The following is a 229,313-nucleotide window of genomic DNA, read 5'->3' on the forward strand; positions in this document are numbered from 1 at the left end:
GCGCCACCGGTGCCGTCCTCATGGCCGTCGGAGCGCTCGGCGCCGGCGCCCAGCCGGTCCTGCAGAACCCCGTGCAGGGCGTCCGCGCCCTCGGGTTGGCGGCACGCATGCCGAGCGCCGCCCTCACGACGACCATGATCGGCACGGCGCTGGTGATCCTCGCCTGGTTGCTGCTCGGCCGGTTCGCGATCGGCCGGGGCGCACCGGACGGTCCCGTGCGCCGACTGTCCCGGTCGCAGCTCGACCGCACCTTGCTGCTGTGGATCCTTCCGCTGGTCGTCGCGCCGCCGATGTTCAGCAAGGACGTCTACTCGTATCTCGCACAGAGCGAGATCGCGGCGCGCGGGCTCGATCCCTACGCCATCGGTCCGGCCGGCGCGCTGGGGGTCGACCACGTCCTGACCCGGACTGTGCCGAACATCTGGCGCGACACCTCTGCCCCCTACGGCCCGGCCTTCCTGTGGATCGGCGAGAAGATCACGTATCTCACGGGCGAGAACATCGTGGCCGGCATCTTCGTCCACCGGCTGCTCGCGCTCGTGGGTGTGGCCCTGATCGTGTGGGCGCTGCCGCGGCTCGCCCGCCGGTGCGGCGTCGCGTCGGTGAGCGCGTTGTGGCTCGGTGCCGCGAACCCGCTGTTGCTCTTCCACCTGGTGGCGGGCATTCACAACGAGGCCCTGATGCTCGGGCTCATGCTCGCCGGTGTCGAACTCGCGCTGCGGGCCGTCCACCCGGACGACGAGGCGGCCTCGCGCCTGCGTCTCGCGGGGTGGCTCGCGGCCGGCACCGCGCTGATCGCCCTGTCGTCGATGATCAAGGTGCCCTCGCTGCTCGCGCTCGGATTCGTCGGCATGGCCCTTGCCCGCAAGTGGGGTGGCGGCTTCCGCGCCGTGATCGCTGCTGCCGCGATCCTCGGCATCGGGACCTGCGTCGTCATCGGCGCTGTGAGCTGGGGCAGCGGGCTGGGCTTCGGCTGGACGAAGACCCTGGGCACCGCCACGGAGGTCCGCAGCTGGATGTCGATCCCGACACTGCTCGGCATGGGTACCGGCCTCGGGGGCGTGCTGCTCGGTCTCGGCGACCACACGACGGCCGTGCTGTCCATCACTCGCCCCATCGCCGCGCTGGTGGCCGCCTTCGTCACGGTGCGCATGCTGCTCGCGGTGCTCATGGGACGGATCCATCCCGTCGGCGCGCTGGGGGTCTCGCTGGGCGCGATCGTGCTGCTCTTCCCGGTCGTGCAACCGTGGTACCTGCTGTGGGCGGTGATCCCGCTCGCGGCCTGGGCCACCCGCCCGGTCTTCCGGGTCCCCACCATCGCGTTCTCATCGGTGGTCGGCATGATCCTCATGCCCAACGGCAGCGAATACCAACCGTTCATCATCGTCCAGGCGTCGATCGCGACCATCGTGGTGGTCGGGCTGATCATCGTCGCCACGCGCTCCCGGCTGCCGTGGCGGCTGCAGGAGCGCACACCACCGCGTCCGGCGGAAACCGCGGACGCCTAGGCTGGAACCCCGTGACCCCGAGTTCTCCCGCCGGTGCGGTACCGGCTGTGCGCCTGAACGGCGTCGTCAAGACCTACGGGGGCGTCACCGCCGTGAACGGTCTGGACCTGACCGTCGAACGCGCTCAGGTGCTCGCCCTCCTCGGCCCGAACGGCGCCGGTAAGACCACCACCGTGGAAATGTGCGAGGGATTCGTCACTCCCGACGCCGGCACGGTCCGCGTCCTGGGTCTCGATCCCGTCGCCGATTCCGACGCCCTCCGCCCCCGGATCGGCGTGATGCTGCAGGGTGGCGGCGCATATCCGGGTTCTCGCGCCGGCGAGATGCTCGACCTGGTGGCGGCCTACTCGGCCGACCCCCTCGACCCCGACTGGCTGCTCCGGCGCCTCGGGCTCACAGACGCCCGCCGCACTCCCTACCGACGACTGTCGGGCGGACAACAGCAACGCCTCGCGCTCGCATGCGCGCTGGTCGGGCGCCCCGAACTGGTGTTCCTCGACGAACCGACGGCGGGTCTCGACGCGCAGGCCCGGCTGCTCGTGTGGGAACTGATCGACGCGCTGCGCCGCGACGGCGTGAGCGTGCTGCTCACCACCCACCTCATGGACGAGGCCGAAGAGCTCGCCGACGAGATCGTCATCATCGATCACGGCCGGGTGGTCGCCGCGGGAACGCCCGACGAGGTCACCCGTGACGGCGCCGAGGGCCAGCTGTGGCTGACCGCGCCTCCGGGCCTCGACCTGAGCGCCCTGCAGTCCGCTCTGGCCGGCACCCACCGGGTCCGGGAGGACAACCCCGGGCGGTATCTCGTCGAGGGCACGATCGAACCGTCCGTCGTCGCGACGGCAGCCACCTGGTGCGCGAACCTGGGCGCACTGGCAACCGAGATCCGGGTGGATCAGCGCAGCCTCGAGGACGTATTCCTCGAGTTGACCGGTCGGGAGTTGAGAGGGTGAGCGTGACCCACGATCGTCTGGCGAACAACCGGTTCGCGGAGGGGACCTTCACCCCGCGACCGCAGCCGAACTCACCGTCGAAGATGCTCGCGGCGCAGACCGCCATGGAACTCAAGCTGCTGCTGCGCAACGGCGAGCAGCTCCTGCTGACGATGTTCATCCCGATCACGCTGTTGATCGGCCTGTCGCTGCTGCCCATCGGCGATCTCGGCGACTCGCGGGTCGACAGCGTGCTGCCCGCGGTGATGATGGTGGCCGTGATGTCGACTGCGTTCACCGGTCAGGCGATCGCGGTGGGCTTCGACCGCCGCTACGGCGCCCTCAAGCGGATCGGCGCGACCGCGCTGCCCAAATGGGGAATCATCGCGGGCAAGAGCGCGGCAGTGGGCATCGTCGTCGTCCTGCAGGCCGTATTGCTCGGTGCCATCGGGCTTGCCCTCGGCTGGCGCCCCTCCCCCGTCGACCTGCTCATCGGGGCGGTCGTCATCGCCCTGGGCACGGTGATGTTCGCGACACTGGGGCTGCTGCTCGGCGGAACCCTGCGCGCCGAGATCGTGCTCGCTCTCGCGAACATCGTGTGGTTCGTGCTGTTGGGCATCGGCAGCGTCGTGGTGCTCGGCGACGTGATCCCCGAAGCGGTGGTCCACCTGCTGCGGATCGTGCCGTCGGGGGCGTTGACGCTCGCGCTCGAGAACGCCACCTCGGGTGTGTTCGACTGGTTGTCGATCGTCTCGCTGCTCATGTGGACGGTGATCGGCGGCACGGCCGCGGCGCGCTGGTTCCGCTTCACCTGAGTCGTGGCGGCCCGATCGGGCACGACCCAACTACAGCGTGTAGTGGTTCACGCCGTACCATCGAACCGTGTTGTATCGCGGCTACCTGAGCCTTGTCGACCGTCTCCCCCTGCCGTCGCTGCGGACGCAGAAGATCATCGCGTTCCTCACGATTCTCACCCAGGGCGGCATCGCCGTGACCGGTTCGGTCGTCCGCGTCACCGCCTCCGGACTGGGTTGCCCGACCTGGCCGCAGTGCTTCCCCGGGTCGTTGGTCCCGGTGGGTGTGTCGAGCGGGGTGAACACCCTGCACCAGGTGGTCGAGTTCGGCAACCGGCTGCTGACCTTCGTGGTCGTGGCCGTCGCAGCCGCGATCGTCCTGGCCGTCACCCGCGCACGGCGCCGCAAGGAGGTCATCGCCTGGGCGTGGGTGATGCCCGCGGGCACCGTGCTGCAGGCGATCATCGGCGGTATCACCGTCCTGGCCGGTCTCGCCTGGTGGACGGTCGCGATCCACCTGCTCGCGTCGATGCTCATGGTGTGGCTGGCGACAGTGCTCTACGCGAAGGTGAGCGAGCCGGACGACGGCACGGTGGTGCAGGTACTGCCTCAGCCGTTGCGCCGGCTCACCGCTCTGACGGGTGTCGCGCTCGCCGTGGTCCTCGTGCTGGGCACGATGGTCACCGGCGCCGGCCCGCACGCCGGAGACAAGAGTGTCGACAGACCCGTCCCGCGCCTCGCGCTCGACATCACCAATCTCGTCCACCTGCACGCCGAAGCACTCGTCGGCTATCTCGCGCTGCTGATCGGCCTCACCTTCGCCGTCTACGCGGTCCATGCACCCCGAGCCGTCACGCTGCGTCTGAAGGTCGTTCTCGCACTGGTGGTCGCACAGGCAGGCATCGGCCTCGTCCAGTTCTGGACGGACGTGCCCGCCGTGCTGGTCGTCTTCCACGTTGCCGGCGCCGGACTGTGCACGGCGGCGACCGCCGCGGTCTGGGCGGCCGGACGGACGCGCACGACCGCACCGGATCGCGAACCCGTTCCGGCCTGACCGTTCGACGGCGCGGCCCCTCCCCGGATTTCCGGAGAGGGACCGCGTGTCGTCGTACGGGTGTCGGGTCGGTCAGCGCTCGTTGCGGGCCTTCGGGAACTTCGTCTGGCGTGCCACCCAGCCGGCCATCTTCGCCCAGTGACCCTTCTGCGGGTTGGCGATGCTGGTGACCTCGCGGTCCCACTCGGAGACGGTGACGTCGGGGATCTCCTCGACGATGGCACGCGCCGTCGGGAGGTCCTTCGCGACGCGGTCGCCGAGGGTGCCGTCGGCGGCGACCACGGTGATCCGGACGCCGGACAGACCGATCGGCTGCAGCACTGCCTTCCCGGAACCTCCGTGCTCGGCGACGAAGCTGCGGATGGACGAGACGATGTCGGCCGGTGCGGCCACGACCTGTGTTTCGACGCTCATGTCTGCAGAATACTGTGAGCGCTATGCACGCAATCGAAGTGACACAGCACGGAGGCCCCGACGTCCTCGTCCCCGTCGAACGACCCGACCCCTCGCCCGGACCGGGTGAGCTGCTGGTCCGCACCGACGCGATCGGCGTCAACTTCATCGACACCTACTTCCGCACCGGCCTCTACGGCACGGAGCTGCCGTACATCCCGGGCTCGGAGGGCACGGGCACGGTCGTCGCGGTGGGCGAGGGTGTGCGGGACACGGCGGTCGGCGACCGGGTGTCGTGGTGCGATGCACCCGGCTCGTACGCCGAACTGGTCCGCGTCCGCGGGCAGGTCGCCGTGCCGGTCCCGGACTCGGTGCCGGCCGAGCAGGCCGCTTCGGTCCTCCTGCAGGGCATGACCGCGCACTACCTGCTGAACTCCGTCCACCCGGCACAGCCCGGCGAGACGGTTCTCGTCCACGCCGGTGCCGGGGGTGTGGGGCTGATCCTGACGCAACTCGCCGTCGCGAAGGGCGTGCGGGTGATCACCACCGTGTCCTCCGACGAGAAGGAGGCCCTGTCGCGGGAGGCCGGCGCCGCGGAGGTGCTGCGCTACGGCGACGACCTCGCCGAGAAGGTGCGCGAGCTCACCGATGGTGAGGGGGTGGCCGCGGCCTACGACGGTGTCGGTGCCGCGACCTTCGAGGCGTCGCTCGCGTCCGTCCGCGTGCGCGGCACGGTCGCACTGTTCGGCGCCGCGAGCGGACCCGTCCCGCCCTTCGACCTGCAGCGGCTGAACCCGGCGGGTTCGCTGTTCGTCACACGGCCGACCCTCGTGCACTACACCCGAGACCGCGAGGAGCTGCTGTGGCGGGCGGGCGACGTGCTCGCGGCGCTCGCCGACGGGTCGCTGAAGCTCCGGGTGGGAGCGAGCTATCCCCTCGCCGAAGCCGCCCGCGCCCACGCCGATCTCGAAGGACGGCGGACCACCGGATCGATCGTCCTGATCCCGTGATCTCCCGACTCGACACGACGAACGCCCCGGCCGATCGGCCGGGGCGTTCGTCGTGAAGCGTGGATCAGAAGTACGAGCCGATCGTCGGCAGTGCGAGCACGGAGTCGATCGCCAGGCCCAGGCACACCACCGCGAGGTAGTTGTTGGACTGCAGGAACAGCTTGAGCGGCTTGACCGACGCCCCACCGCGCACGCTGTTGAACAGCTGGTGCGCGACGATCAGGAACCAGGCACCCGCGAGCAGCGCAACAGCCGCGTAGATCACACCGGCGGCCGGGACGATCACCAGCGTCGCGATCACGGTCGCCCACGTGTAGAACACGATCTGCTTGGTGACGTGCTGCTCGGTGGCGATGACCGGCAACATCGGCACGCCGGCGGCCTTGTAGTCCTCCTTGTAACGCATCGCGAGCGCCCAGGTGTGCGGCGGCGTCCAGAAGAAGATGACCAGGAACAACACGATGGGTTCCCAGCTCAGCGAACCCGTCACGGCGGCCCAGCCGACCATCACGGGCATACATCCGGCAGCCCCGCCCCAGACCACGTTCTGCCAGGTTCGGCGTTTGAGCACCATCGTGTACACGAGCACGTAGAACGCGATCGTCGCCACGACCAACAGTCCGGCCAGCAGATTCGCCCGCCACCACAGCCACGCGAACGACGCGATCCCGAGCACCATGCCGAAGACGAAGGCGTTACGCGTCGGCACCGTCTGCCGGGCAAGAGGACGCAACGCCGTGCGTTTCATCACCTTGTCGATGTCGGCGTCGACGACGCAGTTGAGCGAGTTGGCGCTCGCCGCCCCCATCCAGCCGCCGAACAGGGTGCTCAGGATGAGCACGATGTCGACGTTGCCGCGGTCGGCGAACAGCATCGCGGGAATGGTCGCGACCAGCAGGAGTTCGATCACCCGCGGCTTGGTCAACGCGATGTAGGCGAGGACGGTGCCGGAGATCCGGCCCCACGCGGTGTCGGGGCGCGGGGCGCTCGGCGCTTCGGGGGCGCCGAAGCCGTGTCCTCCCGGCCGTCGCCCTGCCCGCACACTGTCTCCTTGTCCCACGCGGATCCGCACCTTCGTTTCGCCCGTTCACGGTCGCCCGGTTCCGGACGCTCCTCTACTACGAACGATGGTAGACCGGACCGTTGCCCGGACCGAATCGACCCGTTCGGAGCAGCGCACTAGTCTGAAGTAGCGCGCGGGCCGACTTCCACCCGCCGGGACCCCGTACACCCATGTCAGGAGACTTCAAGCTCGTGTCGATCACAGACGAGATCCGCACCCTCACCCAGCCTGCGCATCCTGCCGACTGGACCGACCTGGACACCAAGGCCGTCGACACCGCGCGCGTGCTCGCCGCCGACGCCGTGCAGAAGGTCGGAAACGGGCATCCCGGTACCGCGATGAGCCTCGCTCCGCTCGCATACACCCTCTTCCAGCGTGTGATGCGCCACGATCCGACCGACCCCGAGTGGGTCGGCCGCGACCGCTTCGTGCTCTCGTGCGGACATTCGAGCCTGACACTGTACACCCAGCTGTACCTGTCCGGCTACGGACTCGAGCTCGCCGACCTCGAAGCGCTGCGCACGTGGGGTTCGCTCACCCCGGGCCACCCCGAGTACGGCCACACCGCCGGCGTCGAGATGACCACCGGCCCGCTCGGTCAGGGTCTGGCCTCCGCCGTGGGTATGGCGATGGCCGCCCGCCGCGAGCGCGGTCTGTTCGATCCCGAGGCGCCCGCCGGCTCGAGCCCGTTCGACCACTACGTCTACGTGATCGCCTCCGACGGCGACATCGAGGAGGGCGTGACCTCCGAGGCGTCCTCGCTCGCCGGTGTCCAGCAGCTCGGCAACCTGATCGTCTTCTACGACGACAACAAGATCTCCATCGAGCACGACACCGCGATCGCTCTCGGTGAGGACGTCTCCAAGCGCTACGAGGCCTACGGCTGGCACGTGCAGACCGTCGAGGGCGGCGAGAACGTCACCGCGCTGCTCGAGGCCGTCGAGGCCGCGAAGGCCGTCACCGACCGACCGTCCTTCATCTCCGTCCGCACGATCATCGGCTACCCGGCGCCGACGAAGATGAACAGCGGCGACGCGCACGGTGCCGCGCTCGGCGCCGACGAGGTCGCCGAGATCAAGAAGATCCTCGGTTTCGACCCCGAGAAGAACTTCGATGTCGACCCCGCCGTGATCGAGCACGCCCGGCAGGTCGTGACGCGCGGCACCGAGGCGCGTGCCGCATGGCAGGCCGACTTCGACGCGTGGGCCTCCCGCGAGCCGCAGCGCAAGGAACTGTTCGACCGCCTGCACGCCGGTGAGTTCCCGGAGGGCTGGGTCGACGCACTGCCGACCTACGAGCCCACCGAGAGCGGTCCCGCGACCCGCTCGGCGTCCGGCAAGGCCCTCGCCGCGCTCGGACCGGTGCTGCCCGAGCTGTGGGGCGGTTCCGCCGACCTCGCCGGCAGCAACAACACGACGATCCCCGGTTCCGACTCCTTCGGTCCCGAGTCGATCTCCACGAAGGACTGGAACGCGCAGCCCTACGGACGCACCCTGCACTTCGGTGTCCGCGAGCATGCGATGGGATCGATCCTCAACGGCATCGCCCTGCACGGCCCGACCCGCCCCTACGGCGGAACCTTCCTCGTCTTCTCCGACTACATGCGGCCCGCGGTGCGTCTCGCGGCCCTCATGCAGACCCCGGCGATCTACGTGTGGACGCACGACTCGATCGGTCTCGGTGAGGACGGCCCGACGCACCAGCCGATCGAGCACCTCGCGGCGCTGCGCGCGATCCCGAATCTCGCCGTGATCCGCCCGGCCGACGCCAACGAGACGTCGTTCGCGTGGAAGGCCGCGCTGGAGAACCGCACCGGCCCGACCGCCCTGGCGCTGACCCGTCAGAACGTGCCGGTGCTCGAGGGCACGCGGGAGAAGGCCGCCGAGGGTGTCGCCCGCGGCGCCTACATCCTGGCCGAGGCCTCGTCGGGCACCCCGGAGGTCGTGATCCTCGCGACCGGTTCCGAGGTCCAGCTCGCCGTCGCCGCCCGCGAGACCCTCGAGGCCGACGGTGTGGCCACCCGCGTCGTCTCCGTGCCGGTGCTCGACCGGTTCCTCGAGCAGGACCAGGCCTACCGCGACGAGGTGCTGCCCCCGTCGGTGCGCGCCCGCGTGTCCGTCGAGGCCGGTCTCGCGATGCCGTGGTACCGCCTCATCGGCGACGCCGGTGAGCCGGTCTCGCTCGAGCACTACGGCGCCTCCGCCGACTACAAGACCCTGTACCGCGAGTTCGGCATCACTGCCGAGGCCGTCGTCGACGCCGCGCGTCGCTCGCTGACCCGAGTGAAGGGATGATCCGATGACCCAGCAGACCTCCACGCAGAACGCTGCGCTGGCCGAACTGTCCGCCCAGGGTGTCTCGGTGTGGCTGGACGACCTGTCCCGCGACCTCATCGACTCCGGCAAGCTCGCCGAGCTCGTCGCGACCCGCAGTGTCGTGGGTGTGACGACCAACCCGTCGATCTTCCAGGCCGCCCTGTCGAAGGGCCATGCCTACGACGCGCAGATCCGCGACCTCGCTGCCGCCGGTGCCGACGCCACCGAGGCGATCCGCACCGTCACCACCGACGACGTGCGCGCGGCCTGCGACGTCCTCGCGCCGGTGTTCGAGGCCACGGACGGCCTCGACGGACGGGTGTCGATCGAGGTCGACCCGCGTCTGGCGCACAAGACGGACGACACCGTCCAGCAGGCCCTCGAGCTGTGGCGCATCGTCGACCGCCCGAACCTGTTCATCAAGATCCCGGCGACGGTGGCGGGTCTGCCGGCCATCGCCCGGGTGATCGGCGAGGGTGTCAGCGTCAACGTCACGCTGATCTTCTCGGTCGAGCGCTACGAGCGGGTCATCGAGGCCTACCTCGACGGCCTGACCGCGGCGAAGGCCTCCGGTCACGACCTGTCGAAGATCCGCTCGGTCGCGTCGTTCTTCGTCTCGCGTGTCGACACCGAGATCGACCCGCGCCTCGAGGAGATCGGCACCGATCAGGCGCTGGCGCTGCGCGGCAAGGCCGGTCTCGCCAACGCGCGGCTCGCGTACGGCGCCTACCAGCGCGCGTTCGAGGGCGGGACGCGGTTCGAGCAGCTCACCGAGGCGGGTGCCGTTCCCCAGCGTGCGCTGTGGGCGTCGACGGGTGTGAAGAACCCCGACTACCCCGACACCCTCTACGTCACCGAGCTGGTCGCGCCGAACACCGTGAACACGATGCCGGAGAAGACCCTCGAGGCCGTCGCCGACCACGGTGAGGTCACGGGCGACACCGTCACCCGCAACATCGCCTCCTCCCAGCAGGTCTTCGACGCGCTGGCATCGGTCGGTGTGGATCTTCCCGACGTCTTCCGCAAGCTCGAGGACGAGGGTGTGGAGAAGTTCGTCGTGTCGTGGAAGGACCTGCTCGCGGCGACGGCGGAACAGCTCGCGGCTCACGCGCCGGGCGCGGAGGGCTGAACGTGCCCGAATCCGGTGCGGCGGAGTGGGTGAATCCGCTCCGGGACAACAGAGATCGCAGATTGCCCCGTATCGCCGGCCCGTGTGCGCTGGTGATCTTCGGTGTGACCGGCGATCTGGCCCGGCGCAAGTTGATGCCTGCCGTCTACGATCTCGCCAACCGCGGCCTCCTGCCACCCGGATTCGCGCTCGTCGGTTTCGCCCGGAGGGACTGGGCCGACGAGGACTTCGGTCAGGTGGTCCACGACGCGGTACGCGAGCATTCGCGTACCCCCTTCCGTGAGGAGGTCTGGCAGCGCCTCGCGGAGGGGATCCGCTTCGTGCAGGGCACCTTCGACGACGATGCGGCGTTCGCGGAACTCGCGACGACCCTCGAGAAGCTCGACCGCGAGCGCGGTACGGGTGGCAACCACGCGTTCTACCTGTCGGTCCCTCCGGACGCCTTCCCCGTGGTGTGCGGGCAGCTGTCGCGTTCGGGTCTGGCCGCGCAACGCAACGGCTCGTGGAGCCGCGTCGTGATCGAGAAGCCGTTCGGGCACGACCTCGAGAGTGCGCGCGAGCTCAATTCGGTTGTCGGTGAGGTGTTCTCCGAGGAATCCGTCTTCCGCATCGATCACTATCTCGGCAAGGAGACGGTCCAGAACATCCTCGCGTTGCGGTTCGCGAACCAGATGTTCGAGCCGGTGTGGAACGCGCACTACGTCGACCACGTGCAGATTACGATGGCCGAGGACATCGGCCTCGGTGGTCGCGCCGGCTACTACGACGGTATCGGCGCGGCGCGCGACGTGATCCAGAACCACCTCCTGCAGCTGCTCGCCTTCACCGCGATGGAGGAGCCGGTGAGCTTCGCGGCGTCGGAGCTGCACGCAGAGAAGATCAAGGTGCTGTCCGCGACCCGGCCGGCCGAGCCGTTCGACGAGACCACCGCGCGCGGCCAGTACGCCTCCGGGTGGCAGGGCGGCGAGAAGGTCGTCGGCCTGCTCGAGGAGAAGGGTTTCGCAGCGGATTCGACCACCGAGACGTACGCGGCCATCACCCTCGAGGTCGACACCCGCCGCTGGGCGGGTGTGCCTTTCTACCTGCGCACCGGCAAGCGTCTCGGCCGCCGCGTCACCGAGATCGCGGTGGTCTTCAAGCGGGCCCCGCACCTGCCGTTCGACAAGACCATGACCGAGGAGCTCGGTCAGAACGCGCTGGTGATCCGCGTGCAGCCCGACGAGGGCATCACGATGCGCTTCGGCTCGAAGGTTCCCGGCTCCGAGATGGAGGTCCGGGACGTGAACATGGACTTCAGTTACGGCCAAGCGTTCACGGTCTCCTCCCCCGAAGCCTACGAGCGGCTGATCCTCGACGTGCTCCTCGGCGTCCCGTCGCTGTTCCCGGTGGACGAGGAAGTCGAATTGTCCTGGAAGATCCTCGATCCGGTGCTCGAGCACTGGGCGGCGAACGGGCGACCGGAGCCCTACGAGTCCGGCACCTGGGGTCCGCATTCGGCCGACGAGATGCTGCGGCGTACCGGTCGGGAATGGAGGCGTCCGTGAGGATCCAGTTGCGCAACACCTCCGCCAACGCCATCAGCCGCAAGCTGGTGGAGCTGCGACGGTCGAGCGGAATGGTCACGCAGGGACGTGTTCTCACGTTCATCGTGTGCGCCGGCGATGCGCGGGGCCTCGACGCCGCGATCACGGCCGCCACCGAGGCGTCGAAGGAACATCCCTGCCGCGTCATCGTCGTCGGTCGCGGCCGGCAGGACGGCCCATCACGGCTCGACGCGGAGATCCGGGTCGCCGGTGAAGCGGGCGCCTCCGAAGCCTTGATCCTCGCCCTGCACGGCGAACTCGGTGAACATCAGGAATCGGTCGTGGTGCCCTTCCTGCTGCCGGACACCCCCGTCGTTGCGTGGTGGCCCAACCAGGCCCCCGCGGTCCCGGCCGAGGACCCGGTGGGACGCCTCGCCGTTCGCCGCATCACCGACGTGACCAACTCCGACGACCCGCGTGCCGATCTCGCGACCCGCCTGTCCGGTTACCGGCCGGGCGACACGGATCTGGCCTGGGCTCGCATCACCTACTGGCGGGCCCTGCTGGTCTCGGCACTCGATCAGCCGCCCTACGAGCCGGTGCTCTCGGCACGCGTGTCGGGGCTGCGGACCGAACCGGCCGTCGATCTGATCGCGGGCTGGCTCGCGAGCCGCCTCGACTGCCCCGTCGAACGATCCGTCGGCGAGCTGAGGGTGGAACTGCGCACGGCGTCGCAGACGATCGCCCTGGAACGCCCGCAGGAAGGTCGCGTGGCGACCCTCGAACGCACCCACAAGCCCGATTCGCTGATCAGCCTGGCACGCCGGAACTCGGCCGAATGTCTCGCCGAGGAACTGCGTCGCCTCGACCCCGACGAAGTCTACGAAGCCGCGTTGTCGGCCCTGCCGAAGGTGGATTATGTCTGACACGGTCCGCACTCCGTCCGAGATCCGGCGTTTCGCCGACGCCGACGAGGTCGCCCGCGCCGCGGCGTCCGCCTTCGTCGATGCCGTCGTCGCCGCGCAGCGCGAGCGGGTGCAGGCCCACGTCGTGCTCACCGGCGGCGGTACCGGTATCGCGATGCTCGAGAACGTGCGGCGCGACCAGGGCGCCATCGATTGGTCGGCGGTGAACGTCTACTTCGGCGACGAGCGTTTCCTGCCGCCCGGCGATCCGGATCGCAACGAGGTGCAGGCCCGTGAGGCTCTGCTCGACCACGTGCCGATCGACCCGGCCCGCATCCACACCATGCCGGCGCTCGGCGAGGACGGGTGCAGCACACCGCAGGACTCGGCCCAGCGGTACACCGAACTCCTCGCGGCGCACTCCCCCGACGGCACCGCACCGGTCTTCGACGTGCACCTGCTCGGCATGGGCGGTGAGGGACACATCAATTCGCTGTTTCCCCACACCGACGCGGTGCGCGAGTCCGAGCGTTTCGTGGTGGGTGTCGACGACTCCCCGAAACCGCCGCCGGCGCGGGTGACGCTGACGCTGCCTGCCGTGCAGCGGGCGCGGCAGGTCTGGTTGCTGGTCACCGGTGATGCCAAGGCGGAGGCCGTCGCAGCGGCTGTGGGCGGCGCCGCACCGGAGGATTTCCCCTCCGCCGGTGCCCGCGGCACCGAACGCACGGTGTGGTTCCTCGATCCGGCTGCCGCAGCGCAACTCCCGGCCTCATGACCGAACAGAGCCGCGGGATCCGCCCGACGAATACCGGTGCCGTCGAACGCGCCACCGGCCGCAGTTGGGACAGCTGGATCGCGCGGCTCACCGATCTCGGCGCCGCCGAACTGCGCCACGCCGAGATCGTTCCCCACATCCAGCGCGATCTCGAGGACCTCGGCATCGAGAACGCGGGCTGGTGGGCCCAGTCGATCACCGTCGGTTACGAACAGCACATCGGCCGCCGCGTGCCGGGCCAGCAGGCCGACGGCACGTTCTCGGCGGGTGTGGGCCGCACCGTCACCGGCACTCTCGACGAGGCGCTCGCCGGCTGGCAGACCGCCGTGCGCGACCGCGGTGACTTCGCCGGTCGCATCGTGGTCGGCGAACCGTCGGTCTCGTCGACAACGAAGTGGCGATATTGGCGGTGCGCCCTCGGCGACGGCACCCGCGTCGAGGTCACCATCGGCGAGTCGGGTCCCGGAAAGTGCCGTATCGCCGTAGCGCACAACCGTCTCGTCGATCCCGACGACGTCGCAGTCCTCGAGGAGTTCTGACGTACGGTCCTCGCCGACGTGACGGTGGCATCCTGACGCCGTGACCGGCGATCCGGCCGTCACGCGCCGGCGCCGTCGAAGTCGGGATCGTCGGCCTCGTCCGTCTCCGCCCGTGGATTTCCGGAGGATTCGTCGACGCCATGGTCGTCGAGACCGGTTCGCACGCACCGCATCCGATTCATCGAACGCGGCCCTGCCGTCGAACGCAACGCGCGCAGTGGTGATCGACCCGGGACACATCGCACCGTTCGTGGGTCCATGCCGGTGAGCTCCTCCCGTCGTGGACCGCTGTCGTCACGGCCCTCTGTCTCGTTCGACGCGCCAGGACGCCCGACGGTTCCACTCGGGACGAAATCGACCGTTCCGATCCGGGATCGAGCCGTCAGATACCCCGTTCGATCACAGCAGCGGTGACGCGGTCGTCGATCGACGACACGGGGTTCTCCCGTGCCACCCAGGGATCGCCACCGAAGTACTTCGCGAAGATCTTCTCCGCCGTGCGGGTGGCGATCGCCTGTGTCGTCAACGTCGGGTTCGGGCCTCCGAGACTGTTGGCGAGCGCCGAGTTGTCGGCGACGAAGAGCCTTTTCACCCACCGGGCCTCCGCATCGGCGTCGAGCACCGAATCCCGGTCGCTCACCCCCATCCTCATGCTCGACTGCGAGTGCAGGATCAGCGGTGGCCAGTCGCAGCGATGCACCCTCTTCGCGCCCGCCGCCCTCATCAACTCGACGGCCTTGCGGGTCGCGTAGTCACGATTGCGGCGGGTACGAGCCGAGCGCCTACGATGCTGCACGGTCACGCGCGGCGCCAGACCTCCTTCGTCCGGATACAGGATCGGCGAGAGCGTCACGCGGTTGTCCGGTTCGACGTCGTCGTCCGAGATGACGAGCGCCGCGAGGACGCGGTCGGTGTCGGCCATCGTGTCGAGCAGGTCGCGTCCGACGAGCCGACCCACACTGTCGGCCCCCGCGGAATCGACGACACCTCCGGCACGTCCGTACCCGTGGATGCCGGAGTCGCTGAAGTTCAGCGCGTACGCGATCAACGCCGGGGGCAGGCCGACCTGCTCGATCCCGCCGTAGCCGGGCAGATCGACGCGCGCGTTGGATCCCGGTCCGCGCGTCTGCCCGGTGTACTCGTCGAAGACGCCGAAGACCGCGTCCATGTGGTGGTCGGTGAGGCCGCGGCCGACCCATCCGTTCGGATCGGGCAGCGTCGAGTTCAGCCACAATCTCGGGCTTTCGATGCACCCGGCCGCCAGCACCACCACCGGCGCGGTCGCCTCGTGCTCCTCCCCCGCTGTCGTGAACCGCACGCCGCGTGCCACGGTCTCCCCGTTCACTTCTTCGACGAGGATCTCGGAGACCACCGCATCGGCGATCAGGGTGACGGCACGCCCCTGGGGTGACCACGCGTCTGCGGTGAGCATCATCGGGACGTACGAGTTGTCGGTGGACCGTTTGGCCTTGAGATTTCGCGGCGCCCCCAGCGGCAGGAAACAGCCCTGATAACAGTGCCCGCACATCGTGCAACCCCGCGCTTCGGGATGGTGCAGACGCGCGCGGTCGCGGGTGCGGCCGGCGGTGCCACCGGGCTGGAGGATCGCGTTCTGCTGGGCGCGGTGAGCTGCCCCGGTCGTGTCGAGCGAGGTCTGATGCGGCAGCCCCATGGCCGCTGCACCCCGCAGGAACACCTGTTCCTTGGCGCCCATCGGTGCGGTCTGCACGGGCAGCGTGGCCTCCACCCACTCGTAGTAGGGACGCAGCTCGTCGTATCCGAAGGGGAACAGGTGCGCCGTGTCGTACATGTCGCGGTCGGCGCCGTCGTATCCGGAGAACGCGCCGGGTGCCGCCCGCGGCGAGTTGCCGAAGAAGTGCAGCGTGGTACCACCGACACCGGATACCTGCCACACGAACGAGTTCTGGGGCAGATCACGCAGCCACGGCGTGCCCGAGCGGTCTCCGGGCCCGTGGCGGAACAGCCCGGTGATCGGATTGTTGATGTCGTCCTCGAAGTGGGTCCATTCGTTCTCCGGGTCGGCGAAACGGGGTCCTGCCTCGAGAACGAGCACGTCGAGACCGCGAGCCGCGAGTTCCTTGGCCACGACGGGCCCGCCGCCGCCCGCCCCGATGACGATGACGTCGGTCATCTATTTCTCCACCTCGTCGATTCCGCCGTAGTAGCCCAGGAACTCGTCCCACCCGTCACTCGGCCCGGCATAGCGGCTCAACTCCCAGCCGACCGGGCGCCCGGTGACCTCACGCCGAGCGCGGTCGTACGCGGAGACCTCCGAGAACGCCGCGAAGGCCGCCAGGGTGGGAATCGCGTTGACCACGAATTTCAGTACCAGACCTTCGAAACGCGGGTCGGTGTCGAGCCATTCGAAGACTTGCGCCTTCGCGGCATGACTCAGGTTCGCGAACGGCGCCGCGAACGGTCCGCTCACCGAACGCGGGTCGGCGGTGACACCGAAGGTGTTGAGCAGCACCGCGATCGCCGCAGCGCCGGGCAGGTTGCCCGCCTCGGGTCCGAGCAGCGGCATCGGCGACGCCTGGTCCAGGGTTCGCTCGAGCGATTCCGCCGTGCCGACGGTGACGCCGCCGGGCCGGTCGGTCCACACGCCCTGCTGGTGCGAGTACGGATCGTTGCCGGGTACGACGAACGCGAGCACCCCGTTGATCGTGTCGCGCACGGGAGGCGTCTCGCTCAGCGGACTCGCGTTCACCTCCCGCGCGAACACGCCTGCGGTGCCGACCAACGCTGCCATCGTCGCGGCCATCCCGGCGAGAAAACGCCGCCTGTTCCAGTACCCCTGCTGCGGGTCGTCCACGTCGCCCCCTCGTCGTTTCCGTGGTGCAGCGTACGAGATGTCACGGAACGGTTGCGGTATTTCGTCCGAATCGCCCCTCGGTCGCACGGACCGGCGGAGCGATCGCCGGAAACGGGTAGCTCGCTACCCGTGCCGGGCGCACCCGAGGCGCGCAGGATTCGAACACGGCCGAACGATGCAACGGGGTGAGAATCATGTTGCAGAAGAGGAAGAGCAACCGGTTCGCGTCTGTCCTGAAGACACTCCGAAGCCTGGACGATGCTCTCGCTACCCGTCCCGGCAACGATAGCCACGGCGGCGCCCCCGCGCCGGCCCCGGACACAGCACCTGCGGAGCTGCGCAATGCGACGCCTTCCCGCTTGCACATCACCCACGCGGACGGTCGGACGCTCGTGTTCGCACCGCTCGAACGCCGCGTCCCAACCGACCCGGAGCGACAGTGGCCCTGGGAAGGCCTGATCCGCCACGGATATGTCGTCCCCTTGCACGCCACAACGGATACACCCCTCGACGGCACCAAGGCTCGTTCCCGCCGTCAACTCCACACGGTCACGTTGTGGTGCATGCTCGTGATCAGCGTGGCGGTGCCTGTCTCGGCATTCGCTACCGGACTGGTGAGCATCGCGGCGGCGCCCGTCGTCGCAGTCGCATTTGTCGCCGTGGCAACCATGTTGCCGGGCCTGTTGTTCTTCCTGTTCGACCGTCAACGTCTGAGTACGCTCCGCGACCGCTTCGAATGGCAGATCTTCCGCCTGGACCCGAACGTCCACACGTTGGCAGACGTGCAGGCCAAGTACGGCGGACAAATGGACGAGGTCTTCTACGCCGCAGACGAACGGACCACTACGGTGAACGCCACTCAGCGACTGTGGCCCATCCTCGTTTCCACCGTCACCATCGCGTTGGGCTGGACCATGGCGCTGTACTCCCCCGCGTCGTCCGGCACGCCCGATACGAGTCTCTTCACTGCGCTTGCCGATCCGCTCGCGTTCGCATTCCTGGGCGCGTACTTCTTCTCCCTCAACACCTGCCTGCGCCGGTATTCACGGAACGACTTACGGCCCAAGGCATACAGTGCGATCACCGTGCGAGTGATCACCGTCGTCATCCTTGCCTGCTTGCTCCAGGCCGTCGTCGAATCACCGGAGTCGCGGGTCTACGACGCCACCGTGCTCCCGTTGGCGTTCGTGATCGGCGTGCTTCCCGAAACCGCGATGGTGCTGCTGCGCGACACCCTGCGGCGCTTCGCCCTCACCAAGAAACGCCGCATGCTCGAAGAGCAACTACCGCTCACCGACATCGAGGGATTAGACCTCTACGACCGGGCACGACTGATCGACGAGGGTGTGCCCAACGTCGAAGCCCTTGCGCATCACGATCTCGTCGATCTGCTGCTCGAGACACGGATTCCGGTCGGCCGCCTCGTCGACTGGGTCGATCAGGCGATCCTGCGACTCCACATCGTGGATTCGACCACCGAGACGGATCCCGAGGGCGCGAGAGTGCAGTCCGACCTGCGCGCACTGGGCATTCGTAGCGCGACCGACCTCCTGGCGGCCCGGCAGAGATGCGCCCACCGTAAGGCGTTGGTCGAGGCGGTCGCCCGTCGTAACGAGTCGCCCGCAGACGCCGAAAACCGTCTGGAACTTCTCGTCACCGCCCTGTGTGACGACGAGTGGATCACCTACATACGCACCTGGCGGGACCGGACCCTGGTCTCGGGCCGGTACATCCGGCTCGACCGGAAAGGTGAACCGGCATCCGTGAGGACCGAAGTGCCGGACAACGACCTTCACGACTGCCGCCGTCCGAATTCGCGGATCCCTTTCCTGTACCGACGGTTCACCCCGCCGTACCGAATCGAGACGATCCTGTGAACGGATTCGAGTAGCGCACTACTCGTGCCGATGCTTGTCGATGGCGCACACTGGGATATCGATACGGTGGACACGGAAGCGTCCACCCGTCCGAGGAGAAGTCATGCGAATGCAGAACACGGAGCGACGAGTATCGCATCGGTGATCCCGCCTTCCGGCGGTCCGATCCCGGCGTGCCCTCACTTCGTGTTGCATTCCGTTCCGGCCCTGCCCTCGACTCCGTCGAGCGCCGACTTCTTCCAAGGACCCCGTCATGTCCTCGCACCATGCTGCGGTTCCGCAGCTCTCGTCACCGACCTCCGTCGATCCACCTCCCACACATCGCGACATTCTCGCGGTGCTGCTTCCCCTGCTCGCCGCGCTGTTCGCGGCCTTACTCTCCGGCACCGTTGCAATCCCGGCACTGCCCGCCGTCACGGCAGAACTCGGTGGCGGGTCCGTAGGCATGACCTGGATCATCACGGTCGCTCTCCTGGCCAATGCGACCACCACCCCGGTCTGGGGATCGATATCCGACCGCTACGACACACGCCTTCTCGTTCAGGCGGCGCTGTTGACGCTGACAGCGGGATCGGTAATCTCGGCCTGCGCTCCGGCCCTGTCCGTTCTCCTCGCCGGCCGCGTGGTGCAAGGGATCGGCCTCGGCGGCGTCGTGGCCGTCACCGTCGCGGTGCTCGGCGCGCTCATCCCGCCGCGGGAACAGGGTCGTTATTCCGGGTACGGCGCCGTGGTCATGGCGGTGTCGATGGCCGGCGGTCCGCTCCTCGGCGGAGCCCTCGTCGATACGCCCTCGGCTGGCGGGCCTGCTTCCTCGTTCCCGCGGCACCGGCCGCCGTGGCACTGGTCGCACTGCGACGCAGGCTGAAGCCGCGACCGCGGCACCGGCCGGGTCTTCCTCCTGCTGTCGGTGCTGTCCGTCGTCGGACTCGTCGCAGTCGCGCTGCTGCCGAACCAACGGCTGCGCACCTCCTTCGCCACAGCGGAGGAACCATCGCGGTGAAACGGACCGCGGAGGCAGCCGGATGCAGGACAATTCCGATAAGGCGAGCGCCCATCGAGAGGAGCCGTGATGAGCACGCCGAGGACGATCACAGGCGAAGTGAGCCCGGAGCGTGATTGCCCGAGCGACTCGTCGCTGGTGCGGCTGATCTACCACCGCAACTTCCTGCTCCCGATCGGTGAGGTCTGGGCGGCACTCACCGACTCGGAGAAGCTGGGTCGTTGGTACGGCACGTACACCGGCGACCCCGCCACGGGCCGTGTGCGCCTGACCATGACGGACGACCACGACTCGGCCACCACCTACGTCGACGTCCTCCGGTGTTCTCCCCCGGAGGGATTCGCCGTCGACGTGGACGGGTGGCAGCTCGAGGTGGTGCTGCGCCAAGTCGGGAAGGTCACCACCCTCGAGTTCACACACCGGCACGTCCCGCGCTCGGAGGCCGGAGAGATCGGGCCGGGGTGGCAGTACTACCTCGACCGTCTCGACGCAGCACTGGCCGGCACCCGCCCGCCGTCGTGGGACGACTACCTCGACCTGGTCGACGAATACCGCTGACCGGCGCCTTTCGCTGCAGTGATCCGCCCGACGAGCACCGCCGGATTCGAGTAGCGCACTACCCGTGAGACCTCCCGAGTCGCCTCCTAGCGTCGAATCCACCAGCCGGTCGCATTCAGGGAGCACCACTATGCCGCAGCCCGGAACGAACACACCACCGACAGAGATCGCGCAGAAGGTCGTCAGAAGGAAGGGGTCGAAGAACATCGTCCTGTGCTTCGACGGCACGGGAAACGAAATTCGGGCGAAGGGGAACACCAACGTCGTCCGCCTGTTCCGTGCGCTCGAGAACACGACAGGCGAACAGGTCACCTACTACGACCCCGGCGTCGGTACCTTCTCCTCCGCCGGGGCCTCGACGCGTGTGGGACAGAGGATCTCCCGCACGCTCGGCCTCGCGTTCGGTGTCGGTATCACGACGAACCTCGCAGAGGCCTACACGTTCCTGATGAAGCAGTGGGAACCCGGCGATCGGATCTATCTCTTCGGGTTCAGCCGGGGTGCCCACACAGCACGTGCCTTCGCGGCGATGTTGCATCTCGTCGGACTTCCACGATCGTCGTCCGAGAATCTCGTGCAGTACGCGATCGCCGCGTATGCCCGTCGCAGGTCCTGGGGCTCCGACGACTTCGCGTGCGCCGAACAGTTCGCGACGACCGTGTGCCGCGCGTCGAACGGGACGTTCTCCGTCCCCGTGCACTACCTCGGGATCTGGGACAGCGTCAGCGCACCCGGGATCTTCGAGAAGGACCACCACTTCGAGAAGACGGCGGAGTTGCCGAACGTGGAAGCCGGCCGGCACGCGATCTCCATCGACGAGTACCGCAGGCCGTACAAGGTGGACGAGGTCGCCAACGACCGGATCGAGGAGGTCTGGTTCACGGGCGTCCACTCCGACGTCGGCGGTGGATTCGAGGACTGCCGACTCGCGGACATCTCGCTCCGCTGGGTCCTCGAGGGCGCCCTCGACCACGGCGTGCTCCTGCGCCGAACGGTGAGCCTGCGGCAGCTTCCGAGACCGGAACAGACGAGCGCGACGGCGACGCCGACCCGGATGAGCCGCATCTGGTGGCTCATCGGGCGAGGAACTCGTGAGATTCTCGGGGCACGATCTCCCGAAGGACTGAAGATCCACGAGAGCGTCAAGCTCCGGGAGGACGGTCTGGCGACCCGGCTACGGAATCCGCATTGGGTCGATCCGGAGTGGTACACGCCGAAGCGCTACGACCTCGAGGTACCCGGCTATACGAACCGCCGGACCGCGCCGCTCCGCCCCGATCGGAGGTCTCGGCGCACCGGGATCGGTCACAACTCCCGCGAACGCGACAACTCCGCCGACCTCGCCCTGAGGTGGCGCCGCTCGGGTTCGGTACCGGCGAGCTCGAGCGCCCGCCGATACGCTTCGGCCGCTTCGCCTTTCCGGCCGACCCGGCCCAGCAACTCGGCTCGCGCCACCACGTACGGCCCGTAGTCGCGCAGACTCGGCTCCTCGGCGAGTCCGTCGAGGAGTTCGAGTCCGGCCGCAGACCCGTCGCGCATTGCCACCGCCACGGCGCGGTTCAGTGCGACGATCGGTGACGGGCTCAGGGCGGTCAGTACGTCGTAGAGGGCGACGATCTGCGGCCAGTCGGTGCTGTCGACGTCGCTTGCCTCGTCGTGCAACGCGGCTATCGCGGCCTGTACCCCGTACGGGCCGGGTGGTCCTCCGGTGAGCGCGGCGACCACCAGTGTGCTGCCCTCCTCGATCATCGCGCGGTCCCATCGGGCGCGGTCCTGCGCGTCGAGCAGCATCACGGCGCCGGATGGATCGGTGCGCGCGTCTCGGCGGGCGTGGACGAGCAGCATCAGCGCGAGCAACCCGCTCACCTCCCGTTCCGCCGGCATCAGACGGTGCAGGATGCGCGTGAGGCGGATTGCCTCCTCCGCGAGGTCGGGGCGTTGCAGATGCTCGCCGCTGCTCGCGGCGTAGCCCTCGGTGAAGATCGAGTACAGCGCCGCGAGCACCACCGGCAGGCGCTCCGGCAGTTCGTCCGGTCCGGGCACCCGGAACGGGATGCGGGCACCGCGGATCTTCTTCTTGGCCCGCACGATCCGCTGGGCCATCGTCGGCGACGGGACGAGGAAGGCCCGCGCGACCTCGTTCGTCGTGAGGCCGCCGAGGCAGCGCAGGATCAGCGCTACGCGGTCGTCCGCCGCGAGGGCGGGGTGGGCGCACGTGAAGAACAGTTCGAGGCGGTCGTCCGGCAGTTCCCCGGCCTCGGGCGGTTCGTACGACGCGCGACGTTCGGTGTCGACGGCGAGCTCCGCCAGTCGCGTCGCGTACACGCGGTCGCGGCGCACCCGGTCCAGCGCTCGGCGCCTGGCCGTGGTGAGCAGCCAGGCGCCCGGACGCTCGGGCACACCGTCGACCGGCCAGTGCACGAGCGCCGCCTCGAGCGCGTCCGATGCGACCTCCTCGGCAAGGTCGAGGTCGCCGAATCGATGGACGAGCGCGGCGAGGAGCCGGCCGTGTTCCTCGCGGAACACCGACTCGACGGTCGCGGCCGGCTCCCCCATCGCTCAGTCTCCGAAGTCGGCGATCGGTCGCACGACGACCGTGCCGCCGTCCCGCGATCCGGGGCAACGCGCCGCCCAGTCGAGTGCCTCGTCGAGGCTGCCGACGTCGATGACGTCGTATCCGCCGAGAACCTCACGGCTCTCGCCGAACGGCCCGTCGGTCACCGTGCGTCGTCCGTCCGCGCCGACCTGCACGGTCGTCGCGGTGACGAGATCCTGCAGGGCGTGCCCGGACACGAGGACACCCGCATCGCGCATCGCCTTCTCGTAGTCCTGCCAGTCCTCGATGGTGCAGGTGGGCTCGTCGGTCGTGGATGCGTAGATCAGCAGCATGTACTTCATGGCGGTCGCTCCCGTCTGTGTGGTGTTCGTCCTACACCATCACGACGAACGGGCACCTGCCGTATCGACAACCCGACGAGAAAATTTTCTAGCCGCTGTTGCGCAATGCCGTGGCGAGACCGTTCATCGTGATCTGGATACCGCGCCGGACCCGGTCGGTGTCCTCACCGGCACGGAACCGGCGCAGCAACTCGACCTGGAGGTGGTTGAGCGGTTCGAGATACGGGAAGCGGTTGTGCAGCGACCGCTCGAGCGCCGGATTGTCCGCGACGAGCGAGTCGTATCCCGTGATCTGCCGGTAGGCGTCGACCGTGCGGGCGTGCTCGTCGACGATGCTGCCGAACACCCGCTCGCGCAGTTCGGTGTCCTCGACGAGTTCGGAGTACCGGGCGGCCAGGCCGAGATCGGACTTGGCGAGCACCTGCGCCATGTTCGACAGCACCGAACGGAAGAACGGCCAGCGACGGTAGAGATCCTGCAGGGTCGCCAACCGGTCCGGATCACCGGCGACCCAGTCCTGCACAGCCGTTCCCGTGCCGTACCAGCCGGGGAGCATCACGCGACTCTGGGTCCACGAGAGCACCCACGGGATGGCCCGCAGGTCGCTGATCGCCTTCGTCTGCTTGCGGGATGCGGGACGACTGCCGATGTTGAGGGCACCGATCTCCGAGACCGGCGTCGCGGTGGTGAAGTACTCGACGAAACCCGGTGTCTCGTGCACGAGTCGGCTGTAGGCGGCGCGAGCGAGGTCGGCGAGTTCGTCGAGGATCCGGTAGGCCTCCGGTGCGTCCTTCCCGAGGCCTTCGACATCGAGCAGGCTCGACTCGAGGGTCGCCGAGACGAGCGCCTCGAGGTTGCGGCGGGCGAGCACCGGTTCGCGGTACTTCGCGGCGATGACCTCGCCTTGCTCGGTCAGACGCAACGAGCCCTGGACCGCGCCGGGCGGCTGGGCGAGGATGGCGTCGTAGCTCGGTCCGCCACCACGTCCGACGGTGCCGCCGCGACCGTGGAACAGGCGCAGCCGGATCCCGGCGGTGCGCGCAGCGTCGACGAGGTCGAGTTCCGCGCGGTAGAGCGCCCAGTTGGCGGTGAGATAGCCGCCGTCCTTGTTGGAATCGGAGTAGCCCAGCATGATCTCCTGCAGTCCGTCGTGTCCGTCGACGAGGCTGCGGAACTCGGGCACGGCGAGGGCGGCGGTCAACGTGGCGGCACCACCGCGCAGGTCGTCGATCGTCTCGAACAACGGGATGACCTGCACCGTGCTGCGCGGATAACCGCGGTCGAGGTCGAGCAGCCCGACCTCCTTGAGCAGGACCTCGACCTCGAGCAGGTCGGACACCGAGGTGCACATGCTGATGATGTAATGCTCGATGGCGGCCGGTCCGATGCGACGGACCACGTCGGCGGCGGCGCGCAGGATGCCGAGTTCCTTGGCCGTCTCGTCCGACAGGTGGGCGTCGGGAGCGGTGAGCGGACGGCGGATCCGCAACTCCGCGGTGAGCAGCGCGACCTTGTCGTCCTCCGGCAGGTCGCGGTAGCGGTCGGTCACCCCCGCCCAGGAGAGCAGTTCGGCGACGACGTTCTCGTGGACCTCGGAATTCTGACGCAGGTCGAGCGGCGCGAGGTGGAAGCCGAAGACCTCGACGGCGCTGCGCAGGTGCGCGAGTCGATCGTCGGCGATCACGGCCGCGCCACCGGCACGCAGCGAGGCGTCGACGATGTTCAGGTCGGTGTGCAGGCGGGCCGGAGTGGCATAGGGCTCGCACGGGATACGCACCGTGTGGGGCAGATCCACGCCGGGCAGCAGCCTGTCCGCGGTCGCGGTGAGGCGAGCGCGGATACCGTGCACGGCGCGTCGGTACGGCTCGTCGCTGTGGGCGGGATTGTCGTCGCCCGAGTCGTCGGCGAGCTTCCTCAGGGCGCTGCTGATGGTCGCGGTGCGTTCGGACATGGACAGTTCGCGTTCGAGCGCGGCCAGTTCGGTGAGGTGGTGTCGCAGCGCGGTCTCACAGGCGCGATTCGCGGCGGTGGTGACGACCTCGCCGTCGACGTTGGGGTTGCCGTCGCGGTCGCCGCCGATCCACGTTCCGGGACGGACCAGAGGTTCGGTCAGCACCGCCGCGTCCGGCCAGCGTCGCCGGAGTTCGCGTCGCACTTCGGCGTTGAGGGCAGGAACGACGTCGAACAGTGCGAGGTCGTAGTAGCGCAGACCGTTGTCGACCTCGTCGATGATCCTCAGGCGCGCGAGCCGGATGAGCGCGGTGTCCCAGAGGGTCAGGATGTGCCGGTACAGGGCGCGGTCGATTTCCTCGATCGCGGCGGATTCGTCGGTCCTCTCCCGGCGCCGCATGAGCTCGGTGACGGCGGTCTGGACGTCGAAGACGGTGCGTCGGCGGGTCTCGGTGGGATGAGCGGTGATGACGGGGGCGACGAGAGCCGATGCGAGCGCGTCGGTCACGGTGTCGGCGTCGAGGCCCGGGCCGGCGGCGTCGAGTTTGGCATAGGTGGCGGCGAGGCTGCTGTCCTGCGGTCGGTCGCCTGCGCGCACGTGCAGGGCTCGACGTCGTTCGCGGTGCAGATCCTCGGCGAGATTGGCGAGCAGACCGAAATGGCTGAACGCCCGGGCGACGGGAATCAGGTCGTCGGTGGCGACGTCGGCGAAGCGTTCGGCGAGTTCGGTGCGGTCGATCTCGGAGCGCCGGATCCGGAAACTCTCCACCCGGGCCGATTCGACCAGGTCGAAGGTCTCGGGTCCCGCCTGCTCACGGATGACGTTGCCGAGGATGCCACCGAGCAGGCGGATGTCCTCGCGGAGGGGTTCGGTCGCAGAGGCAGGCACAGTGTCCGTCATACGGCCAGTATCTGTGCCCGGCGGCCGGGGCGCGACCGCGGCAGCGGCCGTGCACGTGCGGGGATCAGCTGAACTTGATCTGCAGTCCGATGCCGAGGATCGAGATCACCCAGATGATGCCGGTGAAGACGGTGAGACGGTCGAGGTTCTTCTCCGCCACCGTCGAGCCCGAGAGATTGGACTGGACTCCACCACCGAACAGGCTGGACAGACCACCGCCCTTACCGCGGTGCAGCAGCACCAGCAGGATGAGCAACAGGCTCGTGACGATCAGGAGGATGTCCAGGAACAGTTCCATGTCGGTGTTCGATGTCCTTCGGATGGTGGGCGACGTCGGCGTCAGCTTACCCGCTCGCCATATGGGGATGCTGCGGGTGTGCCGGGGACGGTCGTCGTGGCTACGCGGGTCGAGACGGCAACACTGCGCTGAGGCGAAACGCGGGTGGGGTGCAGGGTCTCGTCGATCCTGCACCCCACCTGATGCCGGTCGCTCTAGAGGAGCGGGCCGCCTGCGGCGATCGCCGACAGCTGAGCGAATTCGTCGGCCTTGAGGGAGGCGCCTCCCACGAGGCCGCCGTCGATGTCGGTCTGAGCGATGAGCTCACCGACGTTCTTGGCGTTGACCGACCCGCCGTACAGGACGCGGACCGATGCCGCGACCTCGGGCGAGGCCAGTTCGGCGAGGGTGTTGCGCACCGCGGCGCACACCTCCTGTGCGTCGGCCGCCGAGGCAACCTTGCCCGTGCCGATGGCCCAGACCGGCTCGTACGCGACGACGATCTTCGCGATCTCGTCGGCGGACAGGCCGGCGAGCGAGTTCTTCAACTGCTCGACGTTGTACTCGACGTGGTTGCCGGCTTCGCGGACGTCGAGTCCTTCGCCGATGCACACGATCGGAGTGAGACCGTGCCGCAGAGCGGCCTTGGTCTTGTCGCGGACGATCTCGTCGGTCTCGCCGTGCAGGGTGCGACGCTCGGAGTGCCCGACGACCACGTAGGTGCAGCCGAGCTTCGCGAGCATCGCGCCGGAGATCTCACCGGTGTAGGCGCCGGAGTCGTGGACCGAGATGTCCTGGGCTCCGTAGGTGATGCCGAGCTTGTCGCCCTCGACGAGGGTCTGCACCGAGCGGATGTCGGTGAACGGCGGGATGACCGTCACGTCCACCTTCTCGAGGTACTTCTCGGGAAGGGTGAACGCGATCTTCTGCACCAGGGCGATGGCCTCGAGGTGGTTGAGGTTCATCTTCCAGTTGCCCGCGATGAGCGGTGTCCGTGCCATGACCGTCAGCCCTCCAGAACTGCGATGCCGGGCAGTTCCTTGCCCTCGAGGTACTCGAGGGAGGCGCCACCACCGGTGGAGATGTGCGAGAAACGGTCCTCACCGAGTCCGAGCGACCGCACGGCCGCAGCGGAGTCGCCGCCGCCGACGACGCTGAACGCGCCCTTGCCGGTGGCCTCGATGATCGCTTCCGCGACACCCTTCGTGCCGGCCGCGAAGTTCTCGAACTCGAACACGCCCATCGGGCCGTTCCAGAACACCGTCTTCGCCGAGCCGAGGAGCGAGGCGAAGCGCTGCACGGATTCCGGTCCGATGTCGAGGCCCATCCATCCGTCGGGGATGGAGTCGGCCGCGACGGTCTGCGACTGGGCGTCGGCCGCGAACTTGTCGGCCACCACCACGTCCTGCGGGATGTGGATGACGTCGCCGAAGCGTTCGAGCAGCTGCTTGCAGGTGTCGATCATCGACTCCTCGAGCAGCGACGTGCCGACCGAGTAGCCCTGTGCCGCAAGGAAGGTGAAGCACATGCCGCCACCGATGACGAGCGTGTCGACCTTGGGTGCGAGCGCTTCGATGACCCCGAGCTTGTCGGAGACCTTCGAGCCGCCGAGCACCACGGCGTACGGACGCTCGGTGTCGGTGGTGAGCTTGGCGAGCACGTCGACCTCGGCCGCGACGAGACCACCCGCGTAGTGCGGGAGCAGCGTCGCGACGTCGTAGACCGACGCCTGCTTGCGGTGCACGACACCGAAGCCGTCGGAGACGAATGCGCCGTCGTCGCCGACGAGCTCGACGAGCTCACGGGCGAAGGCGAGCCGCTCGGCATCGTCCTTGCTGGTCTCGCGAGCGTCGAAGCGGACGTTCTCGAGCAGGAGGATGTCGCCGTCGGTCAGCCCTTCGGAACGCGCCAGCGCATCCTGGCCGACGACGTCGGAGGCGAGCTGGACGTTGCGGCCGAGCACCTCACCGAGCTTCGCTGCGACGGGCGCGAGCGAGTACTTCGGATCCGGCTCGCCCTTGGGGCGGCCGAGATGCGCGGTCACGACGACCTTGGCCCCGGCCTCCGCGAGCGTGCGGATGGTGGGCGCGGACGCGAGGATGCGGCCGGCGTCGGTGATCGTGTCGCCGTCGAGCGGGACGTTGAGGTCGGAGCGCACGAGTACGCCCCGACCCTCCACACCTGCGTCGAGCAGATCCTCGAGGGTCTGAACTGCCACTGTTCAAATGTCCTGTTCTACGAGTTTCAGAGAGACTTGCCGACGAGACCGACGAGGTCGGCAAGACGATTCGAGTAGCCCCACTCGTTGTCGTACCACGAGACGACCTTGACCTGCTCGTCGATGACCTTGGTCAGAGGCGCGTCGAAGATCGACGAGTGCGGGTCGGTGACGATGTCCGAGGAGACGATCGGATCGGTGTTGTACTTCAGGATGCCCTTCAGCGGACCCTCCGCAGCAGCCTTCAGTGCGGCGTTGACCTCGTCGGCGGTGGCCTTCTTGGTGAGGGTCGCGGTGAGGTCGGTGACCGAGCCGGTCGGGACCGGGACGCGCAGCGCGTAGCCGTCGAGCTTGCCGCGCAGCTCGGGGAGCACGAGGCCGATGGCCTTGGCGGCGCCTGTGCCGGTGGGGACGATGTTCAGGGCAGCGGCGCGGGCGCGACGCAGATCCTTGTGCGGTCCATCCTGCAGGTTCTGGTCCTGGGTGTAGGCGTGGATCGTGGTCATCAGGCCCTTCTCGATGCCGAACTCGTCGTTCAGCACCTTGGCGAGGGGGCCGAGGCAGTTCGTGGTGCACGAGGCGTTGGAGATGATGTTCTGCGTGCCGTCGTACTTGTCGTGGTTGACGCCCATGACGATGGTGATGTCCTCGTCGGTGGCGGGCGCCGAGATGATGACCTTCTTGGCGCCGGCATCGATGTGCCCCTTCGCCTTCGCGGCGTTGGTGAAGATGCCGGTGGACTCGACGACGACGTCGACACCGAGGTCGCCCCACGGAAGAGCGGAGGGGCCTTCCTTGATCGAGAGGGCCTTGATCTTCCGGTCGCCGACGACGATGTCGTCGCCCTCGACATGCACGTCCTTGTCGAGGCGCCCCAGGATCGAGTCGTACTTCAGGAGCGTCGCGAGGGTGTCGTTGTCGGTGAGGTCGTTGACGGCAACGATCTCGATGTCGGTGGTGCCGAGTGCCTTCTGCGCCTCGACCGCCCGGAAGAAGTTGCGCCCGATGCGTCCGAATCCGTTCACGCCTACGCGGACAGTCACAATGAAGCTCCTTTGTCCAGTATTCCGATGGTCGTGCTCGTGTGCCCTTCACCCTAGTGGGGTTCGGTCGTACTGTGGGGAGCCGCCCGGTCGTGGCGCGAACTCCCTTGCAAGCCTGCCCCGCTATGCCTCGTCCAGCAACTCAGCGGTGACGGCCGATTCCGTATCGGGGATCCCGAGTTCCTTCGCGCGACGATCCGCCATCGACAGCAGGCGGCGGATCCGTCCTGCGACGGCGTCCTTGGTCATGGGCGGATCGGCGAGCTGGCCGAGCTCCTCGAGCGACGCCTGTCGGTGCTGCACGCGCAGCGCGCCGGCGGCGGCGAGGTGGTCGGGCACGTCGGCGCCCAGGATCGCCAGCGCCCGCTCGACCCGCGCAGCCGCTGCCACGGCGGCGCGTGCGGACCGGCGCAGATTGGCGTCGTCGAAGTTGGCGAGACGGTTCGCGGTCGCCCGCACCTCTCGGCGCATGCGGCGCTCCTCCCAGACCAGCCGGGTGTCCTGCGCGCCCATGTGGGTGAGCAGCGCGCCGATGGCCTCGCCGTCGCGGATCACCACGCGGTCGGCGCCGCGCACCTCACGCGCCTTGGCGGTGACGCCGAGCCGGCGGGCGGCGCCGACGAGCGCGAGGGCGGCCTCCGGGCCGGGGCAGCTCACCTCGAGCGCCGAGGAACGGCCCGGTTCGGTGAGCGAACCATGGGCGAGGAACGCCCCGCGCCACGCCGCGGCGGAGTCGGAGACACTGCCGCCGACCACCTGTGCGGGCAGTCCGCGCACGGGTCGTCCGCGACCGTCGAGCAGGCCGGTGCGGCGGGCCAGCGCCTCACCGTCCTTGCCGACGCGGACGATGTACCGCGAGCTCTTGCGCAGCCCACCCGCGCCGAGCACCTGGATCTCGGCGGGATAGCTGTAGAGCTCGAAGATCTCGCGGCGGAGGCGACGTGCGATCGATCCGAGGTCGACCTCGGCCTCGACGACCACTCGTCCGGCGACGATGTGCAATCCCCCGGCGAAGCGCAGGAGGGCGGACACCTCGGCCTTGCGGTTGCTGATCCTGGTGACCGACAACCTGCTCAGCTCGTCCTTGACCTCCGCTGTCATTGCCACGAGACGCTCTCCCTCCCGCCCCCGCGTGTGGCACGGACTCCACCGCGCGAGGACAGACATGTTTCCAGTGCCCCCGCCAACTTGGCGGGGTCGTGTCGATGCGTACCGGTCTCGGCGACGTCGACGAACGAGACGTCCGCTCCGAATCGGGCCGCGGACCGGCTCAGGTGCTCGCGCTCGCGTCCTTCCGGTACCGAGGCAGCATCCACGACGACGTGGTCGACACGGAAATCGGGGGCGTGCTGGGCGAGAACGTGCAGGTGACGTTCCGCGGAGAAGCCTGCCGTCTCCCCCGGTTCCGCCGCAAGGTTGAGCACGAGGACCTTGAGCGCCGTCGTGTGGACCAGCGCCTCGTGCAGGTCCGGGACGAGCACGTGCGGGATGACGCTCGAGAACCAGGATCCCGGGCCGAGCACCACGAGATCGGCCTCGCACACCGCGTCGAGCGCCGACGGACAGGCCGGCGGATCGGCGGGGATCAGGCGGACCCGGCGCACCTTGCCCGGGGTGGTCGCCACCGCGACCTGTCCCCGGATGCAGCGGCTCACCCGCGGGTCGGATTCGAGTCCCGAGACGTCGGCTTCGATGTCGAGGGGGATCGGCGACATGGGCAGTACCCGACCGCGTACGTCGAGGACGCGAGCGAGCATGTCGAGAGCAGTGACGGTGTCGCCCGCCACCTCGGCGAGCCCGGCGAGGATCAGGTTGCCGACGGAGTGCCCGGCGAGTGCACCTGTGCCGCCGAAGCGGTGTTGGACGGTCTCGGTCCACACCCGGACCTCGTCGTCGCGGCCGGCGAGTGCGGCGAGGGCCATGCGCAGGTCGCCGGGTGGGACGACACCGAGTTCGGCGCGCAGCCGTCCCGAGGAACCTCCGTCGTCGGCGACGGTCACGACGGCGGTGACCCGGTCGGTGAGGCGCCGGACGGCACTGAGCGTCGCGTACAGACCGTGTCCGCCGCCGAGAGCGGTGATCGCAGGTCCGGGCGCTGCCCCGGGGTTCGGAGCGCTGTCGGAGTCCGGAGCGCTGTCGGAGTCCGGAGCGCTGTCGGAGTTCGGAGTCTCGGCGTTCACTCGCGCCCCAGATCCCGGTGCACCACGTTCACCGTCAGATCCGGTGCCTGCTCGAGGCGTGCGGCGAGGGCCTCGGCCATCGCCACGCTCCGGTGTTTCCCTCCGGTGCAGCCCACTGCAATCGTCATGTAGCGCTTCCCCTCCCGACGGTAACCGGCAGTCGTCAGATCGAGCAGCCGGTGATAGGTGGCGAGATAGTCCTCGGCACCGTCGCGGGAGAGTACATAGTCGCGCACCGCCGCGTCCTGCCCGGTGTGCGGACGCAGTTCGGCGATCCAGTGGGGGTTCGGCAGGAACCGCACGTCGCACACGACGTCGGAGTCCATGGGCAGGCCGTACTTGAAGCCGAACGACTCCACGGTCACCCGGATGGTGTCGGATGCGGCGTCGCCGAAGGCCGCATCGATCTTGCGACGCAGATCGGGCCCGGACAGCGCGGACGTGTCGATGACGAGGTCGGCCGCGGCCTTGACGGGAGCGAGCTGCTCGCGTTCGACGGCGATGCCGTCGGTGAGCGTGCGGTCGGCCGTGTCGGACTGCAGCGGATGGCTGCGGCGCACCTGCTCGAACCGCCGGACGAGCACCGAGTCGGCGGCTTCGAGGAAGAGCACCCGGGTGTTGACCGGGCGGGCCGCCAGATCGGTGACCACGCGTTCGAGGTCGCCGGTGAACAACCGGCTGCGCACGTCCATCACCACGGCGAGGCGTTGCAGCGGAGGTTCGGCCTGCACCGCGAGATCGATCATCGACAGCACCAACTGGGGCGGGAGGTTCTCCGCGACGTACCACCCGAGATCCTCGAGGGCGGTCGCCGCCGTACTCAGTCCGGCTCCGGACAGGCCGGTGACGACGATGACCTCGGCCTGCGCCGGCCGTTCCCCGTCGACACCCTGTTCCGAACCGTCCGCCATCCCCGGGATCCGACCCACTTCGGTCACTGTTCCGACTCCGCTCGTACTCCCGACACGCCGACTGAGCCATCATCGCCTACCGGCGTGTCGCCCGCATCCGCGGCAGTCGGGTCGCCCGCAGGTGCCGCAGCCGGATTACTCGCGTCCGCGACGGTCGGGGCGTCGGTGTCCTGCGGCGACTCGGCCGAAGCCGGTGCGTCGCCCCGCAGCGCCTCGAGGACGGCCTGCGCCGTGGCTTGCCCGATCCCGGGCACCGCGGTGATCTCCTCGACGCTCGCCTCGCGTAGCCGCGCGACCGACCCGAAGTGGGTGACGAGTGCCTTGCGCCGGGTGTCGCCGAGACCACGGACCCCGTCGAGAGCGGAGGCGGTCATGCGTTTGGACCGCTTGCTGCGGTGGTAGGTGATCGCGAAACGGTGCGCCTCGTCGCGGATGCGTTGCAGCAGGAACAGCGACTCACTCGTGCGCGGAAGGATCACCGGATCCTCCTCCCCCGGCACCCACACCTCCTCGAGACGCTTGGCGAGCCCGACGACCGCGACATCCGTGATGCCGAGTTCGTCGAGGACCTCGGCCGCGGCCGCGACCTGCGGCGCACCACCGTCGACGACGAACAGGTTCGGCGGGTAGGCGAACCGGCGCGGACGGCCCGTCGCCGGGTCCAGTGCCGCCTCGGGCGCGAGGTCCCCGCCGTCGCCTCCCTCCGGAGCGGATCCGTCCGGATCGGCCTGTCGGGCGAGGTCGCGGTTGTGGCGGAGGAAACGCCGGCGGGTGACCTCGGCGATCGAGGCGACGTCGTTGGAGTGCCCGTCACCCGCGGCGTGCTTGATGGCGTAGTGCCGGTAGTCGGACTTGCGGGGCAGTCCGTCCTCGAAGACGACCAGCGATGCGACGACGTCGGTGCCCTGCACGTGGCTGATGTCGACGCATTCGATGCGCAGCGGCGCCGAATCGAGGTCGAGGACGTCCTGGATGCCCTGCAATGCCGCCGATCGGGCATTGAAGTCGCCCGCGCGCCGCAGCTTGTGCTGGGCGAGCGCTTCCTTGGCGTTGCGCTCGACCGTGTCGGCCAGTGCCTTCTTGTCGCCGCGCTGCGGGATGCGCAGACGCACGGGACCGCCGCGCAGACGCCCGAGCCAGCGGCTCATCTCGTCCGGGTCGGGCGGCAGCGCGGGGACGAGCACCTCGCGCGGCACGGCGCTGGTGGCGTCCGCGTCATCGGTGCCGAGTGCGGCCTCCTCGCCGTAGAACTGGGTGAGGAACTGTTCGACGAGCAGGGAGAGTTCTTCGACGTCGTCGGTCCCCTCGGCGGCCTCGACGCCTTCGACGTCGCGGTCCTCGGGACGGTCGAGCACGTCGCCGGACTTCTCGACGACCCAGCCGCGTTGACCGCGCACGCGACCGCCGCGCACGTGGAAGACCTGGACGGCCACCTCGAGGTCGTCGCCGGCGAACGCCACGAGGTCGGCGTCGGTGCCGTCGCCGAGCACGACGGCCTGCTTCTCGAGGGCCTTGCGCAGCGCCCCGAGATCGTCACGCAGTCGGGCTGCGGTCTCGAAGTCGAGCTCCTCCGCGGCGGCCTGCATCCGCTTCTCGACATCGCGGACGAGTTTGTCGGTGCGACCGGCGAGGAAGTCGCAGAAGTCCTCGACGATGCGGCGGTGTTCGTCGGCGGAGACGCGTCCGACGCACGGCGCGGAGCACTTGTCGATGTAGCCGAGCAGGCACGGGCGGCCGATCTGCGCGTGCCGCTTGAAGACCCCGGCCGAGCACGTGCGCGACGGGAACACCCGCAGCAGCAGGTCGAGGGTCTCTCGGATCGCCCAGGCGTGCGAGTAGGGACCGAAATAGCGCACGCCCTTGCGGCGCGGCCCGCGATAGACGAACAGGCGGGGATATTCCTCGTTCAACGTGACCGCGAGCATCGGGTACGTCTTGTCGTCGCGGTAGCGGACGTTGAACCGGGGGTCGAACTCCTTGATCCAGTTGTACTCGAGCTGGAGTGCCTCGACCTCGGTGCGCACCACCGTCCACTCGACCCGGCCCGCGGTGGTCACCATCTGACGGGTGCGCGGATGCAGCGAGGCGATGTCGGCGAAATACGAGTTCAGGCGGGACCGGAGGTTCTTCGCCTTGCCGACGTAGACGACCCGGCCGTGCGGGTCGCGGAACTTGTAGACCCCCGGCTCCGTGGGAATGGAACCGGGGGCTGGGCGATATGTCGAGGGGTCGGGCACAGGTCCAGGCTAGTCGTCGCCCCTGACGGCTCCGCCGTCGTCATTGCGTCTGACGGCTCCGCCGTCGTCATTGCGTCTGACGGCTCCGCCGTCGTTGTCGTCACTGACGGCGCCGCCGGTGTAGTGGGACTCCAGTTCGCGGAAACGCTCGAGCGCGTCCACGGCGCGTTCCCCGTCGCGCGCCTGGATGGCGACGACGGGCACGTACTCGTCGAACGGCAGCTCGAGGCGGGCCCAGGGTGCGCCGTGGTCGAAGAACAGCCCGCGCACGTCGGTCCACGGGATGTGTCGTTCGGCGACCACGTTGCGGACGGAGACGCCGTCGGCACCCGCCCGCAGCCGCGGCCGGGTGAACAGCAGGACGCCTCCGGTGAGCACGACGCCGATGGCGAGGATCGCGATCTGGTCGACGACCCGCAGGTTCACGCCGGTGTCGCCGCCCCCGCGGAGCACGAGCGCCGCGAAGATGTGGACGGCCATGACGACGACCGCCGCCACGACGACCCAGCGCCGCATCTTCTCCGGGCGTACCTCGAGATCCCAGCCGGTCTCGTCGCGGGTCAACGCGCCGCCTTCCGCAGCCGCCGCAGTGTCACGGCGGTGTCGAGCGCGGCCGCGCAGGCCTGGCCACCCTTGTCCTCCGCGGAGCCGGGCAGACCGGCGCGGTCGCGGGCCTGCTGTTCGGTGTCGGTGGTGAGGACACCGTTGCCCACCGGGGTGCCCTCGTCGAGCGCGATCCGGGTGAGCCCGTAGGTCACGGCGTCGCACACGTACTCGAAGTGCGGCGTGCCGCCGCGGATCACCACGCCGAGCGCGACGACCGCGTCGTGGGTGCGGGCGAGCTGCTGCGCGACGACGGGAAGTTCGATCGCTCCGGCGACCCGCTCGAGGGTGACCTCGGTGATACCCGCCTGCTCGGCGACACGCTGTGCGCCGGCGATGAGGGCGTCGGAGATCTCGGTGTGCCAGCGACCGGCGACGATCGCGAGGCTCAGCCCCGCGGCGTCGGCGAGCTGCAGGTCGGGCAGGCCTTCGCCGCTCATCAGGCGTCTCCCTCGTCGAACTCGTCGAGACCGATCAGGTCGTGGCCCATACGATCACGCTTGGTGCGCAGGTACGAGATGTTCTCGCGGTTCGCACGCAACGGCATCGGGACACGCTCGGTGATCTGCAGGCCGTAGCCGTCGAGACCGACGCGCTTGGCCGGGTTGTTGGTCAGCAGCCGCATCGACGAGATACCGAGGTCGACGAGGATCTGAGCGCCGATGCCGTAGTCGCGGGCGTCGGCGGGAAGGCCGAGCTGCAGGTTGGCGTCGACGGTGTCGGAACCGGAGTCCTGCAGCTGGTAGGCCTGCAGCTTGTGCATCAGGCCGATGCCGCGTCCCTCGTGGCCGCGCATATAGAGCACGACGCCGCGGCCTTCCTCGGCCACCATCTCGAGGGCGGCGTCGAGCTGCGGACCGCAGTCGCAGCGCAGCGACCCGAAGACGTCGCCGGTCAGGCATTCGGAGTGCACGCGCACGAGCACGTCGGCGCCGTCGCCGTCCGGGCCGGCGATGTCGCCGCGGACGAGCGCGACGTGTTCGACCTCGTCGTAGACGCTCTGGTAGCCGACGGCCGTGAAGTCGCCGTGCCGGGTGGGGATGCGGGCCTCGGCGACGCGCACGACGTGCTTCTCGTGCTTGCGGCGCCACGCGATGAGATCCGCGATCGAGATCAGGGCGAGTTCGTGCTCGTCGGCGAAGACGCGCAGTTCGTCGGTGCGGGCCATCTCGCCTTCGTCCTTCTGCGAGACGATCTCGCAGATGACGCCGGCCGGGCGCAGGTCGGCCATGCGCGCGAGGTCGACGGCGGCTTCGGTGTGTCCGGGCCGGCGCAGGACGCCACCCTCCTTGGCGCGCAGCGGCACCACGTGACCGGGACGCGTGAAGTCCTGGGCGGTGGAGTTCGGGTCGGCGAGCAGCCGCATGGTGGCGGCGCGGTCGGACGCGGAGATACCCGTGCCGATGCCTTCCTTCGCGTCGACGGTGACCGTGTAGGCGGTGCCGTGCTTGTCCTGGTTGACGCTGTACATGGGAGGCAGACCGAGACGGTCGCAGTCCTCGCCGTCCAAGGGTACGCACAGGTACCCGGATGTGTAGCGGACCATGAACGCCACGAGTTCCGGCGTTGCCTTCTCCGCGGCGAAGATGAGGTCGCCCTCGTTTTCACGGTCTTCGTCGTCGACCACGACGACCGCCTTACCGGCGGCGATGTCGGCGACCGCGCGCTCGATGGTGTCGAACCTCGTCACTTCCCTGGACTCCAACTCTCGTATCCGGACGACTCGTGCTCCGCGTCCACTGTCGATCTCCACAGTACGACGCGTCAGCGCGCGTTCTGCAGGCGCTCCACGTACTTGGCGATCACGTCGACCTCGAGGTTGACGAGGGTGCCCGGCTCGGCGGTGCCGAGTGTCGTCAGCGACAGGGTGGTCGGGATGAGCGAGATCTCGAACCACTCCTGTCCGCGTTCCCCTCCGAGACCCGAGACCGTCAGCGAGACACCGTCGACGGTGATCGAGCCCTTTTCGACGACGTAGCGGGAGATTTCGGCCGGGAGCGAGATACGCACCACGGTCCAGTTCTCCGAGGGTGTGCGGGAGACGACGGCGCCGGTGGCGTCGACGTGACCCTGCACGAGGTGGCCGCCGAGGCGGCTGTTCAGTGCGGCGGCGCGTTCGAGGTTGACGGAGCTGCCGAGGGTGAGCTGTCCGAGCGACGACCGGTTCAGCGTCTCCTGCATCACATCGGCGGTGAAGGACCCACCGTCGAGCACGTCGACGACCGTCAGGCACACCCCGTTGACCGCGATCGAATCGCCGTGCTTGGCGTCGGAGGTGACCAGCGGTCCGCGCACGGTGAAGCGTGCCGCGTCGGCGAGGTCCTCCTTCGCGACGATCTCACCGAGTTCCTCGACGATGCCGGTGAACATGTTCCGCTCCTTAGCTCCCGATCCGCGACCGGGTCCGATTCAGTTGTCCCGGTCCGGGACGAGTGTCAACAGAATGTCCGAGCCGACGGTCTCGACCCGTTCCCGGCGGAACCGTAACGCGTCGGAGATCGTGCCCACGCCGGTGTCCTCGACGGCGGCCTCACCGGCTCCGAGCACGACGGGCGCCAGATATGCCTGGATGCGGTCGACGCAGCCCGCTGCGAGGAACGCGCCCGCGAGCCGGGGGCCGCCCTCGAGCAGCACGTCGGGTCGATCGCCGAGCGCGTCGAGCACCTCCCCGATGTCGTGGGTGCGCAGCACCAGCGTCGGCGCCGCGTCGTCGAGAACCCTTGCAGAGGTGGGAATCTCACGCATACCGACGACAACCCGCAGCGGCTGGTGCGGCGCGAGTTCACCGTCGGGCAGACGGGCGGTCAGCCACGGGTCGTCGGCGAGGACGGTGCCGGTTCCGACGATGATCGCGTCGAGCCGGCTCCGCTGGTCGTGCACGCGCGCACGCGATTCGGGACCGGAGATCCACTTGCTCGTGCCGTCTGCCGCCGCGCTGCGACCGTCCATCGACGCGGCGTACTTCCACGTCACGTGCGGCCGGCCGGTGCGCTGCCGGTGCAACCATGCCCGCAGCGGGCCGCGGGCGACGGCCTCGGCACCGAGACCGGGATGCACGGTGATGCCCGCGGCGCGGAGGGTGTCGGCGCCTCCCCCGGCGACGGGATTCGGGTCGGCGACGGAGTAGTACACCGTCGCGATCCCCGCCTCGATGAGGGCCTGCGCGCACGGGCCGGTGCGGCCGGTGTGGTTGCACGGTTCGAGGGTGACGACGGCGGTGCCGCCGCGCGCGCGTTCGCCCGCTGCCTCGAGTGCCCGGACCTCCGCGTGCGGACCTCCGGGTGGTGCGGTGGCCCCGACACCTGCCACCGCGCCGTCCGCGTCGAGGATCACCGCGCCGACAGGCGGGTTGGGGCTGGTCGTACCCCGTACGGCCTCCGAGGCATCGAGCGCGAACTGGAGGGCTTCGGCGACCTCGGGTGCGGTCACGGCGCGAGCGTCAGGTGCGGGGACGCGGCCCCGGCCTGCGCCCGCAGCTTGCGGACCGCCTCACCGGGATCGGCGGCGCCGTAGACGGCGGACCCGGCAACGAAGCAGTCCACACCGGCTTCCGCGGCGGCTTCGATGGTGTCGGTGTTGATGCCGCCGTCGATCTCGACGAGCAGACGCAGTTCACCCGAGTCGACGAGGCGGCGCACCTGGCGGGCCTTGTCGAGGACGTCCGGGATGAAGGACTGACCACCGAAGCCCGGCTCGACGCTCATCACGAGCAACGTGTCGAATTCCTTCAGGATCTCGAGATAGGGCTCGATGGGGGTGCCGGGCTTGACGGACAGCCCGGCCTTGCCGCCGGCCGCGCGGATGTCGCGGGCCACGGCGACCGGGTCGTCGGTCGCCTCGGCGTGGAAGGTGACGTTGTGGGCACCGGCCTCGGCGTAGGGCGGTGCCCATCGGCCGGGATTCTCGATCATGAGGTGACAGTCGAGCGGGATGTCGGTCGCCTTCAGCAGCGACTCGACGACCGGGAGACCGAGCGTCAGGTTCGGAACGAAATGGGCGTCCATGACGTCGACGTGGAGCCAGTCGGCACCGGCGACGGCCTGCGCCTCGTCGGCGAGACGAGCGAAATCCGCGGACAGGATGGACGGAGCGATCATCGGGTGGGCCACAACCGACGAGTCTAGTCGGCGCCCTCCACCGGGTCGGACCTGCGTCGGACCGGCGGTCCGCAGCCGAACCCGCCGGGAATGTCCGCTCTCGGGCGCATTGGTGCCATCACGTGGCCGTTATGCCCGGAAGGCTGTGGCAGTCACCCGATCGAAAGGATCATCGTGACCGCTCTCCATCACCGCGAATCCCTCCCTCCCCGACCGGACGGATCGGACACCGTCGACACCTTCCTGATCTCCGACCGCGCAGCCGAACTCGTCGACTTCCTCGTCGCCGTCCTCGAACGTGCCACGCAACACGGCGCGGAGATCGTCACACGGCCGACGGCTTTCTTCGGCGATGTCGTCGCCCGGTTCTCGGATCCGTCCGGCAATCTCTGATGGATCCAGCGGCACGATCCCGGCGCCGACACATCCGCGTGGACGGACGACGCAGCGACGGACGAGTCAGCGAACCGGTCGGACGTTGCGAGTCCGGAGCTCGGGTACATCCACTCGACACTCACCGAAGCCGTTCACACCCTGCGGGATCCACGGTCCCGCGCGGTGTGAACGGCGGGTCGTCAGACCCCGCGGGCGAGGGCGTCGAAACGATCGATGTCCTCGCGGCGGCAGACGTGGCTTCCGGCGGTGAGCAGGGCCGCTGTGCCGCAGGCGATCCCGAGGGCGAGCGCGTCCCGCAACGATCGTTCCTGCAGCAGTCCGACGACGAGTCCGGCGACCATGCTGTCGCCGGCTCCGACAGCGCTGCGCACCTTGGCCGCCAGGGCCGGCACCCGCACGGCCTCGTCGGCGGTCACCATGATCGCCCCGTCGGCGCCGAGCGAGACGACCACGATCTCCGTGACACCGGAGGTGACGAGTTCGCGCGCGGCCGTGATCTGCTCGTCGTCGGTGGCCAACTCCCGCCCGGTCCACTCGCACAACTCGTCCAGGCTCGGTTTGACGAGGTAGACACCCGAATCGATGCTGGTCAGCGCATCGCCCGACGAGTCGAGGACGAATCGCGCGCCGGCCTCGTGCGCCGCCGCGGCGATGCGCCGGACGAAGGTGCCGGGTACACCGGGCGGGAAGCTGCCGCTCGCCACCACGTACTTCGCGCCTTCGGCGACCTTCTCGAGTGTTGCGAGGCAGCGTTCCTGCTCCTCGTCCGTCAGCTCGGGACCGGGTGTGACGAAACGGTATTCCTGACCGCTGCGGCGGTCGATCGCCGTGAAGCACTCGCGGGTGGACCCGGCGATGGGGACGATGTGCTCCTCGACATCGTCGTCGTCGAGCAGACCGCTCATCTGTTCACCCCGCGCACCACCGGCCGGATAGACGGCGGCGGCCGAGGCACCGAGTACACGCGCGACCTTCGCGACGTTCACTCCTCCCCCGCCGGCGTCGTAGAACGGCTCGTCGCAGCGGAGCTTGCGTGTGGGCACCACCGCGTCGGTGAAGGTCGTGACGTCGAGTGCCGGGTTCATGGTCAGGGTGACGATCTCGGGCATGACCGGAACCCTATTCGGACCCACCCGCCGGCGCGCGGAACTTCTGGTCACGCCGCCGGCGCTCGGTGCTTGCGCTTCTTCGCCCGGCCCTTGCTGCGACTCGCCACGGCGGAGCCGAGCATCAGCAGACGCATGGACCGCGCCGCGGCGTCGACGAGCAGGTCGTGACCGTTGGCGACGGCGTCCTCGAGGCGCATCGGGACGGGGATGATCGACGCGATCGCGCCGATCCCGACCTCGTGGACATCGCGCGCCCCCTCGCCGAGCGATCCGGCGATGGCGAGCACCGGAACGCCCGCACGCTGGGCGCGGCGGGCGACCTCCGCAGGTACCTTGCCGCGCGGGGTCTGGAAGTCGATGCTGCCCTCGGCGGTGATGATCAGGTCGGCACGCGCGATCAGGGAGTCGAGATCGATACCCGACAGGCCACTGTCGAGCAGCACGTCGAACCGGGAGGCGATCCGGGCGCCGATGCCCGCGGCCAGACCGGCACCGAGGCCGCCGGAGGCGCCGGTGCCCGCCCCGAACCGCACATCCAGCCCGTGTGCCCGCCCGTCCCGCTCGAGCACCTTCGCCCAGCGCTCCAGAGCAGCGGACAGCTCCTCGACCTGCGCGGGTGTCGCACCCTTCTGCGGGCCGAAGACCCGAGCCACGCCGGTCGGACCGCACAGGACGTTGTGGACGTTGCAGGCCAGCACGATCTCGGTGTCGGCGAGCGCCGGGTGCAGACCGTCGAGATCGAGATGCGCGGCGCGCGCGAGGTGCCGTCCGCCGTCGGGTAGTTCGTCGCCGTCGGCGTCGAGGATCCGGGCGCCGAGTGCTCGCAGGGCCCCGGCTCCGCCGTCACTGGTGCCCGAGTCGCCGCAGCCGATCACGATGCGGCGGATGCCGTCGTCGAGTGCCGCGGCAATGAGTTCACCGACCCCGCGGGTGGTGGTGGCACCGGGATCACGGCGATCGGCGGGCACGAGCCGAAGGCCGGCAGCCGAGGCCATCTCGACGACCGCCGTCCCGCGGGTGGCACCGCCGAGACGCGCCCAGCTCGCCCGCACCGGCTCGCCGACGGGACCGGTCACGGTGACCGGGACGAGCGAGCCGCCGGTGGCCTCGGCGAGGATCTCGGCGGTGCCCTCCCCACCGTCGGGAACGGGCACGAGGTCGACGGCGGCGCACGGTAGCGCCCGGCGGACTCCCGCACCGATCGCGGCAGCGACGCCTGGCGCGTCGAGACTCTCCTTGAAACCGCTGGGCGCGACGAGCACGCGATGAGGAACCTTCAACGCCATGACGACTCCGATCGTGGAACGGGACAACTGGGGACGGAACAGGGATCAGACGAACAGCGACAGGCCGAGCAGCGGCCAGACGAACCACGCGAACAGCAGGACCAGCGTGGCGAGGAGCGGACCGAGCCACGCCGCCAGGCGCAGCAGATCCGAGGTCGAGTAGGTGGGGGTGCCGGGCACGTCCGCGAACAGCGTCACGGGCTTGGCCGACGACGGCAGGGTGTGGCAGAAGCCTGCGGCGGCCGTCGAGACGAAGGCCGCGGCGAGCGGATCGACACCGACGCTCGGGGCGAGTGCCACCACGACGGGAACGAGAACGGCGGAGCGGGCCGAGCGCGACTGGATGACCAGGTGGGCCGCGGTGGAGATCACGACCACGACGATCACGAACAGTGGTCCGGCACCCTCTCCGCGCGAGGTGAGCGGGCCGAAGGCCGTCGATGCGAGCCAGTCCGCCGCGCCGCTCGTCGTCAGCGCGGTACCGATCGACAGCGTCGCCGCCATGAACAGCAGCAGGGGCCACGGCACGGTCTTCAGTGCGGGCGCGAGGCGCACGGAACCGTACCGCGGAGAGGTCGCGACGAGCGCACCGAGCAGCGCCACCACCGCCGGGTGGATGCCGTGGACGGGTTCGGTGCACCACAGCACCATCACCACGACCAGAAGAAGGGCGGCGCGGGATTCGGCGACGGAGAGCGGCCCGGAGACCGGGGTGTCGGTCTGCGCGCCGATGTCGGCGGCGGTGACGGTGAGGCGTCCGCGCCGATCGTCGGCGGAGGTGAACAGCAGCAGCACCAGCTCGGCGGCGGCGTGCGACGAGACGATCGCCAGCGGCAGGCCGAGGATCATCCAGGTCGCGAAGTCGAATCCGGTGCCGGTCGCGGTGACGAGGATCTGCGAGGTGATCAGGTGCGCACCGGCGCCGAGCAGCGACGCCACCGCCGACAGCAGGATCACCGTGGGGAAGAGCAACGCGAGTGCCCGCACCAGTCGTGGCCGGTCGGCGAGGACCGTCGCGAGCGCCACGAACACCGGGAGCACCAGTGCGGCGCGACCGGAGGTCGACGGCACCGCGAAAGCGGTGACGATCAGTGCCGCCGTCACCAGGTGCACGAGCGCCCGCGGGCTGCGCGCCCCCGTCACCAGGAAGGCCGCGCCCCGCGTCGCCAGACCCGACGACGCCACACCGGAGGCGATCACGAAGGCGGACAACAGGAGCCACACGACGTCGTCGCCGAGGGTCGCGAACAGTGCCTCCGCGTCGATGACACCGACGACCGTGAGGGCCGCGGCAGCGCCGAGCGCCACATAGGTGTCGTCGATTTTCGTGAACACCCACAGCCAGACGGCCACGGCGAACACGATCATGGTGACGGCGGCCGGAGTCGTCAGGTCTGGGTCGGTGCGCGTGAGATACACGAGGAGACCGACGGTGCCGGCGAGAATCCCGACCGCGACGATCCGGCCGGGCGCCGGGATCGCGTGTCTGCGCGGCGGGCGCGGCTGCGGCGCAACGACGCTCGGCGGAACGGTGGCGTGGAAGGTCATCGCAACCGGTACCCCGCGCCGCGGATCGTCTCGACCCGGTCTCCCCCGATCTTGTTGCGCAGCGCGCGCACGTAGACGTCGACGACATTGGACGCGGGATCGAAGTCGTATCCCCACACGTGCCCGAGGATCTGTTCGCGGGAGAGCACCTGCCCGCGGTGACGCAGGAACACTTCGAACAGGGCGAACTCGCGGCTGGTGAGATCGACGCTCTCCCCGGCGATCTCGGCGCGTCGAGCCCGCAGGTCCAGAGCCATGTCGCCGTCGCGGATCACCGCTGCCGGATCGGCCGCCGAGCTGCTGTCGCCGATGCGCAACCGGATGCGGGCGAGCAGTTCGGCGAACTGGAACGGTTTGCTCACATAGTCGTTGGCACCGCCTTCGAGTCCCGCGACGGTATCGGTGACGCTGTCCCGCGCGGTCAGCACGATCACCGGGGTCCGCACACCTTCACCGCGCAGCCTCTCGAGGACGGTGAAGCCGTCCATGCGGGGCAACCCGATGTCGAGGATCACCAGGTCGAAAGCGCCGCTGCGAGCGAGCATCAGTGCGGTCTCGCCGTCGGTGGCGTCGGTGGTGGTGTATCCCGCTGCGCGCAGCCCCTTCTCGAGAAAGGCGGTGATGCGGGTGTCGTCTTCGGCGATGAGGATTCTGCTCACTGTGATGCGGTCCTTCGAGTCTCGGCTGTACCGGGGGAACCGGCCGTGCAGGTCGTGTCGGTCGTGCCGGTGGTGCCTGCGGGGTCTCGTACGGGGAGGTCGATGCCGAACGTCGCGCCGTGTCCGACCGTGCTCTCGACCCAGGCCGAGCCGTGGTGCGCGTCGGCGATGGCGCGGACGATGGCGAGTCCGAGACCCGCCCCGCCTCGTTCGGCGGCGGGTCCGTGCCGGTCGCCGGGGACGGTGCGTCCGCGGCGGAAGCGTTCGAAGATGCGTGCCGCGTCGTCCGGTGCGACCCCGGGTCCGGTGTCCCGGACCCAGATCCGGAGGTGCTCGATACCGTCGTGTTCGACGAAGGCGGATCCGAGCTGGATGACGTCCCCGGGTCGGGTGTGGGTGACGGCATTGGTCGCGTACTGCAGCACGGCCTGGGTGACGCGTTGGGCGTCGATGTCGGCCGTGCCCTCGGCGATCTCCATGAGCTGCCAGTCGCGGGTGCCGAGCATCTGCGCCTTGGCCTCGACGTCGAGCATGAGGTCGGTGACGTCGACCGGTCGTCGCTGCACGAAGTCGGGGCGTTCGGCCTTGGCGAGGACGAGCAGGTCGGTGACGATCCGCGCCATCCGGTCGAGTTCGTCCTCGACGAGCCGGATCGTCTCCTCGCGTGTCGCGTCGTCGGCGTGACCGAGATCCATGAGTTCGAGGTGCCCGCGGATCACGGTGATCGGTGTCCGCAGTTCGTGGCCGGCGTCGTCGACGAACTGCTGCTGCGTGGTGTAGGCCTGTTCGAGGCGGTCGAGCATCGAGTTGAAAGTCTGGGCCAGGGCGGCGATGTCGTCGCGTCCGTGCACGGGCACCCGACTCGTCAGATCCTTCTCGCCGATGGCGGCGGCCACCTCGCGCACCTGGCGGATCGGGGCGAGGATCTGCCCTGCGACCAGCCAGCCGATGATCGCCGTGAGACCGAGGCCGCCGATCGCGACCAGCCCGATGGTGCGGGCGGTGTCGGCGACCTTCGCGCGTTGCTCGGCGGTGAACACGGCGACGATCAGCGCGCCCCGGTCGTCTCCGGAGGTGACGTCGGCGCGGGCCCAGCGCATCTGTCCACCGTCCACCTCGTGGACGCCCGAGCCTGTGGGGGCGTTGAGGATGCGCTCGAACAGCACACCGTCCTCGGTGAGGTTCGCCGGCAGGTCGGGCCGGTCCACCGCGATACGGCGGTCGAAGAGCAACGAACCGTCGACGACGCCGACGATCACCTCGCCCTCCGAGGTGTGCTGGCGGTTGAGATAGACCTCGAGCATCCGCTCCACGGAGGTGAACGGGAACGTCGTGGTGGGGTCGACGCCTTCGGCGGCGAACGCCCGGAATTCGTCGATCTCCTGGGTGATGTCGGCGTTCGCGTCGCGGTCGACGTGGTTGAGGAGCAGCACTCGCGCGGTGACGACGACGGCGACGAGCGCGACGGCCGTGGTCAGCAGGATCCAGCTGAGGATGCGCCATCGGGCAGGGAGCGCGGATCCGCGACCGGGGTGAGGGATGCGGAGGTGACCGGTGCGCTGCGTGCCGGCCTGTTTCCCCGACTCAGTCGTCATCGTCGTCCCAGTCGTCGTCCCCGCTGTCGCCGTCGTCGTCCCAGTCGTCGTCGCCCAAGTCGTCGTCGTCCCAGTCGTCGTCCCAGTCGACCTGAGGGGTCGGCAGGGGCTGGCGTGCGACGTCGGACCAACCCGGATCGGGAACCGGGGCCGGAACCACGGCGGGCGGGGGTGTCTGCGTGTCGGGGACCGACGGTGCGGGCGCCGACTCCGGCTCGGGTTCGGGTCGTACCTCGGAGGCTTCGACCCCGGGGGACGGCGCCGCGGACTCGGTCGTGGTCGGCACGACGGAGACGGTGACCGATGCGTCACCGATCTCGGGCGAGCCCGCCGGTCGTGTCAGGACCTGGCTCCCCCACGCGAGGGCCGCCGGGATCAGCAGCAGCGCTGCGATCACGAGCATGCGTTTCATCACCGGCATGGGGAACAGCATCCTGCACCGGAGTGAATCGATCGTGAAGACCGGATGAGAAGACTTTCATCTTCCCGACGCCGGACACGACGATCCGTGTCCGGCCGTCGCGATCAGCGCAGCGCGGTCAGCGCTCGGGTTTACGCAGCGCAGCCATGAACATGGCGTCGGTGCCGTGGCGGTGCGGCCAGAGCTGGACTCCGGGCCCCTCCCCGATCTGCGGCACGCCGGGGACGAGTTCGCGCGTGTCGAGCTGTTCGACACCGTGGCGGCGCACCGCGTCGGACACGACGGCGACCGTCTCCGAGACGTGCGGCGAACACGTCGAATAGAGCACCACACCACCGGGACGCAGCAGTCCGATCGCCGATGCGAGCAGTTCCTTCTGCAATCGCACCAGTTCGGCGACGTCGCCGGGTTGCCTGCGCCACCGCGCCTCGGGACGCCGACGCAACGCGCCGAGTCCCGTGCAGGGCGCGTCCACGAGGATCCGGTCGTAGCCCGGTTCGAGTCCGGGCTCGCGACCGTCGGCGACGTGCACGGTCACCGGCAGGTCGCGGGCGGTCTTGCGGACCAGCTCCGCGCGATGTTCGACCGGTTCGACCGCGTCCACGGCGAACCCGTCGATCGCGGCGATGGCGCCGAGCAGTGCCGCCTTTCCACCCGGTCCCGCGCACAGATCGAGCCAGCGGCCCCGATCCTCGCCGACGAGGGGCGCGAGGGTGAGGGCACGTGCGACGAGCTGACTACCTTCGTCCTGGACCGCGGCCATACCCTCCCGGACGGGTTCGAGGCGGCCGGGATCACCGTGCTCGAGGTGCACCGCATAGGGCGACCACGGTCCGATCTCACCTCCGGTGACGAGCGCGAGTTCCTCCGCGGTGATGACCCCCGGGCGAGCGACGAGGTGGACGATCGGGCGCGCGTCGTCGGCGGCGAGGACGTCGGCGAGTTCGGAGGCGTCCGATCCGAGCGCGTGGGCGAACGCCTGCGCGATCCACAGAGGGTGGGCGTACCGGAAGGCCAGGTGACCCACCGGGTCGCGGTCCGGATCGGGGGCGAGCAGCGTGATCCACTCCTCCTCCGAACGCTCACCCACACGACGAAGCACCGCGTTGACGAAACCTGCTCGGCCCGATTCGAATTCGGCCCGGACGAGGTCGACGCTCGTGGCGACGGCGGCGTGCGGGGCGACGCGCGTGCGCAGCAACTGGTAGGCACCCAGACGCAGTACGTCGAGCAACGCGCCGTCGATCTCGTCGACGGGACGGTTCGCGGCGTCGGCGATCACGGCGTCCAGCAGGCCTCGGGCGCGGGCCGCACCGTAGGTGAGCTCGGTGGCCAGGGCAGCGTCGCGCGCGTCGAGATGCCGCTCCCGGAGCAGCGATGGGAGAACGAGGTTGGCGTAGGCGTCCCGTTCGCGCACGGCGCGCAGTACGTCCCGCGCGGCGACGCGTGCGGGGTCGGCGGGTGGCTTCGACGGTCGGCGGGCGTGTTCGGACGCCGGATTGCGGTTCGGCTTCCCTCCGCCGTTGCGTCCACCGCGACCTGCGGGGTTCCGTCCTCCGGGATTGCGCTTGCCCCGCGGGGGCCTGCCGGATTCGCTCATCGCGCACGCACCTTCGGGTCGAGACGGGCGCCGCGCGCCCAGTCCGTGGCTGCCATCGCCTTCTTCCCGGGCGGTTGCACCGTCCCGAGCCGGACGGCAGTGGTAGCGGTACCGACGAGCACGCCGTCCTTGCGGATGTCGAGCTCACCGGGCTCGAGGGTCTCGTCGGTCACCGTCACGGGACCGATCTTCACGCGCAGGTCGCCGATCATCGTCCACGCACCCGGAGCGGGGGTGACGGCGCGAATTCGCCGGTCGACGACGTGTGCGGGGAGGGTCCACTGCACCTGGGCTGCCTCGACGGTGACCTTGGGCGCGTGTGAGACACCGTCGGCCGGCTGCGGCGCAGGCGTGAGGATGCCGTCCTCGAGACCGTCGAGGGTGGATTCGAGCAGCGTCGCACCGGCCTCGGCGAGGCGGCCGAGCAGGTCGCCGGCAGTGTCGGTGGGACGGATCGTCTCGGTGACGACGCCGTAGACCGGACCGGTGTCGAGTCCGGCCTCGAGCCGGAAGGTGCTCGCTCCGGTGATCTCGTCACCGGCAGCGATCGCCGCCTGCACGGGCGCCGCGCCGCGCCAGGCGGGCAACAACGAGAAGTGGAGGTTCACCCATCCGTGCACAGGGATGTCCAGGACGTCCTGCGGGATCAGGGCGCCGTAGGCCACCACGGGGCAGCAGTCGGGTGCGAGTTCGGTCAGTCGCGCGACGAACTCGGGGTCGCGCGCCGAGCGCGGCGTGAGGACCTCGATGCCGTGTTCGTCGGCGATCTGCCCCACAGCGGATCGCACGACCTTCCGGCCGCGACCGGCGGTGGTGTCGGGGCGGGTGACCACCGCGACGACCTCGTGGCGCGACGACTCGATGAGGCGGAGCAGCGACGGGACGGCGGGTTCCGGCGTTCCCGCGAAGACCACGCGCATGTCAGAGCACCGCCGGGCAGGAGGTGGGAGGCGCTGCGTGTGGACTGTGCGGGGATGTCACGGATGCTGCTCCAGTTCTCGACGGCGATGACCTCTCACAGTCTAGGGAGTCGACGTCGTGCGACCTGCATCACCGCGCCGGGCGGTCACCTCGCGGAGGCCGACACCGGAGAGCGTGGAGCTCAGGTCTCGGAACTCGGGTGTCTGCGTTCAGGTGTTGGACTGGAGGATCAGTTCGGGGATGCCGGTGCCGAGCGCGACAGGGGTGCACTCGCCGATCGCGTACCGGTCGGGATCGAGCGCGTGCCGCGCGAGCTGCAGCGAGAACGGGTCGTAGACCATGTTGAAGTGACCGGTCAGATCCTGCGGGCACAGCTCCTGGATCACGTGGTTGACGGCGCCCTCACCATGGAGTGCGACATTGCCGGCGGGCTGGATGACCTCGTCGACCTCGCTGCCGATGGTCGTGTAGCGCACACCGGGCACGGTGTCGGTGGGTGTGTTGAGCTCGGTGAGCAGTTCCGACCCCTGAAGCTGCTGCACGAGGGCGACGGAGAACTCGCCCTCGACGATGTCGGTCGCTCCGGGCAGCGCGGCGAAGGCGGCCCCGATGCCGTAGAAGGTGCCTCCGTAGCTCGGCGACGCGATCCCGACCCACCGGTCGACGACCTCGGCACCTCCGAGTTCGTTGATGTAGTAGCGGGCCACGGTGGCTCCCTGCGAGTAGCCGACGACATCGACCTCCACCGCACCGGTGGCGTCGAGAACCTCGGTGACGAACTCACCGAACTGTGCTGCGGAGACCCGGATGTCGCCCGTGCCGTAGTCCTCGGCACCGTCGGCGAACCCGTAGTTCAGGGCGAACACGCACCAGCCTGACGCGGCGAGCAGCGGTGAGAGAGCAGCGAAGTCGGAGTAGGCGTTGGAATCGGTGCCGTGCGCGAGCACCACCGGACGAGGGTGCTCCTCGGACGGAACACACGCGAAGTCGTTGCTACCGGCGGGGGCGACATCGGGGTTGTTCTCGGCGTATTCGGCCGCTTCGGCGTGCCCGGTGGCCACCGGTCCCGCCGGGACGGGCACGCTGCTGTACGACCCCTCCCCGAGACCGAGGATCGGTCCGTCGTCGGACGGGAGCGGCTGCGCCGCCGCTGCGCCCGCAGTCAGTGCCGCCGTACCCACAGTCAGCATCGCGACGACACACGCTCCGACGACACCACCGACACTCCGCCCGGCACCCATTCGTCCGCCCTCTCCTCCTGTGTCTCCCCGGCACCTACGGAAGAGATCGGTCACAATCACCGGCTCCGTTACTGTGACAAATAATATCTCCGGCAACGCGTGTCGCTGTCGTACATATGTAGGACAGCAGCGGGCGGTCTTGCGCTCGGTCCGTGCCGGATCGACACTGGGAACAGCCTCCGTCGACGGAAACTCCACGGTGCGAACACGGTGCCCCGCACCGTCCTCGCAGATCCCCGCCTGCGCTCCGCAGGTCTCGTTGCTCGTCGATTCACGGGAGTCGTCATGATCACCGATCCCGACGGACCTGCCGATACCCGAATCATGGGAATCGTGCATTCCGCCCTCCGCCGCGACCTCCTCCGCATCGAGGTCGCCACCTCGACGAAGACATGGCAGGAGACTCACCGAGTGGCTCTCGCCGATCACGTGTTGTGGATGATGGATTTCCTGCACCATCACCACGAGTCCGAGGACCGTGGGCTCTATCCGCGCGTGGTGCAGTGCAATCCCGACGCGGCGCCGCTCGTGGAGAGAATGAACGCCGACCACCGCACCATCGAGCCTGCGATCGCCGCCGTCGAGGACGCCGCCCGGGATTTCCGCGCCGACCGCCCCGGTTCCGGGGAGGCACTCGGTGCAGCACTGTCCCGCCTGTCCGAGGTGCTACTACCCCATCTCGAACGCGAGGAGCGGGAGATGATGCCGCTGGTCTCGACCAGTATCACCGATGCGCAGTGGCGGGCGTGGGACGACGAGTTCAACATCAAACCGAAAGGGGTGCAGCAGCTCGGCAAGGAAGGGAACTGGCTGATCGACGGTCTCGACGACTCCTCGCGCGATCACGTCGTGCATCTCGTACCGCCCGTACCGCGCTTCGTCCTGCTGCACATCCTCGGCATACGCCATCGCCACGACTTCGCGGCGCTCTGGAAAGGTACGGACGCCGCATCCATTCCGTCGCAACCGATTCCGAAAGCAGCCTAGGTCGGGCAGCGGAGATCCGCGCCTCCTCCGCGGCCGGTCAGCCGATACGCGGCGGATCCACCTGGACCCGCAGCGGACCGTCCGCGCGACGCGCCGTGCGGGTGGCCTGGGCGTCGCGCAGGGCGCGACCGAGTGCGCGACCGCGCTCGCGTGCGACCCGCACGATCATCCGGTGCACGTTCTCCGGTTCCGGTCCCTCGGACCCGAACGGCAGTCGTTGACCCGGCGGGAGCGGCACGGGCCCGAGCAGCTCGGCTCCCTCGGGCAGATGTGTGGCTTCGAGGAGTTCGGCGACAGCCGCGGACGCCCCGTCGATCGCGGCCATGTGGACCGCGGGCGGAAAACCGACCTCGGCTCGTTCGGAGACCTCGGACTGGGCGTGTCCCACGGGATCCCAGCGCACAAGAGCTTGCACGGTGGGGATGCCGGAATCGGCGACGACCACGACCTGTCCCCCGTCGGCGAACGACCGCACGAGCGCCGACGCGGTGAGCCAGCGGCGCATCGTCTCCTCGGTAGCGCGCAGATCGGCCCGGCCGAGCAGCGCCCACCCGTCCAGGAGCAGCGCCGCCCCGTAACCGCCCTCGGCGACGGGTTCGGCACCCACAGTGGAGACGACGAGCGACGCCGAACCGGGCACGGTGTGCTTCACGTCGTTGCCGCCGGAGGTCACGACCGGCACACCGGGGAAGGCGCGGCCCAGTTCTTCGGCGGTGCGAGCCGCCCCGACCACCACGGCCCGCAACGAGCGCGCGCCGCACGCGTGGCAATGGTGGCGCGCATCGGCGACACCGCACCAGCGGCACGCAGGGATCGCGGCGCCGTCGGGACCGGCCGCCGTGGGCAGTGCGAGCGGGCCGTTGCAGTGCCGGCACCGGGCGGGTGCCCGGCACTTTCCGCACGCGAGCGCGGGCACGTATCCGCGCCGCGGTACCTGCACGAGCACCGGACGGTCGGCCGCGAGGGCGGATCGGGCGGCGGCGAACGCGATGGCAGGCAGTCGCGCGGCACGCGCGGCCGGATCCCGTGCGAGTGCGTGGTCGCTGTCGGCGAGGGCCGTGACCTTCGGCGCGCACGACCGTACGACGTCGCGGGGTGCCACGAGATCGTGTGCCCAACCGGCGTCGACGAGCGCCTGGGTCTCCGCGGTACGGGCGTGCCCGGCGATCACGATGGCGGCACCGACGGCGTGGGCGCGCAGAGCAGCCACTTCGCGGGCGTGCGGATACGGGGACCGTGGTTCGCAGTGCAGGTCGTCGCCGTCGTCCCACACCACGAGGAGCCCGAGATCGGGGGTCGGGGCGAAGGCCGCTGCCCGGGTCCCGACGACGATGCGCGCGGATCCGCGCAGCGCCGCGAGCCAGCGCCGATACCGCTCGGCCGGCCCGAGGCCGGCGGCGAGGCCGACGACGTGATCGGCGCCGGCGACGTCTGCACACGCCTTCACGAGACGGTCGAGGTCGCGCTGATCGGGAACGACGAGCACGGCCGCCTTCCCCGAGGCGAGGGTCAGCGCGGCGAGTTCGGCGAGCCGTCGGGGCCAGTCCTCACCGGGCAGCGCCTGCCAGGCCGCGCGCGGGGCGCGGCCGCCGCCGAGCGCTTCGAGGAAGTTCTCGCCGTGCCGGTACCGGCCCCACGCGGCGGGATCGATCTCCGGAACAGGCGGTGGTTCCGGTGTGCGCGGTGCCTCGGCTTCGACACGTGCGTGTCGCGGAGGTACCGCCAGACGCAGCACGTCGGCCCTGGTCCCGGCATAGCGGGTCGCGACTTCCTCTGCCAGAGCAGCGATCTCGGGCGTGAGGACCTGTTCGGACGAGACGACCCGGTCGAGCCGGCCGAGCTTGCCGGTGTGATCGCTCGTCGCGGCGCGTGCGAGCAGGAAACCGTCGACCAGACGTCCGGCGAAGCGGACGCGGACGCGGACGCCCGGGCGGGCGTCCGCGTCCAGGTCGCGCGGGATCAGGTAGTCGAACTCCCGGTCGAGGTGCGGAACCGGTAGCAGCGGGAGAACCCGCGCGACCGGATCGACCTCGGCGGCGTCGAAATCAGCAGCCACCCGGGCCCGATCGGAATCTACAGACCGGCGGCCGCGCGCAGCTTGTCGGCGCGGTCGGTGTTCTCCCACGGCAGCTCGATGTCGGTACGGCCGAAGTGGCCGTACGCAGCGGTCTGCGCGTAGATCGGGCGCAGCAGGTCGAGGTCGCGGATGATCGCGCCCGGACGCAGGTCGAAGACCTCGCCGATGGCCTGCTGGATGCGGGCCGGGTCGGTCTTCTCGGTGCCGAAGGTCTCGACGAACAGACCCACCGGAGCCGCCTTGCCGATCGCGTAGGCGACCTGCACCTCGATGCGGTCGGCGAGACCGGCGGCGACGGCGGTCTTGGCGACCCAGCGCATCGCGTAGGCGGCCGAACGGTCGACCTTCGACGGATCCTTGCCGGAGAACGCGCCACCACCGTGACGGGCCATGCCACCGTAGGTGTCGACGATGATCTTGCGGCCGGTGAGGCCGGCGTCGCCCATCGGGCCGCCGAGGACGAACGATCCGGACGGGTTGACCAGCAGACGCACGTCGGCCGTGTCGAGGTCGGCCAGGTTCGGGTCGGCGAGCACCGCGTCGACGACGTGGGTGCGCAGATCCGGCGTGAGCAGGTTGTTCAGATCGATGTCGGCGGCGTGCTGCGTCGAGATGACGATCGTGTCGAGGCGGACGGGCTTGTCGCCGTCGTACTCGATAGTGACCTGGGTCTTGCCGTCGGGACGCAGGTACGGCAGGACCGCAGACTTGCGGACCTCGGTGAGCCGGCGCGACAGGCGATGTGCGAGGGAGATCGGCAACGGCATGAGTTCGGGCGTGTCGGAGCACGCGTAGCCGAACATCAGGCCCTGGTCGCCGGCGCCCTGGCGGGCGACCTCGTCGTCGGTGAGCACACCGCTGCGCGCCTCGTGCGAGACGTCGACGCCGCCGGCGATCTCGGGCGACTGCGCGCCGATCGCGATGTTGACACCGCAGGAGTTGCCGTCGAAGCCTTTCGACGACGAGTCGTAGCCGATCTCGAGCACCCGATCGCGGACGATCTTGGGGATGTCGGCGTACGCCGAGGTGGTGACCTCACCGACCACGTGCACCTGGCCCGTGGTGACGAGGGTTTCCACAGCTACCCGGGCACGAGGATCCTCGGTGAGGAGCGCGTCGAGAACCGAGTCGCTGATCGCGTCACAGATCTTGTCCGGATGCCCTTCGGTCACGGACTCACTGGTGAAAAGACGACCGCCGGTCTTGCTCACGAAACTCCCTCTCGACTGTGCGCCAAGCGCTGGACGGACAAACCGTATGGAGCATGCGCTCCCCGATCGGGCCGGAGAGACCCGATCGCAGTGCCGACGCTACTGCTCCGCAGGCGTCGGCGCGAGTATTGAAATCACCCGATTCTGCTGCGTTCCGCCAGCAGAGGTCCCAGTGCATCGAGCACGCGGCTGGCCATGAGGGCCTTCGAGCCGTGGGCGAGGGCGGTTTCCGAACCGTCCGCGGACAGCAACCAGCCGTTGTTGTCGTCGACCTCGAACGCCTTGCCTTCGCCGACGGCGTTGACGACGAGCAGATCGCATCCCTTGCGGGCGAGCTTCTCGCGGGCGTAGGTGAGCACGTCGCCGTGTTCGTCGCCGGTCTCCGCCGCGAACCCGACGATGACCGTCTCGGCGGACAGGCCGCCTTCGGCACGCGCCCGGACGAGACCGGCGAGGATGTCGTCGTTCTTCGTCAGCGCGATGGAGTCGGGCTCGCCCTCACCCTTCTTGATCTTGCTGGTCGCGAAGGTGGAGGGCCGGAAATCGGCGACGGCCGCGGACATGATGACCGCGTCCGCACCCGAGGCGTGCTTGGCGACGGCGTCCTGCATCTGCGCGGCCGTCTGGACCCGCACGACGTCGACCGCGGCCGGGTCGTCGAGCCCCGCGATGCTGCCGGCGACGAGCGTGACGTCGGCGCCGCGCTGGGCGGCGAGACGGGCGAGAGCGTAGCCCTGCTTGCCGGACGACCGGTTGCCGAGGAAGCGCACCGGGTCGAGGGGCTCGCGGGTACCGCCGGCGGACACGACGATGCGGCGACCGACGAGGTCGCGGGGCAGCGCGTCGGCCCGCTCGAGCAACAAGGAGGCCAGATTGAAGATCTCGTCGGGTTCGGGCATGCGCCCGGCACCGGTGTCCTTGCCTGTCAGCCGACCCGAGGCCGGTTCGACGACCACGGCACCGCGGCGACGCAGCGTCGCGACGTTGTCGACGGTCGCGGGATGCTCCCACATCTCGGTGTGCATCGCGGGCACGAACATCACGGGGCACCGCGCGGTGAGCAGGGTGGCCGTGAGGAGGTCGTCGGCGCGACCCGCGACCGCCCGTGCCATGAGGTCGGCGGTGGCCGGAGCGATGACGACGAGGTCGGCCTCCTGCCCGAGCCGGACGTGCTGCACCTGCGGCACCTCGGCGAACACCCCGGTCTGCACGGGATTGCCGGAGAGCGCCTCGAAGGTGGCGCGCCCGACGAATTCGAGGGCGGACTCCGTCGGGACGACCCGCACGTGGTGTCCGCTCTCGGTGAAGGCACGGATCAGTGCGCAGGACTTGTAGGCGGCGATGCCACCGGCGACACCGACGACGATGCGGCGGCGCTGCACGGATCCGGCCTCGCCGCTCGAAGCGGGGTTGCTCACTCGCCTTCGGTGTGCTCGAGCAGATCCGAGTGGATCTCGCGCATGGCGATCGACAGCGGCTTCTCCTGCAGACCCGGCTCCACGAGGGGGCCGACGTACTCGAGGATGCCGTCGCCGAGCTGGTTGTAGTAGTCGTTGATCTGGCGTGCCCGCTTGGCGGCGTAGATCACCAGCGCGTACTTCGAGGAGGCGCGCTCGAGCAGCTCGTCGATAGGCGGGTTGGTGATACCCGTGGGGGTGTCGTAGACCGGAAGGGTGTTGCCCTCGAGGTCGGTCGCGGCTGCCTGGATGCTGCTCACTCGGTGTTCTCCTGAGATGTCGCGGGATGGGAGGGCGCCGGAACCGGCAGCCGGACGCGCTCGAGGCGCGGACGGTCAGTCGGCTCCGGGTCCAACCAACAAGGATACCAATTCATCGCAGGCCCGGTCGACATCGTCGTTGATGATCACGACATCGAACTCGTCCTGCGCGGCCAGTTCGCTGCGGGCGGTATCGAGCCTGCGAGCGACGACCTCGTCGGTTTCGGTGCCTCGGCCGGTGAGGCGCTCGACGAGCACCTCCCAACTGGGCGGGGCGAGGAAGGCGAGGACTGCGTCCTGCATCGCTGCACGGACGGCCCGCGCACCCGCGAGGTCGACCTCCACGAGCACCGGATGTCCCTCGGCGAGTGCGTCGAGCACCGGCTTGGCCGGCGTGCCCGATCGCTGCAGGCCGCCGTGGATGTCGGCCCATTCGAGCAGTTCGCCGGCTTCGATCATCCGGTCGAACTCGGCGCGGCCGACGAAGTGGTAGTCCACTCCGTCCACCTCGCCCGGTCGCGGGTCCCGGGTGGTGGCCGAGACACTGAAGTGCAGATCCGGGATCCGGCTCCGCAGAAGGCGTACGACGGTCGACTTACCCACCGCGGAGGGTCCGGCCAGTACCACCAGCCGGCCCCTCCGCGTTGCGGGTGCGCTGTCCGTCACGGGTCGTGCGTCAGCTACCACGTGCTCAGGCGTCGAAATCGAACCTGGCGAGCAGGGCCTTGCGCTGACGGTCGCCGAGGCCGCGCAGACGGCGGGTCGGGGCGATCTCCAGCTCGGTCATGATTTCCTGCGCCTTGACCTTGCCGACCTTCGGCAGGGCCTCGAGCAGAGCCGACACCTTCATCTTGCCGAGGATCTCGTCGTTCTCGGCGTCCTTGAGCACCTGCTTGAGGTCGGTGCCGCCGCGCTTGAGGCGCTCCTTGAGCTCAGCCCGGGCACGACGGGCAGCAGCCGCCTTCTCCAGAGCAGCGGCGCGCTGCTCATCGGTCAGCTGGGGAAGGGCCACGGTTCCTCCGTCTCATCGTTGGCTTTCGAGTCTTCACCGCTGTAACCAGCGGCGATAGCGACCGTACTCACGACCACCGACGAATGCGAACCCACCCCCCGGCGATCCGCTCGAAAATCCGTGCGGTAGTGCACGCCGTTTCCGCAGTGGATCTCGCACCCTCCGATCGGCGTCGAGACATCGCCACGAACTGCTCGAACAGTGAAAAACCGCAGGTCACCGGGTATTCGATGCGACAGAGCGGGCCACATCGGGTCGGGCGGCTCCCCGGCTCACCGACCCGCTGCTCCGGCGCTTCGGCGGGCCGAGAAATTTTTTTCCCATTCCGCGTGTCGCGCCACTCCGAGCGCAGGTCAGAGTGCATACGAGCGATATGTACGACTCGTGCCCGGATCGCGCGTGGCGATCCGGGCACGAGAGTCGAACGTCTCAGTTCGTCAGGAAGGCGAAGCCGTCCAGGGTGCGGGCGACGGCGGCCCGCAGGTCGGCGACGGACGGGCCGGCCCGCAGCACGTCGCGTGAGACGTTGGGCACGACCGCCCGCAGGTGGTCGCCTGCGAGTCGTCGCACATCGTCGGCGGTGCCGCCCTGGGCCCCCACTCCGGGCATCAGGATGGGCCCGTGGAGGTCGGACAGGTCCGGTGCCTCGGTGAGGGTCGCACCGACCACCACACCCACGGAGCCGAGCCCTGCGGCCCCGTCCGTGGGGGCAGCGCTGTTGCGAGCAGCGCACTCGTCCACCACGGCCTGCGCGACGGTGCGCCCGTCGTCCAGCCGCGCGCGTTGGAACTGGGCACCCTCGGGATTGGAGGTCGCCGCGAGCACGAACACCCCGCGGCCCGTTCCGGCGGCCAGATCGAGCGCCGGGGCGAGCGAACCGAAACCCAGATACGGGGAGACGGTCACCGCGTCCGAGCACAGCGGAGAGCCGTCCGACAGCCAGGTGCGCGCATAGGCGTCCATCGTGGAGCCGATGTCACCGCGCTTGGCGTCGGCGAGGACGAGCGCCCCCGCCTCCCCCAGGTGCGCGATGGTGCGTTCGAGAACCGCGAGACCGGCGGAGCCGTAGGCCTCGAAGAACGCCACCTGCGGCTTGACGACCGCGACGGTGTCGCCGAAGGCCTCGACGCACAGTTCACCGAACCGAGCCAGGCCGTCGACGTCGTCGGCGAGCCCCCACGCGGTGAGGAGCCCTGGATGCGGGTCGATGCCCACGCACAGCGGCCCGCGGCGCCCGAGAGCGTCCGCGAGTCGCTGCCCGAAGGGCGTCACGCCTGTTCGGCGGGCACGCCGCGCAGCCGCGCGTGCATCCGCTGGATCGAGCTGACTCCGATCTCGCCGCGCAGTGCCGCCTCGATACCCTGCACGGCCGCGGAGGCACCCTGCACCGTGGTGACGCACGGGATGTTCGCGGCGACCGCCGCGCTGCGGATCTCGTAACCGTCCACGCGCGGACCGGCGTTGCCCCAAGGGGTGTTGATGACCATGTCCACATCGCCGGCGCGGATACGGTCGACGACGTCGAGTGCGCCTTCCGGCTTGTCCTCGCCGGAGACCTTGTAGACCTGCTCGCACGGAACACCGTTGCGGCGCAGCACTTCTGCTGTTCCCACGGTGGCCATGATGTGGAAGCCCAGGTCGGCGAGGTGCTTGACCGGGAAGATCATCGACCGCTTGTCCTTGTTCGCGAGCGAGACGAAGACCGTGCCGGAGGTCGGCAGGGAACCGTAGGCGGCGGTCTGGCTCTTCGCGAACGCGGTTCCGAAGTCGTCGTCGAGGCCCATGACCTCACCGGTGGACTTCATCTCCGGGCTGAGCAGGGTGTCGATGCCCGTGCCGTCGGCACGCCGGAACCGGTTGAAGGGCAGCACCGCTTCCTTCACCGCGACCGGTGCGTCGAGCGGGATGTCGCTGCCGTCGCCCTCGGCCGGGAGGATGCCCGCGGCACGCAGCTCGGCGATGGACTCGCCGAGCATCACCCGGGCGCAGGCCTTGGCGAGCTGCACCGCGGTCGCCTTCGACACGAACGGCACCGTTCGGGAGGCACGGGGGTTCGCCTCGAGGACGTAGAGGATGTCGTCCTTGAGCGCGTACTGGACGTTGAGCAGGCCCTTGACGCCGATGCCCTTCGCGAGCGCGGCCGTCGAGCGGCGCACGTTCTCGATGTCGGCGCGGCCCAGAGTGATCGGCGGCAGTGCACAGGCCGAGTCGCCGGAGTGGATGCCGGCCTCCTCGATGTGCTCCATGATCCCGCCGATGTACACGTCGGTGCCGTCGCACAGCGCGTCGACGTCGATCTCGACGGCGTCGTCGAGGAAGCGGTCGACGAGCACGGGGCGGTCGTCGGAGATCTCGGTGGCGTTGGAGATGTAGGTCTCGAGCGCCTTCTCGTCGTAGACGATCTCCATGCCGCGACCACCGAGCACGTAGGACGGGCGCACCAGCACCGGGTATCCGATGCCGGCGGCGATCTCGCGCGCACCCTCGAAGGTGGTGGCCGTGCCGTACTTCGCAGCCGGCAGGTCGGCCTCCTCGAGCACGCGCCCGAACTCGCCGCGATCCTCCGCGAGGTCGATAGCCTCGGGCGAGGTACCGACGATCGGCACCCCGGCGGCCTTCAGGCGACGCGCCAGGCCAAGCGGGGTCTGGCCGCCCAGCTGGACGATGACGCCGGCGACGGTGCCGGACTCGCACTCGGCGCGGTAGACCTCGAGGACGTCCTCGAAGGTCAGCGGCTCGAAGTACAGGCGATCGGCGGTGTCGTAGTCGGTCGAGACCGTCTCGGGGTTGCAGTTGACCATCACGGTCTCGTAGCCGGCCTCGGACAGCGTCAGCGCGGCGTGGACGCACGAGTAGTCGAACTCGATGCCCTGACCGATGCGGTTGGGGCCGGAGCCGAGGATGAGCACCTTCGGCTTGTCGCGCTGCTCCGCGACCTCGGACTCGGCGGCGGGGTCGAGCTCGTAGGTCGAGTAGTGGTACGGCGTCTTGGCCTCGAACTCGGCGGCACAGGTGTCCACGGTCTTGTAGACCGGGTGGATGCCCAGCTCCTGACGCAGGGCGCGCACGTCGTCCTCGGAGGCGAACTGCGCCGGGCGCAGGGCCGCGATCTGCCGGTCGGAGAACCCGTGGTGCTTGGCGTAGCGCAGCTCGGTGGCACCGAACCGCTCGGCGTTGCGGACGTCCTCGCCCAGCTCGACGATGTGCGCGAACTGCTCGAGGAACCACGGGTCGATCTTCGTGGCGTCGAAGAGCTGCTCGACGGTCGCACCGAGCTCCAGGGCCCGGGCGATCCGGTAGAACCGGCCGTCCGTGGGGGTGCGGATCTCCTCGAGGATCTCGTCGAGGGTGCCCTCGATCTCGGGGCCCGTCCAGAAGCCCGCGGACTTCGTCTCGAGCGAGCGCAGCACCTTGCCGAAGGCCTCGGAGAAGTTGCGGCCGATCGACATGGCCTCACCGACCGACTTCATGGTGGTGGTGAGAGTGCCGTCGGCGCCGGGGAACTTCTCGAAGGCGAACCGCGGGGCCTTGACCACGACGTAGTCGAGGCTCGGTTCGAAGCAGGCCGGGGTCTCCTTGGTGATGTCGTTGACGATCTCGTCGAGCGTGTAGCCGATGGCGAGCTTGGCGGCCATCTTCGCGATCGGGTAGCCGGTGGCCTTCGACGCGAGTGCCGACGACCGCGACACGCGCGGGTTCATCTCGATGACGACGAGCCGGCCGTCGCGCGGATCCATCGCGAACTGAATGTTGCAGCCGCCGGTGTCGACACCGACCTCGCGCAGGATGGCGATCGAGAGGTCGCGCATCTTCTGGTACTCGCGGTCGGTGAGGGTCATCGCGGGAGCGACGGTCACCGAGTCACCGGTGTGCACACCGACCGGGTCGACGTTCTCGATCGAGCAGACGATGACGACGTTGTCGGCGCCGTCGCGCATGAGCTCGAGCTCGTATTCCTTCCAGCCGAGGATGGACTCCTCGATGAGCACGTTCGCGGTGGGCGAGGCCGCGAGGCCGCCGCCGGCGATGCGCTCGAGGTCGGCGTCGTCGTAGGCCATGCCGGAGCCGAGGCCACCCATCGTGAAGGAGGGGCGCACGACGACCGGGAAGCCGAGCTCGGCGACGGTCGCGCGGACTTCGTCCATCGTGTAGCAGACGGCCGAGCGGGCGGACTCGCCACCGCACTTGGCGACGATGTCCTTGAACTTCTGCCGGTCCTCGCCGCGCTGGATCGCGTCGAAGTCGGCGCCGATGAGTTCGACGTCGTACTTGTCGAGGATGCCACGCTCGGACAGGGCGACGGCGGTGTTGAGGGCGGTCTGGCCGCCGAGGGTTGCGAGCACCGCGTCGATCGGGGTGCCGTTGGCCTGCTCGGTCGCGATGACCTTCTCGACGTAGTCGGCGGTGATCGGCTCGATGTAGGTCGAGTCGGCGAACTCGGGGTCGGTCATGATCGTGGCCGGGTTCGAGTTGACCAGGGAGACGCGCAGGCCCTCCTCGCGGAGCACCCGGCACGCCTGGGTGCCCGAGTAGTCGAACTCACAGGCCTGTCCGATGACGATCGGGCCGGACCCGATGACCAGGACGTGGGAGAGGTCGGTACGGCGTGGCATCAGTTCTTCTCTCCCTCGAGCATGCGGGTGAAACGATCGAACAGGTAGGCGGCGTCGTGCGGTCCGGCCGCCGCTTCGGGGTGGTACTGCACGGAGAAGGCACGGCCGTCGAGGAGCTTGACGCCCTCGACCGCACCGTCGTTGGCGCAGGTGTGGCTGACGACCGCGCGACCGAACGGGGTGTCGAACTCCTGGCCGGCCTCGCCTTCGAGCGCGAACCCGTGGTTCTGCGCGGTGATCGCGATGCGGCCGGTCTCGTGCTCGACCACCGGGATGTTGATGCCGCGGTGACCGAACTTCATCTTGTAGGTGCCCAGGCCGAGCGCGCGGCCGAGGATCTGGTTGCCGAAGCAGATGCCGAACAGGGGCAGACCCTGGCCGAGCACCTCCTTGGTCAGGTGCACCGCGCCGTCGGCGGTCGCCGGGTCGCCCGGCCCGTTGGACAGGAAGACGCCGTCGGCCTTCAGGTCGAGGATGTCGTGCAGCGTCGCGGTGGACGGCAGCACGTGCACGCGGATGCCGCGCTGGGCGAACATGCGCGGGGTGTTGGTCTTGATGCCGAGGTCGATGGCCGCGACGGTGAAGCGGGCCTCGCCGTCGGTCGGTTCGACGACGTAACCGGAGGAGGTGCTCACCTCGCCGGCGAGGTCGGCGCCGAGCATCGAGGGCTGGCTCTTCACACGGTCGAGCAGGACGTCGATGTCGAGGTCGTCACCCTTCCAGGCGAGGGCGTCGCCGGAGAAGATCCCGGCGCGCATCGAACCGCGGGTGCGCAGGTGCCGCACGAGTGCGCGGGTGTCGATGCCCGCGAGACCCACGATGTTCTGCCGCTCGAGTTCGTCCTGCAGCGAGCCGGTGGCGCGCCAGCTCGACACGCGACGCGAGGGGTCGCGGACGATGAAGCCGGCCACCCAGATCTTGGACTCGGCGTGATCGCCGGTGGGGCCGACGGACTCGTTGTCCTCGTGGTTCCAGCCGGTGTTGCCGATCTGCGGTGCCGTGGCCACCACGATCTGCCGGTGGTAGCTGGGGTCGGTGAGGGTCTCCTGGTAGCCGGTCATGCCCGTGCTGAAGACGGCCTCGCCGAGGGTCTGTCCGACCGCACCGAAGGGGATGCCGCGGAAGACCCGTCCGTCCTCGAGGACCAGCACAGCCGTGCCGCCGCCGAATGTTCTGCCGCTCATGCGTTGTCTCCGTTCTTATCGACCGCACCAGAGCCGGCCGCACGGGCTGAGATCTCGCGTGTCGTGATCGTCGTGTTGTTCGTCGTGATCGTCATCGTCGTTGTGATCGTCACCGTCTCAAGATTTTTCGTCGTTCCCGTTCGTCCAGAGCGGGTAGATCGACTTGTCGTCTCCGCGGAAGCCGGTGTCGACCTCCGTTCCAGAAGGCAGCTGCCAGCGGATGACCAGCAGCCCGTCCTGGGACATGACCTTGCCGGCCAGCCCGCGCTCGGTGCGGATCGCACGGATCGAGTCCTGCGGGATCCAGATCGGGGATGCACCGTCGCGTTCGAGCAGCGCACCGGATCGGTAGCGCGACAGTTCCGCGTTCGCGCGGTGTCCGAGGTCGCCGACCGCGACGCGGTCCTGCCAGCTCGGCGCGAGGGTGCTGCCGACGTACAGGCCCGTGCTCGGCTCGACGAGCCGCTCCCCCAGCTCCGCGGGCACGGTCGGCAGTTCGCCGACCGCATCCTGCTGGCGTCGGGCGCGTCCCTTCCAGCCCTTCCACATCAGCAGGACGAGCACCACCCAGAGCGCGAGGAAACCGACGGTGATGAGAAAGCGATCCATGTCGGTTCCTACCTTTCGGTCGAGCGCGGGAACACCGCACCGTCGCGGGCGGTGATCCGTCCGCGCAACACGGTGGTGGTGACCCGGCCCGGCAGGGTCATGTCCTCGTAGGGCGTGTTGTGGGAGATGCTCGCGAGGTCGGGACCGTGCACCGTCCACTCGGTGTCCGGGTCCACGAGCACGATGTTCGCGGGTTCGCCCACCTCGAGCGGCCTGCCCTGGTCGTCGAGGCCCACGATCTCCGCGGGACGCTCGCTCATGACCTTCGCGACGCCGCGCCAGTCCAGCAGGCCAGGCCGGACCATCGTCTCGATCACGACGGACAACGCCGTCTCGAGTCCGAGCATTCCCGGACGTGCCTGTGAGAACTCGCAGCACTTGTCCTGTTCGGCGTGCGGGGCGTGGTCGGTGGCCACACAGTCGATGGTCCCGTCCGCGAGGCCGCGGCGCAGTGCTTCGACGTCGGATCTCTCGCGCAGCGGCGGATTGACCCGGTTGATGCCGTCGTAGCTCTCGAGACGCGAGTCGTCGAGGAGCAGGTGGTGCGGCGTGACCTCGGCGCTGATCGAGATGCCCTGCGAGCGTGCCCACCGAACGAGCTCGACGGTGCCGGCCGTCGATGCGTGGCAGATGTGCACGCGCGCTCCGGCGTCGCGGGCGAGCAGCGCGTCGCGGGCGACGATGGACTCCTCGGCGGCACGGGGCCAGCCGGTGAGGCCGAGACGCGCCGCGGTCGGTCCTTCGTGCGCGACGGCACCGACGGTCAGCCGCGGCTCCTCTGCGTGCTGGGCGATGAGGACACCGAGCGAGGCCGAGTACTCGAGCGCGCGACGCATGAGCAGCGGGTCGTAGACGCACTTGCCGTCGTCGGAGAACATCCGCACGCCACCGACACCGGCGGCCATCGTGCCCATCTCGGCGAGCTGCTTGCCCTCGAGTCCGACGGTGACCGCACCCACGGGGTGGACGTCGACGAGCCCGACCTCGCGGCCGCGGCGCCACACGTGATCGGTGACGACCACCGAGTCGGCGACCGGATCGGTGTTGGCCATCGCGAACACCGCGGTGTACCCGCCGCGCGCCGCGGCGGCCGAGCCCGAGTCGACGGTCTCGGTGTCCTCGCGGCCCGGTTCGCGCAGGTGCGTGTGCAGGTCGACGAAGCCCGGGAGCACGATCTGTCCGGTACCGTCGACGATCTCCGCGTCGGCGTCGGCCTCGAGGTCGGCGCCGATCGCGAGGATCTGCTCGTCGCCGAGCAGCACGTCGACCGGGTCGCCCTCGCCGTAGAGGCGGACGTTGCGGATGAGCACCTGCGGCGTCACCTGTGTCACTCCTGTTCCTGTGTCTCCCGGATGGGAAGTGTGGGTCACGACAGGTTCCCTTCCGTGCCCACGAGCAGGCGGAAGAGCACCGCCATCCGCACGTGGACACCGTTGCTCACCTGCTGCAGCACAGCGCTCTGCGGGGCGTCGGCGACGGGGAAGCCGATCTCCATGCCGCGGAGCATCGGGCCGGGATGCAGGATCACGGCGTGCTCCGGCAGCAACGCCGCGCGCTTGGCGTTGAGTCCGTATCGGATCGAGTACTCGCGGGCGGACGGGAAGAACCCGCCGTTCATGCGCTCGGCCTGCACCCGCAGCATCATGACCGCGTCGAGGGTGGGAAGTTCGGCGTCGAGCGAATCGGCGACCGTCACCGGCCAGGTCTCCACCCCTACCGGCAGCAGGGTGCGGGGAGCGACGAGTACGACCTCGGCGCCGAGCATGCTCAGCAGCAGCGCGTTCGACCGGGCGACACGGCTGTGCAGCACGTCGCCGACGATGCCGATCCGGCGGCCTTCGAGCGAACCGAGACGCTGGCGCAGGGTGAGCGCGTCGAGCAATGCCTGGGTGGGATGTTCATGGGTGCCGTCACCGGCGTTGACGACGGCCGGTCCGGAGCCGGATTCGTTGGTCCACTGCGCGATCCGGTGCGCGGCACCGGAGGCGGAGTGACGGACCACCAGCGCGTCGGCGCCGGCGGCGTGCAGGGTCAGCGCGGTGTCGCGCAGCGATTCGCCCTTCTTCACCGACGAACTGGACGCCGAGACGTTGATGACGTCGGCGCTCATCCACTTGCCGGCGACCTCGAAGGACACGCGGGTGCGGGTGGAGTTCTCGTAGAAGACGGTCATGATGGTGCGGCCGCGCAGTGTGGGGAGTTTGCGCACCTCACGCCCGAGCAGTGCCTGCTCGAACCGCTCGGCCTCGTCGAGAAGCCCCGTCGCGGAGTCCTTCGTCAGATCCGCGATGGTGAGCAGGTGTTTCACTGGGACTTGCCTCCGGAGATCTCGACGGCGTCGCGCCCGTCGTGTTCGGTCAGCAGTACGCGGACGTCCTCGCTGCGCGCGGTGGGGACGTTCTTGCCGACGTAGTCGGCCCGCAGCGGCAGTTCGCGGTGGCCGCGGTCGACGAGGACCGCGAGTTGCACCGCGCGGGGTCGTCCGAGATCGCGCAGGGCGTCGAGCGCGGCGCGGACGGAGCGTCCCGAGAACAGGACGTCGTCGACGAGGACGACGAGGGTGTTGTCGACGCCGCCCTCGGGCACCGAGGTGCGCTCCAGCGGGCGGTGCGGCTTCGTGCGGAGATCGTCGCGGTAGAGCGTGATGTCGAGCGAGCCGACCGGGACACGCACACCCGCGAATTCCTCGATGCGGTCGGCGAGGCGCTGGGCGAGGGTGATCCCGCGGGTGGGGATGCCCAGGAGCACGACACGCGGCGCGTCCTCGGGGGTGTCGAGAGCGGTCTTCTCGATGATCTGGTGCGCGATGCGCGAGATCGTCCGGTGGACGTCGGCAGCGGAGAGCAGCTCACGCGCCGGCACGCCGGTACCGGAAGACGTAGTGGGGGTAGAAGCTGTGGACCCGTCCTCGGACACGGCCATGCAGCGACCTCCTTCTCCGCCTCACTGGACGGATCGTTAAAGGATGCCTGACAGTTGTCGAGCCTATCAGCGTCGACGTCCGCCCCGGCACCGATGACGGGTGAAGCGCAACACAGGCCCGGATGCGTGAGCGGGCCCGGCGGGAAGACTCCCACCGGGCCCGCTCACGGAGCCTCGTGTCGTCGCTCACCCGAAGAGGGTGACGAACTCAGGACTCGTCCGAGCCCTGGTCCTGCGACTCCTGCGCCGGCCGGACGAGGGTGGCAGCGGCTGCTGCACGCACCTGGTCGGCGACAGTGACGATCTGACCGAGCACCCCGTTGACGAAGGCCGGCGAATCGTCGGTGGACAGCTGCTTCGCCAGCTCGACCGCCTCGTCGACGGCCACCACGGGCGGCACGTCGGTCGCGTGGAAGAGCTCCCACACCGCGATGCGCAGGATCGCGCGGTCGACGGCGGGAAGGCGGTCCAGCGTCCATTCGTGCAGGTGATCGGCGATCACCCGGTCGGTCTCGTCGAGGTTGTCGGCGACACCGCGGATGATGGTCTGCGCGTATGCCGGCACCGGCGCGACCTGATCGTCGTCGATCGCGAGTTCGACGCGATCGGCGGCGAGGTCGACGGGGTGCACGTCGCGGGCCTCCGCCTCGAAGAGCAGGTCCACGGCGCGCTTGCGGGCCTTGTGGCGGGCCCCGAGCTTCTTCTGGTTACCGGACACTCAGGAATTCACTCGCCCGAGGTAGCTGCCGTCGCGGGAATCGACTTTGAGCTTGTCGCCGGTGTTGATGAACAGCGGGACCTGGATCTCGGCGCCGGTCTCGAGGGTCGCGGGCTTGGTGCCGCCGGTGGAGCGGTCGCCCTGCAGGCCCGGATCGGTGTGCTGGACGACGAGTTCGACCGTGACCGGGAGCTCGACGAACAGCGGGACATCCTCGTGCGTGGCGACCTGCACGGGCATGTTCTCGAGGAGGAAGTTGGCGCTGTCGCCGAGCAGCTCGGGCGAGATGGTGATCTGGTCGTAGGTCTCGCCGTCCATGAAGACGTAGTCGGTGCCGTCGTTGTAGAGGTAGGTCATGTCGCGGCGATCGACGGTGGCGGTCTCGACCTTGACACCGGCATTCCAGGTCTTGTCGACGGTCTTGCCCGACGTCACATTCTTGAGCTTCGTGCGCACGAAAGCGGGGCCCTTGCCCGGCTTGACGTGCTGGAACTCGATGATCTGCCAGAGCTGTCCGTCGATTTTCAGAACGAGGCCGTTCTTGAAGTCACTGGTATCAGCCACTTGGTTCGTGTCTCCTAGGGTCGAGGAACCGCCCTCAAACGACGGTCAATGTCTTGTCGGTGAGCGTGAGCAACTCCGGAGTATGCTCCCGCACCACGAGCGTGTCTTCGATCCGCACGCCTCCGCGCCCCGAGAAGTACACGCCCGGCTCGACGGTCACCGCCGCACCGGCGACAAGTGTACCGGTCGCCGCGGCGCCGATTCCGGGCGCTTCGTGGATCTCGAGGCCGACTCCGTGGCCGAGCCCGTGCAGGAACAGGTCGGCGTAGCCGGCCTCGGCGATCATGGTGCGCGCGGCGGCGTCCACCGCGGCGCAGTCGACACCGGGCGCGAGCGCTTCGCGTCCGGCCTGCTGCGCGCGCAGGACCAGCTCGTACAGGTCGCGCTGCCAGTCCGCGACACGGCTCAGCACGTAGGTGCGCGTCATGTCGGAGTGGTAGCCGCCGATCTGCGCCCCGAAGTCGAGCTTCACGAAGTCGCCCTCCGCGAGGATCGCGCCGGTCGGGCGATGGTGCGGGATCGCCGAATTGGCGCCGGCGGCGACGATCGTCTCGAAGGAGATGCCGTCGGCGCCGTGCTCGAACATGCGCCATTCGAGGTCGCGGGCGACCTCCTTCTCGGTTCGCCCGGGACGCAGACCGCCCGCCGCGATCAGGTCCGCCAGTGCGCGATCGGCCGCACCGCACGCCTCGCGCAACAGGCCGATCTCGTGTTCGTCCTTCACGGCCCGCAGTTGTTCGACGAGCCCGGGAGCGGGAGCGAAGCGGACGGACACGCCGAGCTCGTCCCACCGCGACCGTTCGTCGACCGTGACGACGTGACTCTCGAATCCCCAACGCGCAGAACCTGTTCCGAACTCGGTGACGAGGTGCGCGGCCGACGACCGGGCGATCACGGCCCGCAGGTCCGGGACCTGCTCCCCCACCTGCGTGACGTAGCGGCCGTCGGTGCAGACGACGGTGCGTGTCTCGTCCTCGTCGTCCTCGGTGGAGACGATCAGCGCCGCGTTGGATCCCGTGAAGCCCGTGAGGTACCGGATACAGGTCAGATCGGTCACCAGCAGCGCATCGAGTTTACGTTCGGCGAGCAGCGCACGCAGCGCTCGACGGCGGGAGGCGTGGTCGGCAGACATATCGCTCAACCTACCGCGATCACAGCTGTGGGACGGAACACACTGTCGGCTTCGCCACCCGTTACGCTGAGGTACATGAAACCCTGGTTGCTCCGCGGACTCGGGCTCGCCCTGGTCCACGTGGTCGTGCGCGTCCTGCTCGGTGCCGCTCTCATCCAGTGGCCGTTGCAGGGATCGGTACTGCGCTGGCTGGGCTTCGCCGTGGTGGTCGTCGCAGCGTTCGTCTGGGCCGGTCTCGACGGCATCCGCGACCACCGCGCCCATCCCGAACCCGACGAGGGCGACGACCTGACGATGCGGTGGCTCGCCGCCGGTGCGGTCACCGGCCTGGTCGGCGGGGTCCTCACCTGGCTCGTCGACACCGTCACCCCGATCCCGGTGGGCGTGACGTCCCTGTTCTTCGAGATCACTTCCGGTGCCGCGTTCACCGTGCTCCTGGTGTTCCTGCCGGCGATGGCGGCGGTGACGCTGGGCCGGTTCTTCGCGCGCCGGAACGAGCGCAAGGCCGCCCGCGACGACGACTGGTCCGTCCACCGCGAGCACCACGCGCCCGCAGGCGTCGGAGCGGCCGCGTCGGCGGGTTCGGCGTCCGCGAAATCCGCGCAGCAGGCCGATCCCGCCTGGCGCAGCGACGACTCGCCCACCGAGGTGTTCCCGAGGATCGATCCGAAACAGTGAGACCCGAGTAGCGAAACCACAGCAGTGAGACCACCCGCCCCCGCACATCGGGGGCGGGTGCTCAGTTTTCCGGGTTGTGACGGTCGGTAGAGGTAGCCGACCTCGAGGAGACGACCATGACCGACACCACCGAGACACTCGACCTGACTCCGGCGACCCGCCGCATGGAGCGCATTCTGGCGGGAATCGACGACGCACAGTTGTCGGGGCCCACACCGTGTTCCGAGACCTCCGTCGGTGCACTCGTCGATCACGTGCTGGGCCTGTCGCTCGCGTTCACGGCCGCGGCCCGCAAGGACATCGGCCCGTTCACCGACACTCCCCCGCAACTCACGAGCGAACTGCCGCCGGACTGGCGGCGTCTCGTTCCCGACCGGCTCGGCGACCTCCGCGGAGCGTGGAGCGATCGCGCGGCCTGGGACGGCATGACGCGCGCAGGCGGCCTCGACCTGCCCGCGCCGGTCGCCGGACTCGTCACGCTCGACGAACTCGTCGTGCACGGCTGGGATCTCGCCGTGGCCACGGGACAGCAGTACTCCTGCGAGCCCGACGAGATCGCCGCGTGTACCGCATTCGCGGAGAGCATCACCGACGAGGAACGCGTCGCCGACGGGGGCGGGCTGTTCGGTCCGGCCGTGCGGGTGGGCGACGACGCCCCGCCGCTGGAACGCCTGATCGGACTCACCGGGCGCGACCCGTCGTGGAGACCGCCCGCATAGAACCAGGCGGTCGACCAGGCGGCGGTCAGAGCAGTACGGTTCCCGCGTCGGCCTTGCCCTGACGCGCGACCTCGGAGTAGGCCGCCGCGAGCAGGGTCGGGTCGGGTCCCTCGAGCCTGCCGGGCTTCGCGAGCCCGTCGAGGACGACGAACCGGAGCATGCCGGCGCGGTTCTTCTTGTCGGTCTGCATGCCCTTGAGCAGGTCGGCGAAGGCATCGGGATCGTAGGTGGTGGGCAGGCCGACGGATTCGAGGATCGCGCGGTGCCGGTCGGCGGTGACGTCGTCGAGACGCCCGGCGAGCCGGCCGAGTTCGGCGGCGAAGACCAGGCCCACCGATACGGCGGCGCCGTGACGCCAGCGATACCGCTCGCGGCGCTCGATGGCGTGGCCGAGGGTGTGGCCGTAGTTGAGGATCTCGCGCAGGCTCGACTCCTTGAGGTCGGCCGCGACCACCTTCGCCTTGACCTCGACCGATCGACGGATCAGCTCGGGCAGCACCGTCCCGGCGGGATCGAGCGCGGCCTCGGGGTTCTCCTCGATCAGGTCGAGGATCACCGGATCGGCGATGAAGCCGGTCTTGATCACCTCGGCGAGTCCGGCCACGATCTCGTTGCGCGGCACCGTCTCGAGGGTCGCAAGGTCGACGAAGACCGCCGAGGGCTCGTGGAACGAACCGACGAGGTTCTTGCCCGCCTCGGTGTTGATGCCGGTCTTGCCGCCCACCGCGGCGTCGACCATCGCCAACAGCGTGGTGGGAATGTGGTAGACCCGCACGCCGCGCATCCACGTCGCGGCCACGAAGCCTGCGAGGTCGGTGGCGGCACCGCCGCCGAGGCTGATGACGGCGTCCGAACGGGTCAGGCCGATGCGGCCGAGCACCTCCCAGCAGAATCCGGCGACGGCCAGTTCCTTGCCGTCCTCGGCGTCGGGGATCTCGATGCGGTGGGCGTCGATGCCGCTCTCGGCGAGCGCCTCCCGCACGGCCTCGGCCGTCGCGGTGAGCGTCGGCTGGTGGAAGATCGCGACGGTCCGCGTGCCGGACAGTTCTTCGACGACGTCGCCGAGCAGTCCCCGGCCGATGATCACCGGATAGGGCTGGGCGGTCTCGACGTCGATGCGTACCGGTTCGGTCACGGTGTGGGGCTCCGATCCTCGCTGATGGTCTGGCTGGTCGCGGCGTCCGCCGCTTCGAGTTTGGCGAGCACCTGCTGGACGACCCGCCCGGGGCTGCGGCCGTCGGTGCGCACCCGGATGGTCGCCGCCTGGCGGTACAGCGGGCGGCGGCGACGCATGAGGTCGCGGTACTTCTGGGCCGGATCACCGCCGGCCAGCAACGGCCTGGTTCCGGCGGCGCCGACCGCGCCGGTGCGACGCAGTCCTTCCGCCACACTGATCTCGAGATAGACGACGGTGTGTCCGGCCAGTCGCGCGCGGGTGCGCTCCGAGAGGATCGCTCCCCCGCCCAGGGACACCACACCGTCGTGGGTGTCGAGGGCGCGCGCGACGACCTCCTCCTCGACCTCCCGGAAGGCCGGTTCGCCGTCCTGGGAGAAGATCTCGGGGATGGTCCGGCCGGTCACACGCTCGATCTCGGCGTCGGTGTCGAGCAACGGCAGGTCGAGTGCATTCGCGACCCGACGACCGATCGTCGACTTGCCCGCTCCCGGCGGGCCGATGAGTACCACGCGAGGCGACATGAGATCACCGCGGCGGCCGCGCCGCGATGCCCTTCAGGTAGTGGTCGATGTTGCTCACGGTCTCGGCGAGCGAGTCGCCACCGAACTTCTCGAGGGCGGCCTGCGCGACGACGAGGGCGACCATCGCCTCGGCGACGACACCCGCCGCGGGCACCGCGCACACGTCGGAACGCTGGTGGATCGCGACGGCCTCGTCGCCGGTGGTCATGTCGACCGTCGACAGGGCGCGCGGCACGGTCGAAATCGGCTTCATCGCCGCCCGCACGCGCAGGGCCTCACCGTTGGTCATGCCGCCTTCGATGCCACCGGCACGGTTGCTCGAGCGGAGCACACCGTCGGGACCGGGCTTCATCTCGTCGTGGGCGGCGCTGCCGCGTCGGCGCGCGGTCTCGAAACCGTCGCCGACCTCGACACCCTTGATGGCCTGGATTCCCATGAGGGCCGCGGCCAGTCGCGCGTCGAGGCGATCGGCACCGCTGACGAACGAACCGAGGCCCACGGGCAGCCCGTGCACCACGACCTCGACGATGCCGCCGAGGGTGTCGCCGTCGCGCTTCGCGGCCTCGATCTCGGCGATCATGGATTCCTCGGCGGCCTTGTCGTAGGCGCGCACGGGGCTCGCGTCGATCGCGGCGAGATCATCGGCACCGGGTTCGGGGCCGACATAGGGATCGGATGCGCCGATGGAGATGACGTGCGAGACGACCTCGGCGCCGAACGCCTGGCGCAGGAAGTTCCGGGCGACGGTGCCGGCCGCCACGCGTGCTGCGGTCTCCCGGGCGCTGGCGCGCTCGAGGACGGGACGCGCGTCGTCGAAGCCGTACTTGAGCATGCCCGCGAAGTCGGCGTGGCCGGGCCGGGGGCGGGTCAGCGGCGCGTTGCGCGCCTGGCCTTCGAGCAGTTCGGCATCGACCGGGTCGGCGGCCATGATGGTTTCCCACTTGGGCCATTCGGTGTTGCCGATCTCGATCGCGATCGGGCCGCCCAGGGTGCGTCCGTGCCGGACGCCACCGATCACGGTGACCTTGTCGGCCTCGAACTTCATGCGTGCGCCGCGGCCGTAGCCCAGTCGCCGTCGCGCAAGTTGCTCCGAGATGTCGTTCGACGTCACCTCGACTCCGGCGACCATCCCCTCGAGCATCGCGACGAGGGCGGGACCATGGGATTCTCCAGCAGTTATCCAACGCAGCACAGGTCCATCCTTCCATGTTCGTCCGCCGACTCGACATGCCGCCCCTGGTCAACCCGTCGAGATCGCCGCCAGTGCCGCGGCGGCGCACATCGACGGTCCGTGCGGAAGCACGCGCGGAGCGGCATGCGCTTCCCCGCAGCGGGCCTCCCGGAGTCGCAGAATCAGGGCCGCACCTGCGGTGAGGACGGGTGGGAGCAGTGCACCGAGGAGCACTGCCGAGGGGCCGGCGAGTCCGGTGACGGCACCGAGTCCGAGGGCGAGTTTGACGTCGCCCGCACCCACCGATCGCGGTACCGCGAGGTGGGTGATCAACAACGGTGCCGCGAGCAGAAGTGCACCGGCGAACGCCGCCCGGCCGTGCCCCGTCGCCGCGGCCACGCCGAGGATCGTGCCCGCTCCCCCGAGCGTCAGCACGTTCGGCAGACGCCGCACGAGCAGGTCCACGGTGCTCAGGCACACGCACCACCATCCGAACATCGCTGCTCCGACGACCGCGGCGCCCGTGGTGATCGAGACCGCGACGAGTGCGGCTGCCGCGCATGCCGCCTCGCACGAACCCGGGGGCGGCCGACGACCGGCCGTTCTTCCCGCCACCACGCGCACGATCGCTCCCACACCCACGCCGAGGACCACCATCGCGAGCCCACCCACCGTCTCCCCTGCCACGACCCGGAGCATCCCCCATCCGCACACGTCGGCAGGGCGTTCGCGCGGTGTCCGGCCCGGTCCTGTGGACAGGCACACCTCCTGTGGACAAAGCCCCACGGTGCGGCGATCGTCCTGCGAGGATTGCCGGAGTCTGTCGGTTCCGGTCGGAAGGTTCTGGTCGAATGGAGATTTCGTCGCTGCTCGAACACGTGGGCACGGCCATCGACGTCGTCGGAGTCGGCGCCATGGTGATCGGCGCAGTGGCGGCGACGTGGATCGCGGCGACCGCGCGGCGGCACGGACCGGGTTCGGAGATCTACGAGCCGTACCGGCGCAATCTCGGCCGGTCGATCCTGCTCGGCCTCGAATTCCTGGTCGCCGCCGACATCATCAAGACCGTCGCCGTCACGCCGACCTTCACGTCGGTGGGTGTGCTGGCGGTCATCGTGCTCATCCGTACCTTCCTGAGCTGGTCGCTGCAGCTGGAGATCGACGGCCGGTGGCCGTGGCAGCGTTCGGTTCCCGAGGCCGAGACGACGACCGGCACGACACCGGCTACCTGAGCGCGTCCCGCAGGTCGTCGCGGCGACGTAGGAGATGTGCGCGTTCGACCGCGTTCTCCGTGCGCGCCGCGGCGGTGGTGTACGCCTCGCTCGCCTCGGTGATCCGGCCGAGGCGGGCGAGCAGGTCGGCCCGGACGGCGTGGAAGACGTGGTACCGCTCGAGGTCGAGGCGGTCGACGAGCCCGAGAGCCGCTGCGGGACCCTCCACTTCGGCGAGTGCGACGGCCCGGTGCAACGCGACGACCGGTGTGGGATCCGCGGCCATCAGCAGGTCGTAGAGCGCGACGATCTGCGCCCAATCGGTGTCCTCGAAGGTGGGCGCGTCGGCGTGCACCGCGGCGATCGCGGCCTGGATCTGGTAGGGCCCCGGCCTGTTCCAGCGCAGGGTGCACCGCACGAGCGCCTGTCCTTCGTCGATCAGCGCGCGGTCCCACCGCGAGCGGTCCTGGTCTGCGAGCAGGACGAGTTCGCCGCCGGGTCCTGTCCGCGCGTCGCGCCGGGATTCGCCGAGGAGCATCAGGGCGAGAAGTCCCGTGGTCTCGGGATCGTCGGGAACGAGCCCTGCCAGCAAGCGGGCCAACCGCACCGCCTCCGAACACAGGTCCGTGTCGGCGAGTTCGGGTCCGGTGCTCGCCGTGTGGCCCTCCGTGTACACGAGATAGAGCACGGACCGCACCGCGGCGAGGCGTTCGGGAAACTCGTCCGGGGACGGGATGCGGAACGGGATGCGCGCGTCGCGGATCTTTCGCTTGGCGCGGGAGATCCGTTGCCCCATCGTCGTTTCCGGCACGAGGAAGGCCCGGGCGATCTGCGTGGTGGTGAGCCCGCCGAGCAGACGCAATGTCAGCGCGACTCGCGCCTCCGGCGCGAGCGCCGGGTGACAACAGGTGAAGATCAGACGGAGGCGGTCATCGGGGATCTCGGGCGAGACGACCGCCTCGGGGTCGAACGCGACGCCGGATGCCGGGTGGAGCAGGTCCGCCTCGGCGTGCTTGACCGATCGTGCGGCCTCCCGTCGTGCCCTGTCGATCGCCCGGCGACGGGCGGTGGTGATGATCCATCCGGCCGGGCTCGGTGGGATGCCTTCCCCGGGCCATCGTTCGACGGCAGTCGAGAAGGCGTCCTGCACCGCGTCCTCGGCGACGTCGATGTCGCCGAGGACGCGGGTGAGCACGGCGACCGCGCGGCCGTACTCCTCACGGAAGATGCGACCGATGTCGGCGGTGGACGGCCCGGTCATCGAGGTACGTAGGTCATCCGGCGCAGGATCCGAACTCCAGGGGCCGCACCTCGATGGGCAGTGTGGTGGCGTCGGCGAGACCGCGCGCCCACTTCAGCGCCTCGTCGAGGTCGGGCACGTCGATGACGTCGAAGCCGCCGAGATGCTCCTTGCCCTCGATGTACGGACCGTCGGTCGTCACCGTGCGCCCCTCGTCCGTGCGCACGACCGTCGCCGTGTCCGGCGGGTGCAAGCCGCCGGAGAACACCCAGATCCCTGCCTCCCGGATCTCGTTCTGCCACGCCGCGACCTTCTTCATGATCGGGTCGAGGAACTCCGGTGACGGCGGTTCACCGTCGGGTTGGTAGATGCTCAGCAGGTACTGCGCCATGTCGGGATCCTTCCCCTCGGCGGCCGGCGGTTCCGGCCTCTCACCCTCTACACGAACGGTAGGGCGCCGATTCGACACTTGCGCGGAGAAATCCGCTGTCCACCCGCTCAGGCATCGCGGGTGGACAGCGGACGGTGTCGGGTGCGGCTACTGCGCGACGAGTTCGAGGATGGTGGCGTTGGCCTGGCCACCGCCTTCGCACATGGTCTGCAGGCCGTAGCGGAGGTTGTTGCGGCGCATGTGGGAGATCATGTCGGTGAGGATGCGGGCACCGGAGCCCCCGAGCGGGTGACCGAGGGCGATCGCACCACCGTTGGGGTTGAGCTTGTCCTCGGGTGCGCCGATCTCCTTCTGCCAGGCCATGGGCACCGGAGCGAACGCCTCGTTGACCTCGAAGACGCCGATGTCGTCGACGGACAGGCCGGACTTCGCGAGTGCCTTCTCCGTCGCCGGGATCGGTGCGGTGAGCATGATGACCGGGTCGGAGCCGGTCACGACGGCGGTGTGGATCTTCGCGAGCGGAGTCAGGCCGTGCTTCGCGGCGGCCTCCTCGCTCATGATCAGCAGTGCGGCGGATCCGTCGGAGATCTGCGAGGAGTTCCCGGCGTGGATGACACCGTCCTCCTTGAAGACGGTCTTCAGGCCGGCGAGCTTCTCGACGGTGGTGCCGCGGCGGATGCCCTCGTCCTGCGAGACGACGGTTCCGTCCGGGGTGGTGACCGGCACGATCTGGTCGGCGAACAGTCCGGCGTCCTGGGCGGCGGCGGCCCGTTCGTGCGAGCGCGCGGAGAAGGCGTCCACGTCGGTGCGGCTCAGACCCCACTTCTCGGCGATCATCTCGGCGCCGATGCCCTGGTTCGGCCGCGCCCCGTCGTACCGCTCGAGGAAGGCCTCGGGGTAGGGCGACCCGCCCACGGAGGTCGAGGTGCCCATGGGCACCCGCGACATCACCTCGACGCCACCGGCGACGACGACGTCGTAGTGTCCCGCTTCGACGCTCGCGATCGCGAAGTTCAGCGCCTGCTGGCTCGAGCCGCACTGCCGGTCGATGGTCACGCCGGGCACGGACTCCGGCCAGCCCGCTGTGAGCACCGCGGTGCGGGCGATGTCGATGGCCTGCTCGCCGGCCTGCTGCACGCAACCCCAGATGACATCCTCGACGACCTCCGGATCGATGCCGGCGCGCTCGACCAGCGCGTTCAGCACCACAGCGGACAGTTGTGCCGGGTGCACGCCGGACAGGCCGCCGTTTCTCCTGCCGACAGGTGTGCGCACGGCCTGGACGATCACTGCACTCATGTTTGCTCCCTCTCGACCCGCAGGCGACAGCGGTGACGGCCGTCACGGCCGTCGGACGGGTCCGACACTACTTCGCGAACGGGCCGGAAAGTGCTCGCGGACCATTCTTGTTCGGTATCGGACCCCTCACCCGTATCTATGGATCGAGGAGCGTGCGGGATCTCAGGCCGGGTGCGGAGAATTCAGGTCGAGCCCGACGGCACGCGCCATCTCCGCGCGCGGGGCGGGCAGACCCGTGAACTGCTCGACCTGCCCGAAGGCCTGGTTCAGCAGCATGTGCAGACCGCTGACGACGCGGACGTCGCGTACCTCGGCCGCTGTCGCCAGCGGCGTGGGCCAGGGGTCGTAGATCGCATCGAGGATGCACGGGGCCTGTGCGAGAGCCTCCGCGTACGGGGCTGCTGCGGGTGCGGGCACGGTGCTCACGAGCGCACCGGCCTCGGCGCAGACCCGGCCGAGTTCGGGTGCGTCGAACGACAGCCATCGGGCGTCGATGTCGTCGTCGAGACAATCGAACGTCGCGCGGGCCTTCTCTTCGGACCGCGCGACCACGGTCACCGAGCGCACACCGAGGTCGGTGAGACCGACGAGCGCCGGTCGGGCGGTGCCACCCGAGCCCACGACGACCGCCGACGCGCCGGACAGATCGCCGACGCCGACCGAACGCAGTGCTCCGGACACGCCGTCGACGTCGGTGCAGTCGGCGCGCCACCCGCTCTCGATGCGGACGAGGGTGTTGGCCGATCCGATCCTGACGGCCCGCTCGGTGCGTTCGGTGGCGAACTCCAGTGCCGCGAACTTGCCGGGCATCGTGACGGACAGACCCACCCATTCCTCACCGAGTGAGGACACGAGTCCCGGCAGCTGCTCACCGGTGCATTCGATGCGTTCGTAGGTCCACTCGGTCAGTCCGAGTGCCCGGTACGCCGCGAGATGCAACAGGGGCGACTTCGAGTGCGCGATGGGTTTCCCGAGGACCGCGGCCCTCCGGACACCCCCGTTCGGATCAGCGCCCACTGTCGAGGATCCCGCTCGCGAGTGCCAGTTCGGTGTTCTGCAGGTGCTCCTCGTAGGAATTCGCGAAGAGCGTGGTGCCCTTGTCGTCGATCGTCACGAAGTAGATCCATTCCCCCGGTTCCGGGTTCTCCATCGCCTGCAGCGCACCGATGCTCGGTGACGAGATGGGCGTCGCCGGCAGACCGACCATGGCGTAGGTGTTCCAGGGGGTCACCCGCGCGCGGTCGGCGTCGGTGGTCGCGAGTTCGGTCTCGTCGAGTTCGTAGTTGACGGTCGAGTCGAACTGGAGCATCTGGTCGATCTCGAGGCGGTTGAGGATCACGCGGGCGACCTTCGCGAAATCCTGTGGCAGGGCCTCGCGTTCGACGAGCGATGCGGAGATGAGCATCTCGTACGGGGTCAGGCCCACGCGTGCGGCCGCGTCGGTGATCCCCGTCGCGTCGTAGCTGGCAGCACTTTCCGACACGAGGCGGGCGAGGATGTCGACGGGTTCGGCCGTCGGATCGAAATCCCAGCTGCCCGCGGCGATGAGGCCTTCGAGCTGTCGCCTGCGGTCGGGCACGTTCGCGACCGCGTCGCGCGCCCATTCCGGAACGCCGAGCGCCTGCAGGTCCGGGGTGGCACCGGCCGCGTCGAGTTCCTCGTAGGTGACGCAGTTCTCCGCGGCCGGATCGCCGTGGCAGCTCGCCTCGGCGATGAGTGTGTAGATGCCCTTGCGGACGGCACCGGTGTTGACGTCGCGGATGTCGTGGAGCTGACGTCCCTCGGAGATCACGAGCGCACCGACCCGGCTGGCCGGGTCGACGAGGGCGGCGACGGCGTCGACAGCCGGGATGTTGGTGCCCACCTGGTAGAAGCCGGGCTGCAGCGAATTCATCCCCGAGTTCTGCACGGCCGCTTCGTAGAAGGCAGCGGAACTCGCGACGACACCCTTGTCGACGAACTCGCTGCCGATCTCCCCGGCGGTCTCGCCGGGGTTGACCTGGACGACGACGGCCGGTCCGGGAGGTCCGGTGAAGTCCGGCGGAAGATCGGTGCCGAGGAACCGGTCGTAGGCGAGATAACCGCCACCCACGACGACGAGCAGGAGCACCGCGGCGGCGAGCGCGCCCACGACACGTCCGCGCTTCTTGCGCCCGCTCGCCTTCGGATTGCGACGTGCGGCGCGTTCCGAACCATCGACCGCGAGGGGGACCGCACGCTGCTCGGCGGTGACCTCCTCCGCTGCGACCGCGTCGTCGGCGGAGTCGTCGTCGCGGTAGGCGTCGCGTGCGGCGTAGGAGTATCCGCCCGGGTACTCGTCGTCGAGATGTCCACCCTCGGGGTGATCGACCGGAGCGTGTCCGGGATCGGCGCCGGTGGATCCGTCGTGCTCGTACCCGGATCCTGCGTAACCTCCGTCGCTGTAGCCCTGCTCGACGTACCCCTGATGTTCCTCGGCGTACCCCTGCTCGCCGTAACCCTGTTCGGGGTGACCGGGCGGCGGGCCGTCGAATACACCCGGTCCGAAGTTCAGGACCGTGGTCTCGTGATCGTCGGGATCGGGTCGACGGGCCTCCGGGTGCCCACCCGGGACGCCCTCGTACGCAACACCGCCGTACGGATCACGGCCGTGGGAGTCGTTGCCGTACGGGGCGTGCCCGTACGCATCGTGACCCTGGGGGTCGGATGCGTACGGATCGTCGTACCGGTACCGCGGGTCGGATCGATACGGATCCTCGGATCCGGTGCGATAGGGATCCTCGGATCCGGTGCGATAGGGATCCTCGGATCCGGTGCGATCCACTGGAGGTTCCGTGTACCCACCGGCGTAAGGATCCGCGAACAGATCCTGCCGTGCGTTCTCCGAATGGTCGTCGTGTCGTCCGTGCCGGCTCACCGGCTGCCCCCTGCGTCACGCCCCGACTCGTTCACTACCGAACTCCGCTCGTCCAACCAACCCTGCAAGATGGCCACGGCGGCAGCCTGGTCGATGACCGGCCGCGCACCTCGCGCACTCACCCCGCTCTCGCGGAGGGCGCGCGCCGCAGTGACCGTCGTGAAACGTTCGTCGGCCAGGCGCACGGGAACGTCGGGTAGGGCACGGCGAAGTCGACGCGCGAAATCGCTCGCCAGTTTCGCAGCCTTGCCGGGCTCACCGCGCAGTGTCTGCGGCAGCCCGACGATAACCTCAACAGCCTCGTATTCCCTAACGATCTCGACGATGCGCCGGATATCGGGTGCGTCGGGTCCGCGTTCCTTGGACCGCGGCACCGTCTCGACCGGGGTGGCGAGGATCCCGTCGGGGTCGCTGGAGGCGACCCCGATCCGGACGCTGCCGACGTCGACTGCGATGCGGCGACCACGGCCGGGATCGTCCACTCCGGGACGATCGGGGCGCGGCGGTTCGGCCACGCTCAGCCGGCCAGCTCGCTCAAACGGGCACGGAAGGCATCGAGTGCGGCCGGGATACCGGCCGGATCCGACCCTGCGCCCTGAGCCATGTCGGGCTTGCCGCCACCGCGACCACCGATCGCGGGACCGAAGCTCGTGACGAGGTCGCCTGCCTTGATGCCCTTCTCCTGCGCAGCCTTCGTGGTGGCCACGACGAAGGGCACCTTGCCGCCGGCGTTGCCGAGCAGCAGCACCACGGCGGGCTCGGTGCCGAGCCGCCCACGGACGTCGGACGCCAGCGTGCGCAGGTCGTTGCCGGCGACACCCTCCGGCGCTGCCTCGGCCACGACGAGCACGTCGCCGACGCGCTGCGCCTTGCCCGCGTACGTTCCGGCTGCGGCGGCGACGTTCGCGGCGCGGGTCTTCTCGAGCTCCTTCTCCGCGGCCTTGAGCCGGTCGAGCAAGGCCTCGACACGTCCGGGCACCTCCTCGGAGGGAACCCTCAGGGTCGAGGACAGGCCCGCGAGCAGCGCGCGTTCCTTCGCCAGGTGGCGGTAGGAGTCGAGACCGACGTACGCCTCGACGCGGCGGATGCCGGAACCGACGGACTGCTCACCGAGGAGGGTGACGGTGCCGACGTGCGAGGAGTGCTGCACGTGTGTGCCGCCGCACAGCTCCATCGAGAACGGGCCACCGATCTCGACGACGCGGACCTCGTCGCCGTAGTTCTCGCCGAACAGGGCCATCGCACCCATCTTCTTGGCCTTGTCGAGGTCGGTGACGAAGGTGTTGACGGGATAGTTCGCCGCGACGGCCTCGTTGGTGACGGCCTCGATGTCCTGCTTCTGCTGCTCGGACAGGGCGCCGGGCCACGAGAAGTCGAAGCGCAGGTAGCCGGGCTTGTTGAGCGAACCGGCCTGCACGGCGTTGGGGCCGAGCACCTCGCGCAGCGCGGCGTGGACCAGGTGGGTCCCGGAGTGACCCTGGGTTGCGCCCTTGCGCCACTCGGGATCGACCTGCACGAGGACGGCGTCGCCTTCGACGACCTGACCCTCGAGCACTGTGACCTTGTGGGTCCACAGTTGCTTGGCGATCTTCTGGACGTCGTCGACCTTGATCTTCAGCCCGGGGCCGGTGATGGTGCCGATGTCGGCGATCTGGCCGCCGGACTCCGCGTAGAGGGGGCTGCGGTCGAGGATGAGCTCGACCTGCTGGCCCGCGCTCGCCGCGTGCAGGCGCTCGCCACCGGTGATGACGGCGAGCACGTGCGCCTCGGTCACCAGCTCGCTGAAGCCGGTGAACTCCGTCGGACCGCGGTCGAGGAGTTCCTTGTAGACGGTCAGGTCGGCGTGGGCGTGCTTGCGGGCGCGGGCGTCGTCCTTGGCGCGCTGGCGCTGCTCGGCCATGAGCGACCGGAAGCCCTCCTCGTCGACGGTCAGGCCCGCCTCGGCCGCCATCTCGAGGGTGAGGTCGATCGGGAACCCGTAGGTGTCGTGGAGGGTGAACGCCTCGGTGCCACCGAGCACATTCGTGCCCTGCGACTTCACGGTCTCGACGGCGCCTTCGAACAGCTTGCTGCCGGTACCGAGGGTCTTGAGGAAGGCCGTCTCCTCGCCCACCGCGACGGTCTCGATGCGCGAGAAGTCGGTGTCGAGTTCGGGATAGGACGGGGCCATGGTGTCGCGCACGACCGCCATGAACTCGCGCATGGTGGGCTTGTCGGCGCCGAGCAGACGCGCCGAGCGCACGATGCGGCGGAGCAGGCGGCGCAGCACGTAGCCGCGGCCGTCGTTGCCGGGGTTGACGCCGTCGACGATGAGCATCGCCGCGGTGCGGGCGTGGTCGGCGATGACGCGGAAGCGCACGTCGTCGTCGTGCTTCGCGCCGTAGACGGCGCCGGTGAGTTCGGCGGCCTTGTCGATCACGGGGCGCAGCAGGTCGGTCTCGTAGACGTTCTCGACGCCCTGGAGCAGGAAGGCGACGCGCTCGACACCCATGCCGGTGTCGATGTTCTTCTTCGGCAGCGGGCCGAGGATCGGGTAGTCGTCCTTGGCACCGCCCTCACCGCGCTCGTTCTGCATGAACACGAGATTCCAGATCTCGATGTAGCGGTCCTCGTCGGCCTCGGGGCCGCCTTCGACGCCATAGTCGGGGCCGCGGTCGTAGAAGATCTCGGAGCACGGGCCGCACGGGCCGGGGATGCCCATCGACCAGTAGTTGTCCTTCATGCCGCGACGCTGGATGCGCTCCTCGGGCACGCCGACCTTGTCGCGCCAGATCGAGAACGCTTCGTCGTCGTCGAGATAGACCGTCGCCCACAGCTTCTCGGGGTCGATTCCGTAGCCGCCGTCCTCGACGGAGCCGGTGAGCAGCGACCACGCGAAGGTGATGGCCTCTTCCTTGAAGTAGTCGCCGAACGAGAAGTTGCCGGCCATCTGGAAGAAGGTGTTGTGGCGGGTGGTCTTGCCGACCTCCTCGATGTCGAGGGTGCGCACACACTTCTGCACCGACGTGGCGCGGGTGTAGGGCGGAGTCTGCTGCCCGAGGAAGTAGGGCACGAAGGGGACCATGCCGGCGTTGACGAACAGCAGGTTGGGATCGGCGAGGATCAGCGACGCGCTGGGCACCTCGGTGTGTCCCGCCTTCACGAAGTGATCGAGAAAGCGCCTGCGGATCTCGTGGGTCTGCACGTCGATGGTCCTTTGTGGTCTGGCGATGGTGTGAACTACCCGGGACGGGCGGTCGATCCTGTCGATCGGCCGTTCTTCAGCTTATCGCGCCGCCGAAAGTGGCCTCGGTACGGCGCCGTGAGTACTCGGCGGACGGCGTCACCGCTCACCGCGCACGATGCGGCGCAGCTTGGGCAGGCGGGCCGACAGCTCCCGTTCCACACCGCGACCGGTCGGCTCGTAGTAGTCGACGCCGACCAGCTCGTCCGGGGCGTACTGCTGCGCGAGCACGCCGTCGGGGTGCACGTGCGGGAACTTGTAGCCGATCGCGTTGCCGAGCTTCTGCGCGCCCTGATAATGACCGTCGCGCAGGTGAGCGGGTACCGGCCCGGCCTTACCGGCCTTCACGTCGGCGATCGCGGCGCCGAGGGCTGCGGTGACCGAACCCGATTTGGGGGCGGTGGCGATGTGGATGGTGGCCTGGGCGAGCGCGAGCTGGGCTTCGGGCATTCCGACCTGCTGCACGACCTGCGCTGCGGCGACCGCCGTCTGCAGAGCGGTGGGATCGGCCATGCCCACCTCCTCGCTGGCCTGGATCATGAGGCGGCGGGCGATGAAGCGCGGGTCCTCCCCCGCGACGATCATCCGTGCCAGATAGTGCAGTGCCGCGTCGACGTCGGAGCCGCGCAGCGACTTGATGAAGGCGCTCGCGACGTCGAAGTGCTGATCGCCGTCGCGGTCGTAACGGACGGCGGCCTCGTCGATACTCGACTCCACGGTCACGAGGTCGATGACGGCCGCGTCGCCACCGGAGACGGCGAGCGCGGTGTCGGCGGAGGCCTCGAGCGCCGTCAGGGCACGGCGGGCGTCGCCGCCGGCGAGCCGGACGAGGTGGTCGAGTGCGTCGTCGTCGATCTCGACCGCACCGGCGAGTCCACGGGCGTCGGTACGCGCACGTTCGAGCAGTGCCCGGATGTCGTCGGGCCCGAGCGGCTGGAGCTGCAGCACCAGCGAGCGGGACAGCAGCGGGGCGACCACGGAGAACGACGGATTCTCGGTCGTCGCGGCGACGAGCAGCACGATGCGGTTCTCGACGGCGGCGAGCAGCGCGTCCTGCTGGGTCTTGGAGAAGCGGTGGACCTCGTCGATGAACAGCACGGTCTGTTCGCCGTGGGTGAGGCGCCGGCGTGCCAGATCGATGACGGCACGCACGTCCTTGACGCCCGCAGACAGGGCGGACAGCGCTTCGAACCGGCGTCCGGTGGCTCCGGAGATCAGTGAGGCCAGGGTCGTCTTCCCGGTACCGGGCGGACCGTAGAGCACCACGGAGGCCGCACCCGATCCCTCGACGAGCCGCCGCAACGGCGCCCCCGGTTCGAGCAGGTGCTGTTGCCCGACCACCTCGTCGAGACTCGCCGGTCGCATGCGCGCAGCGAGCGGCGCGTTCGCCCCGCCGGCCGCGACGGGTTGCCGGCGGACCTGCGGTTCGCCCTCGGGTTCCGGTTCGCGTGGCGCCTCGAACAGGGCGTCCGGTTCGGCAGACGGGTCGTTCGCCCCGAAAAGATCACTCACGCATCCGACGCTACAAGCTCGCGCCGACGCCCGGTCGGCGGCGGTGTTCGTCGTTCGCATGGACGGATGACCGACCGTGTGGTCGGATCTTGATCGTGCCCACGACACCGACCGCCGATCATGTGTCCCGCCGCGCCGTGCTCCGGTCGTCGATCCTCGCCGCCGGTGTTGCGGCCTTCGCCTCGACCTCGCAGCACGCGCAGGCATCCCCCGCCGTCTTCGCGCACGGCGTGGCATCGGGAGATCCGTTGCCCGACGCGGTGATCCTGTGGACGCGGGTGACACCCTCGCCGGAGGCGACGCCCGGCTCGGGTGCGGGACCGGACGTCCCGGTCACCTGGGAACTCGCCCGCAGCAGCAGCTTCGACGCCGTGATCGCGAGTGGGACGGTGACGGCGAGTTCCGTCTCCGACCACACGGTCAAGGTCGACGCCCGCGGGCTCACACCGGGCACGACCTACTTCTATCGATTCCGCGCCGGCGGTGCCGTCTCCCCGACCGGCAGGACGTTCACCGCGCCCTCGCACGATGCTGCGGTCGCACGCCTGCGCTTCGGGGTCGTGTCGTGCGCCGACTGGGAGGGCGGCTTCTTCTCCTCCTACCGCCACCTGGCCGCACGCGACGATCTCGACGCCGTGGTGCACCTCGGCGACTATCTGTACGAGTACGCGGCCGGGAAGTTCCCCGTCGCCGGTGGCCGGGGCGTCCGGACGCACGAGCCCGCCCACGAGATCGTGAGTCTCGCCGACTACCGGATCCGGCACGCGCAGTACAAGACCGATCCGAACCTGCAGGCGTTGCACGCGAAGGTGCCGTGGATCGTGATCTGGGACGACCACGAGTCGGCGAACAACGCCTGGGCGGGCGGGGCGGAGAATCACGATCCCCTCGTCGAGGGCGACTGGGCGTCCCGCAAGGCCGCATCGGTGCAGGCCTACGACGAGTGGATGCCGGTTCGCCCGAACGGCGGACGGCTCTACCGGCGCCTGCGGTACGGACAGCTCGCCGAACTGTCGATGCTGGATCTGCGGAGTTATCGCTCCGAGCAGGTCCTCGGAGCCGGACGGCAGGTCGACGATCCGGGTCGCACGATGACCGGACGGGACCAGATGGAGTGGCTCACCGCCGGCCTGGCGAGCTCCCCCACCCGGTGGCAGTTGATCGGCAATTCGGTGATGTTCTCGCCGATCGTGTTGCCGCCCCTCGATCCGCGGACCACCGGAGCACTGACCGAACTCGTCGGAATGCCGGCCGGAGGTCTGCCCTTCAACACCGACCAGTGGGACGGTTACACCGCCGACCGTCGACGGTTGATCGACACCATCACGGCGGCGGGACTGCGCAACGTCGTCTTCCTCACGGGCGACATCCACACCTCGTGGGCGATGGACGTCCCGGTGGACGCCGCCGACTACCCCGGTGCCGGCACCGTCGCCACGGAGTTCGTGGTTCCGTCGGTGACGTCGGCGAACATCGACGAGTTGCTCGGTGTGCCCCCGCGGAGCCTGTCTCCCGCGCTGGAGGCGACGGCGACCGCGACCAACCGGCACGTGCGGTTCGTCGAACTCGATTCGCACGGTTACGGGGTACTCGACGTGACTCCAGACGCGACGCAGATGGAGTGGTTCTTCATCGGCGAGCGCACGGATCCGAACGCGGCCGCGCGCCGCGTCGCGGGATACCGGGTGGCCGACGGCGCGACGAAGATCGAGCCCGCCGCTCCGCTGGCGTAGACGCCGGTCGGCGCCTGCCCGATCGACCGCTCTAACCGGCGGCGCGGTCCTCGAGGTGAGCGAGCACGTCGCGGGCGTGCGCGGCGACGTCGTCGTGGCCTGTCGCGGTGGCGAACTCGGCGAGCAGCGACCAGCGGGCGCGGAGCGCCGGGATGCGCGGCACAGACAGTCCGTGTTCGCGTACCGAGGCGATCCGCGCATGGTCCTCGGGCAGGAACAGGTGCGTGCTCAGCCAGATGCATGCGAGCAGGGCGTCGAGCAGCCGCTCCTCGAGTACCTCGTCGTAGGCCAGCTGCGGCCACATGGCGACGACCTCGGCGCGCCACGCGTCGGCCATCGCACGGATGCGATCGACGGACAGCGGCACCGAACACAGGCACAGCGGGAAGGAGCTGAGTGCGTACGCGATGTCGAGGGTCGCGTCGCGGAAGCCGCCCCATTCGTAGTCGAGGAATTGCACACCCTCGTCGCCGACCACGATGTTGTCGGGGCACAGGTCGGACGGGCTGAAGGCCCGGAAACGCCCGCCGGTGAACAGTTTGGACGCCCGCTCGGCACGCTCGCGCACCGACTCGGGCACCGACAGGCCGAAGTCGGCCTCGAGGAGTTCGGGCACACCCCGCACGGCATCGAGGGCCTGCTGGGACACGGCGTCGGCGACCCGCGCGACATCGGCGCGCCGCAGCAGCGCCGCGAAGTCCTCCTCGCGACCGACGGTCGCCGCATGCATGCGTCCGAGTGCCTGGGCCAGGGCCATCAGGGTGTTCCCCGCGGCCTCGGAACTGTTGCGGAGCACCTCCGACAGAGTGGTCGCGTCGCCGAGGTCGCTGAGCACCAGCAGGCGGGCGTCGAAGTCGTAGGCGAGCAGCTCGGCGCCCGGGCGGTGATCCTTCGCGAGGGCCGTCGTGAACTGGTAGGAGACCGCCTCACGGAGGAAGGCGACCTGCTCGTCCGTCTCGGAACCACGGAAGTCGACGTGACCTGTACCGCGCGAGGGCGGCACCTGCTTGACGACCAGGGTGCGCGGGAGCGAGAACGGATTGGCGGCCACTCGTACCCGTACGACCACCGAACGTCCACTGCCTCCGAGATCCACGGGATCGGTCAGGGTCACCGTGGCGCCGGTACGGCGGGTGAGCAGCGCTTCGGCGGCGTGAACCACCTCGGACACGGGGTCTGCCAATGTTGCGGTCATCACTGCCCAATCTACAGGTTCTCGGTCACGACGAGGTCCTCCACAATGCTCGGATCGAGCAGGACCTTCTTCACCCGTGCCCGGCCCACCAGGTCGCTTTTGTCTGCTTTGCGAGGGAAAATCGCTGTTCATCCGGGCGTGTCCCCGTTCCCGCTCCGGCCGCTCCGCGCCTCGGGCGCCGATCACGATCGGGACACGTCACGATCATTCCGGTGAAACGTGTGTCACCTTCTGAAAACCACGGGCGGTGCCACGATCCACCGCAGCCTTCACGACACCGAAGATCAGACCCTGAAGGGCGGCCGCGATCAGCACGTCCCGGGTGCGCTGCGACAGATCCTGAGGTTCGGGCCGTTCGTCACTGCCGCCGACCTTCTTCCACACCTGGTTGAAGACGGCTCCGGCGAGGATGCCACCTCCCACACTGGCTGCGAGAGCGAGCGGCTTGTAGAAGATCACGCGTGCGTCGGCCATGGATACCTCCTCGATCCGTCGCCCCCGTTGGCGCCGGACCGACGGAATACCCGGGCTCGATCCTCACAAACCTCATCGAGCCCACGAACCTCACCCGGGAACACCGCCGGACGGCACACACGACGGCGCGGTGCCTCCGTCCGGAGACGGGCGACACCGCGCCATCGACAGCTACGGGGGATCAGGCCTTGTCGGCGCCCTCGGTCTCGGGTTCGGGCACGAAGTCGATGCCCGTCTCCTTGCGCTGCTCCGGCGTGATCGGGCCGGGAGCATCGGTCAGCGGATCGACACCGCCACCGGACTTGGGGAACGCGATGACCTCGCGGATCGAGTCCACCCCGGCGAGCAGCGCGGTGATGCGGTCCCAGCCGAAGGCGATGCCACCGTGCGGGGGCGCGCCGTACTTGAACGCCTCGAGCAGGAAGCCGAACTTCTCGTTCGCCTCCTCCTCCGAGATGCCCATCACCTTGAACACCCGCTCCTGGATGTCGGGGCGGTGGATACGGATCGAGCCGCCACCGATCTCGTTGCCGTTGCAGACGATGTCGTAGGCGTACGCCAGCGCCGAACCCGGATCGGTGTCGAAGGTGTCGATGTACTCGGGCTTGGGTGAGGTGAACGCGTGGTGCACCGCGGTCCACGCCGAATGACCGAGGGCCACATCGCCGCTCGCGGTCGCATCGGCCGCCGGCTCGAACAGCGGGGCGTCGACCACCCACACGAACGCCCATGCGTTCGGATCGATCAGATCGAGCTTGCGGGCGATCTCGTCGCGGGCGGCGCCGAGCAGTGCGCGCATCTGCTTGGTGGGACCGGCGGCGAAGAAGATGCAGTCGCCGGGGTTCGCGCCCACATGCGCAGCGAGACCCTCGCGCTCGGTGTCGGTGAGGTTCTTGGCGACCGGACCGCTCAACGTGCCGTCCTCACCGACGAGCACGTAGGCGAGACCCTTGGCACCGCGCTGCTTGGCCCACTCCTGCCATGCGTCGAGCTGACGACGCGGCTGGCTCGCGCCACCGGGCATGACGACGGCACCGACGTACTCGGCCTGGAAGACGCGGAAGGTGGTGTCCTTGAAGAACTCCTTGCACTCCACGAGTTCGATGCCGAAACGCAGATCCGGCTTGTCGGTGCCGAAACGGCGCATGGCCTCGGCGTAGGTCATCCGCGGGATCGGGGTCTCGAGTTCGTAGCCCACCAGGCGCCACAGCGCGTGCAGCACCTCCTCGGCGAGGAGGATCACGTCGTCCTGGTTGACGAACGCCATCTCGATGTCGAGCTGGGTGAACTCGGGCTGACGGTCGGCGCGGAAGTCCTCGTCGCGGTAGCAGCGGGCGATCTGGTAGTAGCGCTCGATGCCGCCGACCATGAGCAGCTGCTTGAACAGCTGCGGGGACTGCGGCAGAGCGTAGAAGTTGCCGGGCTGCAGGCGGGCCGGCACCAGGAAGTCGCGCGCACCCTCCGGTGTGGAGCGGGTGAGGGTCGGGGTCTCGACCTCCACGAACTCGTGGTGGGCAAGCACCGCGCGGGCCGCGGCGTTGACCTTGCTGCGCAGACGGATGGTCTTGCCGGGCTTCTCGCGACGCAGATCCAGGTAGCGGTACTTCAGGCGCGCTTCCTCACCGACCTGGTCGTCGAGCTGGAACGGCAGCGGGGCGGCCTCGTTGAGAACCACGAGCTCGGAGGCGTCGACCTCGATCGCACCGGTCGGGATCTCGAAGTTCTGGTTGCCCTCGGGGCGGACCTCCACCTTGCCGGTGATCCGGACGCAGTACTCCGCGCGAAGCCGGTGCGCCTGCTCGAGGACGCCGGCGCTGCGGAAGACCACCTGCGAGACACCCGAGGCGTCACGCAGGTCGATGAAGATGACCCCGCCGTGATCGCGTCGCCGGGCAACCCAACCGGTGAGGGTGACTGTCTGCTCGGCGTGCTCGGCTCGCAACGAGCCGGCGAGATGGGTGCGCAGCACGGAATTCCTTTCGAAACGATCAGCGACGGGTTCGTCGGCTGTAATCCTACGAAAGACACGATCGGCCCGAGCGCACCCGTACCGAATAGTTCGTGCCAAGCTTGTCCGAATCCGACGAACACAGGAGAAAGCGGCGGCGATGACGTTCAGAGAAGGTGCACGCATGGATGCGGGCCGTGTCCGTACCGGCGGCGGTGGCCGCGGCGGGAAGCTCGCTCTCGGTGGCGGGGCCGGTGGCCTGATCGTCATCATCCTGGCGTTGCTGTTCGGCGGCGATCCGTCCTCGCTGCTCGGCTCGGGAGTGCCCGACACCTCCGGCGATCCGCAGGCCGAGAGCGCACTCGAACAGTGCGAGGTCGGTGGCAGCGCCGCGAACGAGAACGTCGACTGCCGGGTGCTCTACACCGTCGGGTCGCTCGACTCGGTGTGGGAGCAGCAGTTCGCGACCCAGACCGGCGTGGCCTACGTGCAGCCGGAGGTCGAGATCTTCACGTCGGCCACGTCCACCGGGTGCGGCAACGCCACCAGCGACATCGGGCCGTTCTACTGCCCGGCGGATCAGACCGCCTACTTCGACACCAGCTTCTTCGACGAACTCGAGACGCGGTTCGGCGCCAGCGGCGGTCCGCTCGCGCAGGAATACGTCGTCGCCCACGAGTTCGGGCACCACCTGCAGAACCAGCTCGGCGATCTCGGTCGCGCGCAGGCCGACCCGCGCGGCCCCGAATCCGGCGCCGTACGTACGGAACTGCAGGCCGACTGCTACGCCGGGGTGTGGGCCTACCACGCCGACAAGCTGCCCGAGCCGACCACCGGAGAGCCCTTCCTCGTGCCGCTCACCGACACCGACATCCGCGACGCACTGTCGGCCGCATCGGCCGTCGGCGACGACCGGATCCAGCGGGCCGCCACCGGTCGGGTGAACCCGGAGGGCTGGACTCACGGGTCGTCGGAGCAGCGTCAGGCCTGGTTCCTGGCCGGATACCGCACCGGCCGGGTCGACGCGTGCGACACCTACTCGGCGCGCGATCTCGACAACCCGCCCGCCCTGCGCTGAGCCCCGCACCGCAGGGCGAGCGCCGGGACGCCGTCACGCGACGGTGACGGTCATGTTCGCGCGGTCGGCGACCAGGTCGGCATGCTTCCGCATGCGCAGCGAGATGGGCCAGGTACCGGCGCGGCGCGCCTTGAAACAGAAGACCCGCTCGCCGGTCCCTCCCGGCAACGGGTTCTTCGACGGCAGGAATCGGATGTCGCGAAGGACGAGCCCCTCTCCGACCCTCGACGTCGACCAGCAGTAGTCCCGGGAGGTGTTCTCGGGTAGGTGCAACTCGATCGTGTCCCCGACACCGACCGTGACATCTTTCGGACCAGTGGCGATGTGCTTCATGACCTCAGGATAGCCCGCGAATGTGATTTTCCTCACTCTCGTGACGACGGCGCTCGCACACCCGTCGCGACCGCGATGTGTGATGGGACACAAAACGGGGCATTCGTTCTGCATGCACGAAGAACGAGCCGGAATCACACGCAGCGACGCGGTGATGGGAGGACGCCTTCTCGCTCTCGCACACGAGAACGGCTACAGCGAACTGACCGAAGAGGTCGCGGCGCTGGTGTCGAGCGCCGGTTCGGACTCGCCGTCACAGATCACTCCCCCGCTCTACGGGGGCGTGCTGAGGTGGACGGTTTCGACGATCGCCGACGTCGTCGTCGACAAGATCGGCCCGCAGGTGCGCGGCGACGAGAGCTTCGAACTGACCATCCGGACCGAGAGCGGCCGTCACGTCCGGCCGGAGGAACTCCCGCAGCCGGAGAGCACCGTGATGAAAGCGGTCGTCGACGCGCTCGCCGGCGACTCGGTCGCGGCCCGCAGCGACCTCGACGAAGTGGTCTTCGCGATGGACTGGGCGTCGCAGATGGAAGCGTTGGTCGAGGCGGTGCTCTGGCTCGACCGGCTTCTCGACACACCGGTACCGGACGGGAACGACACACCGCCCTGGTGACCCCCACACGCGGAAGGGCGTGAACGGCGAGCGATGCCCGCCTTCACTCCCCTGACCCCCGAGATACTCACGGCCTCCGTCGCCGATCGCGCCGAGGCGCTGACCGCAAGCGTGTGCATCGCCGTGAGCGCACCGGACGCGGCAGACCCGGTGGAATTCGCACAGCGTGTCGCGACGGAACTGAGAACGCGGGGCCGCGCAGCGGACGTCGTCGATCTCCACGATTTCGTCCGGCCCGCATCGCTCCGGCTCGAGCACGGACGGACCGATCCGTACAGCTACCGCCACGACTGGTTCGACTACGCCGCGGTCGACCGGGAGGTGCTGCGCGCGGTACGCGAACATCGACGATGGCTTCCGCGGCTGTGGGACGAACGCACCGACCGTTCGGCGCGCGAGCGCCCGCGGCGAGCGGCGGAGGACCAGATCCTCGTCGTCGCCGGCCCCATGCTTCTCGGCCGTGGTCTCGACTTCGATGTCACCGTCGTCCTGACGATGTCCCGGGGCGCGCTCGAAAGGCGCACACGCCCCGAGGATCACTGGACGATCGACGCGGTGCTCGAACATGACGCGGTGCTCGAACATGCAATGCTCGACCATTCAGGAGCGGACGCGGACGTCCTGGTGCGCTACGACCACCCCACCCGCCCGGCAGTGCGGACGCGATCCGACTGAGCGGTCCTGCCGTCGCGGATCATCGCCCCGATCGAGGTTTGGCCAGGACCCGGTGAACGGCCGAGGTCACCGCGTCGGGCGCCACCGTTCCGAAGACTGCCATGGATTTCGCGAGCACGGAGCCGGGCACCGCGTTCGCCTCGCCGCGCATCAGAGCGGCATAACCGTCGCGCGCGACGTGCGCGGGATCGTCCTTGGGCGCCTTCCCGAGGATCGTGTCGAGCATCCCGGCACGTGCGAAGAAGTGGGTGTCGGTGGCTCCGGGCAGCATCGCGGTGAGCGTGACCCCGCTGCCGTCGAGTTCCTTGCGGACGCCGTCGGTGAAGGACTGCACGAAGGCCTTGGACGCGTTGTACACGGCCTGGTAGGGGCCGGGCATCTTCGACACCACCGACGAGGTGACGAGCATTCGGCCCGAGCCCACCCGCAGCATGTCGTTCAGCAGCAGATGCGCCAAATGCACCGTCGAGCGCACGTTGACGTCGACGACCGAGAGGACATCCTCGAGCTCTGCGTCGACGAACGCTCCGCCGATCCCGACACCGGCGTTGAGCGCAGCCGCCGCCGGGACGCGACCTCCGGCCGTCGCGGCCTCGTGGACCGCCCGGACCCCTTCCGGAGTCCTCAGATCCGCGTGGACCGACACCACCTCCGCACCGGACGTCCGCAGGTCTGCGGCGACCTCGTCCAGAGCATCCGATCTCGCCGCGAGCACGAGGTCGTATCCGTCGGCCGCGAACAGGACCGCCAGTTCCCGGCCTATGCCTCGCGATGCTCCGGTCACCAGAGCGAGAGGTCGAGCGTCGTTCATATCTCCTCCTCGGCACGTATGGCACGCGGGTACCCACACCGCTCGGGGTCGACACGGCACCGGGATCTCACGACTGTTCCGGCTCCGGGTGCGCAACCGTTTGGGGCGGGCACGTCCTCGGGTATGCGGAGGGCACCCTGCGCTCGCACCTTCACGCGCAGTCCCTTCCGAATTCTGGAGTCCACTTGCAGCACAAGATGTATCGGTCGTCGTCCGACAAAGCATCGGAGAATGCACGCGAGGAACTCTGCGTCGCCGCGCAGAAGGTGTTCGGCTGGGACACGCTGCGTCCCGAACAGCTGGACGCGATGGTTCCGCTGCTGGGCGGACGCGACGTCCTCGCCGTGATGGCCACCGGCTCCGGGAAGTCCGCGATCTATCAGGTGCCCTCACTGCTGCTACCGGGGGTGACGGTCGTCGTCTCCCCCTTGATCGCGCTCCAGAACGATCAGATCGCCGGTCTGGACCACTCGGAGGCACCCGAGGCGGTCGCGATCAATTCGCGCCAGCGCGAGTCGGAGAACGAGGCGAACTGGCAGGCCGTGCTCGAACACGACGCCGACTACGTCTTCCTCGCTCCCGAGCAGCTCGCCAAGGACGAGGTCCTGGAGCGCCTGAGAAGCGTGGAGGTCTCGCTCCTCGTCGTCGACGAAGCGCACTGTGTCGCCATGTGGGGCCACGACTTCAGGCCTGAATATCTACGCCTGGGAGACGTGGCCGAGGCCCTGGGCCGGCCACCCGTCGTCGCGCTCACCGCCACCGCCTCACCCCCGGTCCGCGAGGACATCGTCGAGGCGTTGCGCATGCGGGACCCGCTCGTCGTCGCCGGTGGTTTCGACCGGCCGAATCTCGACATCGAGGTGCGCAGGCACACCGACGACGGCGAGAAGCGACGCGCCGTCGTCGAGGCCGTGGCGTCCCTGCCCGGGCCCGGCATCCTGTACGCCGCGACCCGCAAGGACACCGAGCGATACGCCGAGGCCCTGCGTGAACGCGGGATCGATGCGTGCCCGTATCACGCCGGGATGCGCGCGGCCGAGCGCGAGGACGTCCACCTCGGCTTCCTCGACGGTCGCTGTGATGTCGTGGTGGCGACCTCCGCCTTCGGCATGGGCATCGACAAGCCGGACGTGCGTTTCGTCGTGCACGCCTCGATACCGGACTCGGTCGATTCCTACTACCAGCAGATCGGGCGCGCCGGACGCGACGGCGAACCGGCCACCGTCCTGATGTTCTACCGCCCCGAGGATCTGTCGCTCGCGACCTTCTTCACCACCCACAACCCCGACGAGGAGTTGATCGGCCGGGTGTTCTCGGCGGTCCACTCCGCGTCGCCGATGAAGCTCGGACGGCTGCGTACCGAGCTCGACGTGCGGGGGCGGAGACTGGCCAACGCGGTGAACCTGCTCGAACGGTGCGGAGCTCTCGTCTCCGGCCGGCGTGGACTGTCCGCCGCCGACATCCCCCGACGGAAGGCGGTCGAGCGCGCACGCGAGACGGCCGCGTCGGGCGAGCGACTGGACCGATCGCGGGTCGAGATGATGCGCGGCTACGCCGAGACCCGCGGTTGCCGCCGCCGGTTCCTGCTCGGGTACTTCGGCGAGACGCTGTCCGACCCCTGCGGCCGGTGCGACACCTGCCGGGACGGCGCGTCCGACGAGGTCGCCACAGTGTCCGTGCTTCCGGGCGCCGATACTGCCCAGGTGGACTGCGAGACGTCGGCGTTCGCCCCGAACACGCATGTCGTGCATGCCGAGTGGGGACCGGGAGTGGTGATGACCTGCGAGCACGATCGCGTCACCGTCCTGTTCGACAGCGAGGGTTATCGGACACTGTCGCTCGCCGCGGTCGCCGAGTCGGGGGTGCTGAAGGTCGACGACCCCGCACCGGCAGAGTCCGTACCTACCCATGCCGAAGAACCCGTGGCGTGAGGGGCCACGGGTTCTCCGGATCCCGTCATCACGACGGGTGGGTACGGGTCAGGGGCGAACCGTGCCCGGGGTGGTCCGCGTGCGTGTCAGGAGCACACCGAGCGCGATCATGCCCACGCCCAGGACGAAGTGCAGCCAGTCGTCCGCGGAGTTCACCGGCACGAAGTTGGCGCCACTGTCCTTGTCGATGATCAGGCCGTAGATCCAGAGCACCAGGTAGATCGCACCGCCGATGATGAGGAAACTGCGGGCGGTTGCCACGGCCCGGGCCGCAGCGAGCCCCAGGACACCGAACAACAGGTGCACGATGTTGTGCAGGATGGAGACCTGGAAGATCCCCAGGAGCATGGCCTCGGAATGATGGCCTGCGCCCGAGAGCTGGTCGTAGTCCGACGTGACCCCCGGGATGAAGCCGAGGATGCCCACCAGGAGGAAGACAGCGCCCACCACGAGCGCCGCAGTCTGCACCGGCGTTGCCGTCATCGAGCCACGGCCGGGGCTTGGGGTTCGAGATGTCATGTTTCGCGTCCTCTCACCGAACGTCCGTTTGGGTTGAGTGGTCCGAATTACATCCCCCGGTTAGCCGTGACCGAACGAACCCAAACGTCGGTTTCCGTGTTCGAGGACAGAGGTCGAGAACGGCGGTCGAGGGCGGGCGCGGTACTTCACCCCCTGACCGGACGGACACGACCGTGTCCGGACACGACGAAGGCCCGCGGGATCAACCCACGGGCCTTCGAGTCTGCGAGGCTCAGGCCTGGCTGCTGCCGAACGCATCGCCGGCCGCATCAGCGGAACCGGTGAAGAAGTTCAGCACGTCGAACAGGTCGGCGAGGTTACCGAAGAGGTCGACAAGGAACTCGAGTGCAGGCACGGGCTTCTCCCATCAATGGAACAACAACGAAGTTGTGACGACGCGCGTCGACACGCGATCCAATTGTTACCTGCATTCCACGCCAGCGCAGCACATAGATTTGTTATCCAGGCCACAAAAACTCTCTACCAGCGGAAACAGCGAGATATTTGAGAAAATCGGTCAGAAATGTCGTAATCGCTCGGAAATACCCGCGACGGACAATCCGGTCCATTCGGATGATAATCCGGGAGATTACAAGATCGCCTTGTGACCATACCTCCACCCCGGGTGTGGAACTTCCACCCCTGTCCGTTCGTCCTATCCTGTGAATGCACCCGTCCCGACCCGACCCGAGGGAGTCATGAAACCCCCCAAGCGAAAACCTCGAAGACCCGTCCCGCCCAGATATGACGCTCTGCTCGTCACCCGAGCCCGGTCCCCGAAGTGCTGACCGCCCTCGGAATCGCGGCCGGCATTCTTGTCGTTCTCGCCATCACTGCTCTGACCGGCTACTTCGTCGCGCAGGAATTCGCGTACATGGCCGTCGACCGCTCCCGCCTGAAGGCCCGCGCCGAAGGCGGTGACTCGGCTGCGGCCCGCGCACTGGCGGTCACCCGCCGCACCTCCTTCATGCTTTCGGGCGCCCAGCTCGGCATCACCGTCACCGGTCTGCTCGTCGGTTACGTCGCGGAACCGCTGATCGGTAGCGGTCTCGGCGAACTGTTGGGCGGTGTCGGCATCCCCACCGCCGTGGGTGTCGCCGTCGGCACCGTGCTGGCCGTGCTCTTCTCGACGGTGGTCCAGATGGTCTTCGGTGAACTGGTACCGAAGAATCTCGCCATCGCCCGTCCCGAGCCGGTCGCCCGCCGTCTCGCCCTGTCGACGAACGCCTATCTCGCCGTCTTCGGATGGCTGATCAAACTGTTCGACGCGTCGTCGAATCTCCTGCTGCGCGCACTGCGCATCGAGCCGGTACACGACGTCGAGCACTCCGCGACACCGCGCGACCTCGAACACATCGTCGCTGCGTCCCGCGAGACCGGCGAACTTCCGCCGGAATTGTCCACCCTCCTCGACCGGATCCTCGAGTTCCCGACCCGGACCGCCGAACACGCGATGATCCCGCGGTCGCGGGTCGACGTCGTCGAACTGGACGAGCCGGTCGCCACCATCCTCGACAAGATGAGCGAGGGGCACACCCGATACCCGGTGGTGGGCACCTCGTCCGACGATCTGCGCGGTGTCGTGCACCTGCACGACCTCCTCGGCCTCGACACCCCGACGGGCACGGCCGCGGAGGTCTGCCGCCCGCCCGTGATCGTGCCGGCCACGCTGGCACTGCCGGAGGTTCTCACCGAACTGGCCCGGGCCGAGGACGAGATGGCACTGGTGATCGACGAGTACGGCGGTTTCGCCGGCGTCGTCACCCTCGAGGACATCGCGGAGGAACTGGTCGGCGAGATCGCCGACGAGCACGATTCGGCGATGGCCGTCGAGGTCATCCGCCCCGAGGGCGACGGCTGGATCGTCCGCGGCGACGCACACATCGACGAGGTGGCCCGCACCCTCGACCACGAACTGCCCGAGGGCGACTACGAGACGCTCGCCGGCTTGGTCATCACCGAGTTCGGCGGCCTCCCCGAGGTGGGTGACACCGTCCGGATCACGCTGGATCCGGATCCCGCCGAACTGCTGAACGAGGACGGCCCGATCCACAGGATCCTGGTGGCCGAGGTACGCGACATCGACAAGCACGTGCCGTCGTCCGTGCGCGTGACCGTTCTGACGGACGAGGTGACCGGCAATGAGTAATCCTGTGGTTGTCGCGGTCGTGACGATCGGCCTGATCGCCGCCAGCGCGTTCTTCGTCGCGGTCGAGTTCGCGCTCATCGCGGCACGACGACACCGACTGGAGGACGCAGCGACGTCGAGCCGCTCCGCGCGGGCCGCCCTGCGCAGCGCGTCCGAACTGTCGGTGCTCCTCGCGGGATCCCAGCTCGGTATCACGGTGTGCACGCTCGCACTCGGTGCGACGACCAAACCCGCAGTGCACCACTGGCTCACACCGTTGTTCGAGAACTGGGGCGCGCCGCTGTGGCTCGCGGACGTGGCCGGCTTCGTCCTTGCGCTGATCATCGTGACGTTCCTGCACCTCGTCGTCGGCGAGATGGCACCGAAGTCGTGGGCGATCGCCCACCCGGAGAAGTCGGCAACGATGCTGGCGCTGCCCATGCGGGCGTTCATGTGGGTGACCCGGCCGCTGCTCGTCCGGTTGAACCACATGGCGAACTGGTGCCTGCGGAAGGTCGGTGTGGATCCCGTGGATCAGGTCGCCGAAGGTCAGGATCCCGATGCGCTGCGGCATCTGGTCGAGCACTCGGCCACCGTCGGCACGCTCGACGAGCGTTATCACGGGCATCTGAGCAGCGCGCTGGAGCTCGAGACGCTCACGCTCGGCGAGATCGTCACGCCGCAGGCCGAGCCGAGCAGCGTGAAGCCGACCTCGACGGCCGTCGAGATCCGTGAGACGGCCCATCGCACCGGACACCTCCGGTTGCTCGTGCGCGCCAACGGACACGTGGACGGTGTCGTGCACGTGCGCGACAGCCTCCAGGCCGCACCCGGAACCACGGCGACCGAACTGATGCGCCCCGCGCTGACGATCGATGCCGCGACGCCGGTCTACGAGGCGCTGACGACGATGCGGGAGACCAGGAACCACCTGGTCACCGTCACCGAGAACGGACGGATCGTCGGGTTGATCACCCTCTCGGACGTCCTGGCCCGGCTGCTGCCGATGAGCGGCGCCGCGAGCTGACCCACGACGGCGACAGGCCCGTCCCGGATCCTCGGGGCGGGCCTGTCGCCGCTTCCGGTCCGCCGGACCGGTCGGGAGTGTCGGTGTTCAGGAATGTCCGAGTGCGGCGTGCATCTCCCAGACGATGACCTCGGCACCGGTGGCTGTGGTGAGCTGTCGGCCACCACCGCCGGCGATCCGCACCGCGTCTCCTTCGGCGAGAGGTCCGGCTCCCTCGAGTGCGGCTTCGCCCCGGGCGACGAAGAGGTGCACGAAGGGTGCGTCCGGCAGCGTCACGGGGCGATCCGGACGCATCCGCGCGACGTGCATGGCGGCATATCTGTTGCGGATGCGGATGGCGGAATGGTCGGCGTAGGCATCCATTCCGGATGCGACCGGCACGAGTCCGCCGGAGAGCAGTTCGTCGTCGATCTCGAGTTGCTCGTATCCCGGCTCGATCCCGGCTTCGTCCGGCAGCACCCACATCTGCACGAACCGCACCGGTTCGTCGTGCTCGGCGGCATACGACGCGGTGGCACCGGGATAACGCCACGAGTCGTTCTTCTCGGAGTGGAGGATCCCGGAGCCCGCGCTCATGCGCTGCGCGAGACCCGGGTAGATCACCCCGGAATGCCCCGTCGAGTCCTGGTGCACGAGCGATCCGCGGAGCACCCAGGTGACGATTTCCATGTCGCGGTGCGGGTGGGTGTCGAAACCGCTTCCCGGACGGACGATGTCGTCGTTGTTGACCATCAGCATCCCGAAATGCGTGTTGTCGGGATCGTAGTGGTGGCCGAACGAGAAGGAGTGCCTCGAGTCGAGCCAGTCGATCTTCGTGTGGAGGCGGTCGTTCGCGCGGCGGACGTCGAGAATCGGTGCGGTGCTCATGCGGGGTCCTGTGTCGGGCAGTTCGGATCTGCGGTGGGTGGATTGCGGCGGGGGCGGATACGCGCCTGGGGCAGGGGCGGCGCCGGGAGGCGCTCGACCTTGCCGGTGTAGCCGGAGACGCTGCCGAACCGATCGAACCCACGTTCCCAGGCGTCCCGGTAGGCGACGATCTCGTCGTGGTCGCGGCCGACGAAGTTCCACCACATCACGATCTCCTCGCCGAGGGGTGTTCCGCCGAGGAGGACGATACGTGCGGGTTCGTCGGTGGTGTTGGTCAGTTCGAGGGCCGGCACGCCGGTTCCGATGTAGCCGAGCGCGGCACGTGTGAGCACGGCGCCGAACAGCGCGACCGTACCGGTGTCGACGAGCACCCCGTGCTCGAACGACGGATCGACGTCGAGGGTGATGCTCGCCGCGGGGTCCAGGACGATCTCCGCGCCGAGCAGCGGGGTGTACGTCGTCACGGGCGACTCCTGGCCGGCGAGCGAACCGAGGAAGACCTTGACGTCGGCACCGGGCACCCGGACGACCGGCGGCACGTGGCGCTGGAAGTCGCGGGGCGCATCGCGATGTGCGTCGGGCAGTGCCACCCACAACTGCACGCCGTGCAGCGTCGTGGTCGCGGAGGTGGAGACCTCGGAGTGACAGATCCCGTGGCCTCCGGTCATGAGGTTCAACTCCCCCGGCCGGACCATCGCGTGCACGCCGTGACTGTCGCGGTGTTCGATCTCGCCGGTGAACAGCCACGACACCGTCTGCAGTCCGGTGTGGGGGTGCGGTGCGACGTCCATGCCGCCGGTACGGGAGACGTCGTCGGGGCCGTAGTGGTCGACGAAGCACCACGCGCCGATCAGCGAACGCTGCCGTTGCGGAAGCGTGCGGCGCACGGGCATCGCCCGGGGGCCGCCGAGCGGGACCTCACGCGAGGTGATGATCTCCACGCGGGGGCGGAGCGGGTTGCGGATCGGGAGGTCCTCCGTCCGGCAGTGGATTTCCTCGGGACGGGTGTCGGTGTTGCTCATGTCGCTCGACTCCTCTCGGTGGTCCGTCGGTCGACCCGTCCAGTGTGTCACATTTGATTGCGTAGTCAACTAACGCGGGTACACTGGAGATCATGGGAGAAGCGAAGTGGCTCAGCGACGACGAACAGCGCCTGTGGCGCGCGTATCTGGATGCGACGCGCCTGCTGTTCCAGAATCTCGACAAGCAGCTGCTGCGGGACTCCGACATCTCCTTCACCGACTTCGAAATCCTGGTCCTGCTGTCCGAGGCACCCGACCGCCGGATGCGCATGCGCGACCTCGCGGACGCGAGCACCACGACCCGCAGTGGCATCACCCGCGCCGTCTCCCGCATGGAGAACGCGGGATGGGTGCGGCGCGTGGAGTGCGAATCCGACCGACGCGGCGCGTGGGCCGAACTCACGGACGTCGGCTACGCGAGACTCGCCGAGGCGGGCCCCGGCCACGTCGGGGCGGTCCGCGCGAACATGTTCGACCTGCTCTCTCCCGCCGACATCGCCCCCATGACCGAGGCCTTCGCTCGCATGCGCGATCGCATGATCGACGGCAGACGGTAGGCCTTCGCCCCGAGGCGAACTCCGTCCGCACCTCCGGAGCGGGACGCCGGTGGATCACGGATATGTTGACCGGGTCACAGTCACGACCTCCGAAGGCGGTACCTCCCATGCGGTACGACCCGCGACGCACCTCGCTCGACCTGTATCCGTTGCAGCGCACGATCACGCCCCTGTTCGGCGACACGGACGCGCTCGGGCACATCAACAACGTCTCGATCGCCCGCTACTTCGAGCAGGCCCGCGTCCTCGTCATGGAGGCCGTGTCGTCGACCCTGGGCGGTACCCACCCCTTCGAGCGTGCGGTACTCGCGAAGATCGAGATCAACTTCCTGGCCGAGGTGTTCTATCCGCACGACATCGTCATTGCCACCGGTGTCCACCGCATCGGGACGTCGTCGGTGGTGATCGGCTCGGCCCTGTTCCAGCACGGCCGGTGCGTCGCACTCGCCGACTCGGTGGACGTCGGCACCGCCGCCGAAGGCGGATCACGACCGGTTCCCGAAGCATCGCGCGTGGCGTTCGAGAAGTTCCGGCTCGCATACGGCGACTGACGCGCCGCCCACGAACCGCCTCAGAACAGGGTGAGCGCCGTCTCGGGTTCGGGGGCGTGTTCGTCGGTGCGTAGCGCACTCTTCTCCTCGCGCCGAGCGGACGCCCGGACCCCGAGGCGGTGACGTTCGAGCAGGGGCGCGACCCGCTCGTCCAACCACTGCGAGTACTCCGGAGCAACGTAGGCGCCCCGTCCGTAGAGGCGGCGATAGCGTCGCATGAGGGCAGGATGCTCCTGCGCGAGCCACGACAGGAACCACCCGCGGGTCGAGCCGCGCAAGTGCAGCGGTATCACGGTGACCCCCGACGCGCCGACGGCGGCGAGGGAGCCGAACAGCGTGTCGAGGTGCTGTCGCGAGTCGGTGAGGAAGGGCAGCACCGGAGCGACCATGACGTGGCACGACAACCCGGCGTCGACGATCGCCTTCACGAGATCGAGACGGGCCTTCGGTGACGGCGTGCCCGGTTCGATGTGCGCGGCCAGTTCGGGATCGCCGATCGGGAGCGACACCGCGACCGAGACGTCGACCTGACCGGCCGCCAGCGACAGCAGCGGGAGATCGCGGCGCAGCAGCGTGCCCTTCGTGAGAATGGAGAAGGGGGTGCCGGATTCGGCGAACGCCCGGATGACTCCGGGCATCAGCCGGTAGCGCCCCTCTGCCCGTTGGTAGGGATCGGTGTTGGTGCCGAGCGCCACGTGTTCCCGGGTCCAGGATCGTCGCGCGAGTTCGCGGCGCAGGACGGCGGCGACGTTGGTCTTGACGACCAGTTGCGAGTCGAAGTCGTGCCCGGCGTCGAGATCGAGGTACTCGTGCGTGGGCCGGGCGAAGCAGTAACGGCAGGCGTGGGTGCAGCCCCGGAAGGTGTTGACGGTGTACCGGAACGGCAACCGGGAGGCCTCCGGCGTCCTGTTCAGCGCGCTCTTGCACAGCACCTCGTGGAAGGTGACGCCCTCGAACTCCGGTGTGCGGACACTACGGACGAGGCCGGCCCGTTCGAGGCCCGGCAGAGCTCCGTCGTCCGCGTCCACAGTCTGACCCGCCCACCGCATGCCCTCCAGTCGAACATGTGTGCTATTCGCTGTCAACAGATCGTCCGACATCGTGGTCGATCGGACGGAGCGCACCCGCGGTGCAACGAATACATCGACGTTCCCGCCGGTTCATCCACAGGCAGCCGAGGGTCCGGTGGCTCGCCCGGTGCGCTCGAGTTACAGTGCTCGCCACACTGATCTTCGATGGGGGGTTCGATGAGCGGTCTGTTTCCCGGTGCCGGAATCCGGGTGGTGCCCGACGGTATTCGAGCGTTCGGGGCCACGAATCTTCGTGCGGCCGAGCAGGTGGCGCAGGCGGGGACGTTCGATCTGCAGGCCAACATCTCCGCGTTGAGCCCGGCTCTGGGACTCATCGGCGGAGAGTTCCTCGCGGTGTTCGCTGCGGCCCAGTCCGAGCACACGCGTGCCGTCACGCAACTGTCGTGGGCCTACGCGTCCAACGGCATCGCAGCACACGAGTCGGCCACCGGTTACGAAACGACCGACACCGGAACGGCTTCGGCGCTGGCCGACGCTGCGGGAGGACTGTGATGCAGGGATCGGTCATCGACACCGCAACACCCGCCGCGTCACCGACCGTTCTCGACGCTCTCCGTGCGTCTCCGATCGGACCGGTCCTCGACGCACCGCTTCCGGTACTACCGGAACCCGTCCTTCCCGAGCCGGGTCTGCCCGTCCTCGAGGCGAATTCGATCGTCGGGCTGCTCGAGTCGATTCCGGTACCGGTGCTGCCCGATCTCGAGACGATCGTGCGGCCGCTCACCGAACTCTGCTCGATGTTCGGCACCGGCATCCTCGACTCGCTCGATCCCTCGGCGATCCTGCAGCAGGGGTCGCGTCTGCTCGAGACCGCCACGATGCTCGGACGCAGTGCGCTGCACGCACTTCCGGAGTCGTGGGAGGGCGTGACGGCCGACGAGGCCGCAGGTCACGGTGTGCGCGCGCAGCAGTCCGCTCTCGAACTGGCCGACCGCGGCGACCGGATCGGCGACGTCACCCGCGCCGCCACGGCGACCGTCGAACGCGGCAACATCGAATTGACCGGCATCGCACAGTCGTTCGTGGCCACGGCGATGGCGGCCGCGCCCGCTCTCGCGACGCCGCCGGGTCAGGCCGCCCTGTTGGCGTCCGCCGCGCAGCATCTCCAGGCGGCACTGGCCGTCGTCGCGCGTACCCGGGGCGAGCTGACGGTCCACACCGTCGCGATGACGGCGCTGACCACGCCGATTCCCGTGCCCGCGCCGGTCGCCGTGGCCGGGGTGCAGGAGATGCGCACGGTCGCCACTGCCGCAACCGATGTCGCGTCGAGTGTCGCAGCGCCGTTCACGGCCGCCGCGCACGCCGCGACCACTCCCACCGCCTACGCCGCGACCGTGCCCACCGCACACGCGGCGGTTCCGACCGTCGGCGCAGCGGTCGCGGGATCGGCCGGAACGGTGTCGGCCGGAGTGGTTGCCGGTCACGGCACCGCGGGGGCCGCGTTCGGAACTGCGGGTGTGCCTGCCGCCGCTCCGATTCCGACCGCCCCGGGCTCGGGAGGGGGTGCGCCGGCCACGACCGGCGCGAGCGCGATGGGAAGGGCACCCTCGACCGGTGGGATGGTCCCCGCGACGTCCGCTCGCGGATCCGACGACGAGGAGCACCGCTCCCCCACCCGTCTGCTGAGTGCCGCCGCGGAGGGCACCGAGGTCGTCGGCGAACTGCCGTTGGTCGTTCCCGCGGTGATCGGTTCGCACGACGACCGGTGAGCGCCAGCTGCCGGTCGACGGGCCGTCAGTCCACGAGCGAGGCGACCTCGTGGTCGGTCAGCGTCGTCTGCGGCACCCGGCCGGCGCCGCGCGCGAGTTCGATCGCCCGGTAGAGCGGGCGTTCGCCGAGCGCGGCGTCGCGGGCCTCGGCCCGCAACTGTTCGACGAGCACCGACGAGATCGCCGCCGCCGGTGCGATCTCGCTGGTGGCGAGCGCATCCGCGAGCTTTCGCAGGGCCAGCACGTCGAGTTCGCGACCGCCGCCGTCGGCGTACAGGGCGAGCGGGACCGACACGAGATTGTGCTCGCCGTCGTTGACGCGCACGACGGCCTGCGACACGCCACCCACCCGGACGATCAGTTCGACCCCGGCGAGTCGCGCGAGATCGACACTGCGCGACCGGAACGCCCCCGACAGGGTGACGACGGTGCCGCGCAGCAGCAGGTGCCGACGCGTCGCCAGGAACGCACCGACGGCCGGCGGCACCGCGAAGACGGCCCCGACGAGCAGCGCGACCCAGCCGGGCGCGACGATCCAGACGAGAACGCCGAGGACGACGCCGACGGCGAGTGCGAGCAGCGCGATCCTGCGGGCGCGTGGCCGGAGCAGCCGGGACGGGATCAGATCGAGCGGGACGGCGGCACCGTCCCGGTCGTCATGCGCCGGCAACGACCTCACCCACACGGGCGACGACGTCCGTGAGTGCAACGTTGTGCTGCTCGCCGTTGCGCAGATCCTTGACGACGATCTCGCCCGCCTCGAGTTCGCGGTCGCCGAGCACGAGGGCGACGACGGCACCGGACTTGTCGGCCGCCTTCATGGCGCCCTTGAGGCCGCGGCCACCGTAGGCGAGGTCGACGCGGACACCCGCGGCGCGCAGCTTGTGCGCGATGGGCACGAGCGCGGCCTTGGCCGCGTCGCCCATCGGCACCCCGTAGACCTCGCACCGCGCGGGACTGCCGGCGGTCTTGCCCTCAGCGGCGAGCGCGAGAACCGTGCGGTCGACGCCGATCCCGAATCCGATGCCCGAGAGCGGCTGGCCGCCGAGCTGTTCCATGAGCCCGTCGTAGCGACCACCACCACCGATGCCGGACTGGGCGCCGAGCCCGTCGTGGACGAACTCGAAGGTGGTCTTCGTGTAGTAGTCGAGGCCGCGCACCATGCGCGGATTGACGACGTACGGAACGCCGATCGCATCGAGGTGCGCGAGCACCTCGTCGAAGTGCGCGCGAGCGGTGTCCGAGAGATGGTCGAGCATCAACGGTGCGTCGGCGGTCATCTCGCGGACCTCCGGGCGCTTGTCGTCGAGCACGCGCAGCGGGTTGATCTCGGCGCGGCGGCGCGTCTCCTCGTCGAGCGGGAGCGAGAACAGGAACTGCTGCAGCTTCTCCCGGTACTGCGGGCGGCAGGTCTCGTCGCCGAGGGACGTGATCTCGAGGCGGAATCCGTCGAGTCCGAGCGACCGGAATCCTGCGTCGGCGACCGCGATGACCTCGGCGTCGAGCGCGGGATCGTCGATGCCGATCGCCTCGACGCCGACCTGCTGGAGCTGACGGTAGCGACCCGCCTGGGGGCGCTCGTAGCGGAAGAACGGTCCGGAATAGGACAGCTTCACGGGGAGCTGACCACGGTCGAGGCCGTGCTCGATCACTGCGCGCATCACGCCCGCGGTGCCCTCGGGACGCAGCGTGACCGAGCGCTCACCGCGATCGGCGAAGGTGTACATCTCCTTCGTGACGACGTCGGTGGATTCGCCGACGCCGCGAGCGAACAAGCTGGTGTCCTCGAAGATGGGCAGCTCGACGTGCCCGTACCCCGCCAGGCGTGCGGCACGGGTCAGACCGTCCCGTACCGCCACGAACTCCGCCGACTGCGGGGGAACGTAATCGGGCACACCCTTCGGCGCCGAAAACGTGGAGGCCTTGCTCACTGGTACTGCCTTCTCTCGGGATTCTCTCGGTTGGTCACCGGACGGATCGCGGTGTTCGTGCGTCGGTATCGATGCGCCGGTGTCGATGTGTCAGTGTTCGTGCGTCGGTGTTCGTGCCGTCAGCGGGATTCTGCCAGGCCGGTGAGGAAGGGATTCGACACCCGTTCCTGCCCGATCGTGCTCGCCCCGCCGTGTCCGGGGAGGATGTTGGTGCCGTCGTCGAGCACGAGCAGTTTGCGCGCGATCGAGTCGAGCAGTTGCGCGTGATCGCCGCCGGGCAGGTCGGTGCGGCCGATCGATCCCTGGAACAGGGTGTCGCCGGTCAGAGCGACGTTCAGGACGGCTCCGTCGGGCGTGGTGGTGCGGGTGCGCAGGACGACCGAGCCGCGGGTGTGCCCGGGCGTGTGGTCGACGACGAACTCGATTCCGGCGTGTTCGATCTCGTCCCCGTCGGCGAACTCCACGACCTGCTGCGGTTCGACGAACTCGACGCCGTCGAGGAAGGGCGCAAGGCTCGACCCCATGCCCTGCAGCGGATCGGTGAGCATCATCCGGTCGTCCGGATGGATGTAGACGGGGATCCCGTACCGGTCGGCCACCGGCTGCGCCGACCACATGTGGTCGAGGTGACCGTGCGTGAGCAGCACCGCGCGGGGCGTGAGATCGGATCCGGTGAGGAACTCCACGAGCGGCTCGGCGGCGTCCTGGCCGGGATCGACGACGACGCACTCCTTCGCGTTGTCCTGCGCGAGGATGTAGCAGTTGGTCTGGAACATCCCGGCAGGGAATCCGGTCACGAGCACGAGCATCGCTCCTACGGGTGGAAGCCTTCGAGGTCTCCTACAGACTATGCGTTGCGCCCTGCCCGCGGGTTGCCGGTCCCGGGTGGCAGACTCGGGTCTGCTTCGAAGTCGGTTGGACCACATCGATCGTTCACGGGAGGACTACTGCAGTGCCGAGCAACGCACAACGGCGCCAGGCCGCGAAACGCAAACTCGAACGGCAGCTCGAGCGTCGAGCCGAACGCGAGCGCAAGCGGCGCCGCATGACGATCGCGCTGTCCGCGCTCGGAGTGATCGTGGTCGTCGGCGCCGGTGTTGCTCTGTGGGCGGTCAACCGGGGCGACGACACGGCCACCGAGGCGGCGTCGAACGACACCTCCGGTTCGGAAATGGAGTATGCCGCGCTCCCCGAGGGCCGGTCCGAGCCGTTGCCCGAGACGGTGAGCTGCTCCTACCCCGCGGACGGCCGCGAACCGTCGAAGCCGGCAGAGCCGCCGCGCACCGAAGGCATCCGCACCACCGGCGAGGGCAACACGGACATCAGCGTCAGCGTGGAGACGAGCCAGGGGAACATCGGCCTGATCCTGCACAACGACGATTCGCCGTGCACCGTCAACAGCTTCCTGTCGCTGGCCTCGCAGAACTTCTTCGACGAGACGGTCTGCCATCGGCTCACCACCTCGCCGTCCCTGCAGGTCCTGCAGTGCGGCGACCCGTCGGGTAGCGGGTCGGGCGGTCCGGGATACCAGTTCGCGAACGAGTTCCCGACCGACCAGTTCGCCGCCGACGATCCCGCGGCACAGGAACCGATGACCTATCCGCGCGGCACGCTCGCGATGGCCAACGCCGGCCCGGACACCAACGGCAGCCAGTTCTTCCTGGTGTACGGCGATTCGGTGCTGCCGCCGCAGTACACCGTCTTCGGCACGATCGACGAGACCGGTCTCGCGACCCTCGACAAGATCGCCGCGGCCGGGGTCGCAGGCGGAGCCGCCGACGGTGCCCCCGCGCTGGAGACCACCCTCACGTCGGTCAGGATGGACTGATGATCCGATTGCGCACCACCCTCGCCGCCGGCGCCGGGCTGGCACTCCTGCTCACGGGATGCTCCGACGACACGTCCACCGACAGCGCCGCGACCTCCTCGGCACCCGCGTCCGTCGCCGACCGGGAGTCCCCCGCCTACACGGGCGAACTGCCGGAGCGCCCCGCCGGTGGCGATCCCGTCTCGTGCACCTACAACGCCTCGGGTGACGCCGCGCGCGACGTGACCGCCCCGTCCGCGGACGACGTCTCCGCCACCGGCACCACCGCCGCGCAGATCACCACCAGCGTCGGCGTGATCGGTGTGGAGCTCGACCGGGCCGCGGCCCCGTGCACGGTCAACAGCTTCGTGTCCCTCGCCGAGCAGGGCTACTTCGACGACACGCCCTGCCACCGGCTGGTGACCTCGCCGGGTCTGCAGGTGCTGCAGTGCGGCGACCCGACGGGCACCGGCACGGGCGGGCCGGGCTACGGCTTCGACACCGAGTACCCGGAGAACGTGTACGCACCCGGCGACGCCCAGCTGCGCCAGCCGGTGATCTACCCGCGCGGCACGGTCGCGATGGCCAACACCGGCCGGCCCGGCAGCAACGGCAGCCAGTTCTTCCTGGTCTACGAGGATTCGCAGCTTCCCCCCACCTACACGGTCTTCGGGACGGTCGACGAAGCCGGACTCGCCGTGATCGAGGAGGTCGCAGCAGAGGGCGACGACGGATCGATGGCGGCCGGCGGCGGTGCCCCCAACCGCGCGGTGCAGATCGAGTCGGTGACCGTCGGGTCCTGACACACGCCTGCACGCACAACGCACGGACGTCCCGCCCCGGATTTCGGGGCGGGACGTCGGCGTCTTCCGGGCTCCGAAGGCGTGGATGCTGCCGTCCGGCGCGAAATCCGCCGGCCCCATCACCTCACGGGGTGATCTCGGGGGTGATTGTTCACCGATCCGCACTCGGCACCTATCGGTTCGTGCAGGGTTCCGATAGCGTCCCGATTCTGTGATCCACACCACCGAGCGGCGGTTCGTGTCCCGGCTCCGCACCGTTGTTCCACTCTGTCTCGTCGCCGTCGCAGCGTTGCTCGGCGGTTGTGCGCAGGACGCCGGTTCCGCGACCACGAAGGTCACCGAGGCCGCACAGCCACGGTCGGCTCCCCCGCGCGATCTGTCCATCTATCGCGGACTCCCCGAGGTCCCGGCCCCACCGGCACCGACCGTGACGTGCGAGTACGTCGACAAGGGTGGTGCTCGTCCCCCGTCGACCGCATCGACCGTGGGCATCGTCGACCTCACCCTCGAGACGTCGATCGGAGCGATCCCGCTCGTGCTCGACCGGGCCCAGGCGCCGTGCACGGTCAACAGCTTCGTCGATCTCGCGCGTCGCGGGTTCTACGACGGCACGTCCTGCCACCGTCTCGCAACCGATCCGGGCGGTGAGCTCTACCAGTGCGGCGACCCGACCGGCACGGGATCCGGCGGTCCCGGCTACACCTTCGCGGACGAGTATCCGGTGCCCCAGTTCGATGCGGAGGCGGCGACATCCTATCTCCCGCCGGCGGTGCTGTATCCGCGCGGCACGATCGCGATGGCCAATGCCGGGGTGGAGAACAGCAACGGCAGCCAGTTCTTCCTGCTGCTCGGAGATTCGCTGTTGCGACCGGACTTCACGGCCTTCGGCCGCATCGCCGATGCCGGGATGCCGGTGCTCGACGCGGCCGCCGCGAACGGACACGACGGTTCCAGCCCGCTCGGGGGTGGCGTACCCACGACGCCCGTCGTGATCGGAGCCGTACGGTGACGCAGCGACGTGAACGGGGCCGATCGGGGGCGATCAGGCAGCCGAGGTCACCCGGTAGACGTCGTAGACGCCCTCGACGTTGCGGACGACGTTGAGCACGTGTCCGAGATGCTTCGGATCGCCCATCTCGAAGGTGAACCGGCTCACCGCGACCCGGTCGCCCGTGGTCGTCACCGAGGCCGACAGGATGTTGACCTTCTCGTCGGCGAGCGCCTTCGTGACGTCCGACAGCAGGCGGTGCCGATCGAGGGCCTCGATCTGGATCGCGACGAGGAAGACCGACGACGGCGAGGGCGCCCACTGCACCTCGATGATGCGCTCCGACTGCTCCCGCAGCGACCCGGCGTTGGTGCAGTCGGTGCGGTGCACGCTCACCGCTCCGGTGCGGGTCACGAAGCCCATGATTTCGTCGCCGGGGACGGGCGTGCAGCACTTGGCGAGCTTCGAGACCGTACCCGGTGCGCCCGGCACGAGGACACCGGAGTCGCCGCTGTGCCGCGAGCGAGTGGGGATGGTCGACGGGGTCGACCGCTCGGCCAGCTCCTCCTCGACACCACCGACCCCGCCGAGCAGCGCGACCAGCCGTTGCACGACGTGGTGTGCCGAGACGTGGTGCTCACCGACGGCGGTGTACAGCGCCGAGACGTCGGCGTAGCGCAGTTCCTTGGCGACCGCGACCATCAGGTCGGCGTTCATCAGGCGCTGCAGCGGCAAACCGACGCGACGGACCTCCTTCGCGATGGCGTCCTTGCCGGATTCGAGGGCCTCCTCGCGACGTTCCTTGGCGAACCACTGCCGGATCTTCGCCTTGGCGCGGGGTGAGACGACGAACGACTGCCAGTCGCGGCTCGGGCCGGCGTTCGGGTCCTTGGAGGTGAAGACCTCCACGACTTCGCCGTTCTCGAGCTTGCGTTCGAGGGCGACGAGTCGGCCGTTGACGCGGGCTCCGATGCAGCGGTGCCCGACCTCGGTGTGCACGGCGTACGCGAAGTCCACGGGCGTCGAGCCGGAGGGCAGGGTGATCACGTCGCCCTTGGGCGTGAAGACGAAGATCTCCTTGACCGCCAGGTCGTAGCGGAGCGATTCGAGGAACTCCCCCGGGTCGGCCGCTTCCCGCTGCCAGTCGAGGAGCTGCCGCATCCAGGCCATGTCGTCGAGCTCGGCGACATCACCCGAGTGGCGTCCCTTGGTCTCCTTGTACCGCCAGTGCGCGGCGATGCCGAACTCGGCGGTGCGGTGCATCTCGTGCGTGCGGATCTGCACCTCGAGCGGCTTGCCCTCGGGACCGATGACGGTGGTGTGCAGCGACTGGTAGACGCCGTAGCGGGGCTGCGCGATGTAGTCCTTGAACCGTCCCGCCATGGGCTGCCACAGCGAGTGCACGACACCGACGGCCGCGTAGCAGTCGCGGATCTCGTTGCACAGGATGCGCACGCCGACCAGGTCGTGGATGTCGTCGAAGTCGCGGCCCTTGACGATCATCTTCTGGTAGATCGACCAGTAGTGCTTGGGCCGGCCCTCGACGACCGCGTCGATCCGCGACGCCGCGAGTGTCCGCCCGATCTCGTCGCGGACGGTGGCCAGATAGGTGTCGCGCGACGGCGCGCGGGTCGCGACGAGCCGGACGATCTCCTCGTACTTCTTCGGATGGAGGATCGCGAAGGCGAGGTCCTCGAGCTCCCACTTGACCGTCGCCATCCCGAGTCGGTGGGCCAGCGGGGCAATGACCTCGAGGGTCTCGCGTGCCTTGCGGGCCTGCTTCTCGGGAGGCAGGAAGCGCATGGTCCGCATGTTGTGCAGGCGGTCGGCGACCTTGATGACGAGCACCCGGGGGTCGCGCGCCATCGCGATGATCATCTTGCGGATGGTCTCGCCCTCGGCGGCCGAGCCGAGCACGACCTTGTCGAGTTTGGTGACGCCGTCGACGAGATGCGCGACCTCTTCACCGAACTCGGCGGTGAGCTGCTCGAGCGTGTACCCGGTGTCCTCGACGGTGTCGTGGAGCAGTGCCGCGACGAGGGTCGTGGTGTCCATGCCGAGTTCGGCGAGGATCGTGGCGACCGCCAGCGGGTGGGTGATGTACGGATCGCCGGACTTGCGCTTCTGGCTGGCGTGCCGTTCCTCGGCGACGTCGTACGCGCGCTGCAGCTGCGAGAGGTCGGCCTTGGGATACAGCTCGCGGTGGATGGTGACCAGCGGCTCGAGGACCGGCTTGAGGCTCGTGCCCCGCTGACCGGTGATGCGTCGCGCCAGGCGGGCGCGTACCCGCCTCGACGCGGAGCTCGATGCCGGTGTGGGGGTCGGGTTCTGACCGGAATTGTGGGACCGATCGAGATTCTGGGTCATGCCTCCACCTCCCGTCGCGGCTGCGAACCCGGTTCGTCACCGATGCGCATGTCCGGACCGTACGGGTCCGGCGGGTTCACCGGCACCTGTGGCAACTCTATCTCTCAGATCCGCACGAGAGACGTGAGCGGGTACTTCTGCAGTCGCGCCCGGCCGCCGAGGGCTTCGATCTCGGTGACGACGGTGATCCCGACGACCTCGGCGCCGACGCGTTCGAGCAGTTCGACGGTCGCGGCGAGGGTTCCGCCGGTCGCGAGGACGTCGTCGACGACGAGCACCTTGCGGCCATGGAGGGCCATCCAGTCGCCCGGGATCTCGATCGCAGCGGTGCCGTATTCGAGGCTGTATTCACAGGTCTGGACGGGCGGCGGGAGTTTGCCCGCCTTGCGGACGGCGAGCACGCCCACCCCGAGGGTGCGGGCGATGCCGCCGCCGAGGAGGAAGCCGCGCGCATCGATGCCGGCGACGAGTTCGGCGTCGGGAGCCGCGGAAGCCAGCGCCGCGATCACGGCCGAGAAGGACGGTCCGTCGGCGAAGACGGGCGTCAGGTCGGCGAAACGGACACCCGCGGTCGGGAAGTCGTCGACCCATCGGGTGTGTTCGGCGACGGCCCCGGCAGCTTCCTCGACGAGCCGCGGGTCGCCGATCCGTTGAGCGTTCATCCTCTGAGTATCCACCGGTCCATGTTCCAGCCCGCACCCGCGGTCGTCGGGTTGGGCACCCCGGCATGCATTCCCGCCGCGAACCCGATCGTGCGGGGCTGCGCGAACAGGGGCAGGGTGGGGACGTCGCCCCACAGGATGCGTTCGGCCTCGGTCGCGAGTCCTGCGATGGCCGCGTTGTCCTTCGCCACGAGCAGACCGTCGAGCAGTTCGTCGACGCGGCCGATCGAATAGCCGCCGACATTGCTGCCGGCGCCGGAGTGCAGTGCGCCGCGGGCGTGCTCCATGTCGGCGGCGCCACCGGCACCGGCCGCCGTGGCCGTCCCGACGAGGATCGCATCGACCTCCCCCGCCGTCAGTTGCGACGGCGTGAAGCTGTCGGAGCCGGCGTCGACGATCTCGATGCCCGCCTCGCGGCAGGACTCGCCGATCAGCTCGACGGTGCGCGCGCGGCGCTCGTCCGGTCCGAGATAGCCGATGCGGACCTGCATGCGGTCCTGACCGGAGGCCTCACGTTCGGAACGCGCGGCGTCGATGTCGACCTCGGCGTAGCGTTCGGCGGTCGGCACGGTCTGCGGGTACAGCGGTGAGTCGGGAGCCAGGAGCCGCGAGGTGATCGGGCCCGTGACACCGTTCGACTCGTCGGATGCGCCGAGCTCGTCGAACAGCTGTGTGCGAGGCGTGCACAGGGCGACGGCGCGGCGCGCCGCCGGGTCCTGGAAGACACCGCTCGTGGCGAACACCAGTTGTTCGAGGTTGCGTGAGACGACGGTGGAGACGTCGGCGCCGTCCCCGAGGTTGCTGTGACCGACGGATCCCTCGGCCACGTCGACGACGTGGATGCGGCCGTCCTCCGCGGCCGCGGACGTGTCGGTGCCACGCGGCCAGACGACGATGCGGTCGGTGCCCGGGGCGTTCCCCCACCACCGCTCGTTCGCGACGAGCGTCAGGCCGTCCTCGGCGGTGTACGACTCGATGCGGTACGGGCCCGCGGACGGGAACAGCGCCGGATCTATCTCACCCGGGGTGAGGCTCCAGCCGGTGTTCCAGAACTCCGCGATGCGCCGGACGGCGTCGGTGTCGTTCGCCGTGATCGCTCCGACCAGGTCGGACACACCCGACCGTCCTGCCGCCACGTGGGCCGGCATCAGCTCGGTGGCCCCGAACAGCGCCTTCCAGTTCGTGTCCTCGCGACCGGGCCGGAAGACGACGGTGGCCTCCTTCGAGCCGGGCCGACAGTCGACCCGGTCGATGTCGGCGTAACCACCGCGATGGGCGGCGTCGAACAGCGGGACCTGCTCGCCGGACTCGTCGGGAGCGGTGAAGCGTCCGCTCGACGCGGCCCAGGCCAGGACGAGGTCGTCGCAGGACATGGGCACACCGTCGGAGTAGACCGCATTCGGCGACAGGCGGTACTGCACGGTGAGCCCCTCACCGGGCACGACCGAGGCGGTGCCGATGTCGGTGTCCGCGATCACCCGGCCCGACGGACCGACGTAGCCGAAGCCCGGCAGCACCCGGGCGAACGCCTGGCGCGCGCCCGAGGCCGCACCGTCGACGGTGTTGGCGTTGTAGGTCGTCACCGTGTTGTCGATCGCGTACCCGATCGAGGGCACCGGTTCCTCGTCCGTGCCGCACGCGACGGTGGAGAACGCGAGTGTCGAGGCCACCGCCGCGCACGCGAGGAGCGTGCCGCGGCGCCTCGGCGACCGCGTCGTCGTCGGGTCGTTCCGCTCGCTCACCGCCATGTCAGGACCTTCTCTTGCCGCGCTTTCCGGTGGGTCGTGCCCCTGGGGCGGGGCCGCGACGGACCGTCGCCCGGTCGGGCAGGGATCCGGCGTCCTGCACCGTCGGCACCACCTTCGCGTCGACCGCGTCGGCCGACTGCGATCCGGCCGTCGTCCCGGTCTTCGCCGCGCGGGCGGCGGCCTCCTCCCGCTTGGCGAGCACCTTGCGGGTGTGCTTCGCGACCGGACCACGCCATTCCTCGAGCGTAACCAGCAACGGGGTCGCGAAGAAGATCGACGAGAAGGTACCGACGACGATGCCGACCAACTGGACGAGGGCGAGGTCCTTGAGCGTGCCCACACCGAGGAGCCACACCGCGATGACCATCAGCGCCAGCACCGGCAACACCGAGATGATCGTGGTGTTGATCGAGCGCATGAGCGTCTGGTTGACGGCGAGGTTGGCCTGCTCGGCGTAGGTGCGACGATGCAGGTGCAGGATGCCGCGGGTGTTCTCCTCGACCTTGTCGAAGACGACGACCGTGTCGTAGAGCGAGAAACCGAGGATCGTGAGCAGACCGATGACGGTCGCAGGGCTGACCTCGAATCCGACGAGGGCGTAGACACCTGCTGTCACGATGATGTCGAAGAACAGGGCGGCGATCGCTGAGATCGCCATGTTCCGCTGGTATCGGATCGTGATGTAGATGCTGACGATGACGAGGAAGACCACCAGCGCGATGAGCGCCTTGTTGGTGATCTGGCTTCCCCACGTCTCGCTGACGTCGGCGACGCTGATCGAGTTGCGGGACGGCTCACCGTCCGGCCCGGCGGGCCGGAACTCCTCGAACAGCGCGGTCTGCAGCTCCGCGACCTGATCGCCGTCGAGGGTCTCCGACCGGATCTGGACGGTCGCTCCGTCGCCGGCGCCGACGGTCTGCACCGCTTCGGGTTCGAAGCCGATGGTGTCGCTGAAGACGGTCTCGACGTCCTCGACGGAGACGCCCGGCACGGCCGGCATCTGGATGCGGGTGCCGCCCTCGAAGTCGATACCCCAGCTGAATCCGCGCAGCAGCATGCTGAGCAGGGCGATCAGCACGATCACCGCGGTGACGATGTACCACCGCTTGCGGCGTCCGACGATCTCGAAGGCGCCCGTGCCGGTGTACAGACGGGACAGTCGGCTGTGCTGCGGCGCGGCCGTCGTCGTGGTCGTGTCGGTCATCGTCACGCCTCCTTCGCAGCGGTCGCGGCGACGAGACGACGCTCGTCGGCCACCTGCTGGATCGCGCCCAGACCGTTCACGCTCGGCTTGGACCAGAACTTCGACTTCGAGGCCAGGAACACCAGCGGCCAGGTCACCAGGAACACGACGACGACGTCGAGGATCGTGGTGAGGCCGAGGGTGAACGCGAAGCCGCGGACCTGACCGACGGCCAGGACGTAGAGCACGGCGGCGGCGATGAAGCTGACCGCGTTACCGGACAGGATCGTCCGGCGGGCACGGGCCCAACCGCGCGGCACCGCGGAACGGAAACTCCGCCCCTCACGGATCTCGTCCTTGATCCGTTCGAAGAACACGACGAACGAGTCGGCGGTCATGCCGATACCGATGATGAGACCGGCGACGCCGGCGAGGTCGAGCGTGAACCCGATGTATCTGCCGAGCAGCACCATGACCGCGTAGACCGCCAGGCCCGACAGGACGAGCGACAGTGCGGTAAGCAGTCCGAGCATCCGGTAGTAGGCGAGGCAGAAGAGCAGCACGAGGGCCAGGCCCACCGCACCGGCGATCAGGCCGGCTTCGAGCGAGGCCAGACCCAGTGTCGCGGAGACGGTCTCGGCTTCGGACGCCACGAACGACAGCGGCAGCGAGCCGTACTTGAGGGTGTTCGCGAGCTCGGCGGCCTGCGTGTTCGTGAACTGGCCGGTGATCGAGGTTGCACTGCCGGCGGGCGTCGCACCCTGGATCACGGGGGCACTGACGACCTTCGAGTCGAGCACGAAGGCGGCCTGCTGACCGATGTTCGCGGCCGTGAACTGCGCCCAGGTGTTGCTGCCCTCGCTGTCGAAGGTCAGGCTGACCTCGTAGCGCGACTGCTGCTGGTTGAAGCCGGAGGTCGCGTCGTCGATCTGCTGGCCGTCGATGATGCTCGGGCCGAGCAGGTAGATCGCGGTACTGTCCGTGGAGCACGCGACGAGCGGAAGCGCCGGATCGTCGTTGCCCGCGAGCGGGTCGGCGGCGGAGCAGTCGAGCGCGAGAGCCGCGGCCTGCTGCACCGCGGGGTCCTCGCTCTGACGGGTGGCCTTGGCCGCCGCGATGTCGGCGGCCGCCTGTTCCTGCGGCGTGAGCGAGCCGTCGTTCTCGGGAGCCTCGGGGGCTCCGGTGGGCTCGGCCGGAGCCTGGGGCGTCTCGGCCGGTGCCGGGGCATCGGTGGGCGCGGTGGGATCCTGCGCCGGGAACGGACGTCCCTGCGGTTCGGGTGCGTCGGCGGGCGGAGCCTCGTCGGCCGGGGCGGGTTCGCCGGGAGCCGGTTCTGCGGGGGCCGGTTCTGCGGGGGCCGGTTCTGCGGGCAGCTCGCCCTCGGGCGTGCCGGCGCCGGGCTGCTCGGCGAGATCCTCGGCGGTCATGTTCGCGTCGATCGGTCCCCCGATCACCGGCCTGATGTACAGACGGGCGGTCTGGCCCAGAGTCCTGGCCTGGGCGCTGTCCTCACCCGGGACGGTGATCACGAGGTTGTCGCCCTCGACGATCACTTCCGAACCCGACACACCGAGCCCGTTGACGCGGGTCTCGATGATCTGCTGGGCCTGGCGGAGGCTGTCCGGACTCGGGCTGCTCCCGTCGGGGGTTCGCGCGGTGAGGGTGACACGGGTGCCACCCTGCAGGTCGATGCCCAGCTTCGGGGTGGGCGACTTGTCCCCGGTGAAGAAGACCAGTGCATACAACGCGGCGAGAATCACCCCGAACAGGGCGAGAGCGCGCACGGGATGCACCGATCCGTTGGAAGGTGCCACGGTCTGTCAGTCTCCTCGATGCGAGTGAGTGGTGGTCGGGTGCAGTCGCGCGGCGCTCGGCACCGGCACCGGAGGACTCCGGTGCCGAAACCGTGCGTCGCGGATCGACTGTCAGTACTCGGTCGGACGTCCCTCCGGCGGGTTCGCATCGTCGTCCTTGCGGAGCAGATCCGGATCCTGCGGGGTCGCAGTCTCGACGCGCTCCCGGATGACCAGACGCGACCAGGTCGTCACGACACCCGGCGCGATCTCGAGATCGACGGTGTCGTCGGCGAGCGCGGCCACCGTGGCGTGCAGACCCGCGGTGGTCATCACGCGGTCGCCGATGCGCAGGGAGTCCTGCAGCGCCGTCACCTTCTGCATCTCCTTCTTCTGACGCCGCACGCCCAGGAAGGTCGGGACGAGCAGTGCCAGGATCAGGAGAGGGAAGAGCAGTTCCATCGTTGAAGTCAGTCCTCGGTCGTTGTCGGTGGGTGGTGACGCGAGCGACACCAGCGGGTCGTGGTGGCGCATGCGGCACCACGACATCGGGATCGGCCTCCACGGACCGACGCAGTAGACCAGTGTGCCATTCCCCGGGCGAGCGTCCTACCGCCGTACGTCCGGATCGTCCGGGTCGGACGGATCGATGCCGTCGTCGAGGGTGCCGGCGGGGTCGTCCTCGAACAGCTCGAGCTGGGGTTCGCGTGCACGCACCTCGATGCCACCGGTGGCGGCCTCCGGCGGCGGGGTGAGGCCGAGCTGCAACCAGGCGGCCTGCGTCGCGACACGTCCGCGCGGGGTGCGGGCGACCATGCCGGCGCGGACCAGGAACGGCTCGCACACCTCCTCGACGGTTGCGGGCTCCTCCCCCACGGCCACGGCGAGTGTCGACACGCCGACCGGGCCGCCACCGAAACTGCGGACGAGTGCGCCGAGGACGGCGCGGTCGAGACGGTCGAGACCGATCGGGTCGACGTCGTACACCTCGAGCGCGGCCTGGGCGACGGCCCGGGTGACGACACCGTCGGCGCGCACGTCGGCGTAGTCGCGGACACGGCGGAGCAACCGGTTGGCGATACGCGGCGTCCCGCGGGAGCGACCGGCGATCTCCGCTGCGGCGTCGTCGCGCAGATCGATACCGAGGATCGACGCGGAGCGGTGCAGGATCCGCTGCAGTTCGGGAGGCTCGTAGAAGTCCATGTGCGCGGTGAAACCGAACCGGTCGCGGAGCGGGCCGGTGAGGGCACCGGAACGGGTGGTCGCGCCGACGAGGGTGAACGGTGCGACCTCGAGCGGGATGGATGTCGCGCCGGGCCCCTTTCCTACCACGACGTCGACGCGGAAGTCCTCCATCGCGAGGTACAGCATCTCCTCGGCCGGTCGGGCGATGCGGTGGATCTCGTCGATGAACAGCACGTCGCCCTCGGCGAGATTCGACAGCATCGCGGCGAGATCGCCGGCGCGTTCGAGCGCGGGACCGGAGGTCAGTCTCAGCGACGTGCCGAGTTCGGCGGCGATGATCATCGCCATCGATGTCTTGCCGAGACCGGGCGGGCCGGACAGGAGGATGTGGTCGGGAGTGCCGCCGCGGAGTTTCGCTCCTCGCAGGACGAGCTGCAACTGCTCGCGGACCCGCGGTTGGCCGATGAAGTCGTCGAGGCTGGTCGGACGCAGGCTCGTCTCGATGTCGCTGTCGGAGGGCAGATGCTCCGCCGTGACCGGCGACTGCTCGCGGTCGGCCGATGCAGCATCGAATTCGCGGTACTCGTCGGTCACCGCGACCTGCCCAGCAGCTTGAGCGCCGAGCGCAGAGCCGTCGAGACGTCGGCGCCCGGGTCCTCGGTGAGGACCTTGTCGGCGGCCGGCTCGGCCTGACGCGGCGTGAATCCGAGACCGACCAGCGCCTCGACGATCTGGTCGCGCAGCGGCGAGGCACCGGCCGCGACGGGCGACGACCCCGTGGCGCCGAAGGCCGCGACCTTGTCGCGCAGTTCGACGATCATGCGTTCGGCACCGCGCTTGCCGATCCCGGGCACCCGCGTCAGCGCCGCGGTGTTGCCGTCGGCGAGAGCCGCACGCAGAGCATCGGGTTCGAGGACGGCGAGCGTGGCCATGGCGAGCCGAGGACCGACGCCGCTGACCGTCTGCAGCAGGCCGAACAGCTCGCGCGCCTCCGCGTCGACGAAGCCGTACAGCGTCATGGAGTCCTCGCGGACGATCATCGCGGTGGCGAGCCTGGCCTGCTCACCGCGCCGGAGACCGGCGAGGGTCGCGGGTGTGGTGTTGATCCGATAGCCGATCCCACCCGCCTCGATCACCACGTGGTCGAGGGCTATGTCGAGTACCTCGCCGTGTACCGAGGCGATCACCGGCTACCTGCCTTCCGTGCGGCCGACTGTTCGCGCAGCCGCTCCTCGTAGCGTTTCTTCTGCTGGGCGGCCGCAGCTTCGGCGGCCGCGAGTCTGGCGAGCAGCGGGGCCCGCCAACAGTGTGCGACGGCCAGCGCGAGCGCGTCGGCGGCGTCGGCGGGCTTCGGCGCGGCGTCGAGCTTGAGGATGCGGGTGATCATCGTGGTCACCTGCTTCTTGTCGGCCGTGCCACTGCCGGTGACCGCGGCCTTCACCTCGCTCGGCGTGTGGAACATGACCGGGATCGAGCGACGCGCCGCTGCCAGGGCGACGACGCCGCCGGCCTGCGCGGTGCCCATCGCGGTGCGCACGTTGTGCTGGGAGAACACGCGCTCGATCGCGACGACGTCGGGCTTGTAGCGGTCCATCCACTCCTCGACCGAGTCGGAGACCTTGAGGAGCCGGTGCTCGAGGTCGAGTTCGGGCGAGGTGCGGATGACGCCGACGGCGACGGGGATCACGTCGCGTCCGCGTCCCGTGTCGACCATCCCCAGACCACAGCGGGTCAGACCGGGGTCGACACCCATCACGCGCACCCGACTCACCTCTCGACACCCGAATACGGCCGGTTTCCGATGCATCCGACGGACCCGACCTCGCTTCGCACGATTGCGAACGCCTGTTCGAGAGCATAGCGGCCGGGATCGGGTGCCGGGAGACCGACACGCGACCCCGGCCGCTGTGACGAGTACGACGAGCGTCGCTCGTGGACGAGTACGACGAGCGTCGCTCGTGGACGAGTACGACGAGAGCGTCGCTCAGGCGTCGAGTTCGGCGAGTACGTCGTCGGGGATGTCGACGTTCGTGTAGACGTTCTGCACGTCGTCGCAGTCCTCGAGCGCGTCGACCAGCTTCATGACCTTGCGTGCACCCTCGGCGTCGACGGGCACCTCGACGGACGCCCGGAAATCGGGGTCGGCCGAGTCGTAGTCGATGCCGGCGTCGACGAGAGCCGTACGCACGGCGATCAGGTCGGACGCCTCGGAAACGATCTCGAAGGAGTCGCCGAGATCGTTGATCTCCTCGGCACCCGCTTCGAGGACGACCTCGAGGATCTCGTCCTCGGAGCGGCCGTTCTTCTCGAGCACGACGACACCCTTGCGGGTGAACAAGTAGGCCACCGAACCCGGATCGGCCATGTTGCCGCCGTTGCGGGTCATCGCCGTGCGGACCTCGCCGGCGGCGCGGTTGCGGTTGTCGGTCAGACACTCGATGAGCAGCGCGACACCGTTGGGGCCGTAGCCCTCGTAGGTGATGGTCTGCCAGTCGGCACCGCCGGCTTCCTCACCGCCGCCGCGCTTGCGGGCACGCTCGATGTTGTCGTTCGGGACCGAGCTCTTCTTCGCCTTCTGGATGGCGTCGAACAGGGTCGGGTTACCCGCCGGGTCGCCACCGCCGGTCCGAGCCGCCACCTCGATGTTCTTGATGAGCTTCGCGAACATCTTGCCGCGCTTGGCGTCGATGACCGCCTTCTTGTGCTTGGTGGTGGCCCATTTGGAGTGGCCGCTCATTCGCTTCGAGCCCCTTCCGGCGAAGTGTGGTCGGCGTCAACCGACAGGTCGGAGCGTCGATTCTACTCGCTCCCGGTATGAGCCACCGGCACGGTGGCCGTGTCGTCATGTCGCCGAGGCCGTCGGGCGCACCGAGGTCGGGTCGCCGAGCGCACGGTCTCCACGAACAGCCGGTGCACGCGGTGGTCGCCGGTGATCTCGGGATGGAAGGAGGTCGCGATCACGCCGCCCTGACGCACCGCGACCACCCGGCCCGCTGCCGGCCCGTCCGGAACCGTGGCCAGGACCTCCACGTCGGGCCCGACCTCCTCCACCCACGGGGCTCGGATGAACACCGCGCGCACCGGCCCGTCGTCGAGACCCGTCATCGGCAGGTCGGTCTCGAACGAGTCGACCTGTCTGCCGAAGGCGTTGCGGCGCACCACGATGTCGAGGGCGTCGAGGTGTTCGGCGTCCTCGGTGGTATCGAGCACCCGGGAGGCGAGCAGGATCATGCCGGCGCACGAACCGTAGGCGGGCAGGCCCGCCTTCAATCGGGTCCGCAACGGCTCGAGCAGGTCGAACACGCGCAACAGGCGGCTGACCGTCGTGGACTCCCCACCGGGGAGGACGATGCCGTCGACCTCGTCGAGTTCGCGCTCGCGCCGCACCGCGATCGTCCGCGCGCCCGCCGCCTCGAGGGCGCTGCGGTGTTCGCGAACGTCGCCCTGCAATGCCAGGACGCCGATCGTGGGGGAAGAAATGGTCACCGTTGCCTGCCTGTCCGTTCGGGGTCGCCGGTGCGCAGGCACTCTGTGGGGACGCCCTCGTCGGGGACGTCCTCGTTCAGGACTCGCGCAGGTACCGCGTGAGTCCTTCCTGCACCACCGCCGCGACCATGTTGCCGTTGCGATCGAAGATCCGCCCCTGGGTGAGTGCGCGCCCCAGCCCGGCGGAGGGTGACGTCTGGTCGTAGAGCAGCCAGTCGTCGGCGCGGAACGGGCGCAGGAACCACATCGCGTGGTCCAGGGATGCGCCCTGCGTCCGTTCGTCGTCGTGGCCGACGCTCGCCGAGCCGAGCAACGTCATGTCGCTCATGTACGCGAGCGTGCACACGTGGAAGACCGGATCGTCGGGGAGGATCTCGCGGGACTTGAACCACAACTGCTGCTGCGCAGCCATCCTGCTCGACGAGTCCATCCGGTCGCGGGGAACGAACCGGAAGTCCCATTCGGCCCATTCCTTCTTCGCCCATAGCAGGGTCGCGTCGTCGACCACGGTCTCCGGGTCGGGCAGTTCCTCCGGAGCCGGCACCCGCGGCATCGTGTCCTGGTGCTCGATCCCCTCGTCGCGCACGTGGAACGACGCCGACATGGTGAAGATCGCCTTGCCGTCCTGGACGGCCGTCACGCGCCGGGTGCAGAAGGAGCGGCCGTCGCGGATCCGGTCGACGAGGTAGACGATCTGCATCGTCGGGTTCCCCGGGCGGAGGAAGTAGCCGTGCAGCGAGTGGACCCCGAATGCGGGATCGACGGTGCGGACCGCCGACACGAGCGCCTGACCGGCGACCTGACCACCGAACGTCCGCGGCAGCAACGTCTCCGTCGCTATCCCCCGGAAGATGTCGTTCTCGATCTGTTCGAGCGCCAGGATCTGCTCGATCTTCGCCATGGGAACTCCTTCTGTGCACCGTACGCAAGAAGGCTAACTGCACGGACGAGAACCGAATGCCGTGTCCCCGGGAAGCGGTGGGGAAACCGGGATCGCTATCGCGTAGCGCATATGGCACCCTCGGGAGAACGGAGGGGGTGCAATGCGACAAGTCACCGATGTGGTGCGCAGGAACAGCGTGACGATCACGGGCAACCGAGAGGGCCCGGTGGTCGTCCTCGCGCACGGTTTCGGCTGCGACCAGCACCTGTGGCGCCTGGTGATCCCGCTGCTCGAACCCGACTTCACGGTGGTGCGGTTCGATCACGTGGGCTCCGGGCGTTCCGATGCGACCGCCTGGGACTCCCAGCGCTATTCGCGGATGGAGACCTACGCCGAGGACGTCGTGGACCTGTGCCGGAGCCTGGGTCTCGGTCCGGTGCTTTTCGTCGGCCACTCGGTGAGCGCGTCGATCGGTGCCCTCGCGGCGGCGGCTGCCCCGGAGGTCTTCTCCGGTCTCGTGCTGCTCGCACCGTCCCCGTGCTTCATCGACGATCCGGCCACCGGTTACCGAGGTGGGTTCAGCGCCGACGACATCGACGAGCTGCTCGAATCCCTTGAGGCGAACTATCTGGGCTGGACCGAGTCGATGGCGCCGGTCATCATGGGCAATCCCGATCGGCCGGCGCTCGGCGACGAACTCGCCGAGATCTTCTGCCGCACGGATCCCGAGGTGGCGCGTGTCTTCGCCCGGGTGACCTTCCTGGCCGACAACCGCTCCGATCTGTCCGCGGTGTCGGTGCCCACGCTCGTCGCCCAGTGCGCCCACGATGCGATCGCTCCGCGCGAGGTCGGTGCCTTCGTTCACGAGCAGATCCCCGGGAGCGAACTCGTGACCCTGAACGCGACCGGCCACTGCCCACAGCTCAGCGCACCCGAAGAGACAGCAGCCGCGATCGCGGCGTTCGCGCGCCGATCGGGGTGACGGCGACGACCGATCGGACCCTCGATCCCCGTATCCGACACGGTGATGCGCTGTACGACAACGCGCCGTGCGGATTCCTGACGACGCTCCCGGACGGCCGGATCACGGAGGTGAACCGGACGTTGACGGACTGGCTCGGGTTCCCGAGCGACGAACTGGTCGGCAAGCGGTACTTCTCGGACCTGCTCAGCGTGGGCGGCCGCATCTACCACGAGACCCACTACGCGCCGCTCCTCCTCATGCACGGCCAGATCAACGGGATCGCCCTCGAACTCGTCCGTGCCGACCGGACCCGGCTGCCGGTCCTGGCCGCCTCGGTGGTCGAACCGGACGCCGAGGGCAGGCCCGCGCTGATCCGCACGATGCTGTTCGATGCCCGCGAGCGCCGCGCCTACGAGACGGAACTGCTCCGTGCCCGTCGCGAGGCGGAACTCGAGCGTGAGCGGCTCCGCACGATCAACGCCACGCTCCAGGCGACCCTGCTTCCACCGAGCCTGCCGGCGGTACCGGGACTCGAGGTCGACGCGTACTACCACATCGCGTCCCCCGACGAGGTCGGCGGCGACTTCTACGACCTGTTCCCCGCGCGCGCCGGCACGTGGGGGCTGTTCCTCGGCGATGTGTGCGGAAAGGGTGCTCGCGCAGCGGCGGTGACGTCGATCGTCCGCTACACGCTGCGTGCAGCGGCGGTCTACGAGACGTTCCCGTCCGCGGCGCTCAGGACGCTCAACACCACCCTGCTCGACGAACGCGACAGCGAGACGCGAGCTCCCTTCTGCACGCTCACCTTCGGCACGGTCGCGCCCGATCCGGACACGGGACGGGTCGACATCCGTCTCGCCTCGGGTGGGCATCCGCCGCCGCTCCTCGTGCGCGCGAACGGCAACGTCGACTATCTCCCCACGATCGGCGGACAGCTGATCGGAATGCTGCCCACGCCGCGGCTCGTCGAGCACACCTTCGCGCTGCGACCAGGCGACACGCTGCTGCTGTACACCGACGGGGTGACCGAGGCCCTCGTCTCCGGTGAGACCCGCGAACGCTTCGGGGAGGACCGGCTCCTCGACCACGTCCGCGCATCGAAGCCGACGAGCGCGGCGGAAGCGGTCGGAGCCGTCCGCGAGGCGCTCGCGACGCTCGGGGCGGGCGTGCAGGACGACGTCGCCCTGCTCGCCCTGCACGCACCCCGGTAGAACGATCACCAGCCGCGTTCGGCGAGCCGGTGCGGCTGCGGGATCTCGTCGACGTTGATACCGACCATCGCCTCGCCGAGACCACGCGAGACCTTCGCGAGCACATCCGGATCGTCGTGGAAGGTAGTGGCCTTGACGATTGCGGCCGCACGCTGGGCGGGGTTGCCCGACTTGAAGATTCCGGAGCCGACGAACACGCCCTCGGCGCCGAGCTGCATCATCATCGCCGCGTCGGCGGGGGTGGCGATGCCACCGGCGGTGAAGAGGGTGACGGGCAGCTTGCCGGCCCGGGCGACCTCGACGACGAGGTCGTAGGGGGCCTGCAGTTCCTTGGCGGCGACGTAGAGCTCGTCCTCGGGAAGCGAGGTCAGGCGGCGGATCTCCTGGCGGATCCGGCGCATGTGGGTCGTGGCGTTCGAGACGTCGCCGGTGCCGGCCTCGCCCTTGGAGCGGATCATCGCCGCGCCCTCGTTGATACGGCGCAGTGCCTCACCGAGATTCGTGGCGCCGCACACGAACGGCACGGTGAACGCGAACTTGTCGATGTGGTTCTCGTAGTCGGCGGGGGTGAGCACCTCCGACTCGTCGATGTAGTCGACCCCGAGGGCCTGCAGGATCTGCGCCTCCACGAAGTGGCCGATGCGCGCCTTGGCCATGACGGGGATCGAGACGGCCTCGATGATGCCGTCGATCATGTCGGGATCACTCATGCGCGACACGCCGCCCTGCGCGCGGATGTCGGCGGGCACGCGTTCGAGGGCCATGACCGCCACCGCGCCGGCGTCCTCGGCGATCTTCGCCTGCTCGGGGGTCACCACGTCCATGATCACCCCGCCCTTGAGCATCTCGGCCATGCCGCGCTTGACGCGGGCGGTGCCGGTGACGGGGGCGGTATCGGGGCTGGTCACGATGGGGATTCCTCCTCGGTGGACGGATCGGCGAATACTTCCGGCGCACGGGCGACGGACAGCGGACCCCAGCCTAGGGCCGTATCCGATCCACTCACATAGCCAGTTGACAACAACTGGACTGCATCTGCCGATCCACTCCCCCGATCCGTTCCCGGGCCGGGCTCCGGAGGTTTCGATCACGCCGACTCGAACCGTCGCCCGGATCGTTGCCGATGCTCATGATGGGAGGGATGTGCGTCCACGGCCGTGGGCGCCCTCCGCCGTTTCACCTCGAGGGTTCACACGGATGTCCGGGAACCGACGAAAGGCTGGGATGCCCGTGGCACCGAACCGTCCTGTTGCTCGTGAACCGCTCCGCGGAGCCACATTCCGGGCAGGGATCGCGATGATGGTCGAGGACTGTCGCCGATTCCCCGTCCCCGGGGCGGTCGCGATCGTTGCGAGCATCGCCAATGGACTGTGCACGGTGCTGTTCGCCGACGTGATCGGCTCGGCGACCGACGATCTCGTCCTCGGGAGCTTCGAACGCGGCGAACTGTCCACCGGCGTCGCCGTTGCCACGGCCCTGGCGTTGATCGGTGTCGCACTGTTGCGCGTCCTGAGCATCGTGACCCGGACGTTCTCGGGAGGAACCGTCCAGTTCCGCGGACTGGCCCGCACGCGCACGCGCCTGGCCGATCACTACCTCGATTCCGGATCGCGCTGGCACCGACGTCATCCCACCGGTCGCCTGCTCGCCCATGCCGTCTCCGATGCCGACTCCGCCCACGCCCCGATGCAGCACTTCCCGTTCGCGGTCGGCATGACCGGCATGCTCCTGGCGGTGCTCGTCCAGGTCTTCGGCACGGACGTCCAGCTCGGTGTGGTCGCGGCCGTGCTCATCCCCGCGCTCATCGCGACGAACGTGGTCTACCAACGGGTCCTGTCGCCGCGCGCCCGGCAGGTGCAGTCGCGCCGCGCCGAGGTCGCCGCGCTCGCGCACGAGGCGATCGCCGGCGCCCAGGTCATCCGCACGCTCGGAGCGACCGACGACGAGACACGGCGATTCGCCGGCGCCGCACACGAACTCGCGAAGGCCAATCGGTCCGCGGGACGTGTCGGGGCGATCTTCGACCCGCTCATCGAACTGACCCCGTCGTTCGCGGTCCTCGTGGTCCTGCTCGTCGGTGTGGTGCGGATCGAGGCGGGAGCGGTGACCATCGGCGCCCTGGTCTCGGTCGTCTACCTGCTGCTCACCATGGCGATGCCGCTCGGCGTCATCGGCCGCTTCCTCGCCGTCCTGCCGGCCGGTGTGGTCGGTCGTCGCCGGGTCGAGGCGGTACTGGCCGAGGCCGAACCGGAGCCGTCCGGCTCGGCCTCCGTCCCGCACTCGGCCACTCCGGCCCGTCTGCGCGCCGACGCCACCTCCTATCGCTTCGCCGACGCCGACCGGCCCGCCGTCGACTCGGTCGACCTGGATCTGCGTCCGGGACGCATCGTGGCGCTCGTCGGGCGTAACGGCTCCGGCAAGTCCACCCTCGTCGCGCTGCTCACGCGCCTGTTCCCGCCCACCTCGGGCACCGTGACCCTCGACGACGTCGACCTGGCCACGACACCGCCCGGTCACACGGCACGTCACGTCGCTCTCGTCACCCAGACCCCGTTCGTCTTCGCCGGATCCGTGCGCGACAACCTCACCCTGTGGGACGACGGGATCGACGAGGTGGCGGTCCGTCGCGCGCTCGCGCTCGCCGAGGCCGGCTTCGTCGACGAACTGCCGGACGGTCTCGACACCATGATCGGCGATGGTCACGCCCGGTTGTCCGGTGGCCAGCGTCAGCGCATCGCCCTCGCGCGGGCACTCGTGCGGCGACCCCGCGTGCTCGTCCTCGACGACGCGACGTCCGCGCTCGATCCCGCCGTGGAGCGTGCCGTCGTCGACAACCTGCGGGAGGAGTTCTCACAGGGACGATCGGAGACCACGATCCTCGTCGTCGCACACCGCCCGGCGATGATCTCGCTCGCCGACGAGGTGGTCTTCGTCGATCAGGGCCGGGTGGTCGCGACCGGCACTCACGCCGGTCTCGCGGCATCGGTACCCGCCTACCGCGATCTGGTGACGGCCTACGACGACCGAGCACACACGGCCGAACTCGAGGAGGCGACCCGATGACGGTGTCCCCCACCGCATCCGCACAGCCGGACACCGAACGGACCGACACCGAACGACTCGGCACCGTCGCGTTGCTCCGCTGCGCCGCCCGGCTCGTCCCGTCGGTGCGGACCGGTCTGGCCGCCACCCTGGCCTTCGCCGGGCTCGCGGCGGTCGGACGCATCGTCGTTCCCGTCGTGGTGCAGTACACGATCGATCACGGTCTGCTCACCCCGGTCACCTCCGAGGAGCGCACCCGGATCGTGGTCTCGTGCGCGCTGTCGGGAATGGTGGCCGTGCTCGTCGCGGGCATCGGATCGTCACTGATGAACCGTCGCCTGATCTCGACCGTCGAGGACGTCGTGTCCGCCCTGCGGATCCGGGTGCTCGACCACACCCTGCGGCTGCCTCCCACCCGTCTGGAATCCGGCGCGCAGGGCAGCTTCGTCGCCCGGAGCACCGACGACCTCGATGCGGTGACGGTGTTCGCCCAGGGCGGCGGCATGACCCTCGTCCAGAACCTGACCCAGATGACGATCGCGTTCGTCGTCATGGCCGTGTACTCGTGGCCGCTGGCGATCCTGGCCGCGCTGGTCGCGTGCGTCGTGCCGCTCGTCGGCCGCTACGTGCAGCGGATCATCGCTGGCCGGTTCGACGTGGTGCGCTCGCGGATCGGGCAGCTGTACGCGGCATTCGCCGAGACCCTCACCGGGATCGACACGATCCGGGCTGCCGATGCTGTGGACAGGGTCCGAACCCGGCTGCATTCGCGGATCGACGGGACGGCGGACGCACAGGTCCGCACGCTGTTGCCGATGAGCGCGTCGTTCTCCGTCGGCCAGAGCATCGACACGCTCATCACCATCGCCGTGATGTGCGGCGGTGTTGCGCTCGGCCTCGGCACCTCCGGTGTGGGTTCGTCGATCACCGTGGGGACGGTGGTCGCCTTCGTCTTCCTCGTGACGTTCTTCGTCCGGCCCCTGCAGTTCGCCGTCAACACGCTCGCCGACGCGAAGAACTCGGAGGCGGGACTGCGCCGGGTGCTCGCGGTCCTCGACCTGGAGACGGACACGGTCTCGGAGGAGGTCGCGACACCGCTGCGACCCGGGATGTTCGACGTCGGCATCGACGACGTCGAGGTGGGCTACGTCCCCGGACGCCCGGTTCTGACCGGGCTGGACCTGCGGATCCGTGCCGGACAGCAGGTCGCGGTGGTGGGCGAGACCGGTTCGGGCAAGAGCACCTTCGCCAAGCTGCTCACCCGGCAACTGCACCCCACGACCGGCACCGTCCGCTTCGCCGGTATCGACGTCGCGACCATCGACGACGCGTCACTCGCGCGGCGCGTCGCCGTGGTTCCTCAGGATCCCTTCCTGTTCGATCGCAGCGTCCTCGAGAACATCGCCATCGCCCGTCCGGGAGCCGACCGGCACGACGTCGAAGCGATCCTCGCCGAGCTGGGGCTCGACGACTGGGCCCGCGACCTACCGCACGGTCTCGACACCCGCACCGGCCAGCGGGGTGAGTCGCTGTCGGTCGGCGAACGCCAGCTCGTCGCGCTGGCACGCACCGCGCTCGTCGACCCCGACCTGCTGGTCCTCGACGAGGCGACCAGCGGTGTCGACGCCGGCACCGACGTGCGCCTGCAGCGGGCGCTGACGTCGATCGGGCGTGGACGCACCACGGTGACGATCGCCCACCGCCTGCACAGTGCGCGGGTCGCCGATCGCATCCTGGTGTTCGATCGCGGCCGGATCGTCGAGGACGGCACGCACGACGAGCTCGTCGCCACGGGTGGCCTCTACGCCCGGCTGCAGGACGCCTGGTCGTTCCGGTCGACGCTCGTGTGACGGGCACGGCTCGGCTCAGTGGATCGCGCGGATCTCCGGCTCGAGCCGCCGCGTCGCGACCTGCCGCGCCTCATCGAGGAGCTCGGGCAGATCGTTCGGGTAGACCGGGTTCCCGGACCGCACCAGCGTCTGCAGTTCGTCGTCGTCGAACCAGCGATGTTCGAGCCGCATGCTCCGCTCGAGATCGGTGAAACCGTCCGCAGCGGGTTCGAAGGACGGCACTCGCACCGCGAAGAACAGCTCCTCCGAGTGCAGGACCTCACCGTTGAACGGGAAGACGGCCACGCGTCGCCACATCGGCCCGCACAGCAGGTCGCGCTCGACCCGCAGGCCGGTCTCTTCGGCGAGCTCCCGGAGCGCGGCCGTCGCCAGGTCCTCGCCGGGTTCGACGGCGCCGCCGATCGTGAACCAGAAGTGCCGCTCGGGCACTGCGGGGTCATGTCCGCGCAGGAGCAGGACCCGGCCGTCCTCGTCGAGCACCACGACGCGGGCGGACGTGCGTGCCCGATCCGGCACCGGGGTGGTCCGCGCAGCGGGAGCAGTGGCAGTGCCGGAGGCAAGGGCAGTGCCGGAGGTAGGGGCGGCGTCCGAGGGAGGGGACGTGCCGGGAACGGCGGGAGGCGCGGTGGCGACCGCACCCGCCCGCTCGGCGATCTCGAAATAGGTGGGCAGCGGCGCGGTTCCCCCGAGGTGCAACCAGCGGACCGGTCGCCGGGTGCGCAGCGCCAGGGTGTCGCGTACCGCGTCGTTGTGGAAGCGGCGGGCGATGAGCACCCGCGCCTCGGCGTCGGCGAGTTCGGCCACGAGCTGGGGGCGCAGCCGGCCGGTCTCGATCCGTGCCAGTGCGGCCGACAACGCGTTCTCGGCCTCCTCGCGCCGGTCGCGGTCGGCCCGCTCCGCGGTGTCGGCGAGCAGCGCGAGTGCGCGTCCCTCCGGGACGGGGATCGACGCGGCGATGCTCCGCACGACCACCGCGCGACGCGCCAGGGCCGCATCGAGTGCCTGCCAGGACAGATCCGAGCGCACGTGGAGGCGGTCGAGTCGGTTGGCGGTGGAATAGGCCCACACACCGATCGCCACGACCACCGCGGCGATCAGCGACAGGACGAGGATCGTCACTGCACTGAGGGTCACGACCGGACCTCCCGCACCGGGCCGGCGCCGACGGTGACGGTCTCGTAGACCCGCAGGATCTGATCCGCGACCACCGGCCAGTCGTACGCCTCGACCACCGTGGATCCGAAGTCGACCAGTGCCTGCCGGCGGTCGTCGTCGTCGAGGACCTCGAGGATGCCGCGCGCGAGCGCGTCTGCGTCGCCGACCGGGACGAGGACACCGGCCTGCCCGTCGCGCAGCACCCGGCGGAAGGCGTCGAGCTGGGAGGCGACGACCGCCGTCCCTGCAGCCATGGCCTCGACGAGCACGATGCCGAAGCTCTCACCACCGAGGTTCGGCGCGCAGTACACATCCGCGCTGCGCATCGCGGACGCCTTGTCGTCGTCGTCGACCTGCCCGAGCAGGCGCAGGTGCCGGAAGTAGCGTCCCGCTTCCTTCCGCAATCTGTCCTCGTCGCCGCGCCCGACCACGAGGATCTCGATGTCGGGGTGACGCGCGACGAGTGCGGGCAGCGCGCCCAGCAGGACATCCATGCCCTTGCGGGATTCGTCGTACCGGCCGAGGAAGAGCACCGTACGGCCCGGTCGCGGATAGTCGGGCAGCAGCGGGGCGTGCCGGAAGAACGGCACGTCGACACCGTTGGGGATCTCGACCGCGTCGGCGCCGAGAGAGGTGACCTGCCAGCGCCGGGCCAGCTCGGACACCGCGATCCGGCCGCTGATCTTCTCGAGATAGGGCTGTAGGACGCCCTGGAAGGTGCTGAGCACCAGCGATTTCGTCGTCGATGTGTGGAAGGTCGCCACGATCGGGCCTTCCGCCACCTTGAGCGCGAGCATCGACAGGCTCGGCGCGTTCGGTTCGTGGATGTGGAGGACGTCGAAATCGTTGTCGTTGATCCAGCGGCGGACCCGGGCGTAGGAGACCGGACCGAAGCTCAGGCGCGCGACGGACCCGTTGTACGGGATCGCGACGGCGCGACCGGCGGAGACCACGAAGTCGGGCAGGGGCGTCGTCTCCGACGCCGGTGCCAGCACGCTCACCTCGTGCCCGCGGCCGATGAGGACCTCCGCGAGATCTACGACGTGCGCCTGTACTCCACCGGGAACGTCGAAGGAGTACGGGCAGACCATCCCGATCCTCACCTACGCCTCCATCCGGGCACGGCGAGCCTCCGACAGGTCGTCGAGCCACAACGGTTGCAGCATGTGCCAGTCCTCGGGGTGGGCGGCGATGTTGGCGGCGAACCGGTCGGCGAGGGCCTGTGTGGCAGCGTCGATCCCGGCGCTCACGTCGAGCTCCGGATCCACGCGGAACCCCCAGCCGTCCTCGGTGAACCAGCAGTGCACCGGCAACAGTGCCGCACCGGTGTCGATGGCCAGTTTCGCCGGTCCGGCGGGCATGCGGGTGGGTTCGCCGAAGAAGGTGACCGGCACTCCCTTGCGGGCGAGGTCGCGTTCGCCGAGCAGGCACACGATCCGGTTGCCGCGCAGCCGCGCGGCCAGTTCCCCGAACGGCGGCGTCTCCCCGCCGCTCGAGGGGAAGATCTCGAAGCCGAGCCCCTCGCGGTAGTCGAGGAAACGGCGGTAGAGCGATTCGGGTCGCAGGCGCTCGGCGACCGTGGTCAGCCCGCCGAAGTAGCGGACGCACCACACGCCGGCGAGATCCCAGTTCCCGCTGTGCGGCAGGGCCAGGATCGCGCCGCGACCGGCGGCGAGCGCCGCCTCGATGTGCTCGCGGCCCTCGATGGACGAATCGATCGACTTCGCGGTCGCGTCGAGATCCATCGCCGGCAGGCGGAACGCCTCGCGCCAGTAACGCGCGTAGGACCGGACCGACCGGCGGATCAGATCGTCGGGCACCTCGTGCGGCTGCACCCCGAGCACCCGCGCGAGGTTGCGTCGCAGTTGCTGGGGTCCGCCGTCACGCCGCGCCGCGTAGTCGGCGCCGGCGTCGAACAACCGTCGCGCGACGCCGTCGGGCAGTGCCCGGACCAGACGCCAGCCCCCCGCGTACGCGAGATCGGACGCCTTCTCGCCGACACTCACTGCGCTCCCCCGTCGTCCCGGGTCTCCGTCGTCCCGCCGACCGGTGGTGTGATGGGAAGCAGTTCGCGCGCACCCGTGGAGTTGCGGACGGCGAGAACCCGCTGGAAGACGGTGATCACCGATCCGACGACGAGCAGCCACATCGCGATGTGGATCGCCCAGTCGAGCCCGAGGCCGGTGAGACCGGCGCCCACGAGCACGATCACGAGCCGGTCGGGCCGCTCGATCAGACCACCGTCGGCGGACAGTCCGCTCGCCTCGGCCCGCGCCTTAGCGTACGAGATGACCTGCGACGTCGCGAGACAGATCAGGGTGGCGACGAACAAAGGGCGGCTCTGCTCGTGGTAGACGGCCCACCATGCCAGACCACCGAAGATCGCGCCGTCGGCGACCCGGTCGCAGGTCGCGTCGAGGACCGCTCCGAAGCGCGTTCCGCCACCGCGAGCCCGGGCCATGGCGCCGTCGAGCATGTCGAACATGACGAACACCCAGATGACCATCGCACCCCAGAACAGGTGTCCCATGGGGAACAGGGTCACGGCGGCGGCGATCGTGGCGACAGTACCGATGAGCGTGACGGCGTCCGGAGTCAGGCCGGTACGGATCAGCGCCTTACCGAGCGGCGCGGTGACCTTCGACACCGACGCACGCCCGAAGAAGCTCAGCATCCCGCGACCCCTGTCTTCCTGTCCGACCGTTGTGTCCGGAATCCGATCCTGCCACGAGTGGAGCCGGAAATGCGCAGTCGGCCCGCGGCGGATCGGCATGCGAACGGCACCACGGCCGTGCGCTGCGATCGCGACGACTCTGGGAGGGCTGTCACTCGTCCCATGCCGAGGCGAGCAGTGCACGGGTGTCGCGCAGCAGCTGCACCATCACCTTCGACCCACCGAGGACGGTGATGAAGTTGGCGTCCCCACCCCAGCGCGGCACGACGTGCAGGTGGAGATGCTCGGCCAGCGAGCCTCCCGCTGCGGCGCCGAGGTTGAGGCCGACGTTGAAGCCGTGCGGACGCGAGACGCGCTTGATGACGCGGAGCGCCCGCTGCGCGAACTGCATGAGCTCGGCGCTCTCCTCGGGCGTCAGATCTTCGAGGTTGGCCACCCGGCGATACGGTACGACCATCAGATGACCCGGGTTGTACGGGTACAGGTTGAGCACCGCGTACACCAATTCGCCGCGTGCGACGACGAGGCCCTCCTCGTCGGACATCTTGGGGATGTCGGTGAAGGGCTCGTACGGCTCGTCGCGACCCCGCGGGGACTCGGTGATGTACGACATGCGATGGGGCGACCACAGGCGCTGCAGGTGGTCGGACTCCCCCACGCCGCGGTCGACCATCGAGGCGGGACTGTCGTCGGTCGCCGGGATGTCGGCGGGCCCCGGGGTACGGTCGCCCGTCACGACGGGCTGCCTTCCCCGCCGGAACCGACGAGTTCGGCGGTGGGCGAGGCGTTCTCGCGGCGGCGGACCCACTCGGTGACGATTCGCACGGCCTCGTCGACGGGCACGCCGTTGACCTGCGTGCCGTCACGGAAGCGGAAGCTCACCGCGCCGGCCGCGACGTCGCGCTCGCCGGCGAGCAGCATGAACGGCACCTTCTGCGTGGTGTGGGTGCGGATCTTCTTCTGCATGCGGTCGTCGGAGACGTCGACCTCGGCGCGGATCCCCTGTGCCTTCAGCTTGCCGACGACATCGAACAGGTGGCCCTCGAAATCGGCGGCCACGGGAATGCCCACGACCTGCACGGGCGAGAGCCACGCGGGGAAAGCGCCGGCGTAGTGCTCGGTGAGCACACCGAAGAACCGTTCGATGGAACCGAACAGGGCGCGGTGGATCATGACGGGGCGGTGCTTGGCACCGTCGGCGCCGGTGTACTCGAGCTCGAACCGCTCGGGCAGGTTGAAGTCGAGCTGGATCGTCGACATCTGCCAGCTGCGGCCGAGCGCGTCCTTGACCTGCACCGAGATCTTCGGGCCGTAGAAGGCGGCTCCGCCCGGGTCGGGCACGAGGTTCAGGCCGGAGGCCTCACCGACCTCCCGCAGCGTCTCGGTCGCGACGTCCCACAGCTCGTCGCTGCCGACGAACTTCTTGGGGTTCTTCGTGGACAGTTCGAGGTAATAGTCGTCGAGCCCGTAGTCCTTGAGCAGGTCGAGGATGAAGTTCAGGACGCTGGTGAGCTCGTCGCGCATCTGCTCGGGAGTGCAGAAGATGTGCGCGTCGTCCTGCGTCATGCCGCGCACGCGGGTCAGACCGTGGACGACACCGGACTTCTCGTAGCGGTAGACCGAACCGAACTCGAACATGCGCAGCGGCAGTTCGCGGTAGGAACGCCCGCGCGACCGGAAGATCAGGTCGTGCATCGGGCAGTTCATGGGCTTGAGGTAGTAGTCCTGGCCCGGCTTGCGGACGGTGCCGTCCTCGTTGAGCTCCTCGTCGATGTGCATCGCCGGGAACATGCCGTCGCGGTACCAGTCGAGGTGACCGGAGACCTCGTACAGCTGGCCCTTGGTGATGTGCGGCGAGTACACGAACTCGTAGCCGGCCTCGACGTGCCGCTGGCGCGAGTAGTTCTCCATCTCCTGGCGGATGATGCCGCCCTTGGGATGGAAGACGGGCAGACCCGAACCGAGCTCGTCGGGGAACGAGAACAGGTCGAGCTCGTTGCCGAGCTTGCGGTGGTCGCGGCGTTCGGCCTCGGCGAGGAGCTCGAGGTGCGCGTCGAGGGCCTCGGTGGACTCCCAGGCCGTGCCGTAGATGCGCTGCAGGCCGGCGTTGTCCTGGTCGCCGCGCCAGTAGGCCGCGGAGCTGCGCGTGAGCTTGAAGGCCGGGATGAACTTGGTGGTGGGCACGTGCGGGCCGCGGCACAGGTCCTTCCAGACGAGCTCACCCGTGCGCGGGTTGAGGTTGTCGTAGATGGTCAGTTCCTTGCCGCCGACCTCCATCACCTCGGGGTCGTCTATGCCGGACTTGTCGTCGATGAGTTCGAGCTTGAACGGCTCGTCCTTCAGTTCCTCGCGGGCGTCCTCGAGGCTGTCGACGACGCGCCGCGCGAAGCGCTGGGCGTCCTTGACGATCTTCTTCATCCGCTTCTCGAGCTTCGCGAGATCCTCGGGCGTGAAGGGACGTTCGACCTGGAAGTCGTAGTAGAAGCCGTCGCGGATGGGCGGGCCGATGCCGAGCTTGGCCTCCGGGAACTCCTGCTGCACGGCCTGCGCGAGCACGTGGGCGGCCGAGTGACGGATGACGCTGCGGCCTTCCTCGGTGTCGGCGCCGACGGCCTCGACCTCGACGTCCGCTTCGGGCGTCCAGGACAGATCGCGCAGTGCGCCTTCGGAGTCGCGGACGACCACGATCGTCTCGGGTCCCTTGGTGGGCAGACCCGCGTCACGGACCGCCGCGCCCGCAGTGGTCCCCGCGGGCACCCGGACGATCGTGGCTGGTTTCGCGGATGCGGGCGTGGTCACTGTGACGGACTCCTCGGCTCGATGCCTGATACGTGGTCGTCGCCGGGCACGTGCTGCGGTCGACGACCGCGAGCACACGGCAACTTCCTCATGCTATCGACATCCGCGCGGACCGCGAACACAGGGAGCCGCGAAGTCCTCAGAGGTGGTTGAGACCCGTCAGTACCCGTTCGAGCAGTTCGACGTTCGGCCCCACCTTGTCGGCCGTGCGGTGCACGGTGATCTCGCCGGTCGCCGCGAGATCCCCGACGAGCACGCGCGCGACACCGAGTGGGATCTGCGCGAGGGCAGCGATCTCCATGATCGATCTCGGCTGGGCGCACAACGCCAGCACGAGGCGATGCTCGTCCATCGCCGGACCGGACTCGCTGCCCATCGCGGAGGGGACGGCCGACACGAGCACTTCGAGAGGCAGCTCCACCTCGGCTCGGGTGCGTCCCCCGCTCCGCACGAACGGGCGCACGAACGACGACGTCTCTGGCTGGTTCATGTCCTCGATTCCCACACTGGTCCCGGTGCCCGCATTCCGGCCGGCCGCCTGCGCTGTGTCGACCGGCTCTGCTGCGCCGACCGCCTGCGCTGTGTCGACCGGCTGCGCTGCGGGCCGGTACATCTCGGCTGCCGTGACCTCGTCCACGACGGGACCCGGCTCGCGGTGATTCCGTACCGGCACGGCGTGATCCGCCGGCCGCCGACGTCGACGGGACCGACCGGATCCGAATCTCGCTCCGGTCGCCCCCACGACCGGCCATTCGCTGTCCGCAACGCTCATCCGGACGTGTCCTCCTCGACGACCACGATCCTGCCATCACTATGCGCACTTCGGCCACAAGCACCACAGCTGTGCCCACCCGACACGCGTGGTCGAGCCCGATGGGGCCGTTGCGGTTCGAAGGAAATACGCGCTCGCGGGCGACCCGCCCGACCGGGTGCCACGCACGCTCCACGATTTCATCAAGGTACGAAAAAAGGCACCCCTGCGGGGGTGCCTTTCGTCACTGTCGATCTCGGTGGTCCCGGCTGGGATCGAACCAGCGACCTCCCCGGTGTGAACGGGACGCTCTTCCACTGAGCCACGGGACCGGGCCGCTTCGCAGCGGCTCGAACGAGATGGAACACTAACACGCTCCCGCCACGAAGACGAATCGCCTGGTCGCAGCGTTTCGACGCGATGTTCCGGGTAGCGCGTCCGCGCGGCTCCTCGCGCGCGTACACGGGCGGGCAAGAGCGCGTACACGGGCGGGCAAGAGACCGTACTCGAGGAGGCAAGAGGACGCACCCGGAGCCCCGGGACGTCGACGGCCCTCCGCTCGGGAGGACCGGAGGGCGCATTTGCCGGCCGGAGCGACACGCCGGAGCGACACGAGCGGTGGACGCGGGCTGGACTTCCGAAGCCCGATTCGTCGCCTCCCGCGGGGGTCACCGACCCGTCACCTTCGCGAAATCTGCCGGTTTTCTTCCGTTGACCTGCGGATTTGTGTGTTTCGTAGATGCTCGGCTACTGTTTTGAACCGCACCACGGAGAGCAAGACGCCGAACGGTGCGAATGCGGATGTAGCGCAGCTGGTAGCGCATCACCTTGCCAAGGTGAGGGTCGCGGGTTCGAATCCCGTCATCCGCTCGAGAGGTTGGACTCGACCTTTTACGGTGGAGTGGCCGAGTGGTGAGGCAACGGCCTGCAAAGCCGTGCACACGGGTTCGATTCCCGTCTCCACCTCGCGCGATTAGCTCAGCGGGAGAGCGCTTCCCTGACACGGAAGAGGTCACTGGTTCAATCCCAGTATCGCGCACCAGGTTCGACCAGCACGTGGGTCGAGCCGGTTCACCGAAACAACGTGCACACGCGGATGTAGCGCAGCTGGTAGCGCATCACCTTGCCAAGGTGAGGGTCGCGGGTTCGAATCCCGTCATCCGCTCCACTCCGGCGATCACCATGCCGGCGCGATTAGCTCAGCGGGAGAGCGCTTCCCTGACACGGAAGAGGTCACTGGTTCAATCCCAGTATCGCGCACAGAAGATGAAGGCCCCCTTCGAATTTCGGAGGGGGCCTTCATCCGTTCGCAGGGCCGGCCGATCGTCCCGGTCACCCGGTGAGGATCCGACAGCGGGCAGTCCGATGCAGAGGCACTCCCCCGCACCGGACCGGCGCGTCACGCGCCGAGCTTGTTGATCCCCGCGATCATGGCCCGCAGCGACGACTCGCTGCCGGTCTCGCCCGTGCCCATCACCCAGACCGTGCGCTCGCCGGAACGGCACAGCAGGAAGGTCGCGGACAACTCACCGAGGTCGTGGCGGTGGAACGACAGGATCTCGATGTTCAGCCCGAGGTCGTACAGCATCGCGGTCATCGCGGCGATCGGTCCGCAGGTCGTGGCGGATGCCGTATGGATCGTGTCGCCGATCGCGATCGTTGCCTCGAAGGCGCTGCGTCCCGCACCCAGGACCGTCGCGGTCCAGCCACCGAGGCGGACCGGGCCGTGCTGCGCACCGTAGGTGGATTCGAACTCCACCCAGCTCATGCCGGAGGCTTCCTCGCGCAATCCCCGAGGAAGGGCACGTCCGTAGCGGGCGAAGAACGGATCGGCATCAGGGGTGCCGAAGGGGAACATCGGGGCGAAATCCGAGAAGGAGGTGAAGGCGTTCATCGTTCGTAGTGGTCTTCCACGAGAAGGAAGGACCGACGCGTAGCTCAACGACCCGCAGCGAGGGGTCGGTCCGAATCAGACCCCGCTACGGCGGTGAACTACGAGTACGCGCTTCATAGCCGCGACGGTACAACGCCCCGACATTTCGTGCAAGTCGCATGCACGGGACCGTGTGACGCAACCGTGACCACGGTCGCTGGAACCTGAGGGATCCCTCATGTAGCGTGGATGTTGCCATCCCCCCGATGGTGTCGAACCCCAGCCATGACCCCCCATCCAAGGCTGGGGTTCAGCCATATCCGGACCCTTTTCCGTCTCGCGTCCGGGCTCGTGTCTCCGTCTCGCATCGACACGCGAGGCATCTGCCGGATCGTCCTGTCCGAGTGCTTCACTGGTGTGCATGTCCATGCCACCACTCGAAGAAGCGGTCTCCGTCGACGAGGCGGGCATCTGGGATGCCGAGGCGATCGCTCAGGTCGCCGCCGCGACCTTCCCGCTCGCCTGCCCTCCGGACGCCGCCGAGGACGACATCGCCGACTTCATCGAGCGCACCCTCAGCGCGGAGAAGTTCGCCGAGTACCTGTCCTCTCCCGAACGCATCGTTCTCGAGGCGCGCGCGGGTGAGGAGATCGTCGGATATCTGATGGCAGTGGACGCCGCTCCGGAGGATCCGGCGATCGACGCGATGATCACGGCGCGGCCGGCGATCGAGATCAGCAAGCTGTACGTGATGCCGGGCCATCACGGTTCCGGAATCTCTGCGGCGCTCATGGATGCGATCGTCGCGCGGGCCCACACGCTCGGGCGTGCCGGCCTGTGGCTCGGCGTCAACCAGAAGAACACCCGCGCCCGGCGTTTCTACGAGAAGCAGGGCTTCGAGGTGGTGGGCACGCGCACGTTCGTCGTGGGCGCGCAGACGCACGACGATTTCGTCATGCAGCGCACCCTCCGAACGGATGCCGGCCGGTGAGCCGATGATGCGGTGAAGGTCGACCCGGCGGGCATGCGCGCGCCGGGTGTCCGATCAGCCCGCGGCGACCTCGAAACGGGACAGCGCCAGCAGGCGGGACGTCGCGCGCAGGTACTTCTTGCGGTAGCCGCCCGCGAGCATCTCGGGCGTGAAGATCTCGTCGAGCTTGGCGCCGGAGACCGTCACGGGAATGCTCGCGTCGTACATGCGGTCGGCGAGGACCACCAGACGCAGGGCCACCGACTGGTCCTTCGCCGGGTGCACACCCTCGAGGAAGACAGCGGGGACACCCTCGACGAGCTTGCCGTAACGCGACGGGTGCAGCGTGCTCAGGTGCGCGCACAGCTCGTCGAAGTCGTCGAGCGTGGCACCCGGGATCGCATCGGCGCGCTCGGAGAGCTCGGCCGAGTCGACCGGATCGGGTGCGGGCGGCAGGTCGCGGTGACGGTAGTCGGGGCCGTCGACGCGGATGGTCTCGAAGATCGCCGCGAGCTTCTTGATCTCGCGCAGGAAGTCCTGTGCCGCGAACCGTCCCTCACCCAACTGGCCGGGGAGCGTGTTGGAGGTCGCGACGATCGAGACGCCGCGGGCCGACAGTTCGGTCAGCAGACGCGAGACGAGCATGGTGTCGCCCGGATCGTCGAGTTCGAACTCGTCGATGCACAGCACGCTGTGGTTCGACAGCTCCTCGACGGCCTTGTTGAACCCGAGGGCGCCGACGACGTGGGTGAGCTCGACGAACGTGCCGAAGGCCTTGGGCGCGGGTGCGCTGTGGAAGATCGAGGCGAGCAGGTGGGTCTTGCCCACGCCGAAGCCGCCGTCGAGGTAGAGACCGGCGCCCTGCGGCTGGGAGCGGCGGCCGAACAGGCCGCGCTTGCCGCCGCGGATCTTCCCGATCTTGCCGACGAACTCGGCCGCGGTCTTCACCGCGGCCGCTTGGCTCGGCTCGTTCGGATCCGGAATGTACGACTCGAAGCTCACCTCGTCGAACATCGCGGGGGGCACCATCTGCGCCACCAACTGGTCTGCAGGCACCACCGGATTGCGGTCGACGAGACGTTCGTGCATTAGCCCAGGGTACGACCGCATCATGCTCGGATCCTCACTCGAATCCGGAATGCGACCTACTTCACACGGCGTTCACCTCGACGTCATGCACCGGGAGGACACTTCGGATCGGCCCCTCCACCACCGGTTGCACGCGCCCGCCGGTGAACCTGGCAGGCTGTGCGCATGCGCAGATCGGGAGTGATCGCCGCGATGTTGATCACGGTTGCCGCGGCGTCGACCGCGTGCGGAGCAGGACCGTCGATACGTCCCGACGTCGCCGTGGTGCGCGACGATCCCGGTATCGCCGTCGACAGGACCCCGCAGGACGAGACCGAGGTACCCGAACTTCCGGTGCCGTCGGCCGAACCGGCATGGCGGAACTGCACGGACGAGACGCTCTCCTCGTTCGACGCACCGCCCGGTCCCCAGGGTCTCGTTCTCGAGTGCGCGGAGGTCGTCGCCCCGATCGATGCGGCCGGCAACGTGGCGGGCACCTTCCCGCTGGCAGTCATGCGCGCACGGTTGCCCGACACCCCCACCGACGTGGCGCCGCTGGTTCTCACGACCGGCGCCGACATCGCGTCGACGCGCGCACTGACCGGCATGGCGACCGGCCCGATGTCCGGTGCACTGACGATGCGCCCGATCATCGCGGTGGATCGGCGCGGAATCGGCAACTCGCTCGCAATCGACTGCATCTTTCCCGCGGATCGTCGCGGTCTCGGCGATCTCGGACAATTCGGCCGCACCGGCGATGCACCCGAACGTGTCGCCGATCTGGGCCGTCAGGCGACCGTCTCGTGCACCGACTACCTGCAGCCGCAGCAGCTGATGTTCGGCGCATCACACGCCGCCGACGACATCGAACGCCTCCGCCAGGCATGGGGCGTGGACCGGATCGGTCTCCTCGGGGTGGGGAACGGTGCGACGGTCGCGCTCGCCTACGCCGCCGCCTATCCGGGCGCGGTCGGCCGTCTCGTCCTCGATTCCCCCGCCGCGGCCACCGCCGACGCCGAACTCATGGCCGAGTCGCAGGCCCGCGGCGCGGAGGCCGCCGTCGATGCCTTCGCCCGGCAGTGCACCGCCCTCGACTGCGCCCTGGGCGACGATCCCCGCGCGGCGATCGAGGATCTGCACGAGCAGGCCACCGAGGGTGATCTCGCGCCGGTCTCGGCCAATTCGTTCCTCACGGCGCTGACGGGTGTCCTCGGCACGCCGCGCGCCGATCTGCAGGCCCGCGTCCGTGAGGTGGCGGACGTCCTCGCAGCCGCGCGGGACGGCGATGTCATGCCGCTCATCGAACTGGTCGGTGCGGCCGAGGAGAGGCTCTCGACGGACGGTCAGTTCGTCGCCCGGTGCAGCGACGGACAGCGGTGGCCGACCCCGACCCACGCGGGCGATCTCGCCCGGAGCTGGTCCACCCTGTATCCGCTGTACGGCGCGGACCTGGCAACGGGCCTGACGGCGTGTGCGGCGTGGCCGAGCCTGCCTCCCCCGCCGCTGCCGGCGGCGCTCGACGTGCCCGTGCTCGTCTCCTCGGGGGCCGCGGACCCCGTCGTGGGCAATGCCGGCGTGGAATCGGTGACCGGTGTGCTCACCGCAGGCGGTATCGCCTGGGCGTCGCTGTCGTGGCAGGGTGCCGGTTACTCGGCGGTCCTGCACTCGGGTTGTGTGCAGGCCCGGGTGGAGGCCTATCTGTCCGGCGGGGAACTTCCGCCCAACGGGAGCCTGTGCCCCGCGTGACGTTCCCCGACCGGGGTCAGGGCGTGTGCACGGGTCCGCAGGCCCGCGGTGTACCGTGCCGTAGTGTTCCTCAGAAGTCTCGAACCCCGGACCGCACGCACGACCGCCGAGGTGGTCAAGGCTGTGATGTGGCCCCTTGCCGTACTGACGGTTCTGCACCGGGTCGTGATCAAAGCGGTCAACGGGTTCCGGACGGACGACTTCACCCCGGTCTACAACGCGGCGCTGGCCTTCCTCAACCGCCGGCCGGTGTACACCGCCGAGTTCCAGTGGGTCGATCCCCACTACCTCTATCCGCCTTCCGGCACGTTGTTGATCGCCCCGATCGCGGTGATCGACCCCGAGCGGTCGCGGTGGTTGTTCATCCTCGCCAATGCGATCGCGATCCTCGTCGCGCTCTACCTGTTGCTGCGCATGTTCGGTCTGCGACTCGATTCGCCGATCGCGCCGGTGCTGGTCTTCGCCGCGTTCGCGTCCGAGACGGTGACGAACACGCTCGTCTTCACGAACATCAACGGTCTCGTCCTGCTCGGCGAGATCGCGTTCCTGACGCTGCTGCTCAAACGACGTGATCTGTGGGCGGGGGCTGCGCTCGGCCTGACCTTCGCCGTCAAACCGATCCTCGCTCCCCTGCTGTTGCTCCCGCTCGTGCGCGGACAGTGGAAGGTCTTCATCACCGCCGCGGGTGTCCCGATCGCGCTGACGATCATCGCGTGGCCCCTGTCGGTCGACGCGTGGCAGTTCGTCGAACACACCGTGCCGTACCTGCTCGAGTCCCGCGACTACTTCAACAGCGCGATCGTCGGCAACGGCATGTACTACGGGCTCCCGGCCTGGCTGATCTTCGGTCTGCGGGCGGCGCTCGCGGTGATGGTCGCGGTGTCGGTGTGGTTGCTCTACCGCTACTGCCGCCACGACGAGGTGTTCTTCGTGTGCACCGCCGGTGGTGTGTTGCTCGCCGCTTCGTTCCTGCTCGGATCCCTCGGCCAGATGTACTACTCGATGATGCTGTTCCCGCTGCTGATGACGGTGCTGCTGCCGAACTCCGTGATGCGGAACTGGCCCGCCTGGCTCGCCGTCTACGGCTTCCTGAGCTACGACTCGTGGCTGTCGAGCCGGTGGGTGGAGGCCGGGCGCGCGGCGGAGTACATGAAGACCACCTTCGGCTGGTCGCTGCTGCTCGTCGTCGTCTTCGCCGTCCTGCTCGACCGCTACCTCGTCGCGAAGCGCGAAGGGCGCCTGGCGGACGGCATCGAGCCGTCGCACCTGCTCGAGGAGAAGCAGCCGGCACGGACGTGATCCGTCCGTGCCGGTGCAGACGTGACGCGTGCGCCGAGCGCGGTTAGCGTGGAGATCATGACGTCTGCTCCTCGATCCGAACCCGCACCCAAGGTCGTCCACACCGACGAGGAATGGCGCGCGAAGCTCACTCCCGCCGAATTCGCCGTGTTGCGTCAGGCCGGCACCGAGCGCCCCTTCGTCGGCGAGTACACCGACACCGAGACCGAGGGCATCTACGAATGCCGCGCGTGCGGTGCCGAACTGTTCCGCAGCACCGAGAAGTTCCACTCCCACTGCGGGTGGCCGTCGTTCTTCGACCCCGCCGACTCCGACGCCGTCATCCTGCGCGAGGACAACTCGCTGGGCATGCGGCGCATCGAGGTGGTGTGCGCGACGTGCCACAGCCATCTCGGGCATGTCTTCGAGGGCGAGGGTTACCCGACGCCCACCGACCAGCGGTACTGCATCAACTCGATCTCCCTGCGCCTGGTTCCGTCGGAGTGATCCCGGCCGCGGCCAGCGCGGTCCACAGTGCGTCGTGCCGCTCGGTGGTCGGTGTCGGTTCGACGAGTTCGAACGCACATCCGATCGACCGGGCGGCACCGTCCGCCTTCTCGCTGTCGCCGATCATCAGCGTCCGTCGCGGGTCGACACCGAGTCTGTCGACGGCGTAGCGGAAGATCTCCGGTTCGGGCTTGACGGCGCCCACCTCGAAGGACAGCGCGAACACCGACACGAGGTCGTCGATACCGAGCCGCGCGAAGGCCGGCCGCAGGTCGAAGGCGATGTTGCTCACCACGCCGACGGCGATCCCGTCTCCGGCGAGCGCCTCGATGACGGGGACGGTGTCGGGATAGACGGTCCAGCAGTCGGGGTCGGTCACCTTCTCGTAGAGCGCCTGTGCCTGCTCGGGATCGGCCACGCCCGACCTGCGCAGCACCGTCAGGTAGGCCTCGCGGTGCCAGCGCGGTTCGCGGTCGCGGTTGGTCCACGCGTGGTGCTCGTCGGCGTCCATCTCGACGGGCTGCCCGACGGGTTGCGTCAGCCGCCGCATGAGTTCGGCCTGCCGGTGCACGTCGAAGGGTCTGCCCTCGTGGTCGGTGACGTCCGCGAGCCAGCTCTCGTCCTCCTCGAGCCGGAACAGGGTGCCGGAGAAGTCGAACAGGACGGCATCGAAGGGAGTCTCGGCCATGTCCCGAGGCTAACGGCTACGCGACAGCGGCAGGTCGGCTCGGGTAGATCTCCTCGAGCAGTCGCTGCCATCGCGTCGGGCCGGCCGCACGCAGGGAATGTCCCGATGCGGACCGAAATCATGTGGCCCGAGGTTACCGACCGAGCGGCCTGTATACGCCACAATTTCTCGCATGGGTGAGACGGGTACGAGAATCCGGCGACACACGAAGCTGTCCGTCGTCGGCGCCGGGAGCGTCGGTACCGCGGTGGCGTATGCGTGTCTGCTCAGGGGTTCGGCAGACGCCATCGCGCTGTTCGACACGAATTCCGCGAAGGTGCGCGCGGAGGTCCTGGACCTGAACCACGGCACCCAGTTCGCGCCGTCGTGCCGGATCGAGGGCAGCGACGACATCGCGGTCACCGCCGGTTCCGATCTGATCGTCGTGACCGCAGGGGCCAAACAGCATCCCGGCCAGTCGCGTCTGGATCTCGCGGCGGCGAACGTCGCCCTGGCACGGGACCTGACGCCCGGCCTGCTGTCCGTCTCCCCCGAGGCGATAATCGTCTTCGTCAGCAATCCGGTCGACATCGTCACCCGCGCCGCGATCGCGGCGACCGGCATCTCGGACGGCCGGATCTTCGGGTCGGGCACGGTGCTCGATTCCGGCCGGCTGCGGTATCTGCTCGCCCACCGCGCCGACGTCGCGATCGAGAACGTCCACGTGTTCGTCGTCGGTGAGCACGGCGATTCGGAGGTCGCGCTGTGGTCGGGTGCGGCGATCGGGGGTGTGCCGGTGGAGTCCTTCGCCGTCGACGGACGACCCGTCTTCGGTCCGGAGACCCGCGCCGCACTCTTCGAGGAGGTCGTGCGCAGCGCCTACGAGATCATCCGCGGCAAGGGCGCCACGAATCTCGCGATCGGACTGTCGAGTGCCCGCATCGTGGAGGCCGTGCTGCGGAACCAGCGCCGGGTGCTTGCGGTGTCGACGCTGCAGATCGGGCGGCACGGCCTGCAGGACGTCTGCCTCTCGCTTCCCACCGTCGTCGACGCGCGCGGCGCGCACACCGTGCTCGAGGTGCCGTTGTCGCCGGAGGAGGAGGCGGGTCTGGCCGCCTCCGCGGCCACCCTGCGCGAGGTCCAGTCGTCCCTCGGTCTGTGACGCTCCGGCCGTATGTGCTCGGCCGCGAGGACTCAGCGCTGCCGGACGACCGGCGGATCGTAGGCCCGGATGGGCGGTAGCTCGCCGTCGAACCGCTCGACGTCGACGAGCACGTGCTGCCCGGTGCAACCGTGGGCCAGCGACGATGTGCCGACGTCGGGAGTGAGCACGTTCGCGTTCCCGTGCACGCACATCGATCCGGGATCGGACGGATCCAGCGGGTCGTACCAGGCTCCCGTCGCGAGCTGGACGACGTTCGGCAGCAGACCGTCGTCGAGGACGACCCCGGCAAGGCACGAACCACGATCGTTGAAGACGCGGACGATGTCGCCGGCCTCCAGACCTCGCGCGGCCGCGTCGTCGGGACGCATCCGGATCGGTTCGCGGCCACGGATCTTCGATGACTGGCTCACCGAGCCGTGATCGAGCTGCCCGTGCAGGCGCGTGGCCGGCTGGTTGGCGATCAGGTGCAGTGGGAACCGTTCGACCCGCGAGGAGCCGAGCCATTCGACGGGTTCGTACCAGGTGGGGTGCCCGGCACAGTCGTCGTAGCCGAACGAGTCGATGTCGGCGGAGAAGATCTCGAGCCGTCCGCTGGGAGTCCGCAGCGGGTTCGCCTCGGGGTCGGACCGGAAATCCTCGAACAGCGTCAGATCGTCCTCGGTCCGCATCCGGACCGGTCCGCCGTACCAGAAGTCGTCGAAGGGCGGCGGGTCCTCGACGCGCCGGTCGTCGGCGAGGACGAAACCGCGCCACTGCTCGTAGAGGTGTTCGAGCCACTGCCGGGACGTCCGGCCCTCGGTGAACTGCTCGCCGAAGCCGAGGCGGTGGGCGAGAGCGGTGAAGGTGTCGTAGTCGTCGCGGGCGTCGGCGAAGCGCGGGACGGCGGCCTGCATCGCGACGAGCAGCGGATCGTTGCGCGTGCACGTCAGGTCGTCGCGCTCGAGCGCCGTGGTCGACGGCACGACGATGTCGGCGTGCTTGGCCATCGGCGTCCAGTACGGGTCGTGGACGACGATCGTGTCGGGTCGCTGCAGGGCCCGGCGGAGCCGGCCGATGTCCTGGTGGTGGTGGAAGGGATTGCCACCCGCCCAGTACACGAGCCGGATGTCCGGGAAGGTCAGGCGACGGCCGTCGTAGTCGAACTGCTCCCCGGGCCGCAACAGCAGGTCGGAGATCGCGGCGACGGGGATGAAGTCCTCGACGTCGTTGTTGCCCTGGAACAGGGTGGGCAGCGGATACGGGACGGGCGCGAGACCGGGTTCGTTCATCGACCCGTAGCCGTGGCCGAAACCGCCTCCGGGAACGCCGAGTTGACCGAGCATCGCGGCGAGGGTCACGCCCGCCCAGGGCGCCTGCTCGCCGTGCCGCACGCGTTGCAGCGACCATGTGACCGACACCAGGGTGCGGCCGCGGGACATGCGTCGCGCGAGGTCGACGAGGGTGCCGGACGGGATGCCCGACAGTCCGGCGGCCCACTCGGGGGTCTTGGGGACGCCGTCGGTGCGGCCGAGCAGATATTCCTCGAAGCGGTCGTAACCGGTGCAGTAGCGGTCGAGGAACTCGCGGTCGGCCAGACCTTCGGTGGCCAGGACGTAGCCGAGGGCGAGCATGATCGCGACGTCGGTGCCCGGCCGGGGCGCGAGCCACTCGTGCTCATCGTGCACGTCGCTGCGGATCGGGCTGAACGAGACGATCCGTCCGCCGCGGGCCCGCATCCGGTCGAGGGCGTCGCGGGTGGGGTGATCGCTCGTGCCGCCGTCGTTGACAGCGGTGTTCTTGAGCGGGATCCCGCCGAAGCACACCATCAGATCGGTGTCGCGGGCGATGACCTCCCAGGAGGTCGAGCGCGCGAACAGTTTCCAGTGGGTGCCCACGACGTGCGGCATGATCACGCCGGTCGCGCCGAGCGAGTAGGAGTGCACCGAGCGGGTGTAGCCGCCGAACATCTTCAGGAAGCGGTGCACCTGGCTCTGTGCGTGGTGGAACCGGCCCGGGGCGGACCAGCCGTAGGAGCCGCCGAAGATCGCCCGGTTGCCGTGCCGGTCCTTCACGCGCTGCAGTTCGCCCGCGAGGATCTCGGTGAGTTCGTCCCACGAGACGGCGACGTACTCGTCGTCGCCGCGTCGTGTGCTCGGTCCCGGTCCGTTCTCGAGCCAGCCGCGGCGGACGGCCGGCCCGGCGATGCGAGCACGGTGCCGCACCGATCCGGGGATGTTCCCCAGGATCGGTGAGGGGTCGCGGTCCCCGGCGTAGGGCTGCACGGCGACGACCTCGCCGTCGCGCGCCTGCGCCGAGAACATGCCCCAGTGCGCCATCTGGGAGAACAGACGACCGTCTCCCTCCGGTGGCACCGCGCTCGTCGAGGTCACGTCAGGGCAGCGACGCGACGAGGGCTTCGACGTCGACCCGCGGCCCGGTGAAGAAGGGGGTCTCCTCCCGCACGTGCAGGCGCGCGTCGGTGGCACGCAGGTCGCGCATGAGATCGACGATGCGGTGCAGCTCCGGCGCCTCGAAGGCGAGGATCCACTCGTAGTCGCCGAGCGCGAAGGCCGGAACGGTGTTGGCGCGGACGTCGGGGTAGCCGCGGGCCGCCATGCCGTGGTCGGCGAGCATCTTGCGACGCTGTTCGTCGGGCAGCAGGTACCACTCGTAGGACCGCACGAAGGGGTACACGCAGACGTAGTTGCCCGGCTCCTCCCCCGCGATGAAGGCGGGCAGGTGGCTCTTGTTGAACTCCGCGGGCCGGTGCAGTGCGGTGTTCGACCAGACCGGGGTGCTCGCGCGACCGAGGATCGTGGTGCGCCGGAAGTCGGCGTACAGCTTCTGCAGATCCTCGATGTGCTCGGCGTGGGTCCAGATCATGAAGTCGGCATCCGCGCGGGTGCCGGCCACGTCGTAGATGCCGCGGACGATCACGTCGGTGTCGTCGAAGCGGGCGAAGAACGCCTTCGCGTCCTCGATCGCCGCGGCGCGGTCGTCGCCGAGGACGCCGGGCCGGACCTGGAAGACCGACCACATCGCGTAGCGGAGGGTGGAATTGAGCTTGTCGTAGTCGAGACGTGCCATGAGGTTCATCCTTCCATTCGTGCAGCCAGGCGTGCGGCCGCGGCCGTGCCTGTTGCGACACATGCGGGTACGCCCACACCGTGCAGCATCGCGCCGGCGACCTCGAGTCCGTCGATCCCTGCGATCTCGGCCTCGAAGGCGGCGACGATCTCGCCGTGGTGTTCGCGGTACTGCGGCAGCCCGCCGTGCCACCGCTGCACGAAGGCGGCCACCGGTTCGGCGTCGACTCCGGTCACGGTCGCGAGATCCGCGCGGGCCAGCGCGATCAGGTCGGCCTCGGACGCGTCGACGAGCGCGTCGTCACCGAACCGCCCGAACGACGCGCGGGCGAGCGCGACGGGTCGTTCGGCGAGGTGCGGCCACTTGCGGCTCGACAGCGTGAAGGCCTTCGCCGACAGTTTCTCCCCGGTCGCGACGAGGATCCCGGAGTTCTGCGGCAGGCCGGCGTCGTGAGGCAACGCGAGCGCGACCACCACCGACGAGGCGAGCGGGATCTGCGCTGCGCACTGTGCGGCGGCTCGCACGCTGTCGACCAGCAGCCGGGCGGCATCCGGGGCGGGCACGGCGAGCACCACACCGTCGACCTCGCCGAGCGGATCGACCGACCACCGGCCACCGCTGCGCTTCAGTCCGGATGCGGCCGTGCCGTACAGGAACTCGGCGTCGGCCCCGCGGACGAGGGCTTCGATCAACACGCCGTAGCCCTCGCGCAGCGTCCCGAAGACCGGGGCGTCCGACTTCGGTGGCAGAGCGCGGGCGACGGCGTCGCTCAGGCTCGTCGCGCCGGCGTCGAGGGCCGCGGCGAGCGTCGGGACGGTGGCACGGACACCCGCGGTGTCGGACAGCCCCGAGTACACCCCGCCGAGCAGCGGGTCGACGCTGCGCCGCACCACCTGCTCACCGAAGCGTGATCGGACGAGATCCGCGACGGAGACGTCGGAGTCCCGGTCCCAGTGGAACGGCACGGTGGGCTCGGCGGTGATGCGCGCCAGCGTCTCGTCGTCGACGAGCCCTTCGACGGAGTGCGCGGAGGCGGGGATGCCCATCAGCGTGCCCGTCGGCAGCGGATGCAGTCGCGCATCGGCGTACAGGAGCGGACGGGCGGCCGAGGGGTGGACGACGTGGTCGCTCAGGCCGAGTTCCTCGACGAGCGCGAGCACCTCGGGTCGGCGTGCGATGAACGCCTCGGCACCGACGTCGACGGGGTCGCCCGCAAGCGGGACCGTGCGGAGCTTGCCGCCGAGCCGCGACGATCGCTCGAGCACGACGATGCGCGCGGCGGCGCCGAGCGAACGACGCAGCCGATACGCGGCGACGAGCCCGCTGATCCCACCGCCGACGACCGCGACCGTCGGCGGGGTCACAGCGAATGCACCAGCTCGACCACTCGGGTGATGGCGTCGGGATCGGTGTCGGGCAGGACGCCGTGACCGAGATTGAAGATGTGGCCGATGGCGCCGGCCTCGAGAGCGCGGTCGGCCTCGGCGACGATGCGGCGCACCTCGCGTTCGACGACCTCCCGGCCCGCGAACAGGATCGCAGGGTCGAGATTGCCCTGCAGGGCCTTGCCCGGGCCGACGCGGGTCGCGGCGACGTCGAGCGGGATGCGCCAGTCGACGCCGACCACGTCGGCGCCCGCCTCACCCATGGCGCCGAGGAGCTCACCGGTGCCGACACCGAAGTGGATGCGCGGCACGCCCGCACCGGCGATCTCGGCGAAGACACGTTCGGAGTGCGGCAGGACGTACTCGCGGTAGTCGGCGAGCGAGAGGGCACCGGCCCACGAGTCGAAGAGCTGGACGGCGTCGACACCGGCACCGATCTGCGCGCGCAGGAAGGCGATGGCGACGTCGGTGAGCTTGCCGAGGAGGGCGTGCCAGGTCTTCGGGTCGGCGTGCATGAGCGCCTTGGTGCGCTCGTGGTTGCGGCTCGGGCCGCCTTCGACGAGATATGAGGCCAAGGTGAAGGGCGCGCCCGCGAACCCGATGAGCGGGGTGTCGCCGAGTTCGCGGGTCAGCAGACCGACCGCGCGGGCGACCGCTCCGACCTCTTCGGCCTCGAGGGTCGGCAGCGCGGTGACGTCGGCGGCGGTGCGGACGGGGTTCGCGACGACCGGGCCCGTGCCGGCGACGATGTCGAGGTCGATCCCGGCGGCCTTGAGCGGGACGACGATGTCGGAGAAGAGGATGGCGGCGTCGACCTTGTGCCGCCGCACCGGCTGCATCGTGATCTCGCAGACCAGTTCGGGGTCGAAGCACGATTCGAGCATGCCGATGCCGGCCCGGATCTCCCGGTACTCGGGCAGGGAGCGGCCGGCCTGGCGCATGAACCACACGGGCCGGTGGGCCGGCTTCTCACCGCGCGCGGCCGCCAGCAGGGGCGCATGGGGCAGGATCCTCCGCGCGGGGTACTCCGCGGGCACCGCAGATCCGACGTTCGTGTTCTCCAAGCCGGTCATCGATCCTCGTTCTTCGGGCACTGCGCGCCGTCGCGCAGGGCAGCGTCTGCCGGGTCGCACACAGGACGTGTGGTCCGGACCCGCTGCCCATGCTGCCACGCCCGTGCCGTTCGCCGGAATCGGCGCGCCTCCCGCGTGCGATGCGTCACCGGCACTAACCTCCGCTCGGTGACCACCTCGCCCGCCGAGCCGGCCCGCTTCCGTTCCGCAGTCGATGCGATGAACGCGGCCACCGTGCGCCCGGAGATCGAGGTCGGGCCGATCCGACCCCCGCAACGGCTCGCCCCCTACAGCTACGCACTGGGCGCCGAGGTCCTGCACGACGAGACGGACCGGGTGCCCGAGCAGTCCGAGGGCGACGCGTTCGGCCGCCTCATCCTTCTCTACGACCCCGACGGCGACGAGGCATGGCACGGGACCACCCGGCTCGTCTCGTACATCCAGGCCGACGTCGACGAGAGCCTGGCAGCGGACTCGCTGCTGCCGGAGGTCGCGTGGAGTTGGCTCGTCGACGCCCTCGCCGCGCACGGTGAACCGCTCACGGCGCTCGGCGGCACGGTGACCGCGACGACCTCCGTACGGTTCGGGGACATCGCGGGCCCGGGACGCGCCCACCAACTGGAACTGCGCGCGTCGTGGACTCCGCAGTCCGACATGCTGACCCCGCACGTGGAGGCGTTCTGCGACGTCCTCGCATATGCCGCGGGTCTGCCTCCGGCGGGGGTCGCGCGACTCCAGCGGTGAAAACCGGCGCAATCCGACCGGATTTCTAGAACCTGTTCTATTCTTGGTTCATGCAGCGTCTCAGCGGGCTCGATGCCGGTTTCCTCTATCTCGAGACCCCCAGTCAGCACCTCCACATCTGCGGGCTGATCGTGCTGGATCCGTCCACCGTCCCGGGTGGCTACGACTACGTGAGCCTGCGCAACGAACTCGAAGCACGCCTCACCGCCGTACCCCAGTTCCGGATGAAGCTCGCCGACAGCAGATTCAACCTCGACCATCCGGTCTGGGTCGACGACCACGACTTCGACCTCGACCGGCACGTCCACCACGTCGGCGTGCCCGCCCCGGGCGGCCGGACCGAGCTCGCGGACCTGTGCGGCCACATCGCCGCACAACCGCTGGATCGCTCGCGGCCGCTGTGGGAGATGTGGTTCGTCGGCGGCCTCGACGACGGCAGGATTGCGGTCATCGCGAAGATGCACCACGCCGGGGTGGACGGGGTCTCCGGTGCCGCACTCATCGCGCAGCTGTGCAGCCTCGACCCGGCCGAGCCCCGGCCCGAACCGGTCCAGTGGGGTGCCGGCGACGCGAACGACCTCGCCATCGCGATCGCCGGAGCCCTCAACGTCGCCCGCCGGCCTCTCCACCTGCTGCGAATCCTCCCCGGCGCGGTCACATCGCTGACCTCGTGGATCGCGCGCGCCCGCCGCGGCGACGCCATGCCCGCGCCGTTCACGGCGCCGCGCACCCCGTTCAACTCCACCATCACCGGACACCGCAACGTCGGCTTCGCCGAGTTGAACCTCGACGACGTGAAACTGGTGAAGAACGTCTTCGGCGTCACCGTCAACGACGTGGTGATGGCCGTGTGCTCCGGTGCGCTGCGCCGATATCTGGAGCGGCGCGGCGAGCTGCCCGACTCCCCGCTCATCGGGATGATCCCGGTCTCGGTCCACGGCAGGTCGGATCGCCCGGGACGCAACCAGGTCTCGGCGATGTTCGCCGACCTCCACACCCACATCGCCGACCCCGCCGAGCGGCTGCGGACCCTCGCGGAAGCGAACGCGGTGGCCAAGGAGCACAACGCCGATCTCGGCGCGAACCTGCTGCAGGACTGGTCGCAGTTCCTCGGCGCGGCGGTCTTCGCCCCCGCGATGCGCGCCTACGCCGGACTCCGACTCGCCGACCGGCACCCGGTGATCCACAACCTCGTGATCTCCAACGTGCCCGGACCGCCCGTCCCGCTGTACTTCCTGGGTGCGCGCATGACGGCGATGTACCCCTTCGGCCCGATCTTCCACGGCGCCGCGCTCAACGTGACGGTGCTCTCCCTCGACGGCAGGCTCGACATCGGCCTGATCTCGTGTCCCGATCTCGTCCCCGACCTGTGGGAACTCGTCGACGACTTCTCCCCCGCCCTCGAGGACCTCATCCTCGCGGCGGGTGCGGAAAGCGACGACGTCGTCTCGCAGGAGGGGTGACGCGGTACCCCGGAGGGGGTTCGCGTGGCGTCGAGCGGGTCCGTGTGTGTCCGCCGATCGGACGTTCCGGACAGGAACGGAATTGCGCACGGGGACGACACCGCTAGAGTCACGCCCATGCCGGCACAGAACGACGAGGACGAGCAGAAGAGCACGAGCGTGACGACGGTGCCGCTCCTCGAACCGCGCGACGGCGTCCCGGAGGTCGTCACCACGGCGCGCGGGGTCACCGAGGCCGCAGCGATGCTGGCGCAGGGACACGGCCCGCTCGCCGTCGACGCCGAACGCGCGTCGGGCTACCGCTACTCCGCGCGCGCCTATCTCGTACAGCTCCGCCGTGAGGGCGCCGGCACGGTGCTGCTCGACCCCATTCCGACACGGGACGACCTTGCTCCCCTGGCCGAGGTGATCAACGACCTCGAATGGGTCCTGCACTCCGCCGACCAGGATCTCCCCGGCCTGGCCGAACTCGGACTCCGCCCGGCGAAGTTGTACGACACCGAACTCGCCGGTCGCCTCGCCGGATTCCCCCGCGTCGGTCTCGCTGCGATCGTGGCCGAGACCCTCGGCCTCGAGCTGCGCAAAGGCCATGGTGCGGCTGACTGGTCGACGCGGCCGCTTCCCGACTCGTGGCTCAACTACGCCGCGCTCGACGTCGAACCGCTCGTGGAACTCCGCGACGCGATAGCGAGCGAACTCGAGCGACAGAACAAGACCGAGTGGGCCGCTCAGGAATTCGAGCACATCCGGCTCGCGGGGCCGCCCGCTCCGAAGCCCGATCGGTGGCGCCGCACGTCCAAGATCCACGCGATCAAGGACCGACGCCGCCTGGCGATCGTCCGGGAACTGTGGACCACCCGCGACGAGATCGCCGCCCGGCGCGACATCGCGCCGGGGCGCATCCTTCCCGACTCCGCGATCATCGCCGCCGCGGAGGCGAATCCCACGACCGTCGAACAGCTGCAGAAGCTTCCGGTCTTCGGCGGTCCGCGGCAGCGGCGTTCCTCCCGCGCGTGGCTCAACGCGATCGAGCGGGCCCGTGCACTGCCGGAGGACCGGCTCCCACCCCTCACGCCGCCGCTGACCGGGCCTCCGCCTGCCGGCCGGTGGTCGCGCCACCACCCCGAACAGGCCGCACGTCTCGCCCTCGCGCGCGGCGAACTCGCCGCTCTGAGCGAGGAAGTCGCCGTTCCGGTCGAGAACCTGATCAGTCCCGAACTCGTTCGGCGCCTGTGCTGGGACTGGGACGTCTCCGACGGGGGCGACGTCGAGGAGTACATCGACGGCCGCTTCGCCGAGGGCGGGGCACGTCCGTGGCAGCGCGCGTTGACCGTGCCGCGACTCGCGAAGGCCCTGACGGCGGAGAACTGATCTCCGCCGTCTCTCCTACGTACTGCTTCGTTCCGGCGCTTCCGCGTCCCGGGCAGTACATCTAGCCAGCAGCGACGTGCGCGGGCACCGCGGCGAACCTCTTACGCGCGTCGCGCAGGACCAGCTTCTTGGGCAGGTGGCGCGCCGCCGCGGGCAGCGCTCGGTAGGCGGGCACCGCGATCCGCATGAGGCGGTCGAACCATCGCTGGTGGGCCTCGGTCCACGTGAAGCCGTAGGCCTCACGGATTCGGGGATCGAGCATGCCGAGGGTGAAGAACCTGTTGAGCGCCATCGCCGGCCGGACGACGATCGGCAGGTCGCCGCCGGAGAGCAGGGCGCGTGCGTAGGAACGAACGGTCTCGTCGATCTCGAGATCGTCGACGACGCTGTGCCAGTAGGCATCGAACGCGTCGAGGTCCGCGGGCCACATCTCCTCAGGTACCTGCAACGACGTGCCGTAGACCGCGAACTCGCGGTAGAGCCGTTCGGCCTCGGCCCGGTCGACGCGGCCGAAGAACCGCTCGTACACGTCGCGGCCGCCGTGGAACATCACCGCGGCGATCCACAACTGGAGCTTCGGATCGAAGGCGTTGTATCCGCCGGAGCGGACCGGTGCGTGGGCGCGGTTGACGAAACGCACCACCCTGCGTCGTTCCTCGTCGTCGCCGAACGCCACGAGGAAGATGTACGCACTCGTGTTCCGGAAGCGTGTGACGGGATCCATGAGCGCCTTGCTGTGTTCCACCACACCGTGCCCCACCGGAGGCAGAGCGATCTCCATGAGAAACCTCCGAGGTGAGGTCAGCAGGAACGCCGCTTCACCCACCACACCCTGTACCGTCGCGTCCGGTCGTCGCCGAGTCATGGAACGAGACTGTATTCCCAGATCACACAGTGTCAAGCGGAGGTCCTCACCGGACGGGAACGTCGCAGGCAGAGCGACGGCGCGGAGAGAATATTTCTTAACTTCCTGCCCGATCGGAGGTGTCGTCACACTCCGTGGATGTCCCGTTCGCAGTCCGCCCTGTGGGCGAGTTCTCGCCGGAAACGTCGAGTCGGCCGTTCATCCCGGCGTAATGTTCCCCTGAAGAAAACACACTGTGTCCAGCCCTTTTTCCGCCCTCGCGGCCAGTCCCATCCAGGAGTTTCTCGGTGACCCAACCATCGACCGCACACGCCGCGAAAGTCATCGCCGTGACCGTCGCGGCGGCCGTGGGCGGTTTCCTGTTCGGCTTCGACAGCTCGGTCATCAACGGCGCCGTCGACTCCATCCAGGACAACTTCGCGCTCAGTTCGTTCGTGACCGGTTTCGCCGTCGCCATCGCCCTGCTCGGCTGTGCCGTCGGCGCGTGGTTCGCCGGACGCCTCGCCGACAGTTGGGGCCGCAAGCGGGTGATGCTCCTCGGCTCCGCCCTGTTCGTCATCTCGTCGATCGGGTCCGGTCTGGCCTTCAGCGTTCCCGATCTCATGCTGTGGCGTGTGCTCGGCGGCCTCGGCATCGGTATCGCGTCGGTCATCGCACCGACCTACATCTCCGAGATCGCACCCGCTCGCTACCGCGGCGCCCTCGCATCACTGCAGCAGCTCGCCATCACTCTCGGCATCTTCGCGGCCCTGCTGTCCGACGCGGTGCTGCAGAACGCCGCCGGTGGAGCGTCGAACGAGCTGTGGTGGAATCTCGAGGCCTGGCGGTGGATGTTCCTCGTCGGCGTCGCGCCCGCCGTCCTCTACGGTGTACTGGCGCTGACGATCCCGGAGTCCCCCCGCTATCTCGTCGGCAAGGACATGGACGAAGAGGCTGCGGCCGTCCTGGCCAACGTCACGGGCGAGCTTCGGCCCGACGAGCGTGTCCGCGAGATCCGGCTGACGCTGCGCCGCGAGTCGAAGGCGTCCTTCGGCGACATCCGCGGCCCGGTCTTCGGTCTGCAGCCGCTGGTGTGGGTCGGCATCACGATGGCCGTCTTCCAGCAGTTCGTCGGTATCAATGCGATCTTCTACTACTCGACGACATTATGGAAGTCGGTGGGCTTCACCGAGAACCAGTCGTTCACCACCTCGGTGATCACCGCCGTGATCAACGTGCTCATGACGTTCGTCGCGATCCTGTTCGTCGACAAGATCGGTCGCCGTCCGCTGTTGATGACCGGTTCGATCGGCATGTTCGTCAGCCTGCTGCTCGCCGCGATCGCCTTCTCGCAGGCGGTCGGCAGCGGTGAGGACGTCGAACTTCCGGCACCGTGGGGTGCGCTCGCCCTCGTCGGCGCGAACGCCTTCGTGATCTTCTTCGCCGCCACCTGGGGCCCGATCATGTGGGTGATGCTCGGCGAGATGTTCCCGAACCGCATGCGCGCAGTCGCCCTCGGTATCAGCACCGCGGCGAACTGGATCGCGAATTTCACGGTGACACTGGCGTTCCCGCCGCTCACCTCCGCGGTCGGGCTGTGGTTCCTGTACGGACTGTTCGCGTTCTTCGCCCTGCTGTCGTTCTTCTTCGTCAAGACGAGGATCCCCGAGACCAAGGGCATGGAACTCGAGGAGATGCAGAGCTAGTCGATACAGACGCCAGGGGCGGTATCCGGTGATCCGGATACCGCCCCTGGCGTCTGTATGTCTGCGTGGGCCGGACTCAGCCCGCTTCGCGGTCGGACTGCTCGACCGCCGAGGGTCGCGACCGCTCCTCGGGTTCGCTGTCCAGGCCGGCGACCCAGCCGGTGACCTGACGCGCCACATCCTGGGCCGTCAGACCGAGTTCGGCGTGGATCTCGTTGCGGGAGGCGTGATCGAGGAACTGCTGCGGCACCCCGAGATCGCGCGTGGGCACGTCGACGTCGTTGCGGCGCAGCGCGGCGGAGACCGCCGAGCCGACACCACCGTGGAGGCCGCTGTCCTCGATCGTGACGACGATCCGGAAGCCGCGTGCGAGGTCGACCACCGCGTCGGGCACGGGGAAGACCCACCGCGGGTCGACGACCGCGGCGTCGATGCCCTGCTTGGAGAGACGATCGGCGACGTCGAGCGCGAGACCGGCGAAGGCGCCGACCGCGACGATCAGTGCGTCGCCTCGCCGCGACGGCGGCATCCGCAGCACGTCGACCGTGCCGTCGAGACGCTCAAGCGCCGGGATGTCTTCTCCCACCGAGCCTTTGGGGAACCGGAGGACGGTCGGGCCGTCGGAGACGTCGAGCGCCTCACCGAGTTCCTCGCGCAGCGTCGCCCCGTCGCGCGGAGCGGCGACCCGGATGCCGGGAACGATGCCCAGCAGGGACAGATCCCACATGCCGTTGTGACTGGCCCCGTCGGAACCCGTGACACCCGCCCGGTCGAGCACCACGGTGACCGGCTGCCGAAGCAGTGCGACGTCCATGAGCAGCTGGTCGAACGCGCGGTTGAGGAAGGTCGAGTAGACGGCGACGACGGGATGCATCCCACCGAGCGCGAGCCCCGCCGCCGACGTCACCGCGTGCTGTTCGGCGATGCCGACGTCGAAGGTGCGCTCGGGGAACCGTTCGCCGAACTTGGCGAGTCCGGTCGGTCCGGGCATCGCAGCGGTGATCGCCACGACGTCCTCCCGCTTCTCCCCCAGCGCGATGAGTTCGTCGGAGAAGACCGACGTCCAGTCGGGGGCGGAGGTGGACTTCGCCCGACCCGTGCGCGGATCCATCACGCCCGTGGCATGCATCTGATCGGCGAGGTGGTTCTCGGCGGGCGCGTAGCCGGCTCCCTTGCGGGTGACGGCGTGGACGAGGACCGGGCCGCCGTACGCCTTCGCGCGACGCAGCGCCGATTCCATGGCCTGCTCGTCGTGCCCGTCGACCGGGCCGAGGTACTTGATGCCCAGATCGGTGAAGAGCACCTGCGGGCTGACCGCGTCCTTCACACCGGCCTTCATGCCGTGCAGCACCGAGTAGGCCGCCGAGCCGATCCAGGGGATCCGCTTGACGATGCGCCGACTGTTGTCGAGCACCTTCTCGTAGCCGGGCTTGAGGCGCAGCGCCGCGAGGTGCTCGGCGAGACCGCCGATCGTGGGTGCGTATGAGCGGCCGTTGTCGTTGACGACGATCACCATCGAGCGGTTCTGCCCGGCGGCGATGTTGTTGAGCGCTTCCCAGCACATACCGCCGGTCAGCGCGCCGTCGCCCACGACGGCCACCACGGTCCGATCGGACTGTCCGGACAGCGAATAGGCCTTGGCGAGTCCGTCGGCGTACGACAGGGCGGCCGAGGCGTGCGACGACTCGATCCAGTCGTGTTCGCTCTCCGCGCGGCACGGGTAGCCGGACAACCCACCCTTCTGCCGGAGACTGTCGAACTCGTCGCGACGACCGGTGAGGATCTTGTGGACGTAGGCCTGATGACCGGTGTCGAAGAGGATCGGATCGCGTGGCGAATCGAACACCCGGTGCAGAGCGATGGTCAGCTCGACGACGCCGAGATTGGGCCCGAGGTGACCGCCGGTCGCCGCGACCTTCTCGACCAGGAATTCCCGGATCTCCCCCGCAAGCTCGGTGAGCTCCACAGGGGAGAGTCGACGTAGATCGTCGGGCGACTGGATGCGGGACAGAACACCCAACTGGAACAGCTCCCTCCGGCTCGTGCCTCACGCTCGTCGCGCGAGTGATTTCCTCAGTCTACGGAGCGCGGGAACGGAGCGTCTCCCGCCACCGCCTCGCTTCCGCGTGATCTCCTGGTCACCGGCGGGCGGATCGTCCGCCGGTGAGCGAGGTCACCCTCACGAGGAGATGTCGGCGCGATCGGCCGGCGACTTCTCCTCGACGAGGTCGATGGTGGTGCGCAACGCCTGGTTCGGGATCAGCACCACTGCCACCAGGGTAACGACCGCGAACGCCGCCGCCACGAGGAAGAGGGTCGCCGTCGCGTCGCCGTAGGCGGCACGGATGACTTCGGCCACCGGCTCGGGCAACTGGGAGAAGTCGAGAGTTCCACCCGATCCGCCACCGGAGGTGTCCACACCGAGCTTCGCGAGGCCGTCGGCGGAGATCGTCGCGACACGGGACGCGAGGATCGAACCGAGCACCGACACACCGATCGCGCCACCGAAGGTGCGGAAGAAGGCGACGGAACTGCTCGCGGCGCCGATGTTGCGCACGCTCACGGTGTTCTGCACGGCGAGGACGAGGTTCTGCATCAGCATGCCGGTGCCCAGACCCACGATCGCGATGTACACGCTGATGAGCGTGAGCGAGGTGAGGTGGTCGACCGTGCCGAGAAGTCCGAAACCGACCATCTGCAGAATCGCGCCGCCGACCAGGAAGCCCTTCCACTTGCCGAAGCGCGTGATGAGCTGACCGGAAAGCATCGACGAGACGAGTGTGCCGGCGACCATCGGGATAGTGAGCAGACCGGCGACCGTCGGGCTGTAGGCCCGCGAGGTCTGGAAGTACTGGCCGAGGAAGGTGGTGGCGCCGAACAGGCCGATACCGACTGCCACGGACGCGATGATCGCGAGACCGGTGGTGCGTTCGGTGACGATCTTCAGCGGGATGATCGGATCGGCGACCTTCGACTCGACGATCAGCGTCGCGACGAGCAGGACGATGCCGGCACCGACGTAGAGGGCGGACTCGGCCGAGAACCACTCGTAGTAGTCGGCCTTACCGGCGAAGGACACCCAGACGAGCAGGACACTCACGGCGGCGGTGATGAGCGTGGCGCCGAACCAGTCGATGCTCACGTTCTCCTTGCGGACGGTCGTGACGTGCAGCGTGCGCTGCAGCAGGATCAGCGCGACGACGGCGATCGGCACGCAGACGTAGAAGCACCAGCGCCAGCCGAGGAGGTCGACGATGACACCACCGAGCACGGGTCCACCCGACATGGCGACGGCCATGACGGCGCCCATGTAGCCGGAGTACCGGCCGCGCTGGCGGGGCGGGATGATGCTGCCGATGATCGCGACGACGAGAGCGGTCAGACCACCCATGCCGATGCCCTGGATCACGCGGGCGGCGAGCAGGACCGGCACGTTGTGCGCGATGCCGGCCAGGACCGAGCCGATCACGAAGACCAGGATCCCGAGCTGGACGAGCAGCTTCTTGTTGAACAGGTCGGCGAACTTGCCCCAGATGGGCGTCGACGCGGCGTTCGCGAGCAGCGCCGTGGTGATGACCCAGGCGTACTGGGTCTGGGTACCGTTCAGATCCGCGATGATCGTCGGCAGAGCGGTCGAGACGATGGTGCTGCTCAGCAACGCCGTGAAGAGAGCGGCGAGGAGGCCCGACAGCACGACGAGGATCTCGCGGTGCGTCATCTGCTCCTCGGCTGCCGGAGCATCCGGCTGCGCTCCCTGTCCGGAGACTGTGGTCATGAATTGGTCCTTCGAGTATCGATGACGAGCGGAGCCAGGGACGAGGTGAGACGTTCGAGCGTCGTGATGGCGCCTGCGATCTCGTCCTCGTGCCAGTCCGAGAGTTCTGCGGAGAGCCGTTCGGTCCGGCGCTTCTTCACGAGGTCGAGGATCTCGATACCCGCGACCGAACAACTCACCCGGTGAGCACGACGATCGTCGGGATCGGGATGTCGATCCACGAGGCCTCGCTCGACGAGTTCGGCGATCTGTCTGCTCAACGACGACTGGCTGACGCACATTTCGACGGCGAGCTCGCTGGGCCGGCACTCCCCCATCCGTGCGAGCACGAACAGCACCGCGACGAGCGCGGAAGGAAGCACATCGGTGTCGTGGTGCACGAGTGCACCACGCAGCGTGCGACCGAACATGAAGATGGCGTCGGCGAGTTCGTGGGCCTGAGCCTTTTCCGGCACAGCGAACCTCCGTCGGAATGAACTAATTGATTACGTCATGCAACTATACAGATTAGTTGCGTACTACAAGCAATCTCTTTTTCATGTCACACCGACTACCCGGATGCGGTCCCCGTCACACCTCGCCACACCACACACAGCACGGACCCCGGGCGGGTGCGACGGGAACCCGGTTCAACGGGTGAACAGACCGATGCACTCCACGTGATGAGTGGAGGGGAACGCCGCGAAGGCCCGGACGTCCGCCAACTCGAATCCGTTGTCCCGGTACAGACCCACGTCCCGACCGAAGGACGCGGGATCGCAGCCCACGTGGACGATCCGGCGCGGTCCCGCCGCGGCCACGGCGGCCACCACGTCCTTGCCCGCCCCCGCGCGCGGCGGGTCGAGGACGACCACCTCGGGGGCCGGCAGGTCGGGGATCATCCGCTCCACACGCCCGTGACGGAAGGACACCTGACCGAAATCGGCGAGCGCCTCGATCCCGTCGTCCACGGCGGTCTTCGACGACTCGACCGACACCACCCGCCCGGACGGACCGACCTGCTCGGCGAGCACGGCCGCGAACACCCCCACTCCGCCGTACAGATCCCACGCCGTCGCACCCTCCGAGGCCTGCGCCCAGTCGGCCACCGCAGCCGAATAGGTCGACGCAGCGCCGCGATGAGCCTGCCAGAAACCGGTCGGCGCCAACCGCCACTCGCGCTCGCCGACCCGCTCGACCACCCGTCCCGAGCCTTCGATCACCTTCTCCGGACGGGGCGCGTTCACCGCCGCCCGCCGCGACGCCGCGCCGCGCCGGCCCTGCCGTCGCGCACCACCCGAGAGGACCGGAGGTGCGATCTCCACCACGTGCCGCCGGCCGTCTGCGTCGAGCACGACCTGCAGCTCCGCTCCCGGTTGCCACACACGATCGGTGAGGCCGACGTAGGCGTGCGGATCGATCTGCGGGCACGCCAGTTCGGGGACGACCTCGTTGCTGCGGTACCGGCGGTATCCCGGGTTCCCCACCACGTCCACCGCGAGCCGGACCCGGGTGCGCCACAGAGTGCCGTTGGACGCACCGCCCGGCACCTCCTCGACCGTCACCTCGCGGTCCACCCCACCGAGCCGGCGCAGTTGCTCGGCCACCACCGCGCCCGTGAACCGGCGTTGAGCCTCGACGGTCGTGTGCGCGAGGTCGCAGCAACCCGCCCCTCCCGGACCGGAGATCGGGCAGACCCGATCGATGCGGTCCTCGGACGCCTCGAGCACGTCCTCGACGTCGGCGAAGCAGAACGACCCGCCCCGATCCTCGGTGACCCGAGCGAAGACCCGCTCCCCCGGCAGTCCGTGCCGCACGAACACGACGCGCCCCTCGAATCGAGCGACACACGCACCACCGTGGGCGGGATTGCCGAGGATCACCTCGATCCTCCGGCCGGACCAATCCGTGCGCGGGTGTGCCTGACGATTCACCGCGGTTCCTCCTCGTTGTCCAACTGTCGATCCTGCCCGTTCGGGGCGGCCCGCCCCACCGCACCGGTGTCCGCGGACGAGCGCAGCTGCCAGGGCACGCTCGTCACCATCACCCCCGGCTGAAAGAGGAGCCGGCTCTTGAGCCGCAGGGCGCTCTGGTTGTGGAGCAGTTGCTCCCACCAGTGCCCCACCACGTACTCGGGGATGAAGACGGTCACGACGTCGCGGGGAGAATCGCGCCGCACCCGGCGGACGTAGTCGAGGACGGGCCGCGTGATCTCCCGGTAGGGCGACTCGACGACCTTCAACGGCACGGTGAGATCGCTCTTCTCCCATTCGAGTACGAGACGCCGGGTGCTCTCGTCGTCGACGTTCACGGTGATCGCCTCGAGGGTGTCGGGGCGGGTCGCCCGCGCATAGGCGAGGGCGCGCATCGTGGGCAGATGCAGGGTCGAGACGAGCACGATCGAATGGGTGCGGCTGGGCAGCACCCCGTCCCAGTCCGCTCTCTCGAGTTCGGCGGCGACCGTGTCGTAGTGGTGCCGGATCGCTTTCATGAGCCCGAACGCGACGACCATGGTCACCACCGCGATCCACGCCCCGGCGGCGAACTTGCCCGTCAGCACGACCAGCAGCACCACCGATGTGGAGACGCATCCGACACCGTTGATCAATCGCGACCGGGCCATACGGCCCCGCGCCGACGGATCCGTCTCGGTGCTCAGTTCCCGCGTCCAGTGCCGCACCATGCCGGCCTGCCCCAGGCTGAACGCGACGAAGACACCCACGATGTACAGCTGGATGAGCCGGGTGACCTCGGCCTCGAAGACCCACACGAAGACGACGGCGATCCCGGCGAGGAAAAGGATGCCGTTGCTGAAGGCGAGCCGGTCGCCGCGAGTGTGGAACTGACGCGGCAGGTAACGGTTCTGCGCGAGAACCGAACCGAGCACCGGGAATCCGTTGAAGGCCGTGTTCGCGGCGAGCACGAGGATCACGGCGGTGACGATCGTGATCAGGACGAACGCGGCCGGCACCCCCTCGAAGACGGTGTGCGCCAGCTGGGAGAGCAGCGTCTTCTGCTCGTAACCCTCGGGTGCACCGCGCAGCTGGGTATCGGGATGCTCGGCCACCACCACACCGAGCCGCTCGGCGAGGAAGACCACCCCGAGGAACAGCGTGACGGCGATGCCGCCGAGCACCAGCAGGGTCGTCGCGGCGTTGCGTGCCTTCGGTTTCTCGAAGGCCGGCACACCCGTGCTGATCGCCTCGACACCCGTCAGCGCCGCGCAGCCGGACGAGAAAGCCCGCGCGAGCAGGAGGACGAAGGCGAGCGCGGTCAGATCCGTCTGCTCGGCGACGAGTTCGAAGTCCGCCGACTCCGCACGCAGGTCGTCGCCCAGGACGAAGATCCGGAACAACCCGGCCCCGAGCATCACCAGCATGCAGCCCACGAAGGTGTAGGTGAGGACGGCGAACGCCCGGCCGGCGTGCCGGAGTCCGCGCAGGTTCACCGCGGTCAGCAGCACGATCGCGACGACGACGAAGAGCACCTTGTGCCGGGCGACGAACGGCACGGCCGATCCGACCGTCGCCGCCGCGGACGACAGCGACACCGCGACCGTCAGGACGTAGTCGACGAGCAGCGCACTGCCGACGGTCAATCCTGCCGTGGGGCCGAGATTCTTCGTGGCGACCTCGTAGTCGCCGCCGCCGGACGGGTAGGCACGCACGGTCTGGCGGTAGCCGGCGATCACGATCACGAGCACGAAGGCGACAGCGAGCCCGATCCACGGCGAGAAGGCGTAGGCGGACAACCCCGCGACGGAGAGGACGAGGAAGATCTCCTCGGGTGCGTAGGCGACCGACGACAGCGCGTCGGAGGCGAAGACCGGCAGTGCGGTGCGCTTGGGCAGCAACTCGTGCCCGAGAGTGTCGCTGCGGAAGGGGCGACCCAGCACGAGCCGCTTCGCCGCGGTGGAAAGCTTGGACACGCGCAAAGCCTATGCGGTTCCGGCCCCGAAGTACCCCTCGGCCGGGTCACGACCTCTCGAAGATCGTCACGCGGTACCGTTCGGATCGGCGGTCCGCAGCGGTCCGTCTCGGAAAGATCGACCGGAACGGAGTCCACTGGGGTGTACGTGGTGGTGATGGGGTGCGGTCGGGTCGGTTCGGCGGTGGCCACCGCACTCGTCCGGCTCGGTCACGAGGTCGCGGTCATCGACCGCGACGCGAGCGCGTTCGGACGACTCGGCCCGGACTTCCCCGGGCACACCGTGCTCGGCATGGGCTTCGACCGCGACGTCCTGATCTCCGCCGGCATCGAACGTGCCGACGCCTTCGCAGCGGTCTCCTCCGGCGACAACTCGAACATCATCTCGACGCGCGTGGCCCGCGAGACCTTCGGCGTCGAACGCGTCGTCGCGAGGATCTACGACGCCAAGCGGGCCGCGGCGTACGAGCGACTCGGCATCCCCACCGTGGCGACCGTGCCGTGGACCACCGACCGTTTCCTGCATGCGCTCACGCACGACAGCGAGACCGCCCGCTGGCGCGATCCCACCGGATCCGTCGCCATCGCCGAGGTGAACGTGCACGAGGGGTGGGTCGGACGACGCGTCACCGACCTCGAGGAGGCCACGGGTTCGCGCGTCGCGTTCCTGATCCGGTTCGGCACCGGGCTGCTGCCCGACCGCAGGACGGTGTTGCAGGCCGACGATTCCGTCTACATCGCGGCCGTGTCAGGTTCGGTCTCGGAGGCGATCACACACGCCGAGAACCCGCCGGTCGACGAGAACTGACCCGTCCACCCGAGAGGAAGCCCACATGAAGGTGGCGATCGCCGGCGCCGGAGCAGTGGGGCGCTCGATAGCGCGGGAACTGCTGCGCAACGCCCACGAGGTGATGCTCATCGAACGCAAGCTCGACCACGTCGAACCCGAGTCCGTGCCGGACGCGACGTGGGTCCACGCCGACGCCTGCGAACTCAGCTCGCTCGAATCCACCGGACTCGAGCAGTACGACGTCGTGATCGCGGCGACGGGCGACGACAAGGCCAACCTGGTCCTCAGCCTGCTCGCGACCACCGAGTTCGGTGTTCCGCGGGTCGTGGCGCGCGTCAACGATCCCCGCAACGAGTGGCTGTTCGACGCATCGTGGGGTGTGGACGTCGCGGTGTCCACACCACGCATGCTCGCGGCGCTGGTCGAGGAGGCCGTCACCGTGGGCGATCTGGTGCGGCTGATGACGCTGCGCAAAGGCGCGAACCTGGTGGAGGTCACCCTGCGCGACACCACCGCCCTCGCCGGGAAACCGGTCCGGAAACTGGAACTGCCGCGCGATACGGCCCTGGTGGCGATCCTGCGCGGCGGGCGGGTGATCGTCCCGCAGCCGGACGATCCGCTCGAGGGCGGGGACGAACTGCTGTTCGTCACGGCGGAGGACGTCGAGGACGATCTCCGGCAGGCGGTGAACCGCTAGTCGCGGAGCCGGTGCTGGCCGGGGAGCCGAGGCTGCCCGTCGTGCGCCCCGTGCTCGTCGTGGGGTTTGCTCGACAGCCCGTCGTCCGTCGCCAGCGCGTCGTCGACCGTCTCCGCGGGCGCGGGTTCGACGATGCGGTCGGCACGCCGGACCGCCCAGAGGGTCACGAGCAGGGCAAGAGCGGTCAGCGGCCAGCCCATGCCGATCCGGGCCACCGCGAGCCAGCCGGTGCGGTCCGCGTCGTAGAGGTGGTTCTGCACGAGATAACGACCGAGGAAGACCAGGGTCCACGCGATGGTCGCGACGTCGTAGGCGCGCACCGCGGAGGGATGCGAACGCCACCGCGATCCCTGTCCGTTGAGCATCCCCCAGATCACGCCCACGAGCGGTCTGCGGACGAGCACGGACAACAGGAATGCGCCCCCGTAGACCAGGCTCGCGTAGATCCCGAAGAGGAAGTATCCCTTCGCGTCGCCGGTGCGATGAGCGATGAAGGCACACAGGGCGACTCCGAAGAAGCCCGAGATCGCGGGCTGGATCGGGGTGCGCTGGATCAGGCGCCACACGAGCACCGCAAGGGCGACGCCCAGCGCGGACCAGATGGCGACGGTGAGGCCCCACAGGCTGTTGACGGGGACGAACACCAGCACCGGCAGCGTCGAATAGATCAACCCGCTGATCCCACCGAGTTGTTCGAGCATCGTCTGCTGGTTGGTGTCGCTCACTCCTACGAGCCTGCCACATCCGGCACAGGGGTACGACCCTGCGTGCACCAGAGGCACCACTCCGCACGCACAGAGGTCAGGCGGGCTCGCGCAGCTCGTAGTAGGGGTTGTAGATCACCTTGCGTCCGTCGCGTTCGCCGACACGACCGCGGACCGTCAACGTACGCCCGGGCTCGATTCCCGGGATGCGCCGACGACCGATCCACACGAGCTGGATCGAGTCGGTCCCGTCGAAGAACTCCGCCTCGACGACGGCGGCAGCGGCACGCGAACACGACTCGACACTACGAAGACGTCCGTACATGGTCACTTCCTGACCGCGGGCGCATTCGACGACGGGTAGGGCGCCCGTGGAGTGCGAGGATTCGGCCATCTCCTCGGCATCGAGTTCTTCGATGTCCTCGGTGAGCCGCCGTGTGAGCCGACGCAGGTAGCCGGCCGGGGAAGCCATAACACGCTCCTGTACGGAAGGGGCACGGATCTCGCGCCACCGGACTCTTCTTCGCCCGCCACTGTAGACCCATTCTCGCCGGATACAAGTTGCCCTGTGCACACGCACGTGCAGCTGTCGTTCGTCCTGCTGTGCGAGCAGGTGAGCGCGGTCTTCGGGGGCCGATGGTGCAGGATCGTCCGCATGTCCCACAGCGAATCCCCGGTCCCCCCGACCGCCGGCACCGCGGTCGTGCTTCCCGGCACGGGTTCGGACGCATGCTTCGTCGAGAAGGCGTTCGGCGCCGAACTCCGACGGCGGGGCATCACCCCGATCGCCGTCGATCCGGATCCGCGCCGTGTGGTGGCGAGCTATCTCACCGCGCTCGACGAGGCGGCCGAGAACGGGCCGATCCTCGTCGGAGGGGTGTCGATCGGTGCGGCCGTCGCCTCGAGGTGGGCATTCGACAATCCGGACCGGGTCGTCGGCGTGCTCGCTGCCCTACCTGCGTGGACCGGCGATCCGCGGGAGGCGCCGGCCGCCGCGAGCGCGCGGTGGACGGCCTCCGAACTGCGCGCCCACGGGCTCGATGCGGTGACCGCTGCGATGACGGCGTCGAGCCCGCCCTGGCTCGCGCGGGAATTGACGCGATCGTGGAGCGCCCAGTGGCCCGATCTCCCGTCCGCACTGGACGAGGCCGCGCACTACCGGGCACTCGACGTCGACGAGTTGCGGTCCGTGACCGTGCCGGTCGGTATCGCCGCCGCGGTGGACGACGCGGTCCATCCGCTCGAGGTGGGGCAGCAGTGGGCGCGGGAGATCCCTCACGCGGAACTCGCGACGGTGACACTCGAACAGGTCGGGGACGATCCCTCCGTGCTCGGGAGGTTGTGCCTCGCCGCGCTCGACAGGATCGCCCCCGTCCCGAACCGATGATCGGTATCGGCCTCAGAAGCCGAGTTGCTGCATCGCCGAACCGGATTCGCCCCGGCGCGGCGGCGTCTGCCGGGTGGGCGGGACCTGCTGCGTCTGCTGGGTGGGCTGTTCCGGCGGGGCAGTCCGCGGAGCGGGTTGCGCCGGAGCCGCGCCCTGTTGTTGCTGCGCGGCGGCTTGCTGTTGTTGCTGCGCGGCGGCCTGTTGTTGCTGTTGTTGCTGCGCCGCGACGAGCTGTCGGGTGAGCGCCTCGGGCAGCACGATCGGCAGCGGTGTACGGACCGGATGGGGCTCGGATCCGCGACGGACGACGGTGCCGGAGATCACCGACCGCGCGAGCCGAACGAGTTCGGAGTCGGCTCCGGCGTTCCCCGAGGGCGCCGCGACCACGCAGCGGATCATCCAGCGGAAGCCGTCGACACCGATGAACCGGAGATCCGCGTTCGCGGTCCTGCCGTGGAGTTCACGGCCCCACGGCCCCGATTCGATGCTGACCTCGGCCTTGTCGTTGCGCAGCGTCTCCGCGAGTTCGGCGGCGACCTCGCGCCACTGTCCCGGCGACTTCGGTGCGGCGTACGCGGAGACCGTGATGCGCCCGAACTGGGTCACGAGGTGGACGTTCTGCGGCGTCCCGTTCGGAGCCATCTCGACCTGGATCTGACCACCGGCCGGAAGCGGTACGAGCACGGATCCGAGGTCGAGACGGGAGGCGGTCACCGTCTCCTCGTCGACCTCGTCGATGTCGTACGGGCCGGAATCGGCCGCACTTCCGGTGGCGTACTCGTCGTACTCCTCGTCGGCGGGCTCGTCGTACGCACCGAGGTCGCCGGCGGAAGCGGCGTCGGTCGCCTCGACGTTCGACCCGCGGTCCTTGCGGCGTCGTCCGAACATGTCAGGAACCCTCCTTCACGAGGCCGGCGTGCCCGCCGCTCGATCCGTATCCGCCACTGCCCCGCGCCGTGTCGTCGAGCTCGTCCACTTCGACGAAATCGACGAGTTCGACACGCTGGACGAGCAGCTGCGCGATGCGGTCGCCTCGGCGGAGTTCGACGGCGCGCTCGGTGTCGTGGTTGATCAGGCACACCTTGATCTCTCCACGGTAGCCCGCGTCGACCGTCCCGGGAGTGTTCACGACGGACAGGCCGAACTTGGCGGCGAGACCCGAACGCGGGTGGATCAGGCCGACCGTGCCCACGGGCAGCGCGACGGCGATGCCGGTGCCGACGAGCGCCCGCTCCCCCGGGCCGAGGGTCACGTCGACCGACGTGCACAGGTCCACACCGGCGTCACCGGGGTGGGCACGAGTGGGCACGGGAAGCTCCGGATCGAGCCGGCGCAGCGGTATCGGGGGAAGATCGGTCACGTCGTCCGAGACTACTCGCGTGCCGGGTCGCTCCACCGAGGCGACTATCCTTACGGTGTGTCCCGTTCCTCGCGCACCTCACCGACTACCCCTCCGACGGCCGACGCTCCGACCTTCTCGGAGCGGATGTGGGTGCCGTGGTGGTGGTGGCCGATCGGGCTCGGTGTGGCCGCCCTGCTCGCGGCCGAGCTGCACATGGGTGCCCCGGGGATGTACGCGTGGCTTCCCTACGTCCTTCTGCTCCCGGTCCCGATCTGGGTCCTGACCTGGCTCTCACGCAGCCGGGTCGAGGTGGTCGGCGGCGAACTCGTCGTCGGTCGCGCACATCTGCCCGTCGACGTGATCTCGCGGGGTGTGGTGGTTCCGGCGTCGGCCAAGAGCGCCGCGATGGGACGCCAGCTCGATCCGGCGGCGTTCGTCCAGCACCGTCCCTGGGTGCGGACCATGGCGCTCGTCGTGCTCGACGACCCGGAGGATCCGACGCCCTACTGGCTGGTGAGCACGCGGCGGCCTGCCGAACTGCTCGCGGCGCTGGGTTGCGACGAGTCGGGCCGCAAGGACGATCCGACCCGCAAGTAGGGCTGTTCGAACGGGCATCGGTCCCCGTATACGACAGGGCCCGGATACGACAGGGCCCCGGATGCCGGGAACAGCACAGGCTGCCGCGGCGCCGGGGCACGCAGGAGGAAGACGCGGGTGACCACGGCGCACCGTCGTCACCCGGCCTCGTTTCGCACCTATGTCCTCACGCTGCCCTCTGTCCTCACGCTGCGCAGTCCCGGCAGATCATGACACCGTTCTCCTCGCTCGCGAGTCTGCTCCGGTGATGCACCAGGAAACAGCTCGAGCAGGTGAACTCGTCGGCCTGCTTCGGGACGACACGCACCGACAGCTCTTCGCCGGACAGATCCGCCCCGGGCAGCTCGAAGGACTCGGCGGTGTCCGATTCGTCGACGTCCACCACAGCGGACTGGGCCTCGTTGCGCCGGGCCTTCAGTTCCTCGAGTGAATCCTCCGACACATCGTCGCTGTCGGTCCGCCGGGGTGCGTCGTAGTCAGTCGCCATTTCCTCTTACCTTCTAGTACTCGTACCGGTAGCCGGCCGGGACACGGACGGTGCTCCCGGCCAGGGCAACGCACGGCCGTCCGTTGGAGTTCCCGACGGGTGTGCCATTGCTGTGGCATACCCGAATTCACTCTGTTTTCGCGCCGCACCGTCCCTTCTTGGACGGTTCGGCCGCCGAACAATAGCCGACCTCACGCACGAATATGCAATCGATGCGTGGAAACGCCGGGAATTGTCTGGCAATCGTCATCAACAACACAACGACTCGTGACATTTCCTCGGGTCGGCGGTTCCACCGACCACGTCCGCGACCTCTACAGTGAGTGCGACGAACACGGCATGACACGAGAGGCAGGGCCGCGTGGTTTCCCTGATCACCGAAGGAAGCGCAACCGACGACCGCGGCCGCCCGTTCCGTCGGCGCCGGGTGGTCCCGGCCGCCGTGGCGGGTGCCGTCCTCGCCGCAGGCACCATCGTCGTGTGGTCCTCCGTGTTCACCTCGTCCGAGCCCGTCACGACCACCGTGGCGTGCAACGCTCCCCCGACCGAGGCCACCGACCCCGAAGGCCCGCAACCGGCTCCGCTCGGCGAGGTCGTGGACCGGTCGACGCTGCTCGAGGTCGAACCCGCTCCCCTGGCGGCCACCCGGGTGCGCGTCTACAACGCCAACGGCGAACGCGGCCAGGCCACGCACGTGGCCGCTCAGCTGAGCGATTACGGTTTCTCGAGCCCGCCCGACGTGCAGGCCGGCAACGATCCGGTCTACGTCGACCAGAACATGCAGTGCCAGGGGCAGATCCGCTTCGGCGAGGCCGGGCGCGCTGCTGCGTCCTCGGTGTGGTTGCTCGCCCCGTGCGCCGAGTTGGTGCAGGACACACGCGAGGACGACACCGTCGACCTCGCGCTGGGAACCTACTTCCGGGACATCTCCCCGGGGGCGGATGCCGAAGAGGTCCTGCGGGCACTACGCGAGGTCCCGGTGGGCGAGGAGACGGCTCCGCTCGACCTCGATCTGCTCACGGCCGCACGCAATGCCCGGTGCTGAATCTTTTCACAGACCGTGCATCCTGTTTTTCGTCACTGTTGCGGTAAAAGGTGACGAACGACAATTCATGATGTGACGAAACGGTCAATTCGGAATTGCGTCGAGCGCTCCGATTTCGGCGAGCAGAGTTTCGAAATCGGCCGCGATCCCCGGCGCGGCCGCGACCGTGAGTTCCCCGTCGTCCCCGGTGCCCCTCGGGACACGCACCACCGCACCGGCTTCAGCAGCGACGAGCGCCCCCGCCGCCCAGTCCCAGGGACCGAGTCCGTGTTCGTAGTGGGCGTCGACCCTGCCGGCCGCGACCATGCACAGGTCCAGAGCGGCCGCTCCGACACGCCGGATGTCGCGCACCCTCGGTAGCAGCGCCGCCACCAGCTCACCCTGACGTGCGCGTCGTGCCGGCGAGTACGAGAAGCCGGTCGCCACGAGCGCCAGTCGCGGATCCGTCACGGGATTGCATCGCAACGGCACCCGCGTGCCGTCGAGGTCCAGATGGGCACCGAGACCCTCTGCCGCCGAGAACGTCTCCCCCGAGGCGATGTCGACGACGGCACCGGCCACCGAGCGTCCGTCGACCCGCGCGGCCACCGAGACCGCCGAGGCGGGGAGTCCGTAGACGAAGTTGACGGTGCCGTCGATGGGATCGACCACCCAGACGACTCCGCTCGCGGCAGTCGCCGTCCCGCCGTCGGCCCCGGTCTCCTCGCCGAGGAAGGCGTCGCCCGGCCGCAGTTCCGTGAGCCGGCGCCGGATGAGTTCCTCACTCTCGGTGTCGGCGGCTGTGACGGGATCGGTCACCGTCGATTTCGTCCCCACGCGGGCGGCCTCCCCCGAGCCCGGAGGACCGAACAGCTCGACCCGGCGCACACGGACGTAGGAGGCGGCCTCACGTGCGACGGTCACCGCCACATCCCTCAGCGCGGCCAACTCGGATTCGGGGAGTGTTCTCTGTGCGTGCACGAACCGATCCGAACACAGTGCCGACGGTTTCGCCACCGACCCCACACCCGGTGACACCGGGCATTATCGTTTCCACACGAGCGGAGCAGCCGGCACGACCCAGCGAGAGGAAGTACGCAATGGCACAGGACGTCCCCACGGACCGATCGACTCCCGTCGACCACGGATTCGGAGTCGACATCGGGGGCAGTGGCGTCAAGGGTGCCGTGGTGGACCTCGACACGGGCCGCCTGGTCGGCGACCGCATCAAGATCCTCACTCCGCAACCGTCCACTCCCGAGGCCGTGGCGAAGACGGTGGCACAGATCGTCGAACAGGCCGGCTGGACGGGTCCCGTCGGTGTGACCTTGCCGAGCGTGGTCACCGGAGGCGTCGCCCGCACCGCCGCCAACATCGACAAGTCGTGGATCGGCACCGACGCCGGGTCCCTCTTCTCGCGGGTGCTCGGCGGCCGGGACGTCTCGGTGCTCAACGACGCGGACGCCGCGGGAATCGCCGAGGACCGCTTCGGTGCCGCCAAGGACACCGACGGCGTGGTGATCCTCCTGACCTTCGGCACCGGGATCGGTTCGGCCGTGCTGCACAACGGTGTACTGCTGCCCAACACCGAGTTCGGGCACATGGAGGTCGACGGCAAGGAGGCCGAGCACCGCGCCGCCTCGTCGGTCAAGGAGCGCAACGACCTGTCGTACAAGCAGTGGGCCAAGGAGGTCTCCCGCGTCCTCACCCGCTTCGAGGATCTGCTCTGGCCCGACCTGTTCATCGCGGGCGGCGGCATCAGCCGCAAGCACGAGAAGTGGATCCCGCTCCTGACCAACCGCACGCCCGTGGTTCCCGCCGAACTGCGCAACGCGGCGGGAATCGTAGGGGCTGCTTATGCTGCGAAAACAGGTGTCACTCCCTGAGTCCGGCGCATCGGCCGCCCGAGGGATCGTTACAATGGTCCCCAGCAGGCCGGAACCGGCCCTCATCCCGACAGACCTCTCCGCCGGAATCACTCTGGCGCGACGCCGCACTACCTCGTCACGAAAGGGCGTACGTGGCAGCCACCGACATCCACACCGCTGATTCCGCCAACGAATCGGCACCCGTTGCGGACGCTTCGAGCGTCGCAGGCGCTGCGGACTCCGCGGAGGGCACCGCTCCCGGTGCCAAGCCGCCGGCGAAGAAGACCGCTGCGAAGAAGGCCCCCGCGAAGAAGGCAGCCGCCAAGAAGGCTCCTGCGAAGAAGGCAGCCGCCAAGAAGACCACCGCGAAGAAGGCAGCAAAGAAGACCACGAAGGCTGCGGGTTCGGGCGACGAGGACTTCGACGCCACCGAGGAAGCGGACCTCGCAGACCTCGAGGTCTCGGAGGGTGATCTCGCCGGCGCCGAGGATGTGGTGGTCGAGGACGACGAGCCCAGCGAGAAGGACAAGGCCTCGGGCGACTTCGTCTGGGACGAGGAAGAGTCCGAAGCGCTGCGTCAGGCACGCAAGGACGCCGAGCTCACCGCCTCGGCCGACTCCGTGCGCGCCTACCTCAAGCAGATCGGCAAGGTCGCCCTCCTCAATGCCGAGGAGGAGGTCGAGCTCGCCAAGCGCATCGAGGCCGGTCTGTACGCGACCCACATGCTGCAGCAGCTGGCGGAGAAGGGCGAGAAGCTCCCCGTCGCCCAGCGCCGCGATCTGAACTGGATCTGCCGCGACGGCAACCGGGCCAAGAACCACCTGCTCGAGGCGAACCTCCGTCTCGTCGTCTCGCTCGCCAAGCGCTACACCGGCCGCGGCATGGCGTTCCTGGACCTGATCCAGGAAGGCAACCTCGGTCTGATCCGCGCCGTCGAGAAGTTCGACTACACCAAGGGTTACAAGTTCTCCACCTACGCGACCTGGTGGATCCGTCAGGCCATCACCCGCGCCATGGCCGACCAGGCCCGCACCATCCGTATCCCGGTGCACATGGTCGAGGTCATCAACAAGCTCGGTCGTATCCAGCGCGAGCTGCTCCAGGATCTGGGCCGCGAGCCCACGCCCGAGGAGCTCGCCAAGGAAATGGACATCACGCCGGAGAAGGTGCTGGAGATCCAGCAGTACGCGCGTGAGCCCATCTCCCTCGACCAGACGATCGGCGACGAGGGCGACAGCCAGCTCGGCGACTTCATCGAGGACTCCGAGGCCGTCGTGGCCGTCGACGCCGTCTCCTTCACCCTGCTGCAGGATCAGCTGCAGTCGGTGCTCGAGACCCTGTCCGAGCGCGAAGCGGGCGTCGTGCGTCTGCGCTTCGGCCTCACCGACGGCCAGCCGCGCACCCTCGACGAGATCGGTCAGGTCTACGGCGTGACGCGCGAGCGCATCCGCCAGATCGAGTCGAAGACCATGTCGAAGCTGCGTCACCCGTCGCGGTCGCAGGTGCTGCGCGACTACCTCGACTGACATCCGTCACGAAGAACGAGGGCCATCCGATCGGGTGGCCCTCGTTCTTCGTTCCGGACCCCGGGGTCCGCAGGAGAAGGCCGCTAGAGAAGCTCCGGTTCGTCTCCGGGAAGGCGCTGTCGCTCGTCGCCTCCGGGGAGTCGTGTGGATGCGAACCGCATCACCGGTTCGACGACCCGCGCGGCCACCGGACCGAGCACCGCGGTGATCATCACGTATGCCGAGGCGATCGCCGCGAGGCGACTGTCGACGTGACCGGAGGCCACGGCCAGCCCGGCGATCACGATGGAGAACTCTCCCCGGGCGATGAGTGCCGCGCCGGCGCGCGCCCGGCCCATCACAGCGATCCCGTGACGGGCCGACGCGATCCATCCGGTGACGAGCTTCGTCAGCGCGGTCAGCACGGCCAGCAGGACCGCCCAGCCGAGCACCGGCGGTATCGCCGTCGGATCGGTGTTGAGTCCGAAGAAGACGAAGAAGATGGCGGCGAACAGGTCGCGGAGCGGTTCGAGGACCCGGACGGCGTTGTGTGCCGTCGAACCGGAGATGGCGATGCCCAGCAGGAAGGCACCCACGGCCGCGGACACCTGCAGGGCCGACGCGATCCCCGCCACCAACAATGCCGCGCCGAGCAGCTTGAGCAACAGTGTTTCCCGATCGGGGCTGTCGAGCACGACCGAGACGTAGCGCCCGTATCGCACCACCAGCACCAACACCACGGTGACGAGACCGAGTGAGATCGCGACGGCTTCGAGGCCGCCGAGCAGACTCACGCCCGCCAGGATCGCAGTGAGGATCGGGAGGTAGACGGCCATCGCGAGATGAGGATCGACAGGACGACCGGGGTCTCTCGGTTGCCGAGGCGCCCCAGATCGGCGAGGACCTTCGCCACGATCCCGGACGACGAGATGTAGGTGACACCCGCGAGCACGAAGGCGCCGATGGGTCCGAGACCCAGGATCAGCGCGACGGCGGCTCCCGGCACCGCGTTCAGGGCGAGGTCGAGCAGGCCTGCCATCCGGGAGCGTCGCAGGCCGCTGATCAACTCGTTCGCGGTGTACTCGAGACCGAGCAGCAACAGCAGCAGGACCACGCCGATCTCGCTGGCGATGTGACTGAACGCCCCGATGTCGCCGAGCTGGATGAAGCCACCGTTGCCGAAGCACAGGCCGCCGATCAGATAGAACGGGATCGGCGACATGCCGATCCGCGCCGCGAGCCGTCCGAGGACGCCGAGTCCGAAGAACACCGCACCCAGTTCGATGAGTGCGAGTGTCGTCGTGTCCATTCTGCGGGATCAGCCGTTGCGCAGGATCCTGGCGGCCGCGTCGAGACCGTCGGCCGTGCCGACCGCCACCAGGATGTCCCCACCCGTGAGAACGAAGTCGGGTGTCGGAGACGGCATGACCTGACCGGCACGCATCACGGCCACGACGGACACACCGGTGCGGGTGCGCAACGCGGTGTCGCCCAGTACCGCTCCGTCGAACCGGGAATCCTCGTTGATGTGGAGCTGGCGGGTGAGGATTCCGGGCAGGTCGCGGTGGTCTTCACGCAACTGGGCGACGAGCTGTGGGGCACCGAGCAGATTGCTGAGCGTCGCCGCCTCCTCGACGGTGAGAGGCAGGGAGGCCGCACACGCGTCGGGGTCGCCAGCCTTCGAGATGATGAGGTCGCTGTGACCGTCCCGATGGGTGATCACCCCGATGCGGCGCCCGGAGGCCAGTTCGAAGTCCTTGCGTACACCGATCCCGGGAAGCGGCGTCACGTCGACGATCATGGCCGAAAGACTAGTCCTCCGGACCGACGGCGTCCGCTCGCTCCCGGTCGAGGGGCGGGAACCGACCGTCCGGTCCCGGCAGGTAGGGCGTCACCTCCACGACGGCATCGACGGGCAGGGGCCCGTAGAGGTGAGGGAAGCGCATCGACTCCGGGTCCTCCGATACACCGGGTTCGAAGCGGAGCGGGTCGGCGAGGCGCGTCGGGTCGACGCGCAGCAGGAGGAGGTCCGTGCGGCCGGCATACAACCGGTCGGCGGGCAGGTGCACCTGGTGCGGGGTCGACAGGTGGACGAAACCCTGGGTCCCGAGGGAGTCCGGCACGACCGCCCCGAGGGGTCGGAAGCGGTCCCAATCGTCGCGGGAGATGATGTGCAGCAGGGTCTCGGTCATGGCGTCATTGTGCGTCGGACAGCCCGTCCGGGGCGTTCCCGGCCCCCTCGAGCTCTGCGCTGTGAGCGAACACACCGTGCGGAAAACGGCCATGTCGAAGCGTTTTCGCTGTTCGATGCGTGAAACACGCCACCATTGGGCATCCAGGGGAACAACACGTGAATACGAATCGTCTGTCAGAGTAGATCCACCGCGCCGGCCGGTGCGGCGGACCAGACCCCGGCACCCGATATGAGCGGTGGCCAGTTTGGAGGAGTCATGCCCGGTACGTTGACCAGCCCGAAGTTGACCGCTGCAGATCGCTGCGATCGGTGCAATGCCGCCGCTCGTGTCCGCGCCGTCCTTCCGACCGGCGGAGAACTGTTGTTCTGCGGGCACCACGCGAACGAGCACACCGACCGCCTCCGTGAACTCGGAGCGACGATCGTGAGCGAGTCCGACGCCACCGTGTGATCCGCCGTCCGGAACCACGGTTCCGAGACCCGACCGAACGGGCGACCACCTCGAGGTGGTCGCCCGTTCTCGTCGTCACCAGCTGCGCAGGATCGCGATCCGGTCGCGCAGTTGCTCGGCGGTCGCCATCGCCGTCGGCGGACCACCGCACTGGCGACGCAGTTCGCCGTGGATCACCCCGTGCGGCTTTCTGGTCCGGTGGTGCACGACCGCGACGAGCGAGTTGAGTTCGCGACGGAGCTGGGCGAGGGTGTCGGCGGTCTCGACACGCTCGGTCACCTGGGGCGGCGGCGTGGGTGCCGGTTCGGCCTTCGGCTTGTTCAACTGCTGTTCCTGACGCTGACGCAGCAGCGCCCGCATCTGTTCCGCGTCGAGCAGACCCGGGAGCCCCAGATAATCGGCCTCCTCGTCGGAACCCGCGAATGTCGCGGTACCGAACGAGGATCCGTCGTAGATGACCTGATCGAGCTCGGCGTCCGCCCCGAGCGAGTGGTAGGCCTTCTCGTCCTCGCCGGGCTCGTCCTTGCGCCGGTTCGCGTCGGCGAGCAGCTCGTCGTCGAAGCCCTCCTTGACCCGGTGCGGCTTGCCGAGGACGTGGTCGCGCTGGGCCTCGAGCTGGCTGGCCAGCTCGAGCAGCACCGGCACGGACGGCAGGAAGACGCTGGCGGTCTCACCCTTGCGCCGCGACCGCACGAAGCGGCCGATCGCCTGCGCGAAGAACAACGGGGTCGAGGCGCTGGTCGCGTACACACCCACCGCCAGTCGCGGGACGTCGACGCCCTCGGACACCATGCGCACGGCGACCATCCACCTCTGGTTGCCCTCGCTGAACTGCGAGATGCGGTCGGAGGCGGTGGGATCGTCCGAGAGCACGACGGTCGGCATCTCGCCGGTGATCGACTCGAGGATCTTCGCGTACGCACGCGCGGTGGTCTGGTCGGTGGCGATGACGAGCCCACCGGCGTCCGGCATGCCGCCGGCACGCAGCTGTTGCAGACGGGTGTTCGCCGCCCCCAGCACCGCAGGAACCCAGTCGCCCTGGGGGTCGAGGGCCGTTCGCCACGCCCGGGCCGTCTGCTCGGCGCTGAGAGGCTCTCCCAACCGCGCGGTGAACTCCTCCCCCGCACTCGTGCGCCAGCGCGCCTCGCCCGAGTACGCGAGGAACACGACGGGGCGCACGACGCCGTCGGCGAGTGCGTCGGCGTAGCCGTAGGCGTGGTCGGCCTTGGACTGCAGCAGACCGTCCTCGTTCGGCTCGTAGCTCACGAACGGGATCGCACTGTCGTCGCTGCGGAAGGGCGTACCGGTCAGCGCCAGACGGCGGGTCGCGTCCCCGAACGCCTCGAGAATGCCCTCACCCCAGCTCTTCGCGTCGCCACCGTGGTGGATCTCGTCGAGGATCACCAGGGTGCGACGCGCCTCCGTGCGCACACGGTGCTTGAACGGGTGCGAGGCGACCTGCGCGTAGGTGACCACGACGCCCTGGTAGTCGCTCGATGTCTGCCCGGTGGAGTTCGTGAAGTTCGAGTCGAGCGCGATGCCGATGCGGGCCGCGGCGCCCGCCCACTGGTGCTTGAGGTGCTCAGTAGGGGCGACCACCGTGATCTGGTCGACCGTCCGGTCGCGCAGCAGCTCCGACGCGACCCGGAGGGCGAAGGTCGTCTTACCGGCGCCGGGGGTCGCGACGGCGAGGAAGTCGCGCGGCTTCGTCGCGAGGTACTTGGTGAGGGCGCGGCGCTGCCAGGCACGCAGCTGGGCCACAGGGGCGGAGGTCGTAGCTTGTCCGACGGTTTCGGTGCTCACCGGTTTCTCGTGCTCCTTGTCCGCTTCGCTCGGGTCGGTGCCACCGCACTCGTCCGGGCGCCGACCGTCATGCAGCCTATCGTCTCGGAGCCCGCGAACCCGCCGAAGCCGCGGCGTCGGCGGGTTCTCCGAGGACTGCGTGGCAGAATTCGAGAGGCCCTCACCTGCCTGTGCGCGCACGCGAGCGTGTCTTCAGGAATTCTGGAAGTAGATGAACGACACACCACGATCCCCCGCCCAGGCACCCTCCGGCCGCGTTCGCCGTGCGGTCGGAAAGGGCTGGGAGGTCGTGACGCACACCCTGTCGTCCGCCTGGGACCACTCGATCTTCAGCAAGGCGGCGACCGCGGCCTTCTGGCAGACCCTTTCGCTGCCGCCCTTGGTGCTCGGCCTGCTCGGCAGTCTCGGTTACGTCGGTGGCTGGTTCGGTCCCGACACGGTGGAGATCATCACGTCGAAGACCGTCACCTTCCTCCGCTCGGTCTTCAGCGACAGCGTGGTCGACCAGATCATCGAACCCACCGTCGAGGACGTCCTCCGTCGGGGCCGCGCCGACGTGATGTCGTTGGGCTTCGTGTTGTCGCTGTGGGCGGGATCGTCGGCGATCTCGACGTTCGTGGATTCGATCGTCGAAGCGCACCACCAGCAGGACCATCGTCACCCGGTGTGGCAGCGGATCTTCGGGCTGCTCCTCTACGTGGTCTTCCTGATCCTGGCGGTGTTCACGATGCCGCTCGTCGCGCTCGGACCCACCCTGATCGGCCGGTTGCTGCCCGACGCCTGGTTCGATGTCGGCTCACGGATCATCGACACCTTCTACTTCCCCGCGGTGGGCCTGCTCCTGCTGATCGGTCTGACGACCCTGTACAAGGTGGCGCTGCCGAAGTCACTGCCGTGGCACCGACTGCTCGGTGGCGCGGTGCTGGCCGGGGTGTTCTTCCTCGCGTCGAGCGTGATCCTGCGGTGGTACCTGACGTGGGTCGCGGCCACGGGCTACACCTACGGCGCGCTCGCCGCCCCGATCGCGTTCCTGCTGTTCACGTTCTTCCTGGGTTTCGCCGTGGTCCTCGGAGCGGAGTTCAACGCCACGGTGCAACAGTTCTGGCCGGCGCGCGCCACGCGTCTGGAGCAGTGGCGGATCTGGCTCGCGGAGCAGTCGGCTCGTGATCCGTCGCCCGACAGCGGGCCGGTGACGAACCTCACCCGCCGGTTGACGAGCTCCACGACCATCCGACTGTCGGACCTGATCCGGCCCGGGGATCGCCAACCCGAGTCGTGGCCGATCGACGGGAAACCCGCCGAGTCGGATGCGGCGCCGGACGATCGGCCTGCACCCCACGACGACACTGCCCCCTACGACGCTGCCTCGCACGACGACAAGGCCGGGGGATCCGAAGTTCCCCCGGCCCAGACCGAACTCCCGCCGGTGGAGGCAGTATCACCGTCTTCGCCGGCAGCAAGACCGTCGCCGGAATCACCCGACGCCGCGGCGGACGACGGGGTGTTCCACCAGGTGTCTCAGTCGCCCTTGCGCAAACCGTCGTAGACTTTCTTGCATTCGGGGCACACCGGCGAGCCGGGCTTCGGCGACCGGGTCACCGGAAAGACCTCACCGCACAGCGCGACCACATGGGTACCCATGACCGCACTCTCGGCGATCTTGTTCTTCTTCACGTAGTGGAAGAACTTCGGGGTGTCGTCGTCGGTCGTTTCGTCGGTGGTGGTATCCGGCCGTTCCTTGATATCCGTGCTCACGTGTCCATGATGCCGCACGGAAGGGCCGGATGTGTATGTGCGTGCGACGGCCCGGCGTGGGAAGGTGGAAGACATGGCGAGAACTCACGGTTTCGGCGGATCCCCCGAGAACGGATCGCCCGACAACCCGGTTCTGATCACCGCGGCGGAGGCGTCGCTCGAGGATCAGCACCGAGCACGGGTTCGCAAGTACCTCACCATCATGTCGGTCCGCATCCCCGCCCTGCTGCTGGCGGCGATCGCGTACGGCGTATGGGCCAATCCCTGGATCTCGATGGCGATCATCGGGGTGTCGATCCCGCTGCCGTGGATCGCCGTCCTCATCGCCAACGACCGGCCGCCGCGCCGCAAGGACGAACCGAGCCGCTGGGACGGCCGCTTCGACGACGCCCCGGCGATCGAGTCGTCCCGACACCCTGTGATCGACGGCTGAGAAGGACCCCCGACGGGTCGCTTGCGAGAATGTCGTGGTGGACCGCGACCTTCTCCTGTCTCTCTGCCCGGCTCTGCGCACCGCACTGATCCGGTGCCGCTACGACCTCGACACCGTGCGGGAACTGCTCGGCTCCGAGGCGCATGCCGCCCTCGGACGCAGTGAACCCGTCCCCGCCCGGCGTATCGCGCGTGGTGCGGGCGATCTCGGCGTGCTCGTGCGGCTGTTCCTCCTGCAGGACACCTGCCCCGAGGACGAGGTCGCGCAGGCTCTCGCTCCGGTGACGACGGAGCAGGCCGTGCAGGCGGGGCTCGTCGAACGCGACGGCGACGGCGTGCGGGCCGCTCTCGACCTGCGACCCCTCGACGCCGGGACCGGTACCCGCTGGGTGCTGTCCGATCTCGACGGCTCCATCCGGCCCGTGCCGACCCGCCCCGATCACGTCCTCGGCGTCGGTCAGGCCTCCCTGTCGCTGCTGCAGGCCACCCCGACCGATCGGGTGGGTTCGGTGCTCGACCTCGGCACCGGTTGCGGGGTGCAGGCCATCCGCGCCGCGGACCACGCGGACGAGGTCACCGCGACCGACATCAATCCCCGTTGCCTGACCCTGGCCGCCGCGAGCGCCGCGCTGAACGAGATCGACATCGATCTTCTCGAAGGGTCGTGGTTCGAGCCGGTCGCCGGCCGGACCTTCGACCGCATCGTCGCGAACCCGCCGTTCGTGGTGAGCGCGGGACGCGTCGAGCACAGCTACCGCGACTCCGGTCTCGACCTCGACGGCGCCAGCAGGCTCATGATCTCGCAGGCCGCCGAGCACCTGAATCCCGGCGGCACCGCCGCGATGCTCGCGTCCTGGGTGCACGTCGAGGGTGAGGACTGGCGGGCGCGGGTCGCATCGTGGTTGCCGTCACACGGCGTCGACGCCTGGATCGTGCAGCGTGATGTGGCCGATCCCGCCCTGTACGTCGGGACGTGGCTGCGCGACGGCGACGCCGATCAGCGGGAGCCGGAGGTCGCGGCGCGCGCAGAGCAGTGGCTCGACCACTTCGAGGAGCACGGCGTCGAGGGTGTCGGGTTCGGGTTCGTCTACCTGCGCCGCACCGACCTGCCGTCCGACGTGATGGCGGAGGATCTGCGGCACGCGTTCACCGATGCGCTGGGTGACGAGGCGGTCGACTACTTCCGTCGCCTCGACTGGCTGCGTACGCACGAGGTGCTCGACGCCCGTTTCGCGGTGCGGCCCGATACGGCCCTCGAGCGGGTGCACCTGCCCGGCGAGGACGGGTGGGACCAGGTGGTCGTGCGGGTGCACCGCGGTGGCGGTCCGGCCTGGCAGCACGAGGTGGACGATCTCGCGGCCGCCCTGCTCGGCGGCATGCGCGCCGACGGTCTTCCGCTCGGGGATCTCGTGTCGCTGCTCGCGGCCGCGCACGGCGAGGACGAGGACGACCTCCTCACGCAATCGGTGGGCCTCGTGCACGGCTTGGTCCGGCACGGGTTGATCGAGCCCGTCTGACCCCCTTCGGGGCGTTACTGAGGTTCCACGATTCGGTTCTCTCAGCAACTTCTCAGGAGCTCATCGGGTTAGTGCAGGTCAGCGCGGTGGTACTCGGAGACGGACGGGAACTCCACCGCTTCGCCGGTCGTTGAACCCTGTGAGACACCACCGATGAGGAGGCACGTCATGGCACGCCCCGAAACCACCGCTCGCTTCGATTCCGACCTGGACGGTCAGAGCCCCGCAGCCGATCTCGTTCGCGTCTACCTGAACGGTATCGGACGGACTGCTCTGCTCACCGCAGCCGACGAGGTGGAATTGGCCAAGCGGATCGAGGCCGGCCTGTATGCCAAGCACCTGCTCGAGACGAAGAAGCGTCTGTCGGCGGCGAAGAAGCGCGACCTCGCGATCATCGTCCGCGAAGGACAGGCCGCTCGCAGCCACCTGCTCGAGGCGAACCTGCGCCTCGTCGTCTCGCTGGCGAAGCGTTACACCGGACGCGGTATGCCCCTGCTGGACCTCATCCAGGAGGGCAACCTCGGCCTGATCCGTGCGATGGAGAAGTTCGACTACGCGAAGGGCTTCAAGTTCTCGACCTACGCGACGTGGTGGATCCGTCAAGCCATCACCCGCGGCATGGCCGACCAGAGCCGCACGATCCGGCTCCCCGTCCACCTCGTCGAACAGGTCAACAAGCTCGCCCGCATCAAGCGTGAGCTGCACCAGCAGCTCGGCCGCGAGGCGACCGACGAGGAACTCGCCAACGAGTCGGGTATCCCCGTCGAGAAGATCGCCGACCTGCTCGACCACAGCCGCGACCCGGTGAGCCTCGACATGCCCGTCGGCAACGACGAGGAGGCCCCGCTGGGCGACTTCATCGAGGACGCCGAGGCGACGTCCGCCGAGACCGCCGTCATCGCCGGCCTCCTGCACAGCGACGTCCGCAGCGTCCTCGCGACGCTCGACGAGCGCGAACAGCAGGTCATCCGGCTGCGCTACGGCCTCGACGACGGCCAGCCCCGCACCCTCGATCAGATCGGCAAGCTCTTCGGGCTGTCCCGTGAGCGTGTCCGCCAGATCGAACGCGAAGTGATGGCCAAGCTCCGCGAAGGAGACCGCGCCGAGCGCCTTCGCGCCTACGCCAGCTGACCGGGCGCGTCAGCGGTATCCGATCCCCGAGAACCGGGCTGGGTTCTCGGGGATCGTTGCCGTCCGGGGTCTTTTCCGGCGGTCGTCGGCTACCGGGCTGCCGTCACCGCAGTCGACGCGGCCCGAGGTCGAGCGGATGCGGTTCGGGCCCGATCCGCACGTGCGCGTCGGTGAGTTCGGCCCCGACCACCGAGGCCAGCACCGGTTCGCACACCAGTTCACGCACCTCGGGCAGGTCGTCGGCGAGCGCCGAGATCCGCTGGACGAAGTCGACGAGTGCAGGCTTGTTCACCGGCGCGGCGTTGCGATAGCCCGACAGCAACGGCGCCGCCTTCGGCGCGTCGATCAGCTCGACCGCCTCGTCCTCCGTGAGCGGAAGAACACGGTAGGCCCGATCACCGAGCAGGTCGGAGATCACACCCGCGAGACCGAACGAGATGAGCGAACCGAACGACGGGTCGTCCTGCACACGGATCGCGCAACCGATGCCCTTGTGGGCCATTCGCTGCACGTGCATCAACGGCTCCCCCGACACCGCGGCCAGGTCGCGATAGGCGATCCGCACCGAATCGGCGTCGACGAGATCGAGCCGGACCCCGCTCAGATCGGGCCGGTGCCGCCACTGCGCACCGGTGGCCTTGACCGCCACGGGGAAGCCGATCTCCTCCGCCGCCGCGACCGCCTCCTCCTCGGTGGTGACGGCGCGGAAGTCGGCGACCTCGACTCCGTAGCAGGACAGCAACAGTGCCGCTTCGGTATCCGACAGGTAGCGACCCTCGGGAGTGGTCTCGAGCCAGCCGTCCACGAGCGAGCGGGCGCGCTCGGGATCGATGCCCGCCGGTCGCACGACCTGCGAGGGTGGACGACTGCGCCACTTCGCGTACCGCCACGCCCGTCCCAGGGCGAGCGCGGCTCGTTCCGGACCGGGATAGGACGGCACGGATCCGCGCATCGGAGTGCCGTCCGGTCCGCGCACGGCCAGCACGTCGGGGATGCCCTCGGTCGCAAGGAAGGTGGTGACCACGGGCTTCTCCGACCCGGCGACGGCGTCGCGCAGGGCCTGGGCGTAGGGCTGGACGTCGACGGCGACCGGCGGGACGAAGACCGCGATCACCGAGTCGACGTCGGGTGAGTCGAGCGCCCGGGCGACGGCGTCGGCGAACTCCTCCGGCGACGCCTGCGCGCCGAGATCCACCGCGTCCGGTGCCTGCAGGCCCTGTCCGCGGGCGGCGTCGACGGCGAGCAGGCCCAGGGCGGTGGAGTTGCCGACCACGGCGACGCGGGGACCGGCGGGCAGCGGCTGGTAGCCGAACAGCAGCGCCGAGTCGAAGAGCTGGCCGATGGACTCGACCTGGACGACGCCGGCCTGCTCGAACAGGTATCGCACGATGGTGTCGTCCATCTCGCCCGTCCGGGCGGCGAGCGCCGGGGGCACCGCGTGGCGGCCGCTCTTGACGGCGACGATCGGCTTGCTGCGCGCCACCCGCCGCGCGATGCGCGAGAACTTGCGCGGGTTGCCGAAGCTCTCCAGATACAGCAGCACCACTTCGGTCGCAGGATCGGTGTCCCAGTACTGGAGCAGGTCGTTGCCGGACAGGTCGGCGCGGTTACCGGCCGAGACGAAGGACGACAGTCCGACACCCGTCTTGGCGGCCTCGTCGAGGATCGCGATGCCGAGGGCGCCGGACTGGCAGAAGAAGCCGACGTTGCCGGACGCCGGAAGTACGGGCGCGAGGGTCGCGTTGAGCCGGATGGCGGGATCGTTGTTGGCGACACCGAGAGCATTCGGGCCGATGAGTCGCATACCGTGCGACCGCGCCGCCAGGGTGAGCCGCCGCTCGGCGTCGCGGCCCTCCGGTCCGGTCTCGCCGAAACCGGACGAGACGACGAGCAGCGCCTTGACGCCCTTCGCGAGACAGTCGTCGAGCACCGAGTCGATCGATTCGGCGGGTACGGCGGCGACCGCGAGGTCGATCTCGTCGGGGATGTCGCGGACGGTCGGGTAGGCGCGGACACCCCGGACGGACCGGTGTTCGGCGTTGACCGGATAGACCGGCCCGGTGAACCCGCTGCGCAGCATGTTCACCAGCACGGCGTTGCCCACCTTGCGGCTGTCGGTGGAGGCACCGATGACGGCGACACTGCCGGGACCGAGGATGTTGCGCACGCTGCGCGCCTCGGCGGCGCGTTCGCGGGCGTTGCGGACCGAGACGAGGGCCTCGGTGGGGTCGATCGCGAACTCGAGCCGGACGACTCCCCCTTCGAAGCTGCGGCTGACCTGGTAGCCGGCCTCCCGGAAGACCGTGATCATGTGCCGGTTCTCGGCGAGGACCTCGGCGACGAAGGTGTGCAGTCCGTTCTCGGCGGCCGCGCCGGCGAGATGTTCGAGCAGGATCGGGCCGAGACCGCGTCCCTGGTGGGCGTCGGCGACGGTGAAGGCCACCTCGGCGGAGAGGCCGTCGCCCTCGTGCGAGAGTCCCTCGTACCGCCCGACGGCGATGATCTCGTCACCGAGCACCGCGACGAACGCCACTCGCGACTTGTGGTCGACGACCGTGAAGTTGAACAGGTCCTTCTTCGAGATCGTCGGGTATGGACCGAAGTACCGCAGATAGCGGGTTCGTTCGGACAGCTTGGCGTGGAAGGCGACGATCCCGTCGGCGTCCTCGGGGACGATCGGCCGCAGGTGCACGACACCCCCGTCCGAGGCCAGCACGTCGGCGACCCAATGCCGCGGATAGTCGCGGGCGCGCGCCAGCGCCGCCTCGCGCGCGGGGTCGGTCTCCCCCGTCGTCCCGACGCCGTGTGCGGGTGCGGCGCCCGCCGCAGACGCGGTGTCCGGTGCCGCCGCGGGATTCTGCCGGTCAGTCACGGGGGTCCTCCGGGTCCAGGCCGAGCAGCGGGAAGGCCGCCCGCCTCGTGGCGATGATCGCCGAATCGATGCGGGTCAGTGCACGGTCCAGGGAGGCGATTCCCGTTTCCGGGGTGCCGCCGGGACCGTCCCACGGCAGGTACGAGACGTCGGAGCCCTCCCCCATGACGGTGGGCAGTTCGACGCTCGGGGCGAGAGCGCCGACACGCTCGCTCCAGTCCGCCGGGATCGCGGTGCTCAGGTCGATCTCGCGGTCCAGCGCTGCGGCGATCAGGTGGGTCCACGCACGCGGCACCACCCGCACAAGGCCGTAACCGCCGCCGCCCACGGCCAGCCAGCGGCCCTCGCAGTAGCGATCGGCGAGATCGCGCATCGCGAGATACGACGCGCGCTGGCCGTCGACGGTCAGGGACAGGTCGGCCAGGGGGTCCTCGCGGTGGCTGTCGGCACCGCACTGGCTGATGAGGATCTGTGGGCGGAACGCCGCGACCGCGCCCGGTACGACAGCGTGGAAGGCGCGCAACCACAACGCGTCCACGGTGCCCGGCAACACCGGCAGATTGATCGCGGTGCCCTCGGCCGGACCCGAGCCGACCTCGCTGGACCAGCCGGTGTTGGGCCACAGCGTCGCCGGATGCTGGTGCAGGGAGATGGTCAGGACGCGGGGATCGCCGAGGAAAGCGTGCTGCACGCCGTCGCCGTGGTGGGCGTCGACGTCGATGTAGGCGATGCGGTCGTAGCCGTGGTCGAGCAACCACGAGATCGCGATGGCGGCGTCGTTGTAGACGCAGAATCCCGCGGCCCAGTCGGCCATCGCGTGATGCATGCCGCCCCCGATGCTCACGGCGCGCCGGGCCCGGCCGCTCGCGATCTCGCGTGCGGCGGCGAGGGTTCCTCCGGCGAGCGTCGCGCTGGCCTCGTGCATGCGGGGGAAGATCGGGTTGTCCTCGGTGCCGAGACCGTGGGGCGCGTCGGCCGGGGGTGCCGCTCCCTCGGGGGCGGAGCCCGCGCGCTTGACCGCGTCGACGTAGGAGGCGGTGTGGATGCGCAGCAGATCGGTGTCGTCCGCAGGGGACGGACGGACCGTCTCGACGCCTTCGAGGAGACCGAGACTGCGGGACAGCGCCATCGTGAGATCGAGACGCGTGGGATTCATCGGATGTGTCGGACCCCACCGGTAATCGAGGTAGTCGGGGCTCCACACCACTATCCGATCGCCGCTCAGCTGTGTCGTACCGCCCGCCGCGGTGGAGCTCGTGGTCATGGACACAGACGCTACTGGTCCACCCACGGACATGCGAGCCTCGGAGGGCGCCCCCACCGTCCTGTTCGCACGGTTAGAATCGGCCCAGACGAAGGGGTGTGAGAGTGAAGGACCTGGTCGATACAACGGAGATGTATCTCCGGACCATCTACGACTTGGAAGAGGAAGGCGTGGTGCCGCTGCGCGCGCGTATCGCCGAGCGCCTCGAACAGAGCGGACCGACGGTCAGCCAGACCGTGGCCCGCATGGAACGCGACGGCCTGCTCCGGGTCGCCGGCGACCGCCACCTGCAGCTCACCGAGAAGGGCCGCGATCTCGCGGTCTCGGTCATGCGCAAGCACCGGCTCGCGGAACGGCTTCTCGTGGACGTGATCGGTCTCGACTGGGAGAACGTGCACGCCGAGGCGTGCCGCTGGGAACACGTGATGAGCGAGGAGGTCGAGCGCCGCCTCGTGGAGGTGCTCAACAACCCGACCACCTCCCCCTACGGCAACCCCATCCCGGGACTGGCCCAGCTCGGCCTCGACCGCACGGCGGTCCTCGACGAGAAACTGGTGCGGCTGACGGAGATCCCGCACGGCAAGCCGACCGCGGTCGTGGTGCGCCGGCTCGCGGAGTACGTCCAGTCCGACCCCGAGGTCATCGCGCGGCTGCGTGAGGCCGGTGTGGTCCCGGACGCGCGGGTTACAGTCGAGACGCGACCGGGCTCGGTGTCCATCACCGTGGCCGGTCACGACAGTTTCGAGCTTTCCGACGAGATGGCCCACGCCGTGCAGGTGAAGCAGGTCTGACACAGACCCCTTTTCGCATGTCCGGTACGGGCGTGCGAAAAGGGGATGTCCAGCGTGAGACTTCTGGTGACCGGCGGCGCCGGCTATGTGGGCAGCGTGTGCACGACCGTGTTGCTCGAACAGGGCAACGACGTCGTGGTCGTCGACGACCTGTCCACCGGGAACGCCGAGGCGGTCCCCACCGGTGCCGAGTTCGTCGAGGGCGACATCGCGGCCGTCGCCGACGAACTGCTCTCCGGATCCCGTTTCGACGGCGTCCTCCACTTCGGTGCGCAGTCGCTGGTCGGCGAGTCGGTGGAGTTCCCCGAGAAGTACTGGCAGGGCAACGTGGTGACCACGCTCGCCCTGCTCGAGGCCGTCCGCCGCTCGGGTACCCCGCGGTTGGTGTTCTCCTCCACCGCCGCGACCTACGGCGAACCCGAGAGCGTGCCGATCACCGAGGACGCGCCCACCCGCCCGACCAACCCGTACGGTGCGTCGAAGCTCGCCATCGATCACGCGATCTCGTCGTACGCGCATGCCCACGGTCTCGCGGCGACGAGCCTGCGGTATTTCAACGTCGCCGGCGCCTACGGCGGTGCCGGGGAGAACCGCGTCGTCGAGACGCATCTGATCCCACTCGTGCTGCAGGTCGCTCTCGGTGTGCGCGATCACATCGCGGTCTTCGGCACCGACTGGCCGACCAAGGACGGCACCGCGGTGCGCGACTACATCCACGTGAAGGATCTCGCCGACGCGCACGTGCTGGCCCTGACGAAGTCCGAACCCGGCCGCCACGGCATCTACAACCTCGGCAGCGGAGAGGGCTTCACCGTCCGCGAGGTCATCTCGGCGTGCGAGCGGGTCACGGGCCTGCCGATCGCAGCGGTCGACGCGCCGCGCCGCGCCGGCGATCCGGCCGTGCTCATCGCCTCGAGCAGCCGCGCGATCTCCGAGCTCGGGTGGAACCCCCAGCACACCGATCTCGACGAGATCGTCTCCGATGCGTGGGAGTTCACCCGGTCTCTCGGCGACCGGTTGCACGCCGCTCGACGCTGATCGAGCGCAGGGCCTGATCGAGCAGACGGCTCCGGTTCAGGACGGTTCGTCGCCGCGCGGCAGTTCGAGTCCCAGCCGCGCCGCGATCTCGTGTCCGGTCTCCGCGAGGCCGCGGATCGACTCGGGACGCAGTCCCGCCTGCAGGGCCTGGTCGAGCAGATCCGAAAGCCGGTGGCGGGGATCGGATTCGAGGGCCGCTGCGAGCGCGACTCCGGCGAGCGGACCGTCGCCGCGCACGTAGGCGCCGAAGCCGACGAGCGCGGCGGCGTCGGCCCGTTCGGGATCGGGCAGGGCCCGGGCGAGCTCGGTCCACAGACGCTCCGCCGGCCGCGCGAGCGGTCCGGTCGCGAGTCCCATGGCGGCGTCGCGCACCGTGCGGTTGGCGAGCAGAACGGCCAGCTCGGCGACGTCGGACGCGCTGGGATCCGTTCCTGCGGCGTACGTCTCGATGTGCGCCAGCACGGTCTCGAGTTCGAGACGATCGGCGCGTTCGCCGCCGCCCTCGCGGGCACAACGTTCGTACTCGCGGTCGCGGGTCTCGACGACCTCGTCGATACACCGCGCGACCTCCTGCCGCACCGCCGGCGGATACGGCGCGAGCAGTGCGGCGAGTTCGGTGCGGGAGCCGCGGATCGGGCTGCCCTCGAACACCCGGGCGGCCGCAACCACCGAGGATCCGGGATCGGCCACGCTGCCGGTGATGTCCTGGCCGGGAACGAACCAGGTCGCTCCACCGGTGATCTCCGGCAGCGCGTACACCCCCGCCAGGTCGATGCCGACGGCGTCGAGATGGTCGGCGAAGTCGTCGACGAGCCTGCACACGTCGGCGATCACCGGATCGTGCCGGTCGGCGAGATCGTCGTCCACGAGCACGGCCACCACAGATTCCGCGCCCTCGCGGGCACAGACGGCGCAGAAGCGCCGGAACGCCGCGCGCATGAGCTCGGGGACCGGTTCCCCGGGCCGGGGCAGGACGAGGTCGTGTCGCATCACCGCACCGATGCTCGCCACCCTGCCGTTCGGGCGGGTCGGAACGTCACCGGTCGGAGTCAGGCACATCACGACGATCGAACGCGTCGGCGGGAAGCCCATCAGCGCGGGCAGGGCGGCGATCACGTCACCGACATCGGTGAGACGGAGTGGGTGCGACGACGAAGGCGTGGAAGTTGTCATGCTCGAACCGTGGCCCATCGGTCCGAGCGGAAAGCGGCTCCCGGGGCCGTTCCGGGGCCTTCTGGGGATGAACCGGCCGGCTGTGGACAACTTCGAGACCGGTCACCGTGATGGGGTGCCGAGCGGACGATCCCGTCGGCGGGCGCTGTTAGGGTGCCGCGCCCGGCCCGGGTCAGGGGCGGGCGGCGAAGTCGACGGCCTCCCGGAACACGCGGTCGAGATTGTCGGTGTCGGGAGATGCCGCGTCGAAGGACATGTACGTGACCGTCACGCGCACGTCCTCGATCTGTGCGATGCGCGTGGCCATCGACTGCGTCAGGCCGCCCGATCCCCGGCCGGAGTCGACCGTCCGGGTCAGGGCCAGCGTCCCGGCTCCGTCGACGGGCGCAGCAGGATCGTCGTCGAGGACGGTCGAGACGGTCGAGGTGATCCCCCGCACGGTGGCGTCCACCTGCGAGCATTCCGTCAGATGGGTGCGGTACTCGGCGAGGTCCGGAGCAGGCCGGGTGACCTCGACGCTGATCGTCGCGCGACTGGCGTTGTCGGTACCGACCACCATGGCGGTGCTCTCGGGGCCGTAATCCTGCGCGGGCGGCAGACATCCGCCCGGATCGACCCTCGAGCCGGGCTGGATCCCGGTCAGGTCGGGCGCCGCCTGCGCCACGGCCTCAGGTGGGAGAACCACCGCGACGTACGGTTCGGGAAACCGTTCGGGGGGAAGCACCAGTTCGCCCGGTGCCCGGACGATCGCGGGGGCAGGCGCAGGCGCGGACGCGGTTCCCGTCAGGGCTGCCGGTTCGGGCCGGGGGTCGCCGGAGACGGTCTGGGAGCAGGCGGATGCGAGCATGAGGCACGCGGCCGCCACCACGCTCCGGCCGGCCGATGCGCGGCGCCTCGGACGAGTATCGCGTCGGGTCACCCGAACCTCCCTCGGTCGTCGACGTCGGGCAGGGTGTGCGCCCCGGAATCGGTCGTCGTGGCGTCAATTAGACTCGAACACCACCATGCCACGTCGGGTGACCCCGGCGGAGATGCCGAGACTGAGTGTGATCGGAGTGGTTCGCAGATGGACGAGCAGTCCCGCATGTACGAGCTGGAATTCCCGGCTCCGCAGCTCACCTCCCCGGACGGTGAGGGGCCCGTCCTCGTGCACGGTCTCGAAGGGTTCGCCGACGCGGGACACGCGGTGCGCCTGGCGACCACGCACCTGCGCGAGAACTTGGAGACCGAACTCGTCGCGTCGTTCGCCGTCGACGAACTGATCGACTACCGATCGCGTCGGCCGCTCATGACGTTCAAGGCCGACCACTTCTCGGATTACGCCGAGCCCGAACTGAACCTGTACGCGCTCATCGACGAGGCCGGCACCCCGTTCCTGCTGCTCGCGGGTGCCGAGCCGGATCTGAAGTGGGAGCGTTTCATCACCGCGGTGCGGTTGCTCGCCGAGCAGTTCGGGGTGCGGCGGACCATCGGGCTCAATGCGATCCCCATGGCGATCCCGCACACCCGGCCGTTGGCGGTCACCGCGCACTCGACCAACAAGGACCTCATCGCGGGGCACCACCGCTGGTCGGGCGAGCTGCAGGTGCCCGCCGGGGTCTCGTCGCTGCTCGAATACCGGATGGGGCAGCACGGGCACGAGTCCGTGGGCTTCTCCGTGCACGTGCCGCACTATCTCGCCCAGACCGACTATCCGGCTGCCGCCGAGACGCTGCTGACGAACGTCGCCGAGGTCGGGGGCCTGGAGCTGCCGCTGCAGGCGCTCGGCGAGGCCGCGGCACGGGTGCGGGAGCAGATCGACGAGCACATCGAGGACAACGCCGAGGTCCTCGGGGTGGTGCACGCGCTCGAGCGACAGTACGACAGCTACGTCGCCGCCCAGGAACAGCAGACCTCTCCCCTGCCGACCGACGAGAGTCTGCCGACGGGTGAGGAGATCGGCGCCGAATTCGAGCGGTTCCTCGCCGAATACGACCGGCGCGGCACCGATCCCGGCGACGATCTCCCAGGTCCGGGCGACGGCGGGGCCGGCGACGGCGGGTTCGGCGAGCTCGGCCCGGACGACGGGGACGATTCCGCTCCGCGCTGACGCCAAGACGGGTCCGCCGGATGTTTCATGATCGTCACAATCGTCGTTGTCGGCGTCACATACAGGCGGTACGCTTCGGCGACATGCCACAGTGGTAGTTGTGTCCGGTTCCCGGCGACGGGCCGGGCAGCCCGGCTACCACCACGCGATCACCGACGTCGCAGGAGACGCTCATGGTTCCACCGCGCGCCCGGACGCTTCGCCCGGTTCCGGACAACGAACCCCGCATCGTGTTCCGCACGATCCACGGTTATCGACGCGCGTTCCGCATGGCCGGCAGCGGTCCCGCTCTGTTGCTCGTGCACGGCATCGGTGACGACTCCTCGACCTGGCAGGACGTGATCCCGCACCTGGCGGAGAAGTACACCGTGATCGCCCCCGACCTGCTCGGGCACGGTCGATCCGACAAGCCGCGGGCCGACTACTCGGTGGCCGCATACGCGAACGGCATGCGCGACCTGCTGTCGGTCCTGGGGATCGAGTCGGTCACGGTGATCGGCCATTCCCTCGGCGGCGGGGTGGCGATGCAGTTCGCCTACCAGTTCCCCCACATGGTCGAGCGTCTGGTGCTCGTCGCGTCCGGCGGAGTCACCAAGGACGTTCATCCTGCGCTGCGCCTGATCTCGGTGCCGATCGTCAGCGAAGCGCTGCGGGTCCTGCGGCTGCCCGGGGCGATGCCGGTCCTGCGCGCCGCCGGTGCCGTGCTGAATCGGGTCAACGGATCGCCGCTGCGTCCCGGTGCCCTGCTGCACGACACCTCGGATCTGGTGCGCGTGCTGGGGAACCTCCCCGACCCCACGGCCTACGAGGCGTATCTGCGCACGCTGCGCGCGGTGGTCGACTGGCGCGGTCAGGTCGTGACCATGCTCGATCGCTGTTATCTGACGGAGAACCTCCCCGTCCAGCTCATCTGGGGCGATCACGACAGCGTCATCCCGATCGCCCACGCCTATCTCGCGCACTCGGCCATGCCCGGTTCACGTCTCGAGATCTTCCGGGGTTCCGGCCACTTCCCGTTCCGCGACGACCCGCTGCGCTTCCTGCGGGTGGTCGAGAACTTTCTGGAGACCACCTCTCCCCTGGAGTTCGACCTCGACCGTTGGCGTCGACTGCTCGTGTCGGGCGTGAGCGAGTCGCAGATCAGCGGCGGCCCGGAGACCCGCATGGCGGTGCTCGGCGCGATGGGTTCGGACGAGCGCAGCGCCACCTGACCTGCACTGCCCGCAGGGCACCCGACTGCACTGCCCGCAGGGCACCCGACTGCACTGCCCGCAGGGCACCGACTGCACTGCCCGCAGGGGCACCCGACTGCGCTGCCCGCAGAGCCGCGCGACCCGCTCGGGTGGGTCGGGTCCTTCCGACTAGCCTGGAGAAGTGCTGCTTCCCGATCTGATACCCGACCCCGTCGATGACGACGCGTTGTTCGACGCGTTCACCACCTGGACGACGGATCGGGGCATCTCGCTGTATCCGGCGCAGGAGGAAGCGCTCATGGAGCTCGTCGCCGGCTCCAACGTCATCCTCGCCACACCCACGGGCTCGGGGAAATCGATGGTGGCGCTCGGTGCGCACTTCTTCGCGCTCGCCGCGGGCAAGCGCACCTTCTACACCGCCCCGATCAAGGCGCTCGTGAGCGAGAAGTTCTTCGCCCTGTGCGACGTCTTCGGTGCCGACAAGGTCGGCATGATGACCGGCGACGCGTCGGTCAACGCCGGAGCACCGATCATCTGCGCGACCGCCGAGATCGTCGCGAATCTCGCGTTGCGCGAAGGACCGGACTCCGACATCGGCCAGGTCGTGATGGACGAGTTCCACTTCTACTCCGAACCCGACCGCGGGTGGGCGTGGCAGGTTCCGCTCATCGAATTGCCGCACGCGCAGTTCCTGCTCATGTCCGCGACGCTCGGCGACGTGACTTTCCTGCAGAAGGACCTGACCCGCCGCACGGGACGGCCGACGGCGGAGGTCTCGGGCTCCGAACGTCCGGTCCCGCTGACCTTCTCGTACTCGCAGGCACCCATCGGGGAAGCGATCGAGGAGCTCGTCACGACGCACCAGGCGCCCGTCTACGTCGTGCACTTCACCCAGGCCGCGGCCCTCGAGCGCGCTCAGGCTCTGACCAGCGTGAACATGTGCACGAAGGCCGAGAAGGAGGCGATCGCCACCGCTCTGGGCGACTTCCGGTTCTCCACCGGTTTCGGCAAGACCCTTTCGCGTCTCGTCCGGCACGGTATCGGCGTGCACCACGCGGGCATGCTGCCGAAATACCGGCGCCTGATCGAGAAGCTCGCGCAGGACGGGCTGCTGAAGGTCATCTGCGGTACCGACACGCTCGGCGTCGGCATCAACGTGCCGATCCGCACCGTGCTGCTCACGGGCCTGACGAAGTTCGACGGCACCCGCACCCGGCAGCTCAAGGCGCGCGAGTTCCACCAGATCGCCGGTCGTGCAGGTCGCGCCGGATACGACACGATGGGCACCGTCGTCGTGCAGGCCCCGGAGCACGAGATCGAGAACGTCCGGGCTCTCGCCAAGGCCGGGGACGATCCGAAGAAGCGCCGGAAGGTGCAGCGCAAGAAGGCACCCGAAGGTTTCGTCTCGTGGGGTGAGGGCACCTTCGACAAGCTGATCGCGGCGTCGCCCGAACCGCTGCAGTCGCGGTTCTCGGTGAGCAACTCGATGTTGCTCAACGTCATTGCGCGACCGGGCAATTGCTTCGACGCGATGCGGCATCTGCTCGAGGACAACCACGAACCCCGTCCGGCGCAGCGCAAGCACATCCTCAAGGCGATCTCGCTGTATCGGGGGCTGCTGCAGGCGGGCGTGGTCCAGCAGCTCGACGAGCCGGACGAGTTCGGGCGCCGGGCCCGTCTCACCGTCGACCTGCAACGCGACTTCGCGCTCAACCAGCCGCTGTCGCCGTTCGCCCTCGCAGCGATCGAACTGCTCGACGTCGACTCCCCCACCTACGCTCTCGATGTCGTGTCGGTCATCGAATCGACGCTCGACGATCCGCGTCAGGTGCTCATGGCACAGCAGCACGCTGCGCGCGGTGAGGCCGTCGCGCAGATGAAGGCCGACGGCATCGAGTACGACGAGCGAATGGAACTGCTCGAGGAGATCACCTGGCCCAAGCCGCTCGTAGAGCTGCTCGAGCCTGCCTTCGAGACGTACCGGGGTGGCCATCCCTGGGTGTCGGAGTTCCCGCTGTCCCCGAAGTCGGTGGTGCGCGACATGATCGAGCGCAGCATGACCTTCTCCGAGCTGGTCTCGCACTACGGTCTGGCCCGCTCCGAGGGATTGGTCCTGCGCTATCTCGCCGACGCCTACCGCGCCCTGCGGCAGACGGTGCCGGACGCCGCGCGCACGGAGGAGCTCGAGGACATCATCGAGTGGCTCGGCGAACTGATCCGTCAGGTCGACTCGTCCCTGCTCGACGAGTGGGAGTCGCTCACCCATCCCGGGGTGGAATCCGACGACCAGCAGATCGCGTTCGGTGTCGACTCCCCTCGGCCGTTGTCCGCGAACGTCCGTGCGTTCAAGGTCATGGTCCGCAACGCGATGTTCAAGCGGGTCGAGCTGGCCTCACGTCGGCGCTGGGACGAACTCGCGGCCCTCGGCGACGGTCTCGACGCCGAGGACTGGGAGGACCTGCTCGAGTTGTACTTCGAGGAGTACGACGAGATCGGCACCGGCCCCGACGCGCGTGGACCGCTGCTCTTCACCGTCGAGACGGGTCCCGAACTGTGGCGGGTGCGTCAGACCCTGCACGACCCGCAGGGCGATCACGGCTGGGCGTTGATCGGCGAGGTGAATCTCGGCGAGTCCGATGCGGCCGGTGAAGTGGTGTTCGACGAGTTCGAGATCGTCGAGGGCTGATCGTCGCAGGCGGCGGGTCACGGGAGCGGTAGCCTGACTCGGTGAGCGAACCGACCGTGCAACCCTTCCGCTTGGCCTACGTCCCGGGTGTCACCCCCGCGAAGTGGGTGCGGGTGTGGAACGAGCGGATGCCGGACGTCCCGATCGAACTGGTCCCCGTCGAACCGACGGCAGGCGCGGATCCGCTGCGCGAGGACGCCGCCGACATCGCACTGCTGCGCCTGCCGCTGCAGCGGGACGGCCTGTCGGTCATCCCCCTCTACACCGAGGTCTCCGTCGTGGTGGTGCCCAAGGAGCACGTGTTCGCGGCGGTCGACGAGGTGTCGGTGTCCGACCTCGCCGACGAGACGGTGCTGCATCCGCTCGACGACGTGCTCGATTGGGTCGCCCTTCCCGGCGAGGAGGCCTTCGAGCGGCCCGCGACCACCGAGGACGCGATCTCGCACGTCGCCTCGGAGGTGGGTGTGCTCGTCACGCCGCAGTCGCTCGCCCGCCTGCACCACCGACGCGACCTGACCTACCGTCCCGTCGTCGACGCGCCGGCGTCCCAGGTGGGTCTCGTGTGGATCACCGACCGGACGACCGATCTCGTCGACGAGTTCGTCGGCATCGTCCGGGGACGGACGGCCAACAGTTCTCGTGGCCGCCGCAGCGACTCCGAACCGGAAGCCGAGTCGGGCGGCACCTCGCGTCGTGGTGAACGCAAGGGCTCGGCCCCGAAGCGCCGCGCGCCGGAACCCAAGACGTCGCGCCGAGCGGGGACCTCCGCGCGCAAGCGCCCCGGAAAACCCCGACGCGGTCGGCGCTGAGGGGGTCTTCGTCAGGAGACGACGGGGCGGCAGGTCGGCGGGACGCAGCCGCGGATGGTCTCGGCGAGGATGCGGTAGTCGACTCCGCGCGGGGACGACGAGCGGAACACCAGACCGATCCGGCGGCCGGGTGCCGGGTCCGCGAAGTGCGCGACCTCGAGGTCTCCCCGGGCGGTTTCGACGGCGACCGCGGAGGCCGGGACGAGCGTGATGCCCAATCGTCCTGCGACGCAGCGCACCACGGTGGACAGGGAGGTCGCACGGGTGTCGCCGAATGTCGGTCGCGCGTCGACGGACCGGCACAGGTCGAGTGTCTGGTCGCGCAGGCAGTGGCCTTCGTCGAGCAGCAGCAGTTGCGCATTGTCGAGTGCGGAGACCGAGAGATCGGTGCGCCCGGCGAGTTCGTGTCCGGTCGGCAGGACGAGGACGAATTCCTCGTCGTACAGCGGAACTTCGATCACACCCGAGACGTCGGCGGGCAGTGCGAGGACGGCGACGTCGAGGGTTCCGGCGCGCAGTGCGTCGAGGAGCCGCGCAGTCTGGTCCTCGACGACCTGCAGCGACAGGGCCGGCATCGCTTCGTCGAGTGCGGGCAGGATCTCGGGCAGGACGTAGGGCGCGACGGTGGGGATCAACCCCACCCGCAGCGGGCCCGACAGTCCGTCGGACACTCCTGCCGCCGCGTCGACGAAGCCGTCGGCTGCGTCGAGCACCACCTCTGCGTACGGAAGCAGGCGTGCACCCACCGGTGTCACCAGCACACGGCGGGTGCTGCGCTCGATGAGCTGCACGCCGAGGCCGTTCTCGAGAGCCGCCAGACCCTGTGACAGGGTGGGCTGGCTGACCTCGAGTCGCGCTGCGGCCGTGCCGAAGTGGCGGTAGGTGGCCACCGCGACGAAGGCACGCAGCTGCGAGAGGGTGGGCTGGTAGCTCTGATCGGTCACGCCTATCAGTGTAGAACGACCTATCGCCTTTACCTTTCACAACTATCGGACTACGCCCGGTCCGGGCCCTACGACGCCGAGCCGGCCGCCTTTCCGGCAGCGAGGTCGTCCTCGTCGAGCACGACCTCGATCTCGCCGCCGAACTCCACCCCGGGAGCGAGCGGCAGCCGATCGCCGCTCCAGAACCGGCCGGGGTCGTACCAGTTGCTTCCCCGGTGCCGTTGCTGCAGCAATCCCATCTCCTCCAGCGTCAATCCGACCACCTCGGCGCAGTACGCGCTCTCGAGCCCACCGGACGGGACGGCGGCCCGCCGACGACGTGGGAGTCGGCCCGCGAACCATCGCCCCGTGAGTGTCGTCGTCGACGGGAACGGTGTGCCGTCGAGCCGCGCGATCGTGCGCAGCAGCTGATCCTCCTGATCCGGGGTGACCGCCACCGAGATCTGCCGCAACCAGCCGCGCTGGCCGTAACGCGCGGCCCACACCTGCACCGCACTGCGCAGGTCGTGCAACTGCACGCCGCGCTGGTGCCGTCCCGTCCACATGTCCGGGAGGCTGCGGCCCAGCTCGGCGTGCCACATCAGCGGCGGCAGGTCCTCGAGTGCGACCGTCATCCCCACGTGGTTCACCGGCGCGTTGGTCAGCGTCTGGATCGCTCGGTCGGCCGGGGTTGCGCCGCGGAAGATCCACAGGTCCCCCGTGCGGGTCGTCGCCACGGCCTCGTCGAGGGTGAGACGCGAACGCGCACCGGCAGACCGATCAGCCGACGAAGTGTCCATGCCGTCAGCCTGCCATGCCCGACCGCCGCTGGGGTCGTCCGCATGGCTCCGACGGCCGCTGGGGTCGTCCGCACGGCCCCGACGGCCGCTGGGGTCGTCCGCACGGCCCCGACGGCCGCTAGGGTCGTCCACATGGCACTACGCGGTGGCAAGTGGTGGAAGCTCGTCGGACTCGCCGGGATCGTGGGAGTCGCGGCGACCGGTGCCGTCGCCGCCCGCAACGAGCGGCAACGACGGAACTACAGCCCGGACGAGGTGCGGTCGGTGCTGCACGAGCGTTACGCGCGTTCGCTCGCCGCACGCGACGGCAGCGCCGAACTCCCCCTCGCCGAGGTACCGGTCGGGCCGAAGGAACGGATCAGCCGAGTGCTGCGGCGATTCCGTCGGCGAGATCGGTGATCTGCTCGTCGGTCATCACGAACGACGGGGAGATCTGCATCGCTCCCTGACCGGCCGCACGTCCCGAGATCCCGTGCTGTCGCAGGGTCTTGACGAAGCCGAGCGCCTCGGACGGATCGGCGAGCTGCACGGCCGCCACCGCACCGAGACCGCTGCGGACCTCGGCGACCCGCGGATGATCCGCCAGCGGAGCGAGCTTCTCGTGCAGCGTCCGCTCGATACGCGCCGACTCGGTGAGCAGATCCTCGCGCTCGATGATGTCGAGGTTGGCGAGAGCGGCCGCTGCGGCGGCAGCGTGCCCGCCGTAGGTGTAGCCGTGGCGCCACCACACGCCTCCGGCGAAGAACGGTTCGGCGACCCGCGGAGCGACGAACAGAGCGCCCATCGGCAGGTAGCCGGAGGTGAGTCCCTTTGCGGTGGTGACCATGTCGGGATTCAGATCGAATCGGGACGACGCGAACCACGAACCACCGATACGACCGAAACCGGTGACCACCTCGTCGACGACGAACAGGATGTCGTGGTCGCGGCAGATGTCGCGGATCTCGGCGAGATAGCCGTCCGGCGGCAGGTACACCCCGCCCGCACCGATGACGGGTTCGCAGAAGAAGGCCGCGATGGAGTCGGCACCGACCGAATCGATGAGTTCGAGCAGAGCCTTGGCGTCGTCCCACGCAACCCGCGCGGTGTCCTCCCACAGGCGGCCGTAGCCCTCACCGTTGACGGGGATACCGGCGAGCGAGGTACCACCGACGTGCATGCCGTGGTACGCCTTCTCCCGCGAGACCAGCAGCCGCTTGCCGGGCTTTCCGACCTCCTGCCAGTACCGCCGCGCGAGCTTGGCCGCCGAATCGACCGAGTCGGATCCGCCGGAGGTGAAGAAGATCTTGCTGCCCGGAACCGGAGCGATCCCCGCGAGACGCTCGGCGAGTTCGACCGTGGGCTCGGAGGTCAGGTCGCCGAAGTTCGAGTAGTGGGCGAGCTTGGCGATCTGCGCTGCGATCGCCTCGCCGATCTCGGTGCGGCCGTGACCGACGTTGGTGAACCACAGTCCGGCGGTGGCATCGAGGTAACGGTTGCCGGCGTCGTCCCAGATGTACGCGCCTTCCCCGCGCGACACGACGAATGCGCCGTCCCGTTCGATCGCGCCCATATCGGCGAATCCGTGCCACAACGCACCCACGACCAACTCCCGTCCACGACGATCACGACACCCGTCATCGTATGCGGAGGAAACGACTCTGGCGCCGAAGACCCGCACCCGCCACCCTGGTGCCATGACCGAGTTCCGCTTCTCCGTCAACATCTTCGAGGTCGGGTCCCCCGATGCGTTCGCTCGCTGGTGCCGGGCCGTCGAGGACGCGGGCTTCGACGCCGTGTACGCGGCCGACCATCTCGGTGTCCCCGCGCCGTTCCCCGTCCTGGTCGCCGCCGCCGGCGCCACCGAGCGTCTGCGGGTCGGAACGATGGTGCTCAATGCCGGTTTCTGGAATCCGGCACTGCTCGCCCGCGAGATCGCGACCACCGATCTGCTCACCGGCGGCCGGCTCGAGGTCGGTCTCGGCGCAGGCCACATGAGATGGGAGTTCGAGGCGGCCGGGATCGAGTGGGAACGCTTCGACGAGCGAGCCGAGAGACTCGAATCCACTGTGCAGGAACTGCAGCGATCGTTCACCGGGTCCGGTTTCGACGAGCAGGCAGCGCTGCGCGAAGCGTTCGATCTGTCCGTGCTCCGTCCGGTGCAACGGCGCGGATTCGGCGGCTACGGTCCGCCCCTGATCGTCGGAGGCACCGGCGACCGGATCCTCGCCGTCGCCGCCGCCCACGCCGACATCCTGAGCGTCGCCGGCGCCGTCCAACTGCCGGGGAAGCCACCGGGGACGTTCCGCATCGCCACCGCGGCCGAGGCCGACGACCGTGTCACGTTCGCGCGGGCACGGGCCGGCGACCGGGTCGAGGACATCGAGTGGCACACCCTGCTCCAGGCGGTCGTCGAGACCGACGATCGGGCAGGCACCGCCGCCGCGCTCGCCGAGCGGTTCGAGCACACCGTCGGCGCCGACGATCTGCTCGACTCGCCGTTCGTGCTGATCGGCACGGTCGACGAGATGGCCGGGCAGATCCTGCGCAGCCGGGAGCGCTACGGGTTCACCCACTTCACGGTCCACGCCCCGTACCGGGAGATCTTCGGTGAAGTGATCGGCCGGGTGCGCGCCCTGGCGGGCTGACCACCGGGCCTGCCCGCCCTCCCCGACCGGCCCCGACCGGGTCGTTTCGCTAGGCTGTGTGATCAGCATGTCCATCTCCCCCGCCCCGAATCGTCGCGAACTGCGCGCTGCCCTGTCCGAGGTCTCCCTCCGCGACGAGAACCGCCTCCGTCGCAGGCTCGACCGGGCGCGGGGCGGCGAGGCGCTGACCGAGGTCGCCGCCGAGATCGAGAACGCCCGCACCCGGCTCGCGTCCCGCGCGTCGTCGGTCCCGGAGATCCGTTATCCCGAGGACCTGCCGGTCTCGCAGCGCAAGGACGACATCGCCGCCGCGATCCGCGACCACCAGGTCGTGGTGGTCGCCGGCGAGACCGGTTCGGGCAAGACGACGCAGATCCCGAAGATCTGCCTCGAACTCGGGCGCGGGGTTCGCGGCCTGATCGGCCACACCCAGCCGCGCCGTATCGCCGCGCGCGCCGTCGCCGAACGACTCGCGGAGGAACTGGACACCGAGCTCGGCGACGCCGTCGGATACACGGTGCGTTTCAACGATCAGGTCACCGAGTCGACACTCGTCAAGCTGATGACCGACGGCATCCTCCTCGCCGAGATCCAGCGCGACCGTCTGCTGCGCCGGTACGACACGCTCATCATCGACGAGGCGCACGAGCGCAGCCTCAACATCGACTTCCTGCTCGGGTACCTCGCGCAGCTGCTTCCGCGTCGCCCCGATCTGAAGGTGATCATCACCTCGGCGACGATCGACCCCGAACGTTTCGCACGCCACTTCGCCGACGCGAACGGCACGCCCGCCCCCATCGTGGAGGTCTCCGGCCGCACTTATCCCGTCGAGGTCCGTTATCGGCCGCTGACCGTCGAGGTGGGCGACACGCTCGTCGACCGCGACCCCGTCGACGCGGTGTGCGAGGCCGTCGAGGAACTCCAGCGCGAAGGCGACGGCGACATCCTGGTCTTCCTCTCCGGCGAGCGCGAGATCCGCGACACCGCCGATGCGCTGCGCGACCGCAAGCTGCGCAACACCGAGATCCTCCCGCTCTACGGACGTCTGTCGGCGGCCGAACAGCACCGGGTCTTCGCACCGCACACGGGTCGACGGGTCGTGTTGTCCACCAACGTCGCCGAGACGTCCCTGACGGTTCCCGGTATCCGCTACGTCGTCGACCCCGGCACCGCCCGTATCTCGCGGTACTCGGTGCGGACGAAGGTGCAGCGACTGCCGATCGAGCCGATCTCGCAGGCCTCGGCGCGTCAGCGCGCCGGGCGTTGCGGTCGCGTCGCCGACGGCATCTGCATCCGCTTGTACTCGGAGGACGACTTCGACGGCCGGCCGGAGTTCACCGAACCCGAGATCCTGCGCACCAACCTCGCGTCGGTGGTGCTGCAGATGACGGCGCTCGGTCTCGGCGACATCGAGGCGTTCCCGTTCGTGGAGGCACCGGATCCCCGCGCGATCCGCGACGGCATCGCTCTGCTCGAGGAGCTCGGCGCGCTCGAACCCGCGAAGAAGGGCGAGACGCCGCGCCTGACCGCGACGGGTCGCGAGGTCGCCCGGCTGCCCGTCGATCCGCGCATGGCCCGAATGATCGTCGAGGGCCACCGCAACGGATGCCTGCGCGAGGTCCTCATCATCGTCGCGGCCCTGTCGATCCAGGACGTGCGTGAGCGCCCGACCGAGTTCCAGCAGGCCGCCGATGAGAAGCACGCCCGGTTCGCGGTCGAGGGCTCGGATTTCCTGGCCTTCCTGCGGCTGTGGGACTACCTGAAGGAGCAACGGCGGGAACTGTCGTCGAGCAGGTTCCGCAGGTTGTGCCGCGACGAGTTCCTGCACTGGTTGCGGATCCGTGAGTGGCAGGACCTGCAGGGGCAGCTCCGTCAGATCACCGTCGACATGGGCTGGCAGACGCACCACCGCGACGTGAACCCCGACGACGTCCACAAGTCGCTGCTTGCAGGTCTGCTGTCGCACATCGGTCTTCGCGAGGGCGACAAGCGCGACTTCCTCGGTGCCCGCGGCGCACGGTTCGCGGTCTTCCCGGGATCGTCGTTGTTCAAGAAGCCTCCGCGCTGGGTCATGGCCGCCGAACTCGTGGAGACCTCCCGGCTGTGGGCGCGGACGGCCGCGCGCATCGAACCCGAATGGGTCGAGAAGCTCGCTCCGCACCTGGTCAAGCGCACCTATTCGGAGCCGCACTGGTCGACGCGCCGCGAGTCGGCGATGGCCTACGAACGCGTCACGCTCTACGGCATCCCGTTGATCGCCCAGCGTCCCGTGCCGTACGGACGGATCGATCCGGAGGTCTCGCGCGAACTGTTCATCCGCCACGCCCTCGTGCAGGGCGAATGGCGCACACAGCACAAGTTCTTCCACGACAACCGGGCGTTGCTCGAGGACGTCGAGGAACTCGAACACCGTGCGCGCCGGCGCGACATCGTCGTCGACGACGAGACCCTGTTCGACTTCTACGACCAGCGGGTCGGCCCGGAGGCGATCTCGGCCCGGCACTTCGACACGTGGTGGAAGAAGACCCGCAGGCAGCAACCCGACCTGCTGACGTTCACGCCGGACACCGTGGTGAACCAGGACGCCGCGTCGGTGCTCGAGGGCGACTACCCGGATGCGTGGCGCCAGGGCGAGATCCAGTTCCCCCTCACCTACCAGTTCGAGCCGGGCACGGAGGAGGACGGCGTCACCGCCCGCGTCCCCGTCGCGCTGCTCGCGAACCTCAAGTCCGTCGGTTTCGACTGGCTCGTACCCGGGATGCGGACCGAGCTGGTGACGGCCCTCATCAAGACTTTGCCGAAACACCTTCGGAGGCAGGTCGTCCCGGCTCCCGATTTCGCGGCGGCCGCCCTCGCCTCGGTGACGCCGCGCTCCGAACCGCTCGTCAATGCGATGGCCCGCGAGCTGTCGCGGCTCGGCCGGTGCACGATCGAGCCCTCCGACTTCGATACCGGTGCGTTGCCCGACCATCTGCGGATGACCTTCGCGGCGGTCGACGAGCGCGGCACCGTGCTCGGTCGCAGCAAGAGCCTGGCGGCCCTGCGGAAGAAGTTGGCTCCGCGGGTCGAAGCGGAGGTCTCGCGCGCCGCTGCGGGCACCGAACGTCCCGCGGCGGTGGTGTGGACGGCCGAGACCCTCGGGGACCTGCCGGAGACCGTCACCCGCGAGGTCGGCGGCCGGAAGGTCACCGGTTACCCCGCCCTGGTCGCAGAGAAGGACGGCGTCGCGGTGCGCGTGCTCAGCACACCGCAGGCCCAGCAGAACGCAACGCGTCAGGGGTTGCGCGCCCTGTTGCTGTCGTCGGCACCGACGAAGGCGAAGGCCGTGACCTCGGGGCTGACCAACATGGAGCGGCTCGCGCTCGGGCGGAACCCCGACGGATCGTTCGAGGCGCTGATCGAGGACTGCCGTGCCTGCGCGGTGGATGAACTCATCGCCGCGCACGGCGCTCCCGTGCGCACCCCCGAGGAGTTCGAGGCGCTCGCGGCCACGGTGCGGTCACACCTGCCGGGGCGCGTGGCCCGTCTGTTGAAAGCGGTTGTGCCCGTGCTGTCCCGTGCCCACGAGGTGGGTGTGCTCCTCGATCGGTCGAACGGCGAGGCTGCCGACGACGTACGCGAACAGCTGCAGTCGTTGCTGTTCCCCGGCTTCGTCACCGATCTGGGGTCGCGGCGGATCGCCGACCTGCCGCGCTATCTCACCGCGGCTGCGCAGCGCCTGGAGGCGTTGCCGGCGAGTGCGCATCGCGACGCGGCGGGAATGGATGTGCTCGATCGCGTCTACGGCGCTTACGACAAGCTGCTCGCACGACTGCCGGAGGAGCGGCGCGCCGCGCCCGAGGTGGTCGAGATCTACTGGATGATCGAGGAACTGCGCGTGAGCCTGTTCGCGCAGGGTCTCGGGACGCGGATCCCGGTGTCGGAGAAGCGCGTCCTGAAGGCGATCGACGGGATCCGGTAGCGACCGGGACGGTCAGTCGGTCGCGTCCGAGCGGGACTTCTTGTGCTCGCGCAGTTCCTGGATCTCACGTTCGAAATCCTCTGCGGAGCTGAAGGAACGATAGACCGACGCGAATCGCAGATAGGCGACCTCGTCGAGATCGCGTAGGGGTCCGAGGATCGCCAGTCCGACCTCGTGGCTCGGGACCTCGGGTGAGCCCTTCGCCCGCACCGCGTCCTCGACCTGCTGCGCGAGCTTGTTGAGTGCGTCGTTGTCGACATCGCGTCCCTGGCAGGCGCGGGCCACGCCGCGCACGACCTTCTCGCGGCTGAACGGCTCGGTCACGCCGCTGCGCTTGACGACGGACAGAACGGCCGTCTCGACTGTGGTGAAGCGGCGCCCGCATTCGGGACACGCCCGTCGACGACGGATCGCGGCACCCTCGTCTGCCTCGCGCGAATCGACCACCCGGGAATCGGGATGGCGGCAATACGGGCAGTACATGTCGGTTCCTTCGTCGTGCCCGTGCGGGTCGCGACGTCGGCGCCGAAGCAATGTCTCCCGACCGGAACCGTCTCCACCCGCGAGTGGGCCGACACCGCCGCAACCACACGGAGTGGTGTGACTGACAGTGTTAGACAATACCCGCCTGTCCGGTTCGGGCGCGGATCGCGGGTCGGGCAGGGCCACGACGCCCTCATCCCCGGGTGGAATCCGGCACGAGGAGGCGGCTTCCGGCCTGCACGGCCGTACCGTCGAGCGAGTTGAGGTCGGCGATCCTCGCCATCGTGACGTCGACCGGGGCGTCGGGCCACACGCGAGCGGCCAAGGCCTCCAGGCTCTCCCCCTCTCGCACGACCGTGACCGTGGTGCCGGCGCTCTGCGAGATCACCTCATCGGTACGCACGTGGGCGAGCACGAGGAGCATCGTGGTCGCGAGCGCGGTGAGGAGCACCGTCGCGGCCATCTGCCGCCAACTCGTCCCCTCCGCAGGCCGGCGACTGCGCGGTGTGATCTCCGAACGGCGGTGCAGGGGTTCGCGCGAGGGCGCGGCGCCACATTCGCGCGAAGGCGCGGCGCCGGATTCGCGCGAAGGCGCGGCGACGCGCGGTCTCGTCCGCGCCGGGACACGGGTGCGATGGTGCAGCGTCGACGTCGCAATCGGTCGGATGCGATATGCCGCCGCTCCGGGCGCACCTGCTCCGGGCGGGCCCGCGGCGGTCCGCCCTGCCGTGCTCGTCCGGACTGAGGCACCGGTTCGGACCACCGCGCCCTGTCGCGCCGTACCCACCGGAACCGCCGTGTCGATCCGAACCGCTCTGCTCATCGGAAATCCTCCGTGTCGCTGTGCGTGGTCTTCCGACCCCGTCCGTGTCACCGTGCGTGGTCTCACGACCCCACTCGATCACTCGATCATGTGTTCGAACGAAAGTCTGTTCGAATGTTCTACCACGAGTCGCACCCCGACGACAGCTCTCCGGAGGGTGAATCTCGAACATCTGTTTGATATACGCGCGGGATCTCGATAGATTCGAAAGGCAACTTGCAACCCATCCGACACTCGCCGCACGGAGGTCACGATGAAGGCGGACGGAACATCCCCAGCCCGCCGGGGCGGACCCGAGACCGACGATCCCACCGCGAGCCTCACCGAGCGTCAGCGTCGTGTGCTCGAGGTCATCCGCGATTCCGTCAGCGAACGGGGGTACCCACCGAGCATCCGCGAGATCGGCGACGCCGTCGGACTGAACTCCACGTCCTCCGTCGCGCACCAGCTCCGCACGCTCGAACGGAAGGGCTTCCTGCGCCGGGACCCGAACCGTCCGCGCGCCGTTGACGTCCGCGGTCTCGAGCCCACCCCCGCACCCGAGTCCTCCCCCGAGGTGGTCGCCGGCTCGTCGGCCGACGACATCCCTTCGGCGGCAATGGTTCCCGTCGTCGGCCGCATCGCGGCCGGCGGTCCGATCCTCGCCGAGGAATCGGTCGAGGACGTCTTCCCGCTGCCGCGCGAACTCGTCGGTCAGGGCTCGCTGTTCCTGCTCAAGGTCGTCGGTCAGTCGATGATCGACGCGGCGATCTGCGACGGCGACTGGGTGGTCGTCCGGCAGCAGAACGTCGCCGACAACGGCGACATCGTCGCCGCGATGCTCGACGGCGAGGCCACCGTCAAGACGTTCAAGCGGGTCGACGGCGACGTCTGGCTCATGCCGCACAACCCGATGTTCGAGCCGATCCCGGGCAACGACGCGGTCATCCTCGGCAAGGTCGTCACGGTCGTCCGCAAGATCTGATTCCCGGGCCACCCGGAGACGAACGAGGCCGGGGTGGCTCCGCTGAGCGGAGCCACCCCGGCCTTTCTCGTACGTGCCTCAGACGTTGAGGCCGCGCCCGATGACTTCCTTCATGATCTCGTTCGTACCGCCGTAGATCTTCTGCACGCGGGCATCGAGGTACGCCTTGGCGACCGGGTACTCGCGCATGTAGCCGTAGCCGCCGTGCAGCTGCAGGCAGCGGTCGATCAGCTCGACCTGCTTGTCGGTGGTCCAGTACTTGGCCATCGCGGCCTCCTGGACGGTGAGCTTCTTCTCGTTGAGCAGCTCGATGCACCGGTCCACGAACACCCGGGCCAGCTGGGTCTCGGTGGCGAGCTCGGCGAGCTCGAAGCGGGTGTTCTGGAACTTGCCGATCGGCTTGCCGAACGCCTTGCGGTCGCGGCAGTACTGGATCGTGTCGTCGAGCACGCGCTCCATCGCGGCAGCGGCGACGACAGCGATCGCGAGACGTTCCTGCGGCAGGTTCTGCATCAGGTAGATGAAGCCCATGCCCTCCTGGCCGAGGAGGTTGGCCGCCGGGACGCGGACGTCGTTGAAGCTGAGCTCCGCCGTGTCCTGCGCGTCGAGGCCGATCTTGTCGAGGTTGCGTCCCCGCTCGAAGCCCGGCATGCCACGCTCGACGACGAGCAGCGAGAAGCCCTGGGCGCCCTTCTCCGGGTCGGTGCAGGCGACAACGATCACCAGGTCGGAGTGGATGCCGTTGGTGATGAACGTCTTGGCGCCGTTGAGGACCCAGTCGTCACCGTCGCGCACCGCGCGGGTCTTGATGCCCTGCAGGTCGCTGCCGGTGCCGGGCTCGGTCATCGCAATGGCCGTGATCAGCTCACCCGAACAGAAGCCGGGGAGCCAACGCTTCTTCTGCTCCTCGTTGGCGAGCTCCAGCAGGTAGGGAGCGACGACATCGTTGTGCAGCATGAAGCCCAGGCCACTGAAGCCCAGCTTGGTGGTCTCCTCGGCCATGATGGCGTTGTAGCGGAAGTCGTCCATTCCACCGCCGCCGTATTCCTCCGGCACCGCCATGCCGAGGAAGCCCTGCGCGCCGGCCTTCTTCCACACCTCACGGTCGACGATCTTGTCCTTCTCCCACTGCTCGTGGAAGGGGGCCACCTCCTGTTCGAGGAACTTCCGGTACGACTCCCGGAAGAGGTCGTGCTCGGGCTCGAAAAGGGTGCGTTCCATCTGCGCTCCTGTGTGAGACGTCGTTCGACATACTCACGGTATGCAGGCGAGCGCACGGTGACGCTGACACAACCGAGCGCATTTTGTGACCCGGACGACCCCGCCGGGAACACGGCGGTATCGAACGACCCGCGGGCACGCGTCGGTGTCGGCCGATGCGTCGGGTTCCGGTCAGCGGCGCAGATTCGCGAGTCTGCGCAGCAGCGGGTACGCGACCAGGATGCCGATCGAACCCCAGGCGATACCGCCGAGTTCGACCGAGCCGATCGACAGGGTCAGGTCGCCGATGCCGGCGACGAGCGCCGCAGCCGCAACCGTGAGGTTGACCGGATCCGTGAAGTCGACCTTCGCCTCCGTCCAGATACGCACACCGAGGATGCCGATCAGGCCGTAGAGCACGAGGGTCGCGCCGCCGAGGACACCGTCGGGCACAGTGAACACCAGCGCACCGAACTTCGGCGAGAAGGCCAGCACGACGGCGGTGACCGCCGCAACGGCGTATGCAGCGGTCGAGTACACGCGCGTGGCCGCCATGACGCCGATGTTCTCGGCGTAGGTGGTCGTGCCCGAACCGCCGCCCGCACCGGCGAGGGTGGTCGCAAGGCCGTCGGCGACGAGCGCGTTGCCGGCCATGTCGTCGAGGTTCCGGCCGGTCATCGCGGCGACCGCCTTGACGTGGCCGACGTTCTCCGCGACCAGCACGACGACGACGGGCAGCGCCAGCAGCACGACCGACAGTTCGAAGGTGGGGCCGTGCAGATCGGGCAGGCCGAACCAGGCCGCGTCGCGCATGGCGTCGATGCGTTCGGACGCGATCGCCCCGGTGAACGCCGCGAAGATCCATCCGACGATCACACCGACGAGGATGCCGAGGCGGCCGAGCATGCCCGGGCCGACCACCGTCACGAGCAGCGTGACCACGAGCGTGATCGTGGCGACGAGCGGTTGGGCTTCGAACGATCCGGTGGCGGTCGGCGCGAGGTTGAGGCCGATGAGGGCGACGATCGCCCCGGTGACCACCGGCGGCATGATCGCATCGATGATGCGCGAACCTGCCGCCTTGACCACGAGACCGATGAGCACCAGAACGATGCCGACGGCGACGATCCCCCCGAGCTGCGCTGCCGGACCGGAACCGGCCGAGGCGCTGAGCGGCGCGATGAACGCGAACGACGAGCCGAGATAGCTGGGCACCCGGCCGCGCGTGATGATCAGGAACAGCGCGGTGCCGATTCCGGAGAACAGCAGCGTCGTCGTGACGGGGAAGCCCGTGATCGTCGGCACGAGCAGGGTGGCGCCGAACATCGCGATGACGTGCTGCATCCCGATGCCGACGGTGCGCGGCCACGACAGTCGCTCGTGCGGTGCGACCACCGCACCGGGATTGATACGACGCCCGTCGCCGTGCAGGGTCCAGCTGCGGCGTGTGGTCGTGCGTCCGGTCGTGTTCGCTCGTTCGGTCACGACAGGTCATCGTAGAACCGGCAGCCTCAGCGGCGTGGAACAGGCCGTCCCGGCCGCGTCGAACAGGCCGTCCCGGCGCGTGGAATCGGTCGTCCCGGCCGCGTGGAACAGGCCGTCCCGGCCGCGCCGCTCAGTCCAGCAGTTTCGCTGCCGCGGCACGTGCCGCGACGGGGTCGTCGCTCGCGAGGACCGCCTCGGCCGCCTCGCGGCAACGGTCCATCGGGACCGAGGAGAGCCGGGCGCCGACACCCGTCACCGCGGACGCCGCGCACGACAAGGAGGTCACGCCCATTCCGGCCAGGACGCAGGCGAGGAGCGGGTCGGCCGCCGCCTCGCCGCACACCCCGACCGGCTTGCCCGCAGCCGCCCCGGCCTGTGCCGCGCGGGCCACCAGCGCGAGCACCGCAGGCTGCCACGGGTCGGTGAGTGCGGCCAGCTGCGGCGACATCCGGTCGGCCGCCATCGTGTACTGGGCGAGGTCGTTGGTGCCGATCGACAGGAAGTCCAGGTGTTCGAGCAGCCGGTCGGCGAGCAGGGCAGCGGACGGAACCTCGATCATGACGCCCGGCGACAGTCCCCGCTCGCGCACGCGCGCGGCGAAATCGGCGGCCTCCGAAACGGTCGCCACCATCGGCGCCATGACCCACGGCGTGGCGCCGGTGCGCGAAGCCGCCGCGGCCACCGCGTCGAGCTGACGATCGAGGACGCCCGGCGCCGTGGTCGTGATGCGGATGCCGCGGACGCCGAGGGCGGGATTGTGCTCGTCGGGGTGGTTGGCGAACCGGAGGGGCTTGTCGGATCCGGCGTCGAGGGTCCTCAGGACGACCTTCCGCCCGTCGAACGCCTCGAAGACCTCCGCATAGATGTCGGCCTGCTCGTCCACCGTCGGTTCGGTGTCGCGGTCGAGGAAGCACAGCTCGGTGCGAAACAGTCCGACGCCCTGCGCCGGCGTCCGGCGCGCCGCGACGGCACCGGCTCCGTCCTGCACGTTGGCGAGGATCTCGACCGGGTGACCGTCGGCGGTGGCACCGGGGCCGGACCAGCCCGCCACCCGCTCGCGCTCGACGCGGTCGCGTTCGACCTCGGCTGCGGCCTCGGCACCGTCCGGGGAGAGCACGATCCGGCCCGCCGCGCCGTCGACCAGCACCTCGGTGCCGGCCGGGACATCGTCGAGACCGGCCACCGCGACGACGCACGGGATGCCGAGCTGGCGCGCGATGATCGCGGTGTGGCTCGTGGGTCCTCCGAGAGAGGTGGCCAGCGCGACGACGACGGACGGGTCGAGTCCGGCGGTGTCGGCGGGTGCGAGATCGGCCGCGAGGAGCACGGACGGCGAATCGGGCATCTCGAGACCGGGTTCGGGGGCGCCCTGCAGTTCGGCGATCACGCGGTCGCGGATGTCGAGCAGGTCGGTGACCCGCTCGGCCTGCAGCCCGCCCATCTTCTCGAACAGGGCCGCGAACTGGTCGGTCGCGGCGACGGTGGCGCCGACCGCGTCGGATCCGGACCGGATCTTCGTCGCGGCCGCCCCGCGCCAGGCGCGGTCCTCGACCAGCACAGCGGTGGCCTGGAGCACTTCTGCCGCGGCACCCGATGCACGCGAGGCCCGGGCCCGCAGCCGCTCGGCCACGACCTTCGCGGCGTCCTCGAACCGGCCCACCTCGGCCTCGCGCGCCGTGTCGGGGATCGAGGCGCCCTGCGCCGGGACCACAGGACGCGCGACGGGACGAATGACCGGCCCGTATCCGATACCGGGGACGACGGGGGTGCCGTGCAGGACGGACACCGACTGCTCCATGGAGATCTCCTCACCGCAGTAGTTCGTTGTGACTCAGATTACTCGGAAGCCTTGACATGTCAACACAGACGGGCGTAAAACAACATAAACCAACATTGTTTCCCCACAAATCGGGTACCCCCAGGAGTGTCGGTGTACGCAGAGGAACGGCAGCAGGCGATCGCAGCGCTGGTAGCGGCACGTGGCCGCGTATCGGTCGCAGTGCTCGCCGACCGGTACGGCGTCACCACCGAGACCGTGCGCCGCGACCTCGCCCACCTCGAACGCCTGGGCCTCGTGCGGCGCGTCCACGGCGGCGCGATCCCGGCCGCCTCGCTCCCGGTGGCCGAGCCGGCCCTCTCCGAGCGCGAACACACCCGCGCCGAACACAAGGACCGCATCGCCGCCGCCGCCACGTCCTTCCTCCCGCCGTCCGGCGGAAGCGTGCTCTTCGACGCCGGCACCACGACCGGCAGGATCGTCGGAGCGCTGCCGCCCGAGGTCGACCTCACCGTCGTCACCAACTCGGTGCCGATCGCCGCGCGCCTCGCCGCGATGAGCACCGTGCAACTGCACCTGCTCGGCGGTCGCGTCCGCGGTGTCACGCAGGCCGCGGTGGGCGCCGAGGCTCTCGCCACCTTGTCGACGGTGCACGTCGACGTGGCGTTCATCGGCACCAACGCGCTGAGCATCGACCACGGCCTGTCCACCCCCGACGCCGACGAGGCCGCGGTCAAGCGCGCGATGGTGCGCACCGCCGACCGGGTCGTCGTGGTCGCCGATTCGTCGAAGGTCGGTCGGCGCAATCTGCTGAGCTTCGCGTCGCTCGAACCGATCGACGTCCTGGTCACCGACACCGATCTCGACGACACCGACCGCCGGCAACTCATCGAACACGGAATCGAGGTGGTGACGGCATGATCGTCACGCTCACGGCCAACCCCAGTCTCGATCGCACGGTCGGGCTGACGGGCCCGCTCGAGCGCGGGAGGGTGCATCGCACCGAGCGATCCACCGTCGATCCGGGCGGCAAGGGGATCAACGTCGCCCGTGTGCTGCACGCCGCGACGACCGAGGTCGTCGCCGTTCTCCCGGCCAACGCCGGCGATCCTCTGCTCGCCGCGCTGGACGAGCAGGGCATCGCCCATCGGGCCGTGCCCACCTCCGGGCCGACGCGCAACAACATCACGGTCGCCGAACCCGACGGCACCACCACCAAGCTCAACGAACCCGGAACCCCCTGCACCGGACGCACACTCGGCGAGTTGCACGCAGTCCTGCTGGAATGCGCGCAGGGAGCCGCGTGGACCGTCCTGTCCGGTTCTCTTCCTCCCGGTGTGCCCGAGTCGTGGTATGCCGATCTCGTGGGTGCCCTGCGCGGTCTCGGATGCCGCATCGCGGTCGACACCTCCGAGCGGCCACTGCTCGCCCTCGCCGAGCGGTTCCCCGCGGCGGCCCCCGACGTGATCAAGCCGAACTCCGACGAACTGGCCCAGCTCACCGGCGCCGACGCCCACGAACTCGAATCCGGCGCCGCCGCAGGAGACGTCGGCGCCGTGGTCGACGCGGGACGGGTGCTGGTGGAACGTGGTGTCGGCGCGGTGCTCGCGACACTCGGCGGTGCGGGCGCAGTGCTGGTCACCGCCACCGGCGCGTGGCGGGCCACCGCCGACGACGTCACGGTCCGCAGCACGGTCGGCGCGGGCGACTCGTCGCTCGCCGGATATCTGCTCGCCGAGCAGGCCGGTCACACCCCCGACGAGTGCCTGCGTCTCGCCGTGGCGTACGGGACCGCAGCCGTCACGCTCCCCGGAACAGCCCTGCCCACACCCGATTCCGTCGATCCATCCCGAGTGCACGTCACCGACGTCCACCGCCGACCCCGACCGCTCCCCTCCCACTCCTAAGGAACGTCATGTCCGACACCACCTCCGGCTCCGCAGGCGGTTCCTCGATCATCGGCACGGAACTCGTCTCGCTCGATGCCGACCTGGGATCCGACAAGAACTCCGTCATCGCCGCGCTCGCCGAGCGTCTCGCAGCGAACGGTCGCGCGTCCGACGCCGACGCACTCACCGCGGCCGTTCTCGAACGGGAGGCCAAGTCCGCCACGGGTCTTCCCGGCGGGATCGCGATCCCGCACGCACGCAGCGAAGCAGTGACCACACCGTCGCTCGGTTTCGCCCGGTTGTCCCCGAAGGCCGACTTCGGTGCGCCCGACGGACCCGCCGACCTCGTCTTCCTCATCGCCGCGCCCGAAGGTGCGGGCGGCGACCACATGAAGCTGCTCACCGCTCTCGCTCGTGCACTCGTGCGCCCGGACTTCGTCGCGTCGCTGCGCGCGGCCGCGTCCGCGGACGAGGTCATCGCGCTGGTCGAGGACGTCCTCCCGCCCCGACCGGCGCCGTCGAGCAGCGCTGCTGCCGGCGCGACCGCAGCGCCGCAGCAGCCGGCACCGGCAGCCTCCGCGAAGCCGGCGGTCGCGCCTCCGCAGAGCGCGGAACAGCCCGGAGGCCGCACGATCGTCGCGGTCACCGCGTGCCCGACCGGTATCGCGCACACCTACATGGCCGCCGACGCGCTGGCCGCCGCCGGTGAACGCGCGGGCGTGACGGTCCGGGTGGAGACACAGGGATCGAGCGGCAGCACTCCCCTGTCCGCCGACGTGATCGCCGGCGCCGACGCCGTCATCTTCGCCACCGACGTGGGCGTCAAGGGCCGCGAACGGTTCGCCGGGAAGCCCGTGATCGCATCGGGCGTCAAGCGCGCGATCAACGAACCGGACACCATGGTCGGCGAGGCCCTGCGGGCCGCCACCGATCCGTCCGCACGCACCGTCGAGGGCACCGCGGGCGCCCCGGCGGGTGAGTCGGAGAGCGGCAGCGACCTCGGCTGGGGTACCCGGCTGCGGCAGATCCTGCTCACCGGCGTGAGCTACATGATCCCGTTCGTCGCGGCCGGTGGTCTGCTCATCGCTCTGGGCTTCCTGCTCGCCGGTCCCGACATCACCGACTCGGCCGCCGACATCGTCCTCGACAACACGCTCACCAACCTGCCCGAAGGTGGGCTCGGCGCCTATCTCGGTGCGGTGCTGTACCAGATCGGCTCGTTGGCGTTCTCGTTCCTCGTCCCGGCACTGGCCGGGTACATCGCCTTCGCGATCGCGGACCGTCCGGGTCTGGCTCCGGGCTTCACCGCCGGTGCGGTGGCCGTCTTCGTCGGCGCCGGTTTCATCGGCGGTCTGGTCGGCGGCATCATCGCCGGCTTCGCGGCCCTGTGGGTCGGCCGTATCCCGCTGCCCACCTGGGCGCGCGGCCTGATGCCCGTGGTGATCATCCCGCTGCTTGCGAGCCTGATCGTCGGTGGGCTCATGTTCCTGCTGCTCGGTCGCCCGCTGGCCGCGATCACGACCGGTCTCACCGACTGGCTCAACGGTCTGTCCGGCGGTTCCGCGGTGCTGCTCGGTGCGATCCTCGGCCTGATGATGTGCTTCGACCTCGGCGGGCCGGTCAACAAGGCCGCCTACGCCTTCGCGGTCGCCGGTCTCGACGTCGCCAACACCGGTTCGCTCGAGATCATGGCGGCGGTCATGGCCGCCGGTATGGTTCCCCCGCTCGCAATGGCGCTGTCGTCGCTGGTGCGTCCGCGTCTCTACAGCACGGCCGAACGCGAGAACGGCAAGGCCGCATGGCTGCTCGGTGCATCGTTCATCTCGGAGGGCGCCATCCCGTTCGCGGCGGCCGACCCGTTCCGGGTGATCCCGTCGATGATGCTCGGCGGCGCCGTGACCGGCGGCATCGTCATGGCGACGGGTGTCACGCTCACCGCTCCCCACGGCGGATTGTTCGTGCTGTTCGCGATGGACCGCGTCGTGTGGTTCCTGATCGCGCTGGCAGCCGGCACGGTGGTCGCCGCACTCGCGGTCAGTATCGCCAAGTCGATCACGCGTCCCGCCCGGGTCGCCGCCGACGAGGCGAACCCCCAGCCCGTAGCGGCACGCTCCTGAACACAGCGGCACGCTCCTGAACACAGCGGCACGCTCCTGATCGATCCGACCCTCTGCACTTCCCCATCACGAAGGAGATTCACATGCCCAGCACCACGGTTGCCGTCGGTTCGTCCATCGGCCTGCACGCCCGTCCTGCAGGGATCATCGCCGAGGCCGTGGTCGCGGCCGGTGTCCCGGTGACCCTCGCGGTCGACGGCGGCGAGCCCGTCGACGCCGGTTCGGCCCTGATGATCATGACGCTCGGCGCGGAAAAGGGCACGCAGGTCACGATCTCGTGCGACGACGACGCGGTCCTCGCGCAGGTTGCGGAACTGGTCGCCGCAGACCTCGACGCCTGATCTCGGCCGCGGGCGCGGCGCCTGATCTCAGCCGCGGGCGCGGCGCCTGATCTCAGCCGCGGGCGCGGCGCCTGATCTCAGCCGCGGGCGCGGCGCCGGACGACGAGTCCGAGGACCCCGAGGGCGATGACCCCGGCGGCTACGCCCGCACCGACGACCGGCAGTGCCGCGGACGACATCTCGTCCGCGGCATCGTCGTCCGCGGGTGCGAAGAGATCGGTCGCACCGCGACGGATATGGAGCGGTGGATTCTCCGTGCCTGCCGCGCCGCGCTCGGACGCGGTGAGCAGGTCCCCGTCGGCGGTGAAGGCGACGGCTTCGCCCTGCGGTTCGTCCGGGACCGGGACGCGGAAGCGCGGACCGGCGACCAGAGCGGACGCGAGATCGCCGTCGGGAACATGGAACAGGTAGACGTCGGTGTAGGTGCGGACCGCCGCGACCGTCCCGTCGGCGCTGACCGCACCACCGGTGATCATCGAGGAGGACGCACCGGGAATGGGACCGCCGGGAGTGTCCGACGGTCCGAGTGCCAGCGACCCGACCTTCTCGAGGGGGGCCGGTCCCGGGGCGGGCAGGCCGTCGATCGTAAGTCCGCGTGCGGGCCGATAGACATTGCTCGAGCCGAACAGCGCCTTCGTCACGATCACAGGTTCGCCCGTCGCGGAGACGAGCACGGTCTCGGCGTCGCGGGGACCGTCGGGATAGGTCAGCCGATGCAGATCTCCCTGCCCGGTGTCGGGGTCGAGGGAGATGAGCGCGATCGTCTCGCGGACGCGGGTGTTGTCGCCGAGATCCCCGAGCCACAACCGGCCGTCGGGCCCCGCGGCGAGATCCTCGACGTCGTAGGGATCGACGGACGACGGAACACGTTGCAGCACCGAGCAATCGCCGTCGAGTTCGACGATGCGTTCGTCCTCCCCGGCATCGGGCGTCGCGAACAGCCGGTTGCCGATCGTCGCGAGGCCGGACAGTTCGGCGAGCACGGGATCGTCGGGGATGCACAGCATCTCGGTCGGCAGATCCGCGACCGGAATCCCGGCGTCCTGCGCGCCGGCGTGCGAGACCGGCACGAACGCCGCGACGGCAGCGAGCAGCGCCGCCCGGCGCACGACCCGCATCAGGCCGCGAAGTCGACCAATGCCGACGCCAGCGCTGCCGGCACCTTCGCGTGCACCCGCGTGCCGTCCACCTCGTGCTCGGACGACAGGATCTGACCGTCCGAGTGGATGCGCGCGAGCAGATCACCGCGGGTGTACGGCAGGAGCAGCTTCACCTCGACGTCGGGATCCTCGAGCAGACCCGCGAGATGGGTCTGCAACTCCTCGACGCCCTCGCCGGTGTGCGCGGAGACGAACACCGCGCCGGGGATCGCGCTGCGCAACTGCGTCAGGGTGACCGGGTCGGCGGCATCGATCTTGTTGACGACGATCAGTTCCGGCGGCGGCGGTGCGTCCGATTCGCGGAGCACCTCGGTGACGACTTCGCGCACCGCCTTGATCTGCTCGGTGGGCATCGGGTCGGAGCCGTCGACGACGTGGAGCAGCACATCGGCGTCGGCGACTTCCTCGAGGGTCGACCGGAACGCCTCGACCAGCTGGGTCGGGAGGTGCCGGACGAAACCGACGGTGTCGGTGAGCACGTACTCGCGGCCGTCGGGCAGCGCCGACCGGCGGGTCGTCGGGTCGAGGGTCGCGAACAGTGCGTTCTGCACCAGGACACCGGAGCCGGTGAGCTTGTTGAGCAGGCTCGACTTGCCGGCGTTGGTGTATCCGACGATCGCGACGGACGGGATCTTGTTGCGCAGACGCCGGGTGCGCTTGGTGTCGCGCGCGGCCTTCATCGCCTTGATCTCGCGACGGAGCTTGGCCATCCGCTCACGGATCCGGCGACGGTCGGTCTCGATCTTCGTCTCACCGGGACCGCGCAGGCCCACACCGCCGTTGCTACCGGCACGGCCACCGGCCTGCCGCGACATCGATTCGCCCCAGCCGCGCAGCCGCGGGAGCATGTACTCCATCTGCGCGAGGGAGACCTGTGCCTTGCCCTCCCGCGAGGTGGCGTGCTGGGCGAAGATGTCGAGGATCAGCGCGGTCCGGTCGATGACCTTGACCTTGACGACCTTCTCCAGCGCGGTGAGCTGGGCGGGGGTGAGTTCGCCGTCGCAGATCACGGTGTCGGCGCCGGTGGACAGGACGATCTCCCGCAGTTCGTCGGCCTTGCCGGAGCCGATGTAGGTGGAGGCATCGGGCCGGTCGCGACGCTGGACCAGACCTTCGAGGACCTCGGAGCCCGCGGTCTCGGCGAGCGCGGCCAGCTCGGCCAGACTCGCTTCCGCCTGGGCGGCCGTTCCGCCCGTCCAGACACCGACGAGCACGACACGCTCGAGTCGGAGCTGACGGTATTCGACCTCGGTGATGTCCTCGAGTTCGGTGGACAGACCGGCCACACGCCGCAACGCGCTACGGTCTTCGAGTTGCATCTCGCCGACGGACGGATCCTCGGCGGTCCAGCCTCCGGATGCGTCGTACGCGGTCGGAGTGCTGTCATCTGTGGTTGCGCGATGCATGCGCTGTGTGTTCGTCATACACCTCCATGGTGTCACGAAGCCCGAATCGGTGCATTCGAGTTTTTCTGCCGCATCCCCGCGGGGGTACCCGAGTTCGCGCCGACCGGGCCGAGCGGTGCCGATCAGTTCGGCGCCGACCACCAGGTGTCGTCGAGTTCACCCGTCGCGACCAGCACCGACGGCCCGCGCAGCCAGGCGCGACCGTCCTCGATGCGTACCTCGACCGAGCCGCCGGGGATTCGCACCCGCACCGCGCCGTCGGATGCGCCGTCGAAGCGCAGGGCCGCAGCGGCCGCGGCCACCGTGCCGGTTCCGCACGAGCGGGTCTCCCCCACGCCGCGTTCGTGGACGCGCATGTGGACCGTCCCGGCCGCGATCGGGGTCAGGAACTCGATGTTGACCCCGTGCGGGAAGAAGCCCGGGTCGAAGCCGGGCGAGGTGAGGTCGAGACCGGCAAGACTCGTGTCGTTCAGGTGCGGGTCCACGCACGCGAGGTGCGGGTTGCCGACGTCGATGCCGATGCCCGGATAGACCCGCCCGTCGATGGTCGCCGCCGACTCGCCGAGGGTGCGCACCGTCCCCATGTCCACGGTCACCTCGCCGAGGACCGGTCCGGCCTCGTGCACGGTGACGGGCTTGCCTCCCGCCCGGCTGCCGACGACGAACTCGCGGCGGTCCTCGAGTCCGTGCGCGGTGAGATAGTGCGCGAACACCCGCACACCGTTGCCGCACATCTCGGCGATGGATCCGTCGCCGTTGCGGTAGTCCATGAACCAGTCGTCGGCGTCGGTGCCCTCGGGCAGTGCTTCGAGCACACCGGCCGACACCAGCGCACCGGCCCGCGCCACGCGGAGCACACCGTCGGCACCGAGCCCGCGGCGCCGGTCGCACAGGGCGGCGATCCGGCCTGCGTCGAGGTCCAGGCGCGCGTCGGGGTCGGGAAGGATCACGAAGTCGTTCTCGGTTCCGTGCCCTTTGCTGAACTCCATGCGCGCTACCTTATCGGGCTGGTGAGGCCGGTGATGTGCGTGCGTCCTGTACGGCCCGCCGGGCGACGTCGAGCAGGTGGGGGTCGGCGCCGTCGAGCCAGTGGATGCGCGGGTCGCGGCGGAACCACGAGCGTTGTCGTCGCACGTAGCGGCGGGTCCCGATGAACGTCCGCTCGCGTGCGTGGTCGAGGTCGTACTCCCCATCGATGTACGCGAGCACCTGCGCGTAGCCGATCGCGCGACGTGCGGTGACACCCTCGTGCAGGCCGACCTCGAGGAGACCGTGCACCTCGTCGACGAGGCCGCGTTCGAACATCAGGTCGGTGCGCCGCGCGATGCGGTCGTCGAGTTCGGCGGTGTCGCGGTCGACGCCCAGGATCACGGTGCCCCAGCGAGGCTCACCGATCGTCGGCTGCGACGCCGCGAACGGTTGCCCGGTCAGTTCGACGACCTCGAGCGCGCGGACCATGCGGCGGCCGTCGGTGGGCAGGATCGTCGCCGCGGCGGCGGGATCGGCGCTCTGCAGCGCCCGGTGGACCGCTGCGAGCCCCTCGGTCTCGAGGACCGCCTCCCACTTGGCGCGGACCTGCGGATCCGTCGCCGGGAACTGCCATTCGTCGAGCAGTGCCTGTACGTACATCATCGATCCGCCGACGACGATCGGGAGACGACCGCGCCCGAGGATCGCCTCGACGTCGGCGATCGCGGCCTGCTGGTAGCGGGCGACCGTCGCGGTCTCGGTGACGTCGAGGACGTCGAGCTGATGGTGCGGGATCCCGCGACGCTCGTCCGGTGCCAGCTTGGCCGTCCCGATGTCCATCCCGCGGTACTGCTGCATCGCGTCGATGTTGACGATCTCGCCATCGAGCGCCTCGGCGAGGTCCAGTCCGAGATCGGACTTGCCCGTGGCGGTGGGGCCCACCACCGCGATCGGTACGAGCGTGTCGGCGGGGCCGGTGATTCCTGCGCTCACGGTGTCCAGATTCCCACGTGGTAGCCCACGCCGTAGGGCGCGGCGGAGTAGGTGACGGACGCCGAACGCGGGCGCGCGCCGAGGGTGGCCGCCAGGACGTGCCAGGCGGCGCGTCCGGTCAGCTTGATGTCCGAACACAGCTCGGGGTCGAGTGTCGCGAGCGCCTCCGGATCGCCCGCGCAGAGCGCCGCGGCCAGGGCCGCCTCGACCTCCTCCGAACGCGGATCGTAGGCGCCGGGCGCCTTGGCCGTGAGGGTCGTCGCTCCGTCCGCGACGACGAGCAACGCTCGCGGCCGATCGTCGCGGTCGAGTTCCGCACGCAGGTCGCGGCCGAGATCGGCGCAGTGGGCGGCGGCGGCGTCGGCGGCCACCACGTGGGTCGTCACACGGGTGCCGGGTGCCGTGCGGTCGCGGATCCAGCCCGCCACCAGAGCGGTCAACGCGAGCGCGGGATCGGGTTCGCCGGCGGCCTCGGGACCGAGCTGGACCGTGACGTCGACACCGAAGCCGAGGAAGGACCCGCGCGCGGTGGGGGGAACGGTCTGCTCGGCCGTCTCGGCTCCCACGACCACCCATTCCGTGGCACCGGACAGGCTGCGACCGACCTCGAGAACCGCCTCGCGCAGATCGTCGGTCTCGGACGCGGCGAGACCGGTCAGCTCGGGCACGAGCAGCGGTGGGGACGGCACGAACGCCGCGGCGGTCAACACATCGGCAACCGTAGTCCACCGGACCCGGCGCCCTGCATCGACACGACCTGTTTCAATAGTGGGCGGACACGATCGCGGAGCCCCGGGATCGACCGGCGGTAGACCCATGCGACCAGGCAGCCGTGCCGCGCGGCAGAGATGAGGTATCGATGAGCGACCCGAACGCACAGGACCGAACCGGCGAGTCGACGCAGGAGCGGACCCCGCGTCCCGGTCCCGCCACACCCCGAGCCCATGCTGCGACGCCCGGCCCTGCGGGCCGAGAGAACGGCAGTTCCACCGCAGCACCCCCGAAGCCGCATCCCGTCGCGGCCCAGACGCACCCCCACGTCCCGGCGGTGCCCGCGAGCGATCCGAGTCGGTTCGGACGCGTCGACGAGGACGGCACCGCATGGGTCCGCACGAGCGAGGGCGAGCGGTGCATCGGATCGTGGCAGGCAGGCGACGCCGCCGAGGGCCTCGCGCACTTCGGACGCCGTTACGACGATCTCGCCACCGAGGTGGCGATCCTCGAGACCCGGTTGACCTCCGGCACCGCCGACGTGAAGAAGACCCGCGCGGCCGCCGAGGCACTGGCCGAGTCGCTGCCGACCGCCGCCGTCATCGGTGATCTCGATGCGCTCGCCACCCGGCTCACCGCGATCATCGAGCACTCCGAGGAGGCCGCGGCTCTCGCCAAGCAGGAGAAGGAGCGTCGGCGCGCCGAGAGCACGGCCCGCAAGGAGGCCCTCGCGGCCGAGGCCGAGACGATCGCCGCCGAATCCACCCAGTGGAAGGCTGCGGGCGACCGGCTGCGCGAGATCCTCGAGGAGTGGAAGACCATCCGCGGGGTCGACCGGAAGGTCGACGACGTGTTGTGGCGTCGCTACTCGAAGGCACGCGAGGCGTTCAACCGGCGTCGCGGGGCCCACTTCGCCGAACTCGACCGCGAGCGCGCCGCGGCGAAGAGCCGCAAGGAAGAACTCGTCGCCCGGGCGGAGGAGCTGCAGAACTCCACCGACTGGGGTGCCACCGCCGCGGCCTTCCGCGACCTGCTCGGCGAGTGGAAGGCCGCCGGACGGGCACCGAAGGACGCCGACGACCAGCTGTGGAAGCGATTCAAGGGCGCCCAGGACGTCTTCTTCGCCGCACGCAACGCCGCGAACGCCGAGCGCGACGCCGAGTTCGAGGAGAACGCCCGCGCGAAGGAGGCCCTGCTCGAAGCGGCCTCCTCGATCGACCCGTCGGCCGATCTCGAAGGTGCCCGGGCGCGCCTGCGCGAGCTGCAGGACCAGTGGGAGGCGATCGGCAAGGTGCCGCGCGAGCGCATGCACGACCTCGAGGGTCGTCTGCGGGCCATCGAGAAGAAGGTGCGCGAGGCCGCGGACTCCGAGTGGCGCCGCACCGATCCCGAGGCCCTCGCCCGTGCGGCCCAGTTCCGTGAGCGGGTGCGCCAGTTCGAGGAGCAGGCCGCCAAGGCGACCGCCGCCGGCCGGGCGAAGGAGGCCGAGAAGGCTCTCGCCCAGGCCGCGCAGTGGCGCGAGTGGGCCGACGCGGCCGAAGGTGCCGTCGGCGAGCGCTGACCCCCGCGACATCCGAGACGGACGATCCCCCTCTCCCGATCGGGAGAGGGGGATCGTCGTGTTCGTGCCGGAGGCGTCAGGCGTCGGGGTCGTCGCGCATCAGGCGGGGCCGTTCGTGCTGGGCTGCGACCTTCCGCAACTCGGCCTCGGCCTCGAGCTGGGCCGAGGTCCGCGCCCACACCACGCGGGCCCAGTGGAAGACGATCACCATGACGGCGAACCAGCCGATGACGAGACCGAATCCCGGTCCCGCGGCGGACGACTCGACGGGCAGGGTCTGGCGCGACCAGATCGCGAGCATGCCGAAGACGATGGTCACCGCCGATCCGGCCAGGGACACCCACGCGAGCGCCCACTTGCGGGTGACGAGCGCGAGGATCGAGCCCAGCCCGGCGAAGACCACTGCGAAGCCGACGAACAGCCGCGACGGCAGACCGATCTCCTCGGTGGTCGCGTCCGGGGCGAAGGACAGCACCTCCCACCCGTTCGCGGATCCGGCGTGGGGCAGGCTGAAGGTCGCCAGCAGGATCAGGACGGAGATCGCGACGAACATCGCCCGGGCGCCCGGGTCGATGTCGCTCGCCACCTTCCGTTCGGCGGCTTCGAGTTCGGCGCGTACGTCACCCGTCGCGTGGTGATCGTGCGGCTTGTCGGTGGTCATGCGTTGCATCCCATCTGAGGCGGCAGCGGGTCGGGGACGCCGATGCTCGGCAGTCCGAGTCCGACACCGATCGGCGGTGTCTTGGGCAGCCGGCCCTGTTCGAAGTGGTCGCCCGCACGTGTACGGCGGTGCGTGAGGATCGGGGTGTCCGCGACGAGGTGGTGCGGCGCGGCGTCGCTGACGACGATCGTGATGACGTCGCCGGGACGCACCGCGGTGTCGATCGCACCCTCGGGACGGAAGTGGACGAGGCGGCCGTCGCGGGCCCGCCCGCTCATCCGGGCGGTCTCGGCGTTCTTGCGGCCCTCCCCCGCGGCGACGAGCAGTTCGACCTCGGTTCCGACGAGCTTGCGGTTCTCCTCGAGGGTGATGCGTTCCTGCAGCGCGATCAGGCGCTCGTAACGTTCCTGCACCACGGCCTTGGGGAGCTGACCGTCCATGTCGGCAGCGGGCGTGCCGGGGCGCTTCGAGTACTGGAAGGTGAACGCGCTGGTGAACCGTGCCTTCTCGACGACCTCGAGGGTCTGCTGGAAGTCCTCCTCGGTTTCGCCGGGGAAGCCGACGATGATGTCGGTGGTGATCGCGGCGTGCGGCATCGCGGCACGGACCCGCTCGATGATGCCCAGGAAGCGTTCCTTGCGGTACGAGCGGCGCATGGCGCGCAGGATCCGGTCGCTGCCGGACTGCAGCGGCATGTGCAGCTGCGGGCACACGTTGGGGGTCTGCGCCATCGCGTCGATGACGTCGTCGGTGAACTCCGCCGGATGCGGGGACGTGAAGCGCACCCGCTCGAGGCCCTCGATGTCGCCGCACGCGCGCAGCAGCGACGCGAAGGCGCCCCGGTCGCGGGGCTGCTCCGGATCGGCGAAGGACCGGCCGTAGGAGTTGACGTTCTGGCCGAGCAGTGTCACCTCGAGCACGCCCTCGTCGACGAGCGCCTGCACCTCGGCGAGGATGTCGCCCGGGCGCCGGTCGACCTCCTTGCCGCGCAGCGACGGCACGATGCAGAAGGTGCACGTGTTGTTGCAGCCGACGGAGATCGACACCCATCCGGCGTACGACGACTCGCGCTTGGCGGGCAGCGTCGAGGGGAACGCCTCGAGGGCGTCGAGGATCTCGACCTCGGCACGGCGGTTGTGCCGCGCGCGTTCGAGCAGTGCGGGGAGATTGCCGATGTTGTGCGTGCCGAAGACCACGTCGACCCAGGGCGCCTTCTTGACGACCGTGTCGCGGTCCTTCTGGGCGAGGCAGCCTCCGACGGCGATCTGCATGTCGGGGTTGTCGTCCTTGACCGGACGCAGATGACTCAGATTGCCGTACAGCTTGTTGTCGGCGTTCTCCCGCACCGCACAGGTGTTGAAGACCACCAGATCGGGTGACGCGCCGGGCCCGGCCTTGGTGAAGCCGGCGTCCTCCAACAACCCCGACAGACGCTCGGAGTCGTGTACGTTCATCTGGCAGCCGTAGGTGCGGACCTCGTAGGTCCGGGCACCGGTGCGGGGGGCTTCTTCGTCGATCAGTGACACGTCTCAGGGTATCTCACCTCGACCGGTCTCCTTTCCACGCGCTGTCCCCATGAGCCCCGTCGACGTGTCGGTCACCGCTCGTGCCGTAAGAATCCCG

Annotated in this window: 206 protein-coding genes, 6 tRNA genes and 2 pseudogenes (1 of these 214 running past the window's edge); 79 read left to right on the forward strand and 135 right to left on the reverse strand. The window is 69.3% G+C overall.

Features of this window, described 5'->3' with window-relative positions:
• The 4 genes from mptB to ACWPOC_RS13385 form a co-directional block, all read left to right on the forward strand.
• Positions 1-1,508, forward strand: partial view of a polyprenol phosphomannose-dependent alpha 1,6 mannosyltransferase MptB gene (gene mptB, locus ACWPOC_RS13370; protein WP_455408821.1) — the 3' portion only. The gene continues 220 nt to the left of window position 1, outside the view; 1,508 of the gene's 1,728 nt are visible here — the last part of the coding sequence; its start codon lies off the left edge, out of view; the stop codon is at positions 1,506-1,508.
• Positions 1,509-1,519: 11 nt separating this feature from the next.
• Entirely contained in the window at positions 1,520-2,464 is a 945-nt protein-coding gene (locus ACWPOC_RS13375) for an ABC transporter ATP-binding protein (RefSeq protein WP_120282456.1), read from the forward strand.
• The gene (locus ACWPOC_RS13380) at positions 2,461-3,258 is read left to right on the forward strand and encodes an ABC transporter permease (protein ID WP_120282455.1); all 798 of its coding nucleotides are present in this window, start codon (positions 2,461-2,463) and stop codon (positions 3,256-3,258) included. The genes ACWPOC_RS13375 and ACWPOC_RS13380 overlap by 4 nt, the downstream gene beginning before the upstream one ends.
• A 67-nt stretch (positions 3,259-3,325) precedes the next feature.
• Positions 3,326-4,291 (forward strand): COX15/CtaA family protein, encoded by a 966-nt coding sequence (locus tag ACWPOC_RS13385; RefSeq protein WP_120282454.1) that lies wholly within the window; start codon positions 3,326-3,328, stop codon positions 4,289-4,291.
• Between the two features lie 72 nt (positions 4,292-4,363).
• On the opposite strand, the gene ACWPOC_RS13390 is transcribed toward ACWPOC_RS13385, so the two are convergent.
• The gene (locus ACWPOC_RS13390; protein WP_006551494.1) at positions 4,364-4,705 is read right to left on the reverse strand and encodes a hypothetical protein; all 342 of its coding nucleotides are present in this window, start codon (positions 4,703-4,705) and stop codon (positions 4,364-4,366) included.
• A gap of 23 nt (positions 4,706-4,728) precedes the next feature.
• Between ACWPOC_RS13390 and ACWPOC_RS13395 the strand changes: the two genes are divergently transcribed.
• Complete coding sequence (locus ACWPOC_RS13395) at positions 4,729-5,694, forward strand: quinone oxidoreductase family protein (protein ID WP_120282453.1); 966 nt, start codon at positions 4,729-4,731, stop codon at positions 5,692-5,694.
• A gap of 64 nt (positions 5,695-5,758) precedes the next feature.
• Here the strand turns inward: ACWPOC_RS13395 and ACWPOC_RS13400 are convergent, their stop codons facing one another.
• A complete protein-coding gene (locus ACWPOC_RS13400; protein WP_120282452.1) occupies positions 5,759-6,736 on the reverse strand; it encodes a heme o synthase in 978 nt (325 codons plus the stop codon).
• A 212-nt stretch (positions 6,737-6,948) separates the two neighbouring features.
• On the opposite strand from ACWPOC_RS13400, the gene tkt reads away from it, so the two are divergent.
• From tkt to ACWPOC_RS13430, 6 genes are read left to right on the forward strand one after another with little or no spacing between them, the layout of a single operon-like run.
• Positions 6,949-9,051, forward strand: coding sequence for a transketolase (tkt, locus tag ACWPOC_RS13405; RefSeq protein ID WP_120284229.1), 2,103 nt, complete (start codon positions 6,949-6,951; stop codon positions 9,049-9,051).
• 4 nt (positions 9,052-9,055) lie between these two features.
• Positions 9,056-10,201 carry a transaldolase gene (gene tal / locus ACWPOC_RS13410; protein WP_088898519.1) on the forward strand — a complete coding sequence of 382 codons (1,146 nt, stop codon included), beginning with the start codon at positions 9,056-9,058 and terminating at the stop codon, positions 10,199-10,201.
• Between the two features lie 2 nt (positions 10,202-10,203).
• A complete protein-coding gene (zwf, locus tag ACWPOC_RS13415) occupies positions 10,204-11,745 on the forward strand; it encodes a glucose-6-phosphate dehydrogenase (protein ID WP_183070694.1) in 1,542 nt (513 codons plus the stop codon).
• Positions 11,730-12,650, forward strand: coding sequence for a glucose-6-phosphate dehydrogenase assembly protein OpcA (opcA, locus tag ACWPOC_RS13420; RefSeq protein ID WP_085468124.1), 921 nt, complete (start codon positions 11,730-11,732; stop codon positions 12,648-12,650). The genes zwf and opcA overlap by 16 nt, the downstream gene beginning before the upstream one ends.
• Entirely contained in the window at positions 12,643-13,404 is a 762-nt protein-coding gene (gene pgl / locus ACWPOC_RS13425) for a 6-phosphogluconolactonase (RefSeq protein ID WP_455408822.1), read from the forward strand. Before opcA ends, pgl begins: the two co-directional genes overlap by 8 nt.
• On the forward strand, positions 13,401-13,943 hold the full coding sequence (locus tag ACWPOC_RS13430) for a hypothetical protein (RefSeq protein WP_455408823.1): 543 nt from the start codon (positions 13,401-13,403) through the stop codon (positions 13,941-13,943). Before pgl ends, ACWPOC_RS13430 begins: the two co-directional genes overlap by 4 nt.
• Positions 13,944-14,325: 382 nt before the next feature.
• Here the strand turns inward: ACWPOC_RS13430 and ACWPOC_RS13435 are convergent, their stop codons facing one another.
• Together ACWPOC_RS13435 and ACWPOC_RS13440 are read right to left on the reverse strand one after the other, a co-directional pair.
• Positions 14,326-16,095 carry a GMC family oxidoreductase N-terminal domain-containing protein gene (locus ACWPOC_RS13435; protein ID WP_455408824.1) on the reverse strand — a complete coding sequence of 590 codons (1,770 nt, stop codon included), beginning with the start codon at positions 16,093-16,095 and terminating at the stop codon, positions 14,326-14,328.
• The gene (locus tag ACWPOC_RS13440) at positions 16,096-16,776 is read right to left on the reverse strand and encodes a hypothetical protein (protein WP_455408825.1); all 681 of its coding nucleotides are present in this window, start codon (positions 16,774-16,776) and stop codon (positions 16,096-16,098) included.
• Between the two features lie 563 nt (positions 16,777-17,339).
• Between ACWPOC_RS13440 and ACWPOC_RS13445 the strand changes: the two genes are divergently transcribed.
• From ACWPOC_RS13445 to ACWPOC_RS13460, 4 genes and pseudogenes are all read left to right on the forward strand, one after another.
• Complete coding sequence (locus ACWPOC_RS13445) at positions 17,340-18,653, forward strand: hypothetical protein (protein WP_147414411.1); 1,314 nt, start codon at positions 17,340-17,342, stop codon at positions 18,651-18,653.
• 253 nt (positions 18,654-18,906) lie between these two features.
• Positions 18,907-19,518 (forward strand): MFS transporter, encoded by a 612-nt coding sequence (locus tag ACWPOC_RS13450; RefSeq protein WP_455408826.1) that lies wholly within the window; start codon positions 18,907-18,909, stop codon positions 19,516-19,518.
• Between the two features lie 204 nt (positions 19,519-19,722).
• The gene (locus tag ACWPOC_RS13455) at positions 19,723-20,211 is read left to right on the forward strand and encodes an SRPBCC domain-containing protein (protein ID WP_120282446.1); all 489 of its coding nucleotides are present in this window, start codon (positions 19,723-19,725) and stop codon (positions 20,209-20,211) included.
• 130 nt (positions 20,212-20,341) lie between these two features.
• Positions 20,342-21,157, forward strand: a pseudogene (locus ACWPOC_RS13460) (DUF2235 domain-containing protein); the annotation flags it as partial.
• A 359-nt stretch (positions 21,158-21,516) separates the two neighbouring features.
• Here ACWPOC_RS13460 and ACWPOC_RS13465 read toward each other — a convergent pair.
• From ACWPOC_RS13465 to rpe, 17 genes are all read right to left on the reverse strand, one after another.
• Positions 21,517-22,767 (reverse strand): RNA polymerase sigma factor, encoded by a 1,251-nt coding sequence (locus tag ACWPOC_RS13465; protein ID WP_120282444.1) that lies wholly within the window; start codon positions 22,765-22,767, stop codon positions 21,517-21,519.
• 3 nt (positions 22,768-22,770) lie between these two features.
• The gene (locus ACWPOC_RS13470) at positions 22,771-23,109 is read right to left on the reverse strand and encodes a YciI family protein (RefSeq protein WP_120282443.1); all 339 of its coding nucleotides are present in this window, start codon (positions 23,107-23,109) and stop codon (positions 22,771-22,773) included.
• An 88-nt stretch (positions 23,110-23,197) separates the two neighbouring features.
• Positions 23,198-25,960: a phosphoenolpyruvate carboxylase gene (gene ppc / locus ACWPOC_RS13475; protein ID WP_120282442.1), complete on the reverse strand. Its 2,763-nt coding sequence runs from the start codon at positions 25,958-25,960 to the stop codon at positions 23,198-23,200.
• Positions 25,961-26,024: 64 nt separating this feature from the next.
• Positions 26,025-26,258: a preprotein translocase subunit SecG gene (gene secG, locus ACWPOC_RS13480; RefSeq protein WP_006551479.1), complete on the reverse strand. Its 234-nt coding sequence runs from the start codon at positions 26,256-26,258 to the stop codon at positions 26,025-26,027.
• A gap of 194 nt (positions 26,259-26,452) precedes the next feature.
• Positions 26,453-27,238, reverse strand: a complete 786-nt coding sequence (gene tpiA / locus ACWPOC_RS13485) for a triose-phosphate isomerase (RefSeq protein WP_120282441.1) — start codon at positions 27,236-27,238, stop codon at positions 26,453-26,455.
• Between the two features lie 5 nt (positions 27,239-27,243).
• Positions 27,244-28,455: a phosphoglycerate kinase gene (locus tag ACWPOC_RS13490; RefSeq protein WP_120282440.1), complete on the reverse strand. Its 1,212-nt coding sequence runs from the start codon at positions 28,453-28,455 to the stop codon at positions 27,244-27,246.
• 26 nt (positions 28,456-28,481) lie between these two features.
• Entirely contained in the window at positions 28,482-29,498 is a 1,017-nt protein-coding gene (gene gap, locus ACWPOC_RS13495) for a type I glyceraldehyde-3-phosphate dehydrogenase (RefSeq protein ID WP_120282439.1), read from the reverse strand.
• Positions 29,499-29,621: 123 nt separating this feature from the next.
• Complete coding sequence (whiA, locus tag ACWPOC_RS13500; RefSeq protein WP_006551475.1) at positions 29,622-30,605, reverse strand: DNA-binding protein WhiA; 984 nt, start codon at positions 30,603-30,605, stop codon at positions 29,622-29,624.
• Positions 30,596-31,678, reverse strand: a complete 1,083-nt coding sequence (locus ACWPOC_RS13505) for a uridine diphosphate-N-acetylglucosamine-binding protein YvcK (RefSeq protein ID WP_120282438.1) — start codon at positions 31,676-31,678, stop codon at positions 30,596-30,598. Before ACWPOC_RS13505 ends, whiA begins: the two co-directional genes overlap by 10 nt.
• On the reverse strand, positions 31,675-32,589 hold the full coding sequence (gene rapZ / locus ACWPOC_RS13510; protein WP_106199890.1) for an RNase adapter RapZ: 915 nt from the start codon (positions 32,587-32,589) through the stop codon (positions 31,675-31,677). The genes ACWPOC_RS13505 and rapZ overlap by 4 nt, the downstream gene beginning before the upstream one ends.
• Before the next feature lie 23 nt (positions 32,590-32,612).
• Positions 32,613-34,826 (reverse strand): excinuclease ABC subunit UvrC, encoded by a 2,214-nt coding sequence (uvrC, locus tag ACWPOC_RS13515; RefSeq protein ID WP_455408827.1) that lies wholly within the window; start codon positions 34,824-34,826, stop codon positions 32,613-32,615.
• 9 nt (positions 34,827-34,835) lie between these two features.
• Entirely contained in the window at positions 34,836-35,390 is a 555-nt protein-coding gene (locus ACWPOC_RS13520; protein ID WP_455408828.1) for a PH domain-containing protein, read from the reverse strand.
• Positions 35,387-35,869 carry a 6,7-dimethyl-8-ribityllumazine synthase gene (gene ribH, locus ACWPOC_RS13525; protein WP_120282435.1) on the reverse strand — a complete coding sequence of 161 codons (483 nt, stop codon included), beginning with the start codon at positions 35,867-35,869 and terminating at the stop codon, positions 35,387-35,389. The genes ACWPOC_RS13520 and ribH overlap by 4 nt, the downstream gene beginning before the upstream one ends.
• Positions 35,869-37,119: a bifunctional 3,4-dihydroxy-2-butanone-4-phosphate synthase/GTP cyclohydrolase II gene (locus ACWPOC_RS13530; protein WP_120282434.1), complete on the reverse strand. Its 1,251-nt coding sequence runs from the start codon at positions 37,117-37,119 to the stop codon at positions 35,869-35,871. The genes ribH and ACWPOC_RS13530 overlap by 1 nt, the downstream gene beginning before the upstream one ends.
• Before the next feature lie 74 nt (positions 37,120-37,193).
• Complete coding sequence (locus ACWPOC_RS13535) at positions 37,194-37,799, reverse strand: riboflavin synthase (RefSeq protein ID WP_059381377.1); 606 nt, start codon at positions 37,797-37,799, stop codon at positions 37,194-37,196.
• A gap of 39 nt (positions 37,800-37,838) precedes the next feature.
• Positions 37,839-38,858 carry a bifunctional diaminohydroxyphosphoribosylaminopyrimidine deaminase/5-amino-6-(5-phosphoribosylamino)uracil reductase RibD gene (ribD, locus tag ACWPOC_RS13540; RefSeq protein ID WP_120282433.1) on the reverse strand — a complete coding sequence of 340 codons (1,020 nt, stop codon included), beginning with the start codon at positions 38,856-38,858 and terminating at the stop codon, positions 37,839-37,841.
• Entirely contained in the window at positions 38,855-39,538 is a 684-nt protein-coding gene (rpe, locus tag ACWPOC_RS13545; protein ID WP_060653315.1) for a ribulose-phosphate 3-epimerase, read from the reverse strand. The genes ribD and rpe overlap by 4 nt, the downstream gene beginning before the upstream one ends.
• Positions 39,539-39,700: 162 nt before the next feature.
• Between rpe and ACWPOC_RS13550 the strand changes: the two genes are divergently transcribed.
• Positions 39,701-39,919 (forward strand): VOC family protein, encoded by a 219-nt coding sequence (locus tag ACWPOC_RS13550; protein ID WP_455408829.1) that lies wholly within the window; start codon positions 39,701-39,703, stop codon positions 39,917-39,919.
• Between the two features lie 182 nt (positions 39,920-40,101).
• Here ACWPOC_RS13550 and ACWPOC_RS13555 read toward each other — a convergent pair whose 3' ends face one another.
• The 9 genes from ACWPOC_RS13555 to ACWPOC_RS13595 form a co-directional block, all read right to left on the reverse strand.
• Entirely contained in the window at positions 40,102-41,031 is a 930-nt protein-coding gene (locus ACWPOC_RS13555) for a 1-phosphofructokinase family hexose kinase (RefSeq protein WP_159418453.1), read from the reverse strand.
• Positions 41,032-41,078: 47 nt separating this feature from the next.
• The gene (locus tag ACWPOC_RS13560) at positions 41,079-42,317 is read right to left on the reverse strand and encodes a glycerate kinase family protein (protein WP_455408904.1); all 1,239 of its coding nucleotides are present in this window, start codon (positions 42,315-42,317) and stop codon (positions 41,079-41,081) included.
• A 45-nt stretch (positions 42,318-42,362) separates the two neighbouring features.
• The gene (locus tag ACWPOC_RS13565; RefSeq protein ID WP_455408830.1) at positions 42,363-43,865 is read right to left on the reverse strand and encodes an SLC13 family permease; all 1,503 of its coding nucleotides are present in this window, start codon (positions 43,863-43,865) and stop codon (positions 42,363-42,365) included.
• The gene (locus tag ACWPOC_RS13570; RefSeq protein WP_060653230.1) at positions 43,862-44,524 is read right to left on the reverse strand and encodes a response regulator transcription factor; all 663 of its coding nucleotides are present in this window, start codon (positions 44,522-44,524) and stop codon (positions 43,862-43,864) included. Before ACWPOC_RS13570 ends, ACWPOC_RS13565 begins: the two co-directional genes overlap by 4 nt.
• A complete protein-coding gene (locus ACWPOC_RS13575; RefSeq protein WP_230787202.1) occupies positions 44,521-46,119 on the reverse strand; it encodes a sensor histidine kinase in 1,599 nt (532 codons plus the stop codon). The genes ACWPOC_RS13570 and ACWPOC_RS13575 overlap by 4 nt, the downstream gene beginning before the upstream one ends.
• Positions 46,109-46,540 carry a hypothetical protein gene (locus ACWPOC_RS13580; RefSeq protein ID WP_254072898.1) on the reverse strand — a complete coding sequence of 144 codons (432 nt, stop codon included), beginning with the start codon at positions 46,538-46,540 and terminating at the stop codon, positions 46,109-46,111. Before ACWPOC_RS13580 ends, ACWPOC_RS13575 begins: the two co-directional genes overlap by 11 nt.
• A gap of 118 nt (positions 46,541-46,658) precedes the next feature.
• Positions 46,659-48,140 (reverse strand): RsmB/NOP family class I SAM-dependent RNA methyltransferase, encoded by a 1,482-nt coding sequence (locus ACWPOC_RS13585; RefSeq protein WP_120282426.1) that lies wholly within the window; start codon positions 48,138-48,140, stop codon positions 46,659-46,661.
• The gene (gene fmt, locus ACWPOC_RS13590) at positions 48,137-49,060 is read right to left on the reverse strand and encodes a methionyl-tRNA formyltransferase (protein WP_120282425.1); all 924 of its coding nucleotides are present in this window, start codon (positions 49,058-49,060) and stop codon (positions 48,137-48,139) included. Before fmt ends, ACWPOC_RS13585 begins: the two co-directional genes overlap by 4 nt.
• Positions 49,061-49,270: 210 nt before the next feature.
• Positions 49,271-50,302, reverse strand: a complete 1,032-nt coding sequence (locus ACWPOC_RS13595) for an esterase/lipase family protein (protein WP_120282424.1) — start codon at positions 50,300-50,302, stop codon at positions 49,271-49,273.
• 210 nt (positions 50,303-50,512) lie between these two features.
• On the opposite strand from ACWPOC_RS13595, the gene ACWPOC_RS13600 reads away from it, so the two are divergent.
• On the forward strand, positions 50,513-51,289 hold the full coding sequence (locus ACWPOC_RS13600) for a hemerythrin domain-containing protein (RefSeq protein WP_455408831.1): 777 nt from the start codon (positions 50,513-50,515) through the stop codon (positions 51,287-51,289).
• Between the two features lie 37 nt (positions 51,290-51,326).
• Here ACWPOC_RS13600 and ACWPOC_RS13605 read toward each other — a convergent pair whose 3' ends face one another.
• From ACWPOC_RS13605 to ACWPOC_RS13680, 16 genes are all read right to left on the reverse strand, one after another.
• A complete protein-coding gene (locus ACWPOC_RS13605) occupies positions 51,327-53,345 on the reverse strand; it encodes a primosomal protein N' (protein WP_455408832.1) in 2,019 nt (672 codons plus the stop codon).
• Positions 53,346-53,362: 17 nt separating this feature from the next.
• Positions 53,363-54,577: a methionine adenosyltransferase gene (gene metK, locus ACWPOC_RS13610; protein ID WP_120282422.1), complete on the reverse strand. Its 1,215-nt coding sequence runs from the start codon at positions 54,575-54,577 to the stop codon at positions 53,363-53,365.
• Positions 54,578-54,711: 134 nt separating this feature from the next.
• Positions 54,712-55,995, reverse strand: coding sequence for a bifunctional phosphopantothenoylcysteine decarboxylase/phosphopantothenate--cysteine ligase CoaBC (gene coaBC, locus ACWPOC_RS13615; protein WP_120282421.1), 1,284 nt, complete (start codon positions 55,993-55,995; stop codon positions 54,712-54,714).
• The gene (rpoZ, locus tag ACWPOC_RS13620) at positions 55,992-56,294 is read right to left on the reverse strand and encodes a DNA-directed RNA polymerase subunit omega (protein WP_016691680.1); all 303 of its coding nucleotides are present in this window, start codon (positions 56,292-56,294) and stop codon (positions 55,992-55,994) included. Before rpoZ ends, coaBC begins: the two co-directional genes overlap by 4 nt.
• A gap of 75 nt (positions 56,295-56,369) precedes the next feature.
• Positions 56,370-56,921 (reverse strand): guanylate kinase, encoded by a 552-nt coding sequence (gene gmk, locus ACWPOC_RS13625; RefSeq protein WP_039587131.1) that lies wholly within the window; start codon positions 56,919-56,921, stop codon positions 56,370-56,372.
• Between the two features lie 64 nt (positions 56,922-56,985).
• A complete protein-coding gene (gene mihF, locus ACWPOC_RS13630; protein WP_006551450.1) occupies positions 56,986-57,306 on the reverse strand; it encodes an integration host factor, actinobacterial type in 321 nt (106 codons plus the stop codon).
• 429 nt (positions 57,307-57,735) lie between these two features.
• Positions 57,736-58,578, reverse strand: coding sequence for an orotidine-5'-phosphate decarboxylase (pyrF, locus tag ACWPOC_RS13635; RefSeq protein ID WP_064060291.1), 843 nt, complete (start codon positions 58,576-58,578; stop codon positions 57,736-57,738).
• The gene (gene carB / locus ACWPOC_RS13640) at positions 58,575-61,919 is read right to left on the reverse strand and encodes a carbamoyl-phosphate synthase large subunit (RefSeq protein ID WP_120282420.1); all 3,345 of its coding nucleotides are present in this window, start codon (positions 61,917-61,919) and stop codon (positions 58,575-58,577) included. The genes pyrF and carB overlap by 4 nt, the downstream gene beginning before the upstream one ends.
• On the reverse strand, positions 61,919-63,103 hold the full coding sequence (gene carA / locus ACWPOC_RS13645) for a glutamine-hydrolyzing carbamoyl-phosphate synthase small subunit (RefSeq protein WP_039587127.1): 1,185 nt from the start codon (positions 63,101-63,103) through the stop codon (positions 61,919-61,921). Before carA ends, carB begins: the two co-directional genes overlap by 1 nt.
• Before the next feature lie 117 nt (positions 63,104-63,220).
• Complete coding sequence (locus ACWPOC_RS13650) at positions 63,221-63,712, reverse strand: PH-like domain-containing protein (protein WP_455408833.1); 492 nt, start codon at positions 63,710-63,712, stop codon at positions 63,221-63,223.
• Positions 63,713-63,720: 8 nt separating this feature from the next.
• Positions 63,721-65,034 (reverse strand): dihydroorotase, encoded by a 1,314-nt coding sequence (locus ACWPOC_RS13655; RefSeq protein WP_039587389.1) that lies wholly within the window; start codon positions 65,032-65,034, stop codon positions 63,721-63,723.
• 44 nt (positions 65,035-65,078) lie between these two features.
• Positions 65,079-66,020: an aspartate carbamoyltransferase catalytic subunit gene (locus ACWPOC_RS13660; RefSeq protein WP_060653219.1), complete on the reverse strand. Its 942-nt coding sequence runs from the start codon at positions 66,018-66,020 to the stop codon at positions 65,079-65,081.
• A complete protein-coding gene (gene pyrR, locus ACWPOC_RS13665) occupies positions 66,017-66,634 on the reverse strand; it encodes a bifunctional pyr operon transcriptional regulator/uracil phosphoribosyltransferase PyrR (protein ID WP_024100783.1) in 618 nt (205 codons plus the stop codon). The genes ACWPOC_RS13660 and pyrR overlap by 4 nt, the downstream gene beginning before the upstream one ends.
• Positions 66,635-66,842: 208 nt before the next feature.
• Positions 66,843-67,352 (reverse strand): transcription antitermination factor NusB, encoded by a 510-nt coding sequence (nusB, locus tag ACWPOC_RS13670; RefSeq protein WP_033096596.1) that lies wholly within the window; start codon positions 67,350-67,352, stop codon positions 66,843-66,845.
• Positions 67,353-67,916, reverse strand: coding sequence for an elongation factor P (gene efp, locus ACWPOC_RS13675; protein WP_006551441.1), 564 nt, complete (start codon positions 67,914-67,916; stop codon positions 67,353-67,355).
• A 34-nt stretch (positions 67,917-67,950) separates the two neighbouring features.
• Positions 67,951-69,048 (reverse strand): M24 family metallopeptidase, encoded by a 1,098-nt coding sequence (locus tag ACWPOC_RS13680; RefSeq protein WP_455408834.1) that lies wholly within the window; start codon positions 69,046-69,048, stop codon positions 67,951-67,953.
• Between the two features lie 75 nt (positions 69,049-69,123).
• Here ACWPOC_RS13680 and ACWPOC_RS13685 point away from each other — a divergent pair, with 75 nt between their 5' ends.
• Positions 69,124-69,726 (forward strand): B-4DMT family transporter, encoded by a 603-nt coding sequence (locus ACWPOC_RS13685; RefSeq protein ID WP_455408835.1) that lies wholly within the window; start codon positions 69,124-69,126, stop codon positions 69,724-69,726.
• A gap of 116 nt (positions 69,727-69,842) precedes the next feature.
• Positions 69,843-70,445 carry a TIGR03086 family metal-binding protein gene (locus ACWPOC_RS13690; RefSeq protein WP_455408836.1) on the forward strand — a complete coding sequence of 201 codons (603 nt, stop codon included), beginning with the start codon at positions 69,843-69,845 and terminating at the stop codon, positions 70,443-70,445.
• Between the two features lie 25 nt (positions 70,446-70,470).
• Here the strand turns inward: ACWPOC_RS13690 and aroB are convergent, their stop codons facing one another.
• The 4 genes from aroB to ACWPOC_RS13710 are packed head-to-tail and all read right to left on the reverse strand — an operon-like array spanning position 70,471 to position 74,013.
• On the reverse strand, positions 70,471-71,580 hold the full coding sequence (aroB, locus tag ACWPOC_RS13695; protein ID WP_455408837.1) for a 3-dehydroquinate synthase: 1,110 nt from the start codon (positions 71,578-71,580) through the stop codon (positions 70,471-70,473).
• Entirely contained in the window at positions 71,577-72,143 is a 567-nt protein-coding gene (locus ACWPOC_RS13700) for a shikimate kinase (protein ID WP_033096592.1), read from the reverse strand. The genes aroB and ACWPOC_RS13700 overlap by 4 nt, the downstream gene beginning before the upstream one ends.
• Before the next feature lie 4 nt (positions 72,144-72,147).
• Entirely contained in the window at positions 72,148-73,335 is a 1,188-nt protein-coding gene (gene aroC / locus ACWPOC_RS13705) for a chorismate synthase (protein WP_026061033.1), read from the reverse strand.
• Between the two features lie 48 nt (positions 73,336-73,383).
• Positions 73,384-74,013: a prepilin peptidase gene (locus ACWPOC_RS13710; protein WP_120282411.1), complete on the reverse strand. Its 630-nt coding sequence runs from the start codon at positions 74,011-74,013 to the stop codon at positions 73,384-73,386.
• Between the two features lie 152 nt (positions 74,014-74,165).
• On the opposite strand from ACWPOC_RS13710, the gene ACWPOC_RS13715 reads away from it, so the two are divergent.
• Positions 74,166-74,546: a DUF1622 domain-containing protein gene (locus tag ACWPOC_RS13715; protein WP_120282410.1), complete on the forward strand. Its 381-nt coding sequence runs from the start codon at positions 74,166-74,168 to the stop codon at positions 74,544-74,546.
• Here ACWPOC_RS13715 and ACWPOC_RS13720 read toward each other — a convergent pair.
• The 8 genes from ACWPOC_RS13720 to ACWPOC_RS13755 form a co-directional block, all read right to left on the reverse strand.
• Positions 74,539-75,786, reverse strand: coding sequence for an RNA polymerase sigma factor (locus tag ACWPOC_RS13720; protein WP_120282409.1), 1,248 nt, complete (start codon positions 75,784-75,786; stop codon positions 74,539-74,541). The genes ACWPOC_RS13715 and ACWPOC_RS13720 overlap by 8 nt on opposite strands.
• Positions 75,787-75,799: 13 nt before the next feature.
• Complete coding sequence (locus tag ACWPOC_RS13725; RefSeq protein ID WP_120282408.1) at positions 75,800-76,156, reverse strand: YciI family protein; 357 nt, start codon at positions 76,154-76,156, stop codon at positions 75,800-75,802.
• A 147-nt stretch (positions 76,157-76,303) separates the two neighbouring features.
• Entirely contained in the window at positions 76,304-77,455 is a 1,152-nt protein-coding gene (locus ACWPOC_RS13730; RefSeq protein WP_120282407.1) for a thiolase family protein, read from the reverse strand.
• A 162-nt stretch (positions 77,456-77,617) separates the two neighbouring features.
• Entirely contained in the window at positions 77,618-78,472 is an 855-nt protein-coding gene (locus tag ACWPOC_RS13735; RefSeq protein WP_455408838.1) for a shikimate dehydrogenase, read from the reverse strand.
• Positions 78,462-80,351 (reverse strand): endolytic transglycosylase MltG, encoded by a 1,890-nt coding sequence (locus tag ACWPOC_RS13740; RefSeq protein WP_455408839.1) that lies wholly within the window; start codon positions 80,349-80,351, stop codon positions 78,462-78,464. The genes ACWPOC_RS13735 and ACWPOC_RS13740 overlap by 11 nt, the downstream gene beginning before the upstream one ends.
• Positions 80,348-80,866, reverse strand: coding sequence for a Holliday junction resolvase RuvX (ruvX, locus tag ACWPOC_RS13745; RefSeq protein ID WP_026061030.1), 519 nt, complete (start codon positions 80,864-80,866; stop codon positions 80,348-80,350). The genes ACWPOC_RS13740 and ruvX overlap by 4 nt, the downstream gene beginning before the upstream one ends.
• 2 nt (positions 80,867-80,868) lie before the next feature.
• A complete protein-coding gene (gene alaS, locus ACWPOC_RS13750; RefSeq protein WP_455408840.1) occupies positions 80,869-83,535 on the reverse strand; it encodes an alanine--tRNA ligase in 2,667 nt (888 codons plus the stop codon).
• A 138-nt stretch (positions 83,536-83,673) separates the two neighbouring features.
• Positions 83,674-85,086: a replication-associated recombination protein A gene (locus tag ACWPOC_RS13755; RefSeq protein ID WP_455408841.1), complete on the reverse strand. Its 1,413-nt coding sequence runs from the start codon at positions 85,084-85,086 to the stop codon at positions 83,674-83,676.
• 95 nt (positions 85,087-85,181) lie between these two features.
• Between ACWPOC_RS13755 and ACWPOC_RS13760 the strand changes: the two genes are divergently transcribed.
• Complete coding sequence (locus ACWPOC_RS13760) at positions 85,182-86,819, forward strand: alkaline phosphatase D family protein (RefSeq protein WP_455408842.1); 1,638 nt, start codon at positions 85,182-85,184, stop codon at positions 86,817-86,819.
• A 31-nt stretch (positions 86,820-86,850) separates the two neighbouring features.
• On the opposite strand, the gene ACWPOC_RS13765 is transcribed toward ACWPOC_RS13760, so the two are convergent.
• The 3 genes from ACWPOC_RS13765 to aspS all read right to left on the reverse strand — a co-directional run bounded on the left by ACWPOC_RS13765 (position 86,851) and on the right by aspS (position 90,457).
• A complete protein-coding gene (locus ACWPOC_RS13765) occupies positions 86,851-88,014 on the reverse strand; it encodes a kinase (protein WP_455408843.1) in 1,164 nt (387 codons plus the stop codon).
• Between the two features lie 204 nt (positions 88,015-88,218).
• Positions 88,219-88,488 carry a DUF4235 domain-containing protein gene (locus ACWPOC_RS13770; protein WP_006551422.1) on the reverse strand — a complete coding sequence of 90 codons (270 nt, stop codon included), beginning with the start codon at positions 88,486-88,488 and terminating at the stop codon, positions 88,219-88,221.
• Between the two features lie 181 nt (positions 88,489-88,669).
• A complete protein-coding gene (gene aspS / locus ACWPOC_RS13775) occupies positions 88,670-90,457 on the reverse strand; it encodes an aspartate--tRNA ligase (RefSeq protein ID WP_159418471.1) in 1,788 nt (595 codons plus the stop codon).
• A 139-nt stretch (positions 90,458-90,596) separates the two neighbouring features.
• On the opposite strand from aspS, the gene ypfJ reads away from it, so the two are divergent.
• Positions 90,597-91,514, forward strand: coding sequence for a KPN_02809 family neutral zinc metallopeptidase (ypfJ, locus tag ACWPOC_RS13780; protein WP_455408844.1), 918 nt, complete (start codon positions 90,597-90,599; stop codon positions 91,512-91,514).
• A 33-nt stretch (positions 91,515-91,547) separates the two neighbouring features.
• Here ypfJ and ACWPOC_RS13785 read toward each other — a convergent pair whose 3' ends face one another.
• Complete coding sequence (locus ACWPOC_RS13785; protein ID WP_006551419.1) at positions 91,548-91,847, reverse strand: protease inhibitor I42 family protein; 300 nt, start codon at positions 91,845-91,847, stop codon at positions 91,548-91,550.
• Between the two features lie 112 nt (positions 91,848-91,959).
• Between ACWPOC_RS13785 and ACWPOC_RS13790 the strand changes: the two genes are divergently transcribed.
• Both ACWPOC_RS13790 and ACWPOC_RS13795 read left to right on the forward strand, forming a co-directional pair.
• Positions 91,960-92,463 carry a hypothetical protein gene (locus ACWPOC_RS13790; RefSeq protein WP_120282400.1) on the forward strand — a complete coding sequence of 168 codons (504 nt, stop codon included), beginning with the start codon at positions 91,960-91,962 and terminating at the stop codon, positions 92,461-92,463.
• Between the two features lie 33 nt (positions 92,464-92,496).
• Complete coding sequence (locus ACWPOC_RS13795; RefSeq protein WP_455408845.1) at positions 92,497-93,138, forward strand: hypothetical protein; 642 nt, start codon at positions 92,497-92,499, stop codon at positions 93,136-93,138.
• Between the two features lie 19 nt (positions 93,139-93,157).
• Here ACWPOC_RS13795 and ACWPOC_RS13800 read toward each other — a convergent pair whose 3' ends face one another.
• A complete protein-coding gene (locus tag ACWPOC_RS13800) occupies positions 93,158-93,949 on the reverse strand; it encodes an SDR family NAD(P)-dependent oxidoreductase (protein ID WP_455408846.1) in 792 nt (263 codons plus the stop codon).
• A 197-nt stretch (positions 93,950-94,146) separates the two neighbouring features.
• Here ACWPOC_RS13800 and ACWPOC_RS13805 point away from each other — a divergent pair, with 197 nt between their 5' ends.
• Positions 94,147-95,880 carry a RecQ family ATP-dependent DNA helicase gene (locus tag ACWPOC_RS13805; RefSeq protein ID WP_455408905.1) on the forward strand — a complete coding sequence of 578 codons (1,734 nt, stop codon included), beginning with the start codon at positions 94,147-94,149 and terminating at the stop codon, positions 95,878-95,880.
• A gap of 48 nt (positions 95,881-95,928) precedes the next feature.
• On the opposite strand, the gene ACWPOC_RS13810 is transcribed toward ACWPOC_RS13805, so the two are convergent.
• Together ACWPOC_RS13810 and ACWPOC_RS13815 are read right to left on the reverse strand one after the other, a co-directional pair.
• Positions 95,929-96,363 (reverse strand): DUF4383 domain-containing protein, encoded by a 435-nt coding sequence (locus ACWPOC_RS13810; RefSeq protein ID WP_060653197.1) that lies wholly within the window; start codon positions 96,361-96,363, stop codon positions 95,929-95,931.
• Between the two features lie 268 nt (positions 96,364-96,631).
• A complete protein-coding gene (locus ACWPOC_RS13815; RefSeq protein ID WP_016691628.1) occupies positions 96,632-96,754 on the reverse strand; it encodes a hypothetical protein in 123 nt (40 codons plus the stop codon).
• A 426-nt stretch (positions 96,755-97,180) separates the two neighbouring features.
• On the opposite strand from ACWPOC_RS13815, the gene ACWPOC_RS13820 reads away from it, so the two are divergent.
• Positions 97,181-98,548, forward strand: coding sequence for a hemolysin family protein (locus tag ACWPOC_RS13820; RefSeq protein ID WP_455408847.1), 1,368 nt, complete (start codon positions 97,181-97,183; stop codon positions 98,546-98,548).
• Positions 98,541-99,554, forward strand: a complete 1,014-nt coding sequence (locus ACWPOC_RS13825; protein WP_183070692.1) for a hemolysin family protein — start codon at positions 98,541-98,543, stop codon at positions 99,552-99,554. Before ACWPOC_RS13820 ends, ACWPOC_RS13825 begins: the two co-directional genes overlap by 8 nt.
• Positions 99,555-99,641: 87 nt before the next feature.
• Here the strand turns inward: ACWPOC_RS13825 and ACWPOC_RS13830 are convergent, their stop codons facing one another.
• Both ACWPOC_RS13830 and ACWPOC_RS13835 read right to left on the reverse strand, forming a co-directional pair.
• Positions 99,642-100,421: a pirin family protein gene (locus tag ACWPOC_RS13830; protein WP_455408848.1), complete on the reverse strand. Its 780-nt coding sequence runs from the start codon at positions 100,419-100,421 to the stop codon at positions 99,642-99,644.
• Complete coding sequence (locus ACWPOC_RS13835; protein ID WP_455408849.1) at positions 100,418-101,443, reverse strand: pirin family protein; 1,026 nt, start codon at positions 101,441-101,443, stop codon at positions 100,418-100,420. Before ACWPOC_RS13835 ends, ACWPOC_RS13830 begins: the two co-directional genes overlap by 4 nt.
• Positions 101,444-101,535: 92 nt before the next feature.
• Here ACWPOC_RS13835 and ACWPOC_RS13840 point away from each other — a divergent pair, with 92 nt between their 5' ends.
• Together ACWPOC_RS13840 and ACWPOC_RS13845 are read left to right on the forward strand one after the other, a co-directional pair.
• Positions 101,536-102,000 (forward strand): MarR family winged helix-turn-helix transcriptional regulator, encoded by a 465-nt coding sequence (locus ACWPOC_RS13840; protein WP_159418479.1) that lies wholly within the window; start codon positions 101,536-101,538, stop codon positions 101,998-102,000.
• Between the two features lie 107 nt (positions 102,001-102,107).
• Positions 102,108-102,551 (forward strand): acyl-CoA thioesterase, encoded by a 444-nt coding sequence (locus ACWPOC_RS13845; protein WP_120282391.1) that lies wholly within the window; start codon positions 102,108-102,110, stop codon positions 102,549-102,551.
• Between the two features lie 20 nt (positions 102,552-102,571).
• Here the strand turns inward: ACWPOC_RS13845 and ACWPOC_RS13850 are convergent, their stop codons facing one another.
• Entirely contained in the window at positions 102,572-103,600 is a 1,029-nt protein-coding gene (locus ACWPOC_RS13850) for an Rv2578c family radical SAM protein (RefSeq protein ID WP_120282390.1), read from the reverse strand.
• A gap of 198 nt (positions 103,601-103,798) precedes the next feature.
• Between ACWPOC_RS13850 and ACWPOC_RS13855 the strand changes: the two genes are divergently transcribed.
• Together ACWPOC_RS13855 and ACWPOC_RS13860 are read left to right on the forward strand one after the other, a co-directional pair.
• A complete protein-coding gene (locus ACWPOC_RS13855) occupies positions 103,799-104,134 on the forward strand; it encodes a type VII secretion target (RefSeq protein WP_120284219.1) in 336 nt (111 codons plus the stop codon).
• Entirely contained in the window at positions 104,134-105,351 is a 1,218-nt protein-coding gene (locus ACWPOC_RS13860) for a hypothetical protein (RefSeq protein ID WP_120284218.1), read from the forward strand. The genes ACWPOC_RS13855 and ACWPOC_RS13860 overlap by 1 nt, the downstream gene beginning before the upstream one ends.
• Before the next feature lie 25 nt (positions 105,352-105,376).
• Here ACWPOC_RS13860 and ACWPOC_RS13865 read toward each other — a convergent pair whose 3' ends face one another.
• The 3 genes from ACWPOC_RS13865 to ACWPOC_RS13875 all read right to left on the reverse strand — a co-directional run bounded on the left by ACWPOC_RS13865 (position 105,377) and on the right by ACWPOC_RS13875 (position 108,085).
• The gene (locus tag ACWPOC_RS13865; protein WP_183070691.1) at positions 105,377-106,021 is read right to left on the reverse strand and encodes a hypothetical protein; all 645 of its coding nucleotides are present in this window, start codon (positions 106,019-106,021) and stop codon (positions 105,377-105,379) included.
• Positions 106,008-107,282 carry a histidine--tRNA ligase gene (hisS, locus tag ACWPOC_RS13870; protein ID WP_120282389.1) on the reverse strand — a complete coding sequence of 425 codons (1,275 nt, stop codon included), beginning with the start codon at positions 107,280-107,282 and terminating at the stop codon, positions 106,008-106,010. The genes ACWPOC_RS13865 and hisS overlap by 14 nt, the downstream gene beginning before the upstream one ends.
• Positions 107,283-107,401: 119 nt before the next feature.
• Entirely contained in the window at positions 107,402-108,085 is a 684-nt protein-coding gene (locus ACWPOC_RS13875; RefSeq protein ID WP_179161701.1) for an MBL fold metallo-hydrolase, read from the reverse strand.
• A gap of 149 nt (positions 108,086-108,234) precedes the next feature.
• Here ACWPOC_RS13875 and ACWPOC_RS13880 point away from each other — a divergent pair, with 149 nt between their 5' ends.
• The 3 genes from ACWPOC_RS13880 to ACWPOC_RS13890 all read left to right on the forward strand — a co-directional run bounded on the left by ACWPOC_RS13880 (position 108,235) and on the right by ACWPOC_RS13890 (position 110,901).
• On the forward strand, positions 108,235-109,110 hold the full coding sequence (locus ACWPOC_RS13880; protein WP_230787239.1) for a peptidylprolyl isomerase: 876 nt from the start codon (positions 108,235-108,237) through the stop codon (positions 109,108-109,110).
• Positions 109,110-109,892, forward strand: coding sequence for a peptidylprolyl isomerase (locus tag ACWPOC_RS13885; RefSeq protein WP_455408850.1), 783 nt, complete (start codon positions 109,110-109,112; stop codon positions 109,890-109,892). Before ACWPOC_RS13880 ends, ACWPOC_RS13885 begins: the two co-directional genes overlap by 1 nt.
• A 211-nt stretch (positions 109,893-110,103) precedes the next feature.
• Positions 110,104-110,901 carry a peptidylprolyl isomerase gene (locus tag ACWPOC_RS13890; RefSeq protein WP_455408851.1) on the forward strand — a complete coding sequence of 266 codons (798 nt, stop codon included), beginning with the start codon at positions 110,104-110,106 and terminating at the stop codon, positions 110,899-110,901.
• 33 nt (positions 110,902-110,934) lie between these two features.
• On the opposite strand, the gene ACWPOC_RS13895 is transcribed toward ACWPOC_RS13890, so the two are convergent.
• From ACWPOC_RS13895 to tesB, 12 genes are all read right to left on the reverse strand, one after another.
• Entirely contained in the window at positions 110,935-113,247 is a 2,313-nt protein-coding gene (locus tag ACWPOC_RS13895; RefSeq protein WP_120282386.1) for a RelA/SpoT family protein, read from the reverse strand.
• A gap of 104 nt (positions 113,248-113,351) precedes the next feature.
• Complete coding sequence (locus ACWPOC_RS13900) at positions 113,352-113,909, reverse strand: adenine phosphoribosyltransferase (protein WP_120282385.1); 558 nt, start codon at positions 113,907-113,909, stop codon at positions 113,352-113,354.
• Positions 113,906-115,657, reverse strand: a complete 1,752-nt coding sequence (locus ACWPOC_RS13905) for an ABC transporter substrate-binding protein (RefSeq protein WP_455408852.1) — start codon at positions 115,655-115,657, stop codon at positions 113,906-113,908. The genes ACWPOC_RS13900 and ACWPOC_RS13905 overlap by 4 nt, the downstream gene beginning before the upstream one ends.
• A gap of 1 nt (position 115,658) precedes the next feature.
• A complete protein-coding gene (gene secF, locus ACWPOC_RS13910; RefSeq protein ID WP_455408853.1) occupies positions 115,659-116,861 on the reverse strand; it encodes a protein translocase subunit SecF in 1,203 nt (400 codons plus the stop codon).
• Between the two features lie 2 nt (positions 116,862-116,863).
• The gene (secD, locus tag ACWPOC_RS13915; protein ID WP_455408854.1) at positions 116,864-118,654 is read right to left on the reverse strand and encodes a protein translocase subunit SecD; all 1,791 of its coding nucleotides are present in this window, start codon (positions 118,652-118,654) and stop codon (positions 116,864-116,866) included.
• Between the two features lie 111 nt (positions 118,655-118,765).
• Complete coding sequence (gene yajC / locus ACWPOC_RS13920) at positions 118,766-119,095, reverse strand: preprotein translocase subunit YajC (RefSeq protein ID WP_060653180.1); 330 nt, start codon at positions 119,093-119,095, stop codon at positions 118,766-118,768.
• A 147-nt stretch (positions 119,096-119,242) separates the two neighbouring features.
• Complete coding sequence (gene ruvB, locus ACWPOC_RS13925; protein ID WP_120282382.1) at positions 119,243-120,412, reverse strand: Holliday junction branch migration DNA helicase RuvB; 1,170 nt, start codon at positions 120,410-120,412, stop codon at positions 119,243-119,245.
• Positions 120,409-121,005 carry a Holliday junction branch migration protein RuvA gene (gene ruvA / locus ACWPOC_RS13930; RefSeq protein ID WP_106199921.1) on the reverse strand — a complete coding sequence of 199 codons (597 nt, stop codon included), beginning with the start codon at positions 121,003-121,005 and terminating at the stop codon, positions 120,409-120,411. Before ruvA ends, ruvB begins: the two co-directional genes overlap by 4 nt.
• On the reverse strand, positions 121,002-121,580 hold the full coding sequence (gene ruvC / locus ACWPOC_RS13935) for a crossover junction endodeoxyribonuclease RuvC (protein WP_059381322.1): 579 nt from the start codon (positions 121,578-121,580) through the stop codon (positions 121,002-121,004). The genes ruvA and ruvC overlap by 4 nt, the downstream gene beginning before the upstream one ends.
• A gap of 222 nt (positions 121,581-121,802) precedes the next feature.
• Positions 121,803-122,555 carry a YebC/PmpR family DNA-binding transcriptional regulator gene (locus ACWPOC_RS13940; protein WP_106199924.1) on the reverse strand — a complete coding sequence of 251 codons (753 nt, stop codon included), beginning with the start codon at positions 122,553-122,555 and terminating at the stop codon, positions 121,803-121,805.
• A gap of 62 nt (positions 122,556-122,617) precedes the next feature.
• Positions 122,618-123,298 (reverse strand): pyridoxal 5'-phosphate synthase glutaminase subunit PdxT, encoded by a 681-nt coding sequence (gene pdxT, locus ACWPOC_RS13945; protein WP_455408906.1) that lies wholly within the window; start codon positions 123,296-123,298, stop codon positions 122,618-122,620.
• Positions 123,299-123,380: 82 nt separating this feature from the next.
• The gene (gene tesB / locus ACWPOC_RS13950) at positions 123,381-124,205 is read right to left on the reverse strand and encodes an acyl-CoA thioesterase II (RefSeq protein WP_059381320.1); all 825 of its coding nucleotides are present in this window, start codon (positions 124,203-124,205) and stop codon (positions 123,381-123,383) included.
• A 142-nt stretch (positions 124,206-124,347) separates the two neighbouring features.
• Here tesB and ACWPOC_RS13955 point away from each other — a divergent pair, with 142 nt between their 5' ends.
• Entirely contained in the window at positions 124,348-125,169 is an 822-nt protein-coding gene (locus ACWPOC_RS13955) for an alpha/beta fold hydrolase (RefSeq protein WP_455408855.1), read from the forward strand.
• Positions 125,166-126,362, forward strand: coding sequence for a SpoIIE family protein phosphatase (locus ACWPOC_RS13960; protein ID WP_159418492.1), 1,197 nt, complete (start codon positions 125,166-125,168; stop codon positions 126,360-126,362). The genes ACWPOC_RS13955 and ACWPOC_RS13960 overlap by 4 nt, the downstream gene beginning before the upstream one ends.
• 5 nt (positions 126,363-126,367) lie before the next feature.
• Here the strand turns inward: ACWPOC_RS13960 and pdxS are convergent, their stop codons facing one another.
• Entirely contained in the window at positions 126,368-127,270 is a 903-nt protein-coding gene (gene pdxS / locus ACWPOC_RS13965) for a pyridoxal 5'-phosphate synthase lyase subunit PdxS (protein ID WP_059381317.1), read from the reverse strand.
• Between the two features lie 388 nt (positions 127,271-127,658).
• Here pdxS and ACWPOC_RS13970 point away from each other — a divergent pair, with 388 nt between their 5' ends.
• Complete coding sequence (locus ACWPOC_RS13970; RefSeq protein WP_455408856.1) at positions 127,659-129,425, forward strand: ABC transporter ATP-binding protein; 1,767 nt, start codon at positions 127,659-127,661, stop codon at positions 129,423-129,425.
• Positions 129,422-131,254, forward strand: coding sequence for an ABC transporter ATP-binding protein (locus tag ACWPOC_RS13975; RefSeq protein ID WP_455408857.1), 1,833 nt, complete (start codon positions 129,422-129,424; stop codon positions 131,252-131,254). The genes ACWPOC_RS13970 and ACWPOC_RS13975 overlap by 4 nt, the downstream gene beginning before the upstream one ends.
• A 15-nt stretch (positions 131,255-131,269) precedes the next feature.
• On the opposite strand, the gene ACWPOC_RS13980 is transcribed toward ACWPOC_RS13975, so the two are convergent.
• The 8 genes from ACWPOC_RS13980 to ACWPOC_RS14015 form a co-directional block, all read right to left on the reverse strand.
• On the reverse strand, positions 131,270-132,388 hold the full coding sequence (locus tag ACWPOC_RS13980; RefSeq protein ID WP_455408858.1) for an NUDIX hydrolase: 1,119 nt from the start codon (positions 132,386-132,388) through the stop codon (positions 131,270-131,272).
• The gene (locus ACWPOC_RS13985) at positions 132,385-133,512 is read right to left on the reverse strand and encodes a glycosyltransferase family 4 protein (RefSeq protein WP_120282376.1); all 1,128 of its coding nucleotides are present in this window, start codon (positions 133,510-133,512) and stop codon (positions 132,385-132,387) included. Before ACWPOC_RS13985 ends, ACWPOC_RS13980 begins: the two co-directional genes overlap by 4 nt.
• On the reverse strand, positions 133,513-134,415 hold the full coding sequence (locus ACWPOC_RS13990; RefSeq protein WP_120282375.1) for a phosphatidylinositol mannoside acyltransferase: 903 nt from the start codon (positions 134,413-134,415) through the stop codon (positions 133,513-133,515).
• On the reverse strand, positions 134,412-135,083 hold the full coding sequence (gene pgsA / locus ACWPOC_RS13995; RefSeq protein WP_455408859.1) for a phosphatidylinositol phosphate synthase: 672 nt from the start codon (positions 135,081-135,083) through the stop codon (positions 134,412-134,414). Before pgsA ends, ACWPOC_RS13990 begins: the two co-directional genes overlap by 4 nt.
• A gap of 151 nt (positions 135,084-135,234) precedes the next feature.
• Complete coding sequence (locus tag ACWPOC_RS14000; RefSeq protein WP_060653306.1) at positions 135,235-135,756, reverse strand: HIT family protein; 522 nt, start codon at positions 135,754-135,756, stop codon at positions 135,235-135,237.
• Positions 135,757-135,815: 59 nt separating this feature from the next.
• A complete protein-coding gene (gene thrS / locus ACWPOC_RS14005) occupies positions 135,816-137,882 on the reverse strand; it encodes a threonine--tRNA ligase (RefSeq protein WP_120282373.1) in 2,067 nt (688 codons plus the stop codon).
• A 139-nt stretch (positions 137,883-138,021) separates the two neighbouring features.
• Positions 138,022-138,654 carry a DUF742 domain-containing protein gene (locus ACWPOC_RS14010; protein WP_455408860.1) on the reverse strand — a complete coding sequence of 211 codons (633 nt, stop codon included), beginning with the start codon at positions 138,652-138,654 and terminating at the stop codon, positions 138,022-138,024.
• A 239-nt stretch (positions 138,655-138,893) separates the two neighbouring features.
• Positions 138,894-138,965 (reverse strand) — tRNA-Val (locus ACWPOC_RS14015).
• 465 nt (positions 138,966-139,430) lie between these two features.
• Between ACWPOC_RS14015 and ACWPOC_RS14020 the strand changes: the two genes are divergently transcribed.
• From ACWPOC_RS14020 to ACWPOC_RS14040, 5 genes are all read left to right on the forward strand, one after another.
• A tRNA-Gly gene (locus ACWPOC_RS14020) sits at positions 139,431-139,503 on the forward strand.
• 25 nt (positions 139,504-139,528) lie between these two features.
• Positions 139,529-139,599 (forward strand) — tRNA-Cys (locus tag ACWPOC_RS14025).
• 1 nt (position 139,600) lies between these two features.
• A tRNA-Val gene (locus ACWPOC_RS14030) sits at positions 139,601-139,675 on the forward strand.
• 50 nt (positions 139,676-139,725) lie between these two features.
• A tRNA-Gly gene (locus ACWPOC_RS14035) sits at positions 139,726-139,801 on the forward strand.
• Positions 139,802-139,821: 20 nt separating this feature from the next.
• Positions 139,822-139,893, forward strand: a tRNA-Val gene (locus ACWPOC_RS14040).
• Between the two features lie 139 nt (positions 139,894-140,032).
• Here ACWPOC_RS14040 and ACWPOC_RS14045 read toward each other — a convergent pair.
• A complete protein-coding gene (locus tag ACWPOC_RS14045) occupies positions 140,033-140,527 on the reverse strand; it encodes a 2-isopropylmalate synthase (protein WP_455408861.1) in 495 nt (164 codons plus the stop codon).
• Positions 140,528-140,927: 400 nt separating this feature from the next.
• Here ACWPOC_RS14045 and ACWPOC_RS14050 point away from each other — a divergent pair, with 400 nt between their 5' ends.
• Positions 140,928-141,497 (forward strand): GNAT family N-acetyltransferase, encoded by a 570-nt coding sequence (locus ACWPOC_RS14050; protein WP_455408862.1) that lies wholly within the window; start codon positions 140,928-140,930, stop codon positions 141,495-141,497.
• A 54-nt stretch (positions 141,498-141,551) separates the two neighbouring features.
• On the opposite strand, the gene zapE is transcribed toward ACWPOC_RS14050, so the two are convergent.
• Positions 141,552-142,565 carry a cell division protein ZapE gene (gene zapE, locus ACWPOC_RS14055; protein ID WP_455408863.1) on the reverse strand — a complete coding sequence of 338 codons (1,014 nt, stop codon included), beginning with the start codon at positions 142,563-142,565 and terminating at the stop codon, positions 141,552-141,554.
• 180 nt (positions 142,566-142,745) lie between these two features.
• Between zapE and ACWPOC_RS14060 the strand changes: the two genes are divergently transcribed.
• From ACWPOC_RS14060 to msrB, 3 genes are all read left to right on the forward strand, one after another.
• Positions 142,746-144,290 carry an alpha/beta fold hydrolase gene (locus ACWPOC_RS14060; protein WP_455408907.1) on the forward strand — a complete coding sequence of 515 codons (1,545 nt, stop codon included), beginning with the start codon at positions 142,746-142,748 and terminating at the stop codon, positions 144,288-144,290.
• A 63-nt stretch (positions 144,291-144,353) separates the two neighbouring features.
• Positions 144,354-145,589, forward strand: a complete 1,236-nt coding sequence (locus ACWPOC_RS14065; RefSeq protein WP_455408864.1) for a glycosyltransferase family 87 protein — start codon at positions 144,354-144,356, stop codon at positions 145,587-145,589.
• A gap of 57 nt (positions 145,590-145,646) precedes the next feature.
• Positions 145,647-146,075 (forward strand): peptide-methionine (R)-S-oxide reductase MsrB, encoded by a 429-nt coding sequence (msrB, locus tag ACWPOC_RS14070; RefSeq protein ID WP_059381498.1) that lies wholly within the window; start codon positions 145,647-145,649, stop codon positions 146,073-146,075.
• On the opposite strand, the gene ACWPOC_RS14075 is transcribed toward msrB, so the two are convergent.
• Positions 146,038-146,763 carry an HAD family hydrolase gene (locus ACWPOC_RS14075; RefSeq protein ID WP_455408865.1) on the reverse strand — a complete coding sequence of 242 codons (726 nt, stop codon included), beginning with the start codon at positions 146,761-146,763 and terminating at the stop codon, positions 146,038-146,040. The genes msrB and ACWPOC_RS14075 overlap by 38 nt on opposite strands.
• Before the next feature lie 172 nt (positions 146,764-146,935).
• Here ACWPOC_RS14075 and ACWPOC_RS14080 point away from each other — a divergent pair, with 172 nt between their 5' ends.
• Positions 146,936-147,904, forward strand: a complete 969-nt coding sequence (locus ACWPOC_RS14080) for an L-lactate dehydrogenase (RefSeq protein WP_455408866.1) — start codon at positions 146,936-146,938, stop codon at positions 147,902-147,904.
• Between the two features lie 32 nt (positions 147,905-147,936).
• On the opposite strand, the gene ACWPOC_RS14085 is transcribed toward ACWPOC_RS14080, so the two are convergent.
• From ACWPOC_RS14085 to hemE, 4 genes are read right to left on the reverse strand one after another with little or no spacing between them, the layout of a single operon-like run.
• Positions 147,937-150,222: a molybdopterin-dependent oxidoreductase gene (locus tag ACWPOC_RS14085; RefSeq protein WP_455408908.1), complete on the reverse strand. Its 2,286-nt coding sequence runs from the start codon at positions 150,220-150,222 to the stop codon at positions 147,937-147,939.
• Positions 150,223-150,277: 55 nt separating this feature from the next.
• Positions 150,278-150,973 carry a hydrogen peroxide-dependent heme synthase gene (gene hemQ / locus ACWPOC_RS14090; RefSeq protein WP_060651217.1) on the reverse strand — a complete coding sequence of 232 codons (696 nt, stop codon included), beginning with the start codon at positions 150,971-150,973 and terminating at the stop codon, positions 150,278-150,280.
• 5 nt (positions 150,974-150,978) lie between these two features.
• Positions 150,979-152,337 (reverse strand): protoporphyrinogen oxidase, encoded by a 1,359-nt coding sequence (locus tag ACWPOC_RS14095; protein WP_120282365.1) that lies wholly within the window; start codon positions 152,335-152,337, stop codon positions 150,979-150,981.
• Positions 152,334-153,431 (reverse strand): uroporphyrinogen decarboxylase, encoded by a 1,098-nt coding sequence (hemE, locus tag ACWPOC_RS14100; RefSeq protein ID WP_039587069.1) that lies wholly within the window; start codon positions 153,429-153,431, stop codon positions 152,334-152,336. The genes ACWPOC_RS14095 and hemE overlap by 4 nt, the downstream gene beginning before the upstream one ends.
• A gap of 168 nt (positions 153,432-153,599) precedes the next feature.
• On the opposite strand from hemE, the gene ACWPOC_RS14105 reads away from it, so the two are divergent.
• The 3 genes from ACWPOC_RS14105 (at position 153,600) to ACWPOC_RS14115 (ending at position 157,009) form a co-directional block, all read left to right on the forward strand.
• Positions 153,600-154,175 (forward strand): DUF3000 domain-containing protein, encoded by a 576-nt coding sequence (locus ACWPOC_RS14105; protein ID WP_026061620.1) that lies wholly within the window; start codon positions 153,600-153,602, stop codon positions 154,173-154,175.
• 50 nt (positions 154,176-154,225) lie between these two features.
• Positions 154,226-155,638: a WS/DGAT/MGAT family O-acyltransferase gene (locus ACWPOC_RS14110; RefSeq protein WP_120282363.1), complete on the forward strand. Its 1,413-nt coding sequence runs from the start codon at positions 154,226-154,228 to the stop codon at positions 155,636-155,638.
• A 117-nt stretch (positions 155,639-155,755) separates the two neighbouring features.
• A complete protein-coding gene (locus ACWPOC_RS14115; RefSeq protein ID WP_120282362.1) occupies positions 155,756-157,009 on the forward strand; it encodes a ribonuclease D in 1,254 nt (417 codons plus the stop codon).
• Between the two features lie 61 nt (positions 157,010-157,070).
• Here the strand turns inward: ACWPOC_RS14115 and ACWPOC_RS14120 are convergent, their stop codons facing one another.
• Positions 157,071-157,874, reverse strand: a complete 804-nt coding sequence (locus tag ACWPOC_RS14120) for an oxygenase MpaB family protein (RefSeq protein WP_455408867.1) — start codon at positions 157,872-157,874, stop codon at positions 157,071-157,073.
• Positions 157,875-158,161: 287 nt separating this feature from the next.
• On the opposite strand from ACWPOC_RS14120, the gene ACWPOC_RS14125 reads away from it, so the two are divergent.
• Positions 158,162-159,559, forward strand: coding sequence for a sugar porter family MFS transporter (locus ACWPOC_RS14125; protein WP_455408868.1), 1,398 nt, complete (start codon positions 158,162-158,164; stop codon positions 159,557-159,559).
• 76 nt (positions 159,560-159,635) lie between these two features.
• On the opposite strand, the gene dxs is transcribed toward ACWPOC_RS14125, so the two are convergent.
• From dxs to ACWPOC_RS14150, 5 genes are all read right to left on the reverse strand, one after another.
• Complete coding sequence (gene dxs, locus ACWPOC_RS14130; protein ID WP_159418506.1) at positions 159,636-161,579, reverse strand: 1-deoxy-D-xylulose-5-phosphate synthase; 1,944 nt, start codon at positions 161,577-161,579, stop codon at positions 159,636-159,638.
• A 159-nt stretch (positions 161,580-161,738) separates the two neighbouring features.
• Positions 161,739-163,334 carry an MDR family MFS transporter gene (locus tag ACWPOC_RS14135; RefSeq protein ID WP_159418507.1) on the reverse strand — a complete coding sequence of 532 codons (1,596 nt, stop codon included), beginning with the start codon at positions 163,332-163,334 and terminating at the stop codon, positions 161,739-161,741.
• Positions 163,331-163,789 (reverse strand): MarR family winged helix-turn-helix transcriptional regulator, encoded by a 459-nt coding sequence (locus ACWPOC_RS14140; RefSeq protein WP_159418508.1) that lies wholly within the window; start codon positions 163,787-163,789, stop codon positions 163,331-163,333. Before ACWPOC_RS14140 ends, ACWPOC_RS14135 begins: the two co-directional genes overlap by 4 nt.
• 174 nt (positions 163,790-163,963) lie before the next feature.
• A complete protein-coding gene (locus tag ACWPOC_RS14145) occupies positions 163,964-165,247 on the reverse strand; it encodes a class I SAM-dependent RNA methyltransferase (RefSeq protein ID WP_455408869.1) in 1,284 nt (427 codons plus the stop codon).
• Positions 165,244-167,241: an APC family permease gene (locus ACWPOC_RS14150; RefSeq protein WP_455408870.1), complete on the reverse strand. Its 1,998-nt coding sequence runs from the start codon at positions 167,239-167,241 to the stop codon at positions 165,244-165,246. The genes ACWPOC_RS14145 and ACWPOC_RS14150 overlap by 4 nt, the downstream gene beginning before the upstream one ends.
• Before the next feature lie 141 nt (positions 167,242-167,382).
• Between ACWPOC_RS14150 and ACWPOC_RS14155 the strand changes: the two genes are divergently transcribed.
• Both ACWPOC_RS14155 and ACWPOC_RS14160 read left to right on the forward strand, forming a co-directional pair.
• Positions 167,383-168,048: a potassium channel family protein gene (locus tag ACWPOC_RS14155; protein ID WP_060650900.1), complete on the forward strand. Its 666-nt coding sequence runs from the start codon at positions 167,383-167,385 to the stop codon at positions 168,046-168,048.
• Between the two features lie 25 nt (positions 168,049-168,073).
• Positions 168,074-168,727, forward strand: a complete 654-nt coding sequence (locus ACWPOC_RS14160) for a potassium channel family protein (RefSeq protein ID WP_120282354.1) — start codon at positions 168,074-168,076, stop codon at positions 168,725-168,727.
• Here the strand turns inward: ACWPOC_RS14160 and ACWPOC_RS14165 are convergent.
• Positions 168,724-169,452 carry a DUF3159 domain-containing protein gene (locus ACWPOC_RS14165; protein ID WP_120282353.1) on the reverse strand — a complete coding sequence of 243 codons (729 nt, stop codon included), beginning with the start codon at positions 169,450-169,452 and terminating at the stop codon, positions 168,724-168,726. The two genes, ACWPOC_RS14160 and ACWPOC_RS14165, sit on opposite strands and share 4 nt — an antisense overlap.
• A gap of 76 nt (positions 169,453-169,528) precedes the next feature.
• Positions 169,529-169,903: an OB-fold nucleic acid binding domain-containing protein gene (locus ACWPOC_RS14170; protein ID WP_016694463.1), complete on the reverse strand. Its 375-nt coding sequence runs from the start codon at positions 169,901-169,903 to the stop codon at positions 169,529-169,531.
• 183 nt (positions 169,904-170,086) lie between these two features.
• On the opposite strand from ACWPOC_RS14170, the gene ACWPOC_RS14175 reads away from it, so the two are divergent.
• The gene (locus ACWPOC_RS14175; RefSeq protein ID WP_183070808.1) at positions 170,087-170,818 is read left to right on the forward strand and encodes an alpha/beta fold hydrolase; all 732 of its coding nucleotides are present in this window, start codon (positions 170,087-170,089) and stop codon (positions 170,816-170,818) included.
• A gap of 12 nt (positions 170,819-170,830) precedes the next feature.
• On the opposite strand, the gene ACWPOC_RS14180 is transcribed toward ACWPOC_RS14175, so the two are convergent.
• The gene (locus ACWPOC_RS14180; RefSeq protein ID WP_120282351.1) at positions 170,831-171,706 is read right to left on the reverse strand and encodes a DUF3710 domain-containing protein; all 876 of its coding nucleotides are present in this window, start codon (positions 171,704-171,706) and stop codon (positions 170,831-170,833) included.
• A 1-nt stretch (position 171,707) separates the two neighbouring features.
• On the reverse strand, positions 171,708-172,178 hold the full coding sequence (dut, locus tag ACWPOC_RS14185) for a dUTP diphosphatase (protein WP_016694466.1): 471 nt from the start codon (positions 172,176-172,178) through the stop codon (positions 171,708-171,710).
• Positions 172,179-172,304: 126 nt separating this feature from the next.
• On the opposite strand from dut, the gene ACWPOC_RS14190 reads away from it, so the two are divergent.
• Positions 172,305-172,757, forward strand: a complete 453-nt coding sequence (locus ACWPOC_RS14190) for a DUF3093 domain-containing protein (RefSeq protein ID WP_060650904.1) — start codon at positions 172,305-172,307, stop codon at positions 172,755-172,757.
• A gap of 184 nt (positions 172,758-172,941) precedes the next feature.
• Here the strand turns inward: ACWPOC_RS14190 and ACWPOC_RS14195 are convergent, their stop codons facing one another.
• On the reverse strand, positions 172,942-173,244 hold the full coding sequence (locus ACWPOC_RS14195) for a DUF4193 domain-containing protein (RefSeq protein ID WP_006551346.1): 303 nt from the start codon (positions 173,242-173,244) through the stop codon (positions 172,942-172,944).
• A gap of 361 nt (positions 173,245-173,605) precedes the next feature.
• Between ACWPOC_RS14195 and cei the strand changes: the two genes are divergently transcribed.
• Positions 173,606-174,289, forward strand: a complete 684-nt coding sequence (gene cei / locus ACWPOC_RS14200) for an envelope integrity protein Cei (RefSeq protein ID WP_060650905.1) — start codon at positions 173,606-173,608, stop codon at positions 174,287-174,289.
• 84 nt (positions 174,290-174,373) lie between these two features.
• Here the strand turns inward: cei and ACWPOC_RS14205 are convergent, their stop codons facing one another.
• The gene (locus ACWPOC_RS14205; protein ID WP_120284208.1) at positions 174,374-175,267 is read right to left on the reverse strand and encodes an inositol monophosphatase family protein; all 894 of its coding nucleotides are present in this window, start codon (positions 175,265-175,267) and stop codon (positions 174,374-174,376) included.
• Positions 175,268-175,368: 101 nt separating this feature from the next.
• Between ACWPOC_RS14205 and ppgK the strand changes: the two genes are divergently transcribed.
• Positions 175,369-176,154 (forward strand): polyphosphate--glucose phosphotransferase, encoded by a 786-nt coding sequence (ppgK, locus tag ACWPOC_RS14210; protein WP_120282350.1) that lies wholly within the window; start codon positions 175,369-175,371, stop codon positions 176,152-176,154.
• 134 nt (positions 176,155-176,288) lie between these two features.
• A complete protein-coding gene (locus ACWPOC_RS14215) occupies positions 176,289-177,662 on the forward strand; it encodes an RNA polymerase sigma factor (RefSeq protein WP_455408871.1) in 1,374 nt (457 codons plus the stop codon).
• A gap of 83 nt (positions 177,663-177,745) precedes the next feature.
• On the opposite strand, the pseudogene ACWPOC_RS14220 reads toward ACWPOC_RS14215, so the two are convergent.
• The 3 genes and pseudogenes from ACWPOC_RS14220 to ACWPOC_RS14230 all read right to left on the reverse strand — a co-directional run bounded on the left by ACWPOC_RS14220 (position 177,746) and on the right by ACWPOC_RS14230 (position 179,833).
• A pseudogene (locus ACWPOC_RS14220) lies at positions 177,746-178,950 on the reverse strand (cation:proton antiporter).
• A 9-nt stretch (positions 178,951-178,959) separates the two neighbouring features.
• A complete protein-coding gene (locus ACWPOC_RS14225) occupies positions 178,960-179,442 on the reverse strand; it encodes a cation:proton antiporter regulatory subunit (protein WP_060650909.1) in 483 nt (160 codons plus the stop codon).
• Between the two features lie 10 nt (positions 179,443-179,452).
• A complete protein-coding gene (locus tag ACWPOC_RS14230; RefSeq protein ID WP_455408872.1) occupies positions 179,453-179,833 on the reverse strand; it encodes a DUF952 domain-containing protein in 381 nt (126 codons plus the stop codon).
• Positions 179,834-180,091: 258 nt separating this feature from the next.
• Here ACWPOC_RS14230 and ACWPOC_RS14235 point away from each other — a divergent pair, with 258 nt between their 5' ends.
• Positions 180,092-180,286: a DUF7455 domain-containing protein gene (locus tag ACWPOC_RS14235; RefSeq protein ID WP_006551338.1), complete on the forward strand. Its 195-nt coding sequence runs from the start codon at positions 180,092-180,094 to the stop codon at positions 180,284-180,286.
• 75 nt (positions 180,287-180,361) lie between these two features.
• Here ACWPOC_RS14235 and ACWPOC_RS14240 read toward each other — a convergent pair whose 3' ends face one another.
• Positions 180,362-182,089, reverse strand: a complete 1,728-nt coding sequence (locus ACWPOC_RS14240; RefSeq protein ID WP_455408873.1) for a DEAD/DEAH box helicase — start codon at positions 182,087-182,089, stop codon at positions 180,362-180,364.
• Positions 182,090-182,300: 211 nt separating this feature from the next.
• On the opposite strand from ACWPOC_RS14240, the gene ACWPOC_RS14245 reads away from it, so the two are divergent.
• Positions 182,301-183,635, forward strand: coding sequence for a YhjD/YihY/BrkB family envelope integrity protein (locus tag ACWPOC_RS14245; protein ID WP_120282345.1), 1,335 nt, complete (start codon positions 182,301-182,303; stop codon positions 183,633-183,635).
• Here the strand turns inward: ACWPOC_RS14245 and ACWPOC_RS14250 are convergent.
• Positions 183,608-183,844: a DUF3039 domain-containing protein gene (locus tag ACWPOC_RS14250; protein ID WP_006551335.1), complete on the reverse strand. Its 237-nt coding sequence runs from the start codon at positions 183,842-183,844 to the stop codon at positions 183,608-183,610. The genes ACWPOC_RS14245 and ACWPOC_RS14250 overlap by 28 nt on opposite strands.
• Positions 183,845-183,917: 73 nt before the next feature.
• On the opposite strand from ACWPOC_RS14250, the gene ACWPOC_RS14255 reads away from it, so the two are divergent.
• The 3 genes from ACWPOC_RS14255 to ACWPOC_RS14265 all read left to right on the forward strand — a co-directional run bounded on the left by ACWPOC_RS14255 (position 183,918) and on the right by ACWPOC_RS14265 (position 186,924).
• On the forward strand, positions 183,918-184,277 hold the full coding sequence (locus ACWPOC_RS14255; RefSeq protein ID WP_230787303.1) for a DUF3099 domain-containing protein: 360 nt from the start codon (positions 183,918-183,920) through the stop codon (positions 184,275-184,277).
• A gap of 37 nt (positions 184,278-184,314) precedes the next feature.
• A complete protein-coding gene (locus tag ACWPOC_RS14260) occupies positions 184,315-185,793 on the forward strand; it encodes a DUF7782 domain-containing protein (protein WP_455408874.1) in 1,479 nt (492 codons plus the stop codon).
• A gap of 168 nt (positions 185,794-185,961) precedes the next feature.
• Positions 185,962-186,924, forward strand: a complete 963-nt coding sequence (locus tag ACWPOC_RS14265; protein WP_016692730.1) for a sigma-70 family RNA polymerase sigma factor — start codon at positions 185,962-185,964, stop codon at positions 186,922-186,924.
• Positions 186,925-187,027: 103 nt separating this feature from the next.
• Here the strand turns inward: ACWPOC_RS14265 and ACWPOC_RS14270 are convergent, their stop codons facing one another.
• Together ACWPOC_RS14270 and ACWPOC_RS14275 are read right to left on the reverse strand one after the other, a co-directional pair.
• Entirely contained in the window at positions 187,028-189,682 is a 2,655-nt protein-coding gene (locus ACWPOC_RS14270; RefSeq protein ID WP_120284204.1) for a bifunctional acetate--CoA ligase family protein/GNAT family N-acetyltransferase, read from the reverse strand.
• Between the two features lie 106 nt (positions 189,683-189,788).
• Positions 189,789-191,060 carry an acetoin utilization protein AcuC gene (locus ACWPOC_RS14275; RefSeq protein ID WP_120282343.1) on the reverse strand — a complete coding sequence of 424 codons (1,272 nt, stop codon included), beginning with the start codon at positions 191,058-191,060 and terminating at the stop codon, positions 189,789-189,791.
• 104 nt (positions 191,061-191,164) lie between these two features.
• On the opposite strand from ACWPOC_RS14275, the gene ACWPOC_RS14280 reads away from it, so the two are divergent.
• Entirely contained in the window at positions 191,165-191,851 is a 687-nt protein-coding gene (locus ACWPOC_RS14280) for a metal-dependent transcriptional regulator (RefSeq protein WP_016692727.1), read from the forward strand.
• Positions 191,852-191,905: 54 nt separating this feature from the next.
• On the forward strand, positions 191,906-192,889 hold the full coding sequence (gene galE / locus ACWPOC_RS14285; protein WP_120284203.1) for a UDP-glucose 4-epimerase GalE: 984 nt from the start codon (positions 191,906-191,908) through the stop codon (positions 192,887-192,889).
• Between the two features lie 36 nt (positions 192,890-192,925).
• On the opposite strand, the gene ACWPOC_RS14290 is transcribed toward galE, so the two are convergent.
• A complete protein-coding gene (locus ACWPOC_RS14290) occupies positions 192,926-194,062 on the reverse strand; it encodes a DUF4192 domain-containing protein (protein ID WP_120284201.1) in 1,137 nt (378 codons plus the stop codon).
• Positions 194,063-194,234: 172 nt separating this feature from the next.
• Positions 194,235-194,909: a DUF5642 family protein gene (locus ACWPOC_RS14295; RefSeq protein WP_120284199.1), complete on the reverse strand. Its 675-nt coding sequence runs from the start codon at positions 194,907-194,909 to the stop codon at positions 194,235-194,237.
• A 219-nt stretch (positions 194,910-195,128) separates the two neighbouring features.
• Here ACWPOC_RS14295 and ACWPOC_RS14300 point away from each other — a divergent pair, with 219 nt between their 5' ends.
• The 4 genes from ACWPOC_RS14300 (at position 195,129) to ACWPOC_RS14315 (ending at position 200,839) form a co-directional block, all read left to right on the forward strand.
• Positions 195,129-196,151: a proteasome assembly chaperone family protein gene (locus ACWPOC_RS14300; protein ID WP_120282342.1), complete on the forward strand. Its 1,023-nt coding sequence runs from the start codon at positions 195,129-195,131 to the stop codon at positions 196,149-196,151.
• 173 nt (positions 196,152-196,324) lie between these two features.
• Positions 196,325-197,362: an alpha/beta fold hydrolase gene (locus tag ACWPOC_RS14305; protein WP_060650917.1), complete on the forward strand. Its 1,038-nt coding sequence runs from the start codon at positions 196,325-196,327 to the stop codon at positions 197,360-197,362.
• 163 nt (positions 197,363-197,525) lie between these two features.
• Entirely contained in the window at positions 197,526-200,030 is a 2,505-nt protein-coding gene (locus tag ACWPOC_RS14310) for a DEAD/DEAH box helicase (protein ID WP_120282341.1), read from the forward strand.
• A 41-nt stretch (positions 200,031-200,071) separates the two neighbouring features.
• The gene (locus ACWPOC_RS14315; protein ID WP_120282340.1) at positions 200,072-200,839 is read left to right on the forward strand and encodes a LysR family substrate-binding domain-containing protein; all 768 of its coding nucleotides are present in this window, start codon (positions 200,072-200,074) and stop codon (positions 200,837-200,839) included.
• Positions 200,840-200,850: 11 nt separating this feature from the next.
• On the opposite strand, the gene ACWPOC_RS14320 is transcribed toward ACWPOC_RS14315, so the two are convergent.
• Positions 200,851-201,783 (reverse strand): hydrogen peroxide-inducible genes activator, encoded by a 933-nt coding sequence (locus ACWPOC_RS14320; RefSeq protein ID WP_120282339.1) that lies wholly within the window; start codon positions 201,781-201,783, stop codon positions 200,851-200,853.
• Between the two features lie 68 nt (positions 201,784-201,851).
• Positions 201,852-202,562 (reverse strand): hypothetical protein, encoded by a 711-nt coding sequence (locus tag ACWPOC_RS14325; protein ID WP_120282338.1) that lies wholly within the window; start codon positions 202,560-202,562, stop codon positions 201,852-201,854.
• Between the two features lie 132 nt (positions 202,563-202,694).
• Here ACWPOC_RS14325 and ACWPOC_RS14330 point away from each other — a divergent pair, with 132 nt between their 5' ends.
• The gene (locus ACWPOC_RS14330) at positions 202,695-202,961 is read left to right on the forward strand and encodes a hypothetical protein (RefSeq protein ID WP_088898209.1); all 267 of its coding nucleotides are present in this window, start codon (positions 202,695-202,697) and stop codon (positions 202,959-202,961) included.
• On the opposite strand, the gene ACWPOC_RS14335 is transcribed toward ACWPOC_RS14330, so the two are convergent.
• Positions 202,921-204,114, reverse strand: coding sequence for an aminotransferase family protein (locus tag ACWPOC_RS14335; protein ID WP_159419252.1), 1,194 nt, complete (start codon positions 204,112-204,114; stop codon positions 202,921-202,923). The two genes, ACWPOC_RS14330 and ACWPOC_RS14335, sit on opposite strands and share 41 nt — an antisense overlap.
• 124 nt (positions 204,115-204,238) lie before the next feature.
• Here ACWPOC_RS14335 and ACWPOC_RS14340 point away from each other — a divergent pair, with 124 nt between their 5' ends.
• Together ACWPOC_RS14340 and hrpA are read left to right on the forward strand one after the other, a co-directional pair.
• Positions 204,239-205,189 carry a TIGR03621 family F420-dependent LLM class oxidoreductase gene (locus tag ACWPOC_RS14340; RefSeq protein WP_120282337.1) on the forward strand — a complete coding sequence of 317 codons (951 nt, stop codon included), beginning with the start codon at positions 204,239-204,241 and terminating at the stop codon, positions 205,187-205,189.
• 67 nt (positions 205,190-205,256) lie between these two features.
• Complete coding sequence (gene hrpA / locus ACWPOC_RS14345; RefSeq protein WP_230787316.1) at positions 205,257-209,150, forward strand: ATP-dependent RNA helicase HrpA; 3,894 nt, start codon at positions 205,257-205,259, stop codon at positions 209,148-209,150.
• Between the two features lie 12 nt (positions 209,151-209,162).
• Here hrpA and nrdR read toward each other — a convergent pair whose 3' ends face one another.
• Positions 209,163-209,633: a transcriptional regulator NrdR gene (gene nrdR / locus ACWPOC_RS14350; RefSeq protein WP_059381265.1), complete on the reverse strand. Its 471-nt coding sequence runs from the start codon at positions 209,631-209,633 to the stop codon at positions 209,163-209,165.
• 193 nt (positions 209,634-209,826) lie between these two features.
• Positions 209,827-210,096: a LysM peptidoglycan-binding domain-containing protein gene (locus tag ACWPOC_RS14355; RefSeq protein WP_120282336.1), complete on the reverse strand. Its 270-nt coding sequence runs from the start codon at positions 210,094-210,096 to the stop codon at positions 209,827-209,829.
• Positions 210,097-210,709: 613 nt separating this feature from the next.
• Here ACWPOC_RS14355 and lexA point away from each other — a divergent pair.
• Complete coding sequence (gene lexA / locus ACWPOC_RS14360; RefSeq protein WP_455408875.1) at positions 210,710-211,420, forward strand: transcriptional repressor LexA; 711 nt, start codon at positions 210,710-210,712, stop codon at positions 211,418-211,420.
• Between the two features lie 78 nt (positions 211,421-211,498).
• Here the strand turns inward: lexA and ACWPOC_RS14365 are convergent, their stop codons facing one another.
• From ACWPOC_RS14365 to ptsP, 3 genes are all read right to left on the reverse strand, one after another.
• Positions 211,499-212,641 carry an acyl-CoA dehydrogenase family protein gene (locus ACWPOC_RS14365; protein ID WP_016692710.1) on the reverse strand — a complete coding sequence of 381 codons (1,143 nt, stop codon included), beginning with the start codon at positions 212,639-212,641 and terminating at the stop codon, positions 211,499-211,501.
• Positions 212,642-212,812: 171 nt separating this feature from the next.
• Complete coding sequence (locus ACWPOC_RS14370) at positions 212,813-214,105, reverse strand: uracil-xanthine permease family protein (protein WP_455408876.1); 1,293 nt, start codon at positions 214,103-214,105, stop codon at positions 212,813-212,815.
• 130 nt (positions 214,106-214,235) lie between these two features.
• Positions 214,236-215,903, reverse strand: a complete 1,668-nt coding sequence (gene ptsP / locus ACWPOC_RS14375) for a phosphoenolpyruvate--protein phosphotransferase (protein ID WP_455408877.1) — start codon at positions 215,901-215,903, stop codon at positions 214,236-214,238.
• 132 nt (positions 215,904-216,035) lie between these two features.
• On the opposite strand from ptsP, the gene ACWPOC_RS14380 reads away from it, so the two are divergent.
• The 4 genes from ACWPOC_RS14380 to ACWPOC_RS14395 all read left to right on the forward strand — a co-directional run bounded on the left by ACWPOC_RS14380 (position 216,036) and on the right by ACWPOC_RS14395 (position 220,229).
• Positions 216,036-216,803, forward strand: a complete 768-nt coding sequence (locus ACWPOC_RS14380) for a DeoR/GlpR family DNA-binding transcription regulator (protein WP_026061229.1) — start codon at positions 216,036-216,038, stop codon at positions 216,801-216,803.
• The gene (gene pfkB, locus ACWPOC_RS14385; protein ID WP_016692706.1) at positions 216,800-217,789 is read left to right on the forward strand and encodes a 1-phosphofructokinase; all 990 of its coding nucleotides are present in this window, start codon (positions 216,800-216,802) and stop codon (positions 217,787-217,789) included. Before ACWPOC_RS14380 ends, pfkB begins: the two co-directional genes overlap by 4 nt.
• 8 nt (positions 217,790-217,797) lie before the next feature.
• Positions 217,798-219,888 (forward strand): PTS fructose transporter subunit IIABC, encoded by a 2,091-nt coding sequence (locus tag ACWPOC_RS14390; RefSeq protein ID WP_016692705.1) that lies wholly within the window; start codon positions 217,798-217,800, stop codon positions 219,886-219,888.
• Positions 219,889-219,971: 83 nt separating this feature from the next.
• On the forward strand, positions 219,972-220,229 hold the full coding sequence (locus tag ACWPOC_RS14395) for an HPr family phosphocarrier protein (protein ID WP_006551308.1): 258 nt from the start codon (positions 219,972-219,974) through the stop codon (positions 220,227-220,229).
• A 77-nt stretch (positions 220,230-220,306) separates the two neighbouring features.
• Here the strand turns inward: ACWPOC_RS14395 and ACWPOC_RS14400 are convergent, their stop codons facing one another.
• The 5 genes from ACWPOC_RS14400 to ACWPOC_RS14420 all read right to left on the reverse strand — a co-directional run bounded on the left by ACWPOC_RS14400 (position 220,307) and on the right by ACWPOC_RS14420 (position 225,467).
• Positions 220,307-221,347: a hypothetical protein gene (locus ACWPOC_RS14400; RefSeq protein ID WP_455408878.1), complete on the reverse strand. Its 1,041-nt coding sequence runs from the start codon at positions 221,345-221,347 to the stop codon at positions 220,307-220,309.
• Positions 221,347-222,813, reverse strand: coding sequence for a GTPase HflX (hflX, locus tag ACWPOC_RS14405; RefSeq protein WP_192378836.1), 1,467 nt, complete (start codon positions 222,811-222,813; stop codon positions 221,347-221,349). The genes ACWPOC_RS14400 and hflX overlap by 1 nt, the downstream gene beginning before the upstream one ends.
• Before the next feature lie 104 nt (positions 222,814-222,917).
• Positions 222,918-223,784 (reverse strand): diaminopimelate epimerase, encoded by an 867-nt coding sequence (dapF, locus tag ACWPOC_RS14410; RefSeq protein WP_455408879.1) that lies wholly within the window; start codon positions 223,782-223,784, stop codon positions 222,918-222,920.
• Between the two features lie 10 nt (positions 223,785-223,794).
• On the reverse strand, positions 223,795-224,757 hold the full coding sequence (miaA, locus tag ACWPOC_RS14415) for a tRNA (adenosine(37)-N6)-dimethylallyltransferase MiaA (protein WP_455408880.1): 963 nt from the start codon (positions 224,755-224,757) through the stop codon (positions 223,795-223,797).
• Entirely contained in the window at positions 224,754-225,467 is a 714-nt protein-coding gene (locus ACWPOC_RS14420; RefSeq protein ID WP_455408881.1) for a hypothetical protein, read from the reverse strand. Before ACWPOC_RS14420 ends, miaA begins: the two co-directional genes overlap by 4 nt.
• A 149-nt stretch (positions 225,468-225,616) precedes the next feature.
• Here ACWPOC_RS14420 and ACWPOC_RS14425 point away from each other — a divergent pair, with 149 nt between their 5' ends.
• Positions 225,617-227,029 carry a DUF349 domain-containing protein gene (locus tag ACWPOC_RS14425; protein WP_455408882.1) on the forward strand — a complete coding sequence of 471 codons (1,413 nt, stop codon included), beginning with the start codon at positions 225,617-225,619 and terminating at the stop codon, positions 227,027-227,029.
• A 76-nt stretch (positions 227,030-227,105) separates the two neighbouring features.
• Here ACWPOC_RS14425 and ACWPOC_RS14430 read toward each other — a convergent pair whose 3' ends face one another.
• Together ACWPOC_RS14430 and miaB are read right to left on the reverse strand one after the other, a co-directional pair.
• A complete protein-coding gene (locus ACWPOC_RS14430) occupies positions 227,106-227,699 on the reverse strand; it encodes an Rv2732c family membrane protein (protein ID WP_455408883.1) in 594 nt (197 codons plus the stop codon).
• Complete coding sequence (gene miaB, locus ACWPOC_RS14435) at positions 227,687-229,216, reverse strand: tRNA (N6-isopentenyl adenosine(37)-C2)-methylthiotransferase MiaB (RefSeq protein WP_455408884.1); 1,530 nt, start codon at positions 229,214-229,216, stop codon at positions 227,687-227,689. The genes ACWPOC_RS14430 and miaB overlap by 13 nt, the downstream gene beginning before the upstream one ends.
• Between the last annotated feature and the right edge of the window lie 97 nt (positions 229,217-229,313).

The organism is Rhodococcus sp. 5G237 (genome assembly GCF_053764735.1).

What these genes read in the sequence shown, in the direction of transcription:
- ACWPOC_RS14000 (WP_060653306.1), bottom strand. Translation starts at nt 135,756, where the DNA reads ATGGTCGACCGCGGCGTGGGGGAGTCCGACCACCTGCAGCGCCTGTGG.
- ACWPOC_RS14305 (WP_060650917.1), top strand. Translation starts at nt 196,325, where the DNA reads ATGGTTCCACCGCGCGCCCGGACGCTTCGCCCGGTTCCGGACAACGAA.
- ACWPOC_RS13885 (WP_455408850.1), top strand. Translation starts at nt 109,110, where the DNA reads ATGATCCGATTGCGCACCACCCTCGCCGCCGGCGCCGGGCTGGCACTC.
- ACWPOC_RS13810 (WP_060653197.1), bottom strand. Translation starts at nt 96,363, where the DNA reads ATGACGGCAACGCCGGTGCAGACTGCGGCGCTCGTGGTGGGCGCTGTC.
- ACWPOC_RS13720 (WP_120282409.1), bottom strand. Translation starts at nt 75,786, where the DNA reads ATGACCGGGCCGTCCACCGCCGACATCGGTCGCATCTTCCGTGAGGAG.
- nrdR (WP_059381265.1), bottom strand. Translation starts at nt 209,633, where the DNA reads ATGTACTGCCCGTATTGCCGCCATCCCGATTCCCGGGTGGTCGATTCG.
- ACWPOC_RS14175 (WP_183070808.1), top strand. Translation starts at nt 170,087, where the DNA reads ATGTCCCACAGCGAATCCCCGGTCCCCCCGACCGCCGGCACCGCGGTC.
- yajC (WP_060653180.1), bottom strand. Translation starts at nt 119,095, where the DNA reads ATGGAACTGCTCTTCCCTCTCCTGATCCTGGCACTGCTCGTCCCGACC.
- ACWPOC_RS14425 (WP_455408882.1), top strand. Translation starts at nt 225,617, where the DNA reads ATGAGCGACCCGAACGCACAGGACCGAACCGGCGAGTCGACGCAGGAG.
- ACWPOC_RS13850 (WP_120282390.1), bottom strand. Translation starts at nt 103,600, where the DNA reads ATGCGGTGGGCGGGTCAGACTGTGGACGCGGACGACGGAGCTCTGCCG.
- ACWPOC_RS14330 (WP_088898209.1), top strand. Translation starts at nt 202,695, where the DNA reads ATGGCACTACGCGGTGGCAAGTGGTGGAAGCTCGTCGGACTCGCCGGG.
- ACWPOC_RS14120 (WP_455408867.1), bottom strand. Translation starts at nt 157,874, where the DNA reads ATGACTCGGCGACGACCGGACGCGACGGTACAGGGTGTGGTGGGTGAA.
- ACWPOC_RS14335 (WP_159419252.1), bottom strand. Translation starts at nt 204,114, where the DNA reads ATGGGCGCGATCGAACGGGACGGCGCATTCGTCGTGTCGCGCGGGGAA.
- ACWPOC_RS13430 (WP_455408823.1), top strand. Translation starts at nt 13,401, where the DNA reads ATGACCGAACAGAGCCGCGGGATCCGCCCGACGAATACCGGTGCCGTC.
- ACWPOC_RS14075 (WP_455408865.1), bottom strand. Translation starts at nt 146,763, where the DNA reads ATGGCCGAGACTCCCTTCGATGCCGTCCTGTTCGACTTCTCCGGCACC.
- ACWPOC_RS13970 (WP_455408856.1), top strand. Translation starts at nt 127,659, where the DNA reads ATGATGGTCGAGGACTGTCGCCGATTCCCCGTCCCCGGGGCGGTCGCG.
- ACWPOC_RS13585 (WP_120282426.1), bottom strand. Translation starts at nt 48,140, where the DNA reads ATGAGCGAATCCGGCAGGCCCCCGCGGGGCAAGCGCAATCCCGGAGGA.
- lexA (WP_455408875.1), top strand. Translation starts at nt 210,710, where the DNA reads ATGAAGGCGGACGGAACATCCCCAGCCCGCCGGGGCGGACCCGAGACC.
- pgsA (WP_455408859.1), bottom strand. Translation starts at nt 135,083, where the DNA reads ATGCTGAGCTTCTTCGGGCGTGCGTCGGTGTCGAAGGTCACCGCGCCG.
- hemE (WP_039587069.1), bottom strand. Translation starts at nt 153,431, where the DNA reads ATGACCGGCTTGGAGAACACGAACGTCGGATCTGCGGTGCCCGCGGAG.
- pgl (WP_455408822.1), top strand. Translation starts at nt 12,643, where the DNA reads ATGTCTGACACGGTCCGCACTCCGTCCGAGATCCGGCGTTTCGCCGAC.
- ACWPOC_RS14430 (WP_455408883.1), bottom strand. Translation starts at nt 227,699, where the DNA reads ATGCAACGCATGACCACCGACAAGCCGCACGATCACCACGCGACGGGT.
- ACWPOC_RS14400 (WP_455408878.1), bottom strand. Translation starts at nt 221,347, where the DNA reads ATGCGGGTCGTGCGCCGGGCGGCGCTGCTCGCTGCCGTCGCGGCGTTC.
- ACWPOC_RS13455 (WP_120282446.1), top strand. Translation starts at nt 19,723, where the DNA reads ATGAGCACGCCGAGGACGATCACAGGCGAAGTGAGCCCGGAGCGTGAT.
- ACWPOC_RS14110 (WP_120282363.1), top strand. Translation starts at nt 154,226, where the DNA reads ATGCAGCGTCTCAGCGGGCTCGATGCCGGTTTCCTCTATCTCGAGACC.
- ACWPOC_RS13730 (WP_120282407.1), bottom strand. Translation starts at nt 77,455, where the DNA reads ATGAGTGCAGTGATCGTCCAGGCCGTGCGCACACCTGTCGGCAGGAGA.
- ACWPOC_RS13470 (WP_120282443.1), bottom strand. Translation starts at nt 23,109, where the DNA reads ATGAAGTACATGCTGCTGATCTACGCATCCACGACCGACGAGCCCACC.
- ACWPOC_RS13465 (WP_120282444.1), bottom strand. Translation starts at nt 22,767, where the DNA reads ATGGGGGAGCCGGCCGCGACCGTCGAGTCGGTGTTCCGCGAGGAACAC.
- carA (WP_039587127.1), bottom strand. Translation starts at nt 63,103, where the DNA reads ATGAGCGGCAGAACATTCGGCGGCGGCACGGCTGTGCTGGTCCTCGAG.
- ACWPOC_RS14085 (WP_455408908.1), bottom strand. Translation starts at nt 150,222, where the DNA reads ATGGCGCACTGGGGCATGTTCTCGGCGCAGGCGCGCGACGGCGAGGTC.
- ACWPOC_RS14275 (WP_120282343.1), bottom strand. Translation starts at nt 191,060, where the DNA reads ATGACCACGAGCTCCACCGCGGCGGGCGGTACGACACAGCTGAGCGGC.
- ACWPOC_RS14230 (WP_455408872.1), bottom strand. Translation starts at nt 179,833, where the DNA reads ATGACCGAGACCCTGCTGCACATCATCTCCCGCGACGATTGGGACCGC.
- ACWPOC_RS13975 (WP_455408857.1), top strand. Translation starts at nt 129,422, where the DNA reads ATGACGGTGTCCCCCACCGCATCCGCACAGCCGGACACCGAACGGACC.
- ACWPOC_RS14170 (WP_016694463.1), bottom strand. Translation starts at nt 169,903, where the DNA reads ATGGCTTCCCCGGCCGGCTACCTGCGTCGGCTCACACGGCGGCTCACC.
- ACWPOC_RS13685 (WP_455408835.1), top strand. Translation starts at nt 69,124, where the DNA reads ATGAAACCCTGGTTGCTCCGCGGACTCGGGCTCGCCCTGGTCCACGTG.
- ACWPOC_RS13445 (WP_147414411.1), top strand. Translation starts at nt 17,340, where the DNA reads ATGCTCGTGATCAGCGTGGCGGTGCCTGTCTCGGCATTCGCTACCGGA.
- ypfJ (WP_455408844.1), top strand. Translation starts at nt 90,597, where the DNA reads ATGACGTTCAGAGAAGGTGCACGCATGGATGCGGGCCGTGTCCGTACC.
- ppgK (WP_120282350.1), top strand. Translation starts at nt 175,369, where the DNA reads ATGGCACAGGACGTCCCCACGGACCGATCGACTCCCGTCGACCACGGA.
- ACWPOC_RS14325 (WP_120282338.1), bottom strand. Translation starts at nt 202,562, where the DNA reads ATGGACACTTCGTCGGCTGATCGGTCTGCCGGTGCGCGTTCGCGTCTC.
- hrpA (WP_230787316.1), top strand. Translation starts at nt 205,257, where the DNA reads ATGTCCATCTCCCCCGCCCCGAATCGTCGCGAACTGCGCGCTGCCCTG.
- zapE (WP_455408863.1), bottom strand. Translation starts at nt 142,565, where the DNA reads ATGCACGAACGTCTCGTCGACCGCAATCCGGTGGTGCCTGCAGACCAG.
- rapZ (WP_106199890.1), bottom strand. Translation starts at nt 32,589, where the DNA reads ATGGCGGACGGTTCGGAACAGGGTGTCGACGGGGAACGGCCGGCGCAG.
- ACWPOC_RS14340 (WP_120282337.1), top strand. Translation starts at nt 204,239, where the DNA reads ATGACCGAGTTCCGCTTCTCCGTCAACATCTTCGAGGTCGGGTCCCCC.
- ACWPOC_RS13785 (WP_006551419.1), bottom strand. Translation starts at nt 91,847, where the DNA reads ATGAAGCACATCGCCACTGGTCCGAAAGATGTCACGGTCGGTGTCGGG.
- hemQ (WP_060651217.1), bottom strand. Translation starts at nt 150,973, where the DNA reads ATGGCACGTCTCGACTACGACAAGCTCAATTCCACCCTCCGCTACGCG.
- ACWPOC_RS14080 (WP_455408866.1), top strand. Translation starts at nt 146,936, where the DNA reads ATGGGTGAGACGGGTACGAGAATCCGGCGACACACGAAGCTGTCCGTC.
- ACWPOC_RS14195 (WP_006551346.1), bottom strand. Translation starts at nt 173,244, where the DNA reads ATGGCGACTGACTACGACGCACCCCGGCGGACCGACAGCGACGATGTG.
- ACWPOC_RS13845 (WP_120282391.1), top strand. Translation starts at nt 102,108, where the DNA reads ATGCGGTACGACCCGCGACGCACCTCGCTCGACCTGTATCCGTTGCAG.
- ACWPOC_RS14180 (WP_120282351.1), bottom strand. Translation starts at nt 171,706, where the DNA reads ATGTTCGGACGACGCCGCAAGGACCGCGGGTCGAACGTCGAGGCGACC.
- ACWPOC_RS14245 (WP_120282345.1), top strand. Translation starts at nt 182,301, where the DNA reads ATGAACGACACACCACGATCCCCCGCCCAGGCACCCTCCGGCCGCGTT.
- ptsP (WP_455408877.1), bottom strand. Translation starts at nt 215,903, where the DNA reads ATGGAGCAGTCGGTGTCCGTCCTGCACGGCACCCCCGTCGTCCCCGGT.
- secF (WP_455408853.1), bottom strand. Translation starts at nt 116,861, where the DNA reads ATGACCGACACGACCACGACGACGGCCGCGCCGCAGCACAGCCGACTG.
- ACWPOC_RS13765 (WP_455408843.1), bottom strand. Translation starts at nt 88,014, where the DNA reads ATGACCGCAACATTGGCAGACCCCGTGTCCGAGGTGGTTCACGCCGCC.
- ACWPOC_RS13450 (WP_455408826.1), top strand. Translation starts at nt 18,907, where the DNA reads ATGTCCTCGCACCATGCTGCGGTTCCGCAGCTCTCGTCACCGACCTCC.
- ACWPOC_RS13860 (WP_120284218.1), top strand. Translation starts at nt 104,134, where the DNA reads ATGCAGGGATCGGTCATCGACACCGCAACACCCGCCGCGTCACCGACC.
- hflX (WP_192378836.1), bottom strand. Translation starts at nt 222,813, where the DNA reads ATGACGAACACACAGCGCATGCATCGCGCAACCACAGATGACAGCACT.
- ACWPOC_RS13795 (WP_455408845.1), top strand. Translation starts at nt 92,497, where the DNA reads ATGCCCGCCTTCACTCCCCTGACCCCCGAGATACTCACGGCCTCCGTC.
- ACWPOC_RS13690 (WP_455408836.1), top strand. Translation starts at nt 69,843, where the DNA reads ATGACCGACACCACCGAGACACTCGACCTGACTCCGGCGACCCGCCGC.
- ACWPOC_RS14135 (WP_159418507.1), bottom strand. Translation starts at nt 163,334, where the DNA reads ATGACCACAGTCTCCGGACAGGGAGCGCAGCCGGATGCTCCGGCAGCC.
- ACWPOC_RS13435 (WP_455408824.1), bottom strand. Translation starts at nt 16,095, where the DNA reads ATGACCGACGTCATCGTCATCGGGGCGGGCGGCGGCGGGCCCGTCGTG.
- ACWPOC_RS14355 (WP_120282336.1), bottom strand. Translation starts at nt 210,096, where the DNA reads ATGGCCGCGACGGTGCTCCTCACCGCGCTCGCGACCACGATGCTCCTC.
- ACWPOC_RS13955 (WP_455408855.1), top strand. Translation starts at nt 124,348, where the DNA reads ATGCGACAAGTCACCGATGTGGTGCGCAGGAACAGCGTGACGATCACG.
- ACWPOC_RS14395 (WP_006551308.1), top strand. Translation starts at nt 219,972, where the DNA reads ATGCCCAGCACCACGGTTGCCGTCGGTTCGTCCATCGGCCTGCACGCC.
- msrB (WP_059381498.1), top strand. Translation starts at nt 145,647, where the DNA reads ATGACGTCTGCTCCTCGATCCGAACCCGCACCCAAGGTCGTCCACACC.
- ppc (WP_120282442.1), bottom strand. Translation starts at nt 25,960, where the DNA reads ATGACGGACACTGTGCCTGCCTCTGCGACCGAACCCCTCCGCGAGGAC.
- ACWPOC_RS14295 (WP_120284199.1), bottom strand. Translation starts at nt 194,909, where the DNA reads ATGCTCGCATCCGCCTGCTCCCAGACCGTCTCCGGCGACCCCCGGCCC.
- ACWPOC_RS14265 (WP_016692730.1), top strand. Translation starts at nt 185,962, where the DNA reads ATGGCACGCCCCGAAACCACCGCTCGCTTCGATTCCGACCTGGACGGT.
- ACWPOC_RS13805 (WP_455408905.1), top strand. Translation starts at nt 94,147, where the DNA reads ATGTATCGGTCGTCGTCCGACAAAGCATCGGAGAATGCACGCGAGGAA.
- tpiA (WP_120282441.1), bottom strand. Translation starts at nt 27,238, where the DNA reads ATGGCACGGACACCGCTCATCGCGGGCAACTGGAAGATGAACCTCAAC.
- pfkB (WP_016692706.1), top strand. Translation starts at nt 216,800, where the DNA reads ATGATCGTCACGCTCACGGCCAACCCCAGTCTCGATCGCACGGTCGGG.
- ACWPOC_RS13575 (WP_230787202.1), bottom strand. Translation starts at nt 46,119, where the DNA reads ATGACGACTGAGTCGGGGAAACAGGCCGGCACGCAGCGCACCGGTCAC.
- ACWPOC_RS13595 (WP_120282424.1), bottom strand. Translation starts at nt 50,302, where the DNA reads ATGGGTGCCGGGCGGAGTGTCGGTGGTGTCGTCGGAGCGTGTGTCGTC.
- ACWPOC_RS13725 (WP_120282408.1), bottom strand. Translation starts at nt 76,156, where the DNA reads ATGGCGCAGTACCTGCTGAGCATCTACCAACCCGACGGTGAACCGCCG.
- ACWPOC_RS13700 (WP_033096592.1), bottom strand. Translation starts at nt 72,143, where the DNA reads ATGTCGCCTCGCGTGGTACTCATCGGCCCGCCGGGAGCGGGCAAGTCG.
- ACWPOC_RS14235 (WP_006551338.1), top strand. Translation starts at nt 180,092, where the DNA reads ATGCCCGGTACGTTGACCAGCCCGAAGTTGACCGCTGCAGATCGCTGC.
- ACWPOC_RS13835 (WP_455408849.1), bottom strand. Translation starts at nt 101,443, where the DNA reads ATGAGCAACACCGACACCCGTCCCGAGGAAATCCACTGCCGGACGGAG.
- ACWPOC_RS14050 (WP_455408862.1), top strand. Translation starts at nt 140,928, where the DNA reads ATGTCCATGCCACCACTCGAAGAAGCGGTCTCCGTCGACGAGGCGGGC.
- ACWPOC_RS14160 (WP_120282354.1), top strand. Translation starts at nt 168,074, where the DNA reads ATGAAGGTGGCGATCGCCGGCGCCGGAGCAGTGGGGCGCTCGATAGCG.
- ACWPOC_RS13650 (WP_455408833.1), bottom strand. Translation starts at nt 63,712, where the DNA reads ATGGATCGCTTTCTCATCACCGTCGGTTTCCTCGCGCTCTGGGTGGTG.
- ACWPOC_RS13390 (WP_006551494.1), bottom strand. Translation starts at nt 4,705, where the DNA reads ATGAGCGTCGAAACACAGGTCGTGGCCGCACCGGCCGACATCGTCTCG.
- secG (WP_006551479.1), bottom strand. Translation starts at nt 26,258, where the DNA reads ATGGAACTGTTCCTGGACATCCTCCTGATCGTCACGAGCCTGTTGCTC.
- tal (WP_088898519.1), top strand. Translation starts at nt 9,056, where the DNA reads ATGACCCAGCAGACCTCCACGCAGAACGCTGCGCTGGCCGAACTGTCC.
- ACWPOC_RS13940 (WP_106199924.1), bottom strand. Translation starts at nt 122,555, where the DNA reads ATGAGCGGCCACTCCAAATGGGCCACCACCAAGCACAAGAAGGCGGTC.
- ACWPOC_RS13790 (WP_120282400.1), top strand. Translation starts at nt 91,960, where the DNA reads ATGCACGAAGAACGAGCCGGAATCACACGCAGCGACGCGGTGATGGGA.
- ACWPOC_RS13565 (WP_455408830.1), bottom strand. Translation starts at nt 43,865, where the DNA reads ATGACCTTCCACGCCACCGTTCCGCCGAGCGTCGTTGCGCCGCAGCCG.
- fmt (WP_120282425.1), bottom strand. Translation starts at nt 49,060, where the DNA reads ATGCGCGTGGTCTTCGCGGGAACGCCGGAACCCGCCGTCCCGTCGCTG.
- ACWPOC_RS14290 (WP_120284201.1), bottom strand. Translation starts at nt 194,062, where the DNA reads ATGACAACTTCCACGCCTTCGTCGTCGCACCCACTCCGTCTCACCGAT.
- ACWPOC_RS14300 (WP_120282342.1), top strand. Translation starts at nt 195,129, where the DNA reads ATGGACGAGCAGTCCCGCATGTACGAGCTGGAATTCCCGGCTCCGCAG.
- ACWPOC_RS14010 (WP_455408860.1), bottom strand. Translation starts at nt 138,654, where the DNA reads ATGAGCGTTGCGGACAGCGAATGGCCGGTCGTGGGGGCGACCGGAGCG.
- dapF (WP_455408879.1), bottom strand. Translation starts at nt 223,784, where the DNA reads ATGGAGTTCAGCAAAGGGCACGGAACCGAGAACGACTTCGTGATCCTT.
- ACWPOC_RS14045 (WP_455408861.1), bottom strand. Translation starts at nt 140,527, where the DNA reads ATGAACGCCTTCACCTCCTTCTCGGATTTCGCCCCGATGTTCCCCTTC.
- ACWPOC_RS13560 (WP_455408904.1), bottom strand. Translation starts at nt 42,317, where the DNA reads ATGGCGTTGAAGGTTCCTCATCGCGTGCTCGTCGCGCCCAGCGGTTTC.
- ACWPOC_RS13715 (WP_120282410.1), top strand. Translation starts at nt 74,166, where the DNA reads ATGGAGATTTCGTCGCTGCTCGAACACGTGGGCACGGCCATCGACGTC.
- ACWPOC_RS13825 (WP_183070692.1), top strand. Translation starts at nt 98,541, where the DNA reads ATGAGTAATCCTGTGGTTGTCGCGGTCGTGACGATCGGCCTGATCGCC.
- ACWPOC_RS14365 (WP_016692710.1), bottom strand. Translation starts at nt 212,641, where the DNA reads ATGGAACGCACCCTTTTCGAGCCCGAGCACGACCTCTTCCGGGAGTCG.
- ACWPOC_RS13895 (WP_120282386.1), bottom strand. Translation starts at nt 113,247, where the DNA reads ATGACCCAGAATCTCGATCGGTCCCACAATTCCGGTCAGAACCCGACC.
- ACWPOC_RS13580 (WP_254072898.1), bottom strand. Translation starts at nt 46,540, where the DNA reads ATGCCGGTGATGAAACGCATGCTCGTGATCGCAGCGCTGCTGCTGATC.
- ACWPOC_RS13900 (WP_120282385.1), bottom strand. Translation starts at nt 113,909, where the DNA reads ATGAACGCTCAACGGATCGGCGACCCGCGGCTCGTCGAGGAAGCTGCC.
- ACWPOC_RS13710 (WP_120282411.1), bottom strand. Translation starts at nt 74,013, where the DNA reads ATGCTCCGGGTCGTGGCAGGGGAGACGGTGGGTGGGCTCGCGATGGTG.
- opcA (WP_085468124.1), top strand. Translation starts at nt 11,730, where the DNA reads ATGGAGGCGTCCGTGAGGATCCAGTTGCGCAACACCTCCGCCAACGCC.
- ACWPOC_RS13770 (WP_006551422.1), bottom strand. Translation starts at nt 88,488, where the DNA reads ATGGCCGACGCACGCGTGATCTTCTACAAGCCGCTCGCTCTCGCAGCC.
- ACWPOC_RS13535 (WP_059381377.1), bottom strand. Translation starts at nt 37,799, where the DNA reads ATGTTCACCGGCATCGTCGAGGAACTCGGTGAGATCGTCGCGAAGGAG.
- ribH (WP_120282435.1), bottom strand. Translation starts at nt 35,869, where the DNA reads ATGAGCGGCGAAGGCCTGCCCGACCTGCAGCTCGCCGACGCCGCGGGG.
- ACWPOC_RS13800 (WP_455408846.1), bottom strand. Translation starts at nt 93,949, where the DNA reads ATGAACGACGCTCGACCTCTCGCTCTGGTGACCGGAGCATCGCGAGGC.
- ACWPOC_RS13395 (WP_120282453.1), top strand. Translation starts at nt 4,729, where the DNA reads ATGCACGCAATCGAAGTGACACAGCACGGAGGCCCCGACGTCCTCGTC.
- ACWPOC_RS14225 (WP_060650909.1), bottom strand. Translation starts at nt 179,442, where the DNA reads ATGATCGTCGACGTGACGCCGCTTCCCGGGATCGGTGTACGCAAGGAC.
- ACWPOC_RS14255 (WP_230787303.1), top strand. Translation starts at nt 183,918, where the DNA reads ATGGCGAGAACTCACGGTTTCGGCGGATCCCCCGAGAACGGATCGCCC.
- ACWPOC_RS14115 (WP_120282362.1), top strand. Translation starts at nt 155,756, where the DNA reads ATGCCGGCACAGAACGACGAGGACGAGCAGAAGAGCACGAGCGTGACG.
- ACWPOC_RS13555 (WP_159418453.1), bottom strand. Translation starts at nt 41,031, where the DNA reads ATGCCCGAGATCGTCACCCTGACCATGAACCCGGCACTCGACGTCACG.
- pyrR (WP_024100783.1), bottom strand. Translation starts at nt 66,634, where the DNA reads ATGGCCGTGTCCGAGGACGGGTCCACAGCTTCTACCCCCACTACGTCT.
- ACWPOC_RS13855 (WP_120284219.1), top strand. Translation starts at nt 103,799, where the DNA reads ATGAGCGGTCTGTTTCCCGGTGCCGGAATCCGGGTGGTGCCCGACGGT.
- tesB (WP_059381320.1), bottom strand. Translation starts at nt 124,205, where the DNA reads ATGGCGAAGATCGAGCAGATCCTGGCGCTCGAACAGATCGAGAACGAC.
- ACWPOC_RS13830 (WP_455408848.1), bottom strand. Translation starts at nt 100,421, where the DNA reads ATGAGCACCGCACCGATTCTCGACGTCCGCCGCGCGAACGACCGCCTC.
- ACWPOC_RS13840 (WP_159418479.1), top strand. Translation starts at nt 101,536, where the DNA reads ATGGGAGAAGCGAAGTGGCTCAGCGACGACGAACAGCGCCTGTGGCGC.
- carB (WP_120282420.1), bottom strand. Translation starts at nt 61,919, where the DNA reads ATGCCACGCCGTACCGACCTCTCCCACGTCCTGGTCATCGGGTCCGGC.
- ACWPOC_RS13905 (WP_455408852.1), bottom strand. Translation starts at nt 115,657, where the DNA reads ATGGCGGTGAGCGAGCGGAACGACCCGACGACGACGCGGTCGCCGAGG.
- ACWPOC_RS14390 (WP_016692705.1), top strand. Translation starts at nt 217,798, where the DNA reads ATGTCCGACACCACCTCCGGCTCCGCAGGCGGTTCCTCGATCATCGGC.
- ACWPOC_RS13680 (WP_455408834.1), bottom strand. Translation starts at nt 69,048, where the DNA reads ATGTCTGCCGACCACGCCTCCCGCCGTCGAGCGCTGCGTGCGCTGCTC.
- ACWPOC_RS14190 (WP_060650904.1), top strand. Translation starts at nt 172,305, where the DNA reads ATGTGGGTGCCGTGGTGGTGGTGGCCGATCGGGCTCGGTGTGGCCGCC.